Here is a 230686-nt window from a genome sequence, read left to right as displayed (position 1 = left end):
GGCTTGGGCTGGCAAAATGCTGAATATTCACCCCAGCCTTCTGCCCTCCTTCCCCGGCTTGCACACGCATGAGCGCGCAATAGACGCTGGCGTGCGCCTACATGGCTGCACCGTGCATTTGGTGACTGAAGGCATGGACGAAGGGCCTATTCTGGGGCAAGCCGCCGTGCCTGTGCTGTCAGGTGACACGCCAGACCAGCTTGGCGCCCGCGTGCTTGAGCAAGAACACAAGCTTTACCCAACAGTGTTGCGGCATTTTCTGGACAAAACGCCCGCTTCCTGCCAAGCCCAAGCGGCATTGCTGGTGGGTTAACCCACCAGCGCCTTTAATAGTGTAGCATTTTTGCCAGACCCGATAGTGAGTTGATGACAGCAGAACCCCGCCCCCGCAAACCCAGACAGCGCAGCACGTCCCGTCAGGGAAATGCTCCCCAGCCTGCTGACCCCACGCGGGATGTGGCCTTTGATATTCTGTGCGGTGTGGTTGAAAACCGCCGCATGCTTGAAAATAGCCTGACACGCTCAGCTACGGCCCACAACGCCCCCCCCAGAGACCGCGCAGCAGCGCACCGCCTAGCCGCCACAACGCTGCGGCACATGGGCACCCTGCGCGCTTTGCTAGAACCTTTTTTACGCAAAGAACCCCCAGAGCCAGTACGCGTGGCGCTGATGATGGGCTGCGCACAGCTTTTGTTTCTTGAAACACCACCCCATGCTGCCGTTGGCACCACGGTATCTCTTTTGCGCCGCCGTAAGCTGGCCCCCTTTACCGGGCTGGCCAACGCTGTATTGCGCAAAGTGGCAGACCAAGGGGCAACCCTGCTAGAAGGGCTAGACCAGAACCGTCTGGATATTCCCGCATGGTTATGGACAGCATGGAACCAACTTGGCCGTGGCGTACCCCGCGCTATTGCCCGTGGCATTAGCCACGAAGCCCCGCTTGACCTTACCCTACGCCCCGGCGCCACCGCACCAGAGGGCGGCGTTGTACTGCCCAACGGCTCTATCCGTATGCCAGCAGGCACACGCGTGGCAGAACTACCAGGTTATGAGGAAGGGGCTTTTTGGGTACAAGATGCCGCAGCAACCCTGCCTGCGCGGTTGCTTAATGCCCAACCCGGCGAAAAAGTGACAGACCTTTGCGCTGCCCCCGGCGGCAAAACAGCACAGCTTGCCGCAGCCGGGGCTACCGTAACGGCTGTTGAACAAAACCCAAACCGCCTAACCCGCCTGCGCGAAAATATGGAGCGTCTGGCCTACCCCGTTGAAATTGTGCAGGCCGATGCCACAAGCTGGGTGCCAGACACCCTGCAAGACGCCATTTTGCTTGACGCCCCCTGCTCTGCCACCGGCACAGCCCGCCGCCACCCCGATGTGCTGTGGGTTAAACGCCCCCGAGACCTCAACACCCTTACCGCTGGGCAAGACCAAATGCTCAAAGCCGCTATGGGTATGGTTAAACCCGGCGGGCGGCTTATTTATGCCGTGTGCTCCTTGCAGGAAGAAGAAGGCCCTGCCCGTGCCCGTGCGGCACAGGCTATGGGCTGGCAGCCTGCCCCTTTCACCCCAGAAGAGCTGGCCGTACTGCCCGAAGCCCTAACCCCAGAGGGCTGGTTGCGCACCCACCCCGGTATGTGGGCAGACAAAGGCAGCATGGACGGCTTTTTTGCTGCACGCTTTATTCGTCCAAAAGACTGAGCGTTTTTCTATAAACATCAGTTGCGCCGTGCTGCGGGATTGCGGATAAACACTCTCATGACATCCGCAGCACGCCCCCTCATTGCCCCCAGTATCTTGGCCGCAGACTTTGCCCGCTTGGGTGAAGAGGTGCAGGCCGTTGCCAACGCTGGCGCAGACTGGATTCACCTAGACGTTATGGACGGCCATTTTGTGCCCAACATTTCGTTTGGCCCACAGGTTGTTAAGGCCCTGCGCCCCCATACGCAGTTGCCTTTTGACGTACACCTGATGATTGAACCAGCAGACCCATACCTTGAAGCCTTCGCCAAAGCCGGGGCCGATAATATTCTTATTCATATTGAGGCAGGCCCACACGCCCACCGCTCTTTGCAGCATATTCGCGCACTTGGGGCCAAGCCGGGCATTGTGCTGTGCCCCGCCACCCCGCCAGAAGCCATTAGTGAAATACTTGATTTAGTTGATGTTATTCTGGTTATGAGCGTTAACCCCGGCTTTGGGGGGCAAAAATTCTTACATAGCCAACTGCCCAAAATCAGCCGCCTGCGTGATATGATTACACAAACCGGGCGCGATATCCGGCTGGCCGTTGATGGCGGCATAGATGCCACAACCGCCCCCCTTGCCACCAAAGCCGGGGCAGATGTGCTTATTGCAGGCAGCGCTATTTACGCAAAACCCGACTATAAAGCCGCCATAGCAGCCCTTAGACCGGAAAACACCCCCTAAACGCTTGCACTTTGCCCACCATTTTACAAAGGTGTTTCCTTACAGCACCCAACGCCCTGCCACCCTCTAGCCCCGGAGCCAATACTGCCTAATGTCACTGCGCCGCTGGACCCGTGAAGCCCGCCTTACCTTTGCTATGCGCAACCCCTTAGGGGGTTTTGGGCGTGTGCCAACTGCTCCGGCACAAACATTACGAGACCCTTGGCCTGGCAACCCGGCAGTCGGTGAGCGCCTTGTGCGTAATCAGGCTTTTTTTGAAGGGGTGGCACACCCACTGCACCACGGCCAGTGGGACAGCCCAAACTGGCCACAACCCTACCGGGAGTGGCTGCAAGGTTTTGGCTGGCTGCGCGACCTGCGGGAACTCGGGGCAGAATCTGCCCGCGTTAAAGCCCGTAGTCTGGTGGCAACATGGATTAGCATTCCCGCCTCAGAACGGCCTGTGTCAGACCCGGCCATTACTGGTGCGCGCCTTGCCGCGTGGCTGTCTTACTACGACTTTTTTGCCGCCACGGCAGATGACCACTTCCGCCAAACCCTTATGGCCGCCCTTATTATGGAAGGGCGTTCCATTATTGCCCTTATGCCAGAAGGGGCAGAAGGGTGGCGCGCCCTTACAGCCCTTAAGGGGCTGCTCAGCGTTGCTGTTGCTATTCCAGACCAACCAGATTTTTTAAGCCGTTTTTTAAAGCTGATTGATGAGACAATAAATAATCAGTTTTTACCAGATGGCAGCCATAAAACCCGCAACCCTGAAAACCAGTTTCAGGCCGTGCGAGAAATGGCAGAAATTACCAGTATTCTGCAAATTGCACATCTACCGCTTCCCAGTTCGCTCATGAGCGTTTGCAACCGGGCAACACTGGTGTTGCGCGCCATGCGGCATAATGATGGCGGACTGATGATTTTTAACGGTAGCATGGCCCGAGAAGCCCCTTGGGTGGCTCATATTATCAGCCGTGCCTCACGTAGTAATGTTATCGCTGCAAGCATTGCAGATAGCGGCTATATGCGCCTTGCCAGTGGCCGTACCCTGCTTTTGGCAGATGCTGGCAGCGTTGCCCCAACGGGGTTTGACAGCACCGCCCATGCGGGCATGCTGTCTTTCGAGTTTTCATCTGGCAAGCAGCGCATTATCGTTAATTGTGGCTCCAGCATACAACGCGGCTGGGCAGAGGCCCTTAGGCAAGCCGCGGCCCATTCGGTACTGGAATTTAAAGACCTCTCGCCCATAGATCTTAATAAAGCGGGCCACGTAACCCGCCGCCCCCAAGTAACCCGCCACCACACCACACAAGATGGTGCGCACTGGCTCCATATGACGCACGACGGCTACGCCCAGCACGGCGGCGGCACCTATATGCGCCAGCTCTATCTTGGCCCAGACGGGCAAACCCTGCGCGGTGAAGAAACCTTGCCCGGCGGCACCCGTACAGATTTTTGCGTGCGCTTTCACCTCCACCCCGATGTTACTATAGAGCAGACCGAAAACGGCTTTTTACTTTATACCGAAGAAGAAAGCTGGCTTTTCCAGTCCGATGCCCACGCAACCATAGAAGAAAGCGTGTATCTGGGCGGCCCACACCGTGCCCCTACCCGCCAGATTGTGCTCACTCCCATTGTGCCACAACCCAGCCCAATCACCGAAGACACAGAGCACACAGAGCACGAACCCGGCGAGGCTGACCTTACAGCAGATGGTACTGAGCAAGCTGCCTATCTGGTGGAAGAGCAGCAACTGAGCACAACGCCCGAAGATAACCTGCAAGCAGAGCACACCCCAGAATTCTACTCCGCACCCGAGGCTGAAAGCTACACCACCTATACACAGCCCGAAACCTACGAAGAAGCAGACCTCTCCCACACCCAACTGCAAGAAGAGCATTACACCGCAGAGCCTGCCCCTATGGTGGAAGAAGATGACTACGCACCCATACCGCGTGACCCTCCCCCGGCAGATAGCGTACCCACCCTGCTAGGTGGGGTTGTGCACCTGCACTATACCGCTGAGCGCACAAACCCCGGTACAACAGACACTCTGTTTGCAGAACAAGCCCGCGCAGAAGAAGCCGCAGCCCGCCAAGCCCGCCGCGTAGAAGAAGCCCGTGCAGCGGCAGCAGAAGAAGTGTCCTCCCCCCTGCCATTAGCGCAACAACTCGCCAACCAACCCATGCCCTGCCCCCCTGTGCGCTGGGCCCTGTCCCTTGTGAGTGAATGAGGCAAAGGTGAAAATTCTTGAAATCACCAATGTCGATTTTTCACTGACACATTTTGTCTTGCCGCTTATGCGTGCCCTCCGCGCCCAAGGGCACGAGGTTGTGGGTGTTTGTGCCGATGGCCCACTGGTGGCCCAAACCCGCGCCGAAGGCTTTCGGGTAGAAACTGTACCGTTTGTGCGTTCTTACGCCCCCCTTGGGCAGGCAAAAGCGTTTTGGGCGCTCCTGCGCCTTATAAAGCGCGAAAAGCCCGATATGGTACACGCTCACATGCCCATTTCTGGCATTTTGGCACGTGTTGCGGCCAAACTCTGTGGCGTGCCGTGCATTGCTTATACGTGCCACGGCTTTTTGTTTAACCAACCCAGCTCTAAAGCCCGGCAACGTCTTTCTCTTATACTTGAGAAGCTCTGCGGCCACTTAACAAACCTGTACCTTACCGTGTCGCAAGAAGAAGCAGAAGACGCCCGCCGCCTGCATATTCACCCCCACCCGGTAGCCATAGGTAATGGCCGCAGTAGCACCCTTTTTAAACCAGATGCCGCAACCCGCGCGCGCATACGGGCCGAGTTAGACACAGAAGAAACAACGCCTGTTATTATCGCCGTCTCTCGTTTAGTGCGGCATAAAGGCTACCCAGAGCTGCTCGCGGCCATGGAAAGCGTGCCCCAAGCTGAACTTTGGATTGTAGGCGAGCGCCTACAATCCGACCACGGGAGTTCGCTTGATGCCTGTTTTCATAAAGCGCGTGCAGCCCTTGGCTCTCGGCTAAAATGCCTTGGCTACCGCAGCGACATTCCAGCCCTACTGGCCGCAGCCGATATTTTTACACTACCCAGCCATTTTGAAGGGCTGCCCATGTCTATTATTGAAGCCATGCTGACAGAACTGCCTGTTGTCAGCACAGAAATACGCGGCCCGCGTGAGCAAGTCGTGCATAACCAAACTGGCTTGCTCGTGCCCGCAAACACAGTGGCCCCGTTGGCCGCTGCCCTGCGTACCCTTACGCTTAACCCAGCCTTACGCAGGCGCATGGGGGCTGCGGGGCGCAAAAGAGCGTTAGAATTATTTGAAGAAGAAAACGTGCTCAATAAAACCGTTAGGCTACTTTTGGGCCAAGCCCAAAAAACCAACCGCGTGCACAGTCCGGCACACCGTAGCTAACGGCTTGTGTAAAAACAGCAAGCCGTGAGGGGCAACACAGCCCCTCTTTTTAGCAATTACAGCTTTTGCGGCGCTGGTACGGACGTTTTTTGCGTTACGCTCGTTTTAGAAGCAGCAGGCAAGGGTTTTGACGCGGTTTGGTCAAGCTTGATCGTCAAACGCTCTGGCGATGCCGCAAAGCGTGCCCCGCTACGGGTGTAATCTAGGCGAATACGCACACCGTTATCGTTTTCCATCAAGACGCCGCTTACGCCACGGCCCACTGTTGCCTCACCCGTTAAAGCCCAGAACGTGCCAGCAAAGTCTTCTACGCGCTGCAAGTTGTAAACTTTGCCAACGCTAACACCGCTGGAATAGCCAATGGCCGCTGCCGCTGCCCCTTTGATAGTAAAGGGGTAAGAACGACCACCATATGTAAGTGTACCCTGCCCCCAGGTATAACCAACCCCAAGGTCTGCCGAATGGGTGTGGAAAGAGACCTCACCCGTTACCGGCCCAAGGGGAGACTGAGCGCAGGCAGTAAGGGACCAAATGCTACCCAGCGCCACGGCAGCAAAAACGCGAACAGATGCAGAACGCATCAAAAGGCTCCTTACGTTACACTAAGACAGAATGTTGCCATTCCATAAACGGTCAATAACTCTATCTGACACTTGTGACATGTTTTGCACAAAGAAGAAACACGACAGTTCTCACAAATATCGCTTAGCACAAAAAATAGTACTTAAGGGAACCGTTACGCTTTCCACACAGGGTCGCTCAGCTTATCAACAAAGGCGGTATGCGCTGCCAGTTCGGCCGGGGTTGGCACAACCCGCACAACACGGCGCTGGCTTGGGCCTTGGTAGACAACACTAGGGGCCTGCCCGCCTTCTGCCACCAAACCAAGGCCGTGCTGGCGGCCCCCCATAAGCTCCACATACACATCGGCCAGCAATTTACAGTCTAGCAAAGCGTTGTGGGTTGTACGGGCAGATAGATCGACCCCAAAGCGGCGGCACAGCGCGTCCAAACTATTTGGCATGCCCGGAAAGCGCTCACGCGCCATATCCAGCGTATCTACCATGCGGGCCATATCTAATGGCTTATGGCCTGCCCGTTTTAGCTCGGCATTCACAAAGCCAAAGTCAAAGCGGGCGTTATGGGCAATCAGTTCATCATCGCCAATAAACGCTAAAAACGCGCTGGCCACCTCGGCAAACTTCGGCTTACCTTCAAGGTCTGCCAGCGTAAAGCCATGTACGCGTGTTGCTTCTTCCGGAATATCGCGCTCAGGGTCTATCAACACATGAAAATTATTACCTGTTGGCAGGTCGCCTATCAGTTCAAGGGCTGCAATTTCAATCACCCTATCCCCGGTGGCTGGGTCAAGGCCGGTGGTTTCCGTATCAAACAGAATAGAGCGTTTCATGCCTTTAAAACCCTGAGTAAGGTGCGCACCTGCCGCTGCGTTTGGGCAAATGGTACACCTGTTTCAATTACTATATCCGCCAACAGCCGCTTGCGGGCATCTGGCATTTGCCGCGCTATCAGTTTACGGGCCTCTGCCACGGGCACGTTGCGCCGTTTTGCCACACGGGCAGCCTGCACCCACGGTGGGGCAGAAACAACCATCACATAATCGCACAGCCTGTTGCCCCCGGCTTCAAACAGTAACGGCACATCCAGCACCACCCACGGCGTACCAATGTGCCGGTAATGGGCTAAAAAACGGTTACGCGCAGCCCATACCATGGGGTGCATAATACGCTCAAGCTGCCGCAACACACCCGGCTGCGTGACCACGGCCTGCCGTAAAACAGCACGGTCTAGGTGGCCATTATGCACAGCACTGGGCACCAAACGTGCAATGGCGGGCAAAGCAGCACCGTTCTCGGCCTGTAAGCTGCGTACGGTGGCATCGGCATCAAACACAGGCAGGCCCGCACGGGCCAACATGGCCGCTACCGTGCTTTTGCCCATGCCCATACCCCCGGTTAAACCCAAAATGCGCATACCACCACGGGCTGGGGGTAAAGGGCTTACACCCCTTTGCGTGGTGCACATTATGGCTCTCCCCAAACGTATGTTACCCTAGCATGCCGTATAGCTGCGGGGCAGGTTACAGGCTGGCCCGTACATAAGCCTCAAGCCCAGCATCAACCTCTGGGTCTTGGCCAAACCACTCTCTAAAACCCAAACGGGCTTGGTGCAGCAACATGCCAAGCCCCTCCACTGTTTTAAGCCCTTTTTGCTCGGCTTCGGCCAATAAGGGGGTTATGCGGGGTACATACACAATATCGGCTACCACCAAATGCGGGGCTGCATGGTGCAATGAGGGGCGGAACATAGGGTCTGGCCCGCCTTCCATACCCAAAGACGTGGTATTAACCAGCAAGCTATAAGCGCCAAGCTGTTGCTCCCACATGGCCCACGGCACTACATCTAGGCCCGGCAAGGCCTCAGCCAAAGCATGAGCACGGGCGTCTGTGCGGTTGGTTACCGCAACATGCAAACCCCTATCTTGCAAGGCAGCCGCAACAGAGCGGGCCGCCCCTCCGGCCCCAAGCAGCAGGGCTTTACCCTGTGGTTTATGGCCAGCGCTTTCCATGCTGGCCACAAAACCATCCCCATCGGTTGAAAGCCCCCGAATAGCGCCGTTCGCTTCAAAAATAAGAGTATTAACGGCCCCTGCCCGCTGGGCGGTGTGGTCTAGCTCTGTGGCAAGCGCGTAAGCCGCCTCTTTATGCGGTATGGTTACGTTTGCGCCCCTAAACCCGGCTGCTTGCAAGCCGTGCACAGCCTCAGCAAACTGTGCAGGGGCTACGGGTAGTGGCACATACGCACCATCTATGCCGTACCGTGCCAGCCAATAATTATGCAAAAGCGGTGAGCGCGAATGCGAAACAGGCCACCCCAACACACCCGCTAACCGCGCTTTACCTGTTATAATTTGCCGCGGCAGCAGGGCTTGGGGGGTCATATCACTCATAATGCGGCCTCTGTTTGGCAAGTAGAAGGAGAAGACGGCGCGCCCCCATGCTGGCGGCAAAATTCAGCCCATGCCAGTGGCAACAAGCGGGCCAGACGGTCTGCCCATTCTTGCTGCCCTGCGGGCTGGGTTATCAGATCTTGGCGTATTTCAATTTCTACATGCGGCAGGCCACGCTGCTCACCATGTTTGGGAATAGTGTAGTCAGACGTATTGGTTAGAGCATATGGCTCGTTATCGCCTACACACAGCCCTTCTTGCCGCAGTAAATCTATTAAAATACGCGCCAGCCGGTCATCATGGTTATGCAAAAGTCCAACATGCCATGGGCGCGCCACCCCTTTCATTTGTGGGGTAAAACTGTGCAAGGCCACCACTACCGTAGGCCGCCGGGCTTGCAGCCGCTGGTCTAGCTCTTGGGTAATACGGGCGTGGTAGGGGTGCAAAATGGTGTTTTCACGCTGGGCACGCTGGGCCGCACTCAGCCCTGTGTTGGCAGGCACAACCGTACCATCGCTTTGCTCGACAATAGACGTGGGGTGCCCCGGTGCGCGGTTGCTATCAATAACAAGCCGAGAATAAACCTGCTCTATCAGCACGCACTGCAATTTTTGGCTTAAAGCACGGCCTACGCCGTCTATCCCAATGTCCCACCCAATGTGGCGGGCGCGCTCTGCGGCACTTAACCCTAAATCTCCCAAATCTGGCGGGATAGCTTGCCCGGCGTGGTCGCTCACCAGCACAAACGGGCTACCCCCATCCGTGCCAAAAACTGCAACGCATGGGGCCGCATGGGGTGCTGCTTCAACCATTTTTTCTGCCTAACTCCGTCAAACCATCGTTGGCCCTACGGCCCGTAACCGTAAGGTTTTTGCTTTATCTGCCGCCATAGCCAGTACGGCATAAACGACAAAGGCTTTTTCAAAAATCCTGCAAAACAGAACTGGCACTTATCTGGTGTGCCCTAGCCCCAATCGGCCCCCACTACGGCATACCACACTGGTAGAGAGCCTCTCATCTGCCCGCCTGCCTACAAAATTTTTGAAACAGTCTTTGCTCTACACTCCACGCACGTAAAACGCTGACCGCGTTAAAGGTTAGGGCCGCGCCAAAGACCGGCCCTAACCCCACCCCTTATTTTTTAGGAGCAGACACAAACACGCCCACTTCTTCAGCTTGTGCACGCACCTGCCCGGCATCGTCACCGCTCAGACCTTCTTCATCTAAGCCGGAGTCGGTTAAGTCGTACACCAAATAGGCGGGGTCTTGCCCATCAAGAGAGTCTTCACCGCCTTGGGTATAGGTGCGGCCTTGCACATACTCTGCACCGCGCATTTTTTCTTCAAGGTGGCGTACAGCCTCACTGGCTGTGGTGGCGCGCAAAACTTCCAGCAGCACGTTGGGGCCGGGGTCAATCACACCAAATGCTTTCAGCTTGTTGGCGGCAGTCATAAAACACACTCCTGAAATACTGAATTACTCTACTGTGTCAGGATACTAGCTGCGCGGCTAGGCCAAAACCTGCCTGCACAACAGGGCTGCCCCGCTGCAAAAACAGGGGGCTTTACGCCTAGCGCCTGTACCTAGCGTTTGCGCAGAAAGCCTCGCATCAGTAGGGTGCGGGCTTCTTATGTGGTTTTCAAGGTTACGAGTAGGTCTGGATATGGCTGCGGGCAGCAACAACACAACAGAAACACCAACACAAGCGAACGCCAACATGCAGTGGGGCGGCCGGTTTGCAGGCGGCCCCTCACAAATCATGCAGGCCATCAATGCCTCTATCGGGTTTGATAAAGCCCTGTGGCAGCAAGACATTAAAGGCTCGCTGGCACACGCAACCATGCTGGCCCATGTTGGTATTATCTCTAAAGAAGATGAAACCGCCATTCAAAGCGGCCTTGTTGGTATTGGGCAGGAAATTGAAGCAGGCCGCTTTGAATTTTCTGAAGCGCTAGAAGATATTCACATGAATATCGAAGCCCGCCTGTCTGAACGTGTAGGTGAGGCTGGCAAACGCCTGCACACCGCCCGCTCCCGCAACGACCAAGTAGCAACAGACTTCCGCCTATGGGTGCGAGACGCCATTGACGGGCTCGACCAGCAAGTGGCCTCTCTCATGCGCGCTCTTGCTCGCCGGGCAGAACAACACGCCCACGACCCCATGCCGGGCTTTACCCACCTGCAAACCGCCCAGCCCGTAACCTTTGGCCACCACCTTATGGCCTATGTTGAAATGTTGGCCCGCGACCGCGGCCGCTTGGCAGACACGCGCAAACGCTTAAACGAGTGCCCGCTTGGCTCTGCCGCACTGGCTGGCACGTCTTTCCCCATCGACCGTACCATGACCGCGGGCCTGCTGGGCTTTGACCGCCCCACCGCCAATTCGCTCGATTCCGTCTCTGACCGTGACTTCGCTCTGGAATATCTCTCTGCCCTGTCTATCATGGCCATGCACCTCTCCCGTCTGGCCGAAGAAATTGTGATCTGGTGCTCCTCACCATTCTCGTTCATTCGGCTATCAGATGCGTTTACCACCGGCTCTTCCATTATGCCGCAAAAGCGCAACCCCGATGCCGCCGAGCTGGTACGCGCCAAAACAGGCCGCATGACCGGCAGCCTTGTCAGCCTGCTTACCGTCATGAAAGGCCTGCCCTTGGCCTACGCCAAAGACATGCAGGAAGATAAAGAACCCGTTTTTGCCGCAACCGATGCCGCAGCCCTGTCCCTTGCCGCGTGCGATGGCATGGTGCGGGACATGGCCGCCAACACCGCGCAAATGCGTAAGCTGGCTGGTTCTGGCTACTCAACTGCAACAGACATAGCAGACTGGCTGGTGCGCGTGCTCAAAACCCCTTTCCGTACCGCCCACCACGTAACAGGCCGCCTTGTTGCCAAAGCCGAGGCCAAAGGCGTTGATCTGGCAGACCTAACTCTTGCAGAAATGCAGGAAGAGGAACCCGGCATTACGCAAGATATTTACTCCGTGCTTACGGTAGAGGCCTCTATTGCCTCGCGCACCAGTTTTGGCGGCACCGCAGGTAATAATGTTGCGCAGCAGGCCCGCAAATGGCTGAACGCGCTTGAGCAAACAGTACCGGGCAACACTGCTGCACAATAAGGGTTTAAGGAGCTAATTTTATGACACGCACCACTCTTGGCTTTCTGGCACTGCTTTTGCTGGCACTCCCTTTGAGTGCATGCGGTAAAGTTGGCTCCCCCAACCCACCCGGCCCTAAAGAAAAAATTACGTACCCACGCACTTACCCAGCAGAAGACTAAGCGCACGCGCCACAGGCTGGTGCTTTTTACAAAGGGCCAGACCCTGCTGGCCTTTCTGTGCGTGCCCCGGTAAAACACCTCTACCCCAACCAGCATAAAGGCTGGTGCTTTCTACACTCTGTATTTCGACCTCAGACTTCCAAGGTTTCAGACACCCAATGGCCGACGCCCTTCCCTACACAGACGCAGACCCAACCGTTACAGAACTACTGGCAACCCACCCCAACCTTAAAATGGACGGTGTATGCGGCCTGATGATGGATGGCGTATCTCTTACCGCCATTGCGAACGCTGTGGGCACCCCAACTTGGGTTATCAGCGCAGATACGTTGCGCACCCGTATGGCCCGCCTAAAAAACGCCATGCAAGCTGCGGGGCTGGATGTCTCTCTTCATTATGCCGTTAAAGCAAACGACCACTTGGCCATACTCTCCCTACTCGGCAAAGAAGGGTTTGGGGCAGATATTGTAAGCGGTGGCGAGCTGGCCCGTGCGCTTAAAGCAGGTATTGCGGCCAATAAAATTGTGTTTTCGGGCGTTGGCAAAAGCGATGCAGAATTGCAAGAAGCCATTGCCCACGGTGTTGGCCAAATAAACGTAGAAAGTGCTGAAGAGCTCGATATTATTGCCGCCATTGCCCAAAAACTTGGTCGCACAGCCACAATTACACTGCGCATTAACCCAGATGTTGATGCCAAAACCCACGCTAAAATTACCACCGGGCTTGCCGCCAACAAGTTCGGCATTCCGTATGAAGAGGCGGCAAGCCTCTACGCCCGCGCCAGCACACTACCGGGCATTAATGCGGTGGGGTTTGCAACGCATATTGGCAGCCAAATTCTCTCTGTTGCCCCTTACCGCGCAGCCTATGCCCGCATGGCGGAGCTTGTGCAGTCTGTACGCAGCCAAGGCCTAAGCGTTTCCGTTATGGATTGCGGCGGTGGTCTAGGCATTTCTTACCGCACAGAGGTTGAAGGGCAGCCAGAAGCACTGGCTGGCGCCATGAAGGCAGAGCTGGGCCATTTAGGCTTAAAACTGGCCATAGAGCCGGGCCGCTGGCCTATCGGCCCCGCAGGCGTTTTGCTTGGGCAGGTTATTTTAAACAAAGCCCGCGGGGCCGAAGCCCCTTTCTATGTGCTAGACACCGCCATGAACGACCTGCTGCGCCCCAGCATGTACGATGCCTGGCACGGTATTGTACCCCTTAGCGCGCAAGATGCCGCAACACCTGCCATACCCGCCCATGTTGTTGGCCCTGTCTGCGAAAGCGGAGACACCTTTGCCCGCGACCGCCTGCTCCCCCCTTTACAGCGTGGCGCACGCGTAGCCATTCTGGACACAGGGGCTTATGGTGCTGTTATGAGCTCAACCTACAACAGCAGGCCTATGGCCGCAGAAGTGTTGATAGATAACGGCACATGGCACAGTATTCGCCCACGCCAAAAGCGTGACGCCCTGTGGCACACCGAAACTGTGCCCGCCCACCTTACCGCCGGAAACACATGACAGGCAGCGACCTGAAAAACTCTCTGGCGGCAAGCACCGCACAAGATGGCTCTTTGGCAGCGCGCCTTGCCACAGCCCGCAAAAATGCGCGGTTTGTGCTGCATGCGCAAAACCTTTGGCCAGCGGTGCAGCCCACACTGGGCCTTTTGGGTCTTTACACTTTGGCGGGGCTTTTGCGCCTGCCCCAACACCTACCAGACGGCCTGCGCCTTGTTACTGTAGCGGGGTGGTTAAGCCTGTGCGGCTGGCGGCTACACCGCGACCTCTCCAGGCTCAGCGCCCCTACCCCACAGGCTATAGACCAGCAAATAGAAACCGCTTCTGGCCTGCATAACCACCCGCTCGCAACACTCACAGACACACTCCCCACCACCACTGAGGCGCATACCCAAACCCTCTGGCACGCACACCAAAACCGTGTTCTTGCAACGCTAGGCCCGCTTAAAGCCGGGTGGCCGCGCCTGTTACCACACCCCCCTAAACAGCGCCTTGCAGCGGGGGCATTGCTTTTTGCTTTAGCGGCTGGCTGTCTTGTTGCTGGCCCTGCGGCACCGGGGCGCATTGCCGCTGCCTTTATTCCCGGCCGCGACGACCCAGACGTACCCCTACCCCATATTGAGGCATGGATAACCCCGCCAACTTATACCGCAAATGCCCCTGTTTTTCTGGGCAACACCGCGCAACCCCCTACCGTGCCCCAAGGTGCCCGCCTCACCGTTATTGTCACCGGTTTAAGCAGCCACCCGGTTTTACGCTCAGCTAAGGGTATGGTGTTAACAGACGCTACCCGCCAAAAGCTGGACGCAAAAAGCTGGAAAATAACCGTAACCCTCAGCCACACTGGTAACGTCAGGCTAGCTGGGCGGGGGCGCACATTTGCCAACTGGCCCATTACCGTGTTGCCAGATGCTCAACCCAATGTGCAGTGGGGGCCAAAACCCGGTGCTGGTAAAGGGGACTGGCGCACACGCCTGCCTTTTGAAGCCAGCCACGCTTATGGCCTAAGCTCTTTGAGTGTAGAGCTGCATTTGACGCACCCCGGCCGTGGCCCTGCCCGCACACTCTCAGTACCTTTGCCCCTTACGGGCCACCCCAAAACAGCCAAAGGGGCTATTACACCAGATTTATCTGAAGACCCTTGGGCCGGAGAGAGCGTTACCGGCCAAGTGCTTGCCACATCTGTTAGCGGGCAAAATGGTAAAAGTGCTCCGGCAACCTTCCAGCTTGGCGCACGCACATTTCATTCCCCCGTCGCCCGCGCCGTGCTTGACCTGCGCAAACGTTACGCCCTTGGCCGCGAGCGCCGCCACGCAACAGCCATAGACCTTGCTGCACTAGGTGAAACACCCGGCCCCATTTACGACCACACCGGCATGTTTTTAAACCTGACCAGTATTGTCGCCATGCTGGACAACCCCCGCATTCAAGACAGTGAAGCCCGCACCGGGGCCGTCAATATGCTCTGGGACCTAGCGCTAGATATTGAAGACCGCCGGAAAGGCGATGATGCCTCAGCCCTTGCCTCGCTCGATGTACGGGCGGCACAAGCCGCTGTGGCCCAACAACTCCGCCACATGCGTGAAGACGGCAACCAAAGCCAGCAAGCTAAAGAAGAACTTGAGGCCCGGCTTAATACCTTAAAAGATGCCATTGCCCGTAAAATGCAGGCCTTGGCCGCGCAAGCCATGCGCGACCACACCGCTATTCCAGACCTGCAAGGCTTCTCCCGCGCGGGCGATAAAGCGTTTTCCAAACTCATGCAGCAACTCCAGCGCGATGCCACAAACGGCCACGATGGAGACGCCCTAGAGCGCCTGCAACAAATGGAAGATGCCACCGAGCGCATGCGTAACGCCACCCCGCAAGATATGGCCGCAATGGCCCAACAAATGGTGGCACAAGCCAAAGCACGCGAACAAACCGCCGCCCTGCGCGACCTCACAGCACAACAGGCCAAGCTCTTAGACCACGCGCAATCCCGGCTAGATGAAGTACTTAAGGCACAAAGCAACCAAAACAGCGCCCTAGAAGATGATGGCGGCGATGGCGAGCAAGCCTATGGCTCCCTTCCCACATCAGAGCTCTTACGCCGCTTGGGCCTCCCTGTTCCACCGGGCGCTGATGCCACACCCCAACCCAACACGCACACAGCAGAGCCAGCCCCCCTGCCCCCCGCCAAAGCAGAAGAGCAAGCTGCCCTACGCCGCACCGACCGCGCAAGCCAACGCGCCCTAGACCACGCACTTGATGAACTAAAAGACGAGTTCAAGGAACTTACGGGCAAAACACCCCCAGCCTTTGCTGATGCCCAAAAAAGCATGCAAGACGCCCGTAAAGCTCTTGGAAATGGGGAGGATGCCGCAGCGGCCACAGCACAGGAAAAAGCCCTAGAAGCCCTGCGCAAAGGCCGACAACAAATGCAAGACGCCATGAAAGGCGATGGTAAACACCAAAGCCCCAGCTTTCTGCCAGCCTTTGGGGGCAGCAGTAGCGAGAGCAACACTGGCCAAAGCGGACAGTCTAACGCAGGTGATGGCGGCAACACCCCCACAGACGATGCTGATGACACAGATGACCAAGACCAACAGCAGGGCAAACGCGACCCCCTAGGCCGCAAACTGGGCGAAGGGAGCGACCACGCCCCAGATGACAGCACCCACGTGCCAGAGTCTGTTGCCCGCCAAAGAGCGCGTGAAATTGAACAAGAACTCCGCCGCCGCGACTCAGACCGTACCCGCCCACAACAAGAGCTTGATTATCTAGACCGTCTGTTAAAGCCTTTCTAAACTATAAAGTTTTCTGTTCATTCCTTCTTCATACCTTTAAAGATGGCTGCACTTGTTTTCATAATATGAGTTTTTAGTTTTATGGCGCGTTTTCTTGTTACCGGTGGTGCTGGTTATGTTGGCAGCCACATTGTTCTGGCTCTCCTTGATGACGGCCACGAGGTTGTTGTTCTAGACAATTTGCGCACTGGCCACCGGGCCGCCGTACCGGCCCAAGCCACTTTTATTCAGGCAGACTTAGCCGACCTAGAAAGCCTTAACGCTATTCTAGCCAATGGCCCGTGGGACGGTGTTTACCACTTTGCGGCACTCTCCCTCGTAGGTGAGAGCATGCAAGACCCCATGCTATACATGGCCGCTAACGCAGGCATTGGCTTTGGCCTTATTGATGCCTGCATTAAACATGGCATTAAACGCTTTGTTTTTTCGTCCACCGCTGCGCTCTTTGGTACTGCTGGTTCTGCCCCCATAGACGAAGATACGCCCATAAACCCGGCCTCCCCCTATGGTGAGAGCAAATATATGGTAGAGCGCGCGCTCTATTGGGCAGACCGTATTCACGGTTTAAAAAGCGCCTGCCTACGGTATTTCAACGCCGCAGGCTCAGACCCACAGGGCCGCGCGGGAGAAGACCACCAGCCCGAAACACACCTTATCCCGCTGGTTATTGATGCAGCTCTTAAACGCCGCCCACCCCTAACCCTTTTTGGTACAGACTACCCCACCCCAGATGGCACCTGCGTGCGTGATTACGTGCATGTCTCCGACCTTGCTCGCGCCCATCTTGCTGTCTTGCCGCTGTTAAATGAGCGCAGTGTAACCTTTAACATCGGCACAGGCCGTGGCCATTCCAACCGTGAAATTATAGACAGCGTTGCCCGTGTAACAGGGCTAGACGTACCATGGGCAGCAGGCCCACGCCGCCCGGGAGACCCCCCTTATTTAGTCGCAAGCCCTGCACGCCTTATGGCCGCAACAGGCTGGCAACCCGAATTTGCGCATATCGACAAAATTGTGGAAACGGTTTTTGCATGGCGCAACCAACACCCACATGGCTATAGCAGCTAAATTTTCACATTCCATAAAACTACCCGCTTGTTGCCAGGTTTTTTATAAACACAGCAACAAGCGGCATAGTTTAAAGCACGTCTTTGCCCTACACGCCGCCCTAAAACCCAACAGCTTTGCTTTTGCGTGCACAATACGTATATCTTTTGTTATCATATGCGCTTTTTGTAATATTCTTAGTATCACATTCTCTGGCTCAGCATGGGCAAAAGGCCCCCTTTATCGCAACCATCTGGCAGGTATTGGCGCGCATGACCCCAGAAAACGCGTTGACCCCACACACATGCCTTGGGCTGCTATAGGCCGCGTACAAACTGAACTTGGCACACGTTGCACCGGCTTTTTACTCAGCCCTATTTTAGTTGAAACCGCAGCCCATTGCCTGTGGCAAGCGACTACCAAACAGTTTGTACAAGCCCATAGCGTGCATTTTTTACTGGCCTATCAGGCTGGGCATTATAGTGCCCATGGCCGCGTGCAGCGCTTTATTATCCCTCCGGGCTACAAGGCTGGCTCAGCCAACACAGCCGGGCTAGACCGCGCAACCCTTGTGCTAGAAAACCCCATTGCCCCACCAGAAACCACACTCCATGCCCCCACCACAGCCATGACCGTGCACGCCGGTACCCCTGTTATGCTTGGTGGGTACGAACAAAACCAACCAGATACCCTAACGGCAGACCAACACTGTACTCTTACTGGCATGCAGCAAGACCAAACTGGGCATTTTTTACTGGCCCATACTTGCGCTGGCACACATGGTAGCAGCGGTGGCCCCCTTTTATACGCTACCCCTCAAGGTTGGCAGGCCATTGGCATACAAACCCTTGCCGCACGCAACGGAGCCGGAGGACTTTCAACATTACTCAATACATCAACGGTATTTTCAAAATAACGCCACAAAATTTTTATGCGGCGGCTTGGCACACCCTGCAATTACCCGCCCGTATCACACCCGTCAAAAGCGGTACTTTGGCTGCACCATATCTCATATTCCCAAAGGCCTTAACCGCACCCTCAGCAAAATTTCAGCGTCCTACAATGGGGCATTTTCTGGTGCACAAGAAGAGTGCTTCACACCATGCACGCAGAGTATTCAGGGAGCTTTCCCCACTGCGTGTTATCGTGCGCGCAAAGTAGTCTGCATACTTTTTCCGCTCTATTGCGCCCTTTCCGCAGCACGCAGCACGGCGGCCAATAAGCCCGGAAACAGGTGTTCTAATTCTTCTGTCCGCAGGCTGTTCATATGCGTTGTGCCCACCACCTCTGTCCAGACAAGGCCCGCACGGCGCAACACGCTAAAATGGTGCGAAACAGAAGATTTAGGCCGCCCCCCCTGCAACGGAGCACACGCCAAAGGCTGGGTTTGCGCAAGGGTCTGCACAATCCATAACCGGTAGGGGTCTGAGAGCGCATGCAAAATGGCTGTCAGTTCAAACGTCTCAGCCGCGGGGTGCTCATAATGCTTCATGGCTTGGTGTTAACCACAAGGGGTTGATTTACTCAATAGTTCGATTATATTCGAACTATTGCCCCATCCATAGGGTAAAATACGTTCCGGTTTAAAAAGGTTTTTATCATGGCTGGTCTTTTCGATAGCTATACCCTTAAAGATGTTACACTACGCAACCGTATTATGGTTGGCCCCATGTGCCAGTACCAAGCCCAAGATGGCTTAGCAAACGACTGGCACTCCGTGCATTATACGTCTTTAGCGCGTGGTGGTTCCGCCTTGGTGGTGGTTGAAGCCACCGCCGTTTCTCCTGAAGGGCGTATTACCCCAAACTGCCTTGGCCTCTGGAACGACCAACAGGCCCAAGCTTTAACCCCCATTGTGGCTTCCATTCGTAAAGCAGGGGCAGTCCCCGGTATTCAGCTTGCGCATGCAGGCCGCAAAGCCAGTGCCAACATACCATGGGAAGGCGATGACCATATTCCCGCAGGTGCCCCCAAAAGCTGGCAGCCCATTGCGCCCTCTCCCCTTGCTTTTGGCGGAGACCTAAACCGCACCCCACAAGAAATGACATTGGATGACATTGCCCGCGTTAAAGCAGACTTTGTAAAAGCAACCGAACGCGCACGAGATGCCGGGTTCCAGTGGCTTATGCTCCATTTTGCCCATGGTTATCTGGCGCAAAGCTTTTTCTCGGCTCATTCCAACCAGCGCACAGACCAATATGGTGGCTCGGCCGAAAACCGCGCACGCTTTCTTATAGAAACGCTAGAAGCCGTAAAAGCTGTCTGGCCTGAAAACCTACCCCTTACCGCCCGTTTTGGCGTTATTGAATTTGATGGCCGAGATGAAGAAACCTTTGCAGATTCCGTCTCTCTGCTCAAAAAACTACGGAGCGCAGGACTAGATTTTCTTGATGTCAGCATAGGTTTTTCAACCCCCACCGCTACCATTCCCTGGAGCGCTGGGTTTATGGGCCCATGGGCACGCCGCACGGCAGAAGAAACCGGCCTACCTGTTTCAACTTCTTGGTATATTAGTGAAGGCAGGCAGGCAGATGCGCTTATCCGCACTGGCGGGTTAGATATGGTAACCATAGGCCGCCCCTTACTTGCCAACCCCCATTGGCCGTTTGCGGCTGCCAAAGCGCTCCATAAAAAAGAGGCAGGGGCCATACTGCCGCCTTCTTATGGCTGGTGGCTTAACCGTTACCAATAAGCGCCTATAAAAAACTGGGGCCTGTTGTTAGTCTTTTTTAACAAGCCCCACACACTGCTCCGGACCGGGAAACTGGCGGCTACGCACAGCAGCGGCGTAGTCTGCCACAGCCCGGTCTACCTCTGCTGCCAAATTGCCAAACCGTTTTACAAAACGGGGCGTAAAGTCTGTAAATAGGCCCAGCATATCTTCGCCCACCAGCACTTGCCCCCCACATGCGGGAGAGGCCCCAATACCAATGGTAATAATGGGCAGCGCTTCCGTAATGGCGCGGGCAACTGGCTCTAGGGTGCTTTCAATCACCACAGCAAATGCACCAGCATCCGCCACAGCTTTGGCATCTGCCATTATTTGCTCAGCTTCAGTACCGCGCCCCAGCATACGAAAGCCGCCATGTGCATGCACCGCCTGCGGCTTTAAGCCAATATGCCCAATAACCGGAATACCACGCTGGGTTAAAAACTGAATGGTTTCGGCCATTTCTATGCCGCCTTCCAGCTTCACACAGCCAGCACCGGTGCGGGCCATAACCTCCGCCGCTGTTTCAAAAGCCTGCTGTGGGCTTTTTTGGTAGCTACCAAAAGGCAGGTCTATGGCAACGCATGCTTTTTGGCTGCCACGCACCACGGCTTGGCCGTGGGCTATCATCATCTCTGTCGTAACAGCCAGAGTTGAGTCCATACCGTACACCACCATGCCCAACGAATCCCCCACCAGCAAAAGGTCGCAATGGGGGTCCATCAACTTCGCCATAGGGGCTGTGTATGCCGTGAGCGACACAACGGGAGCATCCAGCAGAGCCAGAGAACGCGGCGTATGCCGTTTGGCGACAACTTGTTTGCTCAAAAACTCTTCTCCTGATGATCTTAGCTATTGCCCGGCACCTTCTGCTGCTGCCCTGGCGCTGTCCAGCCCCATCATAAACAAAAGTTTTTTCCATGAAAAATGCACAAGAGCGCTATTGCCCCGTTGACAACAGCGCCCCTGCCCTATAATTCAGCCTTCAACAACCCGGAGGGATGCCCGAGTGGCTAAAGGGGGCGGACTGTAAATCCGCTGGCGTACGCCTACGTTGGTTCGAATCCAACTCCCTCCACCATTGTTGTTTTTCCTCAGAAAATAAAAAGACTTACACCTTACTATAGGTAAAGTGCTTGTACCCGTTAGGTCATGCTCTACCGGCAAGAGATAGCTCTCCTGCGGTACGCAAAAACACATAATTCAAATTTAAGCACGTAAACCCTATGCGTAATGTTGGCACCTATGCACAAAGCCAAACATATATTGCGTAAATAAATGCTGCATTTATGCTGGCTTGTATGCAACACGCGTTTTTTAGCACCAGTCTGTTCTGCTTGTTGGCACTTTCCGCTTGTTCCTCTGCGCCACTCTCGCCAGAAACGCCACAAGCTCAAACAAAGCTGCTCCATGCTAAGCAGGCCTGCCTGTCAGCCTATCAAACACAGCAAGGGCTAGTACCAAAACGCAACATGACGAACCTCATGACGTGTTTTGCTAAAGTAACGCAAAAATACGGTCCCGAAACATACGGCGCTTACGAACCCATTTACGAAAAAGGTGCTGCCGAAAGCGTAGATGCCGCCAAACATTTACGAGAAGGCCTCTTCACACCCGACCAATATAAAAGCGAGATAGGGTTAATTAGGGAGGAAGAGGAATCTGCCGTTATGCAAAAACAGGCACAAACAGGCTTACCCGCACCCCCTATTGTGCTGCCCACCCCAAACAAAACCAGCACACCATAACGCGCGTAGCAAATGCGGCCTAAGCAACAGAGACGGTGTTAAAAGGAGTGTTACAACCCCTTTTAACACTGCGTATTTGCTTACTCCCCTTGCCGCTTGCCAACAGGGGCAAGCGCTAACACCAAGGCAGCGCCCCACCCTATCAAAGTCCAGCCAAGTAACAGGTTAAGCGCTACCACCAACCCTTTTTTGGGGGCATTACGCACGTAGGCCAGCACTGCCGGAAACACATAAACAGCAAGCCCCACCACACTAAGCATACATACCAGCCAAAGGCTCCAAATGCTTCTTGGCGTATTTTGGGTTGGTGGCACGGCATTATCGGGCACGGGTGCGGGGGATTGCGCTGCTGGCGTTGCACTCTCGCCCGGTAGCCGTGCTGGCGGGGCTGTAACAGCAGCACTTACGGCGGGTATAAGGGCTTGGGCATCAGCTTGTGAGAGAAAACCCGTAATTTCTGGCCGCTGCGCTACGCGCTGCCATGTTGTAATGGCTGCACGTGTGCCTTCTCCATACACGCCATCCGCCACGGTGCCAGCGGGTAAATAGCCAAGCTCTATCAGCTTTTGTTGCAGGGCAATGTGCTGGTCTATATCGCGCGCAGCTTCTTGCTCTGCTGCGGGCGCGCCTTGTAGGCGGGCACGGTAGGCTTCGGTCAGGCGGTCCATTTCTGCGCTATAACAGGCGGCGGCACCGTCTGGCACCGTTTGGTCTACGGCCCCCGGTATAGGCAAGCCACAGCGTTGGTTTGCGGCATTTTCATCTAAAATGACCTGCTGTTTTAGGTCTTTCCAGCCGTCCTGCCCCACAAGGTAGCGCAGTGCGTAATAGACTTGGTCAAACCGCAGCTCTTGCTTTGCGGCGTCACTATTTTGGCAAAGCATCTGTGCTACACCATTATTTTCCGGTGGTGGCTCACAAGAAAAATCAGGCTTGTAGTGTCCCGCCCCTTCTTGCGCCACAGGCGGCACAGGCTGTGTACGGCCACTTAAAGCATCTTGCGCTTGCTGGGCCGTAATATACCCATTTTTAGCAAGAAAGAGCGCCAACCCTTTAGGGAAAGGTAGCGGCTTTTGCTCGGCTTTAGAGCAGTTGCGGGTGTTGCCCGACTTTAAATCACACGGAGAAATGCCAAACATCGTGTCGGGCTGGTTATCTTTATGGGCCAGCATATACCGCCAACCTTCTGCAAATTGTCCCATATTGGCTTTGGTCGCTACATAATACGCCAAAAAGCCATTGGGTTCAGACCGGCCATATTTAACCCAGTTTTGCTGAGCCTCTTTTAACCGTGCCGCCAAATACGGCCTGTAGGCAACATCACGCGTAACATTTGCCAAGGCACCAGCTTGGTAGCGGTATAAAATAAGCGGCGCGTAAGACCCAGCGTAAGAAGAAAACGTATAGAGAAAAGACTGGTCGAGCAGTTGTAACTGGGCTGCGCCATTTTGGGCTGCGTCTACTACAGGTGGCAGGCCGTCTCCATCATTCTGGCCCAAAGAGGTTTCGTGCCATGTTCCATCTGGCATACGGCCAAAAAGCGACGCCACCTCACAACAATGTGCCCCGCCAGTGTACGCCGCCACCATAACCTGTGGCGTGGGAGACGTAGCATCTAGCTTATACAGCCCCATTTGTAGGTAAGACATACCGGCATCTGCCCCGTAAGGCGAAAGCAAAAAACTCGCGCTTTGCGGTTGGCTACCAGTTGTTTCTTTAATAACAAGCTTGGCCACTTTGCAGGTGGCAGGGGGTTGCGCATCCCCAGACTGCCACACCATAGGCCCCCCGCAACGGTGCGAGGTTTCAATAACAACGCGTGCCGTTACGCCTTGTGCTGCAACCTGGGCACTAGATTTATTCTCTAAAGCTGCATGGGCTAAAGGGGGTACAGTATAGCTTTGCGCATGGCCCGCAAAAGCTAAAGGAGCCTGCACCAGCACACATAAACCAAGCATAAGCATTATGTGTGTGCTGGCAGTTAGGGTCAGGTAGCGTTTGCGTATCAATACCATTGTTTTCTCAATAATTTGGCACAGCAAGGTCTTACTTAGCTGCAAATACCTGCCACTTTAGGCAACAGCTTAACCAAATAGCCAGAAAAAACTCAGAGCAATACGATACCTCACCCCCACCTTAAAAAGTTAAGCACGCTGTAAACCGGGGTTACCGCGCTCTGTCACAAAGCTGGCATAAGTTGATAGTGTGCCGTTTTGCTCCATCACCTTATCAATAATTTTCAGGTCTCCACGCCAGTGGTCACGGTCTATGTCACATAATACGTAACCGCGTTTATCTGTTGTGGCTTTTAGCCACGGGTTTTCTTGCCTTACAGACTGGCTAAAATGGTCATTATCACCCACACCATCAGAGCCAGATGTAATGGATGTTGCCAAAAACTCGACAGAAACCGGCTTTTTATCATCACTATTTACAAGCAGGTCTCCGGCAAAATGGCGGTGGGCATCGCCTGTTATATTCACAACATTGCCGGGGCAGTTCTGTTGCACAAAATCCAGCAACCGCTTGCGGCTATACAAATAACCCGACCACTGATCCATGCTATAAGTCAGCTCTGACTGGGCAGAATGCCGTTGCGCCAAGTTTAACATCATGACCTGATGCGCAAGCAAGTTCCACCGCGTATCAGACTGTGCAAGCCCGTTAAACAGCCATTGCTCTTGCTGCTCCCCCATCATGGTGCGTTGGGGCGACCAAACATCTTTGCCTTGCGCTACGTCTTTATCACCATAGGCTTGGTCGCTCCGGTACTGCCGGGTATCTAGCACAAACACGTTCAGCAAATTACCGTAACGGGCACTGCGGTACATTTGCATGTGGCTGCCGTTAGGCAAAGAGCGGCGACGGAGCGGCATATGCTCATAATAGGCCTGCATCGCCACGGCACGACGGAATAAAAAGACTTCAGGCGGCGTGCCATCTTGGTCTGTATCGCCCGCCCAATTATTATCAACCTCGTGGTCATCAAAGCTCACAAACCATGATGTTGCCGCATGGGCTGCTTGCAGGTCTTCATCTGTTTTATACTGGGCATAACGGCGGCGGTATTCATCTAAAGAATAACACTCCGGCCCTACATGGCGGCGTAAGACCTTAAAGGGGCGGCCATTCATTTGTTTCATGCCGGGCCCACTATCCTTACCTTCGTAAATATAGTCTCCATAATGGAACACAAAATCAACCGGCTCCTGCGCAATTGCGCGCCATGCCGTATAGTAGCCTTCCTCGTAGTGCTGGCAGCCTGCTGCGGCAAAACGTACACGGTCAATTTGCGCGCCCGGTGCAGGCAATGTTTGCCCACGGCCTATCGGGCTTTCATACCCCCCAACCCGAAAGCGGTACCAATACGGTCTATCTGTTTTAAGCCCGGCCACCTCAACATGCACAGAATGCGCAAGCTCAGGGTGTGCCAGTTCTTGCCCACGGGCTACAACACGGGTTAATTTTTCATCTTCCGCCACTTCCCACACCACATACATGGGCTTAAGCGGCATACCGCCTGCTTCATCTAATGGCGTGGGGGCAAGACGTGTCCAAATAACAAAACCATCTGGCTCTGGGTCGCCAGAGGCAACGCCTAATGTAAAAGGCGAAGCAATAAATTTAGGGTTTTTATCAAGGTTTCTGGGGTCTTTTTGCGCAGCAAACGCCCGCTCAAGTAAAAAGCTACTACCAACACCCCCAGCTACCAAGCCAGAAACAAACCCACGCCGACCAAAAGAAACCATAACAAAACCCCAAAACAAGAGAGACGGCATAAAGCCACCTCTCTGAACAGCCGGTTGTTAAACTTTAATGAAAAATAACATGGAAGTAGACTGCGCGCCCATAATTGTCGCGCTCATCTGCAAATTGCAGGTGGTCACCTGTCAAGTATGTAGGCTGGTAGTTTGCAAGGTTCATAACCTCGTATTTCAAGGTAATACCGGGGTACACTTCATGCCAAAAGCCCATATTGAAAGTAAGAAACTTATCGAACCCACTTGAAGCACCCGGTGTAGACCCAAAAGACGTATAATATTTGCCCGAATAATTAACCGTTGCCCGCAAAGCCCCCTTAATTTGCGGGATATGCCACGTTAACATACCATTTGCGATAAACTGGGGCTGGTACATCATTTTATGATATTTATAGGTTGTTGAACCGTTCGAGTAGCTTTCATGCCCCTGCATCCACGTTACGTTGGCTTGCGCATCAATAATCTGGCTAAAAAGGTGCATGTTACGGTTAAGCATATTAACCTCAACCCCTTTTACTCCGGCAGCTTTGGAGTTCATAGGTTGGGTTACTTCGTAACTTAAACCGTCTTGCACATAAATAGAACGGCTCGTCAAAATGTCGTTCTTTATCCACTTACTAAAAAAGGCTACGCTAAAAAGCCCGTTACCATGGTTAAACCATTTATCTAAAGACACATCAAAATTGTTAGATTGGCGTGGCTTTAGGTTAGGATTCCCAACGCTCACAGTGCAGTCTGTTGCGCTACCATCTCCATCACCACTACAATTTTCATTACGTGCCTGCGCTAACTGGCCGGGTGCCGCACGCCCAATGGTCTGGCTAAAAGACCCATGCAAATTAAAGCCCTGCGCAAAATGATGCACAACATCAAAAGAGGGTAAGGGCCGCGTATAGCCCCCGGGGTTTTTGGCATACCCCGGAGAAACGCTTTTGGTTGCCCCGTTAATAACAGGTGTCCAGCCCATGTAATTGGTGCCATCCACACGCACACCTGCAATAAAAACTGTATGCTTTAGGGCATAGTGTAAAGACAAGTAACCATCATAAATATCTTCACGGTATTTATAGTCTGCTGCGCGACTATTATAGGCCGAAGTAGCCGCATTAACAGGCAAACTCGACCAAGGGAAATTATAGCCGTTATCGCCAATAAACGTTTCAGGAAAAGAGCTGAGCCACGGTGTATGGTTAGAAAACAACATACTATTATTATAATCGCCCGTTGTTTTCGAGTTTGGGTCACCATAATCTATGCGCTCTCTTTGATAAGACATAGACATTTCACGCCATTCAAACCCGGCAGCCACCCCAAACCCACGGTCATGTTCACCCGTATTCCAATCATAATCCAACCGTGCTGTCGGAACATGCTGCCATGACTTATCCCAAATCTGGTAATTTCCGCCGCTATAAAGATCCCACTGCGAATTTTGCGCAACATTAGGATCAGAAAGATAATTCATATTATACATATCATCACTGTTCGGATAACCTGAATAACCTGCTGTCAGTTTTTTGGTTGGGTATGTTCTGGCTGCAATATATGGCTGGTAATCATTATAAGATTCCATTGTATAACCAGCACGTGCCAGCAAATGATGCTTGCCAGAATGCCAGTCTAAATGGCCAATAATACCGCTATTTTGTCGGTGCCATTCATTTTGCCGGCGTCTTACGTAAATGCTATTAACTTGTAATGTGTTATCGTCACCCATTACACCGGGTGTTGCGTTTTTAAGGTTATAATCCTGTTTATCCATAACAGAATGTTCCCACCGGGTGTAAGACCACCCCATGAGCGATGCGTAAAGGTTATGGCTTGGCTTCCATTCTAAGCGCCCTGAACCACCTAAATTTGTAACCGCGTTCGCATACTCACCTGCAGAAAACTGGTTGGGCTTAATATTTCCGTTCCAACTATCATCTGGGGTTGTGGCATATTTCCCGTTTGCCCCTTGATAGGTATAGTTTTGCCACTGCTTGGTGGTGTTTCGCACCCTGTGCTGGTAACGCATAGAAAGAACGATACCAAACTGCTTATTTTTACCAAAAGTATCAGAAAAAGTCCCTTTAGCACCCTGCCCCATATGCGGGTCATACCCTTTAAGGCCGTTAGCGCCTACGCCGCCACGCTTGCTAGACCAAATACCATACGCATCAATAAATTTATAAAGCCCTTTATGGTCAAAAGCGCTCATTGGCACCATATCAATGTCACCACCAATCGCATCTCCCTCTTGCTCGGCGGTAAAGCTTTTATAAATATTGGTACGAGATGTCATTTCTGACGGTACATTTTGAAGGTTAACCTTACGCGAGCCAGACCCACCATTTTCCCCAACGGTGGCCATTGTAATGCCGTCCATCGTTGTGTGGTTCAATTCTGGGCTAATACCCCTAATACTCACATAACGTGGCTCATCACCATCGGTAATGCCCGTAACACCGGGTAGCTGAATGAGAGATTGCGCAACTGATGACACACCACCAAGGTTTTCAAAGGGGTCATACGCAACCGTATCCATAATAATATTAGAATTACGCTTTTCTGACTGGCTTCTACGGTGGCCCGTTACAAAAAGCCCTTCAACGTCGTTTACCCCTTGCTGCACAAGCTTTGCGTCCGGCTTCTTGCTCACAATAAGGGTAGAACCATTACCCGGTGCTTTTACTTGTAAAGGCGTGCCTGCAAGCAGTTTTTGCAGGGCCTCTCGGTCGTCCATCATGCCATGAATGGCAGAAACCCTAACATTCTGAAAATCGCGCCCCTTTGCAACAACCCCTACGCCAGATTGCTTCTGAAAAGCCGAAAGCGCTTCAGGCACCGTACCCGCAGGAATAGAGAACATATGCGTGGCACCATACGCCATATTCCACATCACAGTGGTAGAAAGTAGCGTGAACGTACTTATTGTCTTAACTGAGGGCATGGGAAGAACTTCACTTTTCGGACACGGTGCAGAATTCACCCCCTAAGATGAAGCTCCGTGCAATTTCCCCCCATAAAATGCGCAAAAAAGATGTTAAGGTTTTGTTTCAAAGAAATAAATTTCAGCTGACAGCTATAAATATCTTTTCAAAACATATTGTTACAACAAGCCCTCCTTCAGCGCCGCGTCACTTGCCTCTGCCCCATAGGGCAGTATAAATCTCTCCTCGCACCCACCTTTTCCACGAAATGTGAAATGCGACCCCATGCTTACGGATCCCTCTTTACAGCAGTGCGCACAAAGGCAGGAGCAGGAACCCACCGCTCAAGCAACTGAGCTTAGTGTACCAGACGACACGCTTTTACAGTGGATTGCACAAGACGTTATGCCGCACGAAGCCGCTGTACGCCGGTGGCTTAATAAAACACCCTTACCCGGCTTTACCCCTGATGATATTATTCAGGAATGTTACGCCCGCTTTTGCGCTGCCTCTTACCAAAATATTGAAAATGGGCGCGCTTTCTTTTTCTCATGCGCCCGCAATCTCGTTATAGAATATGCTAGGCGGTCTAAAATTACCTTTTTAAACACAGACTTAGGCCTAGAAGCCTATAATGTGGCAGATAATAGGCCAGACCCCGAGCAAAACCTTGCTGCCCGCCAGCAACTTGACTGGCTTAAAGAGCAAATGATGACCCTACCAAGCCCCTGCAAAGACGTCTTTATTCTCAGAAAAATCTATAATTATAGCCATGCTTATATTGCACAAACCCTCGGCATTTCGCAGCGTGCAGTAGAACGACACATAAGCCGTGGTTTGCAAAAACTTATTGAAGCAGGCAACAAAAATGAGTAGTTTTTAAAATATCAAGAATATTCAATTTGAGTGCTTTTATTTCTTTTACAAAGAATACCTCCTTACAGTATACACTACCCTTTTGACAGAGAACTGAGATTTTTGTGCCCTCATCTACGCTCACAGATGGAAAAAAACGCCAGCAAGAAGCCGCTGACTGGGTCGCACGCACAGACTCTCAAACTCTGTCTGCCACAGAAGAACAACACTTCACAGCGTGGCTTAAAGCAGATACCCGCAATCTTGGCACTTACGTACAATTGAAAAGTACTTATGCAGCACTAAATTATAAAAATGCCACACACGCTATTGAACCCCCACCCCCATTAGAAAAACCAAAACCCCGTTTAGAACGTAGACGCTTTTTTGCCACAGCCTGCGCCGCTGGTCTTGCCGGCATTCTAAGACCAGACGCCATAAGAGATAACTTTTTCTCACTAAGATACCGTAGCAAGCAAGCGCCTGCGCATTATAACTGGCACGGCAACCACGTTACAGTAGATGCCAGCTCAAGCGCTTACTTCTTACTTGACCATACACGCCCCCTGTTACAGGTCATTAATGGCCGTATAGGGCTACATGTGCAAAAAAAGCCTGTATCGGTTTCTATTGGTGGTTTACGGTTTGGCAGCAAAGCAGCCAATTTTGACCTTACTCTACACGGAACAAACGTTACACTGGCTCTTTATTCAGGCACGCTCAATTGGCACGGTCATGACCAAGACCTGCACCTTCACTCCCCCTCGCTGCTGACATTTTCGAACACACCCTCAAATGGGCCTCAAATTATTGCCAAACAAAAATTAACGCCAGATAACGCGCTCACACAACAAGCATGGCGCAATGGGCAGATCATCTTAAGCAATACACCGCTTCAAGCCGCCGTAGACGAGTTTAATCATTATTCTAACATTGAATGCCAAATTGCAGATACAGCACTAGGCCAGCACCGCATCTCTGGCAGCTTTAGCCTTATGAAATTAGATGATTTTATAAGTGCTGTTTCTCAACTACTGGATTGTAAAGTCCAGAAAAGTGCCAACAAAGTTGTTTTCTATACTTAAAATCACAATACCTATTTCAAAAAACTCCTAACATTTCACCCTATCGTATTATGGGTCACTCCAACCACCGCTTTTCAGCCTTGAGGCTGCTCAAAAATCGCTGTCTGGATCTAATTACCATTTTTAACAGCGTATCTCCTTCAAAAATACTACATACTGCCCCTATAACTGTAGCAATGTCTGCTCAGCCTTACTTCAGACCAAATTTTCGAAATGAATTTTAACTGCTTCCACCCTCACACAGAGTTATATTTTTTGGAAAATAACTGAATGTGCAGGACTTTTACTTTTATATTTACGGTGCACCTTAAAACCATACTGCGCAAACAAGAGCTCTAAATTATTATGGTTAAACCATTGCAGGTGCTCTGGTGGGCAAATGTCCTGCCACATAGCACAGTCTTGTGGCACAGCAGGGTGCCCTGCATCTGGTGCTGAAATATAAACAAAGCCACCGGGTCTTGTAACAGCGGCCAGCGTCTTCATAAATTCATCTGGGCCGGGTACATGCTCCAGCACCTCAGAGCTAAAAACGAAATCAAATGTTAACTTCCGTTTTCTAAATGCAGCCGGATCTTCGCAATAAAAATTATAGTGGGGCCAGCGGGTACGTGCATAAGAAATACTGTTTTCACTAATATCCAAACCGCTCGCGCGTGCCCCTAAGCGTGCAAAAGCCTCTACCATAAAGCCACCACCACACCCCATATCCAACACGTCTTTACGGGCTACATAATGAGCAAACGGCAAGCTACGCCAAAAACCACGCCACCGCCGGTCTGCCGCTTTAGGGTAGAATTCTGCTGTGGCACCCCGGTAATTATGGGCATAATGATGCGCTAAAGTAGCATCATCTGGGTATGGATGCGTAAAAAGAAAATCACACCCTTGGCACTTATAAATAGGGTAGCCTTCTTTTTCAAAAAAGAAATGTGCCTTTATTTTACGGCACACAGGGCATTGAGCAATACCATTTACGTTAAAGGAAAAACAACTGCTCAAATTTACATTTACTTCTTTATTCATAACATTCCGTTTTTATATAACAACAAAAATACCACTACTCACTTTGGGTGCTAAAATTTACGCACCCTGTTATTTCTCTTTACTCAAAATTTTGCAACAGGATATTCATTTGGATATTGTCTGAGAAAATTTTCTGCGTTATGGAAGGAAACAAGTTTATTTTGTGTATTATTTTATTAGGCTACTACCGTTTCTCACCTTTAGGTTATTTTAACACAATACAGACAAAGTATTAGGAGTAATAGATGCCACTTACCATGCACTCTGCCCCAATGTGGCGTCGTTTTGCTTTTGCCAGTGTCGCCAGTATTGCGCTCTTGCCTGTTGTTAGCACCTTAGCAATAGCCCAAACTGCTACGTTTGCGCATTCCAAGCATCATAATGTTGAGATCAATTTTGCCGACCCCACCACTGCATGTGCGGCATCCACCCTGCGCCTAACAATGCAGATTACGCCCCAGAGTCAGGAAATTGATACGCTAGAGCAGCAGCTCCATCTGGCTAACGCCCTTGGCAGCAAACTCTCAACAGATAGCAGCTGTAACAATGTTCAATCTGTAGACCTTGCCGTTATGCAAAATGGGACACAAACCCATAGTTTACACGCAACGCGCTCGGACAACTGGAAGTTTGTAGAAGCCGCACCTGCCACCAACGCAGCACAAGAAGTGCCTACACAAGAGAGCACGACCACTCCAAGCGCGGCACCAATACCGCAGCCAGAAGCCCCACCACCAGCTATTCCTGATGGTTATATGGGCCTACTGGCTTTATTAGTGCAGAAAAACCCAGCATTGCTTGGTAATGAAGCCGTACAAACCTGCTGGGCCAGACATTTTTTTGAGCAAGATTATATCAATGCTCGCGGTAATGACTTCCGTCAGCACGAAGTTGCCAATAAAGCCAAACTAGACCTTGAGCGCGTAAGCCACCAGAGTGCCTCTGGCCAATTACGCGCCGACCTAACGCTCAATTTGGGTCAGTACGATTTTAACACGTCCTCATTCCCCGTTGTGCTTGATGGCAGTGTGCTAAGCCTTTCTAGCAACTGTGATCTCTCGGCTGCCCAACTCCCCAACCAAGTTTCGTTTAAACTAGGCGAGGATAATTTTTCATTCCCCCTCCCTATGCCCAGCGCACAAGCCGAGCAATTTCTAAAGCAACGCACGCGCTACGGTTATATCAACCGTGATATGCCGGTTACTCTGTTTTTCAGCGTAGCTGAGCCAGAGCTTGCTAAACTCAACACGCCTGATTTTCACATCGTGCCAGCAGAGCTAACCAGCGTAAAAATTTACAACGACAACGCCCGTAAAGAGCTGCTCGGCACCATTGGTTCAGAAACACTTGCTGGCATGCGCAAAGCTCAAGCAGATGCACAGGCCGCACATCTAGCGAAGGAAGCTGCTCAGAAACGCGCAGAAAACCTCCGTATGATGAGCGAAAGAGTGCAAAGCGCAAACCGCTCAGAAAAACTCGCCATGTGGGTTGGCCAAGACCATAACGGCTACGGCCTTCCCAGCTTGGATACCATGCGCTCTGTACGCACAAGCGCCAGCCTGCGCAATCAACCAGTACCAGCCATTTTACTTGTACAAACCGACAGTAGCGGCCGCAAACAAGTAGAAACAAAATGGCCGGGCAAGCTCACCCTCACTGTGCCACAAGATCAGCCAGCTTTGTCCAGTGGCACATGGTATATTGTGCAAGGCCAAGTGAGCGTTCCTAGTAAGGGAGACTTCCCTGACGCCTTAATGGCCGTGCAAACCTTACATGCCTGCACCCAAGACCAATGCAAAGATGCCGAAGACCCGCAGGCACTCGCCACAGCACTGCAAGCACAAACAACGCACTAACCCTCACTTTCTTCTGCGCCACAAACAGTGTTGGTGCAGAAGGGCTTTGTTCTCGTAACGCTTCTTTTGTTCAGGATAAAACTCATGAAATCTCTTCTGACATTTGACACGCTCATTACTCCAAAATTCATCAAATTCTTTTTCTATGTCGGCGTGTTTTTCTGCTTTTTGAGCGGTTTTGGCACCTTCCTCTCCATTTTGCTAAGCTGCATTACCGCTGCCCAAGCCTCAGGCAGCTCTTCAGCGCTTGGAGCCATTGGTGGGCTTATCCTTGGCCTTATTGTGGGACTAATTGTTACCTTGGTTGGTATTGTACTAGCTCGCGTTTCTAGCGAACTCACACTTGTTGTGTTCATGATCCGTGATGAGTTGGCTTGGCAGCGCGAAAACGCAACCAAATCTTCCTCTTCCGCATCCTAAAGGGTTCGGCTCATGCAGTCTGGCACGTATAACACAGCGCCTTTAGCGCAAGGGAAGCCGGATCCTAACCTGCTGCTTCCTCCGCTTTCTACGTTAACGCCTTCTGGCATAGGGGGTGGCCCTACCGCCAGCACCGCTACCAGTACAGGCACGCCATTTAGCCCTCAAACAGATGCAAGCGTTGCACATATTATGGAGCAAGCAGGCACCTTATGGGCTGAGCATGGGCCACGCTTGAAAGACTCAAGCAAAGCCGCAGCAGAGCAATTTGGTAAACTCGCCAACACCGTTTTACATCATGGGGAAGATGCCCTGAGCGATGTAAAAGCCAGCATGGCAGACCCCGCTAAACGTGCAGGCCTGTGGGGCCGCTACCGCAAACTTATTCTTGCAGGCGGCGCAGGTGTTGTCTTGTTTATTGGGCTAGGCTGGGCCGTTATAGACTATGAAGCCAGCAAAATTGCAGATGATAAAATTCAAACTGCATTACGGCAGGCGGGGCTGAGTTCTTATATCAAATACAACTCTGTTAGTGCCTCTCCGTTTGGGTCTGTCACATTGCATGATGTGCGTGTTTTTCTCTCTCGCACGACAACACCCTCTCTTAAAATTGCCTCGCTCTCAGTCAATGGACTATCGTCTACTACAGCACTTCCTCCGGCTTTGAGCATAGACGCACAGGGTATAGACTGCCCGCTTAATAACGTTTCTACTTTCACTGGTGGCGCAATAAATGGCTTAGCACTACAAAGCCTAGGCTACACCTCTGTCGTGGGGGATATTGCGCTTTCTTATAAAACCTCTGGTGACCGTATAAGCGTAAAATCAAGCTCTGATTTTACCCAAATGGGTGGCTGGAACATGGCTTTTACACTTAACCATGTGCCCCCCCAAGCCTTAGCCAGCTTAGCGGCCCTTGCTACCGGCTTTACAGAACAAAATATTATGATGCTGTTGCAAACAGGCAGCCAACTCAATGCTGTAGAGTTACAAAAAGCCTCTTTAACGCTCGATAATGCAGGTTTGGTAAAACGCGCAAAAGCTGTGCCCGATACAGCATTTCCGCAAGTAGACACCGTCGCTCCAAAAGACGCGCCGCCTCTTAACCGTTGGGAGCAGCAAGGCGGCACTTTAAGCATAACGGCACAACAGCCTATACCGCTTATGCATACTGGCTTTGCTGGTTACCCTGCACTTAGCCCAGCATTGTTTGACCTAAACAGCTTTATCGCCGCCACAGATGCTCGCGTAACGGCTAACTAACCATAAAAAAACTGGCCGCTTTACCGGCCAGTTTTTTATTTTACACACTGATCACCAAGCTTAATCCAGCTCAATAGGTGCTGCACTCTTTTTCTCTGTTGTTGCCGCCGGCTGTGCCGCTTCAGTATGAGGTTGCGCCTTGTTGGCACGGTGTACCACCTTATGCCTTACACCAGACTGGCTAGCACTTTGCGCCACCGGGTTATTATAACCGGGCAAAACGTTATGGTACGCAACCATGCACTGCACATAGGCATTATCATACTGTGTCTGAAGCCCGCCTTGCTGGCTTTGTGAGTAATAAGACCCACCAGCACCACCGCCTAATGCCCCAGCCGCAGCACCAATGCCAGCACCGGCACCACCACCAGCGGCTGCACCTAACCCAGCCCCAAGAGCTGTTGCCGCCAACGCACCGTAAATAGCTTTGTGGTTTTGGTGTTCAGCTTGACCATTAACCGCCTGCGCTGCCTGAGACTGACAGAACTGCTGCTCTTGCTGAAAAACGGTATAATTTTTACCCGGAGGCGGTAAAATCTGCACTGAAGGGCCCATAGGCGTTTCAGCACACGCCGCCAAAGACAAAAGAGCGGCCATGCCAATGACTGAGTGCGTATTTATTTTCATCGATATCCTCATATCAAATTTTATAGAATACTCTTACAATAAGCTTTTGCAGGAATGAAACATCTATTTTAGAGAAAGAGACTAACCCAAGAAAAGCTTTGGTAAATAGACCTTGCACCAAAAGCACAGCTTAACCTACCCCTCTTACGTATATAAGCGCACACTCAGGCGCTAAAACCAGCTAGGTAGTAACAGTCTCTTTATCTTTAATGGTGTTTACCCCCCAAAAATCTTCACTCCTGCTTTCATTCCCTCTTCCCTGCGTTGCACAGTAAGGCTACAGCCTGCAAAAGTTTCTAAAACGCTTTTATTTTACCCCACCCCATCATGAGTCCGACCATGCTGCGCCTTGCCATGCTTTCTATTGGTTCCTTTATTTGGCTTGTAACAGAAGTTATGCCTATTGGTTTGCTGACTGATATAGCACAGGGTTTAGGTGTCTCATCTGGGCAAGCTGGACTATTGGTTACTGGCTATGCATGGCTTGTTGCCCTTACGGCTATTCCTCTCACAGCCCTTACCTCTGGCATAGATAGGCGGATTATGATTGCCGGCCTCTTAGCGCTTGCTGGTGTGGTTGATATTCTTTCTGCCTTTGTAAGTAACTTTACCGTTATGGCACTGTTACGTATTACTCTAGCTTTTGGCCACGGCCTTTTTTGGTCAACCGTTGCTGGTGTTGCTGTGCGTCTGGCACCACACATGCCAGTTGCAAAAGCGGCAGCTTGGGTTTTTACGGGCGTCGCTATGGGGTTTGCTATTGGGGTGCCCCTCATTTCCGCCATAGGGCAGTGGTTTGGCTGGCGTATGGCCTTTGCTTTTTGTGGTATGGCTGCACTTTTAGTGTGTGCAGGTTTGGTCGTTATGCTGCCGTCCCTTCCCTCACAACGCAGGCATTTTGATCTTCGGCCTTTACTTAAAGAGCCTAAATTTCTTTATATTGCAGGCCTTACCATGGTGTTGGTTATGGCGCATTTCACGGCCTATACTTACGTTGTGCCTCTGTTGCTAGAAGTCACGCATAGTCCGCAAACCCTTATTCCCTCTCTCCTATTGGTGTACGGTATCGCTGGTATTGCAGGCAACTGGTTAAGTGGGCGTGCTCCGTGGGGAGCGTCTCGCGTTATTATGATTGCGGTTTGGGGTTTGCTTGCCACCTACACCCTTCTGCTCTTATGTGGGCACTCTACCGTTATGGTATGGGTTAATATGGTGCTGTGGGGTATGGCTGCCTCGGCACTGAATATGGCACCACAAAGCTATGCCATGGAGCTTGCCCCAAGCGAGCGTGAGGCTGCATGCTCATTCAGTGTCACGGGTTTTAATGCAGGTGTTGGCGCAGGGGCTTTGCTTGGCGGTACAGCTCTTTCTACCATAGGGGTACACTCTCTCCCTATAATGAGTAGCGCCTTAGGCCTTCTTGCTCTTGTTGTTCTCTATTGGGGTAAACGCTTCACGCCGACCAAAACCGCATGAAATCCATCAGCTTACCCGTTGTCAGCCTTCTACAGTTAGTTCTCAATACAATCGTGCCTATTGGTTACAGATGAGAGGAAATTCTCTTTCTATCTCGAACATGTTTAAATAATCCATTGAGCGGTTTCTCAATATAACGATAACTTATAATACTTAATATAAAAGTCAGTGCTATGCTTAGCATACAATAAATGAGCGTAATTTTTATACTCCCTCCTTTATTCCATGGCTGCAACAACACTAACGGAACAAGTAAGGCAATCGGGTGCCACATATAAAGTGAATAAGAAAGGTCACCCAACCGCGCCATAAAAGAGTATTGCAAAGTGTGCGTACGCTCATAGGCCATAAGACTGGCAATAAACACTGCTGCAGGCAGCCCCCAAAATATAACTCTTAGGTATGAGTGGGCGGCTATTGCATCTCCCCCCCACCACAAACTTGCTGAGCAAGCCGCACCTATTGCCACGGCCATACCAACGCATTCCATACGATAAAAATTTATTTTGCTAACCAACCCCACAAAAATACCTAATGAAAACTCAAGCGATAACGGATCAAAAATAGGCCAGTGCGGCAATAGTCCAACACAAGACCATACAACAAGAAAAATTTGCAAAACCGACCAAATTAAAAAAGCTTTTTTTGCAAAATGACCGAATAAAAGCAGTAACGCTGCCACGCAATAAAATTGCACCTCATACACGAGCGTCCATGCAACAGGATGCGCCGCCGGTTTAGAAAAAAGGAAAAACGAAGCCGGATGATGCAGAAGCGTTCCAAGCGCATTATCCGCCCCTGGGATAGGAGGCAGAAGCAAACAAGCTATAAGCGTTATCCAATACAACGGATAAATACGCACCGCTCTACGCGCAAGAAAATCTGCCGCCACAGCAATACGCCCTCGGCCCGTTTGCTCATAAGCAACAGCGCGGGACAGCACCAAACACATAACAACGCCACTAAGAACAAAAAAAATATCTACGCCAATATGGCCAACATAGTGCAAAGCCTGCGCAATTTTTGCCGCCCATGTAGACGCCGTGGTTGCCGCTGCCATGTTAAAAAGATGCATGACAAAAACCATCATGGCCGCCAACCCACGAGCTACCTGTAGGCTAACCAATTTTTTCTGCACTATTGCCCGCCTCTACCTTCGATCGCCCTACTTGCTAGTTGATATCTGAGTGATGGCAGCATTCCAACCTCAGCAATAATGGCCGACTAATTCAAACCTATACATCTTATATGAAAACAACGACCTACCCTCAATACATGCCCCAGTAACCGCCCCTCCCCTGCAAGTGTGAGACCAAACTGCAACACTACTTTGGGCCCTCATTTATCAGGAGCGTGATAACGACCCTATTAACTATCACCCCATACATCCAAGCCTTTAATGCCGCAAAACATATTCAAAACTTATGACCAAATACAATCAGAGAATAGAGGGCAACATCAATTATATGTATGTTGCATTATATCTTTCTTTGAAATCAACTTTCCCAATTATTTCATATAATTTTGAACACACCAATCCATGAATTATATTTATGCATTAATGAAATAATATCATTTTTCTGCAAACCAACACTCGGGCATATACCAAGCATAGCTCTTAACAGCAAACATGATGAAGGCTTCAATGATCAAGGAAAATATATTTAAAATAAAACGCTTTCGTTTCGATGAAAACTATCACCCTTCCGACAGAACCCGCCTTACGACCAATTTTGCCAATCTGGCGAGAGGGGAAAGTCGTCAGGAGAACCTGCGTAATGTCTTGCGGATGATCGACAATCGGTTCAATGATTTAGCGCATTGGGATAATGCCAATGGAGATCGCTACACTCTTGAACTTGAGATCGTTTCTGTCGAGATGGATCTCACCTTTGCTGGCAAAAGTGGTAGCTTTCCTCTGATCGAAGTTCTCTACACAACAATTATTGATAAAAACACCAACAAACGCATAGCGGGCCTCGCAGGGAACAGTTTTTCCTCGTATGTGCGGGATTACGACTTTAGCGTATTATTGCCCAACTACAATAAAGAGAAATCCGAATTCAGTGTGCCCCATAATTATGGAGACCTACATGGAAATCTCTTTAAAAGTGTTTTGAACTCGACAGATTACAAGCAAAATTTCAAAAAAATGCCTGTTATTTGCCTGAGTGTCTCGACCAACCGTACATATCATCGGACGGAAAATCAGCACCCAGTGTTGGGCGTTGAATATGAGCAGCGTGAATTTTCTTTGACAGACCAGTATTTTAAAAAAATGGGAATGCAGGTTCGTTATTTTATGCCGCGTAATAGTGCCGCACCATTGGCTTTCTATTTTTTTGGTGACCTGTTGTCTGACTATTCTGCTCTTGAGCTGATCAGCACCATCAGCGTGATGGAGTCTTTTCAGAAGGTTTACCGTCCTGAAATTTACAATGCCAACGCTGCTGCGGCTGACTGCTACCAGCCGAGCTTGAAACATCAGGATTACTCCAATACCCGCATTGTCTACGACCGTGAGGAACGTACACAACTCGCGACCTCACAGGGGCACTATACGGAAGAGCATTTTATCAAGCCTTACCATGATATTCTCGAAAAATGGTCTGCCGGCTACACCGCTTAAGTTCTCAGAAAGACAAGGTTATTTCTTATGAAAACACTGCTCCCTACCTCAACGGCAGGTAGTCTGCCCAAACCCTCATGGCTTGCTCAGCCTGAGACACTCTGGTCACCTTGGAAATTGCAAGGGGAAGAACTGGTCGAGGGCAAACAGGATGCCCTTCGCCTGACACTGGACGATCAATACCGTGCTGGCATTGATATTGTCAGCGATGGTGAACAAACGCGCCAGCATTTCGTCACGACCTTTATTGAGCACCTCAGTGGTGTCGACTTCGAAAACCGTCAAACGGTTAAAATTCGCAACCGCTACGATGCGAGCGTGCCGTCCGTTGTGGGTGCTGTAGCACGCGAAAAACCGGTTTTTGTCGAGGACGCGAAGTTTTTACGCACACTGACGAAGAAACCTATCAAATGGGCGCTCCCCGGCCCCATGACGATGATCGACACACTCCATGATGGTCACTACAAAAGCCGCGAAAAACTCGCCTGGGAATTTGCCAAAATTCTCAACCAGGAAGCGAAAGAACTGGAAGCGGCCGGTATCGACATCATCCAGTTCGATGAACCCGCATTCAATGTCTTCTTTGATGAGGTCAATGACTGGGGCATTGCCACGCTGGAGCGGGCCATTGAAGGGCTAAAGTGCGAAACCGCAGTTCATATCTGTTATGGTTATGGCATCAAAGCCAATATCGACTGGAAAAATGCCCTTGGGGAAGAGTGGCGTCAGTATGAAGAGATTTTTCCAAAACTGCAAAAATCCAATATCGATCTGATTTCACTGGAGTGTCAGAACTCCCGCGTTCCGATGGATTTAATAGAACTCATTCGTGGGAAAAAGGTTATGGTCGGTGCCATTGATGTGGCCACTAAAACCATAGAGACACCAGAGAAAGTTGCCGATATTTTACGAAAAGCGCTTCAGTTTGTTGATGCCGACAAGCTGTACCCCTGCACCAATTGCGGCATGGCACCGTTGCCGCGTGATGTAGCGCGGGGCAAACTGAATGCTTTAGGTGCTGGGGCAGAAATCGTTCGGAAAGAACTTTCGGCCTAATAGCCAGCTTGCCGGGTGTTCATTGTGGAGGGCAGGACGCAGGTCTCGCTCTCCACAATGCCATAATTCCCGGAGACATCAGCAGTCTTGCTACGTCTTCCGCGCTGTATAAAGTCAGCGAGAAACACCCACGATCCCTTATCATTTTCGTTCCAATCGGCCTGAGCTTGCCGTCACGCGTCCACCGGATACGTTCCCGACTGGAAATTCCCAGTGCATCCTGAACAGTGGCTGGCGTGAAAGGACGCGTGCAGATTTCTTCCGCCGTTGTTATCAGTTTTTCAATATCGCGCATCTTATTTTGCGTAGGGCAAGTCATGTCTAGCACATATTCGAACCGACGCAGTCGTTTCCGACATTCCTGCTTTCGATAGTCAATAGTCTTGTGACGATCTGAAAGAAAATCCACAAATCGCGTCAGACGTTCGCCCTTTGAAAGAGGCAGACGTTCAGGTGCCTGAAGATAATGCAGAATATCTCTGACAAGGGCATGATGTATGGGTCGTTTCACCGTTCAAACAGTATTCTGTCCGGATCAACGGAACCACGGGTTTACACAACACGGACAACCGAACTGGCTTTCCTCATCTGGAACGCAGTCCTCCGGCTCATCACATCTCAAAACTGGTTTGTGCTGTGGTTTATTATCACTGGTGGTGGGTGGAACTTCGCCGAACGAACACGCTCCGTCATCTTGTGTGTGATTAGGTCTCATCATCAGGTCCATAATAGAGCTTGCCAAGCTCAATCGGCGAACGCCCCTGACTGCGGCGGTGAGCATTGGTATCACGCAGGGAATAGGCGCAGCCGCAATATTCCTGCTGGTAGAACTTCTCCTGTTTGCTGATCTCGATCATTCGCGTGGACCCACCTCCTTTGCGCCAGTTGAAATCCCAGTAGGAGAGTCCTTCATAAGGAGATACGGCGCGTTGGCCGCAGTCATTGATCTGCGCCATGTTCTTCCATCGTGAAATGCCGAGTGAGCTGGTCATCACAGGGAAGCCATGTTCATGAGCGTAAAGTGCTGTACGTTCGAAGCGCATATCGAAGCACATGGTGCAACGCACACCGCGTTCCGGCTCCCATTCCATGCCTTTCGCACGAGCGAACCAGTTGTCTCTGTCATAATCGGCATCGACGAAGGGGATACCATGTTTATCGGCAAACCGGATGTTTTCGTCCTTACGGAGAAGATATTCCCGCTCAGGATGGATGTTCGGATTGTAGAAGAAGATCGTATAGTCGATACCCGATGCGGTCATGGCCTCCATCACCTCACCCGAACAGGGTGCGCAGCATGAATGGAGGAGCACCTTCCTGTGTCCCTTCGGTGGGGTCAAAATCTGCCGGGGTTTCTCGGTCATGGGGGATTTCCGTTGTTTCCAAAAGGCCTGTCAGATTATGAGATGCGTTTGTCTCCGTTGGACGCACCCCAAGGACATGGGCAATCGCGTAAGTCAGGTCAGAGCGGTTCAAGGTGGAGACATGAAACTCGTTCAGTCCATAGGTCTGCAAGGTACGGATCTGTTCCACCGCCACCATACAGGCGATGATACGACGAAGTTCAGGATTCTTCGCAGTCCCATCGAACAGATGCCTCAGCCATGCCGGGACCGTTACCCCACACACAGCCGAGAAGCGCACGATCTGCTCGTAATTCGAAACCGGCATAATACCAGGAATAATAGGGGCAGTAATTCCGGCCGCCAGACATCGGTCCAGAAAACGCAGATAGATTTCACTATCAAAGAAATACTGCGTGATGGCCCGGGTGGCCCCCACATCGAGCTTGCGCTTGAGATTATCCAGATCAGCGTCCGGACTTGACGCTGTAGGATGGGTTTCGGGATAAGCGACGACCGAAATATCGAAATCCGCGATACGACGCAGACCGGCGACAAGATCACTGGCATAGGCATAGCCACCCGGTCGCGGACTATAACCTGCACAAGGATCACCACGCAGAGCCACGATATGATTCACACCAGCATCCCGATAGCAACGGGCAAGGCCATCTACCTCCTCGCGGGTCGCACCGACACAGGTCAGGTGGGCGGCGGGGATGAGGTCTGTCTCCCGCTTCAGACGCAACACCGTGGAGAGAGTGCCGGTCTGCGTGGTTCCACCAGCACCATAGGTGACCGAGACAAAGCGGGGCGCAAGCGGTGCTAGATGCCGGATGCAGTGCCAGAGCCGCTGTTCCATTGCATCAGTTCGGGGTGGAACAAACTCGAAGGATAGGATTGGGGCTTCGGAATTACGCGACAACAGTCCGTCGATATGCATTTCCGACAGCCAGTTGCTCAGAATGCCTGTCATGTCAGTCACAAACGCTCACAGCGTCAGATTTTTCCTTAAAAGTCTCGGGAGAAAGATTGACACCACATTGCAGTCCACAGTGAAAACAGTCGTGAATGTCGTTGAAGCCATGGGCTGCGTCCGCAGGAATGATTGGTTTCTCATAATAGACGTTTATAAAAATGAACTGAAATGATATATTTTTATGCCTCTATAAATTTTGTGCATTTATTGGACAAGAGATGGATATTCTGGAACGCAGTCATTTAACGATTATTAGGGAAGTTGCGCGAGAAGGCTCGCTCACGGCTGCGGGGGTACGCCTAAACCTGACCCAGCCAGCGCTGAGCCATTCTATTCGCAAGATTGAACAGCAGCTGGGTGTTAAAATATGGCGGCGGGAGGGACGATCTCTTGTCCTTACCCAGGCTGGTGAATGGCTTTTGTCTTTGGCAAACCGCCTGCTACCGCAATTTGAACTGGCGGAAAGCCGACTTGAACAATTTGCCAATGGCGGGCGCGGTACACTGCGTATTGGCATGGAGTGTCACCCTTGTTACCAGTGGCTTTTGAAAGTCGTTTCACCTTATCTGGAAAGATGGCCGAAGGTCGATGTGGATGTACGGCAGAAATTCCAGTTTGGTGGTATTGGCGCACTCTTTAGTAATGAAATTGATATTCTGGTTACCCCTGACCCACTTTATAAACCGGGCCTAAAATTTACGCCCGTATTCGATTATGAACTGGTGTTGGCTGTCGGCCCGGAACACCCCCTTCGGAATGCAAAGTTTGTCTTGCCGGAGCAACTGGCAGATGAAACATTAATTACCTACCCCGTGCCGTCTGAACGGCTTGATATTTATACGCAATTTTTACAACCTGCAGGCATTGGGCCGCGCCAGCAAAAGCAGATTGAAACAACAGATATTATGGTGGTCATGGTGACCCATGGACGGGGCATTGCAGCCCTTCCGCGCTGGCTTGTAGAAGAATATGCCTCACGTTTTGAACTTTATCCGGTGAGGTTAGGTAAAAAAGGCATTGCGAAACAGATATTTCTTGGTCATCGAGAAACGGATGAAGACATTAAATATCTTGAAGATTTTATCATGTTTGCTTCGCAATCTGGAAAATAGGGCATGATTTGCTGCCAGTAAAAACGGCCGCTTTCTCTCATTCAAAAATGCATCCGAAGTCTCGCTAATATGGCCTAAAAAGCCATTTATTGAGCAATAATGCCTTATTATTCAACAAGAGCATCTGCAATGGTAGCTAAAGATGTTGAAGGCGAGCCTAGCGTGATGTTGTTGCATACTGTTTGGGCGTAACCCCGAAATACCGGCGGAACTGATTAATGAGGTGGCTTTGGTCATAAAAGCCAACGCTTGTAGCGGTTTGCGCAGCACTGACACCTTTGGCAAGCAGTGTCTTGGCGTGATTGAGCCGGATTTGCGTAAGGAATTGATGAACAGACAGGCCGGTTGCTGCACGAAAACTACGCATGAGATGATATTGGCTAATCCCCACGGCTGAAGCGACCTCATCAATGCTGAGATGCCCGTGAAATTCATCTGCAAGAAATGCCTGTGCTTTTTTAATATCGGCAGGGCGAGAGGCAGCTTTGAGCGACCGACCAGTGCGCTGCCCATAACGTGCAATGATAGCCCCCAGTGCATCATAGATTGCACAGTGCCGCTCAAGCGGGTCTTGCGACTGTGCCGCAACGAGCGAGGCCTGTAAGAGGCCATAGGCAAGACCCGTGTTCTGGCGCAGAAGGTCACGCCCAAAGTCGAGGGTACCCGCCCCCGGCAAACTCTCTGCCGCCAGCGCATTCATGAACTGGGCAGTTGGATAAAAAGCGCAGTAGTCCCACCCAAGGTCGCACTCTACGGCTTCGCCGGTGTGCACTTCCCCCGGCGGGATAATCATGAGTGTGCCGGGTTCAGCAATACCTTGATAGCGCGCAATGCGGTGCCGCTGCGCGCCGCGCACAAATGCGGCGATAACGAACTCATCATGAGAATGAGCGGGATAGCGATAATCGAAGCAGGAGGCATGCAGCACGTCCATTCCACCCGGTAGGCTGGAATCGCGCCACAATTTCAACCTGTCTCGTGTTTTCGCCATCGGTTCTTCATTCTCCCCTGCGTTTTATGACGCATCAGAGCAGGATTTTCCAATCCTGCCACGCATGCATTGAGTAAGCAGACTATAGAAGAGTACGACATGAGCGAACACAATATGAATGAGATTTTATCTCAACGCCCTTTGCGCCAAAAGACTATCGGCATTCTTGGCGGCATGAGCAATCAGGCGACTGGTGAATATTACCGGATGCTCAACAAGCAGTTGAACCAGCACCTTGGTGGTTGGGATAATGGTGAGATTATCATCGCATCAGTCAATTTCGGGAATATCCAGTCTTTCGTGCGTGAAGAGCGTTGGGACGAAGCCGCAACCTATCTGGAGGATAAGATCCAGCGGCTTGAAGCAGCGGGGGTTGATGTCATTGCCTGCGTTTCCAACACCATGCACCGCGTTGTGGAGCCTGCCATGGCGGGACGCACAACGCCGTTTATCCATATTGCCGACCCGACCGGCAAGGCTATGCGTAAAGCCGGGATAGGCCGGGTAGCTTTGCTCGGTACGATACCGGTTATGCAATCGGAAGCGTTACGCAAACGTTATTGCGAGACATTTGGTGTAGAGGCGATTACCTCCAACAAAGCCGACAAAGAGAGTATCGATCGCATTATCTTTGACGAACTGGTTCGTGGTGACCTAAGGCCGGAGTCTAAGGCCGAATATCTGCGTGTTGTTAAAGCCCTGCGAGCCGAGGGGGCGCAAGGCGTAATTCTTGGTTGCACCGAGATATTTTTACTTATCAACCAATCAGATTTTCCAGACTTCCCCGTCTTCGATACGACCGCGCTGCACATTGAGGCTATCGTAGACTTTGCTCTGGCAGAATGACCGCACACCACTACCTGTGAAGACATGACATTAACATTAAGGAGAGCGTAACATGCGTATGATTGGCCTTATTGGGGGCATGAGCTGGGAAAGCTCGGCGGAATATTACCGTATCATCAACGAAGGCGTTCGCGACCAACGCGGACCGACGGCGTCCGCCCCCTGCCTGCTCTGGTCTTTCGATTTTTCCGAGATCGAAGCGCTCCAGCATAAAGGGGACTGGGACGGCCTAACCGCCAAGATGGTTGATGCGGCACAACGGCTCGAAGCGGGTGGCGCCAAGGTTTTGCTAATTTGTACCAACACCATGCATCGCATGGCCCCAGCGGTACAGGCGGCGGTTAGCATTCCACTGCTGCATATTGCTGACCCAACAGCAGAGCGGATCAAGGCGGCAGGTTTCTCGAAAGTTGGCCTTTTGGGAACGGCTTTTACAATGGAGCATGATTTTTACAAAGGTCGCTTGATCAACAAGTATGGCCTTGATGTTATCGTGCCAAACGACGAAGATCGCGCCACCGTGCACCGTATTATCTATGAAGAATTAGTAGCGGGCCGGATTGAGGAAGCATCTCGCATGGCCTACCAAGCGGTCATTGCGCGTTTGGTTGAAGCGGGTGCAGAAGCCATAATTTTGGGCTGCACCGAAATTATGCTGCTGGTACGCCCCGAAGACAGCCCCGTGCCGATATTTGATACCACAGCGCTACATGCTGAAGCCGCAATTGAGTACGCGCTCACAGCATAACATTCCCAAACTCCATAACAAAAGCGGGCTCACAACTATAAGAAAGGAGCCCGCTTGGGTACTGCCCATGCTGCTTACGCCTGCTGCACATATTAATCTGGCCACGTTGCCAAAAGCACTGCGGGCAGCAGAGTTTCTATAAACGTGCTGGCAGGGTCTGGTGTCTCTAACAAGAGCGCGGGTCGCCCTTCTATGACCATATGCGCAAGCCCATGTGCCGTTGCCATTGCGCTGGCCATATGTGGGCGAAAGGCACGCTTGTGCAGGTCTGGTGGTTCTTGCCCAAAGTACGCTGCGGCTGCATGTGCGTATTGTGTCAGGGCTTGAAAAGACGCCTGAATGAACTCTGGGTCTTTGAAGTCAATCAAATCTACACGGCAGATCAGACGGAACAGCCCGGGGTTGTTGGCCGCAAAGGTTACATAGCCAAAAGCCTGCGTTCTGAGATCTTGAGCCGCTCTGCCAGAAAGCGGTAGGGCATTGAGCTCTGCTCCCAAGCGCTTAAAAACTCGAACAGCGACCGCCGTCAAAAGCCCTTTTGTGCCGTTGAAATGGTGTGAGGGAGCACCGGGAGAAACGCCCGCAAACTTAGCTGCTTTTCTAAGGGTAAACCCTTCAACGCCCTCCTCGCGGATAATATTCTCCGCGGCTTTAATCAGCGCTGTTTTCAAATCCCCATGATGGTACTTGTCCCGTTCTGGGCTGCTCATGCCCTCTCCTTTTCTTGAATGTGAACATTGTTCAGATTGATGCCATCTCTAATCTATGCAATGTTCAGATAGAGAAAGCCACCTCTTTGGGAATGACGGTATATGACACAGCGTGCACTCATTGTGGGTCTTGGTATTGGTGGCATGTCTGCTGCCATTGCCTTAACGCGTCAAGGCTGGACGCCGGTGATTATTGAACGTGCTCCCGAACGGCGAAAAGGCGGTTATTTCATCGGTCTGCGCGATGAAGGTAAAAACGCTGCTGCCGCACTGGCTGTGTTGGATGGTATGGAAAAAAGAACCCCAGACCACATTCAATTCTGGGATGTGCGCAAGAATGGCACCCGCAAGCGTATTGCCGACCTAACGCAGGAGACAAATGCTCCGATTGTCGTGCTCCGAGGGGACATTGAAGAGGCTCTTTGGCACGGTATTAAAGATAAGGTGGAAGTCCGGTTCGGCACCACACCTGTAGCAATCGTTAATGGCGCAACGCAGGCTCAAGTAACACTTCGAGACAAGAGTGGGCAGGAAATAACGGAAACCTATGATCTTGTAATTGGTGCAGACGGAGTGCGTTCTACCGTGCGCAAGCTGGTTTTTGGGCCTGATGAGGCATTTTTCCATTCTGTTGGCACCATGCTCTGCGCTTTTCCACTGGCGCGGCCTGTTGCGGGTTTTAAGCCTGGTGATGGCCTGATGGTTGCAGACGTAAAGCGCACCCTGACTGTGTTCCCGCTAGAAGGGCGCCCTTCAACAGCACTTTTCTCATACCGTACCAAAAATCCGGAAAAGGCTTCAAAAAAAGACCCTCTTTCTACGCTACGCCCTATCTTTGCAGATCTGGATGTAGGAGGGATTATTTCCAAAGCTCTTGAAGACCTCTCGGCAACAAATGACTTTCTGTTTGATTCTGTCCAGATGGTTAAAATGCCTCGATGGTCGAAAGGTCGTGTGCTTCTTCTTGGAGATTCTGCTTGGTGCCTAACGCTGTATTCCGGCATGGGGGCATCGGCTGGCATGATTGGTGGGCAGGTGCTTGGTGAGGCTCTTGCAGCTTGTCCGCATGATATCCGTGCTGCGCTGGACATGTTTGAGGCCCGCATGCGGCCATTTGTGCGCAAACATCAGAGATTTATTGCGCTGCGTTCCCAGTTATTTGTCCCTTCAAACCGCGTGTCTCTCTGGGGGCGGCGTGTTTTATGGCAAATACTTTTACGCTCAAGGCGTTATCTTTTCCGTAAGAGCGTTTAAACGGCAACAACCAAGGGTGCAGCAATCATTTTGGTAACTTTTAAGAGGTCTTGGCTTTCATTTACATTGCCCCGTAAAGATATCTTAGAAAATTACTCCATTTTTCTGTGTCTGGCCAAATAGAAAGCACTCAGGAGAACAATCAGAGCGCTCATCCAGAAATTGGTCTTCAACCCAAAATGGTCGACAACCGCGCCGCCTAGGCTTGAACCCACAGCAATAGCAACCTGTGCAGTAAAGGTGAACATGGCCGCTGCGGCTTCCGAATGTTCGGTCTCTATGTTGCGGTGCCAAGTATTCAAACACAGTGGCAGAGCACCCCAAGCAACCGCCCAGAGAAGAATGAGCACCGTTTCAAATTTCGAAAAAATTACCAAAATAGGCAGAAACAGAAAAGGAATTGCCAACGATATTTTGGACACAAAAAGTGTTGCCTTAAGGTTATTTTCCAAAAAGCGCGCGGCTACGAGATTTGAAACAAACCCAATAGCGCCATAGGCCAACAATAAGAGTGTTACAGCCGCTGTAGGAATGCCGGCTTCATGCATAAGGGGGGTTAGGTAAGTGTAAGCGGCAAAATGTGCCGCAAAAACGGCTGCAACCATAACAATACTTTTGCGTGCCTCGGGCAGGCTCACAAAGGCTTTAAAATCAGCAAACTGCACAGGACTTTGGGCGGGCACAGATGGCAGCACTTTCCATTGCATAACAAAAGCCGCAACAGCAATAACTGCCGCCGCCATAAATGCACCACGCCATGACGAGTGTTCTGCAACCAGAGACCCCATCGGAACCCCTAAAATCATAGCTGCGGTAACGCCCCCAAAAACGGCTGCGGCTGCCTTGTGCGCTTTTTCTTTAGCAACCAGCTCTACTGCAACCGCAAGGCCCATGGCCCAGAATGCCCCAAGGCTGATACCAACCAGTGCCCGACTAAGCAGCATTATCGCAAATGTTGGTGCTATGGTGGCAACCAGACAGCCCGCCAATAAAATGAGGGAGAGCCATAAAACAATTTTACGACGGTCTGTGCGCCCCGAAAACAACATAACCCCGGGCGCAGAAAGTGCTGCCATTATACCGGGCACCGTCATAGTAAGCCCTGCGGTTCCGGACGTTACGGCAAAAGTTTTTGAAATATCGGGAAGAATACCAACAGGAAGAAACTCTGTTGTGACTGACGCAAAGGAGCCCAACGCCAACGACAAGACAGCGAGCCTTTGATGCGCAGGAGAAAGCGTCTGAGAGGTTAAGCGTGGCATGTGGCAAACATACTAAATAGGGTTTTAGAACGCGAAATTACATTTTGAAAAGCTATTTTTGTTTTAGAAAAATGTAAAAAAACTGGCACTTTACCAAGTAAAAATATGACACTCATATCTACTTTTCTTTCTTTTATTGTGCCACGCATAAGAGGGTGTCTATCCATATTAAAGGAAATATTAAGACCAGTTTTTCTATAATTTTCCTCACCTTAGGGTTCAAATATCTGCCTGACTATAGGGTTTTTTATCAAAATGTTTGTGAAAATTTTTCAGTAATAAATATCTATCAATTCTATTATATTCATGAAATTCTTTATCCGATAGAGTGCCCTTTCATCTCTCGGGCCTTTTACAAAAGGGGGTCAAAACAAATGGCTCTCATGGCGGGTTACGATAGCTAAGTGTTAAAGCTGTATCGCATAGCTTGCCTGCACTTACAGGAGGTTTTTTATGACGGCTCAGAATTCACAAACGCTAAGGCTTCTTTTTCCTCAATGGCAGGGTGGTGATAACCCTCCCTATTATCTGGGTTCAAAACTTCTGGCATGGCTGGCTCCGCCCTCTGCTGGCCCGGTTGAAGAAGTACCTGTAGACGTGCCCACTGACACCCCGCTTGCTGTCGAAGGCGAAATGCGTGGGCGCAGTGTTCTGCTCAAACAAATTCAGGCCGCTCGAAACATCATCGAGCACCATCACCCTTCCTCCATCGCTGTTCTGGGCGGCGATTGTCTTGTTTCGCTCGTGCCTTTTTCATGGCTTTCTGAGCGCTATGGGCACAAACTAGGTGTTCTCTGGATTGATACCCACCCAGATGTCCAAACACCCAAGCAATACATGAACGCACATGCCCACGTGCTGGGGGCTTTGTTAGGGCATGGTGACCCTGACTTAACCAACGCGGTAGCAAAGCCAATTCCTGCAAAAAATGTCATGATTGCCGGTATTCATGACCCACTCCCCTTTGAAGCGCAATTTATTGCTGATCATGGGTTACGCACATGCTCACCACAGCAAGTTCGTGATGGTGCACAGCCCGTTATGGACTGGCTGAAAGACAGCGAGATAGAGGTGCTTGCCATTCATCTGGATTTGGATGTGTTAGACCCGCACAATTTCCGTTCTCTGCTTTTTGCAAGACCCGGACGTGGTAAGCACGATTTTGGAGATGTTGCAGAAGGTAAGCTGAATATTCCCGACGTTCTGAAACTCATTCAGGAAGTTACCACCGAAAAAGAGGTGGTAGGTATGACCATTGCCGAACACATGCCGTGGGATGCCCTAAACTTACAGGAAATGCTAAAACAACTTCCCCTTATAGGCGGATAAGCATTTGCATGAGAAAGCCTATCTCTTTTAGAGTAGGCTTTCTCATTTTACCTTCATTTCTTCCACAAAAAGCGACAAAGGCATCGAATATCGGTGGTGTCGTGGGTAGAAAAGATGAAAACCAAGGTGAGTGAGGCAGAATGGCTCTAAAACCGATATAAGCGCGCCATTTTTTATATCTTCTTCCACAACGATTTTAGGAATATAAGCCAACCCAATACCATCTAAGCAGGCATCACGCGCGCTAAACACAGTGTTACACACAAATTGGCCCGCAGGTTGAAATTTTAGCTCTTTGCCCTCCTGCCTAAAGCGCCAAGGATAAATCTTGCCGTGTGTTGGCAGACGCACACCAATGCAGTTCTGCTCCTGCAAGGCATCCGGTTTTTTGGGGGTGGCGTGGCGGCTAAAATAGCTGGGGGCACCGACTACCGCAAACGCAATATCAGGTGATACACGAACAGAAATCATGCCTTGCGTTACTAGCTCCCCAAGACGCACGCCGGCATCGAACCCCTCATCTACGATATCAATTAGGCGCAAATCTGTTGAGATCTCAACGGAAATTTCAGGATATTTCTTTAGAAAATCAGCAATTCGAGGGCGGAGAAAAAACCCTAACGCTTCATCTGTAACGGTAATCCGAAGGTTCCCTCTGGGGCACTTACGAAACTCATCTAAACTGGCCATCCGGTTTTCGATTTCGTCGAAAAGCGGTTGAATATTTTGTAAAAGATAATCCCCCGCAGGGGTAGGAACAACACGGCGGGTTGTTCTCGTTAGCAGGGTAACCCCCAGCCGCTCTTCTAACAAACGCATAGTATGGCTTATTGCAGAGGGCGTAACACCTCTTCGGGCTGCGGCTTTTGTAAAACTCCGCTCTTGTGCAACGGCAAGAAAAGAAAGAAGCTCGCTAAAATTTTCTCGTGACATCGTGCTAACCAGAACTCTGTTTTATCGCTTATTACCAGTAATTAAATAAACGATAAACCCACTTAAAGTTATACCCTACTTCGCCATAAATGCCCGGTGTTTTACTTTTTAATTTAGAGCGGCCATCAATTCTTGATAATTCAGAGCAAATATTTTGTTTTAGAGACGCTAAACAGATGGAGGGTTTTCGCCCTCCATACACATTTTACAGGCAGTGAAGGCTGTAAACTATCTGATCCTTTATATTCCGTCAGCACTTAACCGAAGGCCATTGATGCAGAAAAAATCTTTAACTCATCCTATCAATACTAAAATTTACTACACCTATAATACACATCATTGCAGGATTGGCTTGTGTAATGCCGGATCAGTCAAACTTGGCCTACCTGTTTCTACATGCCCTGCAAAACGGTTTTCTGTATAAGGTTCCATATGATTTTTTACACTAATATCATACCAATGGTTACTTTTAGCCAAGTCTAATGTTTTACTTACTATAGCACCTGCAGCCAGTTTAACGGCTTGAATGGGCTGTCCATATGCATTGTCACGGATACTAATCGATTGTAAGCGCTTAGTACGGTTTGCAAGGATCACACTCAATGTTCCTGTAGCCGCATTCTCGGTCGTAGAGACAAGAACTGATGTCTGCCCATTACGATGAAAATAACGCGCAAAACCATTAGGGCCAATAACAGTAAATTTGACTAGATCGTTTAAAGGTATTTTCCAGCAGTCTTGCAGTGTAGAACCTGCCCCTACAGTATATCGCCTTGGTTTTTCGTTGCTATGATCTTGATAAACATAAAAGCAAGCACCTACTGTCCCGAAATTTTCAAATTGGAGCGTAAAATACTCTTTGGGGCCGCGCACTTCATGCACCCCTAATACGTAAGGCAACGGACGGGTAGGACGGCCCCCCTCTTCTTGCTCTCCAATATCAGACAAACGACTCTCAACCGGCACTGATGGGTTAGGTAGTTTACATGAAAGGTCAGTCTGTTGTTTGTAGTCTGACGTATCAGGCATACGCCCCTTCATATCTAACTTGCGAGAGAAATCAAAAGCGCTTGTTAAATCACCGCAAATAGAACGGCGCCACGGTGTAATATTGGTTTCACATACACCAAACCTTGCCTCAATAAATCGTAAAACAGAGGTATGGTCAAAAACTTCTGAGCATACAAAACCACCCGTACTCCAAGGAGAAAGAGCCAACATAGGCACACGCGGCCCCAAACCATAGGGCAACATATCGGCTACATAACGATGAGGTTCATAAGGCGTAATACGATCATGAATTTCGCCACGTGTATCCACCGTACTCTTACCCGGAAGCACTGGAGTTGGTGGCTGTGGAGGGGGAACATGATCGAAATACCCGTCATTCTCATCATACATGACAAGAAAGACCGTTTTAGCCCACACTTGCGGGTTAGCTGTGAGAGCGTTGAGAACGCGGGCAATATAGGTAGCCCCATAACCCGGCGTCCAACGCGGGTGCTCAGAATACGCAGCGGGCGGCAGTAACCAAGAAACTTGTGGCAAACGATCTGCCATAACATCTTGCCGCAGGTGGTCCAGTGTGCGTTTGGTCATAGCTCGTTTGTACAATGGTGAGTCTTCTGGTGCCTCAACATAATTTTTAAAATTCATCAGAACATTTGTGCCAAAATTACCATTTTCAATATCTGATGCAGAAAGTCCTTGCTGATAGATCTGCCAGCTAATACCCGCTGCTTCTAAACGTTCTGGGTATGTTGTCCATGTAAAGGGATTAGGCACTTTAGGGTAAAAAACACGATCAACCCAATCAACGTTATCTAACACTGGGCCACCACCCATACCTTCCGTATCGACTGTGCCTGTCATCAAATAGAAACGGTTAGGGTGTGTTTGGGTCGGAGTTGAACAAAAATAGTGATCACACACGGTAAAGGCATCAGCTAAGGCGTAATGATACGGAATATCCTCACGCGTGTAATAGCCCATAGTCATATCGCTTTTATGCTTAGGCCACTGGTCATTCCAGCCTGCATTAATAGCTGCATGTGTTGGCTGCCAGTTATGGTCAAGATCAAGCACACACTGCGCACTACTAACATGCGTGCGCAGTTGGAAAGGCATAATACGCCCCTCTTCTGGCTTTTTACGCCATTGAGACCATACAGGCGTGCCGTCAGGTGACCTTACTGGATGCCGGTCGGCTACCCCACGCACCCCACTTAAATGGCCAAAATAGTGATCAAAAGAGCGATTTTCTTGCATAAGCACCACAATGTGCTCAACGTCTTCCAAGGTGCCACTCTGGCGTTCTGCCGGAATAGCTAAAGCACGATTAATGGACGCCAGAAGACCTGCGGTAACAAGCCCACCACTCCCTTTTAAAAGCCCTCTGCGCCCAAGAACAACCATGCCCTCACCTACTCATAATGAACGTAAAAGCCCCTTCCTTACCAAAAGGCAGGGGCATAGTAATACAATTGTTAGAAGTCGCTGCTAATAGTTGCAATAGCTGCGAACGGCGAAGAAATTGTATATGTTGGGCTTTTACCCGTCACATTACTACCAAATACACCAACCGTATTTTTAGCATTAACCTGTGATGCATTCACCCAGTCAAGATAACGGTTGTTGGATATATTTTGCAGATTTAGACGGATAGTAGGACTACGGAAAATACCAAATTTGGGGAAACGATAACCAACATTGATATTCATCAGAACATAACCGGGAATATGCTCATCATTCATAAAAGTTGAATATTGTTTGGCGACATACTTGAGATCAAAACCAGCAAAGCGATGTCCGTCATCATAATCCAACCCAAAGCCAACCTGGTATGCTGGCGCCTGCGGGGCTGCTTTTCCTTTAGTTTTTACATAGTCTGCACCAGAGGCAGCCGGCAGGTTGCTATCCGTCACCGCATGCAAATATTCGAACGAAATATACGGACGTAAATGATGGATAGGACGCGTGCCAATTTCAGCATCTACACCGTCGGAGTGTGCCCCACCGGCATTGATGTTTGTGCTATATGTCTGGCCATTTTCGTTAATAATAGTCTGTTGGTAAAGACGATTGGTAAAATTATAGTGGAAATAGGTAATAGAGCTTGAAATCAGATCACCCTGATAACGCCACCCAGCTTCTTCTGAAATAGAAATTTCTGACTTTTGATTAGGGTTGGCTTTGTTATTATAGCCGGGAGCCTTTGTTTTATCTGTCGAATTATAGCTTCCAGAGTCATAAAGCGCGTAATTCTGCGGCATACGAAAGTTAGTAGCAACAGACGCAAAAATTTGATGGTTTTGATTAATTTTATAACGAATAGCAGCAGTAGGAAGTGCCTGATAGTAATTGGTAGAAACATATTTTCTATCAACATCTGGCAGATAATTCGTGCCATTCCTTTTAACGATAGCGTATTTTAAGCCCGCATCAATTGTCAGTTTATTATGAAATAATGAGAGGCTATCGCCTATAAACGGTGTATGAACTTGTGTTTGGGTTAAGGTGTCTCTGTACTGAGCCTTAACACCATTAGAAAGAATAAGGTTATTGCTATCTCCCCACATATTAAGGGGCGTACCATCATCACTAATAGCACTATAAGGCGCTGTTTGGCGTTGCTTTGAATATTCAAACCAATAGCCAACCATAAGACGGTTAGGCCCAGCTGTCCAAGTTAATTTAGTTGTCGCACCGGGACGATATGTTTCAGTCAAAGAGGGGTTGTACAAAAGTGCACCGGTAGGTACTTGCCCATTAATAAGCCCAGTTAGGTTACTTTGCGCCCCATATGTCATATTACCATTAGCATTATTCGACTGCGCGCCACCACCGTTACCATAACCGTACCAGAAATAAGGTGTTTCAGTCAGAACCAGATGATCTGTCAATTTAAACGTAGACGGCATTGAGGCATAAATATTGGTAAACGGATTAGGGCGGAATTTATAATAATTTGTATCACCTTTAGTATAATATCTAGCGTACACTGTGTTTCCGCTAGGGTTTTTTTGTCCCGGAACATTGTCTACACCAATACCATATTGGTTCCAATTTGCTTTTGTAACACTAGGGTACGCATTATTTTCTAGGTTATTACCCACAACGGCCAAAGAAACACGGTTACCGTCTCCCCAGTCGTTAACAATTTTCATTTCACCATGCTTTTTATTTTCATAACCGGGGCCACGCCAATGGTCTTGTCGGCCTTGAGAATAAGAGAAATAAGCACGCAAGTTTGTATTACCAATATAGCCTGTATCAAAACGAGCAAAACCGCGCGTCGCATTATACGAGCCATACGTCATATTTACATGACCACCCATCTTCTTTTTGGGGTCAATCATGTACATATCCACCACACCACCAGAGGAGCTGATATGAGGGCTATCTAAATCCGCAGAACCCTGTGCCAGTTTTACTGTAGACAAGTTTTCAGAATCGACAATTTCCTGCGGATAAACAGCAAAATTACCAATATCGTTAATAGGAAAACCTTCAAGGGTAAAACCCATCTGTGACTCTGTTAAGCCACGTACAGATATATGACCACCGGTCATACCAAGCGGATCTTGGTTAGATACGTTAGCACCAGGCAACAACCTAATTAACTGCATAGGGTTAAGTGCTGGATTTTGTTTGGCAATATAATCACGCGTTATTGCCGAAACAGATTTAGGTGCGTCTGTAGGGGTCATCAAACCACCCCCAAACGCCCGCCCAGTGACGCCATCGCCAATATCACGCATGTGGCCACGCACATCTATATGTTCATCAGTAGGAGCCGTAGCGCCCATCATGCTTGGTGCCGCGAGTGCAGCGTTCCCTTGCTTCCTCTCTTTTGTTGGAGAACGTTTTGTTACGACATTCGACGCTTTTTTATCTGTTACTGTAGCTGCCACAGCTACAAGGGGAGATGACAATACCGTCGAACAAATCAGACACGCGATGACAGAGGAGTGCTGTTTAAAAAAACATCGAATTTTCTTTCAGCATAGGAACATAAAAAATCTCCCTCTTATTTTATTTAAAAGAAAACCGAATAAAAGACATTCATAAATATTTCACAAATCCAAAAATTTTTGAGCTGAAAAATTGAAAATTTGTAGAACCTATTTGTTTTAATTATATTTTTCGTATGGATTAATTTTAATTATTTGTAGATTTAGTCTGTGTAACTACAACCGCAATTAATTACCAACTAACGATGTAGCCTTTGGGCCACACTCCATTTGAAGGAAAAAAACATCTTCACCTTCTCTCATGTCTGTTTTGACATAATATCTAATAGAGGAACTCTGTGGTGCCATTACGTGATCTCTGGATATGCCACAGCACGACCTTGAGATGCGGCTTTTTACTGTAAGCCTTTGCGATAAAGTTATATTTTTTCATGACAGCTTTTTTGACTTTGGAGTAATAGATTGTGTTGTGCTAGACATCCGATGCTGTATTACTGCGAGTAAGCCGCCATTCTCTTAAGCTCGCATCCTCACAGACCGCTACATTTGTCGGTTTCCACTTTCGTAGCAGTCGAAGCTGAACTTTCCTGAGTTTTGTAGAGACAGAACGCCCCCTGAGATAAGAGAGAGTAATAAATCAAAGCGTTTTCCGCTTGATTTCGTGAACATGTGGCTCGCATGGCTCTGGAGGAAGAGGAGAAGCATCCTTCGAACTGGTCTACGATTATAATCATCGTTCCAAAGCTGGATCTGACCCTAACACACTACTAAAATGGACACGCCTGCATAAACGGATCAATCCACCTCTGGCGACTAACCTGTGCAATCGGAAGAAAATCAGGCACTGGAATGCGAAATCTGCGAACTGCGGCGGGGCAATGAAATTCAACGCAAGACGTTAACATGCTCTGCGGAAGGGTAACTCGACCGTCGCTTCAGATCATAAGGTGCGCCATTAAGGAACACCAGCAGACATATGATGGCGGGTCAATCTTCGGGGTTCTGCCGATCGCACCATCTGTCTATTAAGCTCATCAGACCAGACAGAAACATCCTCATGTACGAAGCGCAAAAGACAGATGGCTTTGCGATAAATTTCGTTGGGTATGGAAAGATAATTTCTGTGTGTATGGAGCACGCAAGGTCTGACACCAACTCAGATACGACAGCATGCATGAGGGAGCAAAAGCTTCATTACACACTATAGTGTATAGAGCCTCTCATATGTGAGCTTGTATGTCTCAATATGGCACAAAATACTTTTTTTCGGCTTTTCATTCTTGTTGCAAATCTACACTCACCTTTCTCATCATGCAGACCACTTATAATTTACAATGAGAAAAACCGTGAAAGACCGTATAAAAAATGAGGCATTTTTTGCACGTATTGCGAGTGCAGAAGATGCTGCTACTCTTATTAACCATAACGATATTGTGGCAACGAGTGGTTTTACTGGTGCGGGTTATCCTAAAGCCGTTCCAGAAGCCTTGGCTCAGCGTATCACTGCCGCACATACTGCGGGCAAAGAATTTTCCATACGTCTTTTGACAGGGGCTTCAACAGGCCCACAATTAGATGGTGCGTTAGCACAGGCAAACGGCATTGCCTTCCGTGCCCCTTACAATGGTGACAGTCATCTGCGCGCACGTATCAATGACGGCAGCACGCTCTATCTGGACACGCATCTGGGGCAGGTTGCTCAAAAAGCCCGCCAAGGACAGTATGGAAAGCCCAATATTGCTATTATAGAAGCTATTGGCGTAACTCCCGATGGGCATCTTATTCTCAGTTCTTCTGTCGGCAATAGCCCCACATGGGCGCAACTGTCCGACAAAATTATTGTTGAAATTAATACATGGCAAAACCCGGAACTGGTGGGCATTCATGATATCTGGCCGCATGTTCGTATGTCCCCCGATACGCAATTCATTCCCCTCGCTCATCCGGGGGACCGTATTGGCAAAGGCACGCTTCCGATAGATATTGATCGCCTCGCTGCTATTGTCATAACCGATGAACCGGATCGGAATGCTCCATTTGCTGAACCAGACCAAAATGCGCGAACAATCGCTGCCCACGTTCTTGATTTTCTTCAGCACGAAGTCAAACAGGGGCGGCTTCCTTCCTCCTTGCTGCCCCTTCAAAGTGGCGTAGGTAATATAGCCAACGCTGTTCTGGAAGAGCTTAATAACAGCCAATTTGAAAATTTAACCGGTTTTAGCGAAGTTATTCAAGATGGCATGCTGTCCATGCTGGAAAGTGGTCGTATGACTGTCGCGTCCGCCTCCTCTTTCTCGCTGAGTCCAGAGGCCGCCCAGAGAATTAACGAGAATGCTTCTTTCTTTCGTGAAAAAATTATTCTTCGCCAGCAGGAAATCAGCAACAGTCCTGAATTGATACGCCGTTTAGGAATTATCGCTATGAATGGCATGATTGAAGCCGATATTTACGGGAATGTGAATTCAACCTGCGTGATGGGGTCTCGTATTCAGAACGGCATCGGTGGTTCCGGTGACTTTGCCCGCAATGCTTTCCTTTCCATTTTTGTTTCCCCCTCCACAGCAAAAGGAGGCAAAATTTCGGCTTTTGTTCCTATGGTTCCTCACACGGACCATATTTTACAGGATGTTCAGATTATCGTTTCAGAGCAGGGATTAGCAGATCTGCGCGGGTTGGCTCCTGTAGAACGCGCCCGGGAAATTATCAAAAACTGCGCTCACCCTGATTATCGTCCTCTTTTGGAAGACTATTTTGAGCAGGCACGTAAACACTCCTTTGGCCAACATATCCCGCACCATCTTCCCTCTGCTCTTGCATGGCATCAGCGTTATATAGAAACAGGAAGTATGGCAGGTTGAGAGTGTTTAAGGAGAACGCATGACAGAGCTTCTGATCGTTTTTGTGGTCAATGATAATGTACAACTGATGGATATTGCTGGCCCGGCTGATGTATTTGCCGAAGCAAATACTCTGCATGGGCAGCCTATTTATCGGTCTATTATTGTAGCACCACAAAAAACCATTCGGAGTTCATGCGGTTTTGTTATGCAAGCAGATTACTGCCTTGAAGACATTAACGCATTATCAATTGATACACTTCTGGTTGCTGGTGCCCCTAATGCCGCACGCAGTGTACCTGCACCAGGGGTCATTCAGTGGCTTTCTCATACTGCACCACAGGCGCGACGCTTTGGGTCAATTTGTGGGGGTGTGTTTTCTCTCGCTGCAACAGGTCTTTTAAATAATAAAAGAATCACAGCACATTGGGCTGATATTGAGCCTATTCGACAAAGCTTTCCTACAATCATGATCAATGCAGATGCCATTGTAGAAGAAGACGGCCCGGTTCGTACTGCTGCCGGGGTATCATCCGGTTTAGATCTTGCTCTTGCACTGGTGAGAGAAGATCTGGGTGAGAAGGTTGCACGTGATGTCGCACGCCAGCTTATTCTCTTTTACAAACGACCGGGTGGACAAAAACAATATAGCCGGCAGAAAGAGCTCTCTCCTGCCGGACGTTCCGCTTTGCAATCTCTGCAAAGGCAGATTATGGAACATCCTTCGGCTCATTACAGTGTGGACGTCATGGCGGACATGATGCAACTGGAACGGCGACAATTGACGCGACTTTTTACTCAGGAAACCGGTTTATCGCCCGCACAATGGGTTGAACAAACACGTCTAGCAATTGCACGCCGCCTTCTGGAAACAAGTCGAAGCCCCCTTAAAACTATAGCTGCAAACGCCGGGTTTGGCGTTGTCAGAACCTTGCGGCGTGCTTTTCAACGCCACCTTGGGATCACACCTGTCGAATATAGAAAACGTTTCGGTCAAGGCAGTTAATAATTTGGTAGGTTTTTCGAACTCTCTCAATGTTTACTTATTTTTTGTCTGCCAAATCCATCATAGAATTACAGTAGTGAATTAAATGGCGCGTAAGTTCCTCCATCACCTTACTCTTCAGCCTTGGGTAAACCCAGTATAAATCTACATTCATAAAATGATCAGAACCGAGAGGGCGTAACAGGCCCTGCGCCAGATAGTTTCGTGCAAGAAAAAGCGGCTGCAGTCCCCAGCCCAATCCAGCCACTATAAAATCTAAAAAACCTTGAGTAGAGGGGACATAATGAACCTGCTTAGGTAAAGATATTTTTTGTGTTGTTTCAAGCCACCGACTTTGCAGGCTATCCTTTCTATCAAAGCAAATACATGGGGCTGTTTGGAAAGCATGCGGGGTGAAACCATTTGGGAAAAACTGCTCAACAAAATTTGGGCTTGCACAGGCTATATACCGCAGTTGACCAAGCTTAACCACTTTGCACCCAATAATGGGCTCAACCTCGGCTGTAATCGCTGCCATAACCGCACCTGACCGCAGATGATCTGCTGTATGACTTTCATCTTCTGCGTACAGTTCTAAAAAAATACTGCTCTGTTTCGTAAATGATGCAATAGCCTCAGGAAACCATGTAGCAAGACTATCTGCATTGACTGCAATTTTTAAGCTAACAGGAAACGCTTTTTCCGTTGCTACCCTCTCTGACAAGTAAGGAATGTCTGCTTCTAGTAAGCGTACCTTATCAACATGCGCACATAACGACCTACCAAGGTCTGTCGGCAAGCAGGGGCTTCCCCTTATAATAAGTAAGGAACCCAAGCGCTCTTCATAGCCGCGCACACGTTGAGAAACAGCAGAAGCGGTAAGACCCATAAGACGCGCGGCTCCTTCAAAAGAGCCTTCGCGTATAACGGCACTCACGGCGGTAAGGGCGGCATAATCCAGCATGATTAAGTTTTTCTTTATTTGATTAAGAAAAACAAGTTTTCTTTGCCGGTTGGTATTCTTTATGCAACTCCCATGATGTCCTATCTTATCCCATTCTGCGTTGGGTTTGCTCTTTCCGCCTCTCTCATTGTTGCTATTGGCGCACAGAACCTATTTCTGCTTCGACAAGGTCTAAAAAGAGAACATATCGGGGTCATCGTTCTGTTTTGTGGACTATCAGACGCTATTCTAATTATTGCAGGTGTAAGCGGAATGGGGGCATTCCTCACTGCCATCCCTCAAGTGTCCACGGCCTTTGCTCTTGGCGGCGCCCTATTTCTGGCATGGTATGGTATAAAGTCTCTGCTACGAGCCAAAGCTCAGGACAGCATGACTGTCTTACAGGGCCAGCCGATTTCTTTGAAGAAAGCGCTGGCAACTGTTGCCGCTTTTACATGGCTCAACCCTCATGTCTATCTTGATACCGTCCTGTTAATGGGCACGGCCGCCACAGCACAGCCCATAGCTTTGCGACCATTTTTTGCAGCAGGTGCTGCGTCTGCCAGTTTTCTATGGTTTGCTTCATTGGGTTATGGAGCCCGCTTGCTTCAACCTCTCTTTGCCAGCCCACGCTCTTGGCAAATATTGGATCTCCTTATTGGGTGCATCATGCTTGCTCTTGCCGCACTTTTATTGTGGCAAGGTGTTCTACATACGCTTTAGCATAAAAGAGAATTTCAGATGAGTTGGATTATTCTTATTTTTGCTGGGTTATTTGAAGTTCTGTGGGCCACAGCGATGAAACAATCAGATGGTTTTACTAAACTATGGCCAGCCATTACGACAGTAGCAGGTATGGTGGCCAGTGTAGGGCTTCTTGCTGTTGCTATGAAATCCTTACCACTTGGCACAGCATATACCGTCTGGACAGGGATTGGCGGCGTAGGCGCTTTCGTGGTTGGCGTGATATTTCTTGATGAAATGCTTTCCTTCACAAAAATATTGGCAGCTGGTTTTATTTTGTGTGGTCTCATTTTAATGAAAATGGGTAAGTAACTCTTTAAGTATGTTATTAAATATATAGGTTTAAAAATGTCTATTTTTCATGGCCTTTCCGCATTTCCTATTACCCCAGCGAACGAACACGGTATCGTTGATACAGACGGTGTCATGCATTTGATAGACCATCTATCTGCTTCCGGAGTAAACTCTATAGGACTTCTCGGCAGTACAGGAGTTTATGCTTACCTGACACGTATTGAGCGCAATAGGGCAGTACGTGCAGCGGTACAGGCTGCCAGAGGGCGGGTTCCTGTTATTGTCGGCATCGGGGCGCTGCGTACAGATGACGCCCAAAACCTTGCTCGTGACGCCGAAGCAGAAGGTGCAGACGGGTTGCTGATGGCACCTGTCTCTTATACCCCGTTAACGCAAGACGAAACATTTCAACACTATAAAGCCGTTACAGAAGCAACCTCTTTACCTTTGTGTATCTACAACAATCCCAGCACAACACATTTTACTTTTACTAAAGAACTCCTTTGCCGCCTCTCGGATATTCCGAGTATTAAAGCTGTAAAAATGCCTTCTCCTAAAGAAGGAGAGGTAGCTACTGAACTGACAGAATTGCGCGCAAGCCCTGTTGGCGCACTCGCAATCGGATATAGTGGAGACTGGATTGCAGCAGAGGCTCTTCTTGCAAAATGTGATAGTTGGTTCAGCGTACTTGGTGGCTTTTTTCCAAAAATAGCTTGTCAGCTGTCTGAGGCAGCAGTGAAGGAAGATACCATCGCAGTCAAACAGTATCAGGAACGTTTGCAGCCTATATGGACGCTTTTTCGTGAACTAGGCAGCCTTCGCGTGGTTTACGCAGCAGTGAACCACTTGGGGCTGTCAGACGCCCAACCACCACGCCCTCTTCTACCTCTCACCAAAATAAATCAAGAACGCGTGGTCAAAGCACTTGAATGGGTCACTATTTTATAAAGTTAAGAAAACCTCTATAATCAAAAAAATATTTTATTACTCAGCTGAGAGAACATCTCCTGTCTCGAGATATGTTTATAAAAGTCTCCATAACCTACGTCCCACTAAGCCGAGCAGCGGACAGTATGCCGCTGCTACGGTCTGCTGGAGGGGGTGGGTCGTTATGTTAGAGAGAGAGGTAGTGACCATGGGCTCTTATGACCTACCTCATGATTTACGCTCAGAACCTCTTAATGTGTTGATTGGAGCCGAGTGTTGTGTTTCACAGACTTATCGATGGAAGTGAAACTGTAAGGTATGTATTTTTTCTGCCCGAACCCAGATAGAACTGATGAGTTCGTTTTACCTTTTAAGCATGAGACTTCCTCCTTCTAATGCTGTCACAGCCTGTAACGGATTGCCTCCTGTTTATCACATCAGGCTTTAAGGGAGCGCTTCTATGCAACACACCTCGCTGGAAGATCAGGCACGCACCTTGGAAGCCACGGGTGCTTACCGGGTTTTACGTCGTATCGCGCCCCTTCCGCTTGAGACACAGGTGCCGCGTGATCAGACCCGTGTGGGCCTTTTTCTGGATCTTGAAACAACCGGCCTCGACCCTGCCTGTCATGAAATCATCGAATTCGGAATGGTGCCCTTTGTCTATACGCTGGATGGGCATATTCTCGGCACCTTACCGCCCTTCAATCGTCTGAGAGAGCCTTCCCACCCCATCCCTCCCGACATTACAGCCCTTACCGGCATCACACAGGAGATGGTTGCAGGTAAAACCATCGCGCCTGAAGAGGTCGCCCAGTTCGCGGCCCAGGCAGCCCTCATCGTCGCCCATAACGCCCGCTTTGACAGGCTGTTTGCCGAACGCTTCTGGGAGGGGTTTTCAACACTACCCTGGGCCTGTTCCATGGAAGATGTGCCTTGGCAGGCAGAAGGCTATGAAGGGCGCAGCCTTGGTTATCTCGTCATGCAGGCCGGGTGGTTTTTTGAGGGACACCGGGCTGCTGATGATTGTCTGGCGGGTGTTACCTTGCTCAGCACACGTCTGCCTAAAACACAGACCCCAGCCCTCTCCGCCCTGCTTCAGGAAGCGCGACAACCCCGCTGGCAGATCTGGGCGGAGAATGCCCCCTTTGACCTTAAAGATAAGCTCAAGGCCCGTGGCTACCGCTGGAATGACGGCACAGATGGTCGCCCCAAAGCGTGGTTTACCGAAGTGCCGCAGGCGCAAAAAGAAGACGAACTGCATTTCCTGAAAACAGAGATCTATCTTCGTGAGGTCGCCCTGCTCACCCGTGAAATTACCGCATGGGATCGTTTCTCAGCCCGTGCCTAAGAGAGTACCCTTCCGCTACAACACTTCAGATCAGGTTTTTGTTCCTTATGCATTTTTCTCTAGAAACTATTTTCTTCCTGATCACAACCGCCTTTATCGCAGGCTGTATTGATGCTCTGGCAGGCGGCGGGGGTCTTCTCACCATTCCCGCCCTGATGGCAGCCGGGATCCCTCCCGTCTCAGCTCTAGCGACGAACAAGCTTCAAAGTAGTATCGGCACGTTCTCGGCGTTCCTGACCTTTCTCAAAGCCGGGCATGTCGATATCTCTCAGTTTGCCCTACCGGCAGTAGGCGCTTTTCTCGGCTCTCTGGCGGGTGCCACAGCCGTTCAATTCATCAACCCTGTGTTTTTGTCCGCTATTGTCCCGCTGCTTCTTATAGCTATGGCCATCTATTTTCTGCTGGCACCGCCCATGAGTGCGGTAGACCGTCAGGCTCGGTTGAACCGATGGGGTATTACGGCCTGCATTACAGCCGTAGGGTTTTACGATGGCTTTTTTGGCCCCGGCGCTGGCTCGTTCCTGACAACCGTTCTGGTTGCCTTTGCTGGCCTTGGCCTAGTGCGCGCTATTGCCAATACCAAATTCCTCAACCTTCTGACCAACCTTGCCGGGCTGACCGCCATGATTGCCGGGGGCAAGGTTTTATGGCTGCTCGGTTTTGGCATGGCGGGCGCCAACGTTCTAGGTAATCAGGTCGGCGCGTGGCTTGCCATGCGTTTTGGGGGCAAAGGCATCCGCCCCTTACTGGTCGTTATGTCTCTTGCCCTAACCATCAAACTGCTAGCCAACCCGGATAATCCACTGTGGAAGATCATTCCACACCATTTAACTTACTGAAAACCTGACCACTGCCATGATCTTGCAGAACGTGCGTGAGTTCATCGATCGGGCAGATCCGTCCTTCCTGAAAATGATAGAAAGCAACGACCTTAATCAGACTTTGCACAACTGCCTGTAGTGTCAGCTGCCGTTTCAAGGTATCGAGCTGACGTGTATAGTGTTCTTACAGATTCATTTGATGGAGCAGGTCTCAGGCCTTAGCCCTTATGAAGCTTGACCTCAAGAATGGCTGTTTGTCTAATTTTTATACCGAACAGCCGATATTCCATTTCCCTCCATTATCGTCATTTCTCTGTTTAAAAACACCCAAGCCAGAAAGACTGGCAACTCCTAATCTGCGCAAACATCATGTTTATGCTAGAATTGAGTATGCTCATCTCCCCATTTCTTCAGTGCCATGATGACCGGTTCCAATGTTCGCCCCCTTGGGGCCAGGCTGTATTCCACCTTTGGGGGCACTTCTGGGTAGACGGTTCTTAAAACGAAGCCATCACGCTCCAATTCACGCAACTGCGTTGTCAGCATTCTCTGGGTGATATTGGGAAGGCGTTTACGGATTTCGTTAAACCGCAGTGTTCCCTGAAACAGATGATACAGGATCACTCCTTTCCATTTTCCATCAATCAGTTGAAGCGTTGCCTCAACGGCGCAACCGGGGCTGCATTCAAGCGATTTATGGCGTATCCGGGTCATAACGGTATCATTTCCGACACTATGGGCGTTAAAAGTGCGTTCTTGTTCAAAATCAGCATAACGCTCACCCTGTTCCTTACTCAATACAGGAACAAACATCATGCGTGCCATTGGCTATCAAACATCGCTTCCCATAGAAAATCCCGCCTCCCTTCAGGACATTGAACTGCCAAAGCCCACACCTTCTGGCCGAGATCTGCTGGTAGAGATCAAAGCCATATCGGTGAACCCAGTTGATACCAAAGTGCGCCGCAGTGCCGCACCGGAGAAGGAGCAATGGCGGGTTCTCGGGTGGGATGCCGCCGGAACTGTTGTTGCGGTTGGTGCTGATGTGACCGGCTTCTCCGTAGGCGATGAGGTGTTTTATGCAGGTGCTCTCAACCGCTCAGGCACCAATGCTGCGTTTCATCTGGTTGATGAGCGCCTTGTCGGGCGTAAACCCCTCTCCCTGAACTGGGCTGAAGCCGCGGCCCTCCCCCTGACTGCCCTTACGGCGTGGGAAATGCTTTTTGATCGTCTGGATATTCGTCGCTCCGTTCCGGGCGCAGCCCCTGCCCTTCTTATTATTGGCGGTGCTGGCGGGGTTGGCTCTGTGGCTATTCAACTCGCCCGAGCTTTAACCGGTCTCACCATTATCGCCACTGCGTCCCGCCCGGAAACACAAGATTGGGTGACCTCACTTGGTGCACACTATGTTGTGGATCACAGTCAGCCTTTGGCACCACAAATTGCAAAACTGCCTATCGGTACACCAGGGTTTGTTTTTTCTACCACCCAGACAGAGCAGCATCTGGCAGATATCGTCGACCTGATTGCACCCCAAGGGCATTTAGGCCTGATTGATGACCCGAGTGAACTCAACGCCCTTCTCCTCAAAAAGAAGAGTCTGTCCCTCCATTGGGAATGGATGTTCACACGCTCTGCTTTTGAAACGGCAGACCTAAGCGTTCAGGGAAATATTCTCAACGAGATCTCCCGCCTTGTGGACGAAGGGCAACTTCGTACCACGCTTGGCCAAAATCTCGGCAGTATTACAGCCGCCACACTGCGCAAAGCCCATGCCTTGATTGAAAGCGGTCAGACCAAAGGGAAAATTGTGCTTGAAGGTTTTCCTGCCTGAGCCATCTGCCGCCTTCTCCCAAACACTTTACGTTTAAAGAAGAAAACCATGATCGAAGAAGAGCATCTGATGACCCTGAACCGCACCGGTGGCCGGTTTGATCTGAATAAGATTGCAGAGGCATTTCCAGAAACAGCCGACACAATGCTTCTGGATACCTATCTGACAGATAAACCAGAGGCCAGTATTCGGGTGTTCCGCATTTATCGAGACGTGCCGCCACATTATCACACCCAGTGTGACGAGGTGTTGCATGTGCTCTCAGGAGAAGGCACCTTCTGGATTGATGATCCCGCCGATGAAGCCCCCTTTGCCCCCGGTCATCTTCTGGTCTTCCCCCGGCGTGCGGTGCATGCTCTGCCACGTATCCTGCGCAATCCTGTTATCTTTCTGGCCATAGACACACCACGCCGTGCACCGGATGATGTAATATTCGTTAATTCTGCTGATGGAACCCCCACCAGTTTTATAGCGAGCCTCTGACATGCCTCATCACAGCAAAATTCGAAGCCATCTTCGCAAATTTGCCACAACCCTCATTATGGGAGCCGTGTCCGCTTACGCACTCCCCACACTCTCTCAGGCGCAGACACTCAGGATTGAGGCCACCTCATCTTCCCTAGACTGGAATGCTGTCACCTTGGCCAAGGGGCATGTCTTTGTGGCAGGGCCGCGTTGGACAGGGTTTAGCGGGCCTGCCGTGGGCATCCTGACCAAAAATAAAGACGTTGCACCGTTTCCCAATGTCGAGTGGAACGCATGGAAACCCGGACAGGACGCAACGCACCACTTTGTCAGTGTCAATGCGCTTCATACGGCCCCAGACGGCACACTGTGGGTTGTAGACACCGGCACACCGTCTTTTGGCGGTGCACCGGTGCCCGGTGGGGCTAAACTTGTCCGTATTGATCCTGCAACCGGTCATATCCTGCGTATTTACCCTCTAGAACCAAATATTGCCCAGACCGGAAGCTATGTTGACGATATCCGCTTCAACGATCGCCATGCGTATCTGACCGATGCAGGCAGGGCGGCTTTGATTGTCCTTGATCTCGAAACAGGGCAAGCGCGACGTGTGTTGGAAAACCATGCCTCAACACATGCACAGCCTGAACGCCCTATCGTCATGGAAGGCCATATTGTCGAAAGCCATCCCAACCAACCGCTTTTGGTCAATGTGGATCCGTTGGAAGTCAGCCCTGATGGAACATGGCTTTATTTCGGGCCCATGGAAGGCCCATGGTCTCGGGCACCGACGGCCTTGCTTGATGACCCAACCGTATCGCCAGAGACACTGGCCGCAGCCATCCAGCCTTGGGCAGATTTACCCCCAATAGGTGGTAGCGCCATGGATGCAGAGGGGACACTTTATTTTACCAACCTGAAAGAAAATAGCCTCTATCAACGGGATAGTTCCGGACAGATCAGCAAAGTGATGTCTGACCCACGCCTGCACTGGGCTGATGCTCCAACTTTGGCCGCCGATGGCCGACTATGGATCCCTATCGCGCAACTGGATCGTTTGCCCCAGTTTCATCAGGGGCACTCCTTAATCAAGCCACCATTTCTTCTGGTATCGATTGATCTGCCTACCGCCGCGCAACAGGTACGACACTAAGAGGTCTTATGTTCTCAGCACATCCCCCATGGAAAACCAAGCAAAAAAGTACGGCTGGAACCTATTCCACAAAGACTACGCTCTGAGGGCATATTAAGGAAAAAACGGTCATATATACAACCATTTCCAATTAATTCTCAGCAGAACTTTGGCGGAGAGGGAGGGATTCGAACCCTCGGTACGATTGCTCGCACAACGGTTTTCGAGACGGAATGCGCCCCTTTGATTTTATTGGATATTTTCCATAACTCATTGATATGAATACATTTATTTTCGGTCTAAGCCGGTTTAAGTCGGTCAGAGGCGGTCGCGTCCGGTCGCCCATTTGCACGGATTTGCACAAGAATTTGCACAATCTGCCGGGGTCTAACCCTCTCTCACTCACGTTTCCGTGACCCTTTGTGTGAATAAAAAAACTCACTGAAACCGAAAATATCCATTGAAATCCGATCCGGCAACCTCTATATTGAGAAATAGTCTAGCGGGCCGATGCGTGCGCTGGGCGGAAGTAAGGGATAGACTCGCGTCTGTTCGCGGCTTTTGCCGGGAAGCGCGTTATAAATTGCGATAGGGAGTGTGCGGTTGAAGCCTCCGTCGTGGAATCCCCCCTGGGGCACGGCGGGAATAAAAGGTGGATACCACGTTTGCAGAGTTGCAGCCGCTGTCAAACGCTCGACCAGAAGCCACCCTGCTTACCGACCCGGCATTAACCTCTAAAAGAGGGCACGCTGAGTCATGTCTGCTGTTCCAAATTCCAAGATCGCATCTTTTTCGATGACTGAAGCGGAAGTCGCCGCTCTTCTGAGCGTGTCTGCTGACTATCTGTATCGCCTGCGTTCAGGCCGTATTCCCGCGCATCGCAATCCCCCTCCCCCGATTAGGCACTTCCATCTGGGCGGAACGGTCAGGTATCGCCTCGCTGATGTCGAAAAATGGGTTGAGCAGCAGGCTGATGCAACAGTGATCCCCGCCAAGCGCGGCCGTCCGACAAAAGCGGACGCGGCCCGTCGCCGAGAAGCGCAGGCCGAAAGCAACCTAGCCGCCTAAGCGGATACCCCCTAAACGAGAAAAACGCTGACCCATCCCGCCACAGGATGAACTAGCGCCACCAAAAACACACACATATATCGACGAGAGAATCGCTTCCTTTTGATATGCGTGTTTTTGGCGGCGAGTCAAGCGTTTTCTCCAAAAAATGGATGAAGACGATGAATATGACGCAAGTCATGAACAAAACCAGCAACCCGTTCAAGGGGAAACGTCCCATCAGCCGTTCCGCTGATGCGTCTGCTGATGTGATCCAGATGCCGACGACCTATTCTCCCCCGCCAGCACAGCAGGCTGACGAAAAGGCGAAAAAGCCGAAACGGCAACCGAAAGCAATCCGCCCAGGCGAACTCTGTCCTGAAATCCCGACCAAAAAATATCCGGCGATCGACGCATTTCAGCGACTGAAACCTGATGCTATTTACGTTTATTGCAATGCAGAGCAAAACGTAATTTGCGCCGTCCTGAATTGCGGAAGCGACCGCAAAACAATAGTCTACGGCACGAAAGATGGTCATCCGGCATGGCATGTAATCGATAAGGCTGAACAGAATAAACTGTTTCCTGTCCTCCCCCTTTATCGCGCCGAAATGCTTGCGCGTGCAAAATCACTGCCTGTCGTTGTCACTGTTGACGAAGCATCAGCAGATGAATTGCAGAAACTTGTAAAAGACACTGTCGTCGTTGCGATTGATCCAAATAACATCCGAAAAGCCGACTTGTCGCAACTTCGAGGACGCGCAGTCACGATTTGGCCTGACGCAAGTGAATCTGGGCTAAAACGCGCATGTGCGATGGCACTGTGCATTGACGAAGATCAGCCGGCAGACAGCGCGTCTCCTGCGGTCAAAGTCGCCACCCTTCCTGACAGATTACCAGACGACTGGAAGCCCGGACGCCAGCCGACGGAAGGCGAGAACATCGATTATCAGTCGATTGTCGATGCAGCAGTCGCAGCGCATGAAATCGCAGATGCCGACAGCGATGGCGGGGTTGAATACCCGAAAAATTACGTCATGACCCCGTCAGGGCTGGTCTATCTGATGCCGGCACCGTCCTCCAAAGAGTTTGCCTCTGACACCGAAATCGAAGTGACGACCCGGCCATTCGAAGTCATCTCTGCCGTCGATACGAGATCAGCGGCTGACGCAGGATTGCTTTTGCGCTGGAAGAACGACCAAGGCCGCGTCCAGACGTTTGTTGCCCCCAAGAGAGAAATTTCAAACGTAAAGAGCGACCTCTTTTCGAGGATGGCCGGACTAGGGTTTGGCTTTAACCCGGCTCAGGCCCAGCATTTGAGGACGTTCTTCATGAAAATCTATTGCAACAGCTTCACCCAGATCGTTGACAAAGTGGGCTGGAGTGAATCGAGCAAGGGGGTCTTCGACACTTTCATTGTGCCGGGCGGAGACGTCCTGAGCAGCAGCGATGAGCGCATCATTTTCAAGAACGATAACGTCGATACAGAAGCGCTAAAAGCACTGCACACCCCCGCCGGAACACTGACGGGCTGGCAGGAAAGTATCGCAGCATACGCGCGGGGAAATAGCCGTCTCATTTTCGCAATTTCAGCAGCACTCGCAAGCCCTCTCCTGCCGCTACTGAATGTGCCCGGCGGCGGTTTCCATTTCTACGGCCGGTCATCGCGCGGCAAGACGACCATGTTGACAGTCGGAGCAAGCGTCTGGGGTGACACGAACGACCCCGGAAACACAATCATTAAGAAGTGGAAATCGACGGCGAACGCAATGGAAGGCTTGCTTGAGCGCGTGTCTGAGACCTGTGCGTTTCTTGACGAATCAACAAATGCACCGGGACGAACCATCGGCGACATCGTCTATCTGGCCAGCGATGGGGAGGGGAAAAACCGGGCTACACGCGATGTCGGGCTTCGGAAGGGTAAGACGTTCCGACTGATCTTTGTCTCATCGGGGGAGAAAAGTCTTTCAGATCAGATTGCCGCAGACGCAGGCACGATGCAGGGCGGGCAAGACGCACGTATGCCGTCCATCCACGCCCTTGTCAGCGAAACGAACGGCGCCTTCGACAACATCCATGGCTTCGACGGTCCTGCATCTTTTTCAAAATACCTGACCGGACAATGCAAGGAATGTCACGGTGTCGCGGGACGGCAATTCATCAACGAACTCATGCAGGAGATCAAAGACAATGGGCAGGAATATATCGTTGACTTGATCAACGGACAGATTGCACGGTTTCGCGAAAAATACGTCCGTTCCGGCATAGACGGACAGGTAGAGCGTGTCGCCGACCGTTTTGCTCTCGTCGCAGCGGCTGGAGAAGTGGCAATCTGGCTCGGCGTCTTGCCGTGGGAAGCAGGAGAGGCTGAGGCCGCAGTCGGCCGCGTTTACGACGACTGGATCGACAGCCGAGGTGGCGACGGATCACGCGAAGACATCAATCTGATCAAAGCCCTGCGCGAATTTCTGATGCGCCATGGCCTTCGGCGCTTTGATTCACTGCGCCGGATCGAGACAGCCAGTGGTGGAGGGCATGAGGGGACGGCCGATGATTTCGTCTCCAACGTAACCAACAGGGTCGGCTTTCGCGAGCAAGTCAGCGCGAACAACAATGGAGCTATCTTTTACGACTATGTGATCCCAGCCGTGACCTGGGACTCTTTCATCCGGGACGATCTTAAAGCGACATCAATGACCGGCATAGACGCGGCAAAAGCGATCCGCGATGCGGGCTTCCTGAAGGTCGGCTCGCGAGGCATGACCGTAAAGCGGACGCTGCCGACGGTCGGCAGGCAAGTCAGATGTTACACAATACTGCACACTATAATGAGAGACGACGAAGACACTGACGATTGAAACTTCATTGCACAACCGACCCCAAAGGCGGACAGGTTGCTCTGTCCGCCTTTTTTTTGTGCCACATCTTCGGCACTAACCACCCTAAACGAGGCAGAGTGGTTACCATATTATACTGAAATATCAATGAGATACTTACCTCTAACCAACCTAACCAACCTAACCAACCTGTTCTACGAGGATATTGTAGTGAGGTGTTAATATACGCGTATCGGCTCTGACCGGGGCGGTGGGAGGCAGGCGGACGTGGGACGATGGGAAAAGCATCGCGCGTGGTAATAATATATAAAAAATGGTTGGTTAGGGTGGTTAGGTTGGCTAGTAGATAGAAAATTGGCTAAAATCAGTCATTTTTTACTAACCACCCTGTATGGTTGAGGTTGGTTAGTAAAAAACAAGGGTGGTTAGCATAGTTTGAAGACAGCGCAATTAACGCGCCTTGCATAAATATGATTCCGAGATTCTGAAGGGGGCCTTGAAGAAGGACGACGTATGGCCGGCTGCCGCCGGCGGGGTCACGTCTTCACCGCCTGAAGATTCAGAAAAGAAACTCTCCGGCTTTGTAAACGCCATCCAGGGCGGCAGCCCGATAATCCCCACGCCCTCTTCAAGCCCCCTGAAGACTTTTCTTAAACACACCGCCCTTTAGGCAATAATCACCACACCACCAGTAATGTAAACATGTTTACCTAATCATCTCAAGCTTTCTAAAGCATATATCGAATAAACAACAATAATAATAACGATTTATCATATTTTTATTTTTGTCTTTTCTTGACAAACCGCTCGAAACGACCTATATTATTTTTATCAGATAGATTTCCAGGTCTGTCTTGATGACAAAAAGAAAGGGCCGCTTGGTTCCAGCCAAGCGACCCTTGGAGACACACACTGTAAAGCGGGCGCCACACACCTCCGTTTTACAACGCAAGTCAGGCGGAGACAATTAAAATGAGTCATTTCGCGCCCTCAGTGCGCCCAGCACGCCAGAATTCCGCATTCTTGCCGCGCTTCAAAATGTTCGACATCGACGACATCATCTCTCGCGACGACGCAGATGAACTCGCTGATTTCATGAGCAGCGCTGTATGCAGTTACAGCATGTCAAACGACAAGCAGCAGGCGATCGTGCGCTTTCGCAATCATGTCATCGAGATCAGCGCATACAGCGCTCCCGCCATCAAAATCGATGGCGTTGATCTTGATGTCGCATCGAATTCTGCCATCACAAATCTTCTTCTTTCGCAAATGCCGTCGGATCAGCCCGCACAATCAGCCTAAGTCGCACGACGCGGGAGGAACATCAGATGAAATTGGACATCAAAAACGTCATTGCAACAGATGACAGCGCCGCACTCAAATTTGCCCTGGCACAAGCATGGGAAATGCGCGTCCTGGGCGGCTGGGAAGGGCGTATGCTTGTCATGCAGCGCGATGAGCACACCATAAAAATCTGGCATCGGCCTGACGGTGTCGCAGAATTCGAGATTGACGATTTCCTCGTCGATCTCTCAGCACGCACAAAGATCGCAGGTTTTTTGCGCTCATTGATGCCCGCCTCCGCATGTGTAGCAAGGGGCGTGTCGTGACGCCGCCCAACCCGTCTTCAATCAGGACAGCCCGGAAAACAGCAGGCCTGACCCAGAAATGCGCCGCAGAGACAGTATCCGTTGCGCTTTCGACATGGAGGAAATGGGAGGCTGGGACGCATCGTATGCCGCCACCATCATTTGAAATGTTTCTGCTCAAAACGCAGTCAAAAGTATCTGTGGAGAAGTAATCATGTCGTTTACTAAAATGACAGTATCCGGCGATGCAACAGAAGCGTCACTTGCGATAGTCCTCGACGTCAAACGTGACGTTGTCATCAATGCCACGGCAGGCATCATTATTGATCTGATGAGCCGTGACCGGCTGACATACTCCCATGATCGTTTGACGTGGCCTTCTGGCGCATACCTTTACCTCGACGCCTCCAGCCGCACCGAAATCGAAACGGAAATGAAAAAAGGCCGGGTTATGTCAGACATGATCATGACCGGGCGGCAGTTTTACGAAGAGGTTCGTCAGCGTGAAGCGGAGGCCCAGGCCCGGCGTGATGCTGAGAAAATCGCACTTTCAGCAGAATAACCCGAACGATTCAGCAAACAGGATTCAGATCATGTCAAAAATCAATACTGCCCTCATCAATCGCCTCGTCGCTGCCGGCGGCTTAGTCGTCAAGAAAAAAGCCCCGGAATTTGTCCGCTCATGGCATGATGATCCAGACGATCGGGATCGTGAAGTTCGGCGATACGAACCTGATGACGACGAATACTGGTCTAAATACAGCATCTTCTTCAACAGAAAATCGGAGATACTTGCTGGTATCGACTTTCACGACATTCCTTCGGTTCATTACGATGCACTGTATGATGACTGGTATGCAGAGACGTCGCTTAATACCCGGTCAGTCCTAGCAGCAGTCAAAGATCGGCTTCGGTCTCAGAACGTCATCTGATCTGCAAATCGATGATATAATCAAGCAGAACAACATCATCATGTGAGATCATGACAATGGATGAAATCTCAAGGGAAGAAGTTGCCCGCTTGCGCCGCCTTGATCCAGCAGGCGTCCACGCGGCCCTGATCGCGTCGGGTGATCTGCTTATAAACACAGCAATACCCAGGCGCATCGACAATCTGCGACCGCTAGAAAATGCCATCGACGCAGTCAAATTCGCCAAAAAATGCGACTACAATCAAGCGCTTGAATGGCTTCACGAGCATTTCGCTGATGATCAGACGCACGAACGGAACATCGGAATCAAGCAGGTTGAACGAGAACTGTTTGATTCCGAAATCGTCATCAACAAACTCGTTAAACAGCAAATGGACGCCCTGGGGTGTTCAGAAGCCCGCTTGACGCTGATGTTTAAGGAGGCGGATGAAGCGACCCAAAAAGATGCTCTTCTCGAAGCAGTGACGGAATCTGACTTTGAAAAAATGCCGCCAGATCAGGAGGTTGCACCCGAAAAACGGAAAGGAAAATTTGGCTATCTTGTCGGAAAACGGACGCAAAACGGCGAGAAGGTCGAGAAATTCTTCAACACGAAAGACGTTCAAAATTGCGTCGGCATGTTACGTCAACGCAATGGAGAGGGTCTTAATGTTTTGCTGACGCCTATGGATCGGCATTGCTTTTACATCCTCGTCGATGATGCCCTTGATCTCCACGGCAAGGAGTCTGAATCGCCGGTGAAATCGTGGATTGATGCGGGTTTCAAACCCTGTCTTGCGCTTCAAACGTCGTGGAACAGTCATCAGATTATCTTTCGTGTGCCGAAAGAACCGTTCAGATTCAAAGACGCCGTCGGCAATGATGATTCATGCTTTGATCGGCGCGGGCTGCATCAATACTTCCAATCGCTAAATCGCGATTTCGGCGACCATCGCATCTCCGGTCTCCGCCATGGCATCCGTCTGGCTGGCTATCGCAATGTGAAACCCAAACACGCCCGCGATGTCGAAGGTAAGGCGTGGGGTGTCGAATATCCGTTTGTTAAGATCACTCATGCTGAATCGACGTTCTGCGAGAAAACACTGAACGATGCGTTGAAAATGTGTTCGCACAACGTGGTGGGAAACGTCGAACGAACAAAACAGGCGCTGCTTAATTACAGAAATGGCGCGACCCGGCCACAACAGGTCATGCAGCCCAGATCAATTCGCCCGGTTTCGGCTTTGGGCAAAATGGCCGCAGCGCGACGAGATGAGCAAGAAAAACAAACAGACAGACAAATTGACGAAAAGGGGCAATCTCTATGTCGATAATTTCTGCAATTCGTGCCGCATTTTCACTCTCAGCCGGGGCGGCTCAGACTCTCAGCAGCGGCCTATCTGAAGCCGCTGGCGCTGATGTCGAAAAATGATTGAAACAAAATCTTTCGGGACGACCGCAGAATCATGAGCCGTCTGACGGAGACAAAAAAGAGAGGGAAAAGGCGCCGCAACCGGCGGTGACATTCACTATTCCTGAACATACTGGCCCAATTCAAGAGCCAGAATTCAAACCTGAACCGTTGCCGCCGCTTCCGCCTAAACCGCCTAAACCGCCTCCCTTGCCGCCAAAAAAACTGGCTCCGATCAACAACGCATCGAAACAGAAGCCCGCACCCATTCAGGCCATGCCGCCGCCATCTCGTCCGTCAGCATCACAACAGCCCCGCACGGCTCTGGGAAAAATGGCCGCCGCTAGAGAAAAAGCACACGTATCAGTGCCGGAGCAGAAACAAACAGAAAAGAAAGATGGACGATCCCTCTAACGCAAAATAAAAGCCCCGAATAATTGCGGGGCTTTTATTTTGTTTCCGGGCAATGCGCTCAATAGTATTCAGTGCGATGCCTCTCTGATTCTGCTTGATACGCCTCAAATTCTGCCTGCCGTTGCAGTTCCCGTCGTTCTGCGTCGCGTCTGTATCTGGCTCGCGTGCCGTCCTCGACACGATGACTGGCAAATGTCACTTGCGCGGGCGCGGGCATAGAAACGTCGGCGTTGGTCTTGAGAGATGCCGGCACGAGACGCGCGAGTTTTGCTAACCCTTTCGACGTGACCCTTACCTGTTCAGTCATCTTCTCGTCGCCGTTGGGGGTGAGGATAACTGAAATCTTGTGTGTCAGATAACCGGATTTGATCTTGTCCTGATATGCAGCAAGGGGCGATTTTCCACGGCGGAAAAGCCACCCTTCCCGGCGCAGCAATGCGATGAATTTGCGCGGCTGGACACCGATTGTTTTTGCGGCATCTGAGAGCGTGAGTGTTCCGTCTGCATAAATCAGACGGTCGTGAATCGCGGCCCGAGGCATACTGTAATTCAAGAGTTCGGTATGGCTTGCGATTGTGTCGAGATGTTCTGCGATTTGCAATTTGTGCGTCTCGACTTGTTTCTGTAGATCGCCGATCACGGCAAGCGTCATCTCTGCCATCGAGAGCGTTGGTGCCGGGGGTGATACATCCGCCGGCTGGGCAACGTGATATGAGCCGGTTCTGCGGATTGATGGCAAGACCTCAGATGTCACCCATTTCCTGAATCGCTTTGCGGCCGGTTTGCGGCTATCAAACGTCAGCGTGTACAGCCCAGACTCGTTGATAACGGCAGTTTTCTGCGGGCCGCCAAGGGTGTCGTTACTAACGACACCCTTTTCGTCAGGATCAAGACGTGCCGCCGCGTGGCGATGGTTGCGGATTTCGAGGACAACGCATACGTCAGACAACAGGAACCACGGGTCACCACCAACATCCGTTATGCGGATCGGAGTGCCCTCAAAATTGAGTGTAGAAATGCGCTGATTGCAGGCGGGTGCGTTAAACAGATCGGCTTGCATTTTGATGCGTCTCATCATTGCAAGTTTGCCCCAGCCGGTCGCACGACTGGGGCACCCGAGCGATTGCTCAAGTCCTATTCTATACCCCCGATTTTTGCATAGCGCATGAATCGCGCACCCATCAATGACAACGCCATGGTTTAGTCAGAGATTTTATTGAATCGTGCGGAATCAGACTGAATGTTCCGAGATGTATTTAATGATTACGATATTCTGAAGGGGGTCTCGGGAAGGAGGAGGAGGCAGGACGCGGCTGCCGCCGCTTATCCCGCTTACGAGACATTCACAAATAATAATCCATCTCTTATAACATGTTATCAGTAGTTATATGATTATATACCTGAGTGTTGACGGCATATACATAAAAATATGGCCGATATGCTTTGTTTTATAAAAATAATTCCTGAAAAGACTTGCATTTTGTAGCTATACGATGTATATAGATATTATCAGAAGCAGATAGCCTTTCCTGATGATGACCGCCGAAAAGGCGGCTGAACACTAAGATGTCAGCGGCGTGGGAATTTCTTCCGTGTCGAAATATCAAGTGAGGTTCTAAGCAAATGACAAATTCAGTGAATGATGCAGCCGCCAAGGAAGTAACGGCGATCGAGAACAAGATGATCTCGGCACTGACGCGCGAGCAGTTTGAAAAGATCGCGTCTGATGAAGACGCTTGGGAGATCATGTTCGACACAGTGATGGACGAGATCGACTTCGGAAACGGCGTCATCAAATACTGCAATATTGACATCAGAAACGAGCGTCTGGGCATCGACATCGAAGATATGCAATACGCGAGCGATGAAGACGGTGACGTTGATGACGTCCACACGTCCAATCACAAATTCGACGAAGTGAAATTCTTCGGTGTGAAATTTCCGATCAGCTTCGACGATGATGACGACTGCGACGAAGACCGATTCCTTGACTTGATCGGTGACGTCGTAACAGCGAAAATCGATGAGGCTGCTAGTGATCACGCTGCATCATACGACGATGATGATGATGATGATGGCGAGAGCGAGTGGATAGCATCACTCGTCAGCAGAAAACCGGTATATTCAGGCCCATCCAACATTGTCGGCTACGAATTCTTGATCCGCGTCGAGTCCGGGGATCGCGCTTACGGCGTCGAGCGCACGATGATGAAAACAGGGGAAACGTGGGGAGACGGCCGGATCGTCAAAATCTACGGCTCCGAAGATTATCATTACATCACCGTCCCGAACGTGCTTGCTGACGCTTTGAACAGAGTTGCCGAAGTGTTTATGGAAGACAATCTCGAAGACGAGGACGGCGACAGCGATGACGAAGACTGACCGCAGCCATCCGACGCCCGGCAAAATCCGGGCGTCACGTCTCGCCTCCGGTCTGACGCAAAAACAGGCCGGGGCGTTGGTCTCCGTTACGCTTTCGACATGGCAGAAATGGGAATACGGGAGGCACCCCATGCCGGGCATCCTGCATGACCTGTTCATCATCAAGACGAAGGAGAGAGGGTGATATGACGCCGGACGACATCAAGACTGCAAGGCAGAAGGCAGGTCTGACGCAACAGGAATCGGCTGACATGATGCGTGTCCATCTGCGGACGTGGCAAAAATGGGAGTACGGAAAACGAGAGATGTCGCTTGGGCTGCTTGAGATGTTCCTAATCTTGTCGAGAGAGCCGAACGTCAGCAACGACCATGCCGCTGATTTAGAACGCGAGACTGAGTAACCGCGACCGGCCGGCGGCAGCCCGGCCCATCCCCTCGCCCGCTTCAAGCCCCCTTCAGGCTTCTCGGAACCATAAAAAAGGCGCACGCCCAAACCGGAGCGCCCTTACCATCTAAGAACCACAGCCCGTTTCTATTCTTCCGGATTTTTCTTCAAGGTGTCTTCAAAATCCTTTTGAGCCTTTAGGCACTCCGCCAGCAGATCGTCAAAATTATTGGGCGGCGTTCCGTTAGTGAACATCTTCCGGAAAACCGTATAGGCGTCACTTTTGCTGTCGTATGCTCGAAGTGTTTTCTCGTCATTCACCCATGCCAACAGAATAACCTTGGCATTGCTGTCAAAACGAAAAAACAGACGATACTGCTGGAAGAATTTTGCGCGGAACCAGTGTGTCCCCGCCGACCCGAGCGTATTCCCTTGCTGGAATTGACCGCCCTGCGGATCATTTGGGATGTCTTCACTAATCAGCTTAAATATCGCCTTGAGACGTTTAGCGCAGTTCTTCTGTTGCCATGTATCCGGGTCTTTCTGTTTTCTCTTCAAAACCTCGCTGATTAAGTTTGCGACTTGCTTAATGAAAACTGGATGCGCGTATATCTTCCATCCATTTACAGTGAGCGGCGTTATCGGTGCAGATGCTTGCCCATCTCCCATCAGTGAATCATTCATCATCTGGGGAGAGAGGCGCATCCATATCAATTTCGACGCCGCTTACAATTTCCGCGATGCGCTGATGAAAACCGGTATCAAGCGCCGCTATCCGTCCGGGATTTGCTTCAACATCATTTGCGATGAGATTAAGAAACGGAACCAGAGCCTGATCAGGCGCACTGACGCGAGCAGGTTCGATGTAAACCCGTCCGTGCTCAGTCACATAGCGTATTTGATCTCGCTTCCCGATCCTCAAATACTGACGGACTCCGCGAGGCAAGGTTGTTTGATAGCGGTCGGTCAATGTCGAAACTTCTTCAACTACCCGTGGCATAGCACCCTCCTGAGTATCCAATCGCAAAAGTAATGCAAACGCATTACCTGAGTCAATGATTAAAGGGGTGCCCCGAACCCGGAGCGTCCCTCTCCCATCAGCCACAGCCCGAAGCCGCGCCCGCCCTGGATCACTTCCCCCTGGCCTGACAGGTCATCTCCGTCTGCCCGACAAGGTTCCCTCCCGAACTGCACGACACTGTCGTCTCGGCCGTCACCTTGCCATTCTCCGTCGTCGTCGCGTCACCCGAAGCCGCAGACGTGACAGCAGCAACCGCAATGATGGACGTGTCACGGTTTAGTTCCGGACCTTTAAGACCGAAGATGGTCATGAAGGAGACATGGAATGGGACGAGTTTACAAGGCGGAGTTCAGGCACGAGGCGGTGCGTTTAGCTCTGAGCAGCGGTCTGTCACGCGAACGTATTGCCCAGGATCTGGGTATTGGGTCTTCGACATTGAAGAAATGGATCCGTGATGCGCAGCAGCACGACACTGTGGTTGCTGATGCAACGGATCATGCAGCGTTATTGCTTGAGAATGAGAGATTACGCCGTGAGAACCTTCTGCTGCGGGAGGAGAGGGAGCTGTTAAAAAACGATCCCGGACGTTTGTCCGCCTGTGCGGCATAGAAACGGGCCATGCTATTGTGCCGGACAGGAGGGTAGCGGCCGTTCGCTTATTGGCGGGTTCGTCCCCGTTAAAAAACGTGGTCCATGGAACTGTGCGAACTTGAGAATGGTGACACCGCCTTGCGGTGATCCCGGTTAGGAAGATGATTGATAGGCATGTTCCACACCCTCCTCCAGCACACCGTGTGGAGATATTACGATGCCTCGAAAATCTGTAAAATCGCCCCCCTGAGCTCGCCCGTCATATTCAGGGAGCCGCTGCGATCGATATTGGATCACGGATGCATATGGCAGCGGTCTCCCCTGAGGCTGCGAAGGATCCAATCCGGTCCTTTGGCACATTTACGTCCGACCTGCATGCATTGGCTGAGTGGTTCAAAGACTGCAAAGTCACTAGTGTCGCCATGGAATCTACAGGCGTCTACTGGATCCCGGTTTACGAAATTCTTGAGCAACATGGTTTCGACGTCATTCTGGTCAATGCGCGCTACGCCAAGAACGTGCCCGGTCGCAAGACGGACGTGAGCGATGCGGCATGGCTCCAGCAACTTCATTCCTATGGTTTGCTGCGCGGGAGCTTCCGGCCTCAGGGCGATATTGCTGCATTGCGGGCTTACCTGCGTCAACGTGAACGTCTCGTTGAGTATGCTGCGGGACATATCCAGCACATGCAAAAAGCTCTGATGGAAATGAACCTGCAGCTCCATCACGTCGTCTCCGATATTACCGGTGTCACAGGCATGCAGATCATTCGGGCCATTGTCAGTGGTGAACGTGATCCAGAGATCCTGGCCGCCAATCGCGATCTCAGATGCCGCTCATCGGCAGAGATCATATCAGCTGCTTTGAGAGGGAATTATAGAGATGAGCATGTTTTTGCCCTGACGCAGGCCCTGGAGCTCTATGATATTTATCAGGAACGGATTGTGGCCTGTGATCGCCGCATGGAAGGCCTTCTGCTGCTTCTGAGCCACAGGAGTGCGAAGCCTGCGGCAGACCTTCCCAAGCCTCGGACCAAGACAAAGCAGGTGAGCGCTCCGTCCTTCGACGTACGAGGCATTCTGTATCGCTTGCTGGGCGTGGATCTCACGCAGATCCATGGCATCGGTGTGTCCCTGGCTCTCAAGCTTGTGGCAGAATGCGGCACAGATCTCCGCGCCTGGCCAAGTGCAAAACATTTTACGTCCTGGCTCTGCCTCGCTCCGGGGAACAAGATTTCCGGTGGCAAGCTTCTGTCATCCCGCACCCGCCGATCCTCAAGCCGGGCCGCAGCCCTTCTGCGTCTGGCGGCCACGACGCTCGGGCGAAGCGATACGGCGTTGGGGGCTTTTTACAGACGCTTGTCAGCGCGGGTCGGGAAAGCCAAGGCTGTGACCGCCACCGCCCGGAAGATAGCGGTTCTGTTTTACAATACCCTCAGATACGGCATGGTTTATGCCGATCCCGGAGCAGGACATTACGATGAAATCCATCGCAAACGTGTCGTCTCCAATCTACACCGACGCGCCCAATCGCTGGGGTTTGCCCTGCATCCTATCCCTGTAGCCACCGAACCCGCTGTTTCTTAGGAAGGCGACACAGTTCTTCGCGAGCCAAAGGTCGTGAGGTTTGCCTTTATTGCTCGCTATCATGGGCCACTTTCACGCGAACGGGTTTGCCGTCTGTTTGGTGTCAGCGACCGGGGTTTCAGGGCCTGGCGACGACGCCCGGTCTGTGCCCGCAAAAGACAGGATGACATCCTGATGGTCCATATCCGCGCCATTCACGCTCAGAGCAGGCAAAGTTACGGACGTCCCCGTATGACAGAAGAACTCAGGGCTGCGGGTCTGTCTGTCGGGCATCGTCGCGTTGGACGTTTGATGCGCGCGTATGACATTCGTGTTGTCAGGACACGACGCTTCAAGGTCACCACGAACAGTTCGCACAAGCACACTATTGACCCCAACCTTCTGGGACAGGATTTTTCAGCACCAGCGCTTAACCGGAAATGGACAGCAGACATCACATACATCTGGACACGTGAAGGCTGGGTTTACCTGGCTGTGGTGCTGGACCTCTTCTCACGCAGAGTCATCGGCTGGAACCTTGGGAGCCGTATGACCGCAGACCTTGCTACGACAGCGTTACAGCGCGCTATTGCCTTGCGTCAGCCACCACCAGGCTGCGTCCATCATGCGGATCGTGGCAGTCAGTATTGTTCAGAGGATTACCGCAAACTCCTTTCTACCCATGGTTTTATCGTGTCTATGAGCAGAAAGGGAAACTGCTGGGACAATGCGGTCACGGAAAGCTTCTTCAAGACCGTGAAAGCTGAACTTCTGTGGCGGCACGCATGGATGACGCGTCAGGAGGTTAGGCAGGCTATCACATCCTACATCAATGATTTCTATAATCCTCAGAGGCTGCATTCCGCAAGTCAATGGAAAAGCCCTCTGGATTATGAGCGCAACGCCGCTTAATAAATAACCTATGGTCCGGAACTAAACCGGGACACGTCCAGTTGCTCAGCGTCTGAATCGGCACCGGCACAGAGGCGCCGAGACCGACCTGATTCATGACGTTGACTGCCGGGCTGACAGCAGACAGAAACAGCGTGCCTGCGGCTATGTTCAGTCCTGTTTTGATGATTTTCATTGTCGTGCCCTCTTCAGTAATCGCGTTCGCGCTTGCCCCAGCGGCGCGTCACATCACGGGGCGGCAGAGCAAGAAGGAAGCGGATGACGGGAGATGTTGATGTCCATGCGAAAGCCAGGCGGATCACGAAGAACGTGACCGTGCCGGCAAGAATGAGGAAGTAAGGCGCCTGTGCCTGAAGCCATCTATTGAACTGGTCATCTGGTACATTGACGTAGCCTTCACACGCCATTCCCAGATACAAGCCGATCCCGAACAGGATCGCCCCGCACGCCCATTGTGTAGTTTGCGCGTTATCAAGTTTTGCGTCTGCCCGTTTTTCAAGCGTTTGCTCAATCGCAGTCGCAAGTCGTGCAGACACAGTCTGAGCAAGTTCAGTCGTGCGCGCCTCAAGACGTGCCTGCGCCGCCGCTTCGCCCCGTGCCTGAGCATCGTTAAAATCACTGATCGCCTTGCCCGCTGACAACGCCAGATCGGAGGACAATTTCTTGATCTGCGAATTAACGTGTTCCGTGATCAAAAGGCGGACAACCTCGGGATCGTCGGGACTTAATCCTGACGCGCCCACCGCAGCCCATGCGCGATTACGAGCATCGGGATCAACGCAGAGAGCCTCAGCAGTGTCGTTGAAAATCGTCATGACACGATCCCCCTTTACAGACCGAGCAAACCGGCGGACGGTTCAATGGCCTTGCGGAATCCGCGCAGAAACTGTGACGCGATCGTGCGTTCGGTGATCGTCAATTCGGGATGCCGGGCACAGTCAGAATATTTCAGATTGAGCGCGTTAAGTTTTGCCCGCGTCCCGACCTGCATCGCCGGCATTGATACCTCGATACCCCCAGCAGCAAGCAGGCGATCGCGACCCTTGCCATAGCGCCGTTCGCCTGCGGAATCGTAACCGAACCAGTATGGAAAATCGGCTTTAAGGTCGCGGCTCTCACGCATGTTCAGAACAGCGACATGATCGACGGAATCCGTTCCGAAGGCGCTCATGTATTGACCGACAGACTGGGTGCTTTCAATTTCGTTGTCGATGACATGCACCAAAGTCAAACGAACATCGTTCTCTGCAAGTGCGGCAAGGAATCCTTCGACCTGTTCCCCGTCGCCGTTGTCCACGATTTTGCTGATCTCGAAGCGAGAGCCGCCCGGCAGATCGTGCAGAATCACATCCGCGTCCGAGGCAATCGAATTGAGAAGCGTGACACGTTCTGCGTCCTGGCGCAGATCATAGAAATTAACGCCAGCGTCGTGATAGACGCGCACAAGTCCGCCGATCTGGCCGTCCGCATCGAAGATCGCAGCTTTCGTATTGCGTTCACGATAGATGTCCGTCATCAGACGAGAGAATGTTGTTTTACCGACGCCGCCTTTTCCTGAGACGACGAGGACGAGACGTTTTGCTTTGTCTCCCATTTTTATACACTCCTTGTTCCCACAGGACGCGATCTGCATTCCCTAGAAACATTATAGTGTGCATTTCTGAAAACCCGGGATCGGTGCGCGATCGGGCGCTTCTACGAGACATAAAAAAAGCGAAACCGGGGAGGCCCAGTTCCGCTTTCAATAACGACAAACGCCGCTGATAAAGAGTGTTAAGCGTCCAAGGCTGGTGGTTTCCGCGATGTGAATCCAGACATTGAGGGTGACGCAGACTGTGCGGGCGCGGAATCAGGTTTCGGACGAGACGCCTGTTGTGCGCCGGGATCCACTTTTGAATCAGGGGTGGAATTCTGGACGCGAGAATCTGGTGTGGCGCGTCGGCCTTCTGAATCCGGTTTCGGTTTGCGTGCTGTGCGAGGACGAGTGCCTCCGCGCAACTCCTTGGCAACACGTTTCATATATGTTGCAAACGTGCCGGCGCTGATGTCGATACGGCGCTTTGTCAGCATAGCGCATATTTCGGAATCCGTGCGACCGTCCTGCTTCATCTTTAGAAGCGGTTCGTAAATCTGTTTGACAAGATCATAGACGGTCTGCGGTTTGTGCGACAGCCATTCCTCATGTTCTTTTGCAAGGTCTGCGGTCAGTTCCTCGACAGTCATTGTCAGATTCACGGCTGATCGTTTTGTTACTCTTGCCATGACAAAAATTCCCTGTTGCTGATTAAGAGGCCGATGCCTTAATTGATAGTATAACGCAATCACGCATCTTTATCAGACAATGACGTCAGCTTCGCTTTCTCACGTCACGATGTCCGCTTGACCATGCTGCATCTCAGATTGAGAACGACAGACAGAAACATAAATAGAAAGAAGCATTGATTCAGCAATTTCAGTTTCGTTCAAAACGCAGAATCATCTCTGTAAAAATCATCATTCTATTCCCTATCTATTACCTCAACATTCACACAAATCTCTCATTCACAATTCCATCTCTCTTTTCCCATTTTCTCTCATAATTTACAGACAGATATGATTACAAAACACAGTCACGAAAACGAAACCCTCAAACAACATAAAAGATAGAATAATTTAGCAACACACCACGCATCTTCGACGCCCGCAAGAACTTAGAACGGGAGTAAACTACCATTCCTTCGTAAAAATGTCGGGAACAATCTTGACGATTGCCCGACAGGATTCCCGATTCAGAAAACAAATTTTGATACGAAAAATACGCACGTTCAGAACGGAATCAGATCACATTTAAGGAACGGCAGTCTTCGCGGTTCAGGACAATAAATCTAAATACGGAAATCCTCTCGGGGGGGGGGGAGACGTGGGCAACAATCTCCGGCTACCGCCGGAATCCGGCCCCGTCACACCCCATTATTTTTCAAACTCGATTCCGCGCAGAACGAAACTCATATCTGCGATTAGCCGCCATTCTTATTCGTGAACGGAATCCCCTCACGTCAGGAACCAGAGGCTTTCATGAATCGGAACTAAAATCAGTGAACAGATACACCCCATCAGGGAACGCAAATCATGTTCACATGCACACCGATTTCTGACGTCGAATATTACATCGAGTCTGTGAATCAGGAATTAGTAAACCAACCCGATTTTGGCGGATCGGAACAAAATCCGACACAGCACACAATCATTCATCCCGCCAACCGGAAACGTGGTGACTGGTCTGATCGTGACAGAGCGGCTTATTATCTGGATAACGGAACTGGAGAAAAACCGGGCGTATGGTGGACAAATGCCCGCGCTGATGTGGGACAGGTTCTGCCGTTCGTTTTCAACGGAACAGAAGTCAAGCCACAGGATTTCAGGAACCTAGCTTCAGGACGTGATCCCCTCACGCATGAAACTCTGATTCAGACGGGAAAGAAGCGGCGTGTCGGATATGATCTGCAATTCGCTGCGTCCAAATCGGTATCGGTTCTCTATGCGGCTGGAAACAGGGATCAACGCGACGCTATCGAAGATGTGCAACAGGAAGCCGTTTTCAAAGCATTGGAATACGTGCAGCAGAATGGACTGATCGTAACCCGATGCGGACACAACGGGAACGACAGACAGACACCAGCAGAACTGATGGCGGGAACATTTCTTCACACAACCAGCAGGTCTGGTGATCCTCAGATTCATACTCATGCGGTATTGCTGAATGTGTGCCGAAGGGCCGACGGCACGACAGGAACCATCGACAACCTGGAACTGCTGAAACACCAACAGGAAATTGGTGCCATCTATCGTCTGGCATTGATTCATGGACTGGAGCGCAGGCTTGGGGTGAAGGCAATCAAAGACGAAAGGAACTTCCGCATCGTCGGCGTTCCTGAATCAATAGAACAGAAATTCTCAAAGCGCAGGGACGACATTCTCTCAGAAGCCCGCGAAATGGGAATTGATACTGCCTCTCACAGGGAGGCATCAGATAATATTTCCCGGAACACACGCGGATCAAAATCAGACCTGCCGTCCCGAGCAGAACTGAACGATCGTTGGGACAAGGAAATCAAAGAAGAGGGATGGACAAAGAAATCAATTTGGGAATCAGCCTTGGCGGTCGCAGCAGAAGAACGGGCCAAGCCGCGCGACACCAAAACGGCATTTGAAAGTGCATTGCATCAACTGACGCAGACAGAATCAGTCATAGAAGATCGGCATCTGATCGGAACCATTCTTGAGCATTTTCAGGGACGGTCTGTGAGCGTTGATGAAGCGATCTATCACGCACGAAACGCCCGCAATTCAAAACAGATTATCGAACTGACTGGGAACGACAAAAACAAATCACGAGACCTGTTTTTCGCAACACCAGAGGTTATCGATGCGGAACGGGAAATCGTGCGTATTTCTACTGATCGGCGCAAAGAGCGGGCACTCGTATCGAAAGACATTATCGATAAAGCGATCGCGTCAAAAGCGACGATCTCCGAGGAACAGGCGGAACTGGTCAGACACGCATTGAACCGGGATGGAATATCTGTTGTTGAAGGATCAGCCGGAACAGGGAAATCCTTTTCTTTGGGAACAGCTTCCGAAGCGGCAAGGGACGCCGGACTTCGCGTCTGGGTAACAGCGCCATCACATCAAGCGGTATCAGTCATCGCCAGGGATACTAGCACCGATCAGACGCAAGCTGCCGTTTTGCGGTCATTCCTGAATCGTATTTCCGATCCTGACCACACACAGGGAATCAGGTTGTCACGGGACGATGTCGTGATCGTCGATGAAGCCGGAATGATCAGCACAAAGGAAATGAATGAATTGCTTCGTGAGACAGCAAAAGCGGGTGCGAAGGTAATTCTTGCTGGCGACACGCGGCAACTCAAACCCGTGGCGCCGGGGTCACCTTTGCGCTTGATTTCAGAAACGATTAACTCATCACGAATCAACGAAATCCGCAGACAGAAAGTCGATTGGCAGAGGAACGCAAGCAGGGACTTCGCCTCGGGCGAGATCGAAAAAGCGGTGACAGCATACGCAGACAAAGACCGTATTATCATTGGGACAGGGGAGGAACTGCGTGGGAGACTGATCGAGGACTATATTGGAGACGTCAAACGCGACCCGACAGGAACACGTCTGGTTCTTGCGAGGACACATAATGAGGTTCGGAATCTAAACGCCGATCTTCGTAATCTGCTGCGCCAGGAGGGACGGATCACGGGGTCAGATATTGAGATTGAAGCGTTAAGCAGAGGGATAAAACCTGTGGCGGGATCGCTGTCCTTGGCAACAGGTGACCGGCTGATTTTCGGCGAGAATATCAAGGCGTCGGGGCACATGATCAGGAACAATGACGTTGCGACAATCAAAGACGTTTGCCGCGACAATACAGACGGTCAACCTGTTGTGACCCTTGCATTCGATCGCGGTTTCGATGTGACGACGAGATGGTCTGATCTGGAACGGCTTTCAAGATCAAAAGGGAACGATCCAGACACTCGACCGCTTCGCGTCCAGCACGCCTATGCCGTGACGATCCATTCATCCCAGGGCGCAAGTGTGGACAGGACTTACGTTCTGAATGCGGCCGGGATGGACAAAGAATCATTGTATGTCGGGATGACGCGACACAAAGAAGATTGTCACCTTTACGTCGATGCGACACGCATCGGTCTGAATGTTCGGGACAACAGAATTCGGCGTGACGGGGTATCAGCGTCAATCAGTGCGTCAGGGCAACTTGAGGCCCCGGATGCGCTCGACAAAGACGATCCTGGTGACAAAGTCGATCATGACGCGGTGATCAAACAGATCATCTATGAGGGGGAACAATCACGCGAAAAAGGAAACGCCGCTGATTTTTCTCAGCACAGGCGTTCCTGGGCATCGGCACCGACGGCCGAGATGGCTGTGCAGGGCGAGATTGAACGGAAACAGAAAGAAATCGAGCGCAAAAAAGAGGATGGGCCGTCGTCCGTTGAACTGGAAGGAGAGCGGATTGAGGAATGGATTTTTGGAACGGAAAAGACTGGCGCAAGGGAGTCGGTAATTCCGAAGAAAGCGGACGATGACGCTGAAAAAGCGGCGGCAGAAGCCCGGCGTAAGGCTGAAGAAGAAGCTAGAAAGCACGCGCAGGAAGGGCCGGTCATGAGGCGTTGACCGGCGAGCGTGGGGACTGGCGCTACTAAATGGACGGCGCCGGCCCTTTGTGACGTTTGATCTCTTGAGATGGGCACGGCTGGATGAGCAGCGATTTTAATCTGGCGACTTCGGCGAGGCACAAATCTATCGCATCTGACGTCAGGAAACGCTCAAAGCCAGGACGCGGGCTGATGACCGCATTCGCCTGCGCTTCGTAAGAAGGACGCATAAGATTTAACCTTTGCTCCATCTGCTCCATGGCATCGGGCTGCGCTTTGAATACATCAACAGCCGGAATCAATACATCACGCGACCACGTCAAAGATGCCGCAAGATCAAACACATCTCTCGGCTTGAAATTGTGACGTCGATACAGGATTTTTCTGGTCAAAATTTCAGTTGGTAATTCGACGTTAATAATGCGATCGCCATTTGTTCCTACATAGTCCAAGCCGGCTTGCGTAAAGACCTCATCGAGCGAAAGTCCACGAACGGGATCATGGGTCAATGTCGGCGGCGTCAGAAAATCAATCTCACCATTTTTCAATTCGAGTTTCAGATAGTACCCCGGAAACTGGCTCTTTCCATCCACACCAAGGACACGCTTTGTTTCTTCGCAGAACTGGGAGGTCAGATGAATGAGTGATCCGCGCGTAAAGATGTCAATGTCATACGAGACGCGATGGTCAAGCCAGATGGCTAAAGCCGTCCCGCCCCCGAACGTCCATAGATCATGACCGGCGGCATCAAGGATGCTGATCGCGTCAGGCAGCAGATCATACCACCTCGAACCCTGCCATTTCTGCAATCCATCTTCCATTTTCAGTCTCCGACACGTCAAGGCCCAGGAGGCGGATGCGCTCCATAGCGGCGTTCAGTTCATTGTAACTGAACACTCGTTTTGAAACGAGATTTGCAAGCGTTGGGCCGGGGACTTCGTCGATTAAAGCTGCAATCCGCACAGAAGCATAGATGTCGGGATGAACGTCAAGGACATGATTGATCATAGCTTCAGGCGCTGTCTCGATAGGCAAAGGCGCGTTGACGGTCTTCAGCGCAGCCCGCAGCCAAGCACGGCCGTCAGGGTCGGAAAGCCGGTGGGATAACTGGTTTGTAGCCACGGGGTCTCCTTTTTAGAATGATGTGAGGACGTTGTTTTATAACACAAGCTGGGAGCAAAAGAGAACAATTAAGCACGTTTCTGAGAATGCTGATGGATGCCTTGAAGAAGCAAGAGAAATGGCCTGCTACCGCTGGCCTTCAGCGTTTAAGAGCCGCGTGGTTATGTAAACGATAAACAGGGCGGCAGACCTGCCTTCTTCGCTGCCCTCCAGCCCCCCTTCAGTATTTTCTGAAACATATCGAGAGAGGCTTCTTAAATTAAACACCTGCCGACTCCCCTCCCCTAAACCCTCACTAGCCAACCTGCCTGATTCAGGGTGGTTAGGAAAAAACCGTAGTTTACCGTCACTTTTTACACTACTAACCAACCATCTTTCTATATATATTGTCTAACGTGCGATGCTTCCCTCATCTTCCAACTATCACCCATAAACCAAAAGAAGCTGCCTAAACTCTCATTCAGAACTCTACAAGAATGGGAAGGTTGCGTAGGTGGGAGGCAGTCTGAGAATTTTCCAACGTTTCAATAAGCCTTATGGCAGTCCATTATACTTTCAATACGTGTTCTATGCTTTACGAACGATCAAGATTTTTTCGTATATCCTGCACAAAACGGGAATATCTGACGCCTTTGAAAAACAGGTTTAGCAACAAACGGGCAGGCCATCGGCATGGACGCTTAACCTGAATGAGGAGAACATACCTGTCCTCTTCAGTATTGTTCCAAACTTCATGACTATAGGTGTCATCAAACAGAAGAGAACTTCCATCCGACCAGGAATGAATATGAAGTTTTTCTCCCTCTTCAATCTGAATCCAGCACTGCGTTCTATCCTGAGGCACACAAAGCCCCAGATGATAAGTCAGCATCCCCTTGGTCATGCCACGGTGCCGAGGGATATGGCACCCACCCTCCAGAACAGAAAACGTCGCGGTGCAGACATCTGGAATTTTATCAATTAAAGATGCTGTAAGAGGAACACACGCCCTGTTTTCCAACCTCTTGTAGCCATACCCTTCAAGAAAAAATGTCCGCCAGCGGACGTCCGCAGCAATTCTCCCATGATCCGGGGATATTTCCCCCAAAGACGGCATGTTTGAAGCGCGCACCAGCGTAATCTCTTTACAGATAGCCTGCCAGTTCTTTTCCAATTCCCTGACCCATGGAAAAATATGGGGATTAAAGACGGCCTGATCAGGCAAGAGTGAATAGCGCATAATAAACGCATCAATCACGGCACGAATATTTTTCGTGAGATGATAAATTGTCTTTTTCTTAGCCATTATCCTCTTTCTTCTCTATTCGTTACAGAATTTTCAAATTAGAATCAAAAAATTCAATGGCAGACACGGAGTGAACAATGCAAGCCCCGGACGAAAACCTACAGGAAATTCACACTCTATTGTTCGAAATCAGTTCAGATATCGATAAACTGAATTCCACATTGATTTCTGATAAAAATATACCAGAAAATATTTCCCGTAATGTAGCCATGCTGGCCGACAAAATTGATGCCCTCAACGATCTGATACGTATCCTGTAAAATCCGCTTTTATAGCAAACGGCTACATATCCTTTCTCCCAGTGCCTCGTAATCATAGAACGAAATAATGTGGAGGATTCGAAGAACCGTTGATTGATTCCCCCTTTTGCCTCATTTCAGATTTCTGGCGGGTTGATGGCTGGTTTCTGGACCTAATTTTCACTCTGCGTCCTGAGCAGAAAAAGAGTTTCATGTTATGGATTGCTGCGCGGCGGCATTAATCCGCTCCAGATTGATCTTGCTTCCCCCCCCGTGCCGTCCATGCAATGAGGGCATGAGGCTTATAAAGAGATATTCCGTGTGCCTTATAATTTTGCTAAAAATGCAAGAGAGCTTATAAAATCAAATCAGATTATCTTAAGGATAAACAGCTTGCGTGCAAAACTTATACCTATTGTAGCTCTGGCTGTCATCGTAACTGGATGTGCTAAAAAGCCTATTCCGGCCATTCAGCCGCCTCCGACACCCCCACGAACGGCAGAGACAACATTACCCGTTTCCAACAGAATAGTTGAGACTACGTCGGCCCACGCACACTTTGACATGCATGGCCCGATGCCTGACCCCTACCCTAGATAATCTGCCACTTCAGCTATGGATCAGGGTGATTGTTCACCGCGCAGAGTTTCATAAAAACCTGCTACACAGCGGGCATAGCTGTCCATCGAAAATGCTTGTGCCCGCATCAATCCCCTGACGGCTAGGTCTCTTCGCACTTCGACATTCTGATCCAACAATGAAATAGCTTCTGCCATTTCGGAAATATTATAGGGATCAACGAGGAGGGCGGCCTGCCCTGCAATTTCTTTGGTTGCATGGCGATCACTTGTCATGACCGGCGTGCCGAGCGCCATGCTTTCAACAATTGGCAAACCAAAACCTTCTGCCAAAGATGGAAAAAGCACGGCACAGGCATTCTGAACCTGTGCGAGCAGACATTCTCTTTCACACCAGGCAACCTGCTGCACCAGTGCCGGCCTGGGGTGCCTTTCAAGAGCAGCAAGCTCTTCCCGCGCCCCAAAACCATTGTTGCCAAGCAGGCGTAAAGGACGACTGGTGCCACTTTGTCCATGGGCTTCAATCAGACGGGCAATATTTTTACGTTTTTCTATAGAGCCAAAATACAAAAAATATTTCTCATATTCATCAGAAGAAAAATTCTGCATTTTCTGATTGCAAGATACAGAAACAGCCTGCCCCAGCACGACCACTTTATGACTATATTCGGGAAATAATGCCGCTATATCCTGCTGAACAGCATCTGAAACTGTGATAATCGCCGCAGCATGCTGCATGCATTGTCGTAATATTTTCCGCATACGATCCGACTGAATTCCCGTGAGCTCAGGATGGAGCAAAGGGATCAGATCATGGATTGTATAAATATTTGGAATATCTTCCCAATACACCGGGAACGGATAACTCCAATGAACAATATCCGGCGTGTAGGCAGACCTGACTGAGGTCAAACGTCCAAACGTTGAAAAATGAACCTGAATTTTACGAAAAAAATCACTGACACCCCATGAGTGCTCAGCCTGAGAAAATGTAAGCCGCTGCTGGCCCTTCAAAGACACTAAAAAACGCAGGAGCTTGTTCTTCAGCGCATGAGGATGCCTTTGAAGGTCAGTTCCCCCTGCAAATCCGACGTCTGCGCCACAAGATTGCAGCGCATCACTCAGGGTGGACGCATAGGTGGAAACCCCTGTTCCTCCCCTCCCCCTGACACCGCGCGCTCCAACAGCCACAACCGATTGCATGAAATATCCGTTCAGCGTTTGCACGTGGGTTTACATGCTGAGCCAAATATTTTGTCGACCCATGGGCTCGTCACTGCGTAATTTTTATCTGGCGCATAATAATGATGTTGCAGGTGGTGTTTCTGAATACATTTTAAAAGCCTGTTAGAAAAACGATACTGATGCGTTGCGTAGTGCCAGCCATCGTACAGCACGTATCCACAGAGAAAGCCGAAGAAAAATGACCGTCCGAATGACGGACCCAGTATTGCCTGAAACAGACCATACAACATCACCGCCAAAGGTACACTGACAATGGCCGGCATAAGATTACGGTATCGATCACGCGGACACTCATGATGATTACCGTGCATGACAAAGAGAAACGATTTCCCAAGGCGAGACTGCAACCGCAAATGAAATAAGAAGCGGTGCATCACATATTCAAAGAAAAACCAGACCAGTAGGCCCAGAGCACTCATCCCCACGAGACGCCCTGGCGGCACAGGGTCAGACACCACAAGAGTGTAAGCAAACACACTCAACACAACACCCCAAAGGCTGACAAAAGCCGTAACGGGCATATAAGTGAGGCATTCAAGCCAACGAGAACGAAATATTTTTAGGGGCTTTTTCTCCAAAATTTATACTCTTTGCTTCCTGCGGAAATCTTACATAAATGGATATGAATCCGGCTAAATTTTGTCTTTCACCCGGCCTGCCTGCGCTTGCAATAATCTAATTGAAACGCACTCTTAAACCACTTCTAAAGACAAACTCCTGATCAAATGATGCAATTCCGCTGGAGTAAGGGCACAGCTAGATGTGGCCTTCTTACACTCTGGAAAACTGAGAGCAACATAAGGGGTTGAGCGTTCTCTGTCCTGATACGCAATTCCTTGTATAGACGGGCGGTGATCCCCAAAGAACACTAGCAATGCCGATTTATCCTGCTCCTCCAGCCATGCCATTAATCGTCCTAGCATAGCGTCACTACTCTGCAAGTGCCGTAAATAATGCTGTAGAGCCTCCTGCGGATTTCCCGGCCAGGGGGCATGGTTTTCCATTGTCACGGCATAGAGAAAAAGAGGTGCTGTCGCGCCTTCAAGCCGGTTGATAACTACCTCCGCCAGCACCGTATCGCTCATATATTCCCCCGGAAGAGGCGTATGCTGAACTGTTGAGCAATCATCAACTGCATCAAACCCTATTACGGGCATCAACTGGTTTCGCCCGTAAAACTCCAGGCTATGGGGGTGCATGAAAACGGTCTGATATCCAGCGGCTTTCATCTGATAAGATAAAGCATACGTTTTATCTCTTTGCGCAGTCAGAAACGGGTCATACTGGCAAAAGCCTAATTCCGCTTCCGTCCTGCCAAACATAACACCGTACTCTGTTCTCATGGTGTATGCACCAAAGCCACTAACCAGCAATTCACCCTGCGAATATGCCAGAGCCTTCGCTTTTTCTAAAAATGGCAATCTGATCTTATCGACAGAGGCATCACAAAAAATAGACGGGGTAGCATAAGACTCACACTGTATAACCAGCACAATATCGAGACCAGCTTTCGCTTTGCTGACCGACACTGGTGAGGGCGCAGGCTGCTTTTTCCAAAGCGCCCAATAAACAGCAAGCATGCCAAGAATACCCAAACGGCCGACATCACGCCGCCAGTCAGGCTCAGAAATATCTAAATAAACAGGAATTTTTTTATAAAAAAAACATGCCGTCAATATTATACCAACAGCATACAAGCGGACATTCAAAGAATTTGTAAAACAGTACCATAATGACAGCGGGACGCATAAAATAAGACCTACAAGGACAACCCAACCAACAGGAGGAACAGAAAAGACGAAAAAACTTGGATTTTTAAGCAAAACACCCAAAGAAACAATATCAGAAAAATAAACAGGCTCCTTCAGAATGCGATATTTAATACACGATACAACAGAAAAAATATAAAAAAGAAAAATACCCAGAGCCCCTCCGAACAACGGAGAACCCGATAAAGAAACAAAGACAGAATACAACGCTGATATTGTTATGGAATGAACTGACAGTAAATTTTTAATCTGATAATGCTGCCTATCCCCAGCCACCGGGAGGAAAAGAGCGGGTATAGTGAGAATAAACGCAACCAGAAGGCCCAGAAAAAATTCAAACACCACGATCCACACGCCCGATTTCAGTTTTTCAGAACCTCTTTTACGAAACCTCTGAATTTCGAAAGAAAATTTTCTTACCCAACATAAAAACCATGAACTATACGGATAAAACTCTGCACCCTGTCTTGCTTAGCATCAAGTAAAGCGTTTATAATCTATCCTCAGAAATAAGGCAAACAATCCATATCTATGAAATATTTTCCACAAGAGGCTAACCGGTGACCTTCCTGAAGAAAAAAGTGGTGGAAAACGATTGCCACTCTTTTTTAGCACCGCCTCCGTTCAGAAAAATAATGCCTTGCATCGCTCAACCGCAGTCCGATGCGCTAAAATCTCCTGCCGACACTGACCAGAAAGAGGCTTTTGAGGCTATCAGGCAGGCTATTCTAACGCACAAAGTCGGAGGGAAATTTTGGGAAAAGCCTCTCGCGCGCCCTTTCCACGCCATCCTGTCTCTCCCTGAAGACTGTGAGTTCTCCACCGCACAGGCAGCGCTAAACTCCCTTACACTCACCTTTTCACAGAGCGACATCCTGCTGCTTGCTCCATCCCTAACCCATCAGGCACGTAAACTTGCCAGAAGCCTTAAACTGTCCTGTGCTGGAGCAGATAAGCTAGACCCTCATGCTCTTACGGAAACAGTGAAGGGCATGGTCGCGGTAACACCGCGCACTTTCCAGCTAGACGTCTGCCTGCTTGCTTCTCTGCACGGCATATCGGTTGCACTATGGGATTTACCAGAAAAGCCTACTGAAATCCTCACCGCACCGAAAGCCCTTTCAATCATTTTCCAAAAAACACGGTATTTCAACCCCTTTACTGGGCAGGAGACTGATTGCCTGTCAGTAATCGAACTCCTCGCGTTATGGAAACGCACACTGCTCGCCAACCGACAGATTGGCGCGTGTATGGGAATGTCGCTCTGGAAGCGCCCGCAGATTAGCGCTTTTTTTGCAAAAGCTCCTGGTCAGCCGCGCTTCTTCCAGTCTCCCAGTCGGGCAATTGCAACTTGCAAACGTCTGGGAGAATTCAAAATTGCCATCTGGGCAACCCGCCTCCCCTCAGGCATCAAATTCGCTTTGGAGAGGGCCAACCTGCACCTTGTCCTTGTGGAAGATGGCTTCGTGCGCTCGATCGGACTAGGAAGTGCCCTGCAACCGCCGGCCTCCATTTTTCTTGATACGCGCGGTGCCTACTATGATCCGGCAAAAGCAAGCGATCTGGAGCATATTCTGGCGACACATCACTTCAGCGCGTCCCTGCTTGCCCGAGCACATACCGTTCTTGAACGGCTACGAACAAAAGGTATCTCAAAATATGGTCGCGCCACCAGCGCACCTACCACTACCAGACACGCGGGCGACCGACCAAGACTTTTAGTTCCGGGTCAGGTGGCGGATGATCTTTCCGTGCTGCGTGGCGGCGGCAAGATTCAGGATAATTTCTCGCTGCTCAAAGCCGTGAGAATCGCGCACCCCGGCGCCTATATCATCTATCGGCCCCATCCCGATGTAGAAGGTGGCTATCGTAAGGGAGCCCTTCCCGATCAGGAGGTCCTGACACTTGCGAACGAGGTCAGCCGCGGCGGCAACATTACCGAACTATTGACACAGACAGACGAGGTGCATACCCTCACGTCCCTTGCAGGATTTGAAGCCCTCATTCGCAATATCCCGGTGACGACCTATGGCACACCGTTTTACGCAGGCTGGGGTCTTACCGAGGACAGAGGCGTCATACCACCGCGACGAAACCGCGCCCTTAGTCTGATTGAACTCGTTGCCGGAACATTGCTGGTTTACCCACGATATCTGGATCCGGTCACGCTCTTGCCGTGCCCCATGGAAACCGTCCTAGACAGATTTGAACAACCCGGCGCCTGGAGCCCGACATACTGGATGCGTTTAAGAGGGCTGCAAATTCGCTTGCATAAAAAGCTCTTTACTCTATGTCGTCAGTTACTCTTTTTTTACCGGTAATTTGATTTTTCGATGCATAGCGAATCTTTAAATCCTGCTGATCGCCATTTTCTGCTGCTGCAGGGCCTCATGGGACCTTTTTTCCAAAAAATAGGCTCAGCGCTTCGGGATCAAGGGTATAGCGTCTGGAAAGTCAATTTTAATGGCGGCGATTGCCTTTTCTGGCCACTACCCAATGGTATCTCTTTTACAGGGACAGATACACAATGGCCTGTCTTTTTGCTCGATACACTTCATAAGCTTCAAATTACAGACGTTGTGCTCTTCGGAGACTGCCGCCCATTACACCGGACAGCCATTAAAATCTGTCAGGAATTGCGGATACGCATTTACGTTTTTGAAGAAGGCTATATTCGCCCGGACTGGGTCACGTTAGAAAGAAATGGCGTCAATGGGCATTCTACCCTGCCTCGCAACTCACAATGGTATCTGGAACAGGCTCAGCATGTCCCGCCTCTTCCACCCCATAAAACTGTCCCCTCTTCTTTTAAACGCCGCGCCCTGGAAGCTGTCGCCTACAACTCAGCAGATATCTTGACGCGCTGGCACTTTCGCCACTGGCAGGATTATCGCCCCTGGGGGGCGTGGTACGAAGGCATGAGTTGGCTTCTACGTCTGGCAAAAAAGAAAAAGGCGCTTCCCCGCTCACAAAAGCTGCTGGGTTGGCTGGAAGAGACTGGTACACCTTATATGCTCCTGCCCCTTCAGCTTGATGCGGACTCGCAAATTCACCTCCACTCCGACTTTGCCGGCATGACGCCAGCACTCAGCATGGTGATGATTTCATTCGCAAAATACGCACCAAAAAATCTTTATCTTGTTATTAAAGAGCACCCTCTTGATAATGGTGTTAAAAACTGGTGCAAACTCGTCTATGATTTAGCTAAATCTTTAAACATAAGCCATCGGGTTATTTACATAGAATACGGTGATATTGCGCAAATTGTTGCTAAAGCCTGCGGCGTTGTCACAATCAACAGCACCACAGGGACTTTAGCTCTCACCAACAAAGTTCCTGTAAAAGTACTGGGGCGAGCAGTTTACAACGTAAATCACGTTACGGATCAACAGCCACTTGATACATTCTGGGTTCACCCTAAAGCCCCAGATCCGGTTGCCTTACAAGCTTTCATGGCTGTTCTCATTAATCGCTGCCTCATTGAGGGAGGATTTTTTTCAGACGAAGGCCTAGACTCTCTCGTTAAAGGCACTCTCAATAGAATTCAAGATATTCAAAACGAAAAAAATGACGACGTTGTATTCCTACCGTCGCATCTTGAAGAATAAGAATGACTCATAACACCTCGACGCATCACCCTATTTTTATGGATGTTTCGCGCCTGCTCGCGCGCGCCGGCCATAGTGTACCAACAGGTATAGACCGGACAGAATACGAATACGCAGCCTATCTTGCAAAACACTGGGGAGATGCCCTTGTGTTTGTTGCCTATCATCCAGTTCACGGCATCTGCTCTCTTAACCGTCTAGATGTAGTCCGCTTCCTGTCTTTTACCGCCGCGTTATGGGCAGGAAAAGCAACCAATCCCTCTACCCTCAAATGGATGGCCCGCAAAATACTTCTTTCTTTGTCTTTTGGTCGTTGCGTCGCGCAGGAAACACATACAAAAAGCTCGCCCATTTATCTTCTGCTATCACATCACCATCTGATGAAAGAGCGTTGCATTCAAAGCTTCTTGAAGAAAAATAATGCCCGACTGGTGGTAATGATACATGATATCATCCCTATAGAGTTTCCAGAATATAGTCGACCTGGAGAGGATAAGCGTCACCTGCTGCGCCTCAAAACAGTGGCGCGTTTAGCTCATGGAATTATTGTCCCCACACAAAGCGTAGCACATGCCCTCTCCCCCTTCATGCCTACGAACCTTCCCATAAAAAATATTGCACACGGACTTCATATTTGGGGCCTAGAAAAGCCAACAACCATTACGGTTCCATCGCAACCTTATTTTGTTTGTATTGGCACGATTGAGCCAAGAAAAAATCATCTTCTGTTACTCAACATCTGGAGAAATCTAGCTAAGTCTCAGCATACAATCATTCCGAATTTAATTATTATCGGACGCAGAGGGTGGGAGAATGAAAACGTACTCGATATGCTTGAACGCTGCCCTACGTTGCAAGCCCACGTACAGGAATACAACGCCCTGAACGACCAGCAAGTTGTTCACCTCCTGCGCCACGCACAAGCCTTACTGTTTCCGTCTTTTGCGGAAGGCTTTGGTCTTCCTCTGCTGGAAGCACTTGCAGTTCAAACACCCGTTGTGTGTTCCGATCTGGCTGTTTTTAGAGAAGTTGCAGGAACATCTGCAATTTACCTAGACCCCTTGGACGGACCAGAATGGACACGTGCAATAAACTCGCTTTCAATCTCAAAAAGCACACTGAGCGTAGAGAAAACCGCAGTTACCACATATGTTCCACCGATTAACCCTTGGCCTACTCAAGTTTGCTTGGGTTTAGATTTTCTGACCTCTCTGCATAACACGTAGTACACCTAAAATACGCTTTATGTTGAAAACAAACAGGCCATCATCTAGGCGACAAACCTGCCGATCCAGCTATAGTATGCTGCCATAAATTAAACATTTTTCCATTTTCCTGTAGAAAGGAAGGTTTTCAGAGTGAAGCATGTCGTATTTATAACTTAAATGCATGATAATTTTTGAAGAGTAATGTCGTTCCATCAAATTCATTTTCGACTTAAACTCTCCTTATTTTACCCTACACCCACACCACAGGAAAAAGCTCTTGCAACATTTGTCTGTATGCCTTGATGGTTTTAATCTGGCCCTCCCTAAGGGGACAGGCGTAGCAACATACGGACGATCTTTAGCAAAAACGCTCTATGCCGCGAACTATAATGTCAGCTTATTGTACGGCTTAGATATCCCCAATAGTAAAAATGAGATACTCAAAGAAGTTCTTTTTTTTAATCTACTGGGTGGTGGAGCAAAAGCAGAAAATGAAAAAAAGAATTGCCTGCAAAAGATAAAAAAAATGGTTAACTCCTTTAATTGGAAAGCAACTAATATCCCTGTGTCCGGTCGCGTAGAAATACGAGGCATGGATCATTGGCTCCCCCCCCATCATCAAATTTTCAACTTAAGAAATCTTTTCAATAGAGCTCACTTTTATTATAAAAGAACAGGGAATTTTGTTGAGATCACATTACCATCAACACCTCATATTATGCATTGGACTTACCCTCTCCCGATTAAGGTGAAAGGCGCCATCAATGTCTATACCATTCATGATCTCGTGCCATTGCGGTTACCACAGACGACTTTAGATAATAAAACTTATTATTATAAGCTCATTAAAAAAATTGTTTCTGATAAAAATCCCATTATTACGGTTTCAGAGGCATCTAAAAACGAGATAATTTCTTTTTATCCTGATGCGGTAAATAATTTGTACAATACGTACCAAACAGTAGACCCAGAAATATCTTCAATTCTTCACAACGAAGATAATTCTAATATTGATATAGAAAAGCTATTCCATATTTCCCCTTTATCTTATTTTATTTTTTTTGGCTCCCTTGAACCAAAAAAAAATATTGGCCGTATTATAGAAGCATTTTTATCGTCTTCCACGAATAAAAGACTCGTCATAGTCGGCGCTATGGGGTGGAAAAATGAACAGGAGTTGCGCTTTTTACAAAAAGGTATTGAAAGCAACCGCATCCTTTATATAGATTATCTTCCATCATCAATGCTTTTCGCACTTCTCAGAAATGCTTACGCACTCCTTTTCCCTTCTATAGCTGAAGGATTTGGCCTCCCTGTTTTAGAAGCTTTTCGTTGCGGTACGCCCGTTTTGACTTCCGAGGAAGGAGGATTGCACGACGTTGCGGGGGGAGCCGCACTGATAGTCGATCCCTATAACGTTTCCAGCATAACACAAGGCATCAATCAACTTGACAGCAATGTCACGCTACATAACGATCTAAAAAAAAGGGGGGAGGTGCAGTATAATATATTTTCTCAAAAAGAATATGAAGACAGAATACAAAAGGCTTACCATTTCATCACTTCAAATTTCATCCCCTTGAAATAGAAATAATGATGAATATTAGAACATTATCCGCCGATACCTACATTTCCAATCGTTCAATTACATCAAAAAATCATCCTTTTCTTTTCCTTGTCAACCCACGCCATGTTTGTCATATGAGCATAATAACGTCGAATTATATCTTCCGTAATGATGCCATCCTTAGCCACTAGGTGAACTCGTTGTGTGCCCATCAAGCCTTAACACTAGAACAAAAAAAGCAACTCGTCACTTCTTGCTTTACACCTTGGCCCCATTAGGTATCAGCCTCATTTCCCTAGGAGCATGCGGCTCACTTCCCAATAGCGGTCCAACAGAATCTGAAGTGCTTAACGCACAGAAAGATCCCTCGAAAAATGCTTATGGGTTTGGTATCGTGCAGATTAGCTCCGATCTCCTCACGCTTATCTCCAGTGAACGAAAAACTCCTCTCTCATCTCTAGAAACCATACCACCTCAACGCGGCACAAACGAAAGTATTGGGCCCGGCGATGTTATCCAAATTTCTATATATGAACTTGGCAGCGCGCTCTTTAGCGCAGGAGGTAGCGGTGCAACAGCATCTCCAACAGCAGGGGCATTAGCCGGCGCATCAGGCGAATCAAGTGCCGCAAATCTTCTTCTAGGCAATAGTTCCGCAACCTTGCAAGGCGGAGCGGTTGCAACACTAAGCAACCTCCCTCCCATGATCGTAAGTGGAAGCGGAACCATCAACGTTCCTTATGTTGGCATCATCACCGTAACCGGCAAAACAGCCGACACTGTAGCAACGCAAATAAAAGCGGCTCTTACGAAAAAATCACAGGCACCGCAGGTTATGGTGAGACTCGTCCAGAGTCTGACAAATTCTATTATCGTTTACGGTGACGTTAAGACCCCCGGACGTGTCATCCTGACACCTAATCGAGAAGCTCTACTGGACGTCATTGCCCTAGCCCAAGGCACTCAGCATGCTCCAGAAGATTCGATCATTCAGTTGACCCGTGCCGGACAGGTTGTACGTATTCCCATGACAATACCGGAGAATGATCCTTCTCAAAATATTCAAATCCGCCCCGGAGATAGAGTCGAAGTTATATATAAACCAAGGACATTCACTGTTTTTGGTGCTGCCGGAAGTGTGACTGAAAGCCCCTTCACTTCTCCAGAACTTTCTCTGGCCGAAGCAATCGCCAGATCAGGGGGGCCGTCTGATGGAAAGGCTGATCCAAATGGTATCTTCCTTCTTCGTTATGAGGATAATAATATTGTCCGCAGGCTAGGCCTTCCTGTGAGCCCCGATAGCCCGGTTACACCTATTGTCTATCAGGTAGACATGATGAATCCTGGAAATTATTTTTTGGCACAGCACTTTGTGATGAAAGACAAAGATATGCTCTACTTCTCCAATGCGAAAGCTAATGAATTTTACAAACTTTTCGGTTTGATAAGCACCATTATTCAACCCGGCATAACCGCTGGCTATATGGCAAAATGAAATATATTATAGAATTTCCTTTGCATTTTCACCAAAAAGGCCTGTTATGAATAATAATGTAGAAGAGAGCGCTTCTGTTACCTCAATACCCTCTCCTGGCTCTGCTTTCTTTTCTCGTTTTTTTCTTGCATGCCTTAACTTTATCAAAAAGAAACCGGCATTATCTGTTGTCGTAATAATACCTAATATTTTATTTGCTATATATCTTACATGTATCGCAAGCCCTCAGTACGTCTCAGAAGCTCATTTTATGGTAAAGAGTGAACGTTCACAGGGCACCCCACTATCGATGCTTCTACAAGCTGGGGGGGAAACCATAACCAGCGAGAATACCTACGCAGTGCAAGACTACATGATGTCTCGCGATGCTATGGACGTTCTTTTAAAACATCACGACCTAGAGAAAATATTCAATTCTCCTGCAGCTGATTTTATGTCACGCTACCCTAACTGGTATTCGTTGAATAACAAAGAAAGCTTTTATCGTTACTATAAAAAGCACGTAAAAGCAGAAATTGACGCAGATACCTCACTTTCTGTCCTAAGAGTACGCACATTCAGTGCTGCGGAATCACAGCATATTGCAAAAGCTCTACTTTCAGCTTCTGAAAATCTTGTAAATGATATTAATGCCCGTCAAAGACAAAACCTGATAGGCGCAGCGCAGAAAGAAGTTGATGAATCTCTAAAGCAACTAAAGAAGCTCCAAATACAGATGGCTGCATTCCGTGATACTACAGCCATGATTGATCCAGAAAAACAATCTGTTCCACTTCTTGGGAACAAATATGCCCTGCAAGCAATGCTAACAGCCTCGCAAATGCAATTAGACCAAATCCTTAAAACTGCACCTGACAGCCCTTCTGTTGCTGTGTATCGGCACCAGATTTCCATTATCATGCAAGAAATTAAAAACGCGAGCGCGACCCTGACAGGTAATAATGAATCCTTGGTACCCAAACTCACGGAATTTGATTCTTTAACCGTTCAAAGACAACTTCTTGAAAAAGTTCTTATCTCTGAAGTTGGCTCACTGGAATCTGCTAAGGCCCAAGCAAACCGGCAAATGGTTTTTCTAGAAGAGGTCACTCAACCAGATGCGCCGGATTACCCGGAGTATCCACCAGCTATCGTATTTATGGCTGTATTTTTTGCCACAACATATGGCTTATACATTATGGGGCGTTTGCTAGTTGCAGGTGCACGGGAACACAAAATCTCATGACAAACGCCACACGCAAATCGTCCTCATCTTTATGGAAATGCTTTATTTTACAATATAAGGTTATCCACGCACTCATATTACGTGAAATCCATACACGCTACGGTCGTGAAAATATCGGTTTTCTATGGGTAATCGGTGAACCAATCCTTTTTTGCGCGGGCGTAACCATTGTGTGGACTGCAATTCGTCCCGCACGTGAACACGGACTAGGTATGACAACCCTTGTTGTGACTGGTTACCTGCCACTTACAATGTGGCGTCATTGCTTAGGCCGAGCCGTTAAAGCTTATGAAGCGAATGGGAGCCTTTTATTTCACAGGCAAGTTACACCATTTGACATCATTACTGCCAGAACATTCCTTGAGATCATTGGAACAATGATGGCTGCGATAGTCTTGCACTGTGGAGCGATTGCATTCGGTTATATGAAGCCACCAGCAGACTATAGTCTAATTTTTCTAGGGTATTTTTATCAGTCTGTGTTCTGCTTCGCCACAGCACTTCTTGCTGCATCACTAAGTGAATTATCTGACTTGGTCGAAAAAATTATTGGTGTTTTCAGTTATTTGTCTATCCCTCTTTCAGGAGCCTTTATTATGGTGAGCTGGCTCCCTTTAAAGTATCAATGGATCCTACTCTTATCACCTATGGCAAATAACACTGAAATCATTCGTAGTGGTCAATTCGGGATAGCTGCACGTGTAAGATATGACCTATTCTATGACACATGGGCAACGTTACTCGCGCTGTTAATAGGGATAATGGTAACAGCTAATATTAGAAAGCATATTGAAATTGTCTAATTTTTCCCAATAGGTGCTTCATGTTGCAATGTGTCAATATCACTAAGACATTTCATACAAGTGCTGGCCCTCGGCAAGTGCTCAAAGGTATTAACCTTAAAGTAGCACGAGGAGAAAAGCTGGGAATACTCGGCCAAAATGGGGCAGGAAAATCTACAATGTTACGTATTATTGGTGGAGTAGATTTTGCAACATCTGGGCACATAGAAAAAGACATGTCTGTCTCATGGCCCCTCGCCTTTACTGGTGCATTTCAAGGCAGCCTTAGCGGTTTGGATAATCTCCGCTTTATTTGTCGTATATACGAAAAAGATTACGATGAAACGCGTGCATTTGTTGATGATTTTGCCGAACTTGGAAGCCAGCTTCTGGAGCCTGTAAAAACTTATTCATCAGGCATGCGTGCGAGGTTGGGCTTCGCTCTATCTCTTGTGATTGATTTTGATTGCTATTTGATTGACGAAGTTATCATGGTTGGAGATGCGCGTTTTGCCGAAAAATGTAACCGTGAAATGTTTGAAAAAAAAGCAGATCGGGGGATGATTATTGTGTCTCATAACATGGGATTCGTTAAGGAAACCTGCACACGCTGCTGCCTTCTAAAAGACGGAAAAATGATAGAGTGTCCGAGCGTAGAAGAAGGGATTGATATGTACCATCGATTTTAAAATTATTATGGAAATTCTTTTTCATCTTTCGACTTTTTCTGCTATCGAAAGATTATTAAAATATTGAAAGAATGTGGCTTCCTAACTGGCTACAAGTTTCTCGCAAACGGTAGAGACCATTATCATGAATGACGCAGTCAATACTTTTCCCGTAATTGATAAAAAAACTATCATCCCAGTTATTTTATCTGGTGGCAGTGGTAGCCGCCTTTGGCCTGTCTCTCGAAAAACTTTCCCGAAACAATTCTGGCCGTTAGTTTCAGAGTGGACACTACTCCAAGAAACAGCACTACGAGCACACAATGCACATGTCGCAGCACCATATGTGGTATGTAATGCTGATCATCGGTTTATTGTAGCCGAACAGCTTCGTGAAGCAGAAATACATGGTGCGCAGATTGTCCTTGAACCCACTGGGCGTAATTCTGCCCCAGCCATCGCAGCAGCAGCATTTCTGATCGCAAAAAAGTTTCCAGAAGCGGTTCTCTGGATTATGGCCGCTGATGCCGCAATTAAAGAAGAAGGCGCTCTTCTGGAAGCTCTACAACGAGCGGTCTCAGCCGCTGAAAAAGGATATATTGCAACGTTTGGTGTCAAACCGAATAAACCTGAAACAGGCTACGGCTACATCCAGTGCGGCACTCCTCTGAACGGTCTAAAGGATACTTTCCATGTTGAACGTTTTCTGGAAAAACCCAGCAAAAAACAAGCTCAAGAATTAGTACAAGACAAACATAACCTGTGGAACTCTGGCATGTTTGTCGCAAAAGCTACGACCTTGCTGGCAGAAATCAAAAATTTTGTACCAGATGTTTATGACGCCGTTAACACCGCGGTGACAGAACATACCACTGATATGGACTTCATTCGCCTTGCCCCTAAAAGCTTTGCGAGCGCGCCTGATATTTCTATTGACTATGCCGTTGCCGAAAAAACCAAACTCGCAGTCGTTATCCCATGTGATCTGGGCTGGTCCGATATTGGTAGTTGGGATGCTCTATGGGAATTTTCTTCAAAAGACGATAATGGCAACGCAACATACGGAGACGTTTTTCTAGATGGCGTCAAAAACTCTTATGTTCGGTCGGATGGAATTGTCGCAACAGTCACTGGCGTAGACGATCTGATCGTTGTGGTGACAGAAGACTCTGTTATGGTTTCCCACAGAAACCGAGCGCAAGACGTTAAAAAAGTCGTTGAAAGGCTTAAAAAAGCGAAGCGACCTGAAGCAACATCTCATAATCGCGTTTACCGTCCTTGGGGTTTTTACGAAAGCCTGACTCATGGAGATCGTTTTCAGGTAAAGCATATTGCTGTTAACCCAGGCCAAAAGCTTTCCTTGCAAAAGCATTTTCACCGCGCAGAACACTGGGTGGTGGTTGCTGGAACAGCTATTGTCACGCGAGGTGAAGAAAAAATCATGGTACGCGAAAATGAAAGTATTTACCTACCCCTCGGTGAAATTCACAGACTTGAAAATCCAGGACGCATTTCTCTGAGTCTTATTGAAGTTCAGTCAGGCTCATATTTGGGAGAAGATGACATTGTACGCATTGAGGATGATTACGCTCGAGCTTAAAGAAAATAATCTTTTTACAGAAATATATTTCTTTATTCGGAATATCACCGCTTAGAAGGAAATATATGCAATGAGAAGTACTGGTTCTTATTAAAACAAAGGATCAGTGCTTTTTCTTTTTCATAAAAAATTCTTTTCTAGAAAATAAATAATGAATTTCGTATAAATATCAAAATTATATAGAAGTATCTTGCATTAATAATATTATAATTTATATTAACGATAAAAACGAAAATAAATATATACTTTTATATATAAAAACAAAACAATACACGTTGTTTTTAATAATTATTGAAACCTCAATATACCATTATATCGTAAATACAAAAAAACAGAGTGTGATAAAAAACAAAACCTATCCAATAGAAACCACTCTCGTATTATACTTAGGAGTTTACACCTATCTCATCCGCAATAACTACTTGTGAAACTAAAGAAGACCCAACCCGAGAATCTGTCCCATTACAGACTGTTTGCTTAAGCAACGTTGTGGATATACCTGGAGTACGCGAAAAATAATGCACCTTGCATAAACGAGATAGATAATCAAATTTACCTATCCAGTCATCTCCCATAGTCAGTATATCAATATTGTATTTTTTAATATCATGAGCTTTTTGCTCCCAGCATTCTTCTGGTATGACTAAATCAACGTAGCGACATGCTCTTACAATTTCTGCCCGATGTTCATAAGAAGTGCAAGATACCTTACCTTTCTTTGCATTAAAGGCGTCATTGGAAATACCAACAATCAGCTTATCTCCGAGTGACCGAGCGCGCTCAAGTATCCGAACATGGCCAATATGGAAAAGGTCAAACGTCCCGTATGTTATAACGATGCTCATAATACACACTTCGATTATGGTTATTGCATTCGCAAAAATTTTTATATAAATTTCATATAAATGCAACAAATATTTCACATTAGGAATACGAAAAAATATGAAAGACGAATATCAAATATCAAAAAACAATCTTCCAACAATTTATTTTTTTTCGTCCGAGAAAAAAGACTCTTTTTCGTTAAATCCTATATATAGACAGTGTAATTCTTTTATTTTCAATTGCTGTATGGTAGAAATTTTTTCAGATAATTCAAAAAACATGATGGCACTTAATTCTTTTTGCCAAGAAAAATTTCCAATAGTAGTTGCTTCTTCTCCATCTACATTATTATATGTTGGCACGTTACGCCCAAGATGGTCCTTCCTTGCTATTGGGTGTGAACACGGGATAGCACCATTTAAAAAATTTACTTACAGTAAAAGCCTTTGTGATTATGATCACTATTTTGCTCCGACAAGTTTATGGGCCGAACGTCTTTCACGTATATATAAAAATGCGTCTACCAGTTTTCACGTTGGTGATTATCCAAAACTGGATGATCTGAAGGAAAATGTTCTCTCTCTACAGAAAAGCACTTCAAAAGACGACCTGCCACAAGCATGGTCTAAATTCCCCCAAAGACTAAAGCAGCTTGTTATTTTAACATGGGGTGTAGAATTTGACGTTATGGCCAGCATGCCTGACGAACCAGGTATTATTTATTTAATGCATCCAGCCCAAAATCGGGTAATTTGCAATATTAAGATGCGATATTCAAATATAATTTTTTCCACCCAAGATTTAACAGATATTCTTATTGCGAAAGCAGATATAATATTTGGTGATTTATCTTCCCTTACTCTGGAATGTGCCTATATTCGTTCTAATGTTTATATGGTCCTTGACCGTAATATTTATACAAAGCAGCACGATTTGGATGATGTGCTATTTGACGAATCATCTCCCCGCTACGCTTATATTCCAGAAACCGATGTGAGAATTCCAGAAAAATGTATTCTTAAAAAAATAGATTTGATACAAGCTTTAAAGACGTACCATGTACCTTCACGCTTTACGTCATTCCATCTTGCACAGGATTTTCTCCCACCGCCCAAAGTTCTTGGTGAAATATCTTTGTGTGCTAAAGGTGTTCTGGATCTTGCTCAAACCACGGTAAAAAATATTATGAACATACCCAATGAGAGTTATAAAATTACAGTGTTAAATTTCATCTCAAATTCTTATCGTGAAATTTTGGGGCGGGAAGTCGATCCAAGTGGACTTCAAACATATATGGCTTTCTTGTGCAATACGCCTAAACCCCCTCTCGTAGCAGGTCTCGAATTTATGCTGCAGCTTGCACAGAGCCCGGAAGGACAAAAAGCCAATAAAAATCGTCCTATGAACTGGCCTCTTATCCAAAAGTTTTCTGAGGATGCTTTGAAATAATCTTTATATAATTCCACTTTAAGATATCTATCTCCATCTATCAGGAATAGAACATGAAAAGGCAGTGGTTCTCATATATTTTAAGCGTCTTAACTATTCTTCCACTGTCTTTTTTATGTTTAGAGCATGAAAAACCTTCTCAATCTAAATTAACAGATAACACTCAATTTAAACCAGATTGGAGTGTTCTTAACTTTGGTGCTCAATGCGATGGTAAAACAGATGATACAAAAGCCTTCAGACAAGCCTTACTGCAAAGCCAATTAACTCATCCGAAACACACAGGTATTTTACATATACCTGGATCTGTTTGTAAAATTAGCGGAACTATTGAAATACCACCGCACGTTGTTTTACAAGGAGAAGGGCGGTTTTCGACTGTACTGTTCGTTGATGCAACTGAAGGCACTCTTCTCCGCATAGGCGGCGCAGGTGGTTCTATAAAAGATCTAGACATAAAATATAGTCATCCTCCTCAAAAAGGCATTGCCATAGATGCCGCAAGTACTAAGCCAATGCTTGCTCAAATCATTAATGTTATGATTGAAAATCCATACATTGGTATCGATCTTAGTGGCAATTCTATAGATGTTGACCATATTCGCATTAATGGAAGTTCTTATATTGGGGTTCGAATCGGACACCAAACTCAGCATGCCGATACTGTTGATCCGCGAGTAACCAATTCAACAATAGCAAGCACAAATACAGCATTAGCAGGTATGCTCATTGAAGATGCAGGAGGATTATACCTCGAAAATAATGATGTCTTGTATGGTAAGATAGGAACTTATTTTTCGGCTGGTGACAACCAACAAATTTTATGGACTTTCGCAAATAATACAGTTCTAGCAGACACTTCTATTGACGTCGGCTTAAGAATTGATGCACGTTACAAAAATTCTATTATAAAAGGTCTAAATTTTTCCAATTCATGGTCAAGCAATATACAAAATGGTCCGGGAATTGCGCAATACAATATGAATAATAGTGATGAATCACTATTTAATTTTTCGAATATGAGAGTATTTACGGTTGGACAAGATGCTTTCCATTTTCAAGGCAGTCTTGTTGGGTTATCTTTACAAAACAATGTTATGTGTGGAAATAATAAAAATAGCACATCAATATATATCGGTAATAATATGAAAGATTACAATATATCTGATAATAATTTATCCTACCATTGTGGTGGTTGGAATTACAATAATTCTACAGGAATAACTATTTTAGAAAATAGTGAAAACGGAATAATCAAATACAACAATTTTTCAGGCATTCCTTTCCCAATCAACCTCAAAAACAAAAATATGAGTAAAAATTTAATTTTTAGAGATAACATTCAAAAATAAATTTTACGTTATGAATTTCGCATATCTGCCTCATCGTGCAAACATTATTGATCATATCTTGTTTTTTTAAGGAGTTTTTTATATTATGTTGGGATAAGTTTACTCAATGAGTTTGATATTTTTTGCACAAGCAAGGTCCGTCACTGAACAATGAAAATTTTTAATTACTCACTGCACAGACCCATAGCACGCGCTGCTGACGCGGCTAGAGATGCACAAGACTGGTCCAAAGCCGCCGAATTGTACGGTGAATTTATTGAAAAGAACCGTAATAATAAAAAAATTCTTCGGTATTATATTCAAAAAGGCAATTGCCTGAAAGAAGCAGGAAAGCTGAAAGACGCTTTAGAAACATATGAATTAGCCGAAACAATTGACAATAGAAACTCGGATCTTTTTCTGCAGAAAGGTCATTTATATAAAGTAATGGGTCGTGAAATTGATTCAGTTCGTTCATACCAAACTGCATTTGATTTGGATCCCCAAAATATTCATGCCAAACATGAACTTGAACGCAGTAACTGGCTCATAACGTCAGGTATTCTAGACCATTCGCCCACTTCAAAGACAAAGCAGCAGCATATTATTTGGCTTGATGTCACTGATTTTGTAGATTATGTAAAAGTTAACGTCAGTTTAAGCGGTATCCAACGTGTTTTGCTTAATCTTGTCTCTTACATAAAGCATTTTGATATTCCGGGATATAAAATTGTTCCTGTTATTCCTGAATATGGAAATTTCCGTTTTTTTGCTGTCGATACAGAAAAATTCTTTGATCTTATTGATATATTTAATGCTGTTATTATTGAACGACATATGATCGATACGGCTTTGGAGGCCGTTTTAAGTTCGAAAAAAAATGTCTCTCTTCAAGACGGTGATATTTTTGTTGTTGCCGGAGCTTTTTGGATCTTCAGTCACTACGATCTTATTATGCACAATAAGAACGTCGGCGTAAAATTCGGTCTTTTTATTCATGACCTGATTCAAGTCAGAATGCCTGAATATGTCGAAAAAGCTGCAACTGATGCTTTCCAAATTCAACTTTCTGATGCTTTAGATGTTTGTGATTTTGTTCTTGCAAACTCTGAATACGTTGCTCAAGACGTAAAAGACTATCTCCATGTTGAAAAAAATTATTCTTTGCCTGTTGAAGCTATTCTATTGCCTACAGAATTATCCGAGAAAAATATAAATGCCTCTATAACAAACAGAAATATTACCGATCTTTCTTCTAAAAATTATGCTCTGGTTGTTTCCACCATTGAAGTTCGAAAAAACCATAAGCTGCTTATAAAAATTTGGGAACAGTTGCGCGAAGAATTTGGAGAGAACGTTCCCTATCTGGTGTTTGTTGGGAAATGGGGATGGGAAGTTGAAAAATTTCGTCAATATATCGAAGAGCAAGGATATATTGGGGACTGGCTCTTTGTGTTTAATGGTATTTCTGATGCAGAAGTAGAGTATCTTTATAAAAATTGCCTGCTTTCTCTTTACCCCAGCTTTGCAGAAGGGTTTGGGCTGCCTATTGGTGAAAGCCTGGCGTATGGCAAACCTTGCATTGCTTCCAATACGACATCTATGCCTGAAGTCGGCAGAGATTTTGTCCGTTATATAGATCCTTTTGATGTTGAAAGCAGCTACGCTGTTGTTCGTGATACGCTTATCAACCGTGACGATTTGCATGCATGGGAACAGCGTATTGTTAACGATTTCAAACCAAAAACTTGGGAACAATTTTCAAGAGAATTTTTTACCGCTACTGTCAAATATGCGGAACTTCTTAAAGACAAGCGTGCAACATCTAACTCGTATCTCCCGTCTTGCACGTTGATTGCAGGAGGAAGCCACGACATTCTCAATATGGCACGTCGCGGCGAAAAAATTATTACCTTCAGATCAGCACGCAAATCCTGGTGGTATCCTGCCAACCACTGGGGAGCGTGGTCCCAGAATCGTCGTTGCGAAATAGAGTTTATCTCTGATTGTTGTGAGGGCGAAGTTGTTGATATTTTCTTGCGCCTGCACCGCCAATCTGCTCGTCAAAGTGATCCTATTGCTATCGCAGATGCCGGAACCGATCCCCATGCCTTTAGGCTTTCTGAACACCAACAATTTTTCAAGTTATCTGGCATTGTCCGTGCAGATGGTGTCGTGAACATCCAACTTCTGGCACGTGGCAAATTTCCAGGTAATACCCCGCAGGGAGGATTTATTGGTTGGAGCGGGATTGCCTATTGCAAGCAAGGTCATGAGGACGATACACGGCGCACTTATGATGCCCTTATCTGCCCGGGTCGTTTACCTGTAGACCTTCCTTTTGAGTCTACTGAACCTCTTATTCTAGAATAAAATATTGGCCCTCGCATATATTAAAGATATGCGAGGGCTTTTCTATTTTAAACTGATATTATTATTTCATTTTCCAAATTTTTTGATAACCCGAGTAAATCACTTCCGCTCGGATAGAGTGCATAAACTGGTCTACAATAAGACCCTTCCCGCCTGCTCCCAAAGGAGGAACATCAAAATCATCAACGCAAATAAGAGTTTCCGGCCCTATCAAGTTTCGAGCTGCCATCAGCTCCAGAGCGTGATGAATCGCACTGGGCATTGGGTTTGAAACATCCAGATCGAAACTATCCAGATAAAGAAGAGATGCTGAACGAGATATGGTCTCGCTTAACATATTTAATGTTTCTACAGAATCATTCAAAATTGTACTCGTTGTGCCGCTGCATGCTCTCCGTGCACTATCAATACTATCCTGATTAATATCGATAGTAATAACATGCCCACTATAATCACGCGCGAACCAATCATATTGAAATGTACTCTGACCGTCTCCCTCCCAATTATTGGGAACTCGGAGGCACCCAGTTTCTATAATAAAAGGATTTTTTATTTCTTTAAGATGTTCAAACAAGACTGCAAAGCTTTTAGCTCTCTTGCCTAAACGAGGATATAGAAACGTTTTAAAACCTTCATCAAAGCTACAATTTTCAGCTTCACCTGGTAAACCTACATAAGCATAATCAGCTTCAATACGCCCAGACACCATTATATTGCTTGTTCGACGCAGTTTTCTAAGCGCTTCTAATGGTCCTGCATCAGATATTTCCGACGCGATATCATCAATTTGCTCAGGATTTTGAAGAAAGCGCTTTAAAAATTTATCAGTCTCATCTCCGCTTATGCGTTGCAGAAGAGACATGGCTGCTTCATTTTGCTTACTTTGTATTTTAGAAGGAATTTTCTGTGTAAAACTCGATTTTTGTGCATTGGTCATAATCATTTACCTCAATAACACCGCGATATCATTCAGATTATAATACAATAAAGAGGAATAGACATCACAACAAAAATCTCTTATCCAATTTAACGAAAATTTTCATATATTATGTGAAAAACAATATATAATAATACTTTTTTTGCTTTTATTCCTACGTAATAGGCAACACAAATTATCAATTAGAGATATATTTATATTTCATCTTTAGTTACATTCCGGATTTTGAAAAACATTGAATGTTATTCAATCCCACTAAATTTCTTAAAAAATTATATGCCCCATTGATATTTTCGTAAGGTCTTGGTCTATCTTGTTTCTCGCTCGCTTCAGAGAAGCATTAGAATTTTGATGAGATGACATAGAATGGCAAAAATAAAAGATTGGATGACGGAATCCGGTGTAGCTTTTGGAACAAGCGGCGCACGGGGACTCGTAACCGCTATGACAGACAAAGTCTGCTGCGCTTATACAGTTGGCTTTCTTCGTTATCTTCAAAAAATCGGGGAATTCAAGACCGGGCAACTCGTTGCTATCGCAGGAGATCTTCGCCCAAGTAGTCCTCGCATTCTAAAAGCCTGTGCTGCGGCGATAGACCTCATGGGTGGAAGGACTATTTTCTGCGGGTATGTGCCTACACCCGCCTTATGTAATTTTGCATTTTCTGAAGGTATGCCTTCCCTCATGGTCACGGGGAGCCATATTCCTGCAGACCGGAACGGCATCAAATTTAATCACGCTCGCGGCGAATTTCTGAAATCTGACGAAATTGCGATGCGGGAGGAAGATGTCAGCCTTCCTGCTGAATGGTTTGATGACGAAGGCCATCTTATCCATCCCATTACACTCCCGAATGTCACAAATGTATCTACTGCCTTTGTTGAACGCTATCGGAATTTTTTTGGAAAAGAGGCACTCCGAGGCTTAAAGCTTGGTATTTACCAGCACTCTGCTGTTGGCCGGGATGTGCTGATCGATATTGTTGAAGCACTTGGTGGAGAAGCTATCCCATTAGGCCGATCCGAAACCTTTGTTCCTGTTGATACAGAAGCTGTTCGTAAAGAGGATTCTGATCTGGCCCAACAGTGGGCAAAGTCAGAGCATTATGATGCCATTCTGACGACAGACGGCGATTCAGATCGGCCATTGCTTGCTGACAATCAAGGTGTTTGGTTACGTGGCGACGTTCTGGGAATACTCGCCGCACAATTTCTGCAGGCAAAAAGTGTCGCCACACCCGTTAGCAGTAACACCGCTTTAGAAAAAGCCGGCTTTGCCAATGTAGTGCGCCGTACAAAAATTGGATCACCCTACGTAGTTGCTGCCATGACAGAAGCCTTGGCAGACGGTACCGAGCCCTCTGTCGGGTACGAAGCAAATGGTGGTTTCCTGCTGGCCAGCGCTATCTCTAGAGATGGCAAACACCTTCCGGCCTTACCAACAAGAGATTCCGTATTGCCCATGCTGTGTACACTTGTTGCTGCACGTGACTATGGCAAAGACCTTAGAAAACTCATCAAAACTCTTCCCCCCCGCTTTACGTTGAGCGACAGACTGGCTGAAATGCCAACAATACAGAGCAAGACAAAGCTTGAGGTATTACGTAAATCCCCGCACACAGAAGCCGAAAAGCTGGGCTTCATTCAGGCGTGTGGCGCTCTTCAGGCCATCGACGAGACTGACGGTCTGAGGATGACATTTGCATCCAATGAGGTTCTTCATTTACGTCCCTCTGGAAACGCGCCTGAGCTTCGCTTATATGTCGAAGCCGCAAATAAGCCACGGGCTCAAGAACTCCTAAAAATTGGAATGAAAAGTATCGAATCTTGGCGCTCATGAAGGAGTAAGCTCGATATTTTTTAAAGGGTGTGTATATCAAATACATACCCTTTAATGGTTCTATACTACAAAATAATACGTTTTCGAGTGAATATCACATCTCTCGAGAGCTGTTTGCTGATCATGATTGCGATCTTATCTTCTATCTAACCAAGTCTATAGAGGTGGTTCAGCAAAATCGGACAGGATGATAAGCTATTCTCGACCTAGATAAGAACTGATGGGCAAAGTTACGAAGAAAGCAAAAGATCCGCATCAACATGGACTACCATCGCCGCTGGATGGACAATGTCTTCATCGAGCGTGTCTGGAGTTCATTGAAATATGAATGCGTGTACCCCCACGCTTTCAAGGCCGGCACGAAGTGCCGAGCGAGCCTCACGAAATGGATTCGTCATTATACGTCATGGCCTGTCCTGACTACCTCCTTTGTTGCATACAGCGACCCGGATTCCATAAAAAATTCCAAACCTAGCAAGCCGAATGGCCGGTGCAATAGCGCCTTCAGTTGTTGAGATAAAGTCCCGGAAAAATCTAAAATTCAGTGTCGAGCTGTATCCCTAAGGCAAAACAAAATGAATCAGAAACACAGGCTCATGGGCGCAGACTGTAAACATTCATGGTATGCTTACATAGACCCAATGAGGCGGCTTCTGAGCCGCCTTTTTTTCAACATCCTGCGCGGTTAAACAAAATCCAGCAGGATAGATGCTTCGCGGGGAGGATGGTCGGTCTGCCGCCTGCCATGCTTGTTTACATCCTCCCCCCCCCCCGGCGGCAGCCGGAAATTCCCTCGCCCTCCTTCAACCTTCCCCTCAACCTCACCCCCATTTCGGCCGAAAACTTTTCGATCTGATGCGAGGTGCTGGATGAACCAGAGCCGGGGCTTTTTTCTTATTCGGCCCGCCGGCAGACACTGCCCCCCCAGATGATCCACTATTGCCGGCCCCCCTTGCAGCAATCGACCTCGCGCTATCCCATAATGCCAAGTCTTCTTCAGGTATTGTCGAGATGATACCGTTCATCCGTTCAATAATTTCTCCACATCTATCATCGAAATACTTAGACGTATTGTCTGCGTGTAGTCTTGCGGCGGTTATCTCATGCAGCAAACTGACAAGCGCATAGACCAGGAGACGTTCCATTTTTTTGTCAGGATTAGAACGCCCAGTCGCTCGCAGCATGGCACAGACAATATCAGCCCAAGCCGGCACCTCATCTCGCGAAACGCCCAGATTTTCTCTTAGCGACATTGATACTGGAATCGCGGGCATAATGATCTTGTCATACGCAATGCAACGATACGTCCCGACCTTTTTTGATTCCGCGCCGATGAAGATACGCATAGCAATAAGGGTAATGTAGATGAGTTTCCAGGACGGTTCTAGCCGCGCTTCTGACCACCTTAGAATCTTGATCTCTTGAAGCGTAAGTATTTCTCTCTCATCTTCGTAATTAAGGTCGCGTTCATCAGACAGGATAAACTCTTTATCTGAAGTCCCGCAGAGCCTTTTATTGATGTCGGGGACATCGCCGTCCATTGTTGACCAGATAGCATCAACGAGGGACTTTCTGATGCTCGGACGAATAAATTCACCGTCCAAGGCGATAAACATTAAATCAAAAATAAAATCTGATTCAGCGCGGGCGATACGGCTTTCATGCCGCTGCTGAATCGTTCGAGCATTGATGTTTGATGGGGAGGCATTGTTTGTCATGATACGATACCCTCTTTGTTCGCAACAAAGAAGCATATCGCCGATTTTATCTAACCTTGGGCCGGAGCCGGAAACAAGCATATCAGAGAAACAACCCGCACCTGATAAACGGCGGTTTTCGGCCATGAATCAAGATTTCGGATCGTCGTCGCAAGATTGAATCGGGTTACATTATGGCCCCCGATCTATCCGCGTTTTTACGGGGTCAATGCAGCCAATGACATAACCATCTCAAGGTTTGGTGAAAGCGACAGAGGGCAGATATTTATAACCCCTTTGCCTTTGAGCGCGATTTTGGCCGCTTCGACACTCATGCCTGGCTTTCCCACTGATGGGCCGAAGACCTGCGCGACATAGTCCGTCAGCCAGTTTTCGGCTGTGACCTGATCTGTGGTGACATATCCAGCAAAGTCGTCACTTTTATCCAGCATTGCGATAAACAAAGTGTCTCCAATCGTCTGACCGAAGACCGGCACAAGCATTGGCACAACAAACGCTGTGATTTTGGTGGCTTGATTACCCAAGTAGTCATCGGCCACGTCTCGCATTATTTCGTCGAGCGTATCTGGATCAATCGCTTCCTCGGATGCAAGCCTGCGTATATCGGAACTTATATAAACACCTGAATACCAATACGGACACAGCAATGCGAAATCAGGCTCTTCGCGCTGAAGATCGGCGTGTTTTTCAGCCATGGAGCAGATGAATTTCGCAATCATCTGGAGACAACGCCGCTTGGTTTCAGCCCCAAAGGGATAACACTGCCCGTCAACCGTCACCCACCCGGCATAGAGGCTCATTGGAGAGGACGTATGATCAGTCTGCGCCATGGTTCTTCCCTTCATTTTATATCGCGACGGGACGAGTCAGGAAATCGTCTCTCTCTGCGACAGGACAATGTGCGCTGATCAGGTGATCTGGAATGTTCCGGGCCACCATCTCTCGCATCAGTGTTGCAAACCAAAGATACTCGCGCACGGTTAGAGGTTGACCGTCAGTCCGGCAATGCGACGCTAGATAGTTCTCCATCATGGAGGGCTTGCCTTGGGCCGCCCACAACCCGCGTGTCTGTTCCATCAAGGAGAGGGCCAACGGGGACGCGGACGAAAGCGCTTCGTTGACCAGATTAGCGTTTTGAAAATCCTGAGAAAGAGTCAGGTTCTGAGCCTCTTCCTCTTGTAGAGCCTGTTGGCTTCGCTCCAGATCAGATTCCAGGTCTTTGCATTTTTGTTCAAAATAATCAGCAGCAGACAGAAACGCCGCGTTGTCCTCATGAAGACGATGACGATCGCTTTCTGCCGCAGAAAGTGCTGCCCTCAATTTTTCATTCTCTGCCTGAAGAGCCGCCACATTCTGCCGCTCATAGGTCAAAGATTCCTGCGTTGCGGCCAGAGTGCCACGGACACCGGACAGATCATTCTGAAGTTGTGAGATTCCCACATCCTTCTCAGCAGAACGGGCCTTCTCTTCGTTCAGTTGCCGCTCCATCGCACATCCGGCGAAAACTTCGCTCCGCAACGCAGCAGTTTTCTCATCCAGAAGGCGCTTGGCCAAGACGGCATATTCGTCATGCTGCTTGACCAGATCGTTCGCAAAAGCCTTCCACTTTTCATTCTGCTGACGACCTTGAGCAATCAGTTGGCTGTTGACGGCAACAAGATGATTGTTCGCTTCGACGAAAGAATTGCGTTCTTGAGAAAGACGCGCGGCCTCGCGGGCCTGAGCAACCATCCCATGATACCAGTTCTCGCCCGCCTGGAATGTCGCGTTGATGAATTGCGGATTGGTGATGATTGCTAGTTCTTCAGGCCCCATGATTCTGTCTCTTTATTCTTTACTGTTAATCAGTGTGCAATCGCGAGAGTGCCATCATTGAATTGCCGAAATATTTCTTCCCATTTCCGGCATACGGCCTCGGCGTTCTTGTCCTTGCCTGTATTGTAGAACCAGTGCGGATGATCAAGATTCTTGACGGTCAACCGGATACCACTGTTTTTCATGGCTTCATGGGTTGGCGCCAGATTGGCGAAGGAGTCATTAACAAAACCTTGGAATGCCTGGCCTGGAGAGCCTGCGATCGTGGTTTGCTTCTGTGGCGTGATAATGGCCCAATCCCATTGACGGACATCACTCCATTTCAAAGAGACCATCTTGTTCTTTTCAATGATGTAGAGGTATTCACCATCGTAACAGATCGCGGTGAGGTAATCATCCACATCAAGCCGGTAATTGATCTGGATAGGCGGGTGAGCAAAAATCTCCCCATACATTTTGGGAAATGAAACCAGAGGATCGCCGCTGATCGATCTGGCAATTTTGCGAGCAAGCCATCCGCCGCCCCCGACGCAGAAAATACCGAGAATAACACCGATTGGGCCGCCGTTTGAAAGCCCACCAAGAAGGCAGGTCAGCAGAACAATGGCAACGAAGCCGCCCGCAACGGCAAGGTATCCTTTTGCTGTGTAGAATTTCAGGTCAACATCTCTGATCAGCATCAATCAAATTCCTTTTTTGTGACTGGCGGATAATAAATCGCCTTATTCTTCGTATTGGCTCCATTTCCCCTCGATTTTGACGTAATCGAGCTTCTGTTTCTGCTGATCTTCCCCCACTTTGAAAGTCACATCACAACGGAAGATTGGCAGTTTTTCGCCGTGAAACTCATAGGAGCCCCGCGCTTCACACGTCCGTTCCGTGACCTTTACGACCGGGGGTGTCGGATGGTTGTGACCTAGAATGTCTCCGAATGACCGGTTCCCTTCCACAGCATCCGCATAGTTTTGAGAGATTATGGACTGAAGTTCTTCCAGAGAAGGGCCACTCTCGCCACACCCGACCAAGGGGAACAGTGCGAGAAGTCCAAATACAGGAGCGGCCATTCTGGAGATGGTGAGTATAGAGCGAGCGTTCATGATTCTCTCAGCAGATTTCGATTTAAGTGTGGGTCAAAAGATTAAAGAATGCGGTGAAATCACCCTTGGCAAACGCCATCATCCAGCTTGCAGGCAGCGGGAATGTTCTGGCCATTTTTTGTCAGGATTCCAGTCGCCAGATCGTAAACATCGACTTCGGCTGGCGTGGTGGCGTATTTCCCGATATTGCGCGGAAATTTCAGTGTGATCTTGCTCCCGGAAATGGACGGCTTGGCAGTTGAGCAATTCCCGAAGAATGGTGTGGGCGTCTTGATTCCGTTCGGCGTGACCTGAAGGATTGAATACTGAGCGTCACAAGCCTGACCGCCAACGGATGTTAAAAGAACGACATCAGTGTTGCCGGATTCCGCGATTTTCTGGACAAAAAGCGCACTGTTACCGGCAATTTTTGGCGTTGTGGGATGGCCGTTGATCAGCAAAGTGTTGAGAGGGCCATTACCGGAGGCCAGGCCATAACGGGTCTGGTCTTCGCGTGGTGAGTCCGCCTTTGCAGGCGTCGAGAACGCTGCTCCGCAAGATAAAACGGCGACTGTCATAATAGACAATCCTGCGTGGCGGAATGTCTTCAAATCAAATGCGTTCATTTACTGACTCTCTCAAAAGAATGTGGCGTGCGCCGGAAATATGAAATCCGTCTCACGCCACACTACACTGATTGTAATGAGCAGAATCCGTGGTTTTTGAACATCAGCCTGTCGTATTGAAACACGCCAAAAACCACGGATTGAATGCTGATCGAAAACGGGGGGTATGGTTATGAAGCGGTATGGCTATGCAAGGGTGTCAACTGAAGGTCAGACAAACGACCCGCAACTGCTCTCTTTGCGTCGCGAGGGTTTGTCAGACGATATGATCACTCAAGACATTATTTCTGGCGGTGTGCCGGCAATGTCTCGACCCGGCATGTCATCTTTGCTGAAAATGCTGGAAGCCGGAGACAGTCTGATTGCTGCGAAGCTGGACAGACTGGGGCGGGATACTGTGGACGTGATTGGTCTCATTCGGATTTTGAATGAGCGCTGTATAAACCTGAGAATTCTTAACATTGGGGTCGAAACAAACACACCGAATGGCCGGCTATTCCTGACCATTCTTGCCGCTTTTGCTGAGTTTGAGCGGGAGATCATCAAGGAAAGAACGCTGGCCGGACTGGAAGCCGCACGAGCGGCCGGGAAACGGCTGGGCAGACGACCCAAGCTGACAATCAGACAAAGGGGCCACGCTCTGACGATGTCCGCGGCAGGGCATACAAACGGCCAGATCGCTGACATCCTGGGCGTTTCTATCTCGACGATTCAGCGCATCACGGCCCAAAATACTCTTCAAAAAGCCGCTTTTTGAACACTTAATGTTGCGAAAACATGATGAGTGCTTGACCGGAACCCGAAAACCACCCTTTTTGAGTCGGAATAGGATATTGTTTTCATTGCGTTCCAGAGAATTTGATCCCTTCTGATAAAGGAATGTCCTGCTATTGGCAGGATCACTGGGAACAGGTAGCCTAGCCAAATATTGTATCGGAGGATTTTAGAATGCGCATAAATCGATCCAAAGTTGCAACAACCCTAATTCTCGGTATAAGCTTGGCCGGGTGCGCGGAACCGGAACCTGTTCTGCAAGCCGTCACCGTATTTTACGCGCCTCAACACGATATCTACCTCCCAACCGGCAAAGTCTTTGACACCGACGCCGGTGAAATTGCGGCATCCAGTGACGGGATTAGCAATACCACCATTCATTCGGAACCAAGATTCATTCGCATCTGTGATGCCGGTCAACATAGTTGCCAAAACGGCATCCTATCTTACACGCTTACAGCGAATGTTATTGGCCGTCAGAATAATGGGATAGAAATTATGGGTGCCTTTACAACCGTCATCAGTGATCGAAATTCGATGAAGGATTTTAATGGCTCCACGCTCTATTCGGCTATCCTAGACAAGACCGCTTCACCCCTCCCTTACAAGGAAATGAAGGTGCCGTTTCACCAGACGATAAAGTTAGGTGAACAGATCAAGCTGGAAGGATTGGATGAAAGCAGCGTTTCTTTAAGCCTTCGCAATCAGCCCATCTTTCGCAATGGCAAGCAGGTTCAATAATCAGGGAACGTCAGGTCTGGTTCCCCATAGCCGGTGGTGAGCCACTAGCGTTCTTCGCCGGCCTCTAATGCCGATGACCAAGCTGTGGCGGGCATAAAGGAGTTTATTGCGAGCATTAAATAAAAACGCCGGAGGCGCATCAATCTACTCGAAGATCGTCACTACCCTCGCCAGAACTTCATCCATGATTTCATCCGACAAGGTCTCAACCAGCCGGCCATTCCTGGCGTTGATGTCCAGAACGCGGGGCTGATCGCACCGGATGATTCCTGTCGTCTCCGTTCCGCTTCCAGTCAGTGACACAGCAAACCCCAGACGCCGCGCGAAGTCCCCGCCATTCGTGATGGGCAGGATGACGGGCAGGCGCGTCGCCCTATTGAAATCGTCGGGCGATACGATCAGGACAGGCCGGTATCCTTGCTGTTCTCGGCCTTCGGTCGGGTCAAGATCGACTTTGTAAATGTCGCCGCGCTTCACAGAATCTCGCCTCCGACTGCCGGCGCATCGACCCACTCCCGATCTTTCTGGGTGTGCGGCCCGGAATAGTCCGACGCGGCCAGCAGTTCGGCCATCGTGTATTTCGTCTTCGTTTTCGGTTCGACGACAAGGCGTCCCTCGGCCACGCTGATTGAGACCTTAGCCCCTGCGGATAGATGCAGGGTTTCAAGGACGGCGGGAGGGACGGCCATCATGACCGATCCGCCGACCTTGCGGAGATTGGTGGTGTGCATTGATCGCTCCTGATGGTCAGATAAATGTTATATTTCAATATAACATCCCTATGGAGACGCTTCAACGGTAATCAGCCGGCGCCTTCATCTCCGCCTGTTTGATTTTCCTCGCCGCACGCCGCGCCCGGATGTCGTTTGCCCGTTCTTGCGTTGATACCTGGATCATGCGGCTAGTCGCGCAGGATGTTTCCGGTTACCGTGCTTCGGTTAATTAACTGCGTAGAGTTCGAGTGAAAAACATGAGCCAGGCTCCTACCTTCAAGTCACTGAGAGATACCATTGATAAATTCAATAAAGAAAGCCAAGCAATTAGTGATAAATTCAACAGCGTTCTGAAGGAAGTAGTTACGCTCGGGGATGGTTTCCTGAACGCTGGCGCTACATTGCGCCGAACGGATACCGGAGACACGTATTACGTCTCACACGATTGCAATGAGGTCGATGTCGAGAAAGCCTTTGAACAACTAGCCGCCGCCCAGTCCAACGAGGAACGAGTTGGAATTCTTGTGCAAAATAAGATTCTGAAGAAGGCTTGATATTCTAGGGAGGTTGGTGTGCCCAGTGAACACCTCACCCGGCACGCCCTTCTCACCCCGCCGCCAACGCCCTTTCTCTGGCCCTGATCTGTGCGACACGATCAACGATACTGGGGGTGTAATACCACATCAACATGCGAGGGTCTTTGTGTCCTGTGGTCTTCGCCAGTTCAAAGCAATCTAGATGCAATGGTGCAAGGCGTGTGCATCCGACATGGCGCAAATCATGGAAGGTCAATTCACCGGCGAGACCGACTCTTATGCACACAACGCAACCACGTCACGCACACCATAACTGACTGTCTCCAGCCACTCACGACCGTTAATTATCCCCTCACTGCTCCATCGCCTTATTCTTCCTCGCCGCCCGCCGCGCCCGAATGTCTTTTGCTCGATCTTCGGGGTCAGGATTGTAATAGACTTTATGCAGCAGATTGACCGTCTTATGCCCTGTAGTCTTAGCCAAATCCATCGCGTCAACATGATCCTGCTTTAACTCAGTGATAGCGACGTGGCGTAAATCATGAAATGTGTATTTCTGGCTCAACCCGCCAGGCTGCTCGATAGCCCAGGTGACAGCATCGGCGAATTCTCGTGTCACGGCGTGGAGTGTGATTCCGCCGCTGCTCATGGGCTGGTCTGGGTCACCGAACATCCAGCGATCATTCCGGCGCGGCAGGTTCCGTCTGATCTGTTCGATGACCGCCAACGCTTCCTCAGTTAGCGGGACATCTCGTGATTCACCATTTTTCGTCTCAGGCAGATGGATATGTGTCTCGAAGACATGATCCCAATGTATCCGCCTGATCTCCGACTGCCGCATAGCCGTCTCAATCGCGATCGAAACGATGTATGGGAGCCATTTCGGGCCGAGGGTCTGGCACGCTTCCAACAGTTTTATACGATCAGATTGTGGCATGATAACCCGTCTGGCGGGCCGTGCCTTGGGACGCTTCAATCCAATGACGGGGTTCGTGACTTTATATTGCCATTCGTTGATCGCGTAAGAGAACACAGCGGACAGAGTGTTCATCGCATTAGATACAGTCGTCGGAGCCTTGCCGGCTTTGACCTTCTCGTTGCGCCATTCGATGACATGAGAGGGCGAAATTGAGGCAATCGGCAGGGATGACCATTCCTGTTCCCGCCACATCCGCAGCACACTGGTTTCCTGGCGGGCGCCCTTTTTCGTCGGAGTGACTTCTTCTTCGTAACGTAATAGCAGGTCGAGAAGTGTCGTCTCTTTCTCTCTAAAGGGATCAACATACACGCCGCCGTCGATCTCGGTGATCGTCTTCAGCCGGAAACGCTGTGCCTCTGCTAGACTATCGAATGTCTCGACGACAGTGCGACCCTTTCGGGCAATCTTGACCTGATACTGCATCTCGCCGCGCAGATAGATGCCGGGCGCCACCTTTTTCCAGACAGATTTCGCCATTGTGCAAGCCTTGTGCAAATTATCCCTGAACGGTCATTTGCACGGATTTGCACAATAAATAAGAGGTATTTTTTCCAAGACTAAATTTGCACAGCCATTTTGGGGCTGTTTTCTGCGATATTTGGCGGAGAGACAGGGATTCGAACCCTGGGTACTATTGCTAGCACAACGGTTTTCGAGACCGCCCCGTTCGACCGCTCCGGCACCTCTCCGCATATAGGCAGGCTTATAAGCTTCTGTTTAAGGACGCGCAAGCTGGCTCAGTGCAGGTTTTAGTTGACGAAAGCCCATGCCTGCCCGTAAAAGGCGCAACCACTCCACAAAGATGGAGGCATGTCGCCAAAAGCGGCACAAGAAAAAAAGCGTCCAGACCACTCGCCTGCATAACGCCGCGGGAGGTTGAGAGATCGGAAAGAGAGATCATTTAGATGTTCGCAGTTATCCGCACCGGCGGTAAGCAGTATCGGGTTGAGCCCAACATGGTGCTCAAGGTTGAAAAGCTGGAAGTTGAAGCTGGCGCAACCGTGACCTTTGACGAAGTTCTGGCTGTTGGTGGCGAAGGCTCAGCAACCATTGGTGCCCCACTCGTGGCAGGCGCTAAGGTAACGGCAACCGTTGTCGCTCAGGATCGCCTCAAGAAGGTCATCATCTTCAAGAAGCGCCGCCGGCAGAACAGCCGTCGCAAGAATGGCCACCGCCAGCCGGTTACCGTTCTGCGCATTCAAGAGATCAACGCCGCCTAATTACCCCTTATTGAGTGGGTTTTTAGTAGCAGGTAGATAGACCAGAAGAGGACTTAGGTCATGGCACAAAAGAAAGCTGGCGGTTCATCCCGCAACGGGCGCGACAGCGCCGGACGCCGCCTTGGCGTTAAGAAATTCGGTGGCGAAGAAGTTATTGCAGGCAACATCATCATCCGCCAGCGCGGTACAAAGATGAAACCTGGCCGTAACGTTGGTGTTGGCCGCGACCACACCATCTTTGCTCTTATTGACGGCAGCGTGCGTTTCGAACGCCGCTCTGAAGGCCGCGTGCACGTTTCTGTGGACGCCCTGCCAGCTGCCGCTGAGTAAGCCTTAAAGCGTTTCAGCCACGCCTTTTTGTGGTTGAAATGGTGAAAGGGGCCGGTCCTCAAGGGATCGGCCCTTTTTTGCACTTGCGGCCCCCTGAAGGTATCCCATGAAGTTTCTCGATCAGGCAAAAATCTACGTTCGCTCTGGCGATGGTGGCGATGGCGTAACAGCCTTCCGCCGTGAAAAATACATCGAATTTGGCGGGCCAGATGGCGGCAATGGTGGCCGTGGCGGCGATATTATTTTTGAAGCCGTACCCAACCTGAATACCCTGATCGATTTTCGTTACACCCAGCATTTCCGTGCCCGCAAAGGCGGCAATGGTGCAGGCTCTGACCGTACAGGTGCTGCCGCGCAAGCTGTTGTTATTAAAGTGCCAGTTGGCACCCAAATTATGGATGATGACCGCGAAACCCTGCTGGCTGACCTAGATGAAGCAGGCAAACGCATTACCCTTTGCCGCGGTGGTGATGGTGGCTTTGGTAACGCTAATTACAAAAGCAGCACCAACCGCGCCCCCCGCCGCTCAGACAAAGGCTGGCCGGGTGAAGAGCGCTGGATCTGGTTGCGCCTAAAACTGATTGCAGATGTTGGCTTGGTTGGCATGCCTAACGCTGGCAAGTCTACTTTCTTGTCTGTTGTCTCAGCAGCGCGCCCCAAAATTGCTGATTATCCTTTTACAACGCTGCACCCCCAACTTGGGGTTGTGCGCCTGTCTATGACAGAAGAGTTTGTGATTGCCGATATTCCGGGCCTGATTGAAGGTGCACATGAAGGCACTGGCTTAGGCACCCGCTTTTTAGGCCATGTTGAACGCTGCGCTGTGTTACTCCATTTGATAGATGGTGCCGCAGGTAACGTAGTGGATGCGTGGCGTACAATCCGCCATGAATTAACCGAATATGGTGGCGGTTTGGCAGATAAGCCTGAAATTATTGCCCTGAACAAAAATGACGCCATGACCCCACAAGAAGCCTCTGCCCGCCGCAGAGCTTTAGAAAAAGCAAGTGGTGCAAAAGTTGTTTTAATTTCAGCCGCCACACACCAAGGGGTGCCAGAACTGCTACGCACCATTCAAGATCAGGTCACGGCAATCCGTCAGGAAGAGCGTGACAGCCTAGCCTGAACAACGCAGCATCAAGAGTAAGCATACCCCTAGGTTTACTCTTGGCTTTCTTGCCTGTTTTAAAAAGACCAGCATTCTCCAATTATGTTTTTGAGAATATGCAACATAATAATTTCTGTTTTTTATGAAACTATTAATAAATAATTTAAAATCATTATATTTTTCAATAGTGTATAGTTGAAAAATGGTAAAAAGTTTTTATGATGTAACGGTTTTTAGGTGTGTAAAATACAGCCTATCTCGTCAGTTTTAGTCACAAAATAAAAGTGCCTATCAGGAAGAATTATGAACCACCCCTTATGCAGGAAAAATAATTTTCTCGCTTATGTGGAAAAGAAATTACAAAACATTTCGACATTAGATGGTTTTGTTCTGGCCTGTCTTTTTATTGCGATCTGGACACTATATTTCACCGTAACAGAAATGCCTGTTGCATTAAAACACGACATGACAGAGGCTTACTCTTGGGGCCAGGAATTCCAACTTGGTTACCACCAGCACCCCCCTTTTTGGGCATGGGTCTGCGGTATATGGTTTTCAGTTTTTCCTCCTAATATTCTGTCATTTGCCGCACTCAGTGCTACCAATGCTGCGGTTGGTTTGTGGGGTATATGGCACCTTACGGCAAAACTGGTCAAAAACCCAGCACAGCGCCTTACCGCAAGTTTGCTCCCCCTGCTTACGCCGCTTTATACATTTTATGCTTTTAAATTTAATGCCAACATTATTTTTCTTTCGTTGTGGCCTTGGGTTCTTTCGTTTTTCTTTAGTGCTACGGAGCAAAAAAATAAAAGAGCAACATATTTATTCGGCATAATGGCGGGCTTAACCCTGCTCTCAAAATATTACGCCTTACTACCCTTTTCAGGTTGCCTTTTGGCAGCGCTTTGCACCCCTAACGGACGGCTTTGGCTACGCTCATGGCAACCTTGGCTTGCTGGCGCAGTCGCTACTCTTATCACATTGCCTCATATCCTCTGGCTTTTTACACATAAGGCTCCACCCCTTGCATATTTGCGCACAAAACTTGGCTTTGCATGGCATGATGTAACGTGCGCAGCATTAAAAGCCGAAGGCGGGCTATTAGGTATGATAAGCGGCATTAGTGTTATGCTTGCCGCCCTTTATTACTGGCATAAGAAAAGCACACCAACAGCACGCCCCCTAACCCAATCTCTCACAAAATGGGTTTTGGCGGTTACACTTACCCCCATTGTGCTGACCCTTGCTTTTGGCCTGAGCATGCAAACCATTGTTATGGCAGAAATGATGATAGGGGTTGTGCCGCTCCTACCGCTCCTTATTTTTCAAGCCTTTGGTACGTTGCCCGCCCATTTTGTTGCACGCGTAACGCTCCTTGCAACGCTTATTGTTAATGCGGGTGCGCTGCTGGCAGCACCGCTATACACGGCTTGGCGTGTTGATTTTACAAAGGGTTGGCGCAAACAATTACCCGTTCAAGATATGGCGCAAGAAGCAACACGCCTTTGGCATGAGCGCACCCACGCACCTTTAATGTATGTGGCTGGCTCAACATGGTATGCAAACGGCACAAGCTTTTATAGCCCCGAGCACCCACACAGCTTTCCCAATAGCGACCCGACCTTGGCACCATGGGTTACACCCGCACGTATTCACCGCTATGGGGTGCTCACCATTTGCCCCGTTACCGCAGAAGATGCAGGCTGCCTAGAAAATGCAGCGCACTACACCACACCACAAACGGTTAAAATAGCCGTTAATATGGCGCACCATTTTGCAGGCCATACCACACCAGACCATTCTTTTGTGGTCATGATAACTCCGCCCTCTTCATGACATTTCTCTACTTCAAAAAGAAATTTTACAAATTTCGAAGAATTATTTCAAAAAATACCTAGAATAACCACATAACTCTAATTGCTGGCTGCACACGTTGTATTTTCACTCAATGCAGCAAAAACGTAGCGGTAAAACCAGTTCTTAAGCCATAAAAACCCCGACCTGCCTTGCGCTCTGCGCTGTTGCTGTAGCCTCTAAGCGGAAAGTTGGTGGAATATTTTGAAACAAATTCTCACACCTTAAAAAACTACGCACCTGCACCGCAGTAGCACGGCCAGCATGCGCTAGACGCCCGCCTAAAATATTGCGGTAGCGGATACACTGTGCGGGCATAATATGCTTTACTGCGCGCCACCAAAGACCCGCCACTTATGTTTTCTGCACAGACGGATACCCCCCAATGACCGGACGCGCCAGCCCTCCCTCCCTAGCCACAGCCCGGCGGCTTGTTATCAAAATTGGGAGCGCGCTTGTCGTTGATGCACAAAAGGCAGCCCCTCGGCTTGAATGGCTCCAGAGTGTAGCGGCAGATATTGCCCAGCTGCGCAAACAGGGTACAGATGTGACGGTTGTTTCTTCTGGTGCAATTGCATTGGCGCGCCACACGTTAGGTTTAACCGCTGGGCCCCTTAGTTTGGCAGAAAAGCAGGCCGCAGCCGCAGTCGGGCAAATTAGCCTTGCGCAAGCGTGGAGCCACGCACTTTCTGCCCACGGCCTCACTGCGGCGCAACTTTTGCTAACACCAGATGATACAGAAGACCGTAAGCGTTACCTAAACGCACGCGCCACCCTAGAAACCCTGCTGGGTTTAGGCTGCGTACCTGTTATTAACGAAAACGACACCATTGCCACGGCTGAAATTCGCTTTGGTGATAACGACCGCCTTGCCGCCCGCGTTGCCCAAATGACCGGCGCAGACCAGCTTGTGCTGCTTTCTGATATAGACGGGCTTTACACAGCCGACCCCCGCACAGACCCAACAGCGCAGCATCTGCCAGTTATTGAAGCCATGACCCCAGAAATTGAAGCCATGGGGGGCGAACCCCCACCCGGCTATTCTTCTGGGGGTATGCGTACTAAGTTGCTGGCAGCCAATATTGCAACACGCTCGGGCTGCGCCATGGCTATTGCTGTGGGTAAAACCAACCACCCCCTGCGGGCCCTGCTTGAAGGCGCGCGGTGCTCGTGGTTTTTACCCCAAACCTGCACCCAAACGGCGCGCAAACAATGGATTGCAGGCAGCCTAACCCCCGCAGGTGAAATTATGATTGATGACGGTGCGGCCGAAGCCTTACAAAAAGGCGGCTCTTTACTGCCCGCAGGCGTAAAAGGGGTAAAGGGTGACTTTACACAAGGCGACCTTGTAACCGTTATAGACCAAGGCGGCCGCTTACTTGCCCGTGGCCTGAGCGCTTATGATGCAGATGATGCCCGCCGTATTGCCGGGCATCGTTCTAGCGAAGTTGAGCAGATTTTAGGCTGGCAGGGGCGTGACGCCATTATCCACCGAGATGATCTGGTTATGCTCTAAAGCGGTAGGCTTACCGCTTTAGCACGTTTTTTACCGCTTTCTGGGCGGCCAGATCAGGGTTGGTTCTGTGCGCTCACTCTCCATCTCGGCAGAGGGTTTTAGGCGCAGGGTTTCACGCTCACGGCTAAAGTCTGGCCTGTAGGGCAGTTGGTTGGCATCTGGCACACGGTCTTGCCAGGGCTCTTCCCACTGTCGCTCCTGCCTGTCAGAGGCTGCGGGGGTTTCTTTTGCGTGCCATGGCATGCGGCGCTCTGTAAAATTGCTCCGCTCTGGCGGTATGTGGGGCACGGGCGGGGCTTCCTGCCTTGCCTCATACGCGTCAGACACGCGGGGGGCACGCAGGGGCGTTAGCACCTTAGGTGCCGGTTTGGCCTGCGGCTCAGGCGGGCGAATTTCTTCTACCACGGCCCGCGCTGCGGGTTCGTCTTCTGCCCGGTCAAACATATCCCGCGAAAGGCGGCCCGTTTCTACACCCTGTGCAGAGGCCAAACGCATGGAAATAGCCCGCACATCGGCGTGCAGTTCTTGTATTTCCAGCTCAAGCTCAGCCAAGCGGCCTTTAACGCCAAATACGGCAAAGGGCATCATAAGAAAGCCCAAGCCAAAAACAATGACAACAGCCATAAGCAAAAGCTGTGCCCAAAGTGGCATCCATTCAGGAAAAGACACTGACATCATATATGAACTGACCTCTGCGTCATCAAACGGCCGGAGTGCGGGCTGTAAAGGCCACCCACACTCTGGCCTACCCTGTTACATACCAAGTGCGCGGCGGTAGATATCAAGCAAGGTTTCCTGCTCTTCAATCTCGGCGGGTTCTTGTTTGCGTAGGCGAATAATCTGTTTGATCACCTTCACTTCAAAACCAGCAGATTTTGCTTCTGTAAAAATGTCTTTAATGTCGCCTGCCAGCGCTTTGCGCTCTTCTTCCAAACGCTCAACGCGTTCAATAATGCTCCGCAGACGGTCTGCCGCAATGCCCCCCACGGCGGCATCATCATTCCCGGAAAAACCTTCGTTATCCATCCGTCTGTTTCCTTACCTTCTTGTCATGCCAGACCGTATTACCCATTAGGCACACACGGGCTGGCCCTAAACCTTTTCCAAGCGGCGGGCTTATCGTGCGCGGGCCGTGCGGTCAATTACCTTGACAGCTACAAGCCTTGCAGACAAACCCTCTGACCAACCAGTGCCCCAGCTTTGGTTGGCTTATGATAGCCTAGCATATCATGCCGTCCAAACGTGTGGGACCAGAGCTTAGCCCCTACTTTTGAGGGAAAAAAACCATGGCGCACATTAATCAGATTGATCCGTTTGACTTTGTTATTTTTGGCGCCACGGGCGATCTGACCATGCGTAAGCTGCTGCCTGCCTTTTTGCGCCGCTTTCACGCGCAGGAATTTACAGAAGAAGCCCGCCTGGTTTGCGTAGCGCGTACAGCCCTTACCCCGGAAAAATTTCGCCAGCAGACGCGCAACGCCCTAAAAGAATTTGCAGCCGAAACCGCCAAGGACACAGCGCTCCTTGATCGTTTTTTAGAGCTCATTACCTATATTCCGCTCGACGCCCTCGCCCCAGATGGCGACTGGGGGCCACTGCAAGCTGAACTCAATGAGCCAAGCCGCACGCGGGTTTACTACCTTGCCACTGCCCCGGCCCTGTATGGCCCTATTTGTGCAGCCCTGTCGCGCTCAGCGCTTATTACCCCCCAAACCCGTGTCGTGCTGGAAAAACCCATTGGTGTTGACCTAAAAAGTGCCACGGAAATTAATGACGGGGTTGGCCAGTTTTTCCCTGAAGATGCCATTTACCGCATTGACCACTACTTGGGGAAAGAAGGCGTACAAAACCTTTTGGCCCTGCGTTTTGCCAACCCAATACTGGAAAAACTCTGGTCGTCTGATGCCATTGCCCATGTAGAGATTACGGCAGCAGAAACCGTGGGTGTTGGCACGCGCGGCTCTTACTATGATGAATCGGGCGCACTGCGTGACATGGTGCAAAACCACCTGCTGCAAGTGCTGTGCATGTTGGCCATGGATGCTCCGGCCTCTCTCAGCGGTGACGACCTGCGTAACGAAAAACTAAAAGTGCTTAATGCCCTGCGCCCCATGACCCCAGACATGGTGCGCCAAAACGTTATACGTGGCCAATACAGCGCAGGCCGCATAGATGACCAAAAAGTGGGTAGCTACACAGACGACCTAGGCCGAGACCGCGCCTCTAACACAGAAACCTTTGTGGCTATTCGTACCAAAATTCGCACTGCACGGTGGGGTAACACGCCTTTCTACCTGCGTACCGGCAAACGTATGGCGGCCAAAAGCACAGAAATTGTGCTGCAATTTCGCCCGCAGGTTTGGTCTATTTTCAGCAACACGCCCTCACCGGGCCGTTTGGTTATTCGCATTGCTCCAGAAGAAGGGTTATCTTTGGTGCTAGCCGCCAAAGACCCCGGCGTAGGTGGCTTTCGTGTGCGCAATGCCGACCTGAGCATGTCTAACCGCCAACAGTTTAAAGTGACCTACCACGATTCTTACGAACGGCTTTTACTTGATGCCGTGCGTGGTAACCCGGCCCTGTTTATTCGCCGCGATGAAGTTGAAGCCTCTTGGCGGTGGATAGAACCCATTCTAACCTCTTGGCGTGAGGCGCAGTCTCCGCTTGAACCTTACCCAGCCGGAAGCTGGGGCCCGGCCTCTACCCGCGCGCTTTTGGCCCGTGATGGCGCACTCTGGCACGAAGATATGCTGACATGAGCAAAAAAACCATTTTAACCACCCCTCGCGGCCCGTTTAAAAAACGTACCCTACGCCAGCATATTCTGCGCAGGCTTGCACTGGTGCTGCCCATTTCTTTGCTGGTTATTGTGCTGGCCAAAAGTGGCGTGCTGGACACAATGGCAGACCGCTACACCTTTAAGCCAGAAAGCTGGTTTGAAGACACGGCACTGGTACGCCACCTGCGCGTTTTGGTGACCCATAACGGCATGAGCCACGACCGCCCCGACTGCCTGCTTTTTGTGGTTAATGGCAACGATGCCCCAACCGCCACTCGTATTGACGTTATGCAAAAGCACTCCGGCACCTGCCCCGGCCCCAAAGACGAGCTGCCAAAGCTGTTTACGCTACGCATAGACCGGCTCAATAAAGTTATTATGAGCGACCAAGGCTCTCCGGGCACGTTTCACCCCATTCCCTAAACGCGCAGCTTTGAAACTTTAACTCGTTTTAAGCGTGTTCAAACAGTTTGCGTAAGGCCCTGCCCCCTAGGCGCAGGGCCTTTTTGCCATAGGGCATACACGCATAAAAATTAAGGAAGCCGTGTAATGCGCCGGGGTAGCACTGGTAGCGCACTGGCACCCCTGCTTTTTTAAGAGCGTGCGCGTAAGCCGCCCCTTCATCTCGCATGGGGTCACACTCTGCGGTTATTATAACCGCAGGAGGTAAGCCGCTTAAATCTGGCTGGTGGCCGGGTACAAAACGCGGGGCTGTCCAGTCTTGGGGGTGGGCTATGTATTGCTCTCCGTACCACTGCATGGACGCACGAGAGAGAAAATACCCCTCCGCATAAAAACTATGAGACGCAAACTCCTGTGCTCCATACAGCGATGGATAATATAAAAGCTGCATGGCAGGCAGGGGCGCTTTGCCCGCTTTGGCATCTTGCGCCACAACAGCCGCCAAATTACCGCCTGCACTATCTCCGGCTACAGCAACTTTGCCACCCCATAACCGCTGGCAGCAGGCTGTAAGCCACTTGTAAGCCGCCAAAGCATCATCTGCCGCAGCAGGAAAAGGGTGCTCCGGGGCTAACCGGTAATCTGGCAACAACACAGCCGCCCCAGAAATACGGGCCAGGCGGCAACATATACCGTGGTGAGAGTTTAAGCCACAATGCACAAACCCGCCGCCATGCAAAAACAAAACCGCCCCCCTAATACGCCCACGGGGCAAATAAAGGCGGGCCTGCATAGGCCCTGCGGCACCGGGTATGTGGCGTGTTAAAACCTTACGCACCTGCAACGCTGAAAATGCTATGGGAAAAGACGGTTTATCCATTGCTATACGTAGCGCTTTTAAAAAATCAGCCTGCGCTACAGCACGTGCGGGAGCCGTGCGGGGTGGTTCTGGAATTAAGGGGCCTTCATCAGCTCCTCTACCCTGCTTTGCCCCTTGTATTGTTGCCGCCCTTTTGCGCCTGTGGGCAGAGAGCTTGGCTAACCATGCCAGTAAGAGGCGAGAAGCCACATTGGGCCGCACTGGGTCTGGGCGCATAGGGGTGGGGCTTGGCACGGCACCTAAAAATGCACCAGCTTTGGCGTTACCTTCCAACAGCGCGCCCTCCCTTCTCGTATAGGCTCTTTAGCCTTGCAGAGTGCCTACCCACACGCACCATGCAAGAGTTTTTCTTGCAAAGCAGCCGTATAGAGCCTTGACCTGCTGCCACTCTCGACGCAGGGTGCCACCGCCAGACGGTTGGACGGTCGCTGCCTTGCTTTGCAAGGGAGAGGAAAGTCCGGGCTCCACGGAAGAACGGTGCCGGTTAATGACCGGCGAGGGCGACCTTAGGGAAAGTGCCACAGAAAACAAACCGCCTTCCGGGTACCACTCATGGGCAACCATGGGACGGAATACTGAAGGTAAGGGTGAAACGGTGCGGTAAGAGCGCACCGCTCGGCTGGTAACAGCGGAGGCATGGTAAACCCCACCGGGAGCAAAACCAAATAGGAGCGGCAGAAACCCTTAACGGGGTTTCAGGGGTCTTTCGCCCCGCTGCTCGGGTTGGTTGCACGAGGTTTGCCGCAAGGCAAACCCTAGATGAATGACCGTCCAGGCCCTTTATTGGGCTGGACAGAACCCGGCTTATAGACCGTCTGGCCCTTCTCTCTTTTCCGCCTTCTTTTCGCCTTTTACCCCATGGGATTTCATGGCCCGTTCTGGGTATACTCCGTCAAAAAGAGAACAAAATAAGAACAAATAATGTTTATCTCTTGTTGATCTATTCAGTATTCACCCCCAAAGCCACCCCACCTATTCTAAAAGAATACTTTAGAAATCGCTGTTTTCTGCTGTTTTTTCTGTTGTTTTGGTTTGCTTCCCATAAAATCCCATGCTATCCCAAAGCACACCATACATGTGGTGTGGCGGCATCGTTCCCCGTTGTTCTGCGAACGCAAGAGGCTGACTCGGAAGGAAAACGTGTCTCGTGGGAGTGTTTCTCGGCACGCATGAAAACCGATTCGATGCCAAGGGGCGCATCTCGGTTCCGGCCGGGTTCCGCACAGTATTGAAGGCACTACAAACAGAAGGTGATGCACTGGTGATTCTTCGGCCCTCACACACACTGCCCTGTGTTGAAGCGTGGCCGTCTGCCGTGTTTGCTCACCTCACCCAGCCGCTCGACCGGCTAGACATGTTCTCTGATGAACATGACGACCTTGCCGCAGCCCTCTACGCAGATGCCTACCCCATAGACCCCGACCGCGAAGGCCGCATTATTCTGCCAGATTTTTTGCGGGAGCATGCGGGCCTAACAGACAGCGCAACTGCCGCCTTTATGGGCGTAGGCCGCACCTTTCAAATTTGGGAACCAAAAGCAGCCGAGCAGCGCCGTGCCGAGGCCCGCTTACGCTCACGCCGTATTAGCCTGCCAACCAGCCAGAGTGGGGGGGCACAATGAGCACGCTCTCTCCCGCCGTAGAGGCCCCACACCTGTCTGGCCACATGCCGGTTATGCTGGCCGAGGTTATGGCCGAGCTTGCCCCCAAAAAGGGTGAGGCCATTCTGGACTGCACTTTTGGCGGCGGTGGCTACACCACAGCAATTTTAAATAAAGCAGACTGCACGGTTTGGGCGATCGACCGCGACCCAGACGCCATTGCCCGTGGCAAAGCCCTGGCTGCTACATTTGAGGCTGCCAGCGGCAAGCTCCGCCTGCACATGCTGCACGGTGGTTTTGGCAGCATGCAAGACCTAACCGAGCAGGCCCAAGCCCCCGCTTTTGATGGCATTGTGCTTGACCTTGGCGTGTCTTCTTTCCAACTCGATGAAGCCGAGCGTGGTTTTTCTTTCAAGAACGATGGCCCGCTTGATATGCGCATGGCCCAAAGCGGCCCAACGGCGGCAGATATCGTTAACAAAGCCCCAGAAGCAGAGCTGGCTGATATTTTCCATTATTACGGAGAAGAGCGCCACGCCCGCCGCGTGGCCCGCGCTATTGTAACCGACCGCGTTGAAACCCCATTTACCAGCACGCTGCAACTGGCAGGGCTTATCCGCCGGGTTATTCCGGCAGACCGCTCCGGCATTGATTCAGCCACCCGCTCCTTCCAAGGCTTGCGCATTGCGGTCAATGATGAGCTGGGTGAAATTGAACGCGGGCTGGAGCAAGCGCTAACCCTACTGGCCCCCGGTGGGCGGTTGGTTGTTGTCTCGTTCCATTCTCTAGAAGACCGTATTGCCAAGCGTCTTTTTGCCAAGGCTACCGGCAAGGCAGACAGTTTTTCCCGCTACGACCCGCGCGCTGCCATGTCTCGTGGCACAGAAAGCCCATTTGTAGCGCTTACCAACAAACCCGTACGCCCCGGCGAGGCCGAATGCCACGCCAACCCGCGCGCCCGTAGTGCGCGGCTGCGTGCGGTTGCCAAACGCACTTTACCTGTTTCTTCCTTCGACAAAGGACTGAACCCATGATTCCACGGCCCTTTACCTGCTGCTGCGCTGTTCTGGCCATTTCGTCTGGGTTCTTTCTGTATACCAAAAAGCACCAGACCACCTTGCTGGATCAGCAGATTTCTAAAATCGTGGCTGATACAGAGCGCGTGCGGTCTCAAACTGCTATGCTCCGCACGGAATGGGCACTGGAAAACCAGCCAGAACGCCTAACCCGCCTAGCTGAGCAGCACCTAAGCGGCCTGCGCCCTATGGAGCCAAGCCAGTTTGTGCGTATGGCAGACCTAGACAAGCACCTGCCCGCTATTAGCCACGACAGTGTTGATGCCGCTCACGCGGCCGTTGCCTTGGTGGCAAACGTAACCCCTGCCCCCCATGTGGCAACCAAGCCTGCTGTTACCACCGTAGCTGACACCCGCCCGGCTGCGCCAGAACCCGCACGCCCGGCCCCACGCAGCTTTACCACACAAGACAGCCAGCCCCACGCAGCAACACTGGTGGCAGAGGCTGCCCCGGCAAAACCCAAACTGCCAGTACGTGCTGTTGTGCGGCATGACACAACACTTGCAAGCCTAAGCGATACAGACAGCCTGCCCGCCCCACGCCCACAGGCCGTGGCACACCATGCAGTACAATTAGCCTCTGAAACACCGCGCCCTGCCGTAGCCGTTACCCCAGCACCCCGGCCTGTACCTGTAGCGGTTGCCAGCGTAACGCCAGCCCTTGCTACCCCGGCACCACGCCGCGTGGCCCCGGTAGCGGTAGCACACACAACCCCTTACACCCCACGCCCCGCCATAACCGCCGAGGCAGAAACCGAGCAGCCCGTACGCCACCCTCTACCAGTGAGTGTGGCAAGCTGGCATGCCACCCGTACCCGCCACGCAGCCCCTACCAATACAGGATATGTTGAAGCGCGGGCCAATTCCTCCTATGGCAGTGGCTCGCTGCTGGGGCGTGGTGATGATGCACTGCCGCCCCCCGTACCCATGACCAACTAACTATTCTGTATTTAGCCTGAAAGTGTTTACACCCCGAAATGGCCCTACCGCCGCAAGATCATGACCCCTCTCTCCCCTCTGGGCGCACAGTGCGCGTAACGGGGGATGATCTTCGCGCTCGGGCTCATAGGGATACAATGCATGCAAGGCTGTTAGGGGTAGCAGCCCTTTTTTCTGCCTTGTTTACTGTGGTTGCGGTTAGGCTTTCTATTGCCACCGTGTTTAACCCCATGGAGCCTGAAAAACGGCAAATTGCGCCGCAGGTACCAGAAATTCCTAAAATAGACCCCAAAGGCAGGTTGGCAGGAGACTTCTCGCTGCCCCAAGTGCACCGTGCCTCTATTGTAGACCGTAACGGCCAAACACTGGCACTGTCTTTGCCCGTAGCCCAAGTATATGCCAACCCGCAGGAGCTTATAGACCCGCAGGATGTCGCTAAAAAACTCAAAAATATTCTGAAAGACCTAGACGAAACCGAAACGGTACGCAGGCTCTCCCTGCCCAAGCAGTTTGTTTATATTGCGCGCAATATTTCGCCCCAGCAGGAGCTGGCAATAAACAGCCTTGGTATTCCCGGCATTTATTTTGAACCCGGAGAGCGCCGCCACTACCCCCTAGGCCACATGGCCGCCCAAATTATGGGTGCGGTTGATATTGACGACCACGGCGTAGCTGGCGTTGAGCGGTATTTTGATAAACGCCTGATGTCTGACCGCAAACCGCTGCGCCTGTCGCTTGATGTACGCGTGCAGTCTGTTGTGCGTGACGAATTGTTCAATGCCATGACCACCTTTCAGGCTATTGGCGCCTGCGCCATTGTTATGGACGTGCGCACTGGCGAAATTATTGCCATGGTCAGCCTGCCAGACTACGACGCCAACGAATTTGCCCACGCCACAAACGACGCCCGCTTTAACCGCGCGGTCACTGGCCTATACGAGCCGGGGTCAACTTTTAAGCTGCAAACCGCAGCTATGGGGCTAGAAACCGGCACCGTACATATTTGGGATCGGTTTTCGTCTATTCCCATTCATGTTGGGCGCTTCAAAATTTCGGACATGAAAAGCGACCATTTTAGCGAGTGGCTGTCTTTGCCAGAAGTTATGGCGTTTTCGTCCAACCCGGCGGCAGCACATATTGCGCTTGATGTCGGGGCTAAAAAGCAGTCTGAGTGGATGCGCTCTATGGGCTTTTTTGCACCCGTACCTGTAGAGCTACCAGAAGCAGCCCGCCCCTTGGTGCCACACCAATGGAGCCTTTCTACCACCATGACCGTAGGCTTTGGCCACGGTATGGCAGAACCCCCATTGGCCATTGTGCGCGGCACGGCTGCCACCGTTAATGGCGGTATTTTGGTAAAACCCACCTTGCTTGAGCGTGAAGATGCGCCATCGGCCTTAGCGGGCAACGCCGTTACTCCAGCGGGCACCCCCGCGGCTACCGCCGGGCAAACGCTCCAGCAAGACATTCAAAACACAGCGTTTGAGCAAGCAGCAGCACAAGCCACAAAAGCGCCCCTTAGCCAAACCTCATCAGACAGCAGCGAAGACCCCCTCCCCAACCCAGAAGGGCCACGGGTACTGTCTGAAAAAAACTCCTCTTTGCTGCGTCGGCTTTTGCGGCTCGACGTTACCAGCGGCACGGGTAAAACTGCTGAATCTCCGGGGTATTTTGTGGGCGGCAAAACCGGCACGGCAGAAAAAATTGGCCCCCATGGCGGCTACCTAAAACACGTTAATATTTCAGCCTTTACCGGTATTTTCCCCATGAACGCACCGCGCTATGCGGTTTATGTCATGCTCGACAGCCCCAAGCCCACACCACAAACACACGGTTGGACAACCGCAGGTTGGAACGCGGCCCCTACTGTGTCCAAAGTTATTTCGCGCATTGGGCCAATGCTGCAAATCTTCCCCGACACAGCACATGCAGAGCAAATTGATGCCAGCATGGCCCTGCCCATGCACCCTGCCGTGCCGCGTGGCGTGCGCCCCCTTGGCCCCGGCAACGACCCCGGAGACCCCCGTAAAGCTGAAGCCGCCCACAAAGCAGAAAAAGCCGCTGAAAAACGCATGCTGGCCGAACAGAAAAAACACGCCCACGAGGTGATGGACGAATGAGCCAGCCCCTCAGCGCGCTGTGCCGCGCCGTTAACCCCACACTTACACCCACGCTCTGCACTCAAGCAGAGTATGCGCGGCCCATTCAGGCCATTACGGCAGATAGCCGCGCCGTTACAGGCGGCACCCTGTTTGCAGCCTTACCCGGCGTAAAAAGTGATGGCCGCACCTTTATAGCCAACGCCGTAGCCCAAGGGGCCGCCGCCATACTAGCCCCCATTGGCACAGAATGGCCCCAAGGCGTACCGCCCCGCCCTCTGGTACTGGTAGAAAACCCACGCCATGCACTGGCGCTTATGGCAACAGCTCTAGCTGGCCCACAACCAGAGCAGCTTGTGGCCATTACCGGCACTAACGGTAAAACCAGCACGGCAGATTTTGTGCGCCAGCTTTGGGCACTCCAGGGGCAAAAAGCCGCAGCCATTGGTACGTTAGGCTTAACGGGTACCAACCTGCCGCCTGTCAGCATGCCACCCCTTACCACGCCAGACCCGGTGGCCCTTGCCACAGGCTTGGCTACCCTTGCGCAAGCTGGTGTGCAGCATGTTGCGCTCGAGGCCTCCTCCCACGGGTTAGAACAAAACCGGCTAGATGGCCTGCACTTGTGTGCGGCAGGTTTTACCAACCTCACGCGAGACCACCTAGACTACCACGGCACCATAGAAGCCTACCGGCAAGCCAAACTGCGCCTGTTTGCAGACCTGCTGCCCCCCGGCAAACTTGCCGCCGCCAATGCCGATATGGACGCAACAACCCTAAACGCCCTGCGCAGCATTGCAGCACGCCGTAACCAGCACCTGCGCACGGTAGGCGAAAATGGGGAGAGTATTCGCCTACTGGCCCAACGTGCCCTACCGGCCGGGCAAGAATTAGAACTAGACCTTGGTGGCCAACGCCATACCGTAACGCTGGCATTGCCCGGCCGCTACCAAGTAGATAACGCCCTACTGGCCGCAGCCCTTGCCACCCCGGTTGATGCAAACTTGGCAGATATACTCGCCTTTTTACCCGCCCTTAAAGGTGTGCGGGGCCGTATGGAGCAAGCCGTTGTGCTGCCCAACGGGGCCAGCGCGTATGTTGATTACGCCCACACGCCAGATGCACTGGCGCGGCTTTTAGCCTCTCTACGCCCCCATGCGTTGGGCCGTTTGGTGGTAGTATTTGGCGCAGGCGGAGACCGCGATAAAGGCAAGCGCCCCCTTATGGCCCAAGAAGCCGCCAAAGGGGCCGATATCGTTATTATTACAGACGACAACCCCCGCACAGAAAACCCTGCCACCATACGGGCAGAGGTAAAAGCCGGTGCACCCAATGCGCTAGAAATAGCAGACCGCCACACCGCCATTGCCGAAGCCCTAACCCTACTTGGCCCGCACGATGTGCTGGTGGTTGCCGGTAAAGGGCACGAGCAAGGGCAAATTATTGGCACAGAAGTGCACCCATTTGATGATGTAAGCGTTTTGCGCACACTGGCAGGTAAAGCATGACCGCACTCTGGACACGCGCAGAACTTGAAGCCGCAACTGGCGGCCATTTTCTAGGGGCTTGCACGCCAGAAGTTACGGGTATTTCCATAGATACCCGAACCCTCACCCCCGGAGACCTGTTTATTGCCCTACAAGGCGATAACAGCGACGGCCATACACATATTGCCACAGCACTTGGCAAAGGGGCTGCCGCCGTTTTGGTGCACAACACAACCGGCCAAACAGACCCACGCCTTTTGGTGGTGCAAGACACATTGCACGGTTTGCAGGCTTTAGCGGCTGCTGCCCGCACCCGCTTTAGCGGCAAAGTTGTGGCCATTACCGGTAGCGTGGGTAAAACCACCACCAAAGAAATGCTGCGTGTAGCCCTTTCTGCCCTTGGGCCAACCCACGCGGCAGAGGCATCATACAACAACCATTGGGGTGTGCCGCTAACCCTTGCGCGGTTGCCACAAAACGCTGCCTTTTGCATTAGCGAAATAGGCATGAACCACCCCGGCGAAATTCTGCCCCTTGCCCGCATGGTCAAGCCTGATGTGGCTGTTATTAGCACCATTGCCTCGGCTCATTTGGGGCATATGGGCAGCCTCGATGCCATTGCGCAGGAAAAAGCGACCCTTATTGCAGCCCTGCCCGCAGGCGGCATTGCCATTGTACCAGACGATGCACACGGCCAGCCTTTTTTTGAAAGTGCCGCCCAAACCGCGCACGCAACCCTGTGGCAGAGTGGCTTGCAGGCCAACAGCTTTGCCCGCCTGAGCGCGTTAAATACACAACCCAATGGCTCCACTTTTACCGCCCATATAGGCGCACAAAACGTTGCTGTTACGCTTAACGCCCCCGGTGCCCACCTTGCCCGCAACGCCTTAAACGCCTTAGCCGTAGTCGCCGCCTTTGGGGCCGACCTGCCACGCGCGGCCGCGGCCCTTGCCACCTTTGTGCCGGGTAAAGGTCGTGGTGCCCTTACCACCATAGCAGGTGGGGCTATTACTTTGCTGGACGAGAGCTATAACGCCTCTGCCACGTCTATTCGTGCAACGCTTGATGTTTTGCGCCTTGTGCCCGCCCAGCGCCACATTGCCGTATTAGGTGACATACGCGAATTGGGCGAATTTGCCATTTCCGAACATGCGGCCCTAGCACCTGCTGCGGCCACATGTGCTGACCTTGTTTTTTGCTGCGGACCCCACATGAAATCGCTTTTTGATGCCCTGCCCCACGCCAAACAGGGCGCATGGGCAGATAGCTCTGCCTCCCTTGCCCCTCTTGTTTGCGCAGCCTTGCGTAAGGGAGATGCCGTTTTGGTAAAAGGCAGTTTGGGTAGCCGTATGCGTACCATTATTGAGGCTCTTACCGGCCTGAACACCGTGGAGCCAGCCTGAGCCATGCTATACCTTCTCTCTACCTTTGGCCTGCAAGATGATGGGCACGTGGCCCTGTTTAACCTGCTGCGCTACATCACGTTTAGGGCTGGTTGTGCGTGCCTAACTGCCCTTGTTATTGCGCTATTTTTGGGCAAACCGCTTATTGCCACCCTGCGCCGCATACAGCGTGGTGGGCAGCCTATCCGTGCGTTAGGCCCAGAACGGCATATTCTGGAAAAAACAGGCACCCCTACTATGGGCGGCGTGCTTATTCTTGTCTCGCTGCTGGTGTCGGTGTTGCTGTGGGGAGATTTGCAAAACGGCTTTGTGTGGGCTGTACTGCTCACCACCCTATCGTTCGGGGCTATTGGCTTTGCAGATGACTACCTAAAACTCTCCCGCCGCAATACAGATGGTGTGTCCAAACGTACGCGTTTAGGGTGCGAATTTGCAACATCGCTGCTGTGTGGCTGGTGGCTGCAATACCTCACCCCGCCCGATATTGCCAACCAAGTGGCTTTTCCTTTTGTGAAAGACCTGCTGCTGCCCCTTGGTTATGCTTTTCCCATTTTTGCCATGATAACCATTACCGGCTTTGGCAACGCCGTTAATTTTACAGACGGACTAGACGGTTTGGCCATTGTGCCAGTGGTTATTGCCGCCATGGTGTTTGGTATTCTCTCCTACATTGTAGGCAACCATGTCTTTGCAGATTACCTGCAAGTGCATGCCGTACCCGGCACCGGAGAGCTCGCTGTATTCTGTGCTGCCTTAGTAGGCGCAGGCCTAGGCTTTTTGTGGTTTAACGCCCCCCCGGCGTCTGTGTTTATGGGGGACACAGGCTCGCTCTCTCTGGGCGGTGCATTGGGTGCGCTTGCCGTTGCCATTAAACACGAGTTGGTGCTGTGCATTGTGGGCGGCTTGTTTGTAGCTGAAACCCTTTCGGTCATTATTCAGGTATTCTGGTACAAACGCACTGGGCGGCGGGTGTTTCTTATGGCCCCCATTCACCACCATTTTGAAAAAAAGGGCTGGGCAGAACCTAAAATCGTTATCCGGTTCTGGATTATTTCTGTCATTCTCGGGCTGTGTGGCCTCGCCACACTGAAACTAAGATGAGCACTTTCCCTACCACCTTGTTTGCAGGCCACCGCTACGCTGTGCTTGGCCTTGGCCGTAACGGCGTGCCTGCCGTACTGGCACTGGCCAGCATGGGCGCACACGTACAAGCGTGGGACGACGGAGAGGCCGCACGCGCAAGCCTAGCCCAACAGGTTGCAACCCTACCCGCACATGCGCAGCACAACATAAGCTGCGCCCCGCTTGAAACAGTGGCAGGCTTTAGTGCACTCGTGCTTTCACCCGGCATTGCGCATATTCTGCCCAAACCCCACCCCGTAGCGCTTTTGGCACAACAAGCCGGTATCCCTATTTTATCAGATGCCGAGCTGTTGTTTCAGGCTGTACGCAAAGCGGGTAGCAAAGCACGTTTTGCAGGCATTACCGGCACCAACGGTAAAAGCACCACCACAACTTTGCTGGCCCATATTTTAGCGCAAGCAGGCGTGCCTGTTGCGGCTGGTGGCAACCTTGGCCCTGCCGCTCTTGCCCTGCCACTGCTGCCAGATAACGGTGTTTATGTGCTAGAAATGTCGTCCTACATGTTAGAGCGGCTCGATACACTGCACTTTGATACCGCCTGCCTGCTTAACCTAACCCCAGACCACCTAGACCGCCACGCAGGCATGGCAGGGTATGCCAAAGCCAAAATGCGCGTGTTTACCGGCCAAACCGAGCACGACCTTGCCGTTATTGGCATTGAAGACGACTACTGCCGCGCCATTGCCACCACACTGCGCACCTTACCCACACCCTGCCTGACCATTGCCGGAGCACAAACCACCCCCGCAGCAGAACTATACGGGCAAGAGGGGGCTCTATGGCAAAACGGGCAAAAACTGGCCACTATCGGGCCAGCGCTCCCCGGTAGCCATAATGCCGAAAATGCCGCCGCTGCCTTTGCCATGGCAGACTTTTTAGGTGTGCCAACCCAAGCCATACAGGCCGGGTTAAGCTCTTTCCCCGGTTTGCCGCACCGCCAAAAAATAGTGGCAGAGCAAAACGGTATTATTTTTGTTGATGACAGCAAAGCCACCAATGCAGATGCCGCAGCCCGCGCCTTGGGTTGCTACGACAAACTGGTCTGGATTGCAGGCGGCATGGCTAAAGAAGGCGGCATTGCCTCTCTGGTGCCCTATTTTACCCGCATAGCCCACACGGTGCTTATTGGGCGTGACGCAGCCCAACTCGCCCAAACCCTTGCAGCCCATAATGCCCCTTACAGCATTGTGGATACGCTAGAACGCGCCGTACCCGCTGCCTTTGCGCAGGCACAGCAAAGTGGTGCACGGGTTGTTTTGCTCTCACCCGCCTGCGCCAGCTTTGACCAGTTTTCTGGTTTTGAGGCACGCGGCCTGCGCTTTGCAGAGCTGGCCCATGCCTTAGCGCCACAAAACGGCACACAAACAGGAAAGATTGGGTAATGCCAGGGTATTCCCGCAGTGATGATTCACCGTTAGGGCGGTGGTGGCGCAATGTAGACCGCACCACCCTTATTTGCGCGTTCATCCTTATCGGGTTTGGCTATATTCTTATGCTGGCGGCAAGCCCTGCGGTTGCAGTGCGTATTGGTGCCTCGCGCAATATGTTCATTTTCAAGCAGGTTATGTTCTTAACCCTTGCGGGCATTATTGTAACGGCTGTCTCTACCCTTTCGCGCCAAGCTGTATTGCGCTTAGCCCAAATTGGCGGCTTTCTTATGTTGGGCGCTACCGCCCTAACGCTTGTACACGGCATTGAAATTAAGGGCGCACGGCGCTGGATAGCCCTGCCACTTATGTCGCTCCAGCCCTCCGAGTTTCTTAAACCCTGCTTTGCTGTGGTGACTGGTTGGCTGCTCACCCAACGTAGGCAATCACGCTATTTTCCGGGCATGCTGGTAGCGTTTACGCTGTTTGGCGTTATTCTTATGCTGCTCAAATCTCAGCCAGATATTGGCATGCTCACGGTTATTTCGTGCGTGTTTCTGGCCCAGCTTTTTGTTGATGGCCTAAGCCTTATTTTAGTCGGGCTTGGCATTGCCACCCTTATAGGGGGCGGTATTGCAGCCTTTTTTTTGTTCCCGCATGTGCGCTCACGCGTTGAGCGGTTTTTGCACCCAAATGTGGGCGACCACTACCAGATTGACACCGCCCTGCGTGCCTTTGGTAATGGTGGCCTAACAGGCCGTGGCCCCGGTGAGGGCCGCGTAAAAGACCTTCTACCCGACGCCCACGCAGACTTTGTTTTTGCCGTAGCCGGTGAAGAATACGGCATGATTGTGTGCATGCTTATTATTGCCGTGTTTGGCGTTATTGTTGTGCGCACACTCTTGCGCCTTATTCGGGAAGATAACCCGTTTGTGGTTATTTCTGTTACGGGGCTGGTTACAGGTTTTGGGCTTCAGGCTTTTGTCAACATGGCTTCAACCTTGCATCTTATCCCGACCAAGGGCATGACGCTGCCATTCATCTCGTATGGTGGCTCTTCCGCCATGTCTATTGCGTTGGCAATTGGCATGGTGCTTGCACTCACACGCTACCAGCCCGGCAGTACCACACACGCAGGACAAGGCTTTATGACCAGCTTTAAGCAAAGGCGCGCCCTATGAGCACACGCACCATAGTGATAGCCGCTGGCGGTACAGGCGGGCATTTTTTTCCGGCTCAAGCCTTGGCAGAAGCACTGGCCGCACGTGGCCATAAACTAGTGCTTATGACCGATGAGCGCGCAGGCACCCGCAAAGACGGCATTTTTGCCAACGGGCCACAATATGTTCTGCGCGGTGCTGGTGTTGCGGGGCGTGGGCCTATACGCGCCATTAAAGCAGGCCTGTTGCTGCTGGCCAGCGCCTTAAAAGCCCGCAGCATTTTAAAAGACATCAAGCCTGATGCCGTTATTGGCTTTGGGGGCTACCCTTCTGTGCCGCCCCTGCTTGGTGCAAGGCTTTTGGGCAGTAAGCGCCCTGTTCTTATTATTCATGAAGGCAACGCCGTGCTGGGCAAGGCCAACGCCCTGCTGTCCCGCTTTGCCAATGTTATTGCCACCTCTTACCCCTCTGTCGCCAAGCTGCCTATTGGGGCGCATACCGTATTTACAGGCATGCCAGTACGCCCCCCCATTGCAGCCTTGGCAGGAGAGCCCTTTACTCCACCGGGTGAAACCCTTTCCCTTCTTGTATGGGGTGGGTCTTTGGGGGCTACGGTTTTTGCCCAAGTCGTGCCCCCAGCCCTAGGCCGCTTGCCGGAAGAAGTGCGTAAACGCCTGCACGTAACCCAGCAAGCCCGCAAAGCAGACCTTGAAGAGGTACGCACAGCCTATGCCAAGCTGGGCATTACCGCACGGGTTGAGCCCTTTTTAAATGACGTGCCAGAGCTTTTACGCACAGCACACCTTGTTATTGGTCGGGCCGGTGGGTCTTCTGTGGCAGAGCTAACCGTTGCAGGCCGCCCCTCCATACTGGTGCCGCTGCCTATTGCCGCCAGCGATGAGCAAACAGCAAACGCCCGCGCCATAACGCAGGTTGGCGCAGGCTGGATCATGCGTCAGCCAGACTTTACCCCAACAGCTTTGGCCACCCAGTTGGCTGAATTGTTCAACACCCCAGATGAGCTGGCCCGCGCTGCTGCTGCCGCGGCCAGCCTTGCCATGCCCGATGCCGCCACCCGTCTGGCTGATTGTGTAGAAGAATGTTTGCATCTTTCCCCCTTGCCCGCCACTCGAACCCTACAGACGGAGTCCAAAATATGAGAGCCCTGCCCCTGTCCATTGGTACCATTCATTTTGTGGGCATTGGCGGCATTGGCATGTCTGGCATTGCAGAAGTGCTGTGCATGCTGGGGTATTCCGTACAGGGCTCAGACATTGCGGAAAACGCCAATGTGCAACGCCTGCGGGCTGCGGGTATTCCCATTTTTATTGGGCATGATGCAGAAAATCTGGGCAATGCGCAGGTTGTGGTTATTTCTACCGCTGTCAGCCGCGACAACCCAGAGGTTGTTGCCGCGCGCAGCAAGCTTATTCCGGTTGTGCGCCGTGCAGAAATGCTGGCCGAGCTTATGCGCCTGCGTTGGTCTGTGGCGATTGGGGGCACACACGGCAAAACCACCACCACAAGTTTGGTAGCCGCCGTACTAGAAGCCGCCCAGCTTGACCCCACCGTCATTAACGGCGGCATTATTGAAGCCTACGGCACCAACACCCGCATGGGTAAAGGCGACTGGATGGTGGCTGAGGCCGATGAAAGCGATGGCTCCTTTTTACGTCTGCCCGCCGTTATTTCTGTCGTAACCAATATGGACCCCGAGCATCTAGACCACTGGGGTTCGGCAGAGGCGATGGAGGCAGCGTATGACCAGTTTGTCTCTAACGTGCCGTTTTATGGCTTTGCCGTGCTGTGCATAGACCACCCCGCCGTGCAGCAAATGATCCCTCGTTTGTCTGACCACCGCATTGTGACCTACGGCTTCTCTCCTCAGGCTGATGTCCGTGCTGAAAAACTCATTACAGACAAAATGGGGGCCACGTTTGAGGTTACCCTAACAGACCGCGTTACCCGCCGTACCCGTAAAGCTGGGCCTTTCCGCCTGCCTATGCTGGGTAGCCACAACGTGCAAAATGCGCTTGCCGCCATTGCCGTTGCCACCGAGATGGACATTAGCGACGATGTAATCCGCTCTGGCCTTGCCTCTTTCCGTGGGGTTAAACGCCGCTTTACCCGCACGGGTGAGGCCGGGGGCATTACCGTAATAGATGACTACGGCCACCACCCGGTTGAAATTGCCGCTGTGCTCAAAGCAGCCCGGCAGGCTGGGGCTAAAAACGTTATTGCCGTTATGCAGCCCCACCGTTACTCGCGCCTGCAAATGCTGTTTGCAGACTTCTGTACCTGCATGAACGATGCCGATACGGTTATTGTGTCTGATATTTACGCTGCGGGTGAACAGCCCATTGAAGGCGTCACCCGCGATATGCTCATTGAGGGCCTGCGCGAGCGTGGCCACCGCTCTGTGGTGCCCCTGTCCAGCCCAGAGCATTTGGCAGAAATGGTCAACGCCATTGCCAAACCGGGAGACTACGTTGTGTGCCTTGGTGCAGGCACCATTACCAACTGGGCCCAAAGCCTGCCCAAAGAACTGGCAGCCCTACAAGCCCAGAGCAAAGGCGGGCACGCAGCATGACAGCCCCAAGCATGGCAGCTTTGGCAGCACAGGCGTTTGAAGGCGCACGGGGCCGCGTAACACCGCAAGCCCCGCTTGGCCCCCGCACGTGGTTTCGGGTTGGGGGGGAGGCCGAATGGCTTTTCCAACCAGCAGACACCCAAGACCTTGCCGCTGTTATGCGCAACCTCTCGCCAGAACTACCCGTTATGGCGCTGGGGGCCTGCTCTAACGTTATTGTACGAGACGGCGGGCTAGACGGCATTGTGGTACGCCTAGCCCGTGGCTTTTCTGATGTTGTGGTAGAAAAAGACGGCCTGATTGTTGGCGCAGCGTGCCTAGATGCCACCGTGGCCGAGCACGCAGCCCAAGCCGGTTTGGGCGGGCTGGAGTTTTTGGCGGGTATTCCCGGCTCTATTGGTGGTGCTGTACGTATGAATGCCGGTGCTTATGGCTCAGACATCGCAACCGTGCTCGACTGGGCCGAAATTGTCACCCGCGATGGCAGCATTGTGCAGCTTGACGTAAGCGCCCTTAAATTTGGCTACCGCCGCTCTGGCCTGCCAGAAGGGGCTTTGGTTACACGCGCCCGCCTGCGCGGAGAAGCCGCCAACCCGGCAGATGTTGCTACGCGTATTGCCGAAGTGCGTACTGCGCGCGAGCAGTCTCAACCCGTGCGGGCCAGAACGGGTGGGTCTACCTTCCGTAACCCAAGCCCTGAGGACTCTCAGCGCAAGGCGTGGCAGTTAATAGATGATGCAGGCTGCCGTGGCCTAACCCTAGGCGGCGCACAGGTAAGCGAAAAACACTGCAATTTTCTTATTAACACGGGCAACGCCACCGCCGCAGACCTTGAAGCCTTGGGTGAAGAGGTACGCAAACGGGTCTTGAACCATTCTGGCGTTACCCTGCATTGGGAAATTAAACGCATAGGCAAAGCTGGAGCACAGCCATGAGCAACAGCAAACGCGTGACCGTTCTTATGGGCGGTATCTCCTCAGAGCGTGAAGTCAGCCTAGACTCTGGCAATAACGTTGTTGAAGCCCTGCGCGCTTTTGGCCATAACGCCACACCACTCGATGCCGGGGCAGACCTTGGTGCTTTGGTGGCCCAGCTTAAAGAGCAAAAACCCGATGTGGTGTTTAACGCCCTACATGGCCGCTTTGGGGAAGATGGCTGCATTCAAGGCATTTTAGAATGGATGCACCTACCCTACACCCATTCTGGCGTGCGGGCCTCTGCCACAGCAATGGACAAAGCCGCAGCCCGCGCTGTGTTTCTCACCGCTGGCCTGCCGGTAGCACAAGGCACGGTTATTGCCATTGAAGAGCTGAGCAAAGCAGACCCCCTGCCCGTACCCTATGTGGTTAAGCCCCTCAGCGAGGGGTCGTCTGTTGGGGTCTCTATTGTGCGTACCAGTTCTGCCAGCGTGCGCCAAAGCATTGTTGATGCATGGCATTACGGCCCACAAGCCTTGGTTGAAGAATTTATACCGGGGCGCGAAATTACAGTTGGGGTTATGGCAGACCGTGCCCTAACCATAACAGATATTACCCCCACCCCCGGTGCCGGGCACGATTTTTACGACTACGCCGCAAAATATACCGCAGGGGGTTCTGCCCACGTACTGCCCGCACAAATAGACCCTGATATAGCCCAGCATGCCCTGCGCATCGCTGTTGCCGCGCACGAGGCCTTGGGCTGTGCCGGGGCCTCTCGCTCAGACTTCAGGCTGGATGACACAGGTACCGGCCCTGCACGTCTTGTACTGCTAGAGGTTAATACCCAACCGGGCATGACCAAAACCTCTCTGTTGCCAGAGCAGGCAGCCTATTGCGGCATAAGCTACCCAGAGCTATGCGGCTGGCTGGTTGAACAGGCCCTTACAACCAAATGAGACCAAGCCCCACCCCGCCAGACCGGCCCTCTCGCTTTAAGCTCTTTGCCCGCAGGCAAAAGCGCCTTGTGCGCCCGCTGTTTGGGTTTGTTGTGCTTGGGGCCATTGTGGGTGGGGGCTATATTTACCTGCAACAACCCGGCGCCAAAGAACGCCTTGCGCCATTATGGGGCAGCGTTGTTAAAAAGGCCCCCTTGCGTATTACCAGCATTAAGGTTGATGGCGCACAACTAACCAGTGACACCGCCATAAACCATGCCCTTGGTGTAGCAGTGGGTGACCCGGTACTCAATTTTAGCGTATCCGATGCCAGAGACCGCCTAAACGCCCTTCCATTTATTGACCACGTGACCGTTGAGCGCCATTTATCTGGCGAAATTGACGTGCATATTACAGAACGGCCTCCCTTTGCGGTCTGGCAACACCAAGGCCATTTTGTGCTCATAGACCGGCAAGGCAACCGCGTGCCAGACCAAGGCATGACCGGCAAAGATGCTGAAGCCTTTACAAAACTGCCCCTTGTCGTGGGTGAAGGCGCTAACGAGCCTGCTGCTGCCCTGATCGATGCCATGTCGCAAGAGCCTGAAGTACGCAGCCGCGTAACCGCCGCCGTACGTGTAAGCGACCGCCGCTGGAACCTAACCTTACGAGACGGGGCCACTATTTTACTGCCCGAGGGGGAAGAAGTTGCGGCCATTCATAGATTGGCCAAGCTGCAAACCACCACCAGCCTGCTTGACCGCCCGGTAGTTTTTATTGATATGCGCCTACCAGACAGGCTGACCATACGCCAAAAACCGCCAGAACCCCCGCCACCTGAAAACAGCGTAAAAGCCACGCCAGAAGGTGCCCCCCCCACGCACCCAACGCCACAGCCCAGCGCTGCTGTTACCGCCCCCCACCTGCCACAGCCCACCCCGGGACGCCAATAATGACCGACCGCTCACGCTCTTCCTCCTCTGGTTTTTCTTTCAACGGGCGGTCTCGTACTAAAAATGCGGGGGGGGCTGCCCCTTCTGGCTTGCATATGGGCGGCGAAATTTCGTCTCTGCCTCTGCCCCCGACCGAAGCCAACAAGCGCCACCGGGTGTGGCGCAATGGCTATTCTGCCGTGCTGGATATTGGTTCAACCAAAATTACCTGCCTTATTGGTAAAGGTGAACCTAACGGCGGGCTGCGGGTTGTAGGCTGTGGCTGGCGGCGGTCTGATGGTATTCGTAACGGGGCCATTACAGACCTGCACAAAGCAGAGGCCGCCATTCGGGCAACTGTTGGCCAAGCCGAAATGATGGCCGAGCGTACCATAGACCGCGTAGTCGTTAACCTGTCGTGCGGCCACCCGGCCAGCCGCCTGTTTAATGTACGCTGGCCCGTTGGTGGCCGTGTGGTAACCGAGGCCGATATTCGCCGTGTGGTAACAGAAGGCCGCCTGCAAGCCACGGTAGAAGGGCGCGATGTTGTCCATACCCTCCCCATAGACTTTACGGTTGATGACACCGAAAACGTAGCAGACCCCCGCGGCCACCTGTGTGATACCCTAAAAGCCCGCCTGCATATTATTGATGCCGCCTCTACGGCATTGCTCAACCTGCAAACCGTGCTCAGCCGCGCCGAACTCAAGCTGGAAGCCCTTGTCTCCTCCCCCATGGCATCGGGCTTGTCTGTGCTCGATGCTGATGAGCGAGAACTGGGCACCACCGTTATTGATATGGGCGGGGGCACCACCTCTCTGGCCGTATTTGGCGAGGGGCAAATTCTGCACACCGCGCAAATTGGCATTGGCGGGCTCCATGTTACGCGCGACATTGCGCGCGGCCTCAGCACATCGCTAGAAAATGCAGAGCGCCTTAAAACTGTTTACGGCAGCGCCGACCTTTCCTCAGATGTTGAAGAAGATTTGCTCACCGTTGAACTTCTTGGCAACGATGTTCCACATTTTGAACAAATCTCTCGTGCGCAGCTTGGCCGTATTATCCGCCCCCGCATGGAAGAAACCCTCGAACTGGTGCGTGAAAAACTAGACGGCGCAGGCTTAGGCAATGCTGCCAGCGGTCGCATAGTTTTGACCGGCGGTGCGTCATTACTTGATGGTATGCGCCCCTTAGCAGAGCGTATTTTGGGCTCACCCGCAGCAAAAGGGCGGCATGGCCCCGCATTTACACGCTCTGTACGGCTAGGACGGCCTAAACATATTACTGGCCTGCCAGAAAAAACCGCAGCCGCGGCTGGTTTTGCCACGGCAGCAGGGTTGCTCTCTTGGGCAGCCAGCACAGAACGCCCCTTTGGCGATGTAGAATTTAGAGAAGCCGCACCCTCTGGCCTTTTACAGAAACTCGTCGCTTTTATTCGTGAAAAAGTTTGATATACTTACGCAACTCTTCATTGTATTCCGTGTTTGGAATACCGCCACAAAGCCTGCCTAGCCCGCTGCTGTTTCCCCGGGAGATTTGAATGACCCTCAACCTGACTGTTCCGCCTCAGAACCACGCTGATTTCTCCCCTCGAATCACAGTTATCGGTGTTGGTGGTGGCGGTACAAACGCAGTGGACAACATGATTGCGTCCAACCTGCAGGGGGTTGAGTTTGTTGTTGCCAATACAGATGCCCAAAGTCTGGCCAAAAGCCGTGCCGACCGCCGCATTCAGCTTGGCCCACACCTAACCCACGGTTTGGGCGCAGGTGCAAAACCCGAAGTGGGCCGTGGCGCGGCAGAAGAAGCAGCAGACGAAATTGCTCGCTACCTCGATGGCTCACACATGGTGTTTATCACCACAGGTATGGGCGGCGGCACCGGTACAGGGGCAGCACCCGTTATTGCCCGCATGGCGCGTGAGCGTGGTATTCTTACCGTTGGGGTGGTTAGCAAACCTTTCGATTACGAAGGCAAACGCCGTATCCGTATTGCAGATGAAGGCATTAAAGAGCTTCAGCAATATGTTGACACGCTTATTGTTATTCCTAACCAAAATCTCTTCCGTGTTGCCAGCGAGCGTACAACCCTGCGCGAAGCCTACAAAATGGCCGACCATGTGCTCTATATGGGCGTGCGTGGCGTAACCGACCTTATGATGGCACCGGGCTATATTAACCTCGACTTTGCCGATATTCGCAGCGTTATGGCGGAAATGGGTAAAGCCATGATGGGTACAGGCGAAGCCGAAGGCGAAAACCGCGCCATTGAAGCCGCCGAAGCCGCCATTGCCAACCCACTGCTCGAAGACGCCTCGATGTCTGGCGCGCAAGGCCTGCTGGTAAACGTAACCGGTGGTGAAGACATTACCCTGTTTGAAATGGAAGAAGCGGCAAACCGTATCCGCCGTGAAGTCTCTGATGATGCCAACATGATCTGGGGCTCCATCATTGATGACAACATGAACGGCAAAATTCGCGTCTCTGTTGTGGCGACCGGCATTGATATTCCCGCCCCCAACGCAGACCGCCCCTACCAGCCAGCCATTGAACCAGAAACCGTGGCTGAGCCCGCCCCCACGGCTGCTGCACCTCAGCCACAAGCCGCAGCACCCAATACTGCCCGTGTTGACACAACACAGCAGCAAGCTGCGCAGCCTCGGCCAGCAGCAGCACCTCAGCCTGCTGCCTACCAGCCACAACCACAGGCAAGCCATACAGCACCGCCTGCACATAGCATGCCCGGCCAAGCCGCACCGGCAGCGCAAGCTCAGCCCGCAGCACGGCCCGCGCCCTCTCCCCGGGCTGGGTTGTTTACAGAAACACCCCGCTCTCCTTACCAGCCAGACCCTAACCCACCGGCAAGCCGCAGCTTGTTTGGCCGGGTTACAGGGGCTTTCCGCCGGGTGCCAACAGCAGAAGAGCGTAACGAGCCCGCAGTGCAGCAGCACCGCCCGGCCGCCCCGCAGCAACAGGCTGAAAGCGGCATGAGCATTCGCCCTGCCGAAACAGAAGATACCGGGCTGGAAATTCCAACCTTCCTGCGTCGATAAGCCTGGTTTATTGGGCCTTTTTTGTAACGCGCTGCCGCTATGGCAGCGCGTTATTTATGTAACAGACGGCAATAATCATTGACTCGCCAGAACATTTCTTCGGCTTTAGCGTTACAAGGCACAGTTTTTCACTTTTGCAGGACAACGCCTAAGCCATGGATAGTCTGCTAATGGAACCCTTGCCCCGTTCCGCATCTCCGGAGTTAGCGCCGGTTCCTGCTCTGTTTGGCACTAAAATGCCAGCCTTTTTCCAACATACGCTTGGCAAAGCCATAACAGGCGTTGGCGTTGGGCTGCACACCGGGGCGCGCATACCGCTCACCCTAGTGCCCGCACCAGCGCACCACGGCATTGTCTTTCAGCGTACAGACCTGCCAAATGCCGCAGCTCTGCCTGCACGTTACAACAATATTATTGATACTCGCCTGAGCACCGTGCTGGGTGAGGCCACAAACCCCACCAACCGCATTGCCACAATCGAACACCTTATGGCAGCACTGCAAGGCTGCGGCATTGATAATGCTTTGGTACAGGTTGATGGCCCAGAAATTCCGGTATTCGACGGCTCAGCCGCAGACTTTGTTTTCCTGATTGACTGCGCAGGCCGCCAGACCCAAGACGCGCCGCGCCAATATCTTGAAGTCTTGCGCCCTGTGCGGGTCGAGCAAAATGGCGCTTATGCAGAGCTACGCCCAGCCCCGGTTAAAAACCTGCATCTCTCGTTTGATATAGACTTTCCTGAGTGCGCCATTGGCAAGCAAGCCTACGCGCTTGAGGTTACCCCAACCACTTTCCGTCAAGAATTAGCACGCAACCGCACTTTTACCCTGCGCCAAGAAATTGAAGCCCTGCACAAAGCCGGGTTAGCCCGTGGTGGCTCGCTCGACAACGCGATTGTGGTAGACGGAAACCAGATTCTCAACCCAGCGGGCCTACGCTGCCCAGATGAATTTATTCGTCATAAAATGATGGACGCCGTGGGCGACCTGTATCTGGCAGGCAACCCCATTCGCGCACGGTTTTACGGCCATTGCTCAGGGCATGGGCTTAACAACCAGCTCTTGCGCAGCCTGTTTGCCAACCCCGCTGCATGGCGTTTAGTGCCGCCAAAAGTTGCAACAAGCCGCCCTGCTGCGTAAGGTCTGGCGCAGAAAGCGCATGCAGAACCTTTCTCTCCCTTTTCTTGGCGGCTATGCGTGCTATAAAACAGCTTCACATAGAAGAGCCGGGATGTCCGTGAGCGCCATTACACACCTTTCCGTCCGCTACCGTCTTCGCCATCTGGTGTCGGCTGGCCTCCTTTTGGGCCTGTCTGGCTGCGGGCTATTTGGCCACGGTAAAGACGAGCCAAAACCCAAGCTGGCCTCGGCTGAAACCATGTATAATAACGGCATAGATGCCTTGCGCACCCGCCGTTACACACTTGCCGCGGCAGAGTTTGAAGTGCTTCAGCAAAATTACCCTTACTCAGGGTACATTGCCAACGCACAGCTTATGGAAGGGTATGCCTACTACCTAAAAGGCAAATACCCAGAGGCCGTACAACAGCTTAACCGCTTTATTGGCCTGCACCCCACCAGCGCCGATGCCTCTTACGCCTATTATCTGCGCGCGCTGTGCTTCTATGAACAAATTGCCGACGTACAACGTGACCAGCAAGGCACCGTAGAAGCCATGGACGCGCTAGAAGAGGTTATTACCCGCTTCCCGCAGTCTAAATATGCCCGTGATGCCCAGCTTAAAATTGACCTCTGCCGCGACCATCTGGCCGGTAAGGAAATGTTGGTTGGCCGTTATTACCAGCGTGAGCGCAATTACGAAGCCGCCATTAACCGCTACCAGCGTGTTGTGCAGGACTTCCAGACAACCAACCACGTGCCAGAAGCGCTTGAGCGTATGGTTGAAGTCTATCTTGACCTTGGCCTAACAGACCAAGCTCGTAAATCTGGCATTGTGCTGGGCTTTAACTACCCCGGCAGCAAATGGTACCGCTTTGCTTATAGCGACCTTAAACGCTACAAGCTGCTTACCAACAAGTTCCCTATGCCGGGTCAGGTTGTAAACGCCAGCCAGCAAAAAACGGCTATGGCGCCACCCCCTACCGCTACGGGTATTGGCCCTGCCCCCGCAGCGCTAACACAAGCCCCCGCAAAGCCTATGGACATTAAGGCCGCCCCTGTGCAGCCCGTTAAGGCCCAGCCGGTAGCACCGCAGCAACCCGCAGCAACCGCACACTAATGGTATCTGGCCATCTTTTTGGCCAAATACCCACAGCGTTTTTATGGCCGTAGAGTGCTTTTTGTGCTCTACGGCTTTTTTGTTCTTGTTCCGTTCTTGGTATTTTTTTATAAATCGTACACGCAGGCACCATAGCACTGTGGTGCCATTTCTTTGTTTTTGGCAGTTTTTCAGGCTGGGGCCAGCATGCTGACAAACCTTTCCATCAGGGATGTCGTGTTAATTGAAGCACTCGACCTTTCCCTGCATTCAGGCTTTACCGCCCTTACGGGTGAGACCGGGGCGGGCAAGTCTATTTTGCTAGACAGCCTTGGTTTGGCCTTGGGCGAGCGGGCCAGTGCGGGGTTAGTGCGTGCTGGCGCAGAAGAAGCCCGCGTAACCGCCAGTTTTGAGGTTCCCCTCACCCACCCCGCTTTTGCGCTTTTAAACGAGCAAGGTATACCCACAGAGCCGGGTGAGCCCCTTATGTTGCGGCGCATTATCTCTAAAGAAGGCCGCTCCCGCGCATGGATTAACGACCAAACGGTTGGCATTACCCTTATGCGCCGGGTAGCCGTCACTTTGGTTGAAATTCAGGGTCAGCACGAGCAAATGGGCTTAGCAGACTCCAGCACCCACCGGGGCTTGCTTGATGCCTACGGCGTGCCCTCTGCCCTGCTCACCACGGTTACACGGGCCTATGCCACATGGCAAAAACTCAGCGCAGAACTCTCAGCCGCCCGCAAAGCCTTGCAAGACGCCGCGCGGGAGGAAGACTGGCTGCGCCACACGGTAGAAGAACTCAGCACCCTAGCCCCACAACATGGGGAGGAAGAACAACTGGCCCAGCAGCGCCACGCCCTGCAACAAGCAGAACGGCGTGGTGAGGCCATAGGGGCCGCACTCTCTGAGCTTACCCCCAAAGACCGCAGAAACAGTGGGCCAGCAGCAGCCCTCCGTGCCGCCAGCCGGGCGTTGCAACGCCTGCTCCCCCCGCCCTCATCGGCGCAGGCCAATACTGGCAACACCCCCCTAGACCCGCTTGAGAACCGCACCAACGAGGCCCTAAGCGCGCTAGAAAGTGCAGAAAATGCACTGGCCGAGGCTGAAAATTTACTCTCCCGCCTGGCTGATGACTCAGAGGCAAACCCGCGTTTGCTCGAAGATGCAGAAGAACGTTTGTTTACCCTGCGCGCCGCAGCCCGCAAACACGATGTTACGGTTGATGAATTGCCCGGCCTGCTAGAACAGCTTTCGGGCAGATTAGCCGCACTAGAAAGTGGCGCCACACACCTTGAAAGCCTGCAACAAGCGGTACAAGAGGCCAGACAGACGTACGAAACCGCAGGCCAGCGCCTTTCTGCCGCCCGCGAAAAAGCCGCCCGCAAGCTCGAACAAGCCGTTACCAAAGAGCTAAAACCCATTAAACTAGAGCGCGCACGCTTTTTTGCAGATATTACGCCCCTCCCCCCTGAGCAATGGAGCGCTCAAGGTATGGAGCATATTACCTTTCTTATTGCGGCCAACCCCGGCCAGCCCCCCGGCCCCCTAGCCAAAGTAGCCTCTGGGGGTGAACTGTCACGCCTTATGCTGGCTCTTAAACTGGTTTTGGCAGAGCAATCTGCCATTGGCACCATTGTGTTTGACGAAATTGATGCAGGCGTTGGCGGGGCCACTGCCGCCGCCATTGGTGAGCGGTTGCACAGGCTAGCTGCCCGCTCGGTACAGGTACTGGCCGTTACACATAGCCCACAGGTGGCCGCTAGTGCAGATGCTCACCTGCGTATTGGCAAAATAGTCCGAAACGGCAATACAGCAACGCATGCAGCCCCACTGAGCGCTGAAGAACGACAGGAAGAAATAGCACGCATGCTGGCCGGAGATACCATTACAGACGCTGCCCGCGCCGCCGCCGCCAGCCTGCTTGGACGTGAGAATGACTGAACACACCGCACCGCAGAACCTTGACGCAGCCCAAGCCAAAGCCGAACTAACCCGGCTGGCAGACCTTATAGGCCGCTATAATACCGCCTATTACACACACGATGCGCCAGAAGTAAGCGATGCCGAATATGATGCCCTGCGCAAACGCTACGATGCTCTTGTTGCCCTGTACCCAGAGGCAGAGCCAGCAGAAAGCCCCGCCCACGCGGTAGGGGCCACGCCCGATAGTGCCTTTGGCAAACACCGCCACCTTGTGCCAATGCTTTCTTTGGACAACGTGTTTGACCAAACGGAATTTGAAGCCTTCATTAACCGCGCTGTACGCTTTTTGGGCTTGTCTGACACCCAAACCCAAGAACTTGCCTTTGTGGCTGAACCCAAAATAGATGGGCTTTCCATTAGTCTCACCTACGAGCACGGCAAATTTGTACGCGGCACCACACGCGGTGACGGCACCGAGGGCGAAGACGTAACCGCTAACCTGCTCACTTTTAAAGACCTACCCCAAACCCTGAACGGCCCAGCCCCTGAACTGATTGAAATTCGCGGTGAGGTTTTTCTCTCTAAAGAGCATTTTCTAGCCCTCAATGCCGCGCAAGAAGCCATTGGCCGCAAACCTTTTGCCAACCCGCGTAATGCCGCAGCAGGTTCCCTCCGTCAGCTCGATGCACGGGTTACAGCCCGCAGGCCGCTCTCTCTTTTTGCCTATGCCGTTGGGTTTTGCTCAGACAAGCTGCCAAGCAGCCATAGTGCTTACCTTGAGCAGTTAAAAGCGTGGGGCTTTCCTGTTAACCCTCTCTCCCGCACGCTTGAAGCCGCCAGTGGTGCCGAAGCTTTTTTTGAGGAAGTGGCCCGTGCCCGTGCTGGGCTGAGTTACGATATTGATGGGGTCGTTTATAAAATTAACGACCTCACCTTGCAGGAGCGCCTCGGCTTTGCAGGCCGCGCCCCGCGCTGGGCCGTAGCGTGGAAGTTCCCGGCAGAGCAGGCCATTACCACTCTCAAAAGCATTGAAATTCAGGTAGGCCGCACAGGTGCGCTTACCCCCGTTGCCCACCTTGAACCCGTCAATGTGGGTGGCGTGCTGGTAGCCCGCGCCACTTTGCATAACGAGGATGAAATAGCCCGCAAAGATGTGCGCCCCGGAGACACGGTGCAGGTGCAACGTGCAGGCGATGTCATACCGCAAATTCTGGCGGTTATCCCGCCCGGCCCGAACGCCCCCCCACGCGCCGAACCTTTCCAGTTTCCAGACCATTGCCCAGCCTGTGGGGCCATAGCCGTGCGGCCCGAGGGTGAAGCCATACGCCGCTGCACGGGCGGGCTAACCTGCCCCGCCCAAATTGTAGAGCGGCTTATTCATTTTGTGTCGCGTACAGCCTTTGACATTGAAGGGCTGGGTGAGCGCTCTATTCGTGAATTTTACGAAGAAGGGCTTATTCGCACTCCGGCAGATATTTTCCGCCTGCATGAGCACGCTGCAGCCATTATGAAACGCGAAGGCTGGGGCGAGCAATCCGTTGCCAACCTTATGCAGGCCATTGAAGCACGCCGCACTGTTAGCCTGTCACGCTTTATTTTTGCCCTTGGTATCCGCCGTATTGGTGAAAGTAACGCCCGCCTGCTGGCCCGCCACTATGGCACATACGACAACTGGGTAGCCCAACTCCGCAAAGCCGCCCTTATTGGCTCTGATGAGCGTTTAGAGCTTGGCTCTATTACCGGCATTGGCAGCGTTATTGCAGAAGACCTTGTGGCGTTCATGCAAGAAGACCACAACCGCGCAACATTGGCCGACCTGCACCAATACCTTGATATTCAACCAGAAGAGCAAACAGCAGGTGGCCCACTGGCCGGTAAAACCCTTGTTTTTACCGGTACACTCACCACCCTAACCCGCCCCGAAGCCCGCGCCATGGCCGAGCGTATGGGGGCCAAGGTTTCAGACTCGGTTTCTAAAAAAACAGACCTTGTTATCTTGGGTGAAAAAGCGGGGTCTAAAGCCAAAAAAGCGCAGGAGTTAGGCATTGCCACACTCGATGAGGCAGGCTGGGTCAGCTTTTGTGCCAACGGCGGAGATTTACCCACAGCGAATAGCTAAAGTTTAAAAAAGAGTGATTGCCGAACGCTAAAAAACGCGTCATTCTCCTTCACCTCGAAGGGGTGGATTTCGTCGTCTCAAAATAAAAATAAAAATCCGTTCGCAGATCGGCCCATTACTCCGTAGCTTCCCGCCCCCTCGTGCGGAGTATAATCCCGGTACTGCGTTCGCATTAATGAAGTGAACGGCAACATGACCAAGTGGATCTACAGTTTCGGCGCAGGCCATAACGAAGGCAACGCCGGAATGCGCAATCTCCTCGGTGGCAAAGGCGCTAACCTTGCAGAAATGGCTAACATTGGCCTGCCTGTGCCCCCCGGGTTTACTATCACCACGGAAGTCTGTTCCGCCTTTTACGAAAATGGCCGGGCTTACCCCCAAGACCTGTCCGAGCAGCTAGACGCCGCTATGGGCCAGATTGAAGCCACCATGGGCCTGCGCTTTGGCGACGCCAACGCCCCGCTTCTGGTCTCTGTGCGCTCTGGCGCCCGCGTTTCTATGCCGGGCATGATGGACACCGTGCTTAACCTCGGCCTGAACGACGAAACCGTTGAGGGCCTTGTACGCTCCTCCGGTGATGGGCGTTTCGCTTGGGACAGCTACCGCCGTTTCATTCAAATGTACGGCTCTGTGGTGCTGGGTGTACCCCACCACCGCTTTGAAGATATTCTTGAGCACGCCAAGCGTGAACTGGGCAAAGAAGACGACACCGCCCTGAGCGCAGAAGACTGGCAGCTTGTGGTCAAAGACTACAAAAGCACTGTCCAGCACGAAACGGGCAAACCTTTCCCCGAAAACCCCAAAGACCAGCTCTGGGGTGCCATTGGGGCCGTGTTTGGTTCTTGGATGAACCCGCGCGCTAACACCTACCGTAAACTGCACGATATTCCCGCAAGCTGGGGTACGGCTGTTAACGTGCAGTCCATGGTGTTTGGCAATATGGGCCAAGACTGTGCAACCGGCGTGTGCTTTACCCGCGACCCCTCCACCGGCGAAAACATTTTCTATGGTGAGTACCTGATCAACGCACAGGGTGAAGACGTTGTGGCCGGTATTCGTACCCCGCAGCCTATGTCTGCCGGGCGCGCCACACCAGACCAAAACCCGATGGAAAAAACCCTGCCAGCCGCTTACCAAGAGCTGATGCGCGTGCGTGAACTGCTGGAACGCCACTACAAAGACATGCAGGACATCGAGTTTACAGTGCAGAGCAACAAGCTCTACATGCTGCAAACCCGTAGCGGTAAGCGCACTGCGGCAGCGGCCCTGCGCATTGCCATTGATATGGCCCGCGAAGGCCTTATCACGCAGGAAGAAGCTATTACCCGCGTGCCCCCGTCCTCTCTCGACCAGTTGCTGCACCCTGTGCTTGACCCCAAAGCTGAGCGCACACAGCTTGCCCGTGGCCTGCCTGCCTCACCCGGTGCGGCAACAGGTGTTATCGCGTTTTCTGCTGAAGATGTAGAAGACCGCGCCGCCAAGGGTGAAGATGTTATTCTGGTACGCATCGAAACATCACCGGAAGATGTGCACGGTATGCACGCAGCCCGTGGCGTGCTGACCACCCGTGGCGGCATGACCTCTCACGCAGCCGTTGTGGCACGTGGTATGGGCCGTGTGTGCGTAGCAGGCGCAGGCAGCATTGCAGTAGACTATAAAGCCCAAACCCTAAGCGTAAACGGCCACACCCTAAAAGCGGGGGAATGGATTACGCTTGATGGTGGTACCGGCGCTGTCTACCTAGGCCGCGTGCCCACTATTCCGCCGTCTTTGTCGGGCGACTTCTCAACCCTTATGGGCTGGGCAGACAGCGTACGCCGCCTTGGCGTACGCGCCAACGCAGAAACGCCAGAAGATGCTGAAACGGCCCGCCGCTTTGGCGCTGAAGGCATTGGCCTATGCCGTACCGAGCACATGTTCTTTGGCCCAGACCGTATTGGCCATGTGCGCCAAATGATTATGGCAGAAGAACCCGCCGCACGTGCCCGTGCTATTGACGCGCTGCTGCCCTTCCAGCGCGATGACTTCTCAGCCCTCTTCCGTATTATGGCTGGGCTGCCTGTTACCATTCGCCTGCTTGACCCACCACTGCACGAGTTCCTGCCGCATGGTGAAGCAGAACTGAAAGAAGTCGCCGCAGCTCTTGGCCAGCCCGTTGAAACCCTGCGTGCGCGCCGCTCAGCTTTGTCTGAAGCCAACCCCATGCTGGGCCACCGTGGTTGCCGCCTTGGCATTAGCCACCCAGAAATTTACGCTATGCAGGTACGCGCCATTGCAGAAGCAGCACTGGCCGTTTCTAAAGAAACCGGCAAAAGCGTTATTCCTGAAATTATGATCCCGCTGGTTGGCACAAAAGCTGAGCTGGATCGGGTGCGCAAAGCCTGTGAAGACGTTATTGCCAGTGTTCTGAAAGAACAGGGCGCTGAGCTGTCTTACCACATTGGCACCATGATTGAGCTGCCACGCGCTGCCATTACAGCAGACAAAATTGCTGAAAGTGCAGACTTCTTCTCTTTCGGTACCAACGACCTAACCCAAACAGCCCTTGGCCTTTCTCGCGATGATGCTGGCTCCTTCCTGCCAGATTACGTTGAAAAAGGACTTCTGCCACAAGACCCCTTCATCTCCATCGACCGTGAGGGCGTAGGCGCTCTGGTACGTATGGGCGTTGAAAAAGGCCGCGCTACCAAACCAGACCTTAAACTGGGTGTCTGTGGTGAGCACGGGGGCGACCCGCTCTCTATCTCTTTCTTTGAAGAGGTTGGGCTTGATTACGTGTCTTGCTCTCCCTTCCGCGTGCCTGTTGCGCGGTTGGCCAGTGCGCAAGCGGCACTCGCTGCCCGCAAAAACAAAGCGGTAAAAGCCTAAGCAAAAAGGCCGCCCCTTACCGGGCGGCCTTTTTCAAAAATAGACAATCATGAACCAGAAAACACTAACCCTACATCTCGTCTCTGAAGCCACAGGCCAGACACTGGATTCCGTAGCCCGTGCCTGCATTGCCCAATTTCCCGGCACGGAAGTTAGGCTGCGGCACTGGAACCTTATTCGCTCTCGGCTGCAATTACGCCGGGTGCTACGCCATATTGCCCTAGACCGTGGGCCTGTCATGTCGTCTCTAACAGACCCTGCGCTGCAAGCCGATATGGAAGCCGGGTGCGCCAGCCTACAGGTACGCCTGCTAGACGTACTGCACAACGCCATGAACTTTTTGTCCGAAGAAACGGGTGAAGAAGCCACCCGCCACCCCGGTGGCCAATATATTATGGACGAAAACTACTACCAGCGTATTGAGGCCATGCATTACGTGCTGGCCCATGACGATGGCCAAGAAACAAACGGCCTGAACGAAGCTGATGTGGTGCTGGTTGGTGTATCTCGTGTTTCTAAAACGCCAACCTGCTTTTATTTGGCTAACAGAGGCATCAGGGCCGCAAACGTACCTTTGGTTATGGGTATTGAGCCACCCAAGGCCCTATTTAACCTACAGCGCCCCGTTATTGGCCTGACCATAGACCCCGAAACGCTTATAGAAATTCGGCGCACGCGCTTGTCTCAAATGTTGCCTATGGGTAAACATGCTGAACACACAAGCGATTATGCCTATGTAGACCTTGAAAAAGTGCAAGAAGAACTCCGCTGGGCACGCCGCCTATGCCGCCACCATAACTGGCCTATTATTGACGTAACGCGGCGCTCTATTGAAGAAACTTCGGCGTCTATTCTAGACCTTATCAATAATCCACAAAGCTAACGCCAAGCATACCCCAGCAGTATGTTTGCGCTCTTAACACGAGTACAAAATAAAAAACCTCCCTGTAAAACGGGAGGTTTTTTTATAAATCCAGCTACCAAACCACCCCTACGTGCAAACAAATAGAGCGCAGTGCATAGCTTTAATTTGCACATAGTCTCCCCAGAGACTTGGGTTAGCCCTCAATCCTCAAGCTCACCGGGTTGCAGGCGCTGTACGCGTATGGCTTTGCCTTGGGCATCGTAGTAAATAATATTGCTACCACGGCGTTGGGCGTAGCCATCTGGCTTACCATCTGGTGTCCAAAAAAACAGGCGGTTTGCATCTGCCTGTTCTTTTATTTTATCGCCCTGCGGCACGTAGCGAAATTTACTGAAATCTTTATGTGCACGTGGCAAAGGCGGTTTAGCAGCAAGCTTGTGCATGTCTGGCCCTTTATGGCCTTCTTCATCACCATCGCCGCCGCCTTCATCATCTGCAGCCATAACGGGGTGTGCCGCAACAATGGGGGTAGCCAGCGCCAAAAACCCCATCATGAGGAAGCACCCTTTACGAACCCGATATGCCATGCCGCAATCACCCTCTCTAACGCTTCTACAACTTGAGTGGGTTTCATCTTTGCCCTGTTTTGGCAGGCGGCGCAATCTGCACCTGTTGGCTAAGGGCGCTTATAACCAGCACAGCAAAAACGTGCTTAGCCAACCCGCCTATAATTTTAGGCCAATACTGGCGGCATGGTCAGCAACTTAGCTTCTGCCATGCGGGTAATTTCCTGCAAGGCTACATGCAGTTCAACCTCCGGCTTATGCTGCAAACGACTTTCTAACGCCGCCATAACGTCGGTAGCCTCTAAACCCGTCATGTCCAGAATAAACGGCATATCAAAACGGTGCTCATACGCTTTATTTAACGACCTAAACTGCGCAAAAATTTCTGGCGCAAGCCGGTCAAGCCCTGCCGGTACACCACTTGGTGCCTGCGGCACGCCAGAGGCAACGGCTAACAGGGTCTCTAACCCAACATACCCGCGCAAAACCCGCCGTTGCGCCTCTTGCGGTGCTGCGCCAATCATTGCACTCAGCGTTGCATTAAGGGCTTTTAGAGACACAAAAGGGCGGCAGGCATAGGCCTCTGCTGCAGCCCAGTCTGCATTGGCGTAAAGAGAGCCATAACGGGCAATAAACGCATCTCGGCTTAGCTTGTTTACAGCAATCATGGCGTCTTCAGTCATAAAACCCCCACATTTTTTGGTGCAGGCAGTGCGCCGCACACAACCAGCTTAGCAAACGCGTGCAGAAACTGTCCGTTCATTTTTAGGGTAGTCTGGGCCACCGTGCCGCCATTTTTTGCGCAACCCTGTGCGGCTTGGTATGGCTATACCCCATGACAGAAACTTTGACCGGCCCATTTGAAAAAGAGCAGGAAATACGCAAAAGCCGTTTTTTGGCCCGCGCGACACCTGTAAAAACCATTGAAGACGCAGAAAGCTTTATTCACGCCATTATGCAGGCAGAGCCAGAAGCCACCCACCATTGCTGGGCATGGCAAGTTGGCCCGCAATGCCGCTGCCACGATGCGGGCGAGCCATCAGGCACGGCTGGTCGCCCAATTTTACAGGTTATAACCGCCCAAAAACTAGACCGTGTAGCGGTTGTGGTTACACGCTGGTTTGGCGGTATTAAATTAGGGGCTGGTGGGCTCATACGCGCTTATGGCGGCGCAGCGGCTGAATGCCTGCGCGAGGCCCCAAAAGAGCCTATTATCGAACGCGTAAGCCTAACATTTCACGCCCCGTTTTCGCTCTTGTCTCTTATTCAAGCCCGCTTGCAAGAATGGGGCATAGACGCCACACCCCCTGCGTTTGATGCAACGGGCGCACAATTTGTGCTCACTCTACCCTTAGCTCAGCAACAAGACTTCACCCACCGCATGATGGATCTTACAAGTGGGCAGACCCATATTGCGGTAGTAGAAGAGGCACCCTAACGCCCTTAAGGCCAGAAAAGCAGGCCCGCCTTTTTAGCGGTGCGTAACCCAACCGTTACCAGTTGAATCGCCCAATTGGCCATCACCAAATGGGCCACTGCTCTGGTAGGCAGACCCATAGCGCGACAGGTCTGCCCCGGTTACGCCGTCACGGTGCACTTTTGCCAAATGGTCTGGGTCATCACCGTGGTTAAATTCCATAGACGGCGCATCTTGGTAGCCCGGTGGCAAGCTACGGTGGCCATGCACGGTCTTTTTCTCGGCAGATTTACTGTCCTGCCCCTGTGCACCGTAGGCACCGCTGCCATCGCTAAAAGAAATATCGCCATCTGGCGTTAAGCCCGGTGCGGCTTTGGCTGCGGGTACGCCACAAACCAGAGCTGCACCAACACTTAGGCCAGCCAAAAGCAAACATGTTGGTTTAAGCACTTGCGCCATTGCGCGTTACCCCACAAAAAAATTTGGACAACTAACTCTGCACCTTACACCGTAGCATGCAGGGAATAAGTCTTTAGTATCGCACCAACGGACAAAAAAATCCAACTTGTACTGCTCTGTTGAGCAATACCCCCGAAATTACCCGCAACCATTTGAAATAAAATCGTTTATTGCAAACATACCAGCTTACCGGCTGTTATGCTGTAGCAACAAAGCGCACATAACCACGGCACATTGCCCTGTTTTAGGGTTGCGCCACGGCGCACAGAGCCGCAACAAAATTTGCGTATCCCGCCGGTTTTGGACATAAAGGCGTCCCTCGTGGCTTTTAGCCTGCGGGGGTTACATTTTTTTCTGTATCACCCCACCTTTCAAGAACAGCCCAAACTGACAGGATCAAGTCCATGACTGCCTCGCCCGCCCAGCCCCGCCCGACGTCTGCTACCTGGATGCCGGATAGCTGGCGTTCGTTTCCAGTCAAACAAATGCCGACTTACCCAGATGACGCTGCTCTGAAAGCTGTTGAAGGCCGCCTGAGCGCCTACCCACCACTGGTATTTGCAGGTGAAGTACGCCGCCTGCGTAGCCAGCTTGCGCAAGCGGCCCAAGGCAAAGCCTTTGTGCTGCAAGGCGGGGCCTGCGCTGAAAGCTTTAGCGAATTTAAAGCCGATGTGGTGCGCGACACCTTCCGCGTGCTGTTGCAAATGGCTGTGGTGCTTACCTTTGGCGCCAAAGTGCCGGTTATTAAGCTGGGCCGTATGGCTGGCCAGTTTGCCAAGCCCCGCTCGTCAGATACGGAAACGAGCAACGGTGTTACCCTGCCTTCATACCGTGGCGACATCATCAACGGGCCAGAATTTACGGCTGAAGCCCGTATTCCTGACCCTGCCCGCATGGAAACCGGCTACTTTCAGTCTGCTGGCATTCAAAACCTGCTGCGCGCTTTTTCACGCGGGGGGTACGCCAACCTGCACGAAGTACACCGCTGGAACCTAGACTTTGTTGAGCGCTCTCCATTGGCAGACCGTTACAGCGTTATGGCCGAAAAAATTGGGGAGACCCTCTCCTTCATGCAGGCATGCGGTATTGATGCCGCCTCTGCCCCGCAAGTAGATGAAACCGAGTTCTACACCTCGCACGAGGCCCTGTTGCTGCCTTACGAGCAGGCCCTAACCCGCGTCGATTCTACCTCTGGCGAATGGTACGACTGCTCAGCCCATTTTATCTGGATTGGGGATCGTACCCGCCAGCCAGATGGTGCCCATGTTGAGTTTTTGCGTGGCGTACGGAACCCGCTGGGCATTAAAGTTGGCCCCACCAGCACGGTGGAAGACCTTGAAAAACTACTCGATATTCTCAACCCAACCGATGAAGCCGGGCGTATTACGCTTATCTCTCGTATGGGTGCAGAGAAAATTGAAGACCATCTGCCCCCACTTATGCGTGCTGTTAAAAATACAGGCCGCACCGTTACGTGGCTGACAGACCCCATGCACGGCAACACCATTTCTACCACGCAAAAGGTCAAAACACGCTCATTTGACTCCATCCTTAAAGAAGTCACTGGCTTCTTTAACGTGTGCGCGGCAGAAGGCGTGCATGCTGGTGGTGTGCATATGGAAATGACCGGCCAAAACGTAACAGAATGCGTTGGTGGCGCACACTGCCTAACAGAATCTGACCTTGCAGACCGTTACGAAACCTTCTGCGACCCCCGCCTGAACGCTGAACAGTCTTTGGAACTTGCCTTCCTTATGGCTGAGCAGCTCACCGGCAAACGTTAAGTTTTTCGGGCACAAGCTCGATCACAGAACCGGGGGGTGCCTTTACCGCACCACCCCGAACCCCCATCATCCAATCAGTCCTAATTGGAATGGAGATGAGATAAGGATGGTGCAGCCTAGTTTTGGTACGAATACGCCCGGCGTAGAAACGGCCTCTTCCGCCTCTCCCCTCCCCGACTCCGTTATTACCGCCCGCACGGATTCCTACTTCAACCGCACCAAGCAAATTGTCTCTCACTTTGGAGACTGCGAGGTGACTTACGCCTACTTCATTCGCAGGCCGGTTATTTCTGCACCGGGCCTTATGCTGGAGTGGCTTAAAAATGTTATGGCCCAACGCAATGCCCCTTATAAGGTAGACATTGTGCACCCAGAGGGTGAATGGGTTGGCGCGGGTGAACCCCTTGTCTACATTACCGGCTCTTTCACGCATCTGGCCGATCTGGAAACGCTTTTGCTGCAAAAGCTCGGTAGCCCCTGCGTGGCCGCCCACCGTGCGTACCAAATTGCCCTTTCTCTGCCCCACACGCGCTTTCTCGCTATGGATGCCCGCCACTGCGCTGGCTACGAAATGCAAGAACTTATGGCCTATGCGGCCTCGGTCGGTGGGCGTGCTGCCCAACGTGACGGCGCAATAGGGTTTGTCGGCACCGCAAACGATGCCGTTGCCCCATTCTTTGACACCACGCAGGGCTACGGCACCATGCCGCATGCCCTTATTGGTTATGCAGGCTCGACCGTACGGGCCGCAGAAATGTTTAGCGAAATTTACCCCGACACCAATTTAGTGGTGCTGGTTGATTACTTTGGCAAAGAAATAACAGACGCACTGGCCGTATGCCGCCGCTTTCCAGACCTTGCGGGCCAAGGCAAGCTGGCCATGCGCCTAGATACCCACGGCGGGCGTTTTTTAGAGGGGTTAAACCCGCAAGAATCTTACGCGGTGGTAGACCGCCACGCCCCCCAAGCCCTGCGCCGTTACCGCTCAGACACAGAGCTGCGCTACCTTATTGGCACCGGCGTTTCAGCCGCAGCGGTATGGCGCATGCGCGATGCGTTGGATGAGGCAGGCTTCCCGCATGTTAAAATTATTGCCTCATCTGGCTTTGGGGTTACCAAATGCGCCTGCATGGCAGATGCCAAAGCCCCAATAGATGTTGTCGGCACAGGCTCCTTTATTCCAGACCTCTGGAACGAAACCTACGCCACAGCCGATATAGTCTCTTATAATGGAACTGAGCGGGTTAAAATTGGGCGTGAATTTCTTCTCCCCTCTGCCCGCGCAGCACAGAAAGGCCCCTCTGCATGACAGAAAACCCCACCACGGACGACAACAAGACATGGCGCGTGCGTATTCTTGACCTCTCCTCCGGTGGCGCAGAAGACGACGATAGCCTAGAAGAAGTTGGCGGCTTTCACGACCTAGCCCACGCCAACGCCTTTGCCCGCAGCTACGTGCGCGACAGTGTAGAGCGCTGCCGCGTACCCGGTGCCTCTGCCAAAGATGTGCTCAGCGCATGGCTGGCCTTTGGTGAAGACGCCGTAGTGGTCGATGCCGGAGATGACGGCTGGCACTCAGCTAACGAACTGGATGATTTTACCGCCACCCGCGCCACCCCCATGGAGCGCGACTGGCGCAGCCTAGACCCCCGCCGCCTGATTGATGAGGAAGAGGAACTCGCCTTTTCTGCCATAGAAACAGAAGACGACGAACCCCCAACCCACCACTAAGCCACCGCCTTGCTGCCCCTATACGGGGTAGCGCATACCTCCACCCCACCTGCGGCGTTCTTTTTAGAACAAAAATGCGCTAGAAGGGGTGGGAGAGCATTTTACACCACCAGACCAGTATAGAGACTTCATGAAACTACGTTTCGCGCCCAGCCCCACCGGTATGCTGCATGTTGGCAATGCCCGCCTTGCCATAGCTAACGCCCTATTTGCCCGCCGTAATGGCGGCAAGTTCCAACTGCGCATAGATGACACCGACACGGGCCGCTCGAAAGAAAGCCACGTTGAGGCCATTCGCACAGACCTAAACTGGCTTGGCATTACGTGGGACGAAACCTTCCGCCAGACAGAACGGCTAGACCGCTACGCAGCCGCCATTGAAAAGCTGAAGGCTACAGGCCGCCTCTACCCCTGCTTTGAAAGCGAACACGAACTGGCCGCCAAGCGCGAAACGCAAATTCGCCAGCGCCGCGCCCCGGTTTATGACCGCGCCATGCTCAAACTCACCCCCGAGCAGCGCCAGCAGGCCGAAGCCAACGGTAAAGTGCCTTACTGGCGTTTCCGTTTATCAGACCGCATTGTAAATTGGCGCGATCTGGTTATGGGTAATTGCACGGTTAAACTGCCGTCTGTCTCTGACCCCGTGCTGGTACGTACCGATGGCACCGTGCTCTATACCCTCGCCTCTGTGGTAGATGACCTAGCAACAGGCATTACCCACATTATCCGTGGTGAAGACCACGTGACCAACACCGGCGTGCAAATTGATATTGCAGAAGCACTGGGCGCACGGCCAGACCATTTCCGTTTTGCGCACCTACCCCTGCTGCTTGATGAAAATGGCGGCAAGCTGTCTAAACGCTTCGATGCCATGTCTTTACGCACCCTGCGCCAAGACGGTGTAGAGTCAGAAGCCCTAGTGGCCTATCTGGCCCGCCTTGGTAGCTCAGACGACCCAATTTTGGAGCCATTTGCCGAGCAGGCCAAAGTGTACGACATCTCGCACATTTCCAAATCTGCCGCGCGGTTTGATACACGCCAACTTCTGGGCCTAAACCACAAGCTGCTTGGCCAACTGCCCTTTAGCGCGGTGGCAGACCGCCTGCCGGAAGGTGCTACAGAAGAATTTTGGCTGGCTATTCGCACCAATATCGAAATGCTCTCAGAAGCAAAACAGTGGTTTGCTGTGGTGTATGGCGACATTGTGCCCCCGGCTGAAGAAGACCCCACCTTCACCAAAGAAGCCGCCAGCCTGCTACCCGCAGAACCATGGGACACCACAACCTGGAAAAACTGGACAGCGGCTGTAAAAGAAAAAACGGGCCGCTCAGGTAAAGCCCTGTTCCACCCGCTACGCTTGGCCTTAACGGGTGAAGAAAACGGGCCAGAACTACGCGAGCTTTTACCCCTTATGGGCCGCAAACGCGTACTCGCCCGCCTGCTACCCGGTAGCGGCAACTAAAGCGCTTTTAAAAGCGGAAGGCTCTTTGGGCTTTCCGCTTTTTTTTATAACAAGAGCCAGTAGGCATTTTTTATATGCAGGCCCTTGCGTTTTAGTGCTCTCAACAAACAACGGAGCGCACAATTTCCGCAACGCTACGGCTTGCGCTGCACCACTCGTTTTTGGGCTGTGTTGTCGCTTTTTACGGCTTCAGCCACTCAGAAAATGGTTCCAAACCTGCTTGGTTTAGGGCCAGCTCTCCACGTTCTTTTACGCTAAGCACCGTTAGCTTTACACGCCGCCACGGTGCTTGAATTAACATGCAGCCCTTGCACCGTACTTAGAGTGTCCCCTCTCCACAAAACTCTATAAGCTACAGCCTCGCCTGTCTTTGAGCACGTACAGCAGCTTCTTTCCGCTCTTGCTGCCAAAGCAGCGTTGCTACAAAACCGCCCATTCAACCACAAAACAGGCCCAATAGCCTCGACACGCGCCTTTTGCCACACGCTCTACCCCAAACACTGCTGCGAAATTTACCTTCATTGCTGCACGTACAAGCCTTTTTACACAGCCTCTTAACGTGACAGGCTGCAAAACTTCCGGCACTCTTATGTTTACGCCAAACGCAGTTTAGGCGTTTTAAGCCTGTTTCTTCATTTTATGCCCAGACCCCGGATCACGCATGTCAGCTTTTTTAAGCCGCCGTTCTTTCAGTCTTGGTCTTGCAGCTATGGCCGCAGCCCCGCATATGGCGCAGGCCCATAATTATGACCCCTCTGACGTGCCGCCCCCCACGCTTGAAACCCTAAAATGGGCACAAAAAACACGCGCCAGCCTGCAAGCCCTTATGGTCGCGCACGGTCAATATTCCGCTCACTACGACCATAAAAAACGCCCCTATATTGTATTTGATTGGGACGAAACAGCCATTGTCGGCAACGTACAGCTTACATTATTCCATTATATGCTAGAGCATTTTGCGTTTTTGCTGCCAGCACATGAATTTCAAAAACTTTTACATTCGCACGGTGCCGAAAAACTTCTCCCTCTGCCCTTCACCACGCAAGATGGCAAACGCCTAAGCCTGCACACATTGGTGCAAGATATTTTAGAAGACTACCGTGCCCTTGCCGCCCGCTACGGGCACCGCCCGCACCCATTACCCCGAGACGAACTCCAACAAGACCCCACCGTACTGGCCTTTAAAGCCCGTATGGCCTTTTACCACCACGCTTTAACCGCCCTTCATGGTGGCGAGATCGCACAGCGCTGGCTGGTAAGCCTTGCAGCAGGCCACACCTTAACAGATGTTGTTGCCATGAGCCGTGCCGCTAACGAGTGGTATTTGGGCCAAGCCATTGGCACCATAAAATGGGCCTGCCCGCCAGAGCGCGCTGGTGTAGGCGGCCCAGTAAGTGCCACTATTACGCAGGCTTTACGCTTAACCCCAGAAATATCAGACCTGTTTCAAATTATGCAAGAACACGGCATAGACCCCGTTATCTGCACCGCATCTCTTGAGGAATGCACAGCCATTTTTGCAACATCGACCGAGTATGGCTACAATATTCCGCGTGAGCACGTCTTTGGTGCCCGCCTAGAAGAGCACCACAAAACCCTATTGCCCTTAGAAGCTGCCAATGTACCTTTCCCTTACGAGCAAGGCAAAACAGCACTTATTAAAAAATATATGGTCAGCAAACGCGAAGGCCCGCCTCTGGCCATTATTGCCGGAGAAGACAGCACAGCCGACCTCATAAAAACATTTGCAGACACACCGCTGTGCTGTCTCATAAACCGCAAACAATCTGATGCCATGATGCCTTTTTTAAAAGAGGCTGCAGAAATGCGTACACTCGACACCCCACGCCTTGTTTTGCAAGGGCGCGACGAAAACACAGGGGAATGGCTCCCAACTGAGGCCAGCATTTTTCTAGGCGACACAATGGCCCAACTGCCCTGATAGCGTATTATGGTAAAAGGCTATTTTAAAAACTGCTTAGTCCACTTTTGACCCTATTTTCAGTCTGCAATTACGGTCTTTTTGCGCGCACAAAGCAATACAAGTGCGCTTAAGCTAGGCATTGAGCGACAAAAATACGCAGCTAAGCTCAACATTCACTTTTTGAATTAAGCCCTAAGCTAGTAAGGCGGCTTACTTTGGCCCCAATACGCAACACTGTGCTGATAAGCTATGAATGCTCTTTTTTAGGGAAAATATTTTCAATAAAACGGGCGAGCACTCGTTAAAGCCCCGCCCGTTTTGTTTATTTTTTATTTGAGAACAGCACAGGCCACCCGGTCTCCGGCACCACCAATTGGCTGTGTGGTGTAGTCATCTGGGTTGGCATGAATAACCAAAGATGCCCCATCAGCATCCAGCAGGTTAGGCCGTTTTGCATCCCCTTTCAGGGCAACCAATGTAGAATAAAGCTCTACTGTAGCAGTACCATCTGCTGCTACGTAAAGGTTGGGCAGGTCACCGTCATCATTTGCTTTTTCATTAAGCAAACCGTGCACAACAGGTTTTACTGTGTGCACATGGCCACCAGCGCTTGTAAATTTAGGGGCTTCGCAGCTCCCTTTTTCATGAAAATGAATGCCATGCCAGCCGGGTGTTAGCCCTTTGGCTTCAACGCGCACAATAACGCCTTTAGGGGCCGCGGTTACCTGTACGTGCCCGTGCACTGCACCGTCTGTGCCCAGTAGGTCTCCGCTTGCGGTTTCAGCCGCGCAAGCCAGTGTGGGCAGCAGCATAAGACCCAAAGCCAGAACTGTGTTTTTTGTAAAACGAGACATGTGCATATGCTTTCCTTGTATGAGCCACTCGCTCGCGTTGAAAGATAATGAGTATAAATTGCACCTTAGCAATTGTGCGCCACAGCCCAAACGCCTGAAATGCCTCTTTGATACAGAGCACAAAAAAGTGATCAGCTACATAAAAAAGCCCCACCGCACAAATGCGGCAGGGCTTTTTTGCAAACCTGAAAAAAAATCAGGAAGGCAGATTAGTTTTTGGTTTTGTCAACCATGCGGGATTTTGCAATCCACGGCATCATGCCACGCAGTTTTTCGCCAACGGCTTCAATCTGGTGGGCATCGTTAATGGCGCGTGTTGCTTTAAAGCCAACGTTACCAGACTGGTTTTCCAGAATGAAGTTACGCACAAACGTACCGTTCTGAATATCCGTCAGGATTTCTTTCATGGCTTTTTTGGTGTCAGGCGTAATCACACGGGGGCCAGACACGTACTCACCATACTCAGCAGTGTTAGAGATGGAGTAGTTCATGTTGGCAATGCCGCCTTCATAGATCAGGTCTACGATCAGCTTCATTTCGTGCAAGCATTCGAAGTAAGCCATTTCAGGGGCGTAGCCACCTTCAACCAGCGTTTCGAAACCAGCGCGGATCAGTTCAACCAGACCGCCGCACAGCACTGCCTGTTCACCAAACAGATCGGTTTCAACTTCTTCTTTGAAAGAGGTTTCAATCGTACCTGCACGGCCACCACCAATGGCAGATGCGTAAGACAGAGCGATTTCAAGCGCACTGCCAGATTTGTCTTGTGCAATAGCAACAAGGCAAGGCACGCCGCCGCCACGCTGGTATTCAGAACGCACGGTGTGGCCAGGGCCTTTAGGCGCAATCAGGAACACGTCCAGATCTGGGCGGGCTTCAATAATACGGAAATGGATAGACAGACCATGGGCAAAAACCAGAGCAGCACCCTGCTTCAGGTTCTTTTCCAGAGAGTCTTTATACAGCGCGCCCTGGCCTTCGTCAGGTGTCAGCACCATAACAACGTCTGCCCATGCAGCAGCTTTGTCTGGGGTCATAACCGTAAAGCCAGCACCTTCAGCTTTCTTTACAGCAGATGAGCCTTCACGCAGACCGATAACAAGGTCTTTAACGCCACTGTCTTTCAGGTTGTTAGCGTGGGCGTGGCCCTGGCTACCATAACCAATAACGGCAACTTTTTTGGACTTGATCAGATTAACGTCTGCATCGCGGTCGTAATAAACGCGCATGTGGTCTTTGCTCCTTGTTGTGGCAGCCTTCATTCAGGCGCCGTACTTCACCGTCAGGGGTTCTGAATCGTCTGCGGCCCACGGCAGATAGCCGCTATACCGGTGCGGGACACCTCCGCCAAGCCGAGCGGGCGCATCAGTTCGATGAAACTATCAAGTTTGTCGCTTGAACCGGTCAGTTCAAACACAAAGGAAGAGGCTGTTGTATCAACGGCGCGCGCCCTAAAGGCATCTGCAATGCGCAGTGCTTCGGTACGGCTTTCGCCAGAGGAAACAACCTTGATAAGCGCCATTTCACGCGCAACGTGCGGCCCTGCCGAAGACAGGTCTACCGCACGAGAGACCGGCGTAAGCCGTTCTATCTGCGCTTTAATCTGGCGAATGTCAGCCAGCGTACCAGTCGTGACAATATTCACCCGAGAGACAAGGCTGTGCTCATCTACCGGCGCAACTGTTAGGCTGCGAATATTGTAACCACGGCCAGAAAACAGGCCAATAATGCGGGCCAGTGCACCACTTTCGTTATCGACCAGAAGGGAGATAACTGCAGAACCGGGAGCTTCCTGCTGCATTGTAAAACTTCCTGAAATCACGCTTGTAAAAACAGCGTATTACCACGCCACGGACAAAAGAGAGTGTGCTTGCCCTTAGACAAGCATCATCCCTTCACGGGTTACTTCCGCACCGCGCTCTTCCTGCTCCGGCCCCAAAATCATTTCATTATGGGCCGCACCAGACGGAATCATGGGAAAGCAGTTTTCGCCTTCTGCCACGCACAGATCAACCACCACTGGGCCATCATGCTCCAGAGCTTCACGAATAACGCTATCAAGCTCGTCCAAGCGTGTGGCGCGCAGGCCTTTGGCATGGAAGCTCTCTGCCAGCTTTATAAAGTCTGGCAGCGCGTCACTGTAGCTTTCTGAATAGCGTGAGCCGTGCAGCAGTTCCTGCCATTGGCGCACCATACCCATATAGTGGTTATTGATAATGAACAGCTTAACCGGCAGGCGGTACTGCGCAATGGTGCCCAACTCCTGCACGTTCATGAGGGTTGAGGCCTCACCGGCAATATCAAGCACCAGCGCATTGGGGTGGGCCACCTGTGCACCAACCGCAGCGGGCAAGCCGTACCCCATGGTGCCAAGACCACCAGAGGTTAACCAGCGGTTGGGTTCATCAAACTTGAAGAACTGCGCCGCCCACATCTGGTGCTGCCCAACCTCGGTTGAAACATAGGTCTCACGCCCGGTTTCACGCGCCAATTCATAAATGCGCTGAATGGCTTTTTGCGGTTTAATAACCGCATCGGCTGCTTGGTCTTGCTTAAAGCGCAGGCAATCAAGCGCGCGCCAAGCCTCAATCTGCTGCCACCATTGTGCCAGATCGGCTTCATGCGCATAGGGGGTTTGTTTTTCCCACTCGGCAAGCATCAGCTCAATCGTGCGGCCCACATCACCCACAATTGGCAGGTCAACATGAATGATCTTGTTGATCTGAGATGGGTCGATATCAACGTGAATTTTAAACGAGTCGGGCGAGAACGCGTCCAACCGGCCTGTCACGCGGTCATCAAAGCGGCTGCCAAGGGCTACCAGCACATCACACCCGTGGGTGGCCAAGTTGGCTTCGTATGTGCCGTGCATACCCAGCATGCCCAGAAACTGCTTATCCGTAGCCGGGAAAGCACCCAACCCCATAAGCGTAGACGTAACCGGAAAACCCGTAATACGCGCCAGCTTACGCAGGCCTTCGCAGGCTTGCGGGCCAGAGTTAATAATGCCACCGCCGGTATAAAACAGGGGCCGCTTAGCATTTTTAAGCGCCGCAACAGCCTGTGCAACAGCATCGTGATCTGGCTCTGTGCGTACTTTAGAGGTACGCGGCTTGGTCTGCTCTGCCGTTACATAAGGGGCATCACCCACTGTAATGTTTTTGGGCAGGTCAATCAGCACCGGGCCGGGGCGGCCAGAACGTGCAATGGCAAAGGCTTCATGCACGGTTTTGGCCAAATCTTCGGGCCGGCGAACCAGATAGTTATATTTGGTAACGGGGCGCGTAATGCCTGTTGTATCGGCTTCCTGAAACGCGTCGTTGCCAATAAGAGCGGTTGGCACCTGCCCAGACAGGCACACGAGCGGAATAGAATCCATCAACGCATCTAACAGGCCGGTAACGGCATTGGTGGCACCGGGGCCACTGGTTACCAGCACCACGCCAACTTTACCGGTAGAGCGGGCATAAGCCTCTGCCGCGTGCACAGCAGCTTGCTCATGACGTACCAAAATATGCCGAATTTCCTTTTGCCGGAAAAGCGCATCGTAAATAGGGAGCACCGCCCCACCAGGGTAGCCGAAAATAACCTCGACACCCTGCTCTACAAGGGCGCGCATAAGAACTTCTGCACCAGCGAGGGTAGCAGGGGTCTGTGCGGCTTGCGGGGCAGAGGCTGTTTTCGGTGTCATATCTTCCTATCTCCCAAAATTGGGTTGGGCCGCATCTTTAAGGAACCAATTGGGCAGCGTCAATCCCGGAAAGAATAAAAGAAATAATTTCGTGCAGTTTTCTTTCCGAAAATTGCTCACAAGGTGGCATACACGTATCAAGAGTGTATGTTAGGCCGGGGGCAGAAAGCGCGTGGTGGGCAAACCACGTGGCCTGCCTACGGGTATAACGCCCCGTTGCCAGCACGGAGCGCTCAATGGCGTCTTGCTCGGTTAACTCTCCGCGCAGTAACGCCACAAGCTCTGGCACACCATGCGCACGCATTGCGGGTAATGATGGGTCAAGCTGTTGAGAAAGCAGGTTTTCTACCTCAGCCACTGCGCCATGCTGCATCATATCGGTAAAGCGCTGGGCTATGCGGGCGCGTAGCTCTGGCCGGGGGGGGAGCAAGCGCAACGCCACAAAACTGCAAGGGGCTGGGGGTAAACCCGGTTGTGCCTGCCAATAAGCCAAACTATGGCCTGTACCCCGCCATACCTCCCACGCGCGGCTAATACGTTGGGAATCGCCGGGTTTTAGGCGGGCGGCCATTTCAGGGTCTATTTCTGCCAAGCGGGCATGCAAGGCTTCTGGCCCGTGCTCAGCGACAAAAGTGCGGGCCTCATTCCGAGCGCTTTCTCCGCAATCTGGTATTTCAGCCAACCCGTCTGTTAGGGCGCGCATATACATACCTGTGCCGCCACACAAAATGGGCAAACGGCCTTGCGCCCACGCGGCCTGCATGGCGGTAAGCGCTTGGTTGCGCCACCATGCCACACTCCCTTTATCGGCTGCGGGTAGCACGCCATACAGTTGGTGGGGCACCAGTTGCTCATCTGCTGCGCTTGGGCGGGCCGTTAGAACATGCAGCTCTTTGTAAACCTGCATGGAGTCTGCGTTAATAATTGTACCGCCAAGCCGCTGCGCTACAGCCAGCGCCAAAGCAGACTTACCCGAGCATGTAGGCCCCGCAATAATAAGGGCTACCTGCTTTGCCGGTTTTTCAGTGCTGGCACCCTGTGCTGCTGCTTGCTTCATGCGGGTATTCCTGTCACACCCCTAAAAAATGATGAGCCTCGTTCTGACCCTTGTCGCACGACGCGACGCGACCACGCTGGATGCCGCCACCATCGCCCTGGCACGGGACATTGTGGACGGTACACAGCCCCCCACCGTTCTCTCTCCTGAAGAAGCGGTGGATATTCCATGCCCCCCCAGCGCGGTTGACCAGTTGCCTGCCTTGCGTAAAGCCTTGGCAGACAAACCGATAGATGCGCTCCTGACACATCAGGCTGCCCGACGCAAACTCCTGCTTGTGTCAGACATGGACAGCACTATTGTTGCCAACGAAACGCTAGATGACCTAGCCAGCCACGCAGGCATTGGTGAAAAAATTGCCGCCATTACTGCCCGCTCCATGAATGGCGAGCTTGATTTTGCAACAGCGCTAAAAGAACGTGTGGCCCTGCTTAAAGGCCTGCCCGCATCCCTTATGGAAAAAGCCTGGCAAGACGTACGCTTAAACGAAGGGGCAAAAGCCCTTGTGCAAACCATGCGTGCGCATGGGGCTTACACCGCTCTGGTTTCTGGTGGGTTTACCTTCTTTACTTCCCGCGTGGCAGAGCTTTGCGGCTTTCAAGAAAACCACGCTAACACCCTGCTTACCGCACACAGCACCTTAACGGGTGAGACCGGCCACCCAATTTTAGGGCCAGATACGAAACTTGAGCTACTAACAGCCTTAGCCCAGCACCACCGTTTGGCCCCAGAGCAAACACTGGCCATTGGTGATGGTGCAAACGACCTACCCATGCTGCATAAAGCCGGTTTAGGCGTTGCCTTTTTTGCCAAACCCATTGTGCGTAACGCTATTACGGCACAAATTAACCATACGTCTTTACGCACGGCCCTGTTTGCACAAGGCTACCCCGTTACCCTATTTTCTGGGGACTAAGGAACAACCCCATGCAGCTTGACCCAAGAGACCTCTCATCCCTCCCGATTGCCAGAATCATTCTGGCCGTTATCGGGTGTGGTCTGCTGTTTTATTGTTTCCAGTATTACCTCGCTCTGCCGCCAGACTCGCCAGAGCACGTTATGCGGCATGTTGCGGCCCTTATTGTGGGCACACTTATTTTGCTTGGTACCATTTGGGTTTAAGCGGCTTTTTTATAAAGCCGCTTTGCTGCCACGCGCTAAAATAGCCCTAAAACCCTAAACGACGGTGCATTTCGGCCGCAATGGCCGGGGTATCGTCCAGCGGTTCAACTGGCCATGGGTCAAGTTTTTCAAAACCTGAGAGCGGGTGCAGCATACGCACCCGGCCTGCCTGCTCAAGCACATCGGTAAAACAGGCAATACGGCGAGACTTACCGGGCAACGGAAACACCGAAACCGGAGCCTGCCCCGCCACTGCCTCAGAAATCATGGACACGCTATCTGTTGTCACCACCACGTGGTCTGCACAGGCAATAAGGCCACGGTAAGGGTTGTCACCCTCTCCGTCCCAAACCGTGCCCCCTACGGCCTCTACTAAGTCTGTTAGCACAACCTGTGCCTTGGGGTCTGTACGGCGAGACGTAGTCACAAACAAACTGCCCCCCTGCTTGCCTACAGCTTTGGCCAAAATAACCCCAAGACGGGCGGCCTCTCCCTCGCCCAACGTAAAGCGGCCATTAGAGCCACCCACAAGCCCAGCAATAAGCGGGCGGGGTAAATGGGCAAAACGGGGTGCCCACTCTGCCCGCGCTTGCGCCAGTACCTCTGGCGTAAGCCCGTGCAGGGCTGTGCGGCCTAGCAACACGTTGGGGCCGCTTATTTCGTCATGCACGCAGGCAATCACCAGATCAAAATAGCGCAGTGGCAGGCGGGGGTTTTGTATCTGCACCACCGGGCGGCCTGCACTGCGCAAGGCCGCGCCAATAGCACCGCCTTTACCACCAATGCTTACAACCGCCTGCGCGGCTTGGGCCGCAGGCATAAGGGGCACCCCTTGCGTGTCTTGCAAAAAAGGGCGGTGCCATAGTGCTGGGCCACGCAACGCCAAACGCGCCACACGGGTTGGGTGTATGGCGCGAAAGGCCCCCTGCCAGCCTGCCCGCTCAACCAGCCCCAGCGCTTGCGAGCGCATGCCTGCAAAATCTTCACCCACAACAAGGGCCTGTGCAGGGGGGGTAGGGTCTGCTCCGCTCTCAAAAAACGGCTCCGTTTGGGCGTATAACGGGTCAACCATCAGGCTCTTTCCCTGCTTTTTTCCGCGTATCTGCGGTTTTCTGTGCGTGCGCCCTATGGGCAAGTGGCCATTATGGCGTTATGCAAAGCCAGTTTTTCAACCCGGTCAAGGCGGATAAAACCAGCATGTCCAACAGCTTTGAGGCAATGGGCCTTCTGCCGTCCTTGTGCGCACATGCCGCGCAAGCAGGCATGGACACCCCAACCCCTATCCAGCAACAAGCCATTCCCGCTGTGCTAGAAGGTAAAGACGTGTTGGCTATCGCCCCTACCGGCACAGGTAAAACTGCCGCGTATGCGCTGCCCATGCTCAACCACCTGCTCAGCGTGCGCCGCCATTACGATGTACTGGTTATGGTACCCACGCGTGAGCTTGTGCTGCAAACGGCTGGCGTGTTTCGCACCTGCTTGGGGTTAGACCCCAAAAATACCCGCCAAAAAAGCGGCACACCGGGCATTATTACCCTGTACGGTGGTGGAGACCGCGCCTTACAGGCAGAGTCTCTCAACCATAACGGCCCGCGCGTGCTTATTGCGACCCCCGGCCGCCTGCTAGACTTTGTGCATATGGGCGAGCTAGACCCCGCAACCCTTACCCGCGTGGTGCTAGACGAGGCAGACCGCCTGTTTGCCCCAGAGTTTTTTGAAGAAAGCGCAACGCTGGTTGAAAGCCTGCCAGAACAGCGCCAAACCCTGCTTTTCTCGGCCACTTTTCCTAAGCACCTTACCCCACTTGTGCAAAAACTTTTGCACAAACCGGTTGAAATTCATGTTGAAAAAACAACAGAAAAACGCGGGCCTATTCGGCAAGGTGTCTTTTTTATAGACCCTGCCCTGCGCGGCGCTTTTCTCAAAACCTTTTTTAATCGTGACCGCAAAAGCCGCACCATTGTGTTTACCAACACAAAGGCCGAAGCAGACCAAATTGCCAGCACCCTGCGCAAATACCGTATGGGTGCCGCCCCCCTACACGGAGACCTAACACAGGCCCAGCGTAACGCGACCGTGGCCAGTTTTAGCTCTGGCCGCACCCCTATACTGGTTGCAACAGACATTGCCGCACGCGGGCTAGACGTGCCCGATGTCCGCACTGTTATTAATATGGAACCCCCAGACCAAGCCGAAACCTACCTGCACCGCATTGGCCGTACAGGCCGGGCGGGCAAAACCGGCACCGCCCTAACCCTGTGCAGCATGACCGAGCGCAAAAAAATTCGGCACATAGAAGTTGGGGCCAACGTAAAACTGCGGGTACTAACAGAAGAGCAAGCCCTCCCCCGGCCAGAAGCCGAGACAGAAGCCAGCCCCAAAAAGCCGCGCACTAAAGGCTAGTTTTTACTGCGGGCACACTCTGTTCAACAGTAAAGCCCTGCTTTTTCATTAAAGCAGGCAACCCATTAGGCCCCATCATATGCAGAGACCCAACGGCTGCAAAAACCCTCAAGCCAGCATCATGCATGTCAGCAATTTTCTGGGCCATATGAGTGTTGCGGCTAACCATCACCGCTTCGTCCTGCGCACAGACATCTGCTGCGCTATCGCACTCGGTAGCGTATTTTTCCATAGCTGGCAGATCACTTTTGTCCCACATGGTTGCAATTTCAACCAAGCCGGACAAAGCTTTGCCTGAAGCAATAGCTTTCAGGTTAGCGTCAATTTTTCTCGCTTCTTCTTCCTTCGTCCGCCCCACTAGCAGAACACGCTGGGTTATTGCTTCTTCCAAGGGCACCAACTTGCGGTGAGTAGAGCGGGCTAATCCTGCAAAAACCGAGTCTATCCCGTATGCTGAGTAATATCCTAGTCCTCTTCCCACATTACTAGTCAGTGCCTCTGCTTGTGTAGCAAGCGGTACATTTCCCAAAGCTGCAAGAGAGAGGCACAATGGTTGCGCTATTTCAGCAACTGCTTTTTGGCGGCCGGTCTTAACCAACCATGCTGTTGTTTCTGGCTTGTCTGCGGCTCTCAATATACGCACCGTTACTGGGTCGGATAAATCAAGTTCAAGACCAACCACCTGACTTTGCGCCACCGCCCGCAAAACATCTGGCCCTGGTAGCAACCAGCTTTGCTGGGCAACATGAATCGTTCCATATAACCATGATGCGTGGCCATCCTTGGTTATTTTCCACAAAAACCCTCTATTATGGCTGTTCTTCAAAGCCTCTTTTAAGTTTCCAATCTCTAGTTTGGTGGCCTCTGGCGGGCAGGCTTTTTCAGCGGCAACAGCCGTTCCCATCACCATAAATGATACAGCACATGAGGCTAAAATCGTCATAAGTTTCATAATAATTTTTACTTTTTGATAAGGAGTAAGAGTTTGATTTTACAAAACTATACCGTAACATTGTGTTATTTTTTTATGATATTCGGATCGGCCTCGCTCCCCTAAGCCACATACTAAAATAACACTTCCCTCATAACGGTTTCTCACATTTGCGCAGTCCATTTGCACAAGGCATTGCGCCCCTACAAAAGCCAGACCATAGTGGCGGCTGTATGCATGCTTACGCCCTCTGCTCTGGTTGCATTTCCACACCTCTACACAGGCTGCTCAGTGCATGAGTTGCGCCTTCCGCCGCCATGCCCCAGAGCGCGGGAGTGTTCGTATTCGCACTGTGTCTGAGGTCTTGCCGCCACCCCAGCACCCCTTGCCCAAGTTTGAGATTGCCTTACCCCAACCAGACATAAGCCCATGGCTTGCCGGTAATTGCGGCATAGAAGGCGTACACCACTTTGAAGCCCCAACACCCGGCCCACACGCCGTTATTACCGCTCTTATGCACGGTAACGAATTTGCCGGAGCTTACGCGCTCAACACGCTGCTTACGCAGGCTATACGCCCTATACGGGGGCGGCTTAGCCTCATTTTTCTCAATATTGCAGCCTTTGCCCGCTTTGACCCACAGCGCCCTACCCTTTCGCGCTTTGTAGAAGAAGACATGAACCGCCTTTGGTGCCCCGAGCTTATACGCTCGCGGCATATGTCTATTGAAATGCAACGCGTGCGGGCCATCTGCCCCATTATAGAAACAGCCGACCTCCTGCTTGATATTCACTCCATGCTCTGGCCCGGCCCACCGGTTTTGCTAAGCGGCCTTACCACTAAAAGCCTTATGCTGGGCAACAGGTTGTCTGGGTTGCTCCCCACTCAGCCTTGGGTCGTGCAAGATGCCGGGCACGAAAACGGGCCACGCCTGATAGACCATGCCCGCTTTGCCTCTAACCGCACACGCGCTACCGCGTGCCTGCTAGAGGCAGGCCAACACTGGCAACCAGAAAGCCAAGCCACAGCCACACAGGCAGCCGCCCTGTTTTTGCTCCAAACAGGGCTTATAGCGCCAGACGCGCAGCCTACTATGGGCTTTGCACCAGTCACTCAGGCAATACCAGCGGTTGCCCAGCCTCCATGCCCTGCCCGCCATGCAACAGTGACCCATTGCGTGCTGGCACATACCTCTGGCTTTGCCTTTGTCAAACCGTTTACCAACGGTGCGCTCATACGCAAAAAGGGCACTTTGCTGGCCCTAGATGGGCAAGACGAAATTCGCACCCCCTATAACAACTGCCTGCTGGTTATGCCCAACCTGCGCCCCTTGCGCGGCCACACAGCCGTAAGGCTTGCCAAACCGGGCTAAAGCCTATTGCCCCCCCCCCGGCACAAAAAAAGGGAGGCCAAAGCCCCCCTTTCTTCGTACACCTCTAAAAGACCTAAACCCTTATTTGGTGTAAATAGGGAAACGGGCGCACAGCGCTTTAACGCGTTCATGCACTGCGTTTTCCACTTTAGCATCACCCTCACCACCAGAAGCGGCCAGTGCGGTTAGCACTTCGTCAATCATTTCCCCAACAGCGCGGAATTCTGCTTCACGGAAACCACGTGCTGTTGCAGCGGGGCTACCCAGACGCACGCCAGAAGTAATGGCCGGTTTTTCTGGGTCAAACGGAATAGCGTTTTTGTTCGCCGTAATACCAGCGCGTTCCAGAGCCTGCTCAGCAGCTTTACCGGTCACTTTCTTGGGCCGCAGGTCAACCAGCAGCAGGTGAGAGTCCGTACCGCCTGTTACAATGTCAAACCCACGCTCAACCAGCACTTCTGCCAGCACGTTGGCGTTTTTCTGCACGGCTTTCTGGTAGTCTTTAAATTCTGGGCGCAGGGCTTCACCAAAGGCTACTGCTTTACCAGCAATAACATGCATAAGCGGGCCACCCTGCAAGCCGGGGAAAACCGCAGAGTTGATTTTTTTAGCCAGTGCTTCGTCGTTGGTCAGAATCAGACCACCACGCGGGCCACGCAGGGTTTTGTGCGTGGTAGAGGTCACAATATCGGCATACTCAAGCGGGTTGGGGTACAGGCCAGCGGCCACCAAACCAGCAAAATGCGCCATGTCCACCATAAGGGCAGCACCCACTTCGTCTGCAATCCGGCGGAAGCGCGCAAAGTCGATAATCCGTGGGTAAGCAGAACCACCAGCCACAATCAGGGTTGGCTTATGTTCGCGGGCCAGCTTTTCCATTTCTTCGTAGTCAAGCAGGCCGTCTTCACGGCGTACACCGTATTGTACGGCGTTAAACCACTTGCCAGAATAGTTAGGAGCCGCACCGTGGGTCAGGTGTCCACCAGCAGCAAGGCTCATGCCCAAAATGGTGTCACCGGGTTTAGCCAGCGCCATAAAGGCTGCTTGGTTGGCGTTGGCGCCAGAGTGTGGCTGTACGTTAGCAAAACCTGCACCAAACAGGGTTTTAACCCGTTCAATGGCCAGCACCTCAATTTTATCAACTTCTGAGCAGCCACCATAATAGCGGCGGCCAGCATAGCCTTCTGCATATTTGTTGGTCAGCACGCTGCCTTGTGCCTGCAACACGGCTTCAGACACCATGTTTTCGCTGGCAATCAGCTCAATGCCTTCCTGCTGGCGCTTCAGTTCGCTGGCCAGAGCGGCCGCAACATCCGGATCAACGTCTGTAACCGGTGCGTGAAAAAAACGATCCAGATCCGTCTGGCTCATCAGGAAAACCCCTTGGCTTATACAACTTATCCTGTCCGAAGCGCCGTCCTGATAGACACCCGGCCAGTTTTCGTTACGTTAAAAACACATCTTGCTAAGACGGCCACTCTAGCCTCTCTATAGCAGCAAGACCACCACGGCGCTTCTTTACCGTTTTCGCTGTGGTTCTGACAGGAGAAAAATTTGATGACGGACAGGCCTGCCTCCTCCGCAGCCTCAGCGTTCACTCGGTGCATGCCGCTGGACAAGCTGGAAACCAAGCCAGGACTTAAGCGTATCTTGGGGCCGGGCAGTCTTATTGCCTTAGGTGTGGGCACAACCATTGGGGCTGGTCTGTTTTCGCTTACAGGTATTGCTGCCTCTGAAAATGCAGGCCCAGCCGTTGTTCTAGCCTTTATGATCGCAGCCCTCGCGTGCGGATTCGCAGGCTTATGCTATAGCGAGCTTGCCAGCATGATCCCTATTGCAGGCAGCGCATACACCTACGCCTACGTTACCTTGGGTGAACTCGTAGCATGGGTTATCGGCTGGGACTTGGTGCTAGAATACGCCGTGGGTGCTGCAACAGTTGCCGTAAGCTGGTCGCGCTATGTGGTGTCTTTGCTCGATTCATGGGGGCTGGTGCTCCCGCCACGCTTTACCGCATCACCTTTTGAAACAGTGCAAATGCCAGATGGCAGCATGACCTCCGGCTTGGTCAACCTGCCCGCAGCCGCCATTATTGGGCTGGTTTCTCTTATTCTTATTCGCGGCATTTCGCAGTCTGCGCAGGTTAATGCGGTTATTGTCACCATTAAGCTGCTTATTATTGCAGCCTTTATCGGGTTTGGCATTTCCTACATTCACCCCAGCAATTACCACCCCTTTATTCCGCCTAACGATGGCACGTTTGGCCATTTTGGCTTTTCAGGCGTTATGCGGGCCGCAGGCACTATTTTCTTTGCCTATGTTGGTTTCGACGCCGTCTCTACCACCGCCCAAGAAACCAAAAACCCCGCCCGAGATATGCCAATAGGCATTTTGGGCAGCTTGCTGGTGTGCACTCTGGCTTACGTCTGCTTCTCTTTTGTCATGACCGGTTTGGTCAACTACAAAGACATGCTAGGCGATGCCGCCCCCGTTGCCACAGCCATTAACCACACGCCTTTCCATTGGCTGCAACTGGCCATTAAAATTGGCATTATTTGCGGCTTTACCTCTGTGCTCATGGGCCTGCTTTTAGGCCAAAGCCGCGTATTTTTTGCTATGTCGCGAGATGGCCTGCTGCCGCCAATGTTCAGCAAAACGCACCCTCGCTTTCAAACACCGTGGCTTTCCAACCTGTTTTTTATGCTTATTACCAGCATCTTAGCAGCCTTTCTGCCTATTTCAGACCTTGGGCACATGACCTCTATTGGCACGTTGCTGGCCTTTGTGCTGGTGTGTGCAGGCGTTATGGTCCTGCGCCGCAAAGCACCAAACGCCACCCGCGCGTTTCGTGTACCGGGGGGCGATATTATTCCCGTACTGGGCATTCTCTCCTGCGGGTCTGTCATGCTCTCGCTAGATAAACTGACATGGATCCGTCTGGTTGTATGGCTTGCCATTGGTATGGTCATTTACTTGGGCTACGGGCGTTACCAGAGTAAACTGGCGCGTTCCTGATATCTGCCCGGCGGGGTTGCATAACACAGCAAGGCGGGCATACTCCGCCTTGCTGTTCACCCCGTTGGTTTTTGCCCTGATATATGCCGCACAAACTCCTTGCCCGGCGTCAGGCTACCGACACGCAAGGAGATCCCGCCCATGAAGGCAGGTCGCTTCCCTCTGGCCCGCCCCCGCCGCAACCGTTTTGATGACGCAACGCGCCGTCTGGTTGCAGAAAATGCTTTGGGCATCAACAACCTCATCTGGCCTATTTTCTTTACGGAAGGCACAAACACCGTAACAGAAGTGGCCTCCATGCCCGGTGTGCACCGTGTCACTCTAGACCGGCTTGCAGCCCATGTTGAACCCGCTGCCAAGCTGGGCATACCTGCCCTTGCCCTGTTTCCCGTCACCCCAACAGAAGTACGCGATGCAGAGGGCACAGAAGCCCTAAACCCAGATAACTTGATGTGCCGCGCAGCCCGCCTGCTCAAAAAGGAATTTCCGGGTGTTGCTTTGGTCGGTGACGTAGCCCTAGACCCCTACACCAGCCATGGCCATGACGGCGTAATTCGTAACGGATACGTCGAAAATGATGAATCTGTTGCCATTCTTACGCAGCAAACCATTAACCAAGCTGCTGCCGGGGTCGATATTATTGCCCCCTCAGACATGATGGACGGCCGCATTGGCACCATGCGTATGGCGCTGGATGACAATGATCTGGTGAACACCCGCATCATGTCCTACGCCGCCAAATATGCCTCTGCCTTTTATGGCCCCTTCCGTGATGCGCTTGGCTCTGGCGACAAGCTCAAGGGCGACAAGAAAACCTACCAGATGGACCCCGCCAACAGCGACGAAGCCCTGCGCGAAGTCGAAATGGACATTGCCGAAGGGGCCGATATGGTCATGGTCAAACCCGGCATGCCGTACCTTGATATTGTACGCCGTGTGCGCGACACGTTTGCCGTGCCAACCTTTGCCTACCAAGTGTCTGGCGAGTACGCCATGCTCATGGCCGCTATCCGTAACGGCTGGCTCGACCACGAACGGGCGGTTATGGAAAGCCTACTAGCCTTCCGCCGTGCCGGTGCACATGGCGTGCTTACCTACTTTGCCGTTGAAGCCGCCGAACGTATTAAAGAAACCTACGGCGTCTAATCGTCATATTTTGATGTGTGTATGCGGGTATGCCACCCTTTTGCCTAGCAAAACGGGGTGCGCATACCCCAGCATACTGCTAAACTACATCTCGTCTTTTTGGTGCAGGTTTAAACGCGCTTCAACACGTTAGCAAAGCTGCTTAATGTGCTTTTTTACACCTAACTTTGTTGGCTTTTTACCTTAGAATCCACAGCCTCAAGCCGACTAAGCTTACCTGCTCAAACAGAAAAAAACACAGCGATATTTTTTATCTCTGACCTTTTGCAACAGCCTCCAGAACTGCCTAAAATGGCATAGCTTTATTTTTACCGGACAGGATGCATGGTTTCCTCACTGCGCCATTCGCAGTTTTTTTATACAACAGCGCCCCTCCCCTGCCCGTATCTGCCCAATAGAACAGAGCGGAAAATTATTGCAGACCTAGCCGTACCGCAGGCAGATGCCCTCCATAGCCGCCTGTCTCGCGCCGGGTTTAGGCGCAGCCATACTCTGGCCTACGCCCCAATGTGTGAAAACTGCACAGCCTGCATACCCATACGCCTGCCAGTTAACCGCTTTACACCAGACCGCACCCAAAAACGTACTATCCGGCGCAATGCAGACCTACGGGCAACCCTTGTGCCGCCCCTTGCCACCCCAGAGCAATACGCCCTGTTTGCGCGCTACCAAGACACACGCCACACAGATGGCGAAATGGCCAGCATGACCGCCACAGAATACCGCACAATGGTAGAAGATACCCCCGTGCAAACCCTGCTGGCCGAATTCCGCACCGCGGAGCAAACCCTTATTGCCACCTGTCTTATAGACCAATTGGAAGACGGGCTTTCTGCCGTTTACAGCTTTTACGAGCCTGACGCCCCACAGCGCTCATTAGGGAGCTTTGTTATTTTAGCGCTTATTGAAAAAACCAAGTCCTTGGGGCTGCCCTACCTGTATCTTGGCTACTGGGTGCGCGGTAGCGCCAAAATGACCTACAAATCCCGCTACCGCCCAGCAGAAATACTCCACCACGGTACATGGCAAGACTTAAACCCCAAACACCCACCAGAAGGGGCGGAATAACCAAAAAGTCCGCACAGCACCAACTAACTCTATTTTTAAACAGTCAATAGCTCTCCATGAAGCAGAGCTATTACCCGTTTCACAAATCGACTCTTTTTCCGTGTTTTTCCCAAGTATATAAAGACTGACACGCAAAAACACGCTCTGTATTATAAACATCAATAGCTAAATTATCACCCAAAGGTATAATTTTATCAGGCTGCCCTAAGTTATTAATAACACGATCCTGTAAAAGCCAGCTATCGTGCTCTTCTCCATAAATATGTGTAATGAAAAATATCTGTTTTTCATTCTCAAAATTAGATTTTTTGTACCAATCTAATTTACTAATCCATACATAAGGAGATAATTGGCATTGATCATGCCCTAAAGGAGAATTCGATACTTCTCTTTCACTCACTTTTATTGCTCTAGATAAAAACCTTCCTTGACTATTCGCTGTAACCACAGACGCTTCCCAGTAACCTGCATACCCCAAGCGCAAATTATTTTCTTTGAGTTTTTCTTCAATATAAGCAGTGTCCATTTGATGATGAACGCCAAAAATATCCTTGAAAGAACTTTTTGTTTTAGTAATCGTACCCCATGTTGAAATATAAACTATGGAAATCAGAAAGCATGGCACCAAAAATAGAAATTTATTTATTTGAGCATTTCTCGTATATATTAAAATATAAAATACAAAAAATGGAAGAAGATATCTAATAATATCCTCTTTATACAAAGAAAAATCAGAAAATAGGGATGCAAAAAATATTATCGTTCCACCCAAAAATAAAGATGATGAAATATAATCAAAACCTATCAAACAGTAGGCTTTTCTGTTTTTTATTTTTTTATATAAAAATAAACAAAAAACCAAAAAAGGAATTAATTTTATTAAATCAGGAATAGCGCTACCAACTTTATGACCGAAAAAATCCACACCAAAAAAATCGAATACTGATTTCATCGTATATATTATTTTAGATGGCATTTCTTCTATAGAAATGAATTTTGAATGAAGTGTGTGGGCAACAAATCCACCACTATGATGAACATATATTTTAACAAGTTCAGAAATAATAAACGCTATACCAAACGCTGTAATAAGACCTTTAGGCGGCACTGTGTTCTCGCCTTTTAAGCGAAAAAGCAAACTTACAAAAACAAGTGGCATGACATAAAAAACCACACCAAAAAAATCACTGGTGAAAATTGGTAACGCAGTAATGCCCAGAAGCAGATAATTTATGACACTATTTTTACGTATAGAAATCATTTGTGCCGCGACAAGGCCACATAACCCATAAAATAGCGTACCTACATGATATGGCACAAACGTAATAAACCCCGAAGGTCTGTGTTCATATAAAGGCGGAAATGCAATAAACAGAATGACAGGTAAGCACCTCACCCACGACCATGTTTTCTGCGGTGGGTTAGCTAAACATAAGGCACAAAACGTAACACCTGCCCACCAGATAGCTGCCATCAAATGGGGAGCGGTTATACCTAATCCACCGAATTTTATAAGCGTGGCCATACCGAGAATATCGATTAACCAAAAATTATCTGGAGAAAACACCCAACCTTTCAAAGTAAAATTACCATGCGCCATATCCTGCGCAGCCAAATAGTAATTGGCTTCATCTGAATCTATATAAAAATGCATTCCATAATGGTAACAAATAGAGCCAGAGATGAAAGAAAACAGCGTATAAAACAAAAAACGTAGCGGGAATGAGAAATATCCATTTTCTTCTCCCGTATATTCTTGTCGCGTTGCCATATCTAAGTGCCTTAATAAAAAGTTTCGTTCTGCATTTAAAATGGGCCCATAGCATTTATTAACTATGTAAACCATCTCAACTTACAAAAGCAGCACCTCTAATAAGCAACACATATTGCAGTCTAATCATCAAACCTTACTGTACGCTGGCGCTTTAAGGTTGCTCTGTGGGCCTTACCGTCTAAACGCCGCCTTTTGGCGGCGCGGCTTGGGCGGGTTGCCACCCGGTATGCTGGGCGGTGTGCGGCTTCTCTTATAAGGTCAGCAAGTCGTTCTATGGCATCTTCGCGGTTGCGCAATTGGGTTCTAAAGCGCCGGGCTGTAATAACTATAACGCCATCGCGCGTGGCGCGACTGCCTGCAATTTCTAGCAAACGTTGTTTAATACGCTCAGATAATGCGGGAGACGCAGCCGCATTAAAGCGCAACTGTGCGGCTGTCGCGACCTTATTAACGTTTTGCCCACCGGGGCCTGATGCTAAAATATAGCTCACCTCAAGCTCAGTCTCAGCCAAAGACAGTGTGGGTAAAATTTGAATTGCCATGCACTGCGCATAGCACGTTTCTGCCAAGCAGAAAGACCTATAACTCGCCTGCGCGCTTACACAGGCAGGGCAAGCATACTCTCTGGCGGCCTAGCCCTCTTTGAGGCAACCTCTTCCACCTTCGTACGCTCTACTCCCAATGGTTCTAAGTGGGTGTTTCAAAAATACGCTGTCAATTCCGGCTCTTATTTTTTGAAACCACCTCTAAAAGAGTTCGTTTTACACCTCATAGCCTCATAGCCTCATACAAAAGGCACAACAGCAACTGCTTACCAAACGCAGTGCTCTTGTGCCTTTGCGTTTAATTTTAGGCTTTTTTAGTGGCCCATGGTGGTGCAGATTTACCAACAGCTGCCCGTTTTCCTACCCAATCTTGTAGGTCTGCAAACTGGCGCACACGAACTGCGCCGGGCCACAGCAAACCTTCCTCGGCTGAAAAGACCATTGCCATGCGCAAGCCACCATCGGTGTATTTTTGCAGGGCCACGCCCAGCCCGCGCGCCATAACCGGCAGTTGTTCTGTCGGGAAAATAAGGAAACGCCTATTATCGCCCACCACAGCTACGTAATCGCCCTCAGCGGGGCTGCAAATGCAGGTAAACTCACCCTCTTTTAAGTTAAGAACCTGACGGCCTGAGCGTTTTTCCGCCACCAAGGCCTCTTCTTCTACCAACATGCCGCGCCCAGCGCTTGAGGCCACCAAACGTTTGGCCCCTTCTTTAATGGCAAATACGGCCACCAAATCTTCATCGTTAGAGAGGTCACACAACAGGCGCACTGGCTGCCCATCGCCCCTGCCGCGGGGCACGTCAGAGCTTTTAACCGTAAAGGCCCTGCCATCTGTCGCAAAGAAACACAGTTTGTCTGTTGTCTGGCACGGTATAGCCAGTTTCAGGCTATCCCCCTCTTTAAACTTTTGGTTTTCAAGGTCGATAGAATGGCCTTTGACAGCCCGCACCCACCCTTTTTGAGAGAGAATAACGGTTATTGGTTCACGATCGACCGTTTCAATGACTGAAATATCAACCGGCTCTGGTGCGTCTTGCAAGGTGCTGCGACGCTGGCCCAATTTGCCTGTACCAAACTGCTTGACCATACCGTCCAGCTCTTTGGCAATACGTTTCCAGCGCAGTTTTTCATCACCCAGCAAGGTAAGCAGATCCGCTTGCTCAGCAGAGAGCTTTTCGTGCTCTTTCCGAATTTCCATTTCTTCAAGCCGCCGCAAGCTCCGCAAGCGCATATTGAGCACAGACTCAGCTTGTAGGTCGGTCAACGAAAATGTCTGGATCAGGCTGGCCTTCGCGTCATCTTCTTCCCGAATAATGCGAATAACTTCGTCTAGGTTCAAATAAACCGCCAGAAAACCAGCCAGAATTTCAAGGCGGCGTTCTACAGCCTCCAAACGGTGGCGGCTGCGGCGCTCCAGCACTTCGTGGCGGTGGTCAAGCCATGCCCGCAACACGTCTTTCAAGCCCATAACACCGGGGGTGCGGTTAGGGCCAAGTACGTTCATGTTCAGGCCAAAGCGGCTTTCAAGCTGCGTGGCTCTAAACATGGTTTCCATTAACACTTCTGGCTCAATACCGCGTGTTTTTGGCTCTAAAACAAGCCTAATTTCATCGGTACTTTCATCACGAATATCGCCCAGCAGGGGCAGTTTTTTCTGCTCAAGTAAGTCTGCAACCTGCTCTATCAAGCGCGATTTCTGCACTTGGTAGGGAATTTCGGTTACAACAATCTGCCACGTACCAAAACGGCCCTGCTCAACCGTCCAGCGGGCACGCATTCTAAAGCTGCCGCGCCCTGTCTCGTAAGACCGTAAAATGCTGTCTGCATCTTCAACAATCAACCCACCGGTCGGAAAGTCTGGCCCCGGCATAAGAGCCAGCAGGTCTTGCGTCGTACTGTCAGGCTTACGCACCAGCAAAGCTGCTGCCGCACAGACCTCGCCCGCATTGTGGGGGGGTATGCTGGTAGCCATACCCACAGCAATACCTGCCGCCCCATTGGCTAACAGGTTGGGGAAAGCCGCTGGCAACACCAGGGGTTCATTTTCTTCCCCATCATACGTGGGGCGAAAATCAACAGCATCATCTTCAATGCCGTCTAGCAGGGCGCGGGCAACTTCGGTCAGGCGGGCTTCAGTATAACGCATTGCGGCTGCGTTATCACCATCAATGGAGCCAAAATTGCCTTGGCCTTCTACCAAGGGGTAGCGGGCGGCAAAGTCTTGCGCCAAACGCACAAGCGCTTCGTAAACAGATGCATCACCATGGGGGTGAAATTTACCAATAACGTCACCCACCACACGAGCGCACTTTTTAAAGCCCGAGGTAGGGTCTAATTTAAGCTGGTGCATGGCATAAACCAGCCTGCGGTGCACAGGCTTAAGCCCATCACGCACGTCCGGCAGAGAGCGAGACATAATAGTAGAAAGTGCGTAAGCCAGATACCGCTCACTTAGAGCCTCTGCCAGCTTCGTCTCTTCTACGCGGCCTTCAAGGGTTTCGCTCATTTTTTGCTCCCGAACACACTGTGTGCACCATAGCCCAGCGCCACACATAGCCCCGGATGCCATTTTGTTCCAGCCCCCAAGCGTATCTGCTCACTGCAAGCTGGTGGCTTTATTCTGCACCGCTTAGGCCACTACATTAAGCCACTCTACCTTAGCACTCAGGAGTCCGTATGCACTTTTATACCAGACGCCGCTTTTTAGCCGCTGCTGCCAGCGCAACAACAGTGCCATACGGTTTTGCTGGTGCAACACCTCTTGCTGCACTTGCCCCCCTTATTAGCCTGCCGCTCTGGCCCAGTACCCCACCCGGTGGTGGTGGCCCGCATACAAACACGCCCGATATATCTCGCCACGGCACGCTCTCTGCTATTGCAACGCCTATGCTTGATATTTACCGCCCAGCACGCCCTAACGGCGCGGCTGTTTTGGTAGCCCCCGGCGGAGGCTACAAGCACATTGTTATGCGCAAAGAAGGGCTTGCGGCTGCCGCGTGGTTAAACAGCCTAGGCATAACCGCTTTTGTGCTTACCTACCGGCTGCCCACCGAAGGGTGGCAGAGTGCTGCTCTTGCACCATTTCAAGACGCACAACGCGCCCTTAGGCTCATGCACAGCAAAGCCACAACCTTTGGCCTCGCTACAAACAGGCTAGGCGTTTTAGGTTTTTCTGCCGGGGGGCACCTTATGGGTATGCTTGCAACCCGGCCAGACTGGCAAACTTATACCCCACTTGACAGCCTTGATACGCTTACCCCGCACATTGCGTGCAGCCTGTTAGCCTACCCCGTTGTAACCCTTATGCCACCCTACGATACTACCCAAACGCACCGCAGTTTACTTGGCCCCCACCCCACACTGGCCCAAGCGCAGGCATGGTCTGTGCAAACCTATGTAACAGAAGCCTGCCCACCGTTCTTTTTAGTACAAGCCGCTGATGACCCCATAGCCAACGTGGCCAACACAGCCATATTGCAAAATGCCTGCCTAGAGCACCACGTACCCGTAACCCGCTACGTGCTAGAAACCGGAGGGCACGGGTTTGGTTTAACACAATGCTTTGGCCACACACCATGGGCTACATTGGCCGAAAACTGGCTGCATACACAGCGCTTTTTGCTTTAGTCTGGAGCCAGCCCAAAACCCTCTCTCCCGTCGGGCTGGTGCGGCACAGGGTCAGGCAGCAGCGCCCTTTCTGCACGCAGAGACAACCGCTCGCGCGCGGCAGGTAAAGGCAGGTGGCGCTGGCCATATGCATCGCGCGCAAGGAAATATCCGGTTAGTTTTAAGCCTGCTACCCAGTCTTGTAGGGTGCCGGTATCGTCTTCAGTTAGTAAAAAGTCTGGCAATGGTAGCAGGCGGTCTTGCCATGCGCCCGCTGCCTCTTGCGTAACAGCGCGCCCAGTACGTGGTGAAACGTAAGCAAGGCCAGTTGTTGCCCCACTTACCGCACAGCACGATAAATCTAGGCCAAAACCAAGGTCGGCCAGCAAGGCCAACTCCCACCTAACAACCTGCGGTAAACCTTCACGCTCAGAGAGAGCCGGGTCAACACCCAAAAAAGTAAGCAGCTTAACCGTTTGTGCAAAAAGCAGCGGGCAAGGCTCGCCTTCAGGCAAAGCAGTGTCTGCCAATACACACACAGATTGCATCATGGAAAGGGCGAGTGGCGCATCAAGCAGCCGAAAACCACAGCCATAGAGCATTTCGCCAGACAGGCGGGGCATAGCCCCTGTCGTGCGTGCCTGAAACCGAGTTTTAACAACATTGCCCGGTTGCCATAGCGCACTGCCCGCGCGCGAGCGCGCGCCATAGGCCACACCGCGCACAAGCCCGTGCTCTTCGGTCAAGACATGTACACGGGCGTTTGCCTCCCCCAATGGGGCGGCAGAAAGCACAAGGGCGGGAGCCTCCCAATCGTGGGAAGTCCCGCCCTTGTTCATCATTCAGCGATCAGCCTGAAATCAGACGCCAGAAACTTTTGCAACTTCTGCTGCAAAGTCATCAGCTTCTTTTTCAATGCCTTCACCAAGCTGGAAGCGGTCGAAGCCAACCAGCTTAACGCCAGCTTTTTCCAGAACGCTTTTCACGCGGCTTTCGCCGTCATGCACCCAAACCTGCTCCAGAAGAACAACTTCTTCATAGAACTTACGGATGCGGCCTTCGATCATTTTTTCAATGATGGCTTCTGGCTTACCAGAGGCACGAGCCTGCTCGATCAGCACAGCGCGTTCACGCTCTACTTCTTCAGGGTTCAGGCTGGTTACGTCCAGAGAAGACGGACGGGTTGCAGCAACATGCATACCAATCTGGCGGCCAAGCTGTGCAATCGCATCATCAGCAGAAGGGGCTTCAATAGCAGCCAAAACGCCAATTTTGCCAAGGCCGGGGCGCAGGGCACCATGCACGTACGTTGCGACAACGCCAGACGGCACTGTAAACACGCGAGCACGACGCAGAGACATGTTTTCGCCAATGGTCGCAATCAGGTGCGTCAGTTCATCAGCAACTGTACGGCCGGTTTCAAGTGTTGCCGCTTTAATTGCTTCAAGGTCTTCGCCCACTTTAAGGGCAACCTTGGCAACGCTTTCAACAAAGTTCTGGAAAGCTTCGTTGCGGGCAACAAAGTCTGTTTCAGCGTTAACTTCAACCATAGCAGCTTTTTTGTCTTCGGAGGCAACGCCAACCAGACCTTCAGCAGCCGTACGGCCAGATTTTTTAGCAGCCGCAGCAAGGCCCTTGGTACGCAGCCAGTCAATGGCGCCTTCAATTTCGCCGTTGGCTTCGTTCAGGGCTTTTTTGCAGTCCATCATGCCTGCGCCAGTTTTTTCGCGCAGTTCCTTAACCAGTGCAGCTGTAATGGCCGCCATATCTGTCTCTCCTTAAAAACCGGAACGCGCCCATCTAGGGGCGCGCACCGTAACGTGCCTGCGCGCAGGCACACAATCCTTAGCTGCAAACAGGCGGGCACATTGCACCCGCCTGTAAACAGTCAATTAGTTTGCAGCCGGAGCCTGAGCTTCTTCTGCCGGAGCAGCAGCAGCTTCAACTTCCAGAGCTGGGTCAACAGGCAGTTCTTCAGACGCACCGAAGTCCTGGCCAGAAGCACCGAGTTCTGCAGAGATACCGTCCAGCACAGAAGAAGACACCAGGTCACAGTACAGGGAGATAGCGCGAATTGCGTCATCGTTACCTGGTACCGGGAAGGTGACGCCTTTGGGGTCAGAGTTACTGTCGAGAATAGCAACAACCGGAATACCCAGTTTGTTAGCTTCTTCAACAGCCAGCTTTTCTTTGTTGGTGTCGATAATGAAAAGGATATCGGGCAGACCGCCCATTTCCTTAATACCACCCAAAGAGCGTTCCAGCTTGTCGCGGTCGCGGGTCAGTTCAAGAATTTCTTTCTTGGTCAGACCAGCCGTACCACCGTCCAGCATTTCTTCAATCTGGCGCAGGCGTTTGATAGAGCCTGTGATGGTTTTCCAGTTGGTGAGCATACCGCCCAGCCAACGGTGGTTTACATAATACTGGCCGCAACGTTTTGCAGCTTCAGCAATCGGTTCTGCTGCGGCGCGCTTGGTGCCAACAAACAGAACGCGGCCACCACCGGCAACCGTGTTACGGATAGCCTGAAGAGCGCGGTCAAGCAGGCCAACGGTCTGCTGCAGGTCGATGATGTGAACCTGGTTACGCACACCGAACAGGTACGGCGCCATGCGCGGGTTCCAGCGGCGTGTGTGGTGACCAAAGTGAACACCAGCTTCAAGCAGCTGGCGGAGTGTGAAATCGGGCATCGCCATCGGGCATAAATCCTACCATTCTGGTTAATCCTCCGCGAAGCACCGCCCTGTTTTGCAGGACACCAGAGGTGTAAAGGCTTCGCGTGCGTCGTCCCGGCCTGGGCCAAGCGAGGCCCATATGGCGGTTTTTACGCCTTTATGCAAGTGAAACTATGGTTTCAGCCCTTACTTACTGGCTTAGCTGCCCTGTTTGGCACACCCTCACGCGCCAAAAGCGCCCGCAAAGATTTTACAATCGGGAAGACCTCAATATTGTGATCCCCTCCTAGTTCGCGCCACGCTTTTTGTTCCATTTCAACAATTTCGCGGTCTTCTTCAAATATCCGGTGCGTAAAAATGCCCAGCGCGGGCCAGGCAAGGTCGAGCAAAAAGCCCCATTTTGGCTTTTTAACCGACAGCAGACCAAAAGTTTGTGTGCCCAACTGGTCTGCCCCCAAGGGCACGTAGCACACCCACAAATCCATAATCAGATCACCATCTTTGTCATGAATTTTCAGGGTCTGGTATGGGTAGGTAGTACGGATAGACACCACTTCTTCAACTGGCTGTTCACGGCCTTCTAGGTCGTGGTGTTTGCCAAAAATAAGGGCTTCAGCCAGCGGCTGGTTGCCGCCCTTACGCGCAAAGCTGTAGCGGGCTTCCAGAAAGTTCTCGCCCTTATCCTGCCCCAAAAAACGAGCGGTAATAGAGCCCATTTGGCGGCGGTGCAGAAACTGATGGTTCATGTCCATCAGGTTTTCATGCATAAAACTATAGTGGCATTTTAAGCGCGGGCTAAACAGGCGGGTTTTGTAGTCTGGGTTACCAACCTGCGCCACTGCGGGCAAAGGCACACTTTCCGCCAAGGCCGGGTCACCGGGGAAAATAAAGATAAGGCCTGCTTTTTCGCGGCAGGGGTAAGCCTTAACGGGGCGGCCCACATCTTCACGGTTAAGGTAGGGTACAGTTACGCATTTGCCAGCCCGGTCAAACGCCCAGCCATGGTAGCAGCACTTTATACAATCGCCCTCAACCAGCCCTTTACTGAGGGGCACCTGCCGGTGGGCGCAGCGGTCTTCTAGCGCGTAAACTGGGCCTTTTTCTGGGCGAATCAGCGCAATAGGGTGGCCCGCATAACGCGCAGCAAACGCCTTACCTTTACGCACCTTATGAGACCACGCCACCGGGTACCAAAAATTGGGGTCACAATCGATCTGGCGCAGGTCGTACGCGGGTTTATCTGCCAAAGCGGCATTCTGGTTATGGGGGGCTTCCACCAGCATGGCTTACGTATCCTTTCACAGCAGGCAAGCCTTACACCCTGAAAAGACGCAAGCCTTGCACACACTTTTGTGGCACGATTGAGCCTTAACTTTACTCTCTGACAAGTCGTGGCTCTGCATGTCAGCTTAGCGACCACAGAAAAGACCTGCAAAGCCCAGTATAAAATAAAGCCGCCTTTGGCCCGCCGCATTGCGTAGAACACAACACCACGGCGCAACCCAAAGCGGCTTTGCCTAACGCTTAAAGCACTGGCAAATTTAGTTAGATTTTGCGCCCGAAAGGGGAGAGGTCACGCTTTGCCCTTCTTCCTGCCCATTAGGGGCTGCTTTATCTGCCTTGTGGGCATGGCCATGGTGGCCTGAATAATGTTTGGTTTTACCCGAGTCTGCCGGTGCCGCGTTAGAGGGCGGCTGCGTGCCCGGTTGCTCGGCCTCTGTACGGGGGTTGGTCCAGAGTTTTTTAGATGGTTCTACACGCTTACCATTTTCATCTAGCGCTGCCTTGGGAGACTTCCCAACCTGTGCCGCGGCGGAGTCTGCTGTGGGCGCACTAGCGCCCTGCTCCTGCGCTAAAGCCAAGCTTGGTGCCAGCACAAAAGACGCACCCAAAAGAGCCATACGCATTGTTAACGTCATAATATTCAACCTTTTTTGCTGTGTTAAACAACTCTCACTCAACACAACGGCCTGCTTTTGCAGGGGTTCCTTATTATTTGCGGCTTATAAAAATTCCTCTAGCGCCAAAGCCGCAGCCAACTGCGGCAATTTAGCTAAATTTTGGGCCAGCGATGTACCATCACACGCACTCACTGTACGTAAACCAAGGCTATTAACCAAATAGACCGCCTCTGCTTGCATAAGCTGCGTTGGGTCAATGCAGGCCTCGTGCGCTATACCCGTCTGCAAAAGCAGGCCCCGTGCCACACCGAGCAACGCCCCTTCCTTACTGGCTGGGGTTAAAAGGGCTCCGCCCTGTTGCACAATAACTGTACTTATTGTTGTTTCTGCCACACGCCCTTGCGTATTGAGTATTAAGGCTTCCTCTGCGCCGCACCGTGCCGCTTCTTGCCGCGCCACAATAAACGGTAGGTAATTAAGCGTTTTAATACCACACAGCACAGACTGTTCATCTTGCCGCACAAGGCGGCTGGTTATGAGCGTAACGGCTTTATATGTGGGCATACCGGGGCTTGCGGTCATAAAAACTGTTGGCTGCACCTGCGCTGGTGGCAAAAGCCCTCGTGGGCCACTGCCCCGCGTAACCGTAAGCCGCAAAGACCCGTTATGCACTTTATTAACCGCCACCAGCTCTGCCGCCATGCCGTGCATACTGGCTTGGTCTGGCACGGGTAGGCCAAGTATTTGGCCCCCCGCCTGTAAACGGCGTGCATGGCTGGCCATACGTAAAGGTTGCCCTTTATAAACACGTATAGTTTCAAAAAGTCCATCACCCAGCGTTAAGCCACGGTCAGTTAGCGGTACGTGTGCAGCCTCTGCACGGCAAAGTTGGCCGTTTAACCAAACCCACATCATGGCTGGGCACCAAAAAGCTGTAAAAGTGGTGCTATTTTCAAACACATTTCCTGATACTCTTTTTGCGGGTCAGACAAAATGGTAATACCCCCACCAGCCCCTACACTCAGCTTTTGCCCCCACCGCACAAGGGTGCGAATAATAACCGAACTTTCCATGTGTCCATCAACACCAATTCTTACTATGCTCCCGCAATAGGCCCCTCGGGCAGATGCCTCAACCTCTTCAATAATTTGCATGGCACGGTGCTTAGGCGCACCCGTAACAGACCCCGGCGGCACAGTAGCCTGCAACACATCAAACGCATCTTTACCCGCCGCCAATACCCCTTGCACTTCTGAAACCAGATGGTGCACATGCGCAAAACGCTCAACCTGTAAAAATTCCGGCACCTGCATGCTGCCTATACGTGCCACACGCCCAATGTCGTTGCGCATCAGGTCAACAATCATCAGGTTTTCGGCACATTCTTTCTCATTTTTAGCCAACGCTTCGGCCAAAATGGCATCTTCTGCCGCATTCACCCCACGTGGAGCAGTACCTTTTATAGGGCGCGAACTTACAGCCCCATATGGTGTAAGCTGCAAAAATCGCTCCGGTGAGGTTGAATGCAGCGCATAATGCTGCCCACACCGCAAATATGCGCCAAAAGGTGCAGGTGCATGGCGGCGCAAAGCACGGTACAGGTCTGTATCTAAAACCGTTTTTTCTAAAACAGCACTATAACGCCCGGTAATATTAACCTGAAAAATATCACCTGCTGCAATAAACTCTTTCGCTTTTGCTACCGCATGCTCATAAGCTTGCTGGCTTTGGTCTGGAGTAAAATGGAGCTTTGGCAATAAAGGCGCTTGCAGCACTCCCTGTTGCTGCGCCGCATACCACAGAGCGCATACATCTTTTTGGTGCTGCTCTACAGCACCGGCCCCTTGCTCTTGCACCACAAAACCCGCAGCAAAGGCGCGCTGCTCTTGCCTGTCCCATAAAAAAGCGTGGTCATAAAAACCAAAGGCGCAGTCTGGCTCTGCCTCTGGCGCAAGCGGGTAACCTAGCCCTTCTAGGGCCATACCAAGCCCATACCCTAAAAAACCAACCAGACCGCCAAAAAATGGCAAGTGTGCAAAACGCCCCTGCTCTCTGCCAACACGCGGCGGCATAAGGGTGCGCAAGGCGTTAAACACAGCCAGAGGCGTGCCAACGCCACTCGTACCACCACCCCATTTTAAAACACCATTTTGCACTATAAAGGTTTTTTGGGGGTTTACGCATAATATCTGCCAGCGGCTCCGTGCCTCTACTGGCCCACCGCTATCTAAAAATGCGCACCACGGGCTATTACCCCACGCGGCAAGCAGGCTGTCTGGGTCTTGCCAAGGCAGTTCCTGCGCCCAAACATGCGGTGGCAGATTAAGGGTGTTAGACCTGCTCAATACGCGAAATACCGGGCAAGGTTTTCAACCGCTGCCCCAAAAGAGGCGTTACTTTGTACCCACCTTTTAGGCGTACTTCTACATCGCACGTTTCGTCCATACCGGGCATAAGGGTAATGCGGCCCGGCCCACCGCGCTGGCTGTTTAAAATTTCACAAAGTTGCGCCAGTGCCTCTTCTTTTTCAATCCACACTCGCATTTCGCTTTGGCTTTGGGCGGCCGCTGTTTCTAGGTCAAGTACATCACTGGCGGTAATACGCAGGGCTTCACCTTCTAATTTTAAGTCTGCTTTTACCAATACTGCGGTGCCTGCGGTCAAAATATCGCGCACACGGGTTAGCACCTCAGAAAACAAGGTTACTTCGCACCCGCCTGTGGCATCAGACAATCTTACCCATGCCATTTTATTCCCTGTGCGGGTTGGCCGTTCTTTTTTATCAACCACACACCCTGCAATACTCACGCGGCCTACCCCGGCCTCTGCCGCTGCAAGCAGGCCAGAAGACTTAGTAACCCCCATACGCCGCAAAACAGGCCCATAGGCATCAAGCGGGTGGGCCGTCATGTGAAAGCCTACGGCTTCAGCCTCCATGGCTAAACGCTCAAATTCTGGCCAATCTGGCCCGTCAACCAAACGCAGCGGCTCTACATGGCCTGCACCACCAAAAAGGCCAATCTGGCCTACAGCTGCCTCTTGTGCTTGGCTTTGTGCCCTGCGCAAAATGGTATCGGCTGATTTATAGGCTCTGGCCCTGTTTTTATCCAAACATTCAAACGCGCCAGCTTTTGCCAAATTTTCCATTTGCATGCGGTTAATCTGCTTGGGGTCTATACGCATGGCAAAATCGGCCAATGTTTTAAAAGGCTTCCCCCCCCGGGTAGCTACCAAAGCCTCCATGGCGCTAAAGCCCACTTTTTTAATAGCGGCTAGGGCATAGCGTATGCCGTGGGTGCCATCTGGCAGGGTTTCAACACAAAAATCAGCCTCAGATTTATTAACATCTGGCGGCAAAACTTTAATGCCCATACGTTCAGCCTCTTGCCGTAGGGCGGCCAATTTTTCCGTTTTTTCTCGTGCAAGAGACATACAGCCTGCAAGAAAGGCAACCGGGTGGTTCGCCTTCATCCAAGCGGTTTGGTAAGACACCAGCGCATAAGCCGCAGCATGAGATTTGTTAAAGCCATAGTCAGCAAATTTTGCCATAAGGTCAAAGACCTCAACCGCTTTGTCTTTGTCTATACCGCGTTTGGTTGCCCCTTCGGTAAAGATAACGCGCTGCTGGTCCATTTCTGCACGAATTTTTTTACCCATAGCACGGCGCAACAAGTCAGCGCCGCCAAGGCTGTAGCCTGCCATTTTCTGGGCAATCTGCATCACCTGTTCCTGATAGACCATAATACCGTAGGTCTCTTCAAGAATTTCCCGAATTTCCTCGTGCGGAGGTTCCCATGCCTCCCCGTGTTTACGGCGGCAATAATCGGGAATATTGGCCATTGGGCCAGGGCGGTAGAGTGCCACAGCCGCAATAAGGTCTTCTAAGCGGGTGGGCCGCATTTGTTTAAGAACATCACGCATGCCAGCACCTTCAAACTGGAACACGCCTGCGGTATCACCCCGGCTTAACATTTCGTATGTTGCGGGGTCGTTTAGGGGTATGCGGCTTAGGTCAACCTCAATACCCATTTTTTTAAGGAACCCAACACCCCTTTGTAAAATGGTAAGTGTGGTAAGGCCCAAAAAGTCAAACTTCACCAACCCGGCCTGCTCAACAAACTTCATGTTGTATTGCGTTACCAACATGTCGCTTTTGGGGTCTCGGTAGAGCGGTACCAGCTCAACTAAGGGCCGGTCGCCAATAACCACGCCCGCAGCATGCGTACTGGCATGGCGGAACAAACCTTCAATCTGCTGGCCAATTTCCAAAAGCCTGCGCAAGGCTTCATCATTATCGCGCATTTCCTGTAATTTTGGCTCGCCTGCAATGGCGTCTTTTAGGGTGGTCGGTTTAGCTGGGTTGTTGGGTATTAACTCTGCAACACGGTTAACCATACCGTAAGGCAGGCCCAATACGCGCCCCACGTCTCGCACTGCGGCACGCGCCTGCAACTTACCAAAGGTAATAATTTGCGCCACACGGTCTGCCCCGTATTCGCGCCGCACATAGGCTATAACTTCATCTCGCCTGTCCTGACAGAAATCGATATCAAAGTCAGGCATGGACACACGTTCTGGGTTCAAAAACCGTTCGAACAGCAAGTTAAAGGGTATGGGGTCAATATCGGTAATCGTAAGCGCCCATGCCGCCAAAGACCCTGCACCAGACCCACGCCCCGGCCCCACCGGAATATCGTGTGCTTTACCCCACTGAATAAAGTCTGCCACGATCATGAAGTAACCGGGAAAACCCATTTTAGAGATAATATCGAGTTCAAACTCCAAACGCTCTTTGTATCTGGTATGGGTTTCTTCATCTAACCCCATGCCAGAAAGGCGTTTTTCTAACCCCTCCCATGCCATGGCGCGCAGGGTTTCATCTTCTGTGGCCCCTTCGCGCACTTTGGGGCAAATGGGCAAAAGGGGTTTGCGGGTTTCAACCTTAATGGCGCAACGCCGCGCAATTTCCAGCGTGTTGTCACAGGCGTCTGGCAGGTCAGAAAAGAGCGCGCGCATCACTTCTGGGGGTTTAAACCAATGCTCTGGCGTTACGCGCCAGCGGTCGCGCTCGGCCATGGTGCGGCCTTGGGCAATACAAATAAGCGCATCGTGCGCTTCATACATTTCCCGCTTAGGAAAAAAACATTCATTCGTTGCCACAAGCGGTAAACCAAACTGGTCTGCCAAGGCTAAAACACCCGGCTCCACCGCTTTTTCTACCGGCAGGCCGTGGCGGTGTAGCTCTATAATCAGCCTATCATCAAACGCTTCATGCATACGGGCCAGCCAGCGTTCGGCTTCATCTTTCTGGCCTTCTGCCAACATATGAAAAAGCGGCCCACGTGTGCCACCACTCAGCAACATCACACCTTCTGAATGGGCACATAAAGTCTCTATCTGCACGACAGGTTCTGATGGGTCAGATTCCTGAAACCCATTAGAAGACAGAAACTGGAGGTTGCTCAGCCCCACCTCGTTTTGGGCCAGTAACACCACAGGCTCTGCCGGAGCGCCGGGTTTGTCGTTACGTGCGGGCAAACCAATCTGGCAGCCAATAATGGGCTGCACACCAGACTTGCTACAGTATTGCGAGAACTCAAGCGCCCCAAACAGATTGCCAGAGTCGGTAATAGCCACCGCTGGCATACGCATATCCTGCGCCATTTTAGCCAGCTCAGGCACACGAATGGCCCCTTGGCTAAGAGAATAAGCAGAATGAACCCGAAGGTGGACAAAATCAGCGTAGGACATTGTGCCTATCTACCACACCGTTTGAGCAATCTCACCACTTGCAAAATTTAATCTTTGCACCAAGCACCCAAGAGTTAGCATGGCGGTTAAGCAATTTGGCAGCAATCAGACATTTTCCAAGCAGCGCAACTCCTTTATCATGCCTGCATGACACACCACACACCCCCTCTGCGCCGTGGCTGGACAACAGGCAGTTGCGCAACGGCTGCCACCAAAGCGGCGTGGCTGGTGTTACAAGGCCACACTCCCCCCGCTACCGTGCCCATTACGCTACCAAGTGGGCAGAGTGTTACCTTTGCCCTCTGCCAATGCGGCATAAATAATGCCACCCCCTTTGCAGAGGTCATTAAAGATGCAGGGGATGACCCAGACGTAACCCACGGCGCGCTTATTCGCGCCAGTGTAAGGGCTTTACCTGCGGGCACAGGCGTTCTGTTTAAGGCGGGTGAGGGTGTTGGCACGGTAACGCGCCCCGGTCTCCCCATTCCCCCCGGTGAGGCCGCCATAAACCCCGTGCCCCGCGCCATGATCTGCACCGCCTTAGCCGAGGCCAATGGCGGCACCTTGCCCGATGTAGAGGTAACGCTTTCTGTCCAGAATGGTGCAAAATTAGCAGAGCGCACTCTTAATGGGCGGCTTGGCATTGTGGGTGGGCTTTCTATTTTAGGCACAACTGGCATTGTGGTGCCGTTTTCCTGCGCAGCATGGATAGACAGCATACATCGCGGTATAGATGTAGCCCATGCACTTGGCCTTACCCATATTGCGGGCTCTACCGGCAACGTGTCTGAAAAAGCCGTTCAAAAACACTATAATTTACCTGAAACCGCCTTAATAGAAATGGGAGATTTTGTAGGCGGCCTACTTAAATATGTACGCAAAGTGCCTTTTGCACGGCTAACCATTGCCGGTGGCATTGCTAAAATGACCAAGCTAGGCCAAGGCCGCCTAGACCTACACTCCAAACGCGGGCAAGCAGATATGCCAGCGCTGGCACACCTTATGGCACAACACGGAGCAAGCCCCACACTCGTGCAGACAATAGAAAACTGCCCTACTGTAGCAGAGGCTTTTTTATATGCGCGTAAAGCTCATTTACCTATGGGCACAATTATTGCCCAGTCTGCTCTTGCAACAGTGCAGCAAACCCTTACCGCCACACCGTGCTGTGTTGATGTGCAAGTCTATGACCGCGCTGGCAACATGGTAGGGCATGCTGGCCCACCCTACCCCCGGCAGCACTTGAGTAGAGAGTTTTAATAAGCTCCCAAAGCGTTAGAAAAACCTCTCCTCCCTTTTGGCTCCAAACTCCATCACGCGGCTTTATGGTTATCGCAGCAGAGAAAAAAGGAGAGTACGCACCCTCGCCTTGTCATTGGCCGCATGCCGGAGTTTTACCATGCCGTAACGCATTATTCTCAGCTCAGGTGCCGCTATATCATGCTGAAGCACCACCGGCTTTGACCACAACTATGCTTTAGAGGCCGCTTCAAAAAGTGCTGTGCTCACTCTCACCTACCGTTTTAAACCTGCAAGCACCACCTCTTTGCCCCGCTAAAGCTATGCTACAGCATTAACGCTGCTTATTTGCACCACAAAGAGAAACTACCAATTTATAACTGTTAATGTTTGAAATAGTCTATTTGGTAGCGCCCCATTCTACCGTGTTCAAGCTCGCCCTTTAGGTTTTAGCTCCTAAAGCGCCGCCGGTAGTCAGGGTCATAGAGAGCACTTTCTCTAAAGTCTTTTTGCCCCAAGGCGGGGCCAACCAGCACAAGGGCTGTGCGCTCAATGGGGTTTGCGGCAAACTGTTCCTCAATACTGGCAAGGGTGCCGCGCAACACCACTTCATCAGGCCAACTTGCCCTAGCCACGATAGCAACAGGGCATTGCGTCCCATAAAAGGGCGTTAATTGCTCAACAATTTTATCAAGTGTATGAATAGCCAAATGAATAGCCAGCGTTGCCCCTGTAGCTGCAAAGGCAGGTAAATTTTCGCGCTCTGGCATAGCAGAGGCACGGCCTGTCATGCGGGTAAGCACCAAGCTTTGCGCAACGCCAGGCACGGTAAGCTCTTGCCCTAATGTTGCAGCGGCAGCAGCAAAAGCAGGCACCCCCGGCACCATGCGCCATGCAATACCGTGTTTATCGAGCCTGCGCGTTTGCTCAGCTACAGCACTGTAAATAGACAAATCTCCCGAATGGAGGCGGGCCACATCATGCCCATCAGCCTGTGCTTTTAGGTATTCTGCCTCAATTTCGTCTAACGTCATGGGGGCGGTATCAACCAGCCGAGCCGTAGCTGGGCAAAATTGCAGCATATCTTGTGGCACAATAGAGCCTGCATAAAGGCACACAGGGCATTGGGCCAGTAGGTCTCGGCCCCGTAGGGTTAACAGGTCTGCCGCACCGGGGCCTGCCCCAATAAAATAGACTGTCATGCTCTTACACTCCTTGCGCCAGAGCGCACGTTACACCGCCCTGCACCATTCTTGGGCCATAAAGCCTGCCCCCTGCCCCAGCCACCACCAGAGCACATGCTTCTGCCACAGACGCAACGCCCACTTTTTGGGCCACGCTGGCTGAGTATGTCAGGCACAAAGGCTGCACCACCGACATGCTTTGCTTTGTAACCCACACCACATCCATGCCACAGCGCAGCGTAAGCTCTTGGGCCACTCGGTCGTGCTGTTTGAAGTCTGGTAGCGCCAGCATGTCAAGCTTTTGCACGGCATAATGGCCCATAACAGTACGCAACAAAGCCAGCGCTGTGGCGCTACTTGCCCCACTCCGCCAGCCAAAACCCACAACAACACTCATACTTGGGTGGGTTTCCAGGCAACCCACTGCGTTACGCTCATGCTGGGCCTAAAGGCATGCAGCCGCCCTACCGGGTCTAGGCGGGCTACGTCTAGGCGGGTCAGGCTACCCCCCCATTGCTGCATGGCTTGAAATAGCTTGTGCTCTGTTTCAACAACCACAGCATTTACCACCAAGCGGCCACCGGGTTTAAGGGCTTGCCATGCAGCCTCCAACATGCCGGTGGTGCTGCCCCCACCCCCTATAAAAATAGCATCTGGCGCGGGTAGGCCCGTAAAAGCGGCTGGCGCTTTGCCGGTTACAGTTTGCAAATTTGGCACCCCTAAAGCCTGCGCGTTATGGGCAATACGGGCCACGCGCTCTGGTGCCTGCTCAATAGCAATGGTTTGGCAGGTGGGGTCGGACAGCATCCATTCAATACCAACAGAGCCAGCGCCGCCGCCTACGTCCCACAATAGTTCGCCCGCTCTTGGCGCGAGAGAGGAGAGTGTAACCGCCCGAATTTCGCGCTTGGTGAGTTGGCCATCATGTTCAAAACAAGTGTCGGGCAACCCGGTAACCCGTGGCAAAGCACACGATACAGCGCCCGCAGGCACACATAACGCCACCAAACACAAACGGTTAATACCATGTGGTGCCCCGTCTTGGGCAAGGCAGCGTGTTACCTGCTCGTGCGGGCCACCTAATGCTTGCAAAATATGGCACTCGGTTTGGCCAAACCCGCGCTCGTTTAACCACGCAAACAGGGTGGCAGGGCTTGTTTCATCGGCACACAACACCAGTAAACGGGCACCGGGTTGTAAAAATGGTAAAATAAGCGCGTGAGGCCGACCACAAACAGACACCACACGGCATGCCTGTTGCGCCCACCCAAGCCGAGCACATGCCAATGCCACGCATGAAGGGGCTGGCAGGCACGCTACTTCATGCGGGGTAACGTACCCTATCAAGGTTGCGCCTACCCCGTAAAAAAATGGGTCGCCCGAAGCAAGCACCAAAGTTGGCTGCCCCCTACGGACCAGCACGGCCTCTAGCGCAGTAGAAAAAGGGGTTGCCCACGTATGGGCCTCCCCCTTTATCAGGTTACGGCACAAGGCAACGTGGCGCGCGCCACCAATAACGTAAGGGGCTTGTTCTATAAGTGTGCGGGCAGCCGCACTTAGCCCCTTCGGCCCGTCTTCCCCCACGCCAACCAAGGTTAACCAACGCTCCACCTTTTGAGGGTGAGGATGTGTCATGCTGCCGTTATCCTGCTTTTATACCGCGCTATACCTACTCCCTTGCCCCGCCAGTGCAAGCAGGCGTATGGCTGGGCGCAGAGCATTGTATTCGAAAGCTAAACCCATGCCAGCCTCTTTGCACGCCTTGCGCCTGTTAATACTGGGCGGCACCACAGAAGCCACAATGCTGTGCCAAGCACTTGAGGGACAAAGCAACATTGCGCCAATCGTGTCTTTGGCCGGGGTTACACGTACACCACACCTACCAAAAATAGCTGTAAAAATAGGCGGTTTTGGTGGCAGTAATGGCCTGAGCTACTGGTTACAGCAAAACGCCATAGAGGCGGTAATAGATGCCACCCACCCCTTTGCCGCCACCATGAGCCACAACGCAGCCCTAGCCTGCAACGCCCTAAACATACCTCTGTTGCGGCTTGAGCGCCCGGCATGGCAGCCCACACCACAAGACTGTTGGCACACTGTACCAAGCCTGCAAGCCGCCGCCCACATGCTGGCTACCCCCGCCCTATGGGGCAACAAACACCTCACTGTATTTTTGACCACAGGCCGCAAAGAAACCGCCCCGTTTCAAGCAGTCCCGCAGCACCATTATGTTTTACGCTCCATAGACGCACCCGATGCAGAAGCCCTGCCCCCGCACACCACCTTAATAACGGCCCGTGGCCCGTTTGATTTAGCGGCAGAAATCGCTACCCTGCGCCATTACCAGTTTGACTATATTGTTACAAAAAATTCTGGTGGGAACGCCACTTTTCCTAAAATAGAAGCGGCGCGGCAGTTAAACATACCCGTTATTATGGTGAACCGCCCCGCACCCGCTGCTACGCCATGCGTTGCAACCGCAACGCAGGCCCTGCATTGGTTAAAACAATATCAGACAGCCTCAACTTTACGAGACGTATAAAACCACGGCTGGGCATTGGGCCGCTCTATTAAATGGCTGGCAGCACACCCAATAAGCACTAAAGTGCTCATATCAGCCCACTCTGCATTCGCTTCTGCCAGTGTGCTCAGTCTTACAGCTTCATCTGGTCTGCCAATGGCGCGGGCAAACGCAACGGGGGCTTTAAGCGGGGCATACTGTTGCACATATTTCAAAGCCTCCGCCAATTGCCACGGCCTTGCTTTTGAGCGGGGGTTATATAGCGCAATAACAAATTCAGCCTGTGCGGCCAGTTGTAACCGCCGCAACACTAATGGCCATGGCTTAAGGTTGTCAGACAGCGAAATAACGCAAAAATCACCCCCAAGCGGTGCCCCCAAACGGGCAGCGGCCGCCAATACAGCACTGACACCGGGTATGACTTCAATATCAAGCCTGCGCCATTCAGGCGGGCCGCTTTGCACGGCTTCAAACACAGCGCTGGCCATACCAAACACGCCAGCATCCCCACCAGAAACAACCCCAACATGCCGCCCGGCCTGCGCCATTTCCAGCGCGTGGCGGGCACGCGCCAGTTCCTCTCGGTTGTCAGAACTATGGCGTATAACGCTGGCGGGGGCTTCAACCCGCTGCACGTAAGGGCCATAGCCCACAAGGTCTGTCACCTGTGCCAAAACCTGTGTGGCCTGCGGGGTAAGCTGCAAAATATTACCCGGCCCAAGCCCTATAATGCTGATACGCCCTGTCATCTTGCCCCCTTACGGCCCGGCACCAGTACGAGAGAGAAATAAGGCGCCGTGTCGCCACAGTCGCTAAAGGGTTGAGAAAAGCCATTTGCCTGTGTGCCACGCTCAACATAGCGTGCCTCTGGCATGCGGCCAGACTGCGCTAAAGCCCGCCTAACTTTTGGCATATTGCGCCCTATTTTCATTAAAACCGCGGCATCGGCCTTTTTCAGCCACTGTGTCAGGTCTGCCTCGGGCAGTGTCGCTGGCAAAACGCACAATACGTCATCACCATGGGTCATGGGCAGTTGCGCCTGAGACCAGCAACCATTCATGGCGGCAATACCGGGCACAACAACTGTTTGAAACCGCTCTTTTAAACGATCAAACAAATACATGGCAGAACCATATAAAAATGGCTCCCCCTCACACAACAACACCACATCTTGCCCTTGGGCCAAAACATCTGCCAGTTGCTCTGCACACGCATCGTAAAAACGTTGAATACCACGCTGGTACTCCGGGTCTTCGACTGCCACCTCAATAGTAAAGGGGTAGGCAAGCCGCAACTCGCGCACGCTAGGGGCTAGGTAAGGCTCGGCTATAGTGCGTGCATGGCCTTTTTTGTCGTGCTTGCAAAAATGCGCAATAACTTTAGCAGCTTTGAGTGTTTTGGCAGCTTTTACGGTCAGTAGTTCCGGGTCTCCCGGCCCTACGCCTACAACGTGCAATGTGCCATGTGCTGTGTTGGGTTCCATGGTGGGTTACTCTGCCTCACTCGCCAGAGCGTTGACTGTTGCCGCCGCCATAGCACTTCCACCCAAGCGCCCATGTACAACAAGCCACGGCACATCTGTGCGTTGGGCTAAAGCAGCTTTCGATTCAGCAGCACCCACAAACCCAACAGGCAAGCCAATAATAGCGGCAGGCTTTGGAGCACCGGCATCTAGCAGTTCAAGCAGGTAAAACAGAGCCGTTGGCGCATTGCCTATAGCTACAACCGCGCCCTCTAGTTTATCGCCCCAAAAATCTATGGCCGCGGCAGAGCGGGTGTTACCAATATGCTGCGCCTGCGCAGGGGTGCGCGTATCGCGCAGGGTGCACACGACCTCGTTATGCGCCGGTAAGCGGGCACGAGTTATGCCGTGGGCTACCATTTCAGAATCACATAACACAGGCTTACCCTGCCTAAGGGCCTGCTTGGCCGCAGCCACAAACGTAGCCGAGACAGCAACATGCTGCGCAACATCCACCATGCCACATGCATGGATAATACGCACCACAACCTTGGCTTGCTCTGGCGTAAAACCTGTAAAATCTGCCTCTGCGCGAATGGTCGCAAAAGACTGCCGGTAAATGGCCGCGCCATCTTTTATATAGTCGTAACCACCCATAGCGGCCCCCGTTAACTCTTTGTCTGTGCCGTCTCTTGCGCCGCCCATGCCCGCACAAAGGCACGCACAGCCGCAAAGTCTGGTACATGGCTGGTGGGTTCATCGCTCGTGGTGCCGTTTCTGACAAGGGCATAGCCGTGCAAATCTGGCACCACAGTTAACGACGCCCTGCTGGGGTGCGCGCACCCTTTAGCACACCCAGAGACATGCACACTGCCGTGCGGCGGCATATCCTGCGCCAAAAGCATCGCCTGCGCGGGCGCATTGTTATGGGCCTGTGCACACCCCACCTGCCCGCTACAGGCAAAAATACGTAAACGGGCATCGGCTGGGTTTGTTACAAACCCCTCTGCCTTTGGCATAGCCTGCTGCCCTGCCAGAATAATGCTGTGCTGGGCAGTTAAGCGCAGCAGGCCATCGCCCTGCTCTGCCGCACCTGCACAAGCTTTTAGCATTGCCGGGGTAAGCTGGCCCAAAGGTACACCTAGCCCATACACACCGGCCACTATTGGCCCAACACAGCAAGACGGTGCCAGTGCTTTTGCAGCTAAAGCCGGGGCTGTGCGCCACGGCACAGCACAAGCGCCAAATAACAAAGGCCCAATTTCGGGCTGGCGCAGCGGCCTTTTAACGCCAGCACACACTGTAAACTGCACGGCCACCTGCACAGCGCACGCTACTGCCGCCGCAAGGGGCAAGGGGTCACTTTGGGCCGTACCACACACCACACGCCACATGCCTTGCCCCAAGGCTTGGCAGGCTTGCAGCACAATATCGGCTTGCAGAGTACCCAAGGGCCATAACCCACCGCCCTCTACCGCAAAGCCAAATTTGTCGGGCAGTGCGTTTAAGCTGGGGGTAGCAAGCAAGGCATTACGCAGCATTTGGCCGCAAAGGGCTGTATCTGGTGCGCAAGCCGGGTCTAGCCCCGCTAAAGGTGAGACCTGTAAGACCTGCCGTTTTTCCTGCCCGGCATCTGCTAAACCTAACCCTAAAGCCCGCATACGAGCCGGAAAAAGCTGCGCCTGCTCATATGAAAACCCGCGCAATTGCAGGTTGGCCCTATTGGTAAGGGTCATAAGGCCATTACCGTGTTGTTCAGCCTCTTCAGCCACGCACACAGCCTGCTGGGCACTTAACTGGCCAAAGGGCGGGCGTATGCGTACAAGCCAGCCATCTTTTGCCTGCATGGGGGCATATAAACCGGGGCACCAGCCTTTAACCTGCGGCGGTGCAAAAGGGGTATTGGCCTGTTGCGTTGTCATGTCGCGCCCCTTTCCCTGTTTTCAATGCCCTAAAACTTATGTGCCAGTATTCTGTAACGCTGGCCTATTCCTGTAAGCAGTCACCCGTACCCTGTCAAAAACCCCTACCCGCCACCAAAAAACTGTTAACGCACTGCCAACTGGCTGATGGTCATAAAACCCCTTACAACTGCCCCCCCATCGGGTTACGCTGCGTGGCACTGCCTTACTGGCACCCTCTGTTTTATAAACAAGCGGAAACTTTCATGAAGCGTATTACAACCCGGCAGGAACTGGCAGACTGCGTTACCCAATGGCACAAAGAGGGCCACACCATTGGTCTTGTGCCCACTATGGGCGCACTCCATACCGGGCACCTAACACTGCTTAAAGCGCTAGAAGGCAAAGCCACGCGCCGCATTGTAAGTGTGTTTGTAAACCCTATTCAGTTTAACAACCCAGATGACTTTCGCCTCTACCCACGCGGGCTTGATGCCGATGCAGCCTTGCTGGAGCAAACTGGTGGAGCCGACATTCTTTACGCGCCAGATGTAAGCCAAATGTACCCAGACGGTTTTGCCACACGCATTCTGGTTTCCGGCCTAGATACAATGCTGTGCGGCGCAGACCGCCCCGGCCACTTTGATGGTGTGGCCACCATTGTAACCAAACTCTTTATGCAAACACGGGCTAATATTGCCGCCTTTGGCGAAAAAGACTTCCAGCAACTGTGTATTATCCGCCGCATGGTGCAAGACCTTAACTTGCCCGTTAGCATTTTGCCCGTACCCACCGTGCGCGAAACTGATAATCTTGCTCTATCTTCGCGCAACAAGCGCCTAAGCCCAGAGCAACGCACCAAAGCGGCCCACCTGCCCGCTGCCCTACTGGCATGCGTTGCAGCCCTTAAAAACGGGGCAAACCCAAGCGCCACACTCGCCACATGCCGCACCACGCTTGAACAAGCTGGCTTTACCTTGCATTACCTTGAGATACGCGACGGCAGCACACTGCAACCCACCCAGCCGACAGCCCCAACAGCCCGCCTTTTTGTAGGCGCAAGCCTTGGTGACATTCGGCTTATTGACAACATGCCACTGGGCTAACCCGCCCACACACCCCCAACTAATATTAGGAGCACCCCCATGAGCGACATTACCCGCCTAGACCCAGAAGAACGCCTGACAGGCGCTGTTATTTATAACGGTTTAGTACATCTTGCTGGTCAAATCGCCGATGATGACAGCCTAGATGCGCAAGGCCAGATGGCCGACATTCTGCGCCAAGTTGATGCTCTTTTGGCCAAGGCTGGCACAGATAAAAGCCGCCTTATTTCTGTGCAAATTTTTCTGGCGGATATGAACGACATGGCCGCCATGAACCGCGCATGGGACGCATGGCTCGACAAAGAGAACAAACCAGCCCGCGCAACAGTTGAAGCCAAACTGGCCCAACCCACATGGAAAGTGGAGCTTACCGGCATTGCCGCTCTGCGGTAAAAAATAGGCGCCTAAATGAAAGTGCCTCCCGTACTTAGAATAAAATCTGGCACAATTGTATTGTGCCAGATAACGCGCATACTCTTGTTGAATACTCTAAAAAAATAACACTCAGTTATACCGTAAAAGGTAGAAAAACTAAGCAACTCAACTAAGAAAAGCGCGAAAAACTCCTCAATACTCAAGGAGAGCCAACCTCCCCCTCCCAACCCAATCAGGACAGATTTGGCTCAATACACCAAACAACAGAGAACCGCTCAGGGTTTACTGACCCAAAAAACTTGTCCTGATATGGAGAGAAAGGCGTTTTAGCCCCAATCTATCGTTTTAGCGGCATCAATCGCGGCTTTAATAACCTTACGAGACGCTGTGACAAGTTTATGGGCAGGAACATCGCCTGTAGCGCTGAGCCCTTCGCCCTCACCTTTAAATTGAATCTCACATTCCTTGAATATCTCGACAAGCTGTTCATCAGGCAGCCTACCCCACAATTCAGGGCGCAGCGCAAATCTGCCGCGCTCTTCTGCTGCTTCAATAATCGCTTTCGCTTGTTCAATATGCTTAGAACGAGGCACTCTGCCCCCAATTATATAGGACAGCTCTTCAATTTGCTCTTTTTTAGTCTTCATTTACCCAGCCACCATTGATCGTTTACAATAAAGAGTTAGCACAAAATCAAAATAACCTTTGTTATAAACACAGAGATCACTCAATTTTCTAGCTCTGAAACATGCCTTCGAAAGTGAACCTCTAGGCGCTTGCCACGTGCCCACCCGATTACCGATTTCAGCCCTTAATCACAATACCATTAAGAGATTATTGCAAAATTTGAGAATTATGGAAACAGCTATGTGTTTGTACAAATCAAGTGAGATATTTCTAACCCTATGGGGCCACTCTACCTAAACGAAGCCGCCGCTCGCTCTTCCTCAAAACAGAAAGTCACAATAACCTGAGCTATTTTTGAAACAATTTAGCTCTCAGCTTATATTTGCTTTTGGTCATTCCATAAAAAATATTTACGGCATACGCCAATATTACTGACTATTCATAGGCTTATGATTGTTAATACAGAATTTAAAAGCCGTATGAACTCTAATAGTATAGCAGAAAAAACTTACTCAAACGCAGCAAGGGAAATCTGATGTAATTTATTTTCGGGGAATATAAGGCTGGCTCCCGAAGTAGGACTCGAACCTACGACCCAGCGATTAACAGTCGCTTGCTCTACCAACTGAGCTATTCGGGACCAGCGACGCATCGTATAACCGCCTTGCTGGGTACTCGTAAACCCCCTTTTTTTCTTTTTTTTGATTTTTTTGCATTTCTCATTTTCGAGGCGGGCGACACCCCGGCAAACACAGTGTAAACTTGCGCTTATGACAACAAATGGCCCTTCCTCTTCTGCATTCTCACGCCGCTCCCTTCTCCTTGGTAGTTTGGGGGGCGTTGGCGTAGCCGCAGGCATTGGGCTTTATACAACCCGGCACCACAGAGCACACCACAAGCAGCCAGATGGCCAATACCGTAAAATTACACTCACATGGCCCAATGCCAACATGGCAGCCGTACTGGCCGTTGCAGCCCAAAAAGATTTTTTTGCCAAATACAGTCTAGAGGTTGAAAACCCAACAGACCCCATAAACGGGGCCAACGCTATTGCTGCCCTTGCAAATGGTACGGCGCAATTTGCAGTGGCTCCGGCGCTCTCATGGTTACCGCACCTGCATAGTGGGCTAGAGGCCAGCCTTATTTTGGGCATTCAACCCGGCACGTTTCGCCTACTTGTACGCCGCGGGGCAGGTATTACCCGCCTAGAGCAGCTCATTGGCCGGGTTGTCGCGGTGCCAGACCACAACATGGCAGACAAACTCTTTCTTGCTATTATGATGCGCCGTAAAGGCCTTAACGCCATGGACGGTATAGCCTGGCGGCCTACCCCCATAACAGAGCTTATGACCGCTGCGGCCAATGGCAGTATTGATGCCATTGCCAGCCACGACCCAGTGGCATGGCAACTGCTCAATACGTCTTCTGGGCTGTTTGCTGAGCTGGTCAGCAGCAACACCGGCCATTATGCCGACCGTACAAGCCTTGTTCTGGGCGTGGCTAACGCCACCCTCACCACAGATCCAGACGCCGCCACAGCCATGGCGCTTGCTTTGCGTGATGCGGCTAAATGGACCAACACCCACCGAGACGACGCCGCAACGCTTGTTGCTACAGCAACACCTGAATTATCGGCTGATCTCATACGCGATATGCTGGCTAATGAGCCACCCATTCGCCCCGTTGTAGGCCACACCCTACGTGACCAAATGGCACAATATTGCGATGAATTGCAGCTTATAGGCCTTTTACCCAATACAGAAAGTGCGGCTGAGCTTGCCCACAAATACACTCAAAATGTTCTAAAAGGTTAAAGCTGTTTTAAAATATTTCCACTGTACAAAAGGTTTTTACACCTTATTGCACAGTAAAATAATCATAGTTTATGCCGCACGAGAGGTTGGGCACTCATCAGCTTCCGCTCTGTCTTCTGGCAAAAGAGTTGCACAAATATATGGTCCACCAGCCAATATTTTTAAAGATAACATGGCAAACCCTGCTGGGCCACACAGGGGTAAAGGTAAAAAAGCATTACCGGTTGTCCAGCGCCCCTCTGTACTTTCAAACGCTGCCCAGCCATCTAGCTCCATTTTATGCAAATGCGTGCTCAATAGCCTTGAGCTAGCATTATCTAAGTAGGTAATATCTCCAATCATAACACCACGCGGGCGCCGATCATTTATAAAGGGGCCTATACTGTCTGTTAGCCGGTTTGTGCGCGACATAATACGCACAGCCCTTACCTCTGTTGGCACCATAAACATAACCGTACTGCCTATTTTACGGGCCCGGCTAATTGTTTGGCCTCTATCTGTTACCAAAAATAATTCTGGGTCAGCCGTTACCTCAAGCGGTGGCGTATGCACAGGGTAGCCCTGTTCTTGTGCACGCTGTGCCAAGTGCACGTAAAGTGGTTCAACTTCTGGGCGCTTTAACGCTAAAGGAGCCGCAGCATCAAACTTCCAGCTTAGTTTTGAAAAACGCAAAGCAACGACATCTCCCGTTTGGTAAAAAAGACGTCTGCTTGTAGTATCCAAATATGTTTCGGTTAAAACGCCATTCGCCAAAATAACCGCATGGGGCTCAATTTCTACATGGTAATAGGTGTAAGAGGTTATGCTACGGTCAAAGAAAATACTTCTGCCGTTTACCAACATTCTTGCTGGTACAAAAACATTTTCAAAAAAAAGAGAATGCTCGGCTGTTACCAATAAATCTTGGTAAGGCACCCCATCGGCTATTGCATCTTTTAAAATTCTAACAGGGTAACCAGCTTCATCATCTGGCAGGCCCGGTCTTACCGTAGTGGTACGCTGCCCGGCCCAAACAATCTGGCGTGTTTCCCATGTATTATTACGCCAATCATAGGTGCACAGGGCATCGCCATATTTCAGGGTTTCAACGGCCCTGTCACCTTCTGGCGTACGCAGCAATGCCCCTGCTAAAAAACAAACTTCGTTTTTATGTGCCGCCATTTTATCAACGGCATGTCGGAAGTCGTGTTTCTGCACACCTTCAATAGCCAGAGTAAACGTTTTTTCATTGGCTAAATGTAGCGTTACGTGGTCTGCATCAGGGTAAGAGAGACCTGTAATATCTTTGCTGGCAATATCTGGCAGCGTAATGCAGTCTGCCCCCTCCATTGTTAAGTGTGCAAAACCCTTTATCTCAACAGTGGGGTTATCTGTGCCGGTAATACTTAACCCAATATTAGTCTCACCTTGCAGTTCGACTACTCCTCCAACACCCCCATGTATGGTGGCAATACCCCCTTCTTTTACCACCAGCTTGTCAATAATACGCCCACCCGGCGCAATAGTAAGGCTTGCACCACTTTGCACAACCGCATGGCTGACTGTGCCGCCTGCTTCAATATATAAGTCTGAAACAGCGCTGTGCGGTGCCATTTCTGCACCGGCTGAAAAAACAATACTCCCCCCTCACCTACCCTTACCGCCACCCCCTCTGTCGCGTTTTGGTAAGAGTGCGGGCCTACTGAGAGAACATTGTCAGCCAAAAAAACTGGCCCGTAAGCCGTTGCAGCCGCACAGCCTGCTTTTGCAACAACGTGAATAGAGCATTTATCTAGAATGGCGCCCGCTAATGCGACACCCCCAGCAACAGGTGTTGAGGTCATTGGTTTAAGCTTTCGCGGTTTTATGAAAAGACTTTGAGAAACGTCATCGTTTCTGGCTATCTATGAATGTTTAATTTTCAGTTACGAGCGTTTTGAAAAGTCTTTTGTAAAAGTGCCTTTATACAAAACTGTATAAAACGACATGATAGACCAACAAAATGGTAATGTTTGTTCAGCTATACTGAAAAGAAACCCTAAATGGTTTCAAATTTTTAGTAATTTTATAATTAAAAAACCGAAAACAGACGTTTCGACCGAATCAATTCGCCTGTTTTTAGTCCCGAAAGAAAATTATTTCAAGTTTTTAACAAAGCGGCTTAACCGCGCACAGGCTTCCTGCAGGTTCTTGTCATCTGTTGCACAAGAAAAGCGTAGGTAAGGCGATAAGCCAAACGCTGCGCCCGGCACAGTGGCAACGTTCTCTTCTTCTAAAAAAGCGACAGCAAAGTCACGGTCTGTTTCTAGCAGCGTGCCCCCTGCTGTTGTACGGCCAAGGCAACCCGCCACACCGGGGTAGGCATAAAATGCCCCTTCTGGCATGGCACAGGTTAACCCCGGTATGGCACGCAGGGCCTCAACCACCATAGTGCGGCGACGGCTGTAGGTTTTAGCCATGTCCCGCACCAAGTCTGCCGGGCCGTCTAGGGCAGCGGTAGCCGCCGCTTGGGCAATAGAGCACACGCCAGACGTTGCGTTACCCTGTACCCCCCGCATGGCGGCAATAAGGTCTTTGGGGCCACCGGCAAAACCAACACGCCAACCCGTCATGGCATAGGCTTTAGAAACCCCGTTAAGGGTAACAATACGGTCTTTCAGGTCGGGTGCTACGGCAGCAAGAGATGCAAATTCCTGACCATCAAAAACCAGATGTTCATAAATTTCGTCAGACAAAATCCAGACATCTGGGTACGCACGCAGCACATCTGCCACGGCTTCTAAATCTGCCTTAGAGCAAACGGCACCAGTGGGGTTATTCGGAAAGTTTAAAACCACCCAGCGCGTACGCGGTGTCATAACCGCTGCCAGTGCCTCTGCCTTTAAACGAAAGCCATCGGCCTCGTGGCAAGGGGCATAAACGGGTACGCCACCAAACATACGGGCAATAAGCGGGTAACTTACCCAATAAGGGGTAGGCACCACCACTTCATCGCCCGTATTCAGGGTTGCCATAAAGGCATTAAAAATAACCTGCTTACCGCCGTTAGAGACCATAATCTCGTCTGGTGTGTAAGTGAGTCCGTTTTCTCGCAAGAATTTGCGGGCAACCGCAGCTTTAAGGGCAGGTGTGCCATCAACCGGTGGGTATTTGGTCTGGCCTGCCAAAGCGGCCGCATGGGCCGCCTCTATAACAGCGGGGGGCGTTGCAAAGTCTGGCTCACCCAATGCCAAAGAAATAACCTGCCGCCCCTCATCCCGCAGGGCGCGGGCACGGCGGGCCATTTCTATTGTGGCAGGTGCAGGCAGCCCGGCAAGGCGTTGTGCAAAATGCCGTGGCATACTTACACAAGCCCCGCACAAAAACGTTGGATACGGCTGCATGCTTCACGCAGGCTTTCCGTATCTGTTGCGTAAGAAATGCGCATATAGCCGGGGTACATGAAAGCAGAGCCATGCACAGCAGCAACGCCTTCTTCTTCAAGTAAGGCCGTTACAAAGTCTTCATCGGTTTTAATCTCTATGCCACCGGCAGAGGTTTTACCCAAGCAGTTCTGCACAGATGGGAACACGTAAAACGCGCCTTCTGGCTTATCGCAAGTCAGGCCTGTTGCTTCGTTTAGCATAGACACAACCAGATCTCTGCGGCCCTGATAAGTGGCCACCATGTCTGCAATAAAGTCTTGCGGGCCTGCTAGGGCTTCTACTGCCGCAGCCTGCGCAATAGAGCAGGTGTTGGACGTTGATTGCCCCTGCAACTTGTTCATGGCTTTGGTTAGCTCAATAGGTGCGCCAGAAAAACCAATACGCCAGCCGGTCATGGCATACGCTTTAGACACCCCGTTCATAGTTACGGTACGGGGGCGCAGGCGGGGTTCTACCTCAACAAAGGTTGCCGGGCGAAAACCGTCATAGGTCAGTTTAGCGTAAATATCGTCTGTAAAAATCCAAATATGGGGGTGGCGCAGCAGCACATCACAAAGCGGGCGCAGGTCTTGTGCAGAGTAAGCGGCCCCTGTCGGGTTGCAGGGCGAATTGAGGAAAACCCACTTTGTACGTGGCGTAATAGCCGCCTCAAGCTCTTGCGCTGTCAGTTTAAAGCCGTTTTCGCGCTTGCAGGGTACAATAACCGGCGTACCTTCAGCCAATGTCACAATATCTGGGTAAGACACCCAGCACGGTGCGGGAATAATGGCTTCATCACCGGGGTTAAGGGTGGCCATCATGGCGTTATAAATAATCTGCTTACCACCGGTAGAGACAATGACTTCCTCTGCCGTATAGTCCAGCCCACTATCTAGGCGAAAACGCTCAGCCACGGCTTTGCGCAGTTCTGGCGTGCCTGCAACATCAGTATAGCGTGTTTGGCCGCCTTCAATTGCCTTCATGGCAGCTTGGGCAATATTGTCCGGTGTGCGAAAATCTGGCTCTCCGGCTGAAAGGCTAATGATATTCCGACCCGCAGCCTTAAGGGCCCGCGCCTTTGTCGAAATAACAATCGTCTGGCTAGGGCTGATCCTGTTCAGCCGGTCAGCAATAATGCTCATAACGTCCCACACTTCCTGACACAATTTTCATAAAAGCTGCCACATACAGCTTTAGCCGTTAAAAGCTCTATAGCGGCCAAAACGCACACTAGTGCGCTTCTCGTGTGGGCGGAACCGTAGAAAACAGATTTGTGAGGGTTTTTTTACACTCACAAACGCCAATGTGTTTATGGGCCAGCAAACCCTGCGGCTTGGCATACAGCTTGAGCACTCACGCCTGCCGCACGCATGGCACGCACTGCCTTAGCACCATCACGCTTGGCAAGGCGCTTACCATCTGCCCCACATAAAAGAGGGTGAAACGCATAATGTGGGCGCGGCCAGCCCATAAGTGTTTGTAAAAGGCAATGCAGGTCTGTTGCCGGGCGTAAATCTTCGCCGCGAGTTACAAGGGTTACACCCTGCCGTGCATCATCATGCGTTACGCACAAATGGTAAGATGCAGGCACATCGCGCCGGGCCAGCACCACATCTCCAAACAATTCGGGCTTACACACCACTGTACCGCGCTCAAGGTCTGTATAAGTTAGCGGCCATGCGCCATTTGGGGCTTGGCTTTGCGCCAGTGCGCAGGCTTTTTCCATATCCAGCCGCAAAACATGGGGCACACCTTGGGCACATAAGGTTGCACGCTGCACTGTAGAAAGCGCACGGCAGGTGCCGGGGTATTTCAGGCTGCCATCAGGCGCGGTATGGGGGGCCGAAAAGATAGCCGCACTCTCGCGCATAATGTCAGAGCGCGTGCAAAAACAAGGGTATATTACTCCCAAACGCTCTAAATTTTGCAGAGTTTTTGCGTACTCTGCCAAGCAAGCAGATTGGTAAAGCACGGGCTTGGCTGAATGGAGGCCAAGCCATGCAAGGTCTTCTAATAAAGCTGTCTCGTAATCGGGCTTACACCGTTGGGGGTCTATGTCTTCTAGGCGCACAAACCAAGTGCCATTGGGTTGGGCATAACGCCAGCCAAACAAGGCCGACGCCACATGCCCCAAATGTAAAAACCCAGTTGGGCTTGGTGCAAAGCGTGTCACCCAGCCTGTCATTGCCCCCTCATGGTCTGTGCTGCCCTGCTCCTCAATAAAATGCTCAGTAACCCGGCCCACGGTCGTTACCATAGCCGCCTGAGCCACCATACCCATCACGAGAGCCACCTTGGTTATAACCGCCACCAGAATTACCGTAGCCGCCGCGCTGTTGGTACTCACCATCACGGTGGCCGTGCGGCCCTCTGCCAAAGTCTCCATGCTCTCTGGGTGGGGGTGGCATGCACGCTGCAAGAGAAAAACCCGTTACAGCTAAAAGGCTTACGCTCAATAATTTTTTCATAAAACCCTCCTGTTTAATTCTTTTTTAACTCCACCCACATAAAGCGGCTATTCTATGGCTGCATCATGGCTCTGTGTAGCAATGCGCAAAAACCCTGACACCTAACAAGCTGAATTTGAAGTAAAATAATACTGTTTTATGAAATACTTGGCCCTTTTCTTGCCGCAACAGCATTAATCTGCAATACTCCGTGCAAATATTGATCTCGACGACGCACTTCCAACAGGCGTTCCGTTCAGAGTTTTAACGCCAGTGTTTGAAGCTGCGCCCTTGAGAAAACAAGGAGGCGTACCTTGGCTGATGGCAGTATGCTGAACTACCCGGCATTGGTTTTAAATGCGGATTTTCGTCCGCTCTCTTACTTCCCGCTTTCACTTTGGTCTTGGCAAGATACCATGAAGGCGGTGTGGCTAGACCGTGTCTCTATTTTGAGTGAATACGAAGCCGAAGTGCACTCCCCACAACGCGCATTTCGCCTACCCAGCGTTATTGCCTTAAAAGACTATATCCCCTCTGCCCGCAAACCAGCCTTTACCCGCTTTAACGTTTTTCTGCGTGATAACTTTTCGTGCCAGTATTGCGGCGAAAAATTTCCTACACACGACCTAACTTTCGACCACGTTATTCCACGCTGCAAAGGCGGCCGTACAACGTGGGAAAATGTGGTGACAGCCTGCGGCGTGTGTAACCTGCGTAAAGGCCCGCACCTACCACACCGTATTGGCATGATACCCCGCCAGCCCCCAGAACGCCCAACATCATGGAAATTACAGGAAAACGGGCGGGCCTTCCCCCCCAATTACCTGCATGAAAGCTGGCGCGATTATTTATATTGGGACACAGAACTAGAAAGCTAAAAGGGCTTACAAAAGCCCTCCGGCTTATTTGGTGTAGCTGTAACCGTATTCTTCAGCCTGCTTTTGCAGGTCTGGAGCATCTTTTAAGTTAAGCGGTAAGGGGTGCGCCTTTTGGGTGCTGAGCAAGAAATTATTGTCGCTCATGCGCTGGCAGGTATTGGCAGCCAAAGGAAAGCTTAAAAACATTGGGCTTTTCATTTGCTTACGCAGGCAAGATACATCTGTATCAAGCAATGGCACACGTCCAATTTCAGACGAGCAGCCCCCAAGAGCTATCAGACCAAACAGCGTAACGCCCAGACCAACTGCCTTTTTTGCGCGCATTCTCTTTAACCAACCCTAACTACGGCCCCACTATAAGGGCACAGAGCCTTTAAGCCATCATGACAGGCCGCACAGTGCCACGCCTAGCGCGCGCGGCATAGAGGCAACACCAGCACAGCGCCCCCGTGCACACCGCATACCCTACGCCCCGTAAGCCGTAAGCCGTAAGCCGTAAGCCGTAAGCCAATAATACCTAACAGGCAGTCAGCACCAAACCGCCACCACCCTTGTGGGTGGCACCCAACCGCCTAGACCTTTAGCTTACGTCGTAGCCTGCACCACGAATGGCGTTTTGAAGAGACGATGTACCGGCACGCTGGGGGTCATACTCAACTTTAACCTCGCCTGTGGCCAAATTAACGTCTGTGCTCTGCACACCATCCACGGCAGCCAAGGCGCGCCGAATGGCAGAAACGCAGCCATCGCAAGACATGCCCTCAACAATAAAACTTGCCGTAGCCATAGGCTTTCTATCCTCTACTGGTAAAAACTGCGTGCGACTATACGCTACTTGGCGCACGACCTAAAGCACTGCTGTTACTTTTTGTCATAATTCGTCACTGCGCCCGCCCTTGGGTTGGGCAAATTTTCAGCACTCGGCAGACCCTTAACTTACCGCTATGCTGCCCCCATGCAGGACACCCCCTTTCCAGCCCCCACGGCACAACAGGCGTTGCCTTTTTTATGGCGAGACACCGCCACCCACCGCCTTATGCTAGCAACGCTCTTAGCCACACTAGAAAACGCCCTGCTGCTAACAGATAGCGCCACGCGCACCTTAGAAGACTGGAGCCGCACCCATAGTCTGGCCCCCACCCCTACCGTTCGGGCTGTCCGGGTTGACACAGCACGTGCCCCCTGCCCCCCATTATTATGTGAAAAACTGGAGCTTACCCCCCAGCAGGCCAGCACTATGCTGCGTTACCGCCATGTACGGCTTATGTGCGGCCAGCATGTTCTCTCTCATGCGCAAAACTGGTACCGCCCAGACCGGCTTAATGCCAGCATGAACACAGAGCTTGAAACAACAGAGATACCCTTTGGCCGCGCTGTCAGCCAACTGGCCTTTACCCGGCAGTTGGTAGAGGCCAAACGCTTATGGGCTCCTCTACCCCACGGGTGGGAAATCGCCCCCCTCCCTACGGGCAGCGGAGATTACTTAACCCCACCAGCATGGCTGTTCCGCCACCAAGCCATTTTGCAACGGCACGATAGCGCGCCCTTTAGCGCCGTTACAGAAACCTACACAGCAGACTTGCTACGCTTTACACCCCCAAGCCTGCCTACGCACACCTAAAGGGGTATATTCAAAAGTTAGCATCCGGCGGTCTGGCTGCGCATTTGCAGACCTGTGCCTGTGCCTGTGCCTGTGCCTGTGCCTGTGCCTGTGCC

204 protein-coding genes, 3 tRNA genes, 1 other RNA gene and 3 pseudogenes (1 of these 211 cut by a window edge) are annotated in these 230686 nt (G+C 51.3%); 121 read left to right on the top strand and 90 right to left on the bottom strand.

Features of this window, described 5'->3' with window-relative positions; translation table 11 throughout:
- From purN to Abor_RS06765, 5 genes are all read left to right on the top strand, one after another.
- Window positions 1-313, top strand: the 3' portion of a protein-coding gene (gene purN, locus Abor_RS06785) for a phosphoribosylglycinamide formyltransferase (protein WP_048841064.1). It extends 311 nt beyond the left edge of the window; the window shows 313 of its 624 coding nt (coding positions 312-624); its start codon lies beyond the left edge, outside the window; the stop codon is at window positions 311-313.
- Between the two features lie 53 nt (window positions 314-366).
- On the top strand, window positions 367-1698 hold the full coding sequence (locus Abor_RS06780) for an RsmB/NOP family class I SAM-dependent RNA methyltransferase (RefSeq protein WP_048841063.1): 1332 nt from the start codon (window positions 367-369) through the stop codon (window positions 1696-1698).
- A gap of 57 nt (window positions 1699-1755) precedes the next feature.
- Complete coding sequence (gene rpe, locus Abor_RS06775; RefSeq protein ID WP_048841062.1) at window positions 1756-2427, top strand: ribulose-phosphate 3-epimerase; 672 nt, start codon at window positions 1756-1758, stop codon at window positions 2425-2427.
- 91 nt (window positions 2428-2518) lie between these two features.
- A complete protein-coding gene (locus tag Abor_RS06770; RefSeq protein ID WP_048841061.1) occupies window positions 2519-4645 on the top strand; it encodes a heparinase II/III family protein in 2127 nt (708 codons plus the stop codon).
- A 7-nt stretch (window positions 4646-4652) separates the two neighbouring features.
- A complete protein-coding gene (locus Abor_RS06765; protein WP_048841060.1) occupies window positions 4653-5807 on the top strand; it encodes a glycosyltransferase family 4 protein in 1155 nt (384 codons plus the stop codon).
- A gap of 56 nt (window positions 5808-5863) precedes the next feature.
- Here Abor_RS06765 and Abor_RS06760 read toward each other — a convergent pair whose 3' ends face one another.
- The 6 genes from Abor_RS06760 to Abor_RS06735 form a co-directional block, all read right to left on the bottom strand.
- Window positions 5864-6388 (bottom strand): hypothetical protein, encoded by a 525-nt coding sequence (locus Abor_RS06760; protein ID WP_048841059.1) that lies wholly within the window; start codon window positions 6386-6388, stop codon window positions 5864-5866.
- Between the two features lie 155 nt (window positions 6389-6543).
- Window positions 6544-7218: a DNA polymerase III subunit epsilon gene (dnaQ, locus tag Abor_RS06755; protein ID WP_048841058.1), complete on the bottom strand. Its 675-nt coding sequence runs from the start codon at window positions 7216-7218 to the stop codon at window positions 6544-6546.
- Window positions 7215-7802: a dephospho-CoA kinase gene (gene coaE / locus Abor_RS06750; RefSeq protein WP_048841124.1), complete on the bottom strand. Its 588-nt coding sequence runs from the start codon at window positions 7800-7802 to the stop codon at window positions 7215-7217. The genes dnaQ and coaE overlap by 4 nt, the downstream gene beginning before the upstream one ends.
- A 106-nt stretch (window positions 7803-7908) precedes the next feature.
- A complete protein-coding gene (locus Abor_RS06745; RefSeq protein ID WP_048841123.1) occupies window positions 7909-8769 on the bottom strand; it encodes a shikimate dehydrogenase in 861 nt (286 codons plus the stop codon).
- 5 nt (window positions 8770-8774) lie between these two features.
- The gene (locus Abor_RS06740) at window positions 8775-9590 is read right to left on the bottom strand and encodes an N-formylglutamate amidohydrolase (protein ID WP_048841057.1); all 816 of its coding nucleotides are present in this window, start codon (window positions 9588-9590) and stop codon (window positions 8775-8777) included.
- Window positions 9591-9912: 322 nt separating this feature from the next.
- Window positions 9913-10230, bottom strand: a complete 318-nt coding sequence (locus tag Abor_RS06735; protein WP_048841056.1) for a hypothetical protein — start codon at window positions 10228-10230, stop codon at window positions 9913-9915.
- Between the two features lie 211 nt (window positions 10231-10441).
- Here Abor_RS06735 and argH point away from each other — a divergent pair, with 211 nt between their 5' ends.
- The 6 genes from argH to Abor_RS06705 all read left to right on the top strand — a co-directional run bounded on the left by argH (window position 10442) and on the right by Abor_RS06705 (window position 18311).
- Window positions 10442-11896, top strand: a complete 1455-nt coding sequence (gene argH / locus Abor_RS06730) for an argininosuccinate lyase (protein ID WP_048841055.1) — start codon at window positions 10442-10444, stop codon at window positions 11894-11896.
- Between the two features lie 20 nt (window positions 11897-11916).
- Complete coding sequence (locus Abor_RS06725) at window positions 11917-12057, top strand: hypothetical protein (protein ID WP_164713936.1); 141 nt, start codon at window positions 11917-11919, stop codon at window positions 12055-12057.
- Window positions 12058-12215: 158 nt separating this feature from the next.
- Entirely contained in the window at window positions 12216-13562 is a 1347-nt protein-coding gene (gene lysA / locus Abor_RS06720; protein ID WP_048841054.1) for a diaminopimelate decarboxylase, read from the top strand.
- Window positions 13559-16348, top strand: coding sequence for a DUF4175 domain-containing protein (locus tag Abor_RS06715; protein ID WP_048841053.1), 2790 nt, complete (start codon window positions 13559-13561; stop codon window positions 16346-16348). Before lysA ends, Abor_RS06715 begins: the two co-directional genes overlap by 4 nt.
- An 81-nt stretch (window positions 16349-16429) precedes the next feature.
- Window positions 16430-17416: a UDP-glucose 4-epimerase GalE gene (gene galE / locus Abor_RS06710; RefSeq protein ID WP_048841052.1), complete on the top strand. Its 987-nt coding sequence runs from the start codon at window positions 16430-16432 to the stop codon at window positions 17414-17416.
- 133 nt (window positions 17417-17549) lie between these two features.
- Window positions 17550-18311 carry a trypsin-like serine peptidase gene (locus Abor_RS06705; RefSeq protein WP_307188423.1) on the top strand — a complete coding sequence of 254 codons (762 nt, stop codon included), beginning with the start codon at window positions 17550-17552 and terminating at the stop codon, window positions 18309-18311.
- A 264-nt stretch (window positions 18312-18575) separates the two neighbouring features.
- Here the strand turns inward: Abor_RS06705 and Abor_RS06700 are convergent, their stop codons facing one another.
- Entirely contained in the window at window positions 18576-18887 is a 312-nt protein-coding gene (locus Abor_RS06700) for an ArsR/SmtB family transcription factor (protein WP_048841051.1), read from the bottom strand.
- Window positions 18888-18995: 108 nt separating this feature from the next.
- Here Abor_RS06700 and Abor_RS06695 point away from each other — a divergent pair, with 108 nt between their 5' ends.
- Window positions 18996-20087: an NADH:flavin oxidoreductase/NADH oxidase gene (locus Abor_RS06695; protein WP_048841050.1), complete on the top strand. Its 1092-nt coding sequence runs from the start codon at window positions 18996-18998 to the stop codon at window positions 20085-20087.
- A 27-nt stretch (window positions 20088-20114) separates the two neighbouring features.
- Here Abor_RS06695 and panB read toward each other — a convergent pair whose 3' ends face one another.
- The gene (panB, locus tag Abor_RS06690; protein ID WP_048841049.1) at window positions 20115-20933 is read right to left on the bottom strand and encodes a 3-methyl-2-oxobutanoate hydroxymethyltransferase; all 819 of its coding nucleotides are present in this window, start codon (window positions 20931-20933) and stop codon (window positions 20115-20117) included.
- Window positions 20934-21100: 167 nt separating this feature from the next.
- On the opposite strand from panB, the gene Abor_RS06685 reads away from it, so the two are divergent.
- Both Abor_RS06685 and Abor_RS13315 read left to right on the top strand, forming a co-directional pair.
- Window positions 21101-21186 (top strand) — tRNA-Tyr (locus Abor_RS06685).
- Between the two features lie 220 nt (window positions 21187-21406).
- On the top strand, window positions 21407-21853 hold the full coding sequence (locus tag Abor_RS13315) for a hypothetical protein (protein WP_126621493.1): 447 nt from the start codon (window positions 21407-21409) through the stop codon (window positions 21851-21853).
- An 80-nt stretch (window positions 21854-21933) separates the two neighbouring features.
- Here Abor_RS13315 and Abor_RS06675 read toward each other — a convergent pair whose 3' ends face one another.
- The 3 genes from Abor_RS06675 to Abor_RS06665 form a co-directional block, all read right to left on the bottom strand.
- A complete protein-coding gene (locus Abor_RS06675) occupies window positions 21934-23913 on the bottom strand; it encodes a superinfection immunity protein (RefSeq protein ID WP_146855016.1) in 1980 nt (659 codons plus the stop codon).
- Window positions 23914-23997: 84 nt separating this feature from the next.
- Window positions 23998-25602, bottom strand: coding sequence for an alkaline phosphatase D family protein (locus tag Abor_RS06670; RefSeq protein WP_048841120.1), 1605 nt, complete (start codon window positions 25600-25602; stop codon window positions 23998-24000).
- 64 nt (window positions 25603-25666) lie between these two features.
- Entirely contained in the window at window positions 25667-28546 is a 2880-nt protein-coding gene (locus Abor_RS06665) for a TonB-dependent receptor (RefSeq protein WP_084594408.1), read from the bottom strand.
- A gap of 265 nt (window positions 28547-28811) precedes the next feature.
- Between Abor_RS06665 and Abor_RS06660 the strand changes: the two genes are divergently transcribed.
- Together Abor_RS06660 and Abor_RS06655 are read left to right on the top strand one after the other, a co-directional pair.
- Complete coding sequence (locus tag Abor_RS06660; protein WP_048841047.1) at window positions 28812-29402, top strand: RNA polymerase sigma factor; 591 nt, start codon at window positions 28812-28814, stop codon at window positions 29400-29402.
- A gap of 104 nt (window positions 29403-29506) precedes the next feature.
- Window positions 29507-30466: a FecR family protein gene (locus Abor_RS06655; protein ID WP_048841046.1), complete on the top strand. Its 960-nt coding sequence runs from the start codon at window positions 29507-29509 to the stop codon at window positions 30464-30466.
- A 246-nt stretch (window positions 30467-30712) separates the two neighbouring features.
- Here the strand turns inward: Abor_RS06655 and Abor_RS06650 are convergent, their stop codons facing one another.
- Complete coding sequence (locus tag Abor_RS06650; protein ID WP_048841045.1) at window positions 30713-31492, bottom strand: class I SAM-dependent methyltransferase; 780 nt, start codon at window positions 31490-31492, stop codon at window positions 30713-30715.
- Between the two features lie 245 nt (window positions 31493-31737).
- On the opposite strand from Abor_RS06650, the gene Abor_RS06645 reads away from it, so the two are divergent.
- From Abor_RS06645 to Abor_RS06635, 3 genes are all read left to right on the top strand, one after another.
- Window positions 31738-33348, top strand: a complete 1611-nt coding sequence (locus Abor_RS06645) for a hypothetical protein (protein ID WP_048841044.1) — start codon at window positions 31738-31740, stop codon at window positions 33346-33348.
- Window positions 33349-33432: 84 nt separating this feature from the next.
- A complete protein-coding gene (locus tag Abor_RS06640; protein ID WP_048841043.1) occupies window positions 33433-33768 on the top strand; it encodes a DUF4282 domain-containing protein in 336 nt (111 codons plus the stop codon).
- Between the two features lie 12 nt (window positions 33769-33780).
- Window positions 33781-35031, top strand: coding sequence for a hypothetical protein (locus tag Abor_RS06635; protein WP_048841042.1), 1251 nt, complete (start codon window positions 33781-33783; stop codon window positions 35029-35031).
- Between the two features lie 60 nt (window positions 35032-35091).
- On the opposite strand, the gene Abor_RS06630 is transcribed toward Abor_RS06635, so the two are convergent.
- Complete coding sequence (locus Abor_RS06630; RefSeq protein ID WP_232015069.1) at window positions 35092-35658, bottom strand: glycine zipper family protein; 567 nt, start codon at window positions 35656-35658, stop codon at window positions 35092-35094.
- Window positions 35659-35997: 339 nt separating this feature from the next.
- On the opposite strand from Abor_RS06630, the gene Abor_RS06625 reads away from it, so the two are divergent.
- On the top strand, window positions 35998-37134 hold the full coding sequence (locus Abor_RS06625) for an MFS transporter (protein WP_232015068.1): 1137 nt from the start codon (window positions 35998-36000) through the stop codon (window positions 37132-37134).
- 64 nt (window positions 37135-37198) lie between these two features.
- Here Abor_RS06625 and Abor_RS06620 read toward each other — a convergent pair whose 3' ends face one another.
- Window positions 37199-38272 (bottom strand): acyltransferase family protein, encoded by a 1074-nt coding sequence (locus Abor_RS06620; RefSeq protein WP_048841040.1) that lies wholly within the window; start codon window positions 38270-38272, stop codon window positions 37199-37201.
- Window positions 38273-38764: 492 nt separating this feature from the next.
- On the opposite strand from Abor_RS06620, the gene Abor_RS06615 reads away from it, so the two are divergent.
- Both Abor_RS06615 and Abor_RS06610 read left to right on the top strand, forming a co-directional pair.
- Complete coding sequence (locus tag Abor_RS06615; RefSeq protein WP_371861207.1) at window positions 38765-39763, top strand: DUF1852 domain-containing protein; 999 nt, start codon at window positions 38765-38767, stop codon at window positions 39761-39763.
- A gap of 27 nt (window positions 39764-39790) precedes the next feature.
- Window positions 39791-40819 carry a methionine synthase gene (locus Abor_RS06610; RefSeq protein WP_048841039.1) on the top strand — a complete coding sequence of 343 codons (1029 nt, stop codon included), beginning with the start codon at window positions 39791-39793 and terminating at the stop codon, window positions 40817-40819.
- A gap of 704 nt (window positions 40820-41523) precedes the next feature.
- Here the strand turns inward: Abor_RS06610 and Abor_RS06605 are convergent.
- Together Abor_RS06605 and metF are read right to left on the bottom strand one after the other, a co-directional pair.
- Complete coding sequence (locus tag Abor_RS06605) at window positions 41524-42081, bottom strand: epoxyqueuosine reductase QueH (protein ID WP_232015067.1); 558 nt, start codon at window positions 42079-42081, stop codon at window positions 41524-41526.
- 13 nt (window positions 42082-42094) lie between these two features.
- Window positions 42095-43138: a methylenetetrahydrofolate reductase [NAD(P)H] gene (gene metF, locus Abor_RS06600; RefSeq protein WP_048841037.1), complete on the bottom strand. Its 1044-nt coding sequence runs from the start codon at window positions 43136-43138 to the stop codon at window positions 42095-42097.
- Between the two features lie 221 nt (window positions 43139-43359).
- On the opposite strand from metF, the gene Abor_RS06595 reads away from it, so the two are divergent.
- Complete coding sequence (locus Abor_RS06595; RefSeq protein WP_048841036.1) at window positions 43360-44253, top strand: LysR family transcriptional regulator; 894 nt, start codon at window positions 43360-43362, stop codon at window positions 44251-44253.
- 157 nt (window positions 44254-44410) lie between these two features.
- Here Abor_RS06595 and Abor_RS06590 read toward each other — a convergent pair whose 3' ends face one another.
- Window positions 44411-45244, bottom strand: a complete 834-nt coding sequence (locus tag Abor_RS06590; RefSeq protein ID WP_048841035.1) for an AraC family transcriptional regulator — start codon at window positions 45242-45244, stop codon at window positions 44411-44413.
- Between the two features lie 99 nt (window positions 45245-45343).
- Between Abor_RS06590 and Abor_RS06585 the strand changes: the two genes are divergently transcribed.
- Both Abor_RS06585 and Abor_RS06580 read left to right on the top strand, forming a co-directional pair.
- Window positions 45344-46090, top strand: coding sequence for an aspartate/glutamate racemase family protein (locus Abor_RS06585; protein WP_232015066.1), 747 nt, complete (start codon window positions 45344-45346; stop codon window positions 46088-46090).
- Between the two features lie 52 nt (window positions 46091-46142).
- Entirely contained in the window at window positions 46143-46838 is a 696-nt protein-coding gene (locus Abor_RS06580) for an aspartate/glutamate racemase family protein (RefSeq protein ID WP_048841034.1), read from the top strand.
- A 92-nt stretch (window positions 46839-46930) separates the two neighbouring features.
- Here Abor_RS06580 and Abor_RS06575 read toward each other — a convergent pair whose 3' ends face one another.
- On the bottom strand, window positions 46931-47548 hold the full coding sequence (locus tag Abor_RS06575; protein WP_048841033.1) for a TetR/AcrR family transcriptional regulator: 618 nt from the start codon (window positions 47546-47548) through the stop codon (window positions 46931-46933).
- Window positions 47549-47650: 102 nt separating this feature from the next.
- Here Abor_RS06575 and Abor_RS06570 point away from each other — a divergent pair, with 102 nt between their 5' ends.
- The gene (locus tag Abor_RS06570) at window positions 47651-48802 is read left to right on the top strand and encodes an FAD-dependent monooxygenase (RefSeq protein WP_048841032.1); all 1152 of its coding nucleotides are present in this window, start codon (window positions 47651-47653) and stop codon (window positions 48800-48802) included.
- A 92-nt stretch (window positions 48803-48894) separates the two neighbouring features.
- On the opposite strand, the gene Abor_RS06565 is transcribed toward Abor_RS06570, so the two are convergent.
- Window positions 48895-50010: an MFS transporter gene (locus tag Abor_RS06565; protein ID WP_048841031.1), complete on the bottom strand. Its 1116-nt coding sequence runs from the start codon at window positions 50008-50010 to the stop codon at window positions 48895-48897.
- Window positions 50011-50517: 507 nt separating this feature from the next.
- Here Abor_RS06565 and Abor_RS06560 point away from each other — a divergent pair.
- Window positions 50518-51393 (top strand): arginase family protein, encoded by an 876-nt coding sequence (locus Abor_RS06560; RefSeq protein ID WP_048841029.1) that lies wholly within the window; start codon window positions 50518-50520, stop codon window positions 51391-51393.
- A gap of 42 nt (window positions 51394-51435) precedes the next feature.
- Here Abor_RS06560 and Abor_RS06555 read toward each other — a convergent pair whose 3' ends face one another.
- The 3 genes from Abor_RS06555 to Abor_RS06545 all read right to left on the bottom strand — a co-directional run bounded on the left by Abor_RS06555 (window position 51436) and on the right by Abor_RS06545 (window position 57137).
- A complete protein-coding gene (locus Abor_RS06555) occupies window positions 51436-52326 on the bottom strand; it encodes a LysR family transcriptional regulator (RefSeq protein WP_048841028.1) in 891 nt (296 codons plus the stop codon).
- Between the two features lie 336 nt (window positions 52327-52662).
- On the bottom strand, window positions 52663-54741 hold the full coding sequence (locus Abor_RS06550) for a phosphocholine-specific phospholipase C (protein ID WP_048841027.1): 2079 nt from the start codon (window positions 54739-54741) through the stop codon (window positions 52663-52665).
- 71 nt (window positions 54742-54812) lie between these two features.
- Window positions 54813-57137 (bottom strand): TonB-dependent receptor, encoded by a 2325-nt coding sequence (locus Abor_RS06545; protein ID WP_146855059.1) that lies wholly within the window; start codon window positions 57135-57137, stop codon window positions 54813-54815.
- 1508 nt (window positions 57138-58645) lie between these two features.
- Here Abor_RS06545 and Abor_RS06540 point away from each other — a divergent pair.
- The gene (locus Abor_RS06540) at window positions 58646-60157 is read left to right on the top strand and encodes an acetyl-CoA hydrolase/transferase family protein (RefSeq protein WP_181014213.1); all 1512 of its coding nucleotides are present in this window, start codon (window positions 58646-58648) and stop codon (window positions 60155-60157) included.
- 19 nt (window positions 60158-60176) lie between these two features.
- The gene (locus Abor_RS06535; protein ID WP_048841024.1) at window positions 60177-61142 is read left to right on the top strand and encodes a GlxA family transcriptional regulator; all 966 of its coding nucleotides are present in this window, start codon (window positions 60177-60179) and stop codon (window positions 61140-61142) included.
- 37 nt (window positions 61143-61179) lie between these two features.
- On the opposite strand, the gene Abor_RS06530 is transcribed toward Abor_RS06535, so the two are convergent.
- Window positions 61180-62085 carry a LysR family transcriptional regulator ArgP gene (locus Abor_RS06530; protein ID WP_048841023.1) on the bottom strand — a complete coding sequence of 302 codons (906 nt, stop codon included), beginning with the start codon at window positions 62083-62085 and terminating at the stop codon, window positions 61180-61182.
- An 18-nt stretch (window positions 62086-62103) separates the two neighbouring features.
- Here Abor_RS06530 and Abor_RS06525 point away from each other — a divergent pair, with 18 nt between their 5' ends.
- The 5 genes from Abor_RS06525 (at window position 62104) to Abor_RS06505 (ending at window position 66219) form a co-directional block, all read left to right on the top strand.
- Complete coding sequence (locus Abor_RS06525; RefSeq protein WP_244877875.1) at window positions 62104-62787, top strand: LysE/ArgO family amino acid transporter; 684 nt, start codon at window positions 62104-62106, stop codon at window positions 62785-62787.
- A gap of 18 nt (window positions 62788-62805) precedes the next feature.
- A complete protein-coding gene (locus Abor_RS06520) occupies window positions 62806-63120 on the top strand; it encodes a DMT family transporter (protein ID WP_048841022.1) in 315 nt (104 codons plus the stop codon).
- A 36-nt stretch (window positions 63121-63156) separates the two neighbouring features.
- Window positions 63157-64050 (top strand): dihydrodipicolinate synthase family protein, encoded by an 894-nt coding sequence (locus tag Abor_RS06515; RefSeq protein ID WP_048841021.1) that lies wholly within the window; start codon window positions 63157-63159, stop codon window positions 64048-64050.
- Window positions 64051-64489: 439 nt separating this feature from the next.
- Window positions 64490-65380: a 3'-5' exonuclease gene (locus tag Abor_RS06510; RefSeq protein WP_048841020.1), complete on the top strand. Its 891-nt coding sequence runs from the start codon at window positions 64490-64492 to the stop codon at window positions 65378-65380.
- A gap of 47 nt (window positions 65381-65427) precedes the next feature.
- Entirely contained in the window at window positions 65428-66219 is a 792-nt protein-coding gene (locus Abor_RS06505) for a TSUP family transporter (RefSeq protein WP_048841019.1), read from the top strand.
- 360 nt (window positions 66220-66579) lie between these two features.
- Here the strand turns inward: Abor_RS06505 and Abor_RS06500 are convergent, their stop codons facing one another.
- The gene (locus Abor_RS06500; RefSeq protein ID WP_181014214.1) at window positions 66580-66915 is read right to left on the bottom strand and encodes a winged helix-turn-helix transcriptional regulator; all 336 of its coding nucleotides are present in this window, start codon (window positions 66913-66915) and stop codon (window positions 66580-66582) included.
- A 100-nt stretch (window positions 66916-67015) separates the two neighbouring features.
- Between Abor_RS06500 and Abor_RS06495 the strand changes: the two genes are divergently transcribed.
- The 11 genes from Abor_RS06495 to Abor_RS06440 all read left to right on the top strand — a co-directional run bounded on the left by Abor_RS06495 (window position 67016) and on the right by Abor_RS06440 (window position 77841).
- Entirely contained in the window at window positions 67016-68035 is a 1020-nt protein-coding gene (locus Abor_RS06495; RefSeq protein ID WP_048841018.1) for a zinc-binding alcohol dehydrogenase family protein, read from the top strand.
- A gap of 48 nt (window positions 68036-68083) precedes the next feature.
- A complete protein-coding gene (locus Abor_RS06490; protein ID WP_048841017.1) occupies window positions 68084-68518 on the top strand; it encodes a cupin domain-containing protein in 435 nt (144 codons plus the stop codon).
- A 1-nt stretch (window position 68519) separates the two neighbouring features.
- Window positions 68520-69653 carry an L-dopachrome tautomerase-related protein gene (locus Abor_RS06485; RefSeq protein ID WP_048841016.1) on the top strand — a complete coding sequence of 378 codons (1134 nt, stop codon included), beginning with the start codon at window positions 68520-68522 and terminating at the stop codon, window positions 69651-69653.
- A gap of 735 nt (window positions 69654-70388) precedes the next feature.
- Complete coding sequence (locus tag Abor_RS06480; RefSeq protein ID WP_048841015.1) at window positions 70389-70700, top strand: helix-turn-helix domain-containing protein; 312 nt, start codon at window positions 70389-70391, stop codon at window positions 70698-70700.
- A gap of 107 nt (window positions 70701-70807) precedes the next feature.
- Window positions 70808-73537 (top strand): DUF927 domain-containing protein, encoded by a 2730-nt coding sequence (locus tag Abor_RS06475; protein WP_048841014.1) that lies wholly within the window; start codon window positions 70808-70810, stop codon window positions 73535-73537.
- Between the two features lie 951 nt (window positions 73538-74488).
- Window positions 74489-74818, top strand: coding sequence for a hypothetical protein (locus tag Abor_RS06470; RefSeq protein WP_048841012.1), 330 nt, complete (start codon window positions 74489-74491; stop codon window positions 74816-74818).
- 26 nt (window positions 74819-74844) lie between these two features.
- Window positions 74845-75126: a hypothetical protein gene (locus Abor_RS06465; protein WP_048841011.1), complete on the top strand. Its 282-nt coding sequence runs from the start codon at window positions 74845-74847 to the stop codon at window positions 75124-75126.
- A gap of 193 nt (window positions 75127-75319) precedes the next feature.
- Entirely contained in the window at window positions 75320-75667 is a 348-nt protein-coding gene (locus Abor_RS06455; protein WP_048841010.1) for a hypothetical protein, read from the top strand.
- A gap of 31 nt (window positions 75668-75698) precedes the next feature.
- Window positions 75699-76037: a hypothetical protein gene (locus Abor_RS06450; RefSeq protein WP_048841009.1), complete on the top strand. Its 339-nt coding sequence runs from the start codon at window positions 75699-75701 to the stop codon at window positions 76035-76037.
- A 50-nt stretch (window positions 76038-76087) separates the two neighbouring features.
- Window positions 76088-77350 (top strand): DNA-primase RepB domain-containing protein, encoded by a 1263-nt coding sequence (locus Abor_RS06445; RefSeq protein ID WP_048841008.1) that lies wholly within the window; start codon window positions 76088-76090, stop codon window positions 77348-77350.
- Between the two features lie 98 nt (window positions 77351-77448).
- Window positions 77449-77841, top strand: coding sequence for a hypothetical protein (locus tag Abor_RS06440; protein WP_048841007.1), 393 nt, complete (start codon window positions 77449-77451; stop codon window positions 77839-77841).
- Between the two features lie 58 nt (window positions 77842-77899).
- Here the strand turns inward: Abor_RS06440 and Abor_RS06435 are convergent, their stop codons facing one another.
- Window positions 77900-78919: a BRO family protein gene (locus Abor_RS06435; RefSeq protein ID WP_048841006.1), complete on the bottom strand. Its 1020-nt coding sequence runs from the start codon at window positions 78917-78919 to the stop codon at window positions 77900-77902.
- Between the two features lie 545 nt (window positions 78920-79464).
- Here Abor_RS06435 and Abor_RS06430 point away from each other — a divergent pair.
- From Abor_RS06430 to Abor_RS06420, 3 genes are read left to right on the top strand one after another with little or no spacing between them, the layout of a single operon-like run.
- Window positions 79465-80223, top strand: coding sequence for a hypothetical protein (locus Abor_RS06430; protein WP_048841005.1), 759 nt, complete (start codon window positions 79465-79467; stop codon window positions 80221-80223).
- Window positions 80210-80407: a helix-turn-helix domain-containing protein gene (locus tag Abor_RS06425; RefSeq protein WP_048841004.1), complete on the top strand. Its 198-nt coding sequence runs from the start codon at window positions 80210-80212 to the stop codon at window positions 80405-80407. The genes Abor_RS06430 and Abor_RS06425 overlap by 14 nt, the downstream gene beginning before the upstream one ends.
- A 1-nt stretch (window position 80408) precedes the next feature.
- Window positions 80409-80624, top strand: a complete 216-nt coding sequence (locus tag Abor_RS06420) for a helix-turn-helix domain-containing protein (RefSeq protein WP_048841003.1) — start codon at window positions 80409-80411, stop codon at window positions 80622-80624.
- A 131-nt stretch (window positions 80625-80755) separates the two neighbouring features.
- On the opposite strand, the gene Abor_RS06415 is transcribed toward Abor_RS06420, so the two are convergent.
- Both Abor_RS06415 and Abor_RS06410 read right to left on the bottom strand, forming a co-directional pair.
- Complete coding sequence (locus Abor_RS06415) at window positions 80756-81295, bottom strand: type II toxin-antitoxin system YhaV family toxin (RefSeq protein ID WP_244877874.1); 540 nt, start codon at window positions 81293-81295, stop codon at window positions 80756-80758.
- Entirely contained in the window at window positions 81285-81608 is a 324-nt protein-coding gene (locus Abor_RS06410; protein WP_048841002.1) for a type II toxin-antitoxin system PrlF family antitoxin, read from the bottom strand. Before Abor_RS06410 ends, Abor_RS06415 begins: the two co-directional genes overlap by 11 nt.
- 345 nt (window positions 81609-81953) lie before the next feature.
- On the opposite strand from Abor_RS06410, the gene Abor_RS13005 reads away from it, so the two are divergent.
- The 3 genes and pseudogenes from Abor_RS13005 to Abor_RS06395 form a co-directional block, all read left to right on the top strand.
- Window positions 81954-82238, top strand: coding sequence for an IS3 family transposase (locus Abor_RS13005; protein WP_048841000.1), 285 nt, complete (start codon window positions 81954-81956; stop codon window positions 82236-82238).
- Between the two features lie 199 nt (window positions 82239-82437).
- A pseudogene (locus tag Abor_RS06400) lies at window positions 82438-83806 on the top strand (IS110 family RNA-guided transposase).
- Window positions 83807-84697, top strand: a pseudogene (locus tag Abor_RS06395) (IS3 family transposase); the annotation flags it as partial.
- Between the two features lie 188 nt (window positions 84698-84885).
- On the opposite strand, the gene Abor_RS06390 reads toward Abor_RS06395, so the two are convergent.
- The 3 genes from Abor_RS06390 to Abor_RS06380 all read right to left on the bottom strand — a co-directional run bounded on the left by Abor_RS06390 (window position 84886) and on the right by Abor_RS06380 (window position 86959).
- A complete protein-coding gene (locus tag Abor_RS06390) occupies window positions 84886-85512 on the bottom strand; it encodes a hypothetical protein (RefSeq protein WP_048840998.1) in 627 nt (208 codons plus the stop codon).
- 14 nt (window positions 85513-85526) lie between these two features.
- On the bottom strand, window positions 85527-86291 hold the full coding sequence (locus Abor_RS06385; protein ID WP_048841111.1) for a nucleotide-binding protein: 765 nt from the start codon (window positions 86289-86291) through the stop codon (window positions 85527-85529).
- A gap of 179 nt (window positions 86292-86470) precedes the next feature.
- Window positions 86471-86959, bottom strand: a complete 489-nt coding sequence (locus Abor_RS06380) for a hypothetical protein (protein ID WP_146855025.1) — start codon at window positions 86957-86959, stop codon at window positions 86471-86473.
- Between the two features lie 846 nt (window positions 86960-87805).
- On the opposite strand from Abor_RS06380, the gene mobF reads away from it, so the two are divergent.
- Window positions 87806-90883, top strand: coding sequence for a MobF family relaxase (gene mobF / locus Abor_RS06375; RefSeq protein ID WP_084594404.1), 3078 nt, complete (start codon window positions 87806-87808; stop codon window positions 90881-90883).
- 25 nt (window positions 90884-90908) lie between these two features.
- Here the strand turns inward: mobF and Abor_RS06370 are convergent, their stop codons facing one another.
- From Abor_RS06370 to Abor_RS06360, 3 genes are all read right to left on the bottom strand, one after another.
- Window positions 90909-91685, bottom strand: a complete 777-nt coding sequence (locus Abor_RS06370; RefSeq protein ID WP_048840996.1) for a nucleotidyl transferase AbiEii/AbiGii toxin family protein — start codon at window positions 91683-91685, stop codon at window positions 90909-90911.
- Window positions 91642-91986, bottom strand: a complete 345-nt coding sequence (locus Abor_RS06365) for a hypothetical protein (RefSeq protein ID WP_244877873.1) — start codon at window positions 91984-91986, stop codon at window positions 91642-91644. Before Abor_RS06365 ends, Abor_RS06370 begins: the two co-directional genes overlap by 44 nt.
- Window positions 91987-92560: 574 nt before the next feature.
- Window positions 92561-93271, bottom strand: a complete 711-nt coding sequence (locus Abor_RS06360; protein ID WP_048840995.1) for an aspartyl/asparaginyl beta-hydroxylase domain-containing protein — start codon at window positions 93269-93271, stop codon at window positions 92561-92563.
- A 77-nt stretch (window positions 93272-93348) separates the two neighbouring features.
- Between Abor_RS06360 and Abor_RS06355 the strand changes: the two genes are divergently transcribed.
- Complete coding sequence (locus Abor_RS06355; RefSeq protein WP_048840994.1) at window positions 93349-93531, top strand: hypothetical protein; 183 nt, start codon at window positions 93349-93351, stop codon at window positions 93529-93531.
- Between the two features lie 599 nt (window positions 93532-94130).
- Here the strand turns inward: Abor_RS06355 and Abor_RS06350 are convergent.
- The 3 genes from Abor_RS06350 to Abor_RS06340 form a co-directional block, all read right to left on the bottom strand.
- Window positions 94131-95291 (bottom strand): glycosyltransferase, encoded by a 1161-nt coding sequence (locus Abor_RS06350; RefSeq protein WP_084594403.1) that lies wholly within the window; start codon window positions 95289-95291, stop codon window positions 94131-94133.
- Window positions 95292-95302: 11 nt separating this feature from the next.
- A complete protein-coding gene (locus Abor_RS06345; RefSeq protein ID WP_084594402.1) occupies window positions 95303-95911 on the bottom strand; it encodes a sterol desaturase family protein in 609 nt (202 codons plus the stop codon).
- 114 nt (window positions 95912-96025) lie between these two features.
- Window positions 96026-97447, bottom strand: coding sequence for an LTA synthase family protein (locus tag Abor_RS06340; RefSeq protein WP_146855028.1), 1422 nt, complete (start codon window positions 97445-97447; stop codon window positions 96026-96028).
- A 215-nt stretch (window positions 97448-97662) separates the two neighbouring features.
- Here Abor_RS06340 and Abor_RS06335 point away from each other — a divergent pair, with 215 nt between their 5' ends.
- From Abor_RS06335 to Abor_RS06295, 9 genes are all read left to right on the top strand, one after another.
- Complete coding sequence (locus Abor_RS06335) at window positions 97663-99423, top strand: capsular polysaccharide export protein, LipB/KpsS family (RefSeq protein WP_052946375.1); 1761 nt, start codon at window positions 97663-97665, stop codon at window positions 99421-99423.
- Window positions 99424-99435: 12 nt separating this feature from the next.
- Window positions 99436-100710 (top strand): capsule biosynthesis protein, encoded by a 1275-nt coding sequence (locus Abor_RS06330; protein ID WP_048840991.1) that lies wholly within the window; start codon window positions 99436-99438, stop codon window positions 100708-100710.
- Window positions 100711-100712: 2 nt separating this feature from the next.
- Window positions 100713-101936 carry a glycosyltransferase family 4 protein gene (locus Abor_RS06325; RefSeq protein WP_052946374.1) on the top strand — a complete coding sequence of 408 codons (1224 nt, stop codon included), beginning with the start codon at window positions 100713-100715 and terminating at the stop codon, window positions 101934-101936.
- A 259-nt stretch (window positions 101937-102195) separates the two neighbouring features.
- Window positions 102196-103506 carry a glycosyltransferase family 4 protein gene (locus Abor_RS06320; protein WP_048840990.1) on the top strand — a complete coding sequence of 437 codons (1311 nt, stop codon included), beginning with the start codon at window positions 102196-102198 and terminating at the stop codon, window positions 103504-103506.
- Between the two features lie 232 nt (window positions 103507-103738).
- Window positions 103739-104980, top strand: a complete 1242-nt coding sequence (locus tag Abor_RS06315; protein ID WP_048840989.1) for a polysaccharide biosynthesis/export family protein — start codon at window positions 103739-103741, stop codon at window positions 104978-104980.
- A gap of 46 nt (window positions 104981-105026) precedes the next feature.
- Window positions 105027-106205, top strand: a complete 1179-nt coding sequence (locus Abor_RS06310; protein WP_052946372.1) for a KpsE/RkpR family capsule polysaccharide export protein — start codon at window positions 105027-105029, stop codon at window positions 106203-106205.
- Window positions 106202-107008, top strand: coding sequence for an ABC transporter permease (locus Abor_RS06305; RefSeq protein WP_048840988.1), 807 nt, complete (start codon window positions 106202-106204; stop codon window positions 107006-107008). Before Abor_RS06310 ends, Abor_RS06305 begins: the two co-directional genes overlap by 4 nt.
- A gap of 77 nt (window positions 107009-107085) precedes the next feature.
- The gene (locus Abor_RS06300; protein ID WP_304515694.1) at window positions 107086-107676 is read left to right on the top strand and encodes an ABC transporter ATP-binding protein; all 591 of its coding nucleotides are present in this window, start codon (window positions 107086-107088) and stop codon (window positions 107674-107676) included.
- Window positions 107677-107800: 124 nt separating this feature from the next.
- A complete protein-coding gene (locus Abor_RS06295; protein ID WP_048840986.1) occupies window positions 107801-109255 on the top strand; it encodes a mannose-1-phosphate guanylyltransferase/mannose-6-phosphate isomerase in 1455 nt (484 codons plus the stop codon).
- Window positions 109256-109641: 386 nt separating this feature from the next.
- Here Abor_RS06295 and Abor_RS06290 read toward each other — a convergent pair whose 3' ends face one another.
- Window positions 109642-110100, bottom strand: a complete 459-nt coding sequence (locus tag Abor_RS06290) for an adenylyltransferase/cytidyltransferase family protein (protein WP_084594412.1) — start codon at window positions 110098-110100, stop codon at window positions 109642-109644.
- Window positions 110101-110197: 97 nt separating this feature from the next.
- Here Abor_RS06290 and Abor_RS06285 point away from each other — a divergent pair, with 97 nt between their 5' ends.
- The 3 genes from Abor_RS06285 (at window position 110198) to Abor_RS06275 (ending at window position 115233) form a co-directional block, all read left to right on the top strand.
- A complete protein-coding gene (locus Abor_RS06285; RefSeq protein ID WP_146855031.1) occupies window positions 110198-111529 on the top strand; it encodes a hypothetical protein in 1332 nt (443 codons plus the stop codon).
- Between the two features lie 53 nt (window positions 111530-111582).
- On the top strand, window positions 111583-112881 hold the full coding sequence (locus Abor_RS06280; protein ID WP_048840984.1) for a right-handed parallel beta-helix repeat-containing protein: 1299 nt from the start codon (window positions 111583-111585) through the stop codon (window positions 112879-112881).
- 150 nt (window positions 112882-113031) lie between these two features.
- Complete coding sequence (locus Abor_RS06275) at window positions 113032-115233, top strand: glycosyltransferase (protein ID WP_048840983.1); 2202 nt, start codon at window positions 113032-113034, stop codon at window positions 115231-115233.
- A gap of 61 nt (window positions 115234-115294) precedes the next feature.
- Here the strand turns inward: Abor_RS06275 and Abor_RS06270 are convergent, their stop codons facing one another.
- Entirely contained in the window at window positions 115295-116170 is an 876-nt protein-coding gene (locus Abor_RS06270; RefSeq protein WP_048841105.1) for a hypothetical protein, read from the bottom strand.
- 387 nt (window positions 116171-116557) lie between these two features.
- Between Abor_RS06270 and Abor_RS06265 the strand changes: the two genes are divergently transcribed.
- Together Abor_RS06265 and Abor_RS13110 are read left to right on the top strand one after the other, a co-directional pair.
- Window positions 116558-118009 carry a phosphomannomutase gene (locus tag Abor_RS06265; RefSeq protein WP_048840982.1) on the top strand — a complete coding sequence of 484 codons (1452 nt, stop codon included), beginning with the start codon at window positions 116558-116560 and terminating at the stop codon, window positions 118007-118009.
- Between the two features lie 236 nt (window positions 118010-118245).
- A pseudogene (locus tag Abor_RS13110) lies at window positions 118246-118410 on the top strand (integrase core domain-containing protein); the annotation flags it as partial.
- Window positions 118411-118830: 420 nt separating this feature from the next.
- On the opposite strand, the gene Abor_RS06255 reads toward Abor_RS13110, so the two are convergent.
- From Abor_RS06255 to Abor_RS06230, 6 genes are all read right to left on the bottom strand, one after another.
- Window positions 118831-119853, bottom strand: a complete 1023-nt coding sequence (locus Abor_RS06255; RefSeq protein ID WP_146855040.1) for a hypothetical protein — start codon at window positions 119851-119853, stop codon at window positions 118831-118833.
- A gap of 71 nt (window positions 119854-119924) precedes the next feature.
- Window positions 119925-120557 carry a hypothetical protein gene (locus tag Abor_RS06250; protein ID WP_146855043.1) on the bottom strand — a complete coding sequence of 211 codons (633 nt, stop codon included), beginning with the start codon at window positions 120555-120557 and terminating at the stop codon, window positions 119925-119927.
- 16 nt (window positions 120558-120573) lie between these two features.
- Complete coding sequence (locus Abor_RS06245; RefSeq protein WP_048840979.1) at window positions 120574-121542, bottom strand: hypothetical protein; 969 nt, start codon at window positions 121540-121542, stop codon at window positions 120574-120576.
- 29 nt (window positions 121543-121571) lie between these two features.
- The gene (locus tag Abor_RS06240) at window positions 121572-122222 is read right to left on the bottom strand and encodes a hypothetical protein (RefSeq protein WP_048840978.1); all 651 of its coding nucleotides are present in this window, start codon (window positions 122220-122222) and stop codon (window positions 121572-121574) included.
- A gap of 42 nt (window positions 122223-122264) precedes the next feature.
- Window positions 122265-122639 carry a hypothetical protein gene (locus Abor_RS06235; RefSeq protein ID WP_048840977.1) on the bottom strand — a complete coding sequence of 125 codons (375 nt, stop codon included), beginning with the start codon at window positions 122637-122639 and terminating at the stop codon, window positions 122265-122267.
- A gap of 59 nt (window positions 122640-122698) precedes the next feature.
- Complete coding sequence (locus tag Abor_RS06230; protein WP_146855046.1) at window positions 122699-123244, bottom strand: hypothetical protein; 546 nt, start codon at window positions 123242-123244, stop codon at window positions 122699-122701.
- A gap of 172 nt (window positions 123245-123416) precedes the next feature.
- On the opposite strand from Abor_RS06230, the gene Abor_RS06225 reads away from it, so the two are divergent.
- Both Abor_RS06225 and Abor_RS06220 read left to right on the top strand, forming a co-directional pair.
- Window positions 123417-124001 carry a recombinase family protein gene (locus tag Abor_RS06225; protein WP_048841104.1) on the top strand — a complete coding sequence of 195 codons (585 nt, stop codon included), beginning with the start codon at window positions 123417-123419 and terminating at the stop codon, window positions 123999-124001.
- 191 nt (window positions 124002-124192) lie between these two features.
- Complete coding sequence (locus Abor_RS06220) at window positions 124193-124759, top strand: hypothetical protein (protein WP_048840975.1); 567 nt, start codon at window positions 124193-124195, stop codon at window positions 124757-124759.
- A gap of 144 nt (window positions 124760-124903) precedes the next feature.
- Here the strand turns inward: Abor_RS06220 and Abor_RS06215 are convergent, their stop codons facing one another.
- Together Abor_RS06215 and Abor_RS06210 are read right to left on the bottom strand one after the other, a co-directional pair.
- The gene (locus tag Abor_RS06215) at window positions 124904-125236 is read right to left on the bottom strand and encodes a type II toxin-antitoxin system PemK/MazF family toxin (protein ID WP_048840974.1); all 333 of its coding nucleotides are present in this window, start codon (window positions 125234-125236) and stop codon (window positions 124904-124906) included.
- Window positions 125233-125490, bottom strand: coding sequence for an AbrB/MazE/SpoVT family DNA-binding domain-containing protein (locus Abor_RS06210; RefSeq protein ID WP_048840973.1), 258 nt, complete (start codon window positions 125488-125490; stop codon window positions 125233-125235). The genes Abor_RS06215 and Abor_RS06210 overlap by 4 nt, the downstream gene beginning before the upstream one ends.
- 239 nt (window positions 125491-125729) lie before the next feature.
- On the opposite strand from Abor_RS06210, the gene Abor_RS06205 reads away from it, so the two are divergent.
- Window positions 125730-126026, top strand: coding sequence for a hypothetical protein (locus tag Abor_RS06205; protein ID WP_048840972.1), 297 nt, complete (start codon window positions 125730-125732; stop codon window positions 126024-126026).
- Window positions 126027-126078: 52 nt separating this feature from the next.
- Here Abor_RS06205 and Abor_RS13290 read toward each other — a convergent pair whose 3' ends face one another.
- From Abor_RS13290 to Abor_RS06190, 3 genes are all read right to left on the bottom strand, one after another.
- On the bottom strand, window positions 126079-126294 hold the full coding sequence (locus tag Abor_RS13290; protein WP_084594398.1) for a tyrosine-type recombinase/integrase: 216 nt from the start codon (window positions 126292-126294) through the stop codon (window positions 126079-126081).
- A 66-nt stretch (window positions 126295-126360) separates the two neighbouring features.
- A complete protein-coding gene (locus Abor_RS06195; RefSeq protein WP_048840971.1) occupies window positions 126361-127464 on the bottom strand; it encodes a tyrosine-type recombinase/integrase in 1104 nt (367 codons plus the stop codon).
- Between the two features lie 122 nt (window positions 127465-127586).
- A tRNA-Ser gene (locus Abor_RS06190) sits at window positions 127587-127676 on the bottom strand.
- 216 nt (window positions 127677-127892) lie between these two features.
- Between Abor_RS06190 and rplU the strand changes: the two genes are divergently transcribed.
- The 5 genes from rplU (at window position 127893) to proB (ending at window position 133015) form a co-directional block, all read left to right on the top strand.
- Window positions 127893-128207, top strand: a complete 315-nt coding sequence (rplU, locus tag Abor_RS06185; protein WP_048840970.1) for a 50S ribosomal protein L21 — start codon at window positions 127893-127895, stop codon at window positions 128205-128207.
- A 60-nt stretch (window positions 128208-128267) separates the two neighbouring features.
- Entirely contained in the window at window positions 128268-128537 is a 270-nt protein-coding gene (rpmA, locus tag Abor_RS06180) for a 50S ribosomal protein L27 (RefSeq protein ID WP_048840969.1), read from the top strand.
- 106 nt (window positions 128538-128643) lie between these two features.
- Window positions 128644-129663, top strand: a complete 1020-nt coding sequence (obgE, locus tag Abor_RS06175) for a GTPase ObgE (RefSeq protein WP_048840968.1) — start codon at window positions 128644-128646, stop codon at window positions 129661-129663.
- Window positions 129664-129948: 285 nt separating this feature from the next.
- Window positions 129949-131481 carry a glycosyltransferase family 39 protein gene (locus Abor_RS06170; protein WP_048840967.1) on the top strand — a complete coding sequence of 511 codons (1533 nt, stop codon included), beginning with the start codon at window positions 129949-129951 and terminating at the stop codon, window positions 131479-131481.
- A 403-nt stretch (window positions 131482-131884) separates the two neighbouring features.
- Entirely contained in the window at window positions 131885-133015 is a 1131-nt protein-coding gene (proB, locus tag Abor_RS06165) for a glutamate 5-kinase (RefSeq protein ID WP_048840965.1), read from the top strand.
- A gap of 30 nt (window positions 133016-133045) precedes the next feature.
- Here proB and Abor_RS06160 read toward each other — a convergent pair whose 3' ends face one another.
- Entirely contained in the window at window positions 133046-133693 is a 648-nt protein-coding gene (locus Abor_RS06160; protein WP_048840964.1) for a hypothetical protein, read from the bottom strand.
- Window positions 133694-133768: 75 nt separating this feature from the next.
- The gene (locus Abor_RS06155; protein ID WP_048840963.1) at window positions 133769-134041 is read right to left on the bottom strand and encodes a DUF2312 domain-containing protein; all 273 of its coding nucleotides are present in this window, start codon (window positions 134039-134041) and stop codon (window positions 133769-133771) included.
- Between the two features lie 260 nt (window positions 134042-134301).
- On the opposite strand from Abor_RS06155, the gene zwf reads away from it, so the two are divergent.
- Window positions 134302-135774 (top strand): glucose-6-phosphate dehydrogenase, encoded by a 1473-nt coding sequence (gene zwf, locus Abor_RS06150; protein ID WP_048840962.1) that lies wholly within the window; start codon window positions 134302-134304, stop codon window positions 135772-135774.
- Entirely contained in the window at window positions 135771-136217 is a 447-nt protein-coding gene (locus Abor_RS06145; RefSeq protein WP_048840961.1) for a hypothetical protein, read from the top strand. Before zwf ends, Abor_RS06145 begins: the two co-directional genes overlap by 4 nt.
- Before the next feature lie 28 nt (window positions 136218-136245).
- Here Abor_RS06145 and Abor_RS06140 read toward each other — a convergent pair whose 3' ends face one another.
- The gene (locus tag Abor_RS06140) at window positions 136246-137349 is read right to left on the bottom strand and encodes an alpha/beta hydrolase (RefSeq protein ID WP_244877872.1); all 1104 of its coding nucleotides are present in this window, start codon (window positions 137347-137349) and stop codon (window positions 136246-136248) included.
- A 136-nt stretch (window positions 137350-137485) separates the two neighbouring features.
- Here Abor_RS06140 and rnpB point away from each other — a divergent pair.
- The 23 genes from rnpB to Abor_RS06025 all read left to right on the top strand — a co-directional run bounded on the left by rnpB (window position 137486) and on the right by Abor_RS06025 (window position 167791).
- Window positions 137486-137899: RNase P RNA component class A (rnpB, locus tag Abor_RS06135), an RNA gene on the top strand.
- Between the two features lie 324 nt (window positions 137900-138223).
- Entirely contained in the window at window positions 138224-138697 is a 474-nt protein-coding gene (mraZ, locus tag Abor_RS06130) for a division/cell wall cluster transcriptional repressor MraZ (protein WP_048840960.1), read from the top strand.
- Window positions 138694-139710: a 16S rRNA (cytosine(1402)-N(4))-methyltransferase RsmH gene (rsmH, locus tag Abor_RS06125; RefSeq protein ID WP_048840959.1), complete on the top strand. Its 1017-nt coding sequence runs from the start codon at window positions 138694-138696 to the stop codon at window positions 139708-139710. The genes mraZ and rsmH overlap by 4 nt, the downstream gene beginning before the upstream one ends.
- Window positions 139707-140690, top strand: coding sequence for a cell division protein FtsL (ftsL, locus tag Abor_RS06120; RefSeq protein WP_048840958.1), 984 nt, complete (start codon window positions 139707-139709; stop codon window positions 140688-140690). Before rsmH ends, ftsL begins: the two co-directional genes overlap by 4 nt.
- Window positions 140691-140728: 38 nt before the next feature.
- Window positions 140729-142810 (top strand): peptidoglycan D,D-transpeptidase FtsI family protein, encoded by a 2082-nt coding sequence (locus Abor_RS06115; RefSeq protein WP_048840957.1) that lies wholly within the window; start codon window positions 140729-140731, stop codon window positions 142808-142810.
- Entirely contained in the window at window positions 142807-144297 is a 1491-nt protein-coding gene (locus tag Abor_RS06110; RefSeq protein WP_048840956.1) for a UDP-N-acetylmuramoyl-L-alanyl-D-glutamate--2,6-diaminopimelate ligase, read from the top strand. Before Abor_RS06115 ends, Abor_RS06110 begins: the two co-directional genes overlap by 4 nt.
- A complete protein-coding gene (locus tag Abor_RS06105) occupies window positions 144294-145679 on the top strand; it encodes a UDP-N-acetylmuramoyl-tripeptide--D-alanyl-D-alanine ligase (protein ID WP_048840955.1) in 1386 nt (461 codons plus the stop codon). Before Abor_RS06110 ends, Abor_RS06105 begins: the two co-directional genes overlap by 4 nt.
- A gap of 3 nt (window positions 145680-145682) precedes the next feature.
- On the top strand, window positions 145683-146780 hold the full coding sequence (gene mraY, locus Abor_RS06100; protein ID WP_048840954.1) for a phospho-N-acetylmuramoyl-pentapeptide-transferase: 1098 nt from the start codon (window positions 145683-145685) through the stop codon (window positions 146778-146780).
- The gene (gene murD, locus Abor_RS06095) at window positions 146777-148204 is read left to right on the top strand and encodes a UDP-N-acetylmuramoyl-L-alanine--D-glutamate ligase (protein ID WP_048840953.1); all 1428 of its coding nucleotides are present in this window, start codon (window positions 146777-146779) and stop codon (window positions 148202-148204) included. The genes mraY and murD overlap by 4 nt, the downstream gene beginning before the upstream one ends.
- Entirely contained in the window at window positions 148204-149370 is a 1167-nt protein-coding gene (locus tag Abor_RS06090) for an FtsW/RodA/SpoVE family cell cycle protein (RefSeq protein WP_048840952.1), read from the top strand. Before murD ends, Abor_RS06090 begins: the two co-directional genes overlap by 1 nt.
- Entirely contained in the window at window positions 149367-150509 is a 1143-nt protein-coding gene (murG, locus tag Abor_RS06085) for an undecaprenyldiphospho-muramoylpentapeptide beta-N-acetylglucosaminyltransferase (RefSeq protein WP_048840951.1), read from the top strand. Before Abor_RS06090 ends, murG begins: the two co-directional genes overlap by 4 nt.
- Window positions 150506-151939: a UDP-N-acetylmuramate--L-alanine ligase gene (gene murC / locus Abor_RS06080; protein ID WP_048840950.1), complete on the top strand. Its 1434-nt coding sequence runs from the start codon at window positions 150506-150508 to the stop codon at window positions 151937-151939. The genes murG and murC overlap by 4 nt, the downstream gene beginning before the upstream one ends.
- The gene (gene murB, locus Abor_RS06075) at window positions 151936-152874 is read left to right on the top strand and encodes a UDP-N-acetylmuramate dehydrogenase (protein ID WP_048840949.1); all 939 of its coding nucleotides are present in this window, start codon (window positions 151936-151938) and stop codon (window positions 152872-152874) included. The genes murC and murB overlap by 4 nt, the downstream gene beginning before the upstream one ends.
- Window positions 152871-153815, top strand: a complete 945-nt coding sequence (locus Abor_RS06070) for a D-alanine--D-alanine ligase (RefSeq protein WP_048840948.1) — start codon at window positions 152871-152873, stop codon at window positions 153813-153815. Before murB ends, Abor_RS06070 begins: the two co-directional genes overlap by 4 nt.
- Entirely contained in the window at window positions 153812-154747 is a 936-nt protein-coding gene (locus Abor_RS06065) for a cell division protein FtsQ/DivIB (protein WP_048840947.1), read from the top strand. Before Abor_RS06070 ends, Abor_RS06065 begins: the two co-directional genes overlap by 4 nt.
- Entirely contained in the window at window positions 154747-156177 is a 1431-nt protein-coding gene (ftsA, locus tag Abor_RS06060; RefSeq protein WP_048840946.1) for a cell division protein FtsA, read from the top strand. Before Abor_RS06065 ends, ftsA begins: the two co-directional genes overlap by 1 nt.
- Window positions 156178-156266: 89 nt before the next feature.
- Window positions 156267-157778 (top strand): cell division protein FtsZ, encoded by a 1512-nt coding sequence (gene ftsZ, locus Abor_RS06055; RefSeq protein WP_048840945.1) that lies wholly within the window; start codon window positions 156267-156269, stop codon window positions 157776-157778.
- Window positions 157779-157933: 155 nt separating this feature from the next.
- Window positions 157934-158917, top strand: coding sequence for a UDP-3-O-acyl-N-acetylglucosamine deacetylase (gene lpxC, locus Abor_RS06050; protein WP_048840944.1), 984 nt, complete (start codon window positions 157934-157936; stop codon window positions 158915-158917).
- Window positions 158918-159008: 91 nt separating this feature from the next.
- Entirely contained in the window at window positions 159009-160016 is a 1008-nt protein-coding gene (gene bamD / locus Abor_RS06045; protein WP_048841102.1) for an outer membrane protein assembly factor BamD, read from the top strand.
- Between the two features lie 186 nt (window positions 160017-160202).
- Window positions 160203-161939: a DNA repair protein RecN gene (recN, locus tag Abor_RS06040; RefSeq protein WP_048841101.1), complete on the top strand. Its 1737-nt coding sequence runs from the start codon at window positions 160203-160205 to the stop codon at window positions 161937-161939.
- Window positions 161932-164040 carry an NAD-dependent DNA ligase LigA gene (gene ligA / locus Abor_RS06035; protein WP_048840943.1) on the top strand — a complete coding sequence of 703 codons (2109 nt, stop codon included), beginning with the start codon at window positions 161932-161934 and terminating at the stop codon, window positions 164038-164040. Before recN ends, ligA begins: the two co-directional genes overlap by 8 nt.
- Window positions 164041-164232: 192 nt before the next feature.
- A complete protein-coding gene (gene ppdK, locus Abor_RS06030) occupies window positions 164233-166908 on the top strand; it encodes a pyruvate, phosphate dikinase (protein WP_048840942.1) in 2676 nt (891 codons plus the stop codon).
- Between the two features lie 49 nt (window positions 166909-166957).
- The gene (locus tag Abor_RS06025) at window positions 166958-167791 is read left to right on the top strand and encodes a pyruvate, water dikinase regulatory protein (protein WP_048840941.1); all 834 of its coding nucleotides are present in this window, start codon (window positions 166958-166960) and stop codon (window positions 167789-167791) included.
- Window positions 167792-167973: 182 nt separating this feature from the next.
- On the opposite strand, the gene Abor_RS06020 is transcribed toward Abor_RS06025, so the two are convergent.
- Together Abor_RS06020 and uraD are read right to left on the bottom strand one after the other, a co-directional pair.
- Window positions 167974-168360, bottom strand: a complete 387-nt coding sequence (locus Abor_RS06020; protein WP_052946371.1) for a hypothetical protein — start codon at window positions 168358-168360, stop codon at window positions 167974-167976.
- 146 nt (window positions 168361-168506) lie between these two features.
- A complete protein-coding gene (gene uraD / locus Abor_RS06015; protein ID WP_048840940.1) occupies window positions 168507-169022 on the bottom strand; it encodes a 2-oxo-4-hydroxy-4-carboxy-5-ureidoimidazoline decarboxylase in 516 nt (171 codons plus the stop codon).
- 152 nt (window positions 169023-169174) lie between these two features.
- Here uraD and Abor_RS06010 point away from each other — a divergent pair, with 152 nt between their 5' ends.
- A complete protein-coding gene (locus Abor_RS06010; RefSeq protein WP_048840939.1) occupies window positions 169175-169777 on the top strand; it encodes an IMPACT family protein in 603 nt (200 codons plus the stop codon).
- A gap of 33 nt (window positions 169778-169810) precedes the next feature.
- Here Abor_RS06010 and Abor_RS06005 read toward each other — a convergent pair whose 3' ends face one another.
- Window positions 169811-170215: a hypothetical protein gene (locus Abor_RS06005; RefSeq protein WP_048840938.1), complete on the bottom strand. Its 405-nt coding sequence runs from the start codon at window positions 170213-170215 to the stop codon at window positions 169811-169813.
- Window positions 170216-170619: 404 nt separating this feature from the next.
- On the opposite strand from Abor_RS06005, the gene Abor_RS06000 reads away from it, so the two are divergent.
- The 5 genes from Abor_RS06000 (at window position 170620) to Abor_RS05980 (ending at window position 177134) form a co-directional block, all read left to right on the top strand.
- On the top strand, window positions 170620-171999 hold the full coding sequence (locus tag Abor_RS06000) for a class II 3-deoxy-7-phosphoheptulonate synthase (protein ID WP_048840937.1): 1380 nt from the start codon (window positions 170620-170622) through the stop codon (window positions 171997-171999).
- Window positions 172000-172105: 106 nt separating this feature from the next.
- Window positions 172106-173308: a nicotinate phosphoribosyltransferase gene (locus tag Abor_RS05995; protein WP_048840936.1), complete on the top strand. Its 1203-nt coding sequence runs from the start codon at window positions 172106-172108 to the stop codon at window positions 173306-173308.
- Window positions 173305-173730 (top strand): hypothetical protein, encoded by a 426-nt coding sequence (locus Abor_RS05990; RefSeq protein ID WP_048840935.1) that lies wholly within the window; start codon window positions 173305-173307, stop codon window positions 173728-173730. The genes Abor_RS05995 and Abor_RS05990 overlap by 4 nt, the downstream gene beginning before the upstream one ends.
- A gap of 130 nt (window positions 173731-173860) precedes the next feature.
- Window positions 173861-175192 (top strand): glutamate--tRNA ligase, encoded by a 1332-nt coding sequence (gene gltX / locus Abor_RS05985; RefSeq protein ID WP_048840934.1) that lies wholly within the window; start codon window positions 173861-173863, stop codon window positions 175190-175192.
- A 661-nt stretch (window positions 175193-175853) separates the two neighbouring features.
- A complete protein-coding gene (locus Abor_RS05980) occupies window positions 175854-177134 on the top strand; it encodes an HAD family hydrolase (RefSeq protein WP_048840933.1) in 1281 nt (426 codons plus the stop codon).
- A gap of 311 nt (window positions 177135-177445) precedes the next feature.
- Here the strand turns inward: Abor_RS05980 and sodC are convergent, their stop codons facing one another.
- The 5 genes from sodC to miaA all read right to left on the bottom strand — a co-directional run bounded on the left by sodC (window position 177446) and on the right by miaA (window position 182718).
- Window positions 177446-177970: a superoxide dismutase[Cu-Zn] gene (sodC, locus tag Abor_RS05975; protein WP_126621443.1), complete on the bottom strand. Its 525-nt coding sequence runs from the start codon at window positions 177968-177970 to the stop codon at window positions 177446-177448.
- A gap of 209 nt (window positions 177971-178179) precedes the next feature.
- Window positions 178180-179199, bottom strand: coding sequence for a ketol-acid reductoisomerase (ilvC, locus tag Abor_RS05970; protein ID WP_048841099.1), 1020 nt, complete (start codon window positions 179197-179199; stop codon window positions 178180-178182).
- Window positions 179200-179252: 53 nt separating this feature from the next.
- Window positions 179253-179771 carry an acetolactate synthase small subunit gene (ilvN, locus tag Abor_RS05965; RefSeq protein WP_048840931.1) on the bottom strand — a complete coding sequence of 173 codons (519 nt, stop codon included), beginning with the start codon at window positions 179769-179771 and terminating at the stop codon, window positions 179253-179255.
- Between the two features lie 75 nt (window positions 179772-179846).
- Window positions 179847-181661, bottom strand: a complete 1815-nt coding sequence (gene ilvB, locus Abor_RS05960; protein WP_048840930.1) for a biosynthetic-type acetolactate synthase large subunit — start codon at window positions 181659-181661, stop codon at window positions 179847-179849.
- A gap of 37 nt (window positions 181662-181698) precedes the next feature.
- A complete protein-coding gene (gene miaA / locus Abor_RS05955) occupies window positions 181699-182718 on the bottom strand; it encodes a tRNA (adenosine(37)-N6)-dimethylallyltransferase MiaA (protein ID WP_048840929.1) in 1020 nt (339 codons plus the stop codon).
- Window positions 182719-182746: 28 nt separating this feature from the next.
- Between miaA and serB the strand changes: the two genes are divergently transcribed.
- Complete coding sequence (gene serB, locus Abor_RS05950; protein WP_084594397.1) at window positions 182747-183634, top strand: phosphoserine phosphatase SerB; 888 nt, start codon at window positions 182747-182749, stop codon at window positions 183632-183634.
- A gap of 11 nt (window positions 183635-183645) precedes the next feature.
- Window positions 183646-183840: a hypothetical protein gene (locus tag Abor_RS05945; protein ID WP_048840927.1), complete on the top strand. Its 195-nt coding sequence runs from the start codon at window positions 183646-183648 to the stop codon at window positions 183838-183840.
- 46 nt (window positions 183841-183886) lie between these two features.
- On the opposite strand, the gene Abor_RS05940 is transcribed toward Abor_RS05945, so the two are convergent.
- Entirely contained in the window at window positions 183887-184810 is a 924-nt protein-coding gene (locus tag Abor_RS05940; RefSeq protein WP_126621559.1) for a mitochondrial fission ELM1 family protein, read from the bottom strand.
- Window positions 184811-184992: 182 nt separating this feature from the next.
- On the opposite strand from Abor_RS05940, the gene Abor_RS05935 reads away from it, so the two are divergent.
- A complete protein-coding gene (locus Abor_RS05935; protein ID WP_232015048.1) occupies window positions 184993-186243 on the top strand; it encodes a DEAD/DEAH box helicase in 1251 nt (416 codons plus the stop codon).
- Here Abor_RS05935 and Abor_RS05930 read toward each other — a convergent pair.
- On the bottom strand, window positions 186233-187195 hold the full coding sequence (locus Abor_RS05930; RefSeq protein ID WP_048840925.1) for a TraB/GumN family protein: 963 nt from the start codon (window positions 187193-187195) through the stop codon (window positions 186233-186235). The genes Abor_RS05935 and Abor_RS05930 overlap by 11 nt on opposite strands.
- 274 nt (window positions 187196-187469) lie before the next feature.
- Between Abor_RS05930 and Abor_RS05925 the strand changes: the two genes are divergently transcribed.
- Window positions 187470-188546, top strand: a complete 1077-nt coding sequence (locus Abor_RS05925; RefSeq protein ID WP_048840924.1) for a M14 family metallopeptidase — start codon at window positions 187470-187472, stop codon at window positions 188544-188546.
- Between the two features lie 81 nt (window positions 188547-188627).
- On the opposite strand, the gene glyA is transcribed toward Abor_RS05925, so the two are convergent.
- The gene (gene glyA, locus Abor_RS05920) at window positions 188628-189917 is read right to left on the bottom strand and encodes a serine hydroxymethyltransferase (protein WP_048840923.1); all 1290 of its coding nucleotides are present in this window, start codon (window positions 189915-189917) and stop codon (window positions 188628-188630) included.
- Between the two features lie 186 nt (window positions 189918-190103).
- Here glyA and Abor_RS05915 point away from each other — a divergent pair, with 186 nt between their 5' ends.
- The 3 genes from Abor_RS05915 (at window position 190104) to Abor_RS05905 (ending at window position 193775) form a co-directional block, all read left to right on the top strand.
- Window positions 190104-191561 carry an amino acid permease gene (locus Abor_RS05915; RefSeq protein ID WP_048840922.1) on the top strand — a complete coding sequence of 486 codons (1458 nt, stop codon included), beginning with the start codon at window positions 190104-190106 and terminating at the stop codon, window positions 191559-191561.
- A 141-nt stretch (window positions 191562-191702) separates the two neighbouring features.
- Window positions 191703-192707: a porphobilinogen synthase gene (hemB, locus tag Abor_RS05910; protein WP_048840921.1), complete on the top strand. Its 1005-nt coding sequence runs from the start codon at window positions 191703-191705 to the stop codon at window positions 192705-192707.
- Between the two features lie 324 nt (window positions 192708-193031).
- Entirely contained in the window at window positions 193032-193775 is a 744-nt protein-coding gene (locus tag Abor_RS05905; RefSeq protein ID WP_048840920.1) for an arginyltransferase, read from the top strand.
- Between the two features lie 79 nt (window positions 193776-193854).
- Here the strand turns inward: Abor_RS05905 and Abor_RS05900 are convergent, their stop codons facing one another.
- The 3 genes from Abor_RS05900 to parC all read right to left on the bottom strand — a co-directional run bounded on the left by Abor_RS05900 (window position 193855) and on the right by parC (window position 198606).
- Window positions 193855-195546, bottom strand: a complete 1692-nt coding sequence (locus Abor_RS05900; RefSeq protein ID WP_048840919.1) for a hypothetical protein — start codon at window positions 195544-195546, stop codon at window positions 193855-193857.
- 122 nt (window positions 195547-195668) lie between these two features.
- A complete protein-coding gene (gene arfB, locus Abor_RS05895; protein ID WP_048840918.1) occupies window positions 195669-196091 on the bottom strand; it encodes an alternative ribosome rescue aminoacyl-tRNA hydrolase ArfB in 423 nt (140 codons plus the stop codon).
- 307 nt (window positions 196092-196398) lie between these two features.
- Entirely contained in the window at window positions 196399-198606 is a 2208-nt protein-coding gene (gene parC, locus Abor_RS05890) for a DNA topoisomerase IV subunit A (RefSeq protein WP_048840917.1), read from the bottom strand.
- Between the two features lie 170 nt (window positions 198607-198776).
- Here parC and Abor_RS05885 point away from each other — a divergent pair, with 170 nt between their 5' ends.
- Window positions 198777-199727, top strand: a complete 951-nt coding sequence (locus Abor_RS05885) for an alpha/beta hydrolase (protein WP_048840916.1) — start codon at window positions 198777-198779, stop codon at window positions 199725-199727.
- Here Abor_RS05885 and recO read toward each other — a convergent pair.
- From recO to dnaE, 8 genes are all read right to left on the bottom strand, one after another.
- Window positions 199724-200548, bottom strand: coding sequence for a DNA repair protein RecO (gene recO, locus Abor_RS05880; RefSeq protein WP_048840915.1), 825 nt, complete (start codon window positions 200546-200548; stop codon window positions 199724-199726). The genes Abor_RS05885 and recO overlap by 4 nt on opposite strands.
- An 18-nt stretch (window positions 200549-200566) precedes the next feature.
- Entirely contained in the window at window positions 200567-201472 is a 906-nt protein-coding gene (tsf, locus tag Abor_RS05875) for a translation elongation factor Ts (protein ID WP_048840914.1), read from the bottom strand.
- A 126-nt stretch (window positions 201473-201598) separates the two neighbouring features.
- Window positions 201599-202402 (bottom strand): 30S ribosomal protein S2, encoded by an 804-nt coding sequence (rpsB, locus tag Abor_RS05870; RefSeq protein ID WP_048840913.1) that lies wholly within the window; start codon window positions 202400-202402, stop codon window positions 201599-201601.
- A 158-nt stretch (window positions 202403-202560) separates the two neighbouring features.
- Window positions 202561-203664, bottom strand: a complete 1104-nt coding sequence (locus Abor_RS05865; protein ID WP_048840912.1) for an aromatic ring-hydroxylating oxygenase subunit alpha — start codon at window positions 203662-203664, stop codon at window positions 202561-202563.
- Window positions 203665-203922: 258 nt separating this feature from the next.
- Window positions 203923-204300, bottom strand: coding sequence for a hypothetical protein (locus Abor_RS05860; RefSeq protein ID WP_052946370.1), 378 nt, complete (start codon window positions 204298-204300; stop codon window positions 203923-203925).
- 84 nt (window positions 204301-204384) lie between these two features.
- Complete coding sequence (locus Abor_RS05855; RefSeq protein ID WP_048841096.1) at window positions 204385-205197, bottom strand: aminotransferase class IV; 813 nt, start codon at window positions 205195-205197, stop codon at window positions 204385-204387.
- On the bottom strand, window positions 205194-206627 hold the full coding sequence (locus Abor_RS05850) for an anthranilate synthase component I family protein (RefSeq protein ID WP_048840911.1): 1434 nt from the start codon (window positions 206625-206627) through the stop codon (window positions 205194-205196). Before Abor_RS05850 ends, Abor_RS05855 begins: the two co-directional genes overlap by 4 nt.
- A complete protein-coding gene (gene dnaE / locus Abor_RS05845) occupies window positions 206614-210033 on the bottom strand; it encodes a DNA polymerase III subunit alpha (RefSeq protein WP_048840910.1) in 3420 nt (1139 codons plus the stop codon). The genes Abor_RS05850 and dnaE overlap by 14 nt, the downstream gene beginning before the upstream one ends.
- 147 nt (window positions 210034-210180) lie before the next feature.
- Here dnaE and Abor_RS05840 point away from each other — a divergent pair, with 147 nt between their 5' ends.
- Window positions 210181-211293 (top strand): cobalt-precorrin-5B (C(1))-methyltransferase, encoded by a 1113-nt coding sequence (locus Abor_RS05840; RefSeq protein WP_048840909.1) that lies wholly within the window; start codon window positions 210181-210183, stop codon window positions 211291-211293.
- A 428-nt stretch (window positions 211294-211721) separates the two neighbouring features.
- Here the strand turns inward: Abor_RS05840 and cobM are convergent, their stop codons facing one another.
- The 3 genes from cobM to cbiE are packed head-to-tail and all read right to left on the bottom strand — an operon-like array spanning window position 211722 to window position 214091.
- Window positions 211722-212474 carry a precorrin-4 C(11)-methyltransferase gene (gene cobM / locus Abor_RS05835; protein ID WP_048840908.1) on the bottom strand — a complete coding sequence of 251 codons (753 nt, stop codon included), beginning with the start codon at window positions 212472-212474 and terminating at the stop codon, window positions 211722-211724.
- A 4-nt stretch (window positions 212475-212478) separates the two neighbouring features.
- Window positions 212479-212853 (bottom strand): cobalamin biosynthesis protein, encoded by a 375-nt coding sequence (locus Abor_RS05830; protein ID WP_048840907.1) that lies wholly within the window; start codon window positions 212851-212853, stop codon window positions 212479-212481.
- Window positions 212850-214091: a precorrin-6y C5,15-methyltransferase (decarboxylating) subunit CbiE gene (cbiE, locus tag Abor_RS05825; RefSeq protein WP_048840906.1), complete on the bottom strand. Its 1242-nt coding sequence runs from the start codon at window positions 214089-214091 to the stop codon at window positions 212850-212852. The genes Abor_RS05830 and cbiE overlap by 4 nt, the downstream gene beginning before the upstream one ends.
- 106 nt (window positions 214092-214197) lie before the next feature.
- Between cbiE and Abor_RS05820 the strand changes: the two genes are divergently transcribed.
- Window positions 214198-214998, top strand: coding sequence for a cobalt-precorrin-6A reductase (locus Abor_RS05820; RefSeq protein ID WP_048841095.1), 801 nt, complete (start codon window positions 214198-214200; stop codon window positions 214996-214998).
- On the opposite strand, the gene cobJ is transcribed toward Abor_RS05820, so the two are convergent.
- The 4 genes from cobJ to cobG are packed head-to-tail and all read right to left on the bottom strand — an operon-like array spanning window position 214968 to window position 218361.
- Window positions 214968-215726, bottom strand: coding sequence for a precorrin-3B C(17)-methyltransferase (gene cobJ, locus Abor_RS05815; protein WP_048840905.1), 759 nt, complete (start codon window positions 215724-215726; stop codon window positions 214968-214970). The two genes, Abor_RS05820 and cobJ, sit on opposite strands and share 31 nt — an antisense overlap.
- Entirely contained in the window at window positions 215723-216460 is a 738-nt protein-coding gene (locus Abor_RS05810) for a precorrin-2 C(20)-methyltransferase (protein ID WP_048840904.1), read from the bottom strand. Before Abor_RS05810 ends, cobJ begins: the two co-directional genes overlap by 4 nt.
- 6 nt (window positions 216461-216466) lie before the next feature.
- Entirely contained in the window at window positions 216467-217096 is a 630-nt protein-coding gene (locus Abor_RS05805; protein ID WP_048840903.1) for a precorrin-8X methylmutase, read from the bottom strand.
- Window positions 217097-217107: 11 nt separating this feature from the next.
- Window positions 217108-218361: a precorrin-3B synthase gene (gene cobG, locus Abor_RS05800; RefSeq protein ID WP_052946369.1), complete on the bottom strand. Its 1254-nt coding sequence runs from the start codon at window positions 218359-218361 to the stop codon at window positions 217108-217110.
- A gap of 245 nt (window positions 218362-218606) precedes the next feature.
- On the opposite strand from cobG, the gene panC reads away from it, so the two are divergent.
- Both panC and Abor_RS05790 read left to right on the top strand, forming a co-directional pair.
- Window positions 218607-219446 carry a pantoate--beta-alanine ligase gene (gene panC, locus Abor_RS05795; protein ID WP_048841093.1) on the top strand — a complete coding sequence of 280 codons (840 nt, stop codon included), beginning with the start codon at window positions 218607-218609 and terminating at the stop codon, window positions 219444-219446.
- Window positions 219447-219485: 39 nt separating this feature from the next.
- Window positions 219486-219839: a RidA family protein gene (locus Abor_RS05790; protein WP_048840902.1), complete on the top strand. Its 354-nt coding sequence runs from the start codon at window positions 219486-219488 to the stop codon at window positions 219837-219839.
- A gap of 308 nt (window positions 219840-220147) precedes the next feature.
- Here the strand turns inward: Abor_RS05790 and Abor_RS05785 are convergent, their stop codons facing one another.
- Window positions 220148-220468, bottom strand: coding sequence for a hypothetical protein (locus Abor_RS05785; RefSeq protein WP_048840901.1), 321 nt, complete (start codon window positions 220466-220468; stop codon window positions 220148-220150).
- A gap of 544 nt (window positions 220469-221012) precedes the next feature.
- Window positions 221013-221088 (bottom strand) — tRNA-Asn (locus tag Abor_RS05780).
- Window positions 221089-221218: 130 nt separating this feature from the next.
- Between Abor_RS05780 and Abor_RS05775 the strand changes: the two genes are divergently transcribed.
- A complete protein-coding gene (locus Abor_RS05775; protein ID WP_048840900.1) occupies window positions 221219-222262 on the top strand; it encodes an ABC transporter substrate-binding protein in 1044 nt (347 codons plus the stop codon).
- Window positions 222263-222331: 69 nt separating this feature from the next.
- Here Abor_RS05775 and Abor_RS05770 read toward each other — a convergent pair whose 3' ends face one another.
- The 5 genes from Abor_RS05770 to Abor_RS05750 all read right to left on the bottom strand — a co-directional run bounded on the left by Abor_RS05770 (window position 222332) and on the right by Abor_RS05750 (window position 228113).
- Window positions 222332-223855, bottom strand: a complete 1524-nt coding sequence (locus Abor_RS05770; RefSeq protein ID WP_048840899.1) for a Hint domain-containing protein — start codon at window positions 223853-223855, stop codon at window positions 222332-222334.
- 521 nt (window positions 223856-224376) lie between these two features.
- Window positions 224377-225582, bottom strand: coding sequence for a pyridoxal phosphate-dependent aminotransferase (locus tag Abor_RS05765; protein WP_048840898.1), 1206 nt, complete (start codon window positions 225580-225582; stop codon window positions 224377-224379).
- 2 nt (window positions 225583-225584) lie between these two features.
- Entirely contained in the window at window positions 225585-226787 is a 1203-nt protein-coding gene (locus Abor_RS05760; protein ID WP_048840897.1) for a pyridoxal phosphate-dependent aminotransferase, read from the bottom strand.
- Window positions 226788-226954: 167 nt separating this feature from the next.
- Window positions 226955-227830, bottom strand: coding sequence for a tRNA glutamyl-Q(34) synthetase GluQRS (gene gluQRS, locus Abor_RS05755; RefSeq protein WP_048841092.1), 876 nt, complete (start codon window positions 227828-227830; stop codon window positions 226955-226957).
- Between the two features lie 43 nt (window positions 227831-227873).
- The gene (locus tag Abor_RS05750) at window positions 227874-228113 is read right to left on the bottom strand and encodes a hypothetical protein (RefSeq protein ID WP_048840896.1); all 240 of its coding nucleotides are present in this window, start codon (window positions 228111-228113) and stop codon (window positions 227874-227876) included.
- A 293-nt stretch (window positions 228114-228406) separates the two neighbouring features.
- Between Abor_RS05750 and Abor_RS05745 the strand changes: the two genes are divergently transcribed.
- Entirely contained in the window at window positions 228407-228970 is a 564-nt protein-coding gene (locus tag Abor_RS05745) for an HNH endonuclease (RefSeq protein WP_179193395.1), read from the top strand.
- A 24-nt stretch (window positions 228971-228994) separates the two neighbouring features.
- Here the strand turns inward: Abor_RS05745 and Abor_RS05740 are convergent, their stop codons facing one another.
- Together Abor_RS05740 and Abor_RS05735 are read right to left on the bottom strand one after the other, a co-directional pair.
- Window positions 228995-229294, bottom strand: a complete 300-nt coding sequence (locus Abor_RS05740; protein WP_048840895.1) for a hypothetical protein — start codon at window positions 229292-229294, stop codon at window positions 228995-228997.
- Window positions 229295-229550: 256 nt separating this feature from the next.
- The gene (locus Abor_RS05735) at window positions 229551-229757 is read right to left on the bottom strand and encodes a heavy-metal-associated domain-containing protein (protein ID WP_048840894.1); all 207 of its coding nucleotides are present in this window, start codon (window positions 229755-229757) and stop codon (window positions 229551-229553) included.
- 168 nt (window positions 229758-229925) lie between these two features.
- On the opposite strand from Abor_RS05735, the gene Abor_RS05730 reads away from it, so the two are divergent.
- On the top strand, window positions 229926-230591 hold the full coding sequence (locus tag Abor_RS05730) for a hypothetical protein (RefSeq protein WP_048840893.1): 666 nt from the start codon (window positions 229926-229928) through the stop codon (window positions 230589-230591).
- Window positions 230592-230686 lie beyond the last annotated feature (95 nt).

It is taken from the genome of Acetobacter orientalis, from assembly GCF_000963965.1.
GTDB classification, from domain to species: domain Bacteria; phylum Pseudomonadota; class Alphaproteobacteria; order Acetobacterales; family Acetobacteraceae; genus Acetobacter; species Acetobacter orientalis.
This window is presented reverse-complemented; position numbering and strand designations above follow the sequence as displayed.

Coding starts and splice junctions, on each gene's coding strand:
- sodC (WP_126621443.1), bottom strand. CDS start 177,970: ATGTCTCGTTTTACAAAAAACACAGTTCTGGCTTTGGGTCTTATGCTG.
- Abor_RS06465 (WP_048841011.1), top strand. CDS start 74,845: ATGAAATTGGACATCAAAAACGTCATTGCAACAGATGACAGCGCCGCA.
- glyA (WP_048840923.1), bottom strand. CDS start 189,917: ATGAGCCAGACGGATCTGGATCGTTTTTTTCACGCACCGGTTACAGAC.
- Abor_RS06110 (WP_048840956.1), top strand. CDS start 142,807: ATGAGCCAGCCCCTCAGCGCGCTGTGCCGCGCCGTTAACCCCACACTT.
- murC (WP_048840950.1), top strand. CDS start 150,506: ATGAGAGCCCTGCCCCTGTCCATTGGTACCATTCATTTTGTGGGCATT.
- Abor_RS06195 (WP_048840971.1), bottom strand. CDS start 127,464: ATGGCGAAATCTGTCTGGAAAAAGGTGGCGCCCGGCATCTATCTGCGC.
- Abor_RS05940 (WP_126621559.1), bottom strand. CDS start 184,810: ATGCGCTCGCAAGCGCTGGGGCTGGTTGAGCGGGCAGGCTGGCAGGGG.
- Abor_RS06010 (WP_048840939.1), top strand. CDS start 169,175: ATGACAGAAACTTTGACCGGCCCATTTGAAAAAGAGCAGGAAATACGC.
- Abor_RS06025 (WP_048840941.1), top strand. CDS start 166,958: ATGAACCAGAAAACACTAACCCTACATCTCGTCTCTGAAGCCACAGGC.
- recN (WP_048841101.1), top strand. CDS start 160,203: ATGCTGACAAACCTTTCCATCAGGGATGTCGTGTTAATTGAAGCACTC.
- Abor_RS05750 (WP_048840896.1), bottom strand. CDS start 228,113: ATGAAAAAATTATTGAGCGTAAGCCTTTTAGCTGTAACGGGTTTTTCT.
- gltX (WP_048840934.1), top strand. CDS start 173,861: ATGAAACTACGTTTCGCGCCCAGCCCCACCGGTATGCTGCATGTTGGC.
- Abor_RS06745 (WP_048841123.1), bottom strand. CDS start 8,769: ATGACCCCCCAAGCCCTGCTGCCGCGGCAAATTATAACAGGTAAAGCG.
- Abor_RS06625 (WP_232015068.1), top strand. CDS start 35,998: ATGCTGCGCCTTGCCATGCTTTCTATTGGTTCCTTTATTTGGCTTGTA.
- Abor_RS05925 (WP_048840924.1), top strand. CDS start 187,470: ATGAGTTGCGCCTTCCGCCGCCATGCCCCAGAGCGCGGGAGTGTTCGT.
- ftsA (WP_048840946.1), top strand. CDS start 154,747: ATGACCGACCGCTCACGCTCTTCCTCCTCTGGTTTTTCTTTCAACGGG.
- galE (WP_048841052.1), top strand. CDS start 16,430: ATGGCGCGTTTTCTTGTTACCGGTGGTGCTGGTTATGTTGGCAGCCAC.
- Abor_RS05995 (WP_048840936.1), top strand. CDS start 172,106: ATGGTGCAGCCTAGTTTTGGTACGAATACGCCCGGCGTAGAAACGGCC.
- rpsB (WP_048840913.1), bottom strand. CDS start 202,402: ATGGCGATGCCCGATTTCACACTCCGCCAGCTGCTTGAAGCTGGTGTT.
- Abor_RS06630 (WP_232015069.1), bottom strand. CDS start 35,658: ATGAAAATAAATACGCACTCAGTCATTGGCATGGCCGCTCTTTTGTCT.
- Abor_RS05840 (WP_048840909.1), top strand. CDS start 210,181: ATGACACACCACACACCCCCTCTGCGCCGTGGCTGGACAACAGGCAGT.
- Abor_RS06770 (WP_048841061.1), top strand. CDS start 2,519: ATGTCACTGCGCCGCTGGACCCGTGAAGCCCGCCTTACCTTTGCTATG.
- Abor_RS06235 (WP_048840977.1), bottom strand. CDS start 122,639: ATGAACGCTCGCTCTATACTCACCATCTCCAGAATGGCCGCTCCTGTA.
- Abor_RS06475 (WP_048841014.1), top strand. CDS start 70,808: ATGCGTGTTTTTGGCGGCGAGTCAAGCGTTTTCTCCAAAAAATGGATG.
- Abor_RS06550 (WP_048841027.1), bottom strand. CDS start 54,741: ATGGTTGTTCTTGGGCGCAGAGGGCTTTTAAAAGGGAGTGGTGGGCTT.
- dnaQ (WP_048841058.1), bottom strand. CDS start 7,218: ATGAAACGCTCTATTCTGTTTGATACGGAAACCACCGGCCTTGACCCA.
- Abor_RS06220 (WP_048840975.1), top strand. CDS start 124,193: ATGCGCATAAATCGATCCAAAGTTGCAACAACCCTAATTCTCGGTATA.
- cobJ (WP_048840905.1), bottom strand. CDS start 215,726: ATGACAGGGCGTATCAGCATTATAGGGCTTGGGCCGGGTAATATTTTG.
- Abor_RS05990 (WP_048840935.1), top strand. CDS start 173,305: ATGACAGAAAACCCCACCACGGACGACAACAAGACATGGCGCGTGCGT.
- Abor_RS06520 (WP_048841022.1), top strand. CDS start 62,806: ATGAGTTGGATTATTCTTATTTTTGCTGGGTTATTTGAAGTTCTGTGG.
- Abor_RS06240 (WP_048840978.1), bottom strand. CDS start 122,222: ATGCTGATCAGAGATGTTGACCTGAAATTCTACACAGCAAAAGGATAC.
- Abor_RS06725 (WP_164713936.1), top strand. CDS start 11,917: ATGACACGCACCACTCTTGGCTTTCTGGCACTGCTTTTGCTGGCACTC.
- Abor_RS06760 (WP_048841059.1), bottom strand. CDS start 6,388: ATGCGTTCTGCATCTGTTCGCGTTTTTGCTGCCGTGGCGCTGGGTAGC.
- Abor_RS13315 (WP_126621493.1), top strand. CDS start 21,407: ATGCAACACGCGTTTTTTAGCACCAGTCTGTTCTGCTTGTTGGCACTT.
- metF (WP_048841037.1), bottom strand. CDS start 43,138: ATGACAGGCATTCTGAGCAACTGGCTGTCGGAAATGCATATCGACGGA.
- murD (WP_048840953.1), top strand. CDS start 146,777: ATGAGCACTTTCCCTACCACCTTGTTTGCAGGCCACCGCTACGCTGTG.
- Abor_RS06275 (WP_048840983.1), top strand. CDS start 113,032: ATGAAAATTTTTAATTACTCACTGCACAGACCCATAGCACGCGCTGCT.
- Abor_RS05830 (WP_048840907.1), bottom strand. CDS start 212,853: ATGAGTGTTGTTGTGGGTTTTGGCTGGCGGAGTGGGGCAAGTAGCGCC.
- Abor_RS05860 (WP_052946370.1), bottom strand. CDS start 204,300: ATGACGTTAACAATGCGTATGGCTCTTTTGGGTGCGTCTTTTGTGCTG.
- Abor_RS06410 (WP_048841002.1), bottom strand. CDS start 81,608: ATGCCACGGGTAGTTGAAGAAGTTTCGACATTGACCGACCGCTATCAA.
- panC (WP_048841093.1), top strand. CDS start 218,607: ATGAAGCGTATTACAACCCGGCAGGAACTGGCAGACTGCGTTACCCAA.
- Abor_RS06455 (WP_048841010.1), top strand. CDS start 75,320: ATGTCGTTTACTAAAATGACAGTATCCGGCGATGCAACAGAAGCGTCA.
- cobM (WP_048840908.1), bottom strand. CDS start 212,474: ATGACAGTCTATTTTATTGGGGCAGGCCCCGGTGCGGCAGACCTGTTA.
- Abor_RS06585 (WP_232015066.1), top strand. CDS start 45,344: ATGAGCGAACACAATATGAATGAGATTTTATCTCAACGCCCTTTGCGC.
- Abor_RS06715 (WP_048841053.1), top strand. CDS start 13,559: ATGACAGGCAGCGACCTGAAAAACTCTCTGGCGGCAAGCACCGCACAA.
- Abor_RS06490 (WP_048841017.1), top strand. CDS start 68,084: ATGATCGAAGAAGAGCATCTGATGACCCTGAACCGCACCGGTGGCCGG.
- Abor_RS06590 (WP_048841035.1), bottom strand. CDS start 45,244: ATGGCGAAAACACGAGACAGGTTGAAATTGTGGCGCGATTCCAGCCTA.
- serB (WP_084594397.1), top strand. CDS start 182,747: ATGATGAGCCTCGTTCTGACCCTTGTCGCACGACGCGACGCGACCACG.
- Abor_RS05820 (WP_048841095.1), top strand. CDS start 214,198: ATGCCAGCCTCTTTGCACGCCTTGCGCCTGTTAATACTGGGCGGCACC.
- Abor_RS06500 (WP_181014214.1), bottom strand. CDS start 66,915: ATGACCCGGATACGCCATAAATCGCTTGAATGCAGCCCCGGTTGCGCC.
- Abor_RS05900 (WP_048840919.1), bottom strand. CDS start 195,546: ATGGCAACGCGACAAGAATATACGGGAGAAGAAAATGGATATTTCTCA.
- Abor_RS06170 (WP_048840967.1), top strand. CDS start 129,949: ATGAACCACCCCTTATGCAGGAAAAATAATTTTCTCGCTTATGTGGAA.
- Abor_RS06305 (WP_048840988.1), top strand. CDS start 106,202: ATGACAAACGCCACACGCAAATCGTCCTCATCTTTATGGAAATGCTTT.
- Abor_RS05885 (WP_048840916.1), top strand. CDS start 198,777: ATGCACTTTTATACCAGACGCCGCTTTTTAGCCGCTGCTGCCAGCGCA.
- Abor_RS06330 (WP_048840991.1), top strand. CDS start 99,436: ATGCATAGCGAATCTTTAAATCCTGCTGATCGCCATTTTCTGCTGCTG.
- dnaE (WP_048840910.1), bottom strand. CDS start 210,033: ATGTCCTACGCTGATTTTGTCCACCTTCGGGTTCATTCTGCTTATTCT.
- Abor_RS06535 (WP_048841024.1), top strand. CDS start 60,177: ATGACAGAGCTTCTGATCGTTTTTGTGGTCAATGATAATGTACAACTG.
- Abor_RS06290 (WP_084594412.1), bottom strand. CDS start 110,100: ATGAGCATCGTTATAACATACGGGACGTTTGACCTTTTCCATATTGGC.
- Abor_RS06470 (WP_048841012.1), top strand. CDS start 74,489: ATGAGTCATTTCGCGCCCTCAGTGCGCCCAGCACGCCAGAATTCCGCA.
- Abor_RS06615 (WP_371861207.1), top strand. CDS start 38,765: ATGATGAAGGCTTCAATGATCAAGGAAAATATATTTAAAATAAAACGC.
- Abor_RS06070 (WP_048840948.1), top strand. CDS start 152,871: ATGAGCAACAGCAAACGCGTGACCGTTCTTATGGGCGGTATCTCCTCA.
- gluQRS (WP_048841092.1), bottom strand. CDS start 227,830: ATGACAGGCTGGGTGACACGCTTTGCACCAAGCCCAACTGGGTTTTTA.
- Abor_RS06505 (WP_048841019.1), top strand. CDS start 65,428: ATGCATTTTTCTCTAGAAACTATTTTCTTCCTGATCACAACCGCCTTT.
- ligA (WP_048840943.1), top strand. CDS start 161,932: ATGACTGAACACACCGCACCGCAGAACCTTGACGCAGCCCAAGCCAAA.
- Abor_RS06545 (WP_146855059.1), bottom strand. CDS start 57,137: ATGATGGGCGCTACGGCTCCTACTGATGAACATATAGATGTGCGTGGC.
- Abor_RS05775 (WP_048840900.1), top strand. CDS start 221,219: ATGACAACAAATGGCCCTTCCTCTTCTGCATTCTCACGCCGCTCCCTT.
- ftsZ (WP_048840945.1), top strand. CDS start 156,267: ATGACCCTCAACCTGACTGTTCCGCCTCAGAACCACGCTGATTTCTCC.
- Abor_RS06385 (WP_048841111.1), bottom strand. CDS start 86,291: ATGGGAGACAAAGCAAAACGTCTCGTCCTCGTCGTCTCAGGAAAAGGC.
- murG (WP_048840951.1), top strand. CDS start 149,367: ATGAGCACACGCACCATAGTGATAGCCGCTGGCGGTACAGGCGGGCAT.
- Abor_RS05865 (WP_048840912.1), bottom strand. CDS start 203,664: ATGCTGGTGGAAGCCCCCCATAACCAGAATGCCGCTTTGGCAGATAAA.
- Abor_RS06245 (WP_048840979.1), bottom strand. CDS start 121,542: ATGGGGCCTGAAGAACTAGCAATCATCACCAATCCGCAATTCATCAAC.
- arfB (WP_048840918.1), bottom strand. CDS start 196,091: ATGGCAATTCAAATTTTACCCACACTGTCTTTGGCTGAGACTGAGCTT.
- Abor_RS06205 (WP_048840972.1), top strand. CDS start 125,730: ATGAGCCAGGCTCCTACCTTCAAGTCACTGAGAGATACCATTGATAAA.
- uraD (WP_048840940.1), bottom strand. CDS start 169,022: ATGACTGAAGACGCCATGATTGCTGTAAACAAGCTAAGCCGAGATGCG.
- Abor_RS06445 (WP_048841008.1), top strand. CDS start 76,088: ATGACAATGGATGAAATCTCAAGGGAAGAAGTTGCCCGCTTGCGCCGC.
- Abor_RS06390 (WP_048840998.1), bottom strand. CDS start 85,512: ATGACGATTTTCAACGACACTGCTGAGGCTCTCTGCGTTGATCCCGAT.
- Abor_RS06090 (WP_048840952.1), top strand. CDS start 148,204: ATGCCAGGGTATTCCCGCAGTGATGATTCACCGTTAGGGCGGTGGTGG.
- Abor_RS06350 (WP_084594403.1), bottom strand. CDS start 95,291: ATGCAATCGGTTGTGGCTGTTGGAGCGCGCGGTGTCAGGGGGAGGGGA.
- Abor_RS06250 (WP_146855043.1), bottom strand. CDS start 120,557: ATGGCGCAGACTGATCATACGTCCTCTCCAATGAGCCTCTATGCCGGG.
- Abor_RS06310 (WP_052946372.1), top strand. CDS start 105,027: ATGAATAATAATGTAGAAGAGAGCGCTTCTGTTACCTCAATACCCTCT.
- Abor_RS06145 (WP_048840961.1), top strand. CDS start 135,771: ATGAGCAAAAAAACCATTTTAACCACCCCTCGCGGCCCGTTTAAAAAA.
- bamD (WP_048841102.1), top strand. CDS start 159,009: ATGTCCGTGAGCGCCATTACACACCTTTCCGTCCGCTACCGTCTTCGC.
- ilvN (WP_048840931.1), bottom strand. CDS start 179,771: ATGCAGCAGGAAGCTCCCGGTTCTGCAGTTATCTCCCTTCTGGTCGAT.
- miaA (WP_048840929.1), bottom strand. CDS start 182,718: ATGAAGCAAGCAGCAGCACAGGGTGCCAGCACTGAAAAACCGGCAAAG.
- Abor_RS06570 (WP_048841032.1), top strand. CDS start 47,651: ATGACACAGCGTGCACTCATTGTGGGTCTTGGTATTGGTGGCATGTCT.
- Abor_RS05945 (WP_048840927.1), top strand. CDS start 183,646: ATGCAGCTTGACCCAAGAGACCTCTCATCCCTCCCGATTGCCAGAATC.
- mraY (WP_048840954.1), top strand. CDS start 145,683: ATGCTATACCTTCTCTCTACCTTTGGCCTGCAAGATGATGGGCACGTG.
- ilvB (WP_048840930.1), bottom strand. CDS start 181,661: ATGACACCGAAAACAGCCTCTGCCCCGCAAGCCGCACAGACCCCTGCT.
- Abor_RS06155 (WP_048840963.1), bottom strand. CDS start 134,041: ATGGATAACGAAGGTTTTTCCGGGAATGATGATGCCGCCGTGGGGGGC.
- Abor_RS05980 (WP_048840933.1), top strand. CDS start 175,854: ATGTCAGCTTTTTTAAGCCGCCGTTCTTTCAGTCTTGGTCTTGCAGCT.
- Abor_RS06160 (WP_048840964.1), bottom strand. CDS start 133,693: ATGATGTCAGTGTCTTTTCCTGAATGGATGCCACTTTGGGCACAGCTT.
- Abor_RS05930 (WP_048840925.1), bottom strand. CDS start 187,195: ATGAAACTTATGACGATTTTAGCCTCATGTGCTGTATCATTTATGGTG.
- Abor_RS06430 (WP_048841005.1), top strand. CDS start 79,465: ATGACAAATTCAGTGAATGATGCAGCCGCCAAGGAAGTAACGGCGATC.
- Abor_RS06695 (WP_048841050.1), top strand. CDS start 18,996: ATGGCTGGTCTTTTCGATAGCTATACCCTTAAAGATGTTACACTACGC.
- ftsL (WP_048840958.1), top strand. CDS start 139,707: ATGATTCCACGGCCCTTTACCTGCTGCTGCGCTGTTCTGGCCATTTCG.
- Abor_RS06115 (WP_048840957.1), top strand. CDS start 140,729: ATGGCCCTACCGCCGCAAGATCATGACCCCTCTCTCCCCTCTGGGCGC.
- coaE (WP_048841124.1), bottom strand. CDS start 7,802: ATGCGCATTTTGGGTTTAACCGGGGGTATGGGCATGGGCAAAAGCACG.
- Abor_RS06495 (WP_048841018.1), top strand. CDS start 67,016: ATGCGTGCCATTGGCTATCAAACATCGCTTCCCATAGAAAATCCCGCC.
- murB (WP_048840949.1), top strand. CDS start 151,936: ATGACAGCCCCAAGCATGGCAGCTTTGGCAGCACAGGCGTTTGAAGGC.
- Abor_RS06270 (WP_048841105.1), bottom strand. CDS start 116,170: ATGACCAATGCACAAAAATCGAGTTTTACACAGAAAATTCCTTCTAAA.
- Abor_RS05770 (WP_048840899.1), bottom strand. CDS start 223,855: ATGGCACCGCACAGCGCTGTTTCAGACTTATATATTGAAGCAGGCGGC.
- parC (WP_048840917.1), bottom strand. CDS start 198,606: ATGAGCGAAACCCTTGAAGGCCGCGTAGAAGAGACGAAGCTGGCAGAG.
- Abor_RS06650 (WP_048841045.1), bottom strand. CDS start 31,492: ATGAATAAAGAAGTAAATGTAAATTTGAGCAGTTGTTTTTCCTTTAAC.
- Abor_RS06575 (WP_048841033.1), bottom strand. CDS start 47,548: ATGAGCAGCCCAGAACGGGACAAGTACCATCATGGGGATTTGAAAACA.
- lysA (WP_048841054.1), top strand. CDS start 12,216: ATGGCCGACGCCCTTCCCTACACAGACGCAGACCCAACCGTTACAGAA.
- ppdK (WP_048840942.1), top strand. CDS start 164,233: ATGACCAAGTGGATCTACAGTTTCGGCGCAGGCCATAACGAAGGCAAC.
- Abor_RS06230 (WP_146855046.1), bottom strand. CDS start 123,244: ATGAACGCATTTGATTTGAAGACATTCCGCCACGCAGGATTGTCTATT.
- Abor_RS06450 (WP_048841009.1), top strand. CDS start 75,699: ATGTCAAAAATCAATACTGCCCTCATCAATCGCCTCGTCGCTGCCGGC.
- Abor_RS06665 (WP_084594408.1), bottom strand. CDS start 28,546: ATGCCCTCAGTTAAGACAATAAGTACGTTCACGCTACTTTCTACCACT.
- Abor_RS06605 (WP_232015067.1), bottom strand. CDS start 42,081: ATGACCGCATCGGGTATCGACTATACGATCTTCTTCTACAATCCGAAC.
- Abor_RS06645 (WP_048841044.1), top strand. CDS start 31,738: ATGCCACTTACCATGCACTCTGCCCCAATGTGGCGTCGTTTTGCTTTT.
- lpxC (WP_048840944.1), top strand. CDS start 157,934: ATGGATAGTCTGCTAATGGAACCCTTGCCCCGTTCCGCATCTCCGGAG.
- rpmA (WP_048840969.1), top strand. CDS start 128,268: ATGGCACAAAAGAAAGCTGGCGGTTCATCCCGCAACGGGCGCGACAGC.
- Abor_RS06420 (WP_048841003.1), top strand. CDS start 80,409: ATGACGCCGGACGACATCAAGACTGCAAGGCAGAAGGCAGGTCTGACG.
- mobF (WP_084594404.1), top strand. CDS start 87,806: ATGTTCACATGCACACCGATTTCTGACGTCGAATATTACATCGAGTCT.
- Abor_RS05760 (WP_048840897.1), bottom strand. CDS start 226,787: ATGAGCATTATTGCTGACCGGCTGAACAGGATCAGCCCTAGCCAGACG.
- Abor_RS06255 (WP_146855040.1), bottom strand. CDS start 119,853: ATGGCCGAAAACCGCCGTTTATCAGGTGCGGGTTGTTTCTCTGATATG.
- Abor_RS06360 (WP_048840995.1), bottom strand. CDS start 93,271: ATGGCTAAGAAAAAGACAATTTATCATCTCACGAAAAATATTCGTGCC.
- Abor_RS06640 (WP_048841043.1), top strand. CDS start 33,433: ATGAAATCTCTTCTGACATTTGACACGCTCATTACTCCAAAATTCATC.
- Abor_RS06000 (WP_048840937.1), top strand. CDS start 170,620: ATGACTGCCTCGCCCGCCCAGCCCCGCCCGACGTCTGCTACCTGGATG.
- ilvC (WP_048841099.1), bottom strand. CDS start 179,199: ATGCGCGTTTATTACGACCGCGATGCAGACGTTAATCTGATCAAGTCC.
- Abor_RS05905 (WP_048840920.1), top strand. CDS start 193,032: ATGGTTTCCTCACTGCGCCATTCGCAGTTTTTTTATACAACAGCGCCC.
- Abor_RS06435 (WP_048841006.1), bottom strand. CDS start 78,919: ATGATGAGACGCATCAAAATGCAAGCCGATCTGTTTAACGCACCCGCC.
- Abor_RS06020 (WP_052946371.1), bottom strand. CDS start 168,360: ATGGCATATCGGGTTCGTAAAGGGTGCTTCCTCATGATGGGGTTTTTG.
- proB (WP_048840965.1), top strand. CDS start 131,885: ATGACCGGACGCGCCAGCCCTCCCTCCCTAGCCACAGCCCGGCGGCTT.
- hemB (WP_048840921.1), top strand. CDS start 191,703: ATGAAGGCAGGTCGCTTCCCTCTGGCCCGCCCCCGCCGCAACCGTTTT.
- Abor_RS06530 (WP_048841023.1), bottom strand. CDS start 62,085: ATGCTGGATTATGCCGCCCTTACCGCCGTGAGTGCCGTTATACGCGAA.
- Abor_RS05730 (WP_048840893.1), top strand. CDS start 229,926: ATGCAGGACACCCCCTTTCCAGCCCCCACGGCACAACAGGCGTTGCCT.
- Abor_RS06295 (WP_048840986.1), top strand. CDS start 107,801: ATGAATGACGCAGTCAATACTTTTCCCGTAATTGATAAAAAAACTATC.
- Abor_RS06740 (WP_048841057.1), bottom strand. CDS start 9,590: ATGGTTGAAGCAGCACCCCATGCGGCCCCATGCGTTGCAGTTTTTGGC.
- Abor_RS06480 (WP_048841015.1), top strand. CDS start 70,389: ATGTCTGCTGTTCCAAATTCCAAGATCGCATCTTTTTCGATGACTGAA.
- recO (WP_048840915.1), bottom strand. CDS start 200,548: ATGATGAACAAGGGCGGGACTTCCCACGATTGGGAGGCTCCCGCCCTT.
- Abor_RS06265 (WP_048840982.1), top strand. CDS start 116,558: ATGACGGAATCCGGTGTAGCTTTTGGAACAAGCGGCGCACGGGGACTC.
- Abor_RS06610 (WP_048841039.1), top strand. CDS start 39,791: ATGAAAACACTGCTCCCTACCTCAACGGCAGGTAGTCTGCCCAAACCC.
- Abor_RS06660 (WP_048841047.1), top strand. CDS start 28,812: ATGCTTACGGATCCCTCTTTACAGCAGTGCGCACAAAGGCAGGAGCAG.
- cbiE (WP_048840906.1), bottom strand. CDS start 214,091: ATGACACATCCTCACCCTCAAAAGGTGGAGCGTTGGTTAACCTTGGTT.
- Abor_RS06580 (WP_048841034.1), top strand. CDS start 46,143: ATGCGTATGATTGGCCTTATTGGGGGCATGAGCTGGGAAAGCTCGGCG.
- Abor_RS06105 (WP_048840955.1), top strand. CDS start 144,294: ATGACCGCACTCTGGACACGCGCAGAACTTGAAGCCGCAACTGGCGGC.
- Abor_RS05735 (WP_048840894.1), bottom strand. CDS start 229,757: ATGGCTACGGCAAGTTTTATTGTTGAGGGCATGTCTTGCGATGGCTGC.
- Abor_RS13005 (WP_048841000.1), top strand. CDS start 81,954: ATGGGACGAGTTTACAAGGCGGAGTTCAGGCACGAGGCGGTGCGTTTA.
- Abor_RS06065 (WP_048840947.1), top strand. CDS start 153,812: ATGAGACCAAGCCCCACCCCGCCAGACCGGCCCTCTCGCTTTAAGCTC.
- Abor_RS06280 (WP_048840984.1), top strand. CDS start 111,583: ATGAAAAGGCAGTGGTTCTCATATATTTTAAGCGTCTTAACTATTCTT.
- argH (WP_048841055.1), top strand. CDS start 10,442: ATGGCTGCGGGCAGCAACAACACAACAGAAACACCAACACAAGCGAAC.
- Abor_RS06510 (WP_048841020.1), top strand. CDS start 64,490: ATGCAACACACCTCGCTGGAAGATCAGGCACGCACCTTGGAAGCCACG.
- Abor_RS06485 (WP_048841016.1), top strand. CDS start 68,520: ATGCCTCATCACAGCAAAATTCGAAGCCATCTTCGCAAATTTGCCACA.
- cobG (WP_052946369.1), bottom strand. CDS start 218,361: ATGACAACGCAACAGGCCAATACCCCTTTTGCACCGCCGCAGGTTAAA.
- Abor_RS05790 (WP_048840902.1), top strand. CDS start 219,486: ATGAGCGACATTACCCGCCTAGACCCAGAAGAACGCCTGACAGGCGCT.
- tsf (WP_048840914.1), bottom strand. CDS start 201,472: ATGGCGGCCATTACAGCTGCACTGGTTAAGGAACTGCGCGAAAAAACT.
- Abor_RS06370 (WP_048840996.1), bottom strand. CDS start 91,685: ATGGAAGATGGATTGCAGAAATGGCAGGGTTCGAGGTGGTATGATCTG.
- Abor_RS05935 (WP_232015048.1), top strand. CDS start 184,993: ATGCAAAGCCAGTTTTTCAACCCGGTCAAGGCGGATAAAACCAGCATG.
- Abor_RS05855 (WP_048841096.1), bottom strand. CDS start 205,197: ATGATGTGGGTTTGGTTAAACGGCCAACTTTGCCGTGCAGAGGCTGCA.
- Abor_RS05805 (WP_048840903.1), bottom strand. CDS start 217,096: ATGGGTGGTTACGACTATATAAAAGATGGCGCGGCCATTTACCGGCAG.
- Abor_RS06005 (WP_048840938.1), bottom strand. CDS start 170,215: ATGGCGCAAGTGCTTAAACCAACATGTTTGCTTTTGGCTGGCCTAAGT.
- rpe (WP_048841062.1), top strand. CDS start 1,756: ATGACATCCGCAGCACGCCCCCTCATTGCCCCCAGTATCTTGGCCGCA.
- Abor_RS06700 (WP_048841051.1), bottom strand. CDS start 18,887: ATGAAGCATTATGAGCACCCCGCGGCTGAGACGTTTGAACTGACAGCC.
- Abor_RS05740 (WP_048840895.1), bottom strand. CDS start 229,294: ATGCGCGCAAAAAAGGCAGTTGGTCTGGGCGTTACGCTGTTTGGTCTG.
- Abor_RS06595 (WP_048841036.1), top strand. CDS start 43,360: ATGGATATTCTGGAACGCAGTCATTTAACGATTATTAGGGAAGTTGCG.
- Abor_RS05915 (WP_048840922.1), top strand. CDS start 190,104: ATGACGGACAGGCCTGCCTCCTCCGCAGCCTCAGCGTTCACTCGGTGC.
- Abor_RS06425 (WP_048841004.1), top strand. CDS start 80,210: ATGACGAAGACTGACCGCAGCCATCCGACGCCCGGCAAAATCCGGGCG.
- Abor_RS06210 (WP_048840973.1), bottom strand. CDS start 125,490: ATGCACACCACCAATCTCCGCAAGGTCGGCGGATCGGTCATGATGGCC.
- Abor_RS06670 (WP_048841120.1), bottom strand. CDS start 25,602: ATGGTTTCTTTTGGTCGGCGTGGGTTTGTTTCTGGCTTGGTAGCTGGG.
- Abor_RS05785 (WP_048840901.1), bottom strand. CDS start 220,468: ATGAAGACTAAAAAAGAGCAAATTGAAGAGCTGTCCTATATAATTGGG.
- Abor_RS05765 (WP_048840898.1), bottom strand. CDS start 225,582: ATGCCACGGCATTTTGCACAACGCCTTGCCGGGCTGCCTGCACCTGCC.
- rsmH (WP_048840959.1), top strand. CDS start 138,694: ATGAGCACGCTCTCTCCCGCCGTAGAGGCCCCACACCTGTCTGGCCAC.
- Abor_RS06515 (WP_048841021.1), top strand. CDS start 63,157: ATGTCTATTTTTCATGGCCTTTCCGCATTTCCTATTACCCCAGCGAAC.
- Abor_RS06285 (WP_146855031.1), top strand. CDS start 110,198: ATGAAAGACGAATATCAAATATCAAAAAACAATCTTCCAACAATTTAT.
- Abor_RS06555 (WP_048841028.1), bottom strand. CDS start 52,326: ATGTCACGAGAAAATTTTAGCGAGCTTCTTTCTTTTCTTGCCGTTGCA.
- obgE (WP_048840968.1), top strand. CDS start 128,644: ATGAAGTTTCTCGATCAGGCAAAAATCTACGTTCGCTCTGGCGATGGT.
- Abor_RS06380 (WP_146855025.1), bottom strand. CDS start 86,959: ATGGCAAGAGTAACAAAACGATCAGCCGTGAATCTGACAATGACTGTC.
- Abor_RS06635 (WP_048841042.1), top strand. CDS start 33,781: ATGCAGTCTGGCACGTATAACACAGCGCCTTTAGCGCAAGGGAAGCCG.
- Abor_RS06780 (WP_048841063.1), top strand. CDS start 367: ATGACAGCAGAACCCCGCCCCCGCAAACCCAGACAGCGCAGCACGTCC.
- zwf (WP_048840962.1), top strand. CDS start 134,302: ATGGCGCACATTAATCAGATTGATCCGTTTGACTTTGTTATTTTTGGC.
- Abor_RS06735 (WP_048841056.1), bottom strand. CDS start 10,230: ATGACTGCCGCCAACAAGCTGAAAGCATTTGGTGTGATTGACCCCGGC.
- rplU (WP_048840970.1), top strand. CDS start 127,893: ATGTTCGCAGTTATCCGCACCGGCGGTAAGCAGTATCGGGTTGAGCCC.
- Abor_RS06415 (WP_244877874.1), bottom strand. CDS start 81,295: ATGATGAATGATTCACTGATGGGAGATGGGCAAGCATCTGCACCGATA.
- Abor_RS06355 (WP_048840994.1), top strand. CDS start 93,349: ATGCAAGCCCCGGACGAAAACCTACAGGAAATTCACACTCTATTGTTC.
- Abor_RS05810 (WP_048840904.1), bottom strand. CDS start 216,460: ATGGAACCCAACACAGCACATGGCACATTGCACGTTGTAGGCGTAGGG.
- Abor_RS06225 (WP_048841104.1), top strand. CDS start 123,417: ATGAAGCGGTATGGCTATGCAAGGGTGTCAACTGAAGGTCAGACAAAC.
- Abor_RS06325 (WP_052946374.1), top strand. CDS start 100,713: ATGACTCATAACACCTCGACGCATCACCCTATTTTTATGGATGTTTCG.
- Abor_RS06560 (WP_048841029.1), top strand. CDS start 50,518: ATGACGGCTCAGAATTCACAAACGCTAAGGCTTCTTTTTCCTCAATGG.